Annotated in this window: 212 protein-coding genes, 1 tRNA gene, 1 other RNA gene and 1 pseudogene (2 of these 215 running past the window's edge); 104 read left to right on the top strand and 111 right to left on the bottom strand. The window is 32.4% G+C overall.

Annotated elements, in window-relative coordinates; translation table 11 throughout:
• Both AC2DZ0_RS03210 and AC2DZ0_RS03205 read left to right on the top strand, forming a co-directional pair.
• On the top strand, positions 1-294 hold the 3' end of the coding sequence (locus AC2DZ0_RS03210) for a nitroreductase family protein (protein ID WP_484643627.1). It extends 339 nt beyond the left edge of the window; the window shows 294 of its 633 coding nt (coding positions 340-633); its start codon lies off the left edge, out of view; the stop codon is at positions 292-294.
• Positions 295-471: 177 nt separating this feature from the next.
• Positions 472-1635, top strand: a complete 1164-nt coding sequence (locus AC2DZ0_RS03205; RefSeq protein ID WP_484643626.1) for a right-handed parallel beta-helix repeat-containing protein — start codon at positions 472-474, stop codon at positions 1633-1635.
• Between the two features lie 29 nt (positions 1636-1664).
• Here AC2DZ0_RS03205 and AC2DZ0_RS03200 read toward each other — a convergent pair whose 3' ends face one another.
• The 4 genes from AC2DZ0_RS03200 to AC2DZ0_RS03185 all read right to left on the bottom strand — a co-directional run bounded on the left by AC2DZ0_RS03200 (position 1665) and on the right by AC2DZ0_RS03185 (position 8705).
• Entirely contained in the window at positions 1665-2699 is a 1035-nt protein-coding gene (locus tag AC2DZ0_RS03200; RefSeq protein WP_484643625.1) for a bestrophin family protein, read from the bottom strand.
• Positions 2700-2751: 52 nt separating this feature from the next.
• Positions 2752-3960 carry an efflux RND transporter periplasmic adaptor subunit gene (locus AC2DZ0_RS03195; protein ID WP_484643623.1) on the bottom strand — a complete coding sequence of 403 codons (1209 nt, stop codon included), beginning with the start codon at positions 3958-3960 and terminating at the stop codon, positions 2752-2754.
• A gap of 1 nt (position 3961) precedes the next feature.
• Entirely contained in the window at positions 3962-8305 is a 4344-nt protein-coding gene (locus tag AC2DZ0_RS03190; protein WP_484643621.1) for a CusA/CzcA family heavy metal efflux RND transporter, read from the bottom strand.
• A 67-nt stretch (positions 8306-8372) separates the two neighbouring features.
• The gene (locus AC2DZ0_RS03185) at positions 8373-8705 is read right to left on the bottom strand and encodes a DUF6660 family protein (RefSeq protein ID WP_484643620.1); all 333 of its coding nucleotides are present in this window, start codon (positions 8703-8705) and stop codon (positions 8373-8375) included.
• A gap of 221 nt (positions 8706-8926) precedes the next feature.
• Between AC2DZ0_RS03185 and AC2DZ0_RS03180 the strand changes: the two genes are divergently transcribed.
• The 3 genes from AC2DZ0_RS03180 to AC2DZ0_RS03170 are packed head-to-tail and all read left to right on the top strand — an operon-like array spanning position 8927 to position 13431.
• Positions 8927-10576 (top strand): peptidase domain-containing ABC transporter, encoded by a 1650-nt coding sequence (locus AC2DZ0_RS03180; protein ID WP_484643619.1) that lies wholly within the window; start codon positions 8927-8929, stop codon positions 10574-10576.
• 9 nt (positions 10577-10585) lie between these two features.
• On the top strand, positions 10586-11941 hold the full coding sequence (locus AC2DZ0_RS03175; RefSeq protein ID WP_484643618.1) for an HlyD family secretion protein: 1356 nt from the start codon (positions 10586-10588) through the stop codon (positions 11939-11941).
• A gap of 2 nt (positions 11942-11943) precedes the next feature.
• Positions 11944-13431 (top strand): TolC family protein, encoded by a 1488-nt coding sequence (locus AC2DZ0_RS03170; protein ID WP_484643616.1) that lies wholly within the window; start codon positions 11944-11946, stop codon positions 13429-13431.
• A gap of 4 nt (positions 13432-13435) precedes the next feature.
• Here the strand turns inward: AC2DZ0_RS03170 and AC2DZ0_RS03165 are convergent, their stop codons facing one another.
• The 8 genes from AC2DZ0_RS03165 to AC2DZ0_RS03130 all read right to left on the bottom strand — a co-directional run bounded on the left by AC2DZ0_RS03165 (position 13436) and on the right by AC2DZ0_RS03130 (position 21945).
• Positions 13436-15169 (bottom strand): alkaline phosphatase D family protein, encoded by a 1734-nt coding sequence (locus AC2DZ0_RS03165; protein WP_484643615.1) that lies wholly within the window; start codon positions 15167-15169, stop codon positions 13436-13438.
• Positions 15170-15199: 30 nt separating this feature from the next.
• Complete coding sequence (locus AC2DZ0_RS03160) at positions 15200-15964, bottom strand: LytR/AlgR family response regulator transcription factor (protein ID WP_484643613.1); 765 nt, start codon at positions 15962-15964, stop codon at positions 15200-15202.
• 6 nt (positions 15965-15970) lie between these two features.
• The gene (locus AC2DZ0_RS03155) at positions 15971-16999 is read right to left on the bottom strand and encodes a sensor histidine kinase (RefSeq protein WP_484643612.1); all 1029 of its coding nucleotides are present in this window, start codon (positions 16997-16999) and stop codon (positions 15971-15973) included.
• A gap of 254 nt (positions 17000-17253) precedes the next feature.
• Positions 17254-18270 carry a S1C family serine protease gene (locus AC2DZ0_RS03150; RefSeq protein WP_484643610.1) on the bottom strand — a complete coding sequence of 339 codons (1017 nt, stop codon included), beginning with the start codon at positions 18268-18270 and terminating at the stop codon, positions 17254-17256.
• Between the two features lie 166 nt (positions 18271-18436).
• Complete coding sequence (locus AC2DZ0_RS03145; RefSeq protein ID WP_484491588.1) at positions 18437-19123, bottom strand: hypothetical protein; 687 nt, start codon at positions 19121-19123, stop codon at positions 18437-18439.
• Positions 19124-19265: 142 nt separating this feature from the next.
• On the bottom strand, positions 19266-19796 hold the full coding sequence (locus AC2DZ0_RS03140; protein WP_484643609.1) for an ion channel: 531 nt from the start codon (positions 19794-19796) through the stop codon (positions 19266-19268).
• A 157-nt stretch (positions 19797-19953) separates the two neighbouring features.
• The gene (locus tag AC2DZ0_RS03135) at positions 19954-21246 is read right to left on the bottom strand and encodes an MFS transporter (RefSeq protein WP_484643608.1); all 1293 of its coding nucleotides are present in this window, start codon (positions 21244-21246) and stop codon (positions 19954-19956) included.
• Between the two features lie 57 nt (positions 21247-21303).
• Positions 21304-21945 (bottom strand): protein-L-isoaspartate(D-aspartate) O-methyltransferase, encoded by a 642-nt coding sequence (locus tag AC2DZ0_RS03130; protein WP_484643606.1) that lies wholly within the window; start codon positions 21943-21945, stop codon positions 21304-21306.
• Positions 21946-22117: 172 nt separating this feature from the next.
• On the opposite strand from AC2DZ0_RS03130, the gene AC2DZ0_RS03125 reads away from it, so the two are divergent.
• The gene (locus AC2DZ0_RS03125; RefSeq protein ID WP_484643605.1) at positions 22118-23077 is read left to right on the top strand and encodes a Gfo/Idh/MocA family protein; all 960 of its coding nucleotides are present in this window, start codon (positions 22118-22120) and stop codon (positions 23075-23077) included.
• 9 nt (positions 23078-23086) lie between these two features.
• Positions 23087-23518, top strand: coding sequence for a thiol-disulfide oxidoreductase DCC family protein (locus AC2DZ0_RS03120; protein WP_484643604.1), 432 nt, complete (start codon positions 23087-23089; stop codon positions 23516-23518).
• On the opposite strand, the gene AC2DZ0_RS03115 is transcribed toward AC2DZ0_RS03120, so the two are convergent.
• The 24 genes from AC2DZ0_RS03115 to aroQ all read right to left on the bottom strand — a co-directional run bounded on the left by AC2DZ0_RS03115 (position 23510) and on the right by aroQ (position 50221).
• Positions 23510-24844, bottom strand: coding sequence for a dicarboxylate/amino acid:cation symporter (locus AC2DZ0_RS03115; protein ID WP_484643603.1), 1335 nt, complete (start codon positions 24842-24844; stop codon positions 23510-23512). The genes AC2DZ0_RS03120 and AC2DZ0_RS03115 overlap by 9 nt on opposite strands.
• A gap of 81 nt (positions 24845-24925) precedes the next feature.
• Positions 24926-25465, bottom strand: a complete 540-nt coding sequence (locus tag AC2DZ0_RS03110) for a 1-acyl-sn-glycerol-3-phosphate acyltransferase (RefSeq protein WP_484643601.1) — start codon at positions 25463-25465, stop codon at positions 24926-24928.
• Positions 25466-25551: 86 nt separating this feature from the next.
• Positions 25552-26949 (bottom strand): sugar transferase, encoded by a 1398-nt coding sequence (locus tag AC2DZ0_RS03105; protein WP_484643600.1) that lies wholly within the window; start codon positions 26947-26949, stop codon positions 25552-25554.
• A gap of 88 nt (positions 26950-27037) precedes the next feature.
• Positions 27038-27787 carry a glycosyltransferase family 2 protein gene (locus AC2DZ0_RS03100; RefSeq protein WP_484643599.1) on the bottom strand — a complete coding sequence of 250 codons (750 nt, stop codon included), beginning with the start codon at positions 27785-27787 and terminating at the stop codon, positions 27038-27040.
• A 1-nt stretch (position 27788) separates the two neighbouring features.
• On the bottom strand, positions 27789-29108 hold the full coding sequence (locus tag AC2DZ0_RS03095; protein WP_484643598.1) for a phenylacetate--CoA ligase family protein: 1320 nt from the start codon (positions 29106-29108) through the stop codon (positions 27789-27791).
• On the bottom strand, positions 29095-30132 hold the full coding sequence (locus AC2DZ0_RS03090; RefSeq protein ID WP_484643596.1) for a glycosyltransferase family 4 protein: 1038 nt from the start codon (positions 30130-30132) through the stop codon (positions 29095-29097). The genes AC2DZ0_RS03095 and AC2DZ0_RS03090 overlap by 14 nt, the downstream gene beginning before the upstream one ends.
• On the bottom strand, positions 30122-31366 hold the full coding sequence (locus AC2DZ0_RS03085; protein ID WP_484643595.1) for an O-antigen ligase family protein: 1245 nt from the start codon (positions 31364-31366) through the stop codon (positions 30122-30124). Before AC2DZ0_RS03085 ends, AC2DZ0_RS03090 begins: the two co-directional genes overlap by 11 nt.
• 76 nt (positions 31367-31442) lie before the next feature.
• Positions 31443-32606, bottom strand: coding sequence for a glycosyltransferase (locus AC2DZ0_RS03080; RefSeq protein ID WP_484643593.1), 1164 nt, complete (start codon positions 32604-32606; stop codon positions 31443-31445).
• A 10-nt stretch (positions 32607-32616) separates the two neighbouring features.
• Complete coding sequence (locus tag AC2DZ0_RS03075) at positions 32617-33711, bottom strand: glycosyltransferase family 4 protein (RefSeq protein ID WP_484643592.1); 1095 nt, start codon at positions 33709-33711, stop codon at positions 32617-32619.
• A gap of 33 nt (positions 33712-33744) precedes the next feature.
• Positions 33745-35076, bottom strand: coding sequence for a glycosyltransferase family 2 protein (locus AC2DZ0_RS03070; RefSeq protein WP_484643591.1), 1332 nt, complete (start codon positions 35074-35076; stop codon positions 33745-33747).
• An 18-nt stretch (positions 35077-35094) separates the two neighbouring features.
• Positions 35095-36258, bottom strand: coding sequence for a glycosyltransferase family 4 protein (locus AC2DZ0_RS03065; protein WP_484643589.1), 1164 nt, complete (start codon positions 36256-36258; stop codon positions 35095-35097).
• Positions 36255-37355, bottom strand: a complete 1101-nt coding sequence (locus tag AC2DZ0_RS03060) for a glycosyltransferase (RefSeq protein ID WP_484643588.1) — start codon at positions 37353-37355, stop codon at positions 36255-36257. The genes AC2DZ0_RS03065 and AC2DZ0_RS03060 overlap by 4 nt, the downstream gene beginning before the upstream one ends.
• The gene (locus AC2DZ0_RS03055) at positions 37345-38739 is read right to left on the bottom strand and encodes an asparagine synthetase B family protein (RefSeq protein WP_484643586.1); all 1395 of its coding nucleotides are present in this window, start codon (positions 38737-38739) and stop codon (positions 37345-37347) included. The genes AC2DZ0_RS03060 and AC2DZ0_RS03055 overlap by 11 nt, the downstream gene beginning before the upstream one ends.
• 54 nt (positions 38740-38793) lie before the next feature.
• Entirely contained in the window at positions 38794-39798 is a 1005-nt protein-coding gene (locus AC2DZ0_RS03050) for a glycosyltransferase family 2 protein (RefSeq protein WP_484643585.1), read from the bottom strand.
• Positions 39799-39802: 4 nt separating this feature from the next.
• On the bottom strand, positions 39803-41038 hold the full coding sequence (locus tag AC2DZ0_RS03045) for a glycosyltransferase family 4 protein (RefSeq protein ID WP_484643584.1): 1236 nt from the start codon (positions 41036-41038) through the stop codon (positions 39803-39805).
• Positions 41035-42195: a glycosyltransferase gene (locus AC2DZ0_RS03040; RefSeq protein WP_484643583.1), complete on the bottom strand. Its 1161-nt coding sequence runs from the start codon at positions 42193-42195 to the stop codon at positions 41035-41037. The genes AC2DZ0_RS03045 and AC2DZ0_RS03040 overlap by 4 nt, the downstream gene beginning before the upstream one ends.
• A 3-nt stretch (positions 42196-42198) precedes the next feature.
• Positions 42199-43197 carry an acyltransferase gene (locus AC2DZ0_RS03035; RefSeq protein WP_484643581.1) on the bottom strand — a complete coding sequence of 333 codons (999 nt, stop codon included), beginning with the start codon at positions 43195-43197 and terminating at the stop codon, positions 42199-42201.
• A 225-nt stretch (positions 43198-43422) separates the two neighbouring features.
• Entirely contained in the window at positions 43423-44424 is a 1002-nt protein-coding gene (locus AC2DZ0_RS03030) for a glycosyltransferase family 2 protein (protein ID WP_484643580.1), read from the bottom strand.
• Between the two features lie 7 nt (positions 44425-44431).
• Positions 44432-45385, bottom strand: a complete 954-nt coding sequence (locus AC2DZ0_RS03025; RefSeq protein WP_484643578.1) for a glycosyltransferase family 2 protein — start codon at positions 45383-45385, stop codon at positions 44432-44434.
• Between the two features lie 27 nt (positions 45386-45412).
• Complete coding sequence (locus AC2DZ0_RS03020) at positions 45413-46549, bottom strand: polysaccharide pyruvyl transferase family protein (RefSeq protein WP_484643577.1); 1137 nt, start codon at positions 46547-46549, stop codon at positions 45413-45415.
• Positions 46530-47453: a nitroreductase family protein gene (locus AC2DZ0_RS03015; RefSeq protein ID WP_484643576.1), complete on the bottom strand. Its 924-nt coding sequence runs from the start codon at positions 47451-47453 to the stop codon at positions 46530-46532. Before AC2DZ0_RS03015 ends, AC2DZ0_RS03020 begins: the two co-directional genes overlap by 20 nt.
• 152 nt (positions 47454-47605) lie before the next feature.
• Positions 47606-48859, bottom strand: a complete 1254-nt coding sequence (locus AC2DZ0_RS03010) for an ABC transporter ATP-binding protein (RefSeq protein ID WP_484643575.1) — start codon at positions 48857-48859, stop codon at positions 47606-47608.
• A gap of 1 nt (position 48860) precedes the next feature.
• Positions 48861-49715, bottom strand: a complete 855-nt coding sequence (locus AC2DZ0_RS03005) for an ABC transporter permease (RefSeq protein ID WP_484643573.1) — start codon at positions 49713-49715, stop codon at positions 48861-48863.
• Positions 49716-49807: 92 nt separating this feature from the next.
• Complete coding sequence (aroQ, locus tag AC2DZ0_RS03000; protein WP_484643572.1) at positions 49808-50221, bottom strand: type II 3-dehydroquinate dehydratase; 414 nt, start codon at positions 50219-50221, stop codon at positions 49808-49810.
• A gap of 124 nt (positions 50222-50345) precedes the next feature.
• Between aroQ and xerD the strand changes: the two genes are divergently transcribed.
• Positions 50346-51251: a site-specific tyrosine recombinase XerD gene (gene xerD / locus AC2DZ0_RS02995; RefSeq protein ID WP_484643570.1), complete on the top strand. Its 906-nt coding sequence runs from the start codon at positions 50346-50348 to the stop codon at positions 51249-51251.
• Here the strand turns inward: xerD and lpxK are convergent.
• Complete coding sequence (lpxK, locus tag AC2DZ0_RS02990) at positions 51243-52286, bottom strand: tetraacyldisaccharide 4'-kinase (RefSeq protein ID WP_484644820.1); 1044 nt, start codon at positions 52284-52286, stop codon at positions 51243-51245. The two genes, xerD and lpxK, sit on opposite strands and share 9 nt — an antisense overlap.
• A gap of 106 nt (positions 52287-52392) precedes the next feature.
• On the opposite strand from lpxK, the gene AC2DZ0_RS02985 reads away from it, so the two are divergent.
• The gene (locus AC2DZ0_RS02985) at positions 52393-53490 is read left to right on the top strand and encodes a Nif3-like dinuclear metal center hexameric protein (RefSeq protein ID WP_484643569.1); all 1098 of its coding nucleotides are present in this window, start codon (positions 52393-52395) and stop codon (positions 53488-53490) included.
• A 2-nt stretch (positions 53491-53492) separates the two neighbouring features.
• Positions 53493-54266, top strand: coding sequence for a zinc ribbon domain-containing protein (locus tag AC2DZ0_RS02980; protein WP_484491547.1), 774 nt, complete (start codon positions 53493-53495; stop codon positions 54264-54266).
• 62 nt (positions 54267-54328) lie between these two features.
• Here AC2DZ0_RS02980 and AC2DZ0_RS02975 read toward each other — a convergent pair whose 3' ends face one another.
• The 3 genes from AC2DZ0_RS02975 to AC2DZ0_RS02965 form a co-directional block, all read right to left on the bottom strand.
• On the bottom strand, positions 54329-55339 hold the full coding sequence (locus AC2DZ0_RS02975) for a metal-dependent hydrolase (protein ID WP_484643567.1): 1011 nt from the start codon (positions 55337-55339) through the stop codon (positions 54329-54331).
• Between the two features lies 1 nt (position 55340).
• Positions 55341-56519 (bottom strand): hypothetical protein, encoded by a 1179-nt coding sequence (locus AC2DZ0_RS02970; protein WP_484643566.1) that lies wholly within the window; start codon positions 56517-56519, stop codon positions 55341-55343.
• Between the two features lie 105 nt (positions 56520-56624).
• Positions 56625-57341 carry a metallophosphoesterase family protein gene (locus tag AC2DZ0_RS02965; protein WP_484643565.1) on the bottom strand — a complete coding sequence of 239 codons (717 nt, stop codon included), beginning with the start codon at positions 57339-57341 and terminating at the stop codon, positions 56625-56627.
• A gap of 382 nt (positions 57342-57723) precedes the next feature.
• On the opposite strand from AC2DZ0_RS02965, the gene AC2DZ0_RS02960 reads away from it, so the two are divergent.
• The 4 genes from AC2DZ0_RS02960 (at position 57724) to AC2DZ0_RS02945 (ending at position 61082) form a co-directional block, all read left to right on the top strand.
• Complete coding sequence (locus tag AC2DZ0_RS02960; RefSeq protein ID WP_484643564.1) at positions 57724-58923, top strand: hypothetical protein; 1200 nt, start codon at positions 57724-57726, stop codon at positions 58921-58923.
• 66 nt (positions 58924-58989) lie between these two features.
• A complete protein-coding gene (locus AC2DZ0_RS02955) occupies positions 58990-60162 on the top strand; it encodes a hypothetical protein (RefSeq protein ID WP_484643562.1) in 1173 nt (390 codons plus the stop codon).
• A gap of 181 nt (positions 60163-60343) precedes the next feature.
• A complete protein-coding gene (locus AC2DZ0_RS02950; RefSeq protein ID WP_484491541.1) occupies positions 60344-60505 on the top strand; it encodes a hypothetical protein in 162 nt (53 codons plus the stop codon).
• A complete protein-coding gene (locus AC2DZ0_RS02945) occupies positions 60498-61082 on the top strand; it encodes an NUDIX domain-containing protein (protein ID WP_484643560.1) in 585 nt (194 codons plus the stop codon). The genes AC2DZ0_RS02950 and AC2DZ0_RS02945 overlap by 8 nt, the downstream gene beginning before the upstream one ends.
• A 58-nt stretch (positions 61083-61140) precedes the next feature.
• Here AC2DZ0_RS02945 and AC2DZ0_RS02940 read toward each other — a convergent pair whose 3' ends face one another.
• The 4 genes from AC2DZ0_RS02940 to sucC (AC2DZ0_RS02925) all read right to left on the bottom strand — a co-directional run bounded on the left by AC2DZ0_RS02940 (position 61141) and on the right by sucC (AC2DZ0_RS02925) (position 65530).
• The gene (locus AC2DZ0_RS02940) at positions 61141-61767 is read right to left on the bottom strand and encodes a thioredoxin family protein (RefSeq protein WP_484643558.1); all 627 of its coding nucleotides are present in this window, start codon (positions 61765-61767) and stop codon (positions 61141-61143) included.
• Between the two features lie 64 nt (positions 61768-61831).
• Positions 61832-62794 carry a D-2-hydroxyacid dehydrogenase gene (locus AC2DZ0_RS02935; RefSeq protein WP_484643556.1) on the bottom strand — a complete coding sequence of 321 codons (963 nt, stop codon included), beginning with the start codon at positions 62792-62794 and terminating at the stop codon, positions 61832-61834.
• Between the two features lie 139 nt (positions 62795-62933).
• On the bottom strand, positions 62934-64127 hold the full coding sequence (gene sucC / locus AC2DZ0_RS02930) for an ADP-forming succinate--CoA ligase subunit beta (protein WP_484491537.1): 1194 nt from the start codon (positions 64125-64127) through the stop codon (positions 62934-62936).
• 209 nt (positions 64128-64336) lie between these two features.
• On the bottom strand, positions 64337-65530 hold the full coding sequence (gene sucC, locus AC2DZ0_RS02925; RefSeq protein WP_484491536.1) for an ADP-forming succinate--CoA ligase subunit beta: 1194 nt from the start codon (positions 65528-65530) through the stop codon (positions 64337-64339).
• Between the two features lie 186 nt (positions 65531-65716).
• Here sucC (AC2DZ0_RS02925) and AC2DZ0_RS02920 point away from each other — a divergent pair, with 186 nt between their 5' ends.
• Genes AC2DZ0_RS02920 through AC2DZ0_RS02910 form a run of 3 tightly spaced genes read left to right on the top strand, consistent with a single transcriptional unit; the run spans position 65717 to position 67821 of the window.
• Positions 65717-66421 (top strand): ABC transporter ATP-binding protein, encoded by a 705-nt coding sequence (locus AC2DZ0_RS02920; protein ID WP_484643555.1) that lies wholly within the window; start codon positions 65717-65719, stop codon positions 66419-66421.
• Positions 66421-67158, top strand: a complete 738-nt coding sequence (locus AC2DZ0_RS02915) for a 5'-methylthioadenosine/adenosylhomocysteine nucleosidase (RefSeq protein WP_484643553.1) — start codon at positions 66421-66423, stop codon at positions 67156-67158. Before AC2DZ0_RS02920 ends, AC2DZ0_RS02915 begins: the two co-directional genes overlap by 1 nt.
• Before the next feature lie 6 nt (positions 67159-67164).
• A complete protein-coding gene (locus AC2DZ0_RS02910) occupies positions 67165-67821 on the top strand; it encodes an HAD family hydrolase (RefSeq protein ID WP_484643551.1) in 657 nt (218 codons plus the stop codon).
• Positions 67822-67886: 65 nt separating this feature from the next.
• Here AC2DZ0_RS02910 and AC2DZ0_RS02905 read toward each other — a convergent pair whose 3' ends face one another.
• From AC2DZ0_RS02905 to ytxJ, 11 genes are all read right to left on the bottom strand, one after another.
• Positions 67887-69200: a DEAD/DEAH box helicase gene (locus AC2DZ0_RS02905; RefSeq protein WP_484643549.1), complete on the bottom strand. Its 1314-nt coding sequence runs from the start codon at positions 69198-69200 to the stop codon at positions 67887-67889.
• Positions 69200-70540 (bottom strand): DEAD/DEAH box helicase, encoded by a 1341-nt coding sequence (locus tag AC2DZ0_RS02900; RefSeq protein WP_484643547.1) that lies wholly within the window; start codon positions 70538-70540, stop codon positions 69200-69202. Before AC2DZ0_RS02900 ends, AC2DZ0_RS02905 begins: the two co-directional genes overlap by 1 nt.
• A 60-nt stretch (positions 70541-70600) precedes the next feature.
• Positions 70601-71170 (bottom strand): uracil-DNA glycosylase family protein, encoded by a 570-nt coding sequence (locus AC2DZ0_RS02895; RefSeq protein ID WP_484491530.1) that lies wholly within the window; start codon positions 71168-71170, stop codon positions 70601-70603.
• A gap of 3 nt (positions 71171-71173) precedes the next feature.
• Positions 71174-72634 carry an AAA family ATPase gene (locus AC2DZ0_RS02890; protein ID WP_484643546.1) on the bottom strand — a complete coding sequence of 487 codons (1461 nt, stop codon included), beginning with the start codon at positions 72632-72634 and terminating at the stop codon, positions 71174-71176.
• A 3-nt stretch (positions 72635-72637) separates the two neighbouring features.
• Complete coding sequence (locus tag AC2DZ0_RS02885) at positions 72638-73759, bottom strand: vWA domain-containing protein (protein ID WP_484643544.1); 1122 nt, start codon at positions 73757-73759, stop codon at positions 72638-72640.
• A gap of 395 nt (positions 73760-74154) precedes the next feature.
• A complete protein-coding gene (locus AC2DZ0_RS02880; RefSeq protein ID WP_484643543.1) occupies positions 74155-74496 on the bottom strand; it encodes an EF-hand domain-containing protein in 342 nt (113 codons plus the stop codon).
• A 4-nt stretch (positions 74497-74500) separates the two neighbouring features.
• Positions 74501-75919, bottom strand: coding sequence for a CotH kinase family protein (locus tag AC2DZ0_RS02875; RefSeq protein ID WP_484643541.1), 1419 nt, complete (start codon positions 75917-75919; stop codon positions 74501-74503).
• A 6-nt stretch (positions 75920-75925) separates the two neighbouring features.
• The gene (locus AC2DZ0_RS02870) at positions 75926-76624 is read right to left on the bottom strand and encodes a DUF2490 domain-containing protein (protein ID WP_484643539.1); all 699 of its coding nucleotides are present in this window, start codon (positions 76622-76624) and stop codon (positions 75926-75928) included.
• A gap of 4 nt (positions 76625-76628) precedes the next feature.
• The gene (locus AC2DZ0_RS02865) at positions 76629-77234 is read right to left on the bottom strand and encodes a DUF4956 domain-containing protein (RefSeq protein WP_484491524.1); all 606 of its coding nucleotides are present in this window, start codon (positions 77232-77234) and stop codon (positions 76629-76631) included.
• Positions 77235-77447: 213 nt separating this feature from the next.
• On the bottom strand, positions 77448-77885 hold the full coding sequence (locus tag AC2DZ0_RS02860; protein WP_484491523.1) for a cold-shock protein: 438 nt from the start codon (positions 77883-77885) through the stop codon (positions 77448-77450).
• A gap of 194 nt (positions 77886-78079) precedes the next feature.
• Positions 78080-78457, bottom strand: a complete 378-nt coding sequence (gene ytxJ, locus AC2DZ0_RS02855) for a bacillithiol system redox-active protein YtxJ (RefSeq protein ID WP_484643538.1) — start codon at positions 78455-78457, stop codon at positions 78080-78082.
• A gap of 214 nt (positions 78458-78671) precedes the next feature.
• On the opposite strand from ytxJ, the gene clpB reads away from it, so the two are divergent.
• Both clpB and AC2DZ0_RS02845 read left to right on the top strand, forming a co-directional pair.
• Positions 78672-81257 (top strand): ATP-dependent chaperone ClpB, encoded by a 2586-nt coding sequence (clpB, locus tag AC2DZ0_RS02850; RefSeq protein WP_484643536.1) that lies wholly within the window; start codon positions 78672-78674, stop codon positions 81255-81257.
• 137 nt (positions 81258-81394) lie between these two features.
• The gene (locus AC2DZ0_RS02845; RefSeq protein WP_484491520.1) at positions 81395-81892 is read left to right on the top strand and encodes a DUF1761 domain-containing protein; all 498 of its coding nucleotides are present in this window, start codon (positions 81395-81397) and stop codon (positions 81890-81892) included.
• A gap of 40 nt (positions 81893-81932) precedes the next feature.
• Here the strand turns inward: AC2DZ0_RS02845 and AC2DZ0_RS02840 are convergent, their stop codons facing one another.
• The 5 genes from AC2DZ0_RS02840 to AC2DZ0_RS02820 all read right to left on the bottom strand — a co-directional run bounded on the left by AC2DZ0_RS02840 (position 81933) and on the right by AC2DZ0_RS02820 (position 86270).
• Positions 81933-82736: a prolipoprotein diacylglyceryl transferase gene (locus AC2DZ0_RS02840; RefSeq protein WP_484643535.1), complete on the bottom strand. Its 804-nt coding sequence runs from the start codon at positions 82734-82736 to the stop codon at positions 81933-81935.
• Entirely contained in the window at positions 82733-82990 is a 258-nt protein-coding gene (gene yidD / locus AC2DZ0_RS02835; RefSeq protein ID WP_484643534.1) for a membrane protein insertion efficiency factor YidD, read from the bottom strand. The genes AC2DZ0_RS02840 and yidD overlap by 4 nt, the downstream gene beginning before the upstream one ends.
• Before the next feature lie 2 nt (positions 82991-82992).
• Entirely contained in the window at positions 82993-84471 is a 1479-nt protein-coding gene (gene cysS / locus AC2DZ0_RS02830; protein WP_484643532.1) for a cysteine--tRNA ligase, read from the bottom strand.
• 150 nt (positions 84472-84621) lie between these two features.
• On the bottom strand, positions 84622-85101 hold the full coding sequence (locus AC2DZ0_RS02825; protein WP_484491516.1) for an Lrp/AsnC family transcriptional regulator: 480 nt from the start codon (positions 85099-85101) through the stop codon (positions 84622-84624).
• Positions 85102-85190: 89 nt separating this feature from the next.
• A complete protein-coding gene (locus AC2DZ0_RS02820; RefSeq protein WP_484643531.1) occupies positions 85191-86270 on the bottom strand; it encodes a M14 family zinc carboxypeptidase in 1080 nt (359 codons plus the stop codon).
• 297 nt (positions 86271-86567) lie between these two features.
• Here AC2DZ0_RS02820 and AC2DZ0_RS02815 point away from each other — a divergent pair, with 297 nt between their 5' ends.
• Positions 86568-87020 (top strand): helix-turn-helix domain-containing protein, encoded by a 453-nt coding sequence (locus tag AC2DZ0_RS02815; protein WP_484643530.1) that lies wholly within the window; start codon positions 86568-86570, stop codon positions 87018-87020.
• Between the two features lie 74 nt (positions 87021-87094).
• Here AC2DZ0_RS02815 and AC2DZ0_RS02810 read toward each other — a convergent pair whose 3' ends face one another.
• Both AC2DZ0_RS02810 and AC2DZ0_RS02805 read right to left on the bottom strand, forming a co-directional pair.
• Positions 87095-89557, bottom strand: coding sequence for a M1 family aminopeptidase (locus AC2DZ0_RS02810; protein WP_484643529.1), 2463 nt, complete (start codon positions 89555-89557; stop codon positions 87095-87097).
• An 89-nt stretch (positions 89558-89646) separates the two neighbouring features.
• Positions 89647-90558: a patatin-like phospholipase family protein gene (locus AC2DZ0_RS02805; protein ID WP_484643527.1), complete on the bottom strand. Its 912-nt coding sequence runs from the start codon at positions 90556-90558 to the stop codon at positions 89647-89649.
• A gap of 81 nt (positions 90559-90639) precedes the next feature.
• Here AC2DZ0_RS02805 and AC2DZ0_RS02800 point away from each other — a divergent pair, with 81 nt between their 5' ends.
• Together AC2DZ0_RS02800 and AC2DZ0_RS02795 are read left to right on the top strand one after the other, a co-directional pair.
• Positions 90640-91209, top strand: a complete 570-nt coding sequence (locus AC2DZ0_RS02800) for a hypothetical protein (protein WP_484643526.1) — start codon at positions 90640-90642, stop codon at positions 91207-91209.
• Positions 91210-91211: 2 nt separating this feature from the next.
• Entirely contained in the window at positions 91212-92321 is a 1110-nt protein-coding gene (locus tag AC2DZ0_RS02795) for a MauE/DoxX family redox-associated membrane protein (protein ID WP_484643525.1), read from the top strand.
• Between the two features lie 3 nt (positions 92322-92324).
• On the opposite strand, the gene AC2DZ0_RS02790 is transcribed toward AC2DZ0_RS02795, so the two are convergent.
• Positions 92325-92486, bottom strand: a complete 162-nt coding sequence (locus AC2DZ0_RS02790) for a hypothetical protein (protein ID WP_484643524.1) — start codon at positions 92484-92486, stop codon at positions 92325-92327.
• A gap of 72 nt (positions 92487-92558) precedes the next feature.
• Here AC2DZ0_RS02790 and AC2DZ0_RS02785 point away from each other — a divergent pair, with 72 nt between their 5' ends.
• Together AC2DZ0_RS02785 and AC2DZ0_RS02780 are read left to right on the top strand one after the other, a co-directional pair.
• Complete coding sequence (locus AC2DZ0_RS02785; protein ID WP_484643522.1) at positions 92559-93842, top strand: M28 family metallopeptidase; 1284 nt, start codon at positions 92559-92561, stop codon at positions 93840-93842.
• A 69-nt stretch (positions 93843-93911) separates the two neighbouring features.
• Positions 93912-94358, top strand: a complete 447-nt coding sequence (locus AC2DZ0_RS02780) for a hypothetical protein (protein WP_484491507.1) — start codon at positions 93912-93914, stop codon at positions 94356-94358.
• A gap of 133 nt (positions 94359-94491) precedes the next feature.
• Here the strand turns inward: AC2DZ0_RS02780 and AC2DZ0_RS02775 are convergent, their stop codons facing one another.
• The gene (locus AC2DZ0_RS02775) at positions 94492-94785 is read right to left on the bottom strand and encodes an ArsR/SmtB family transcription factor (RefSeq protein ID WP_484643521.1); all 294 of its coding nucleotides are present in this window, start codon (positions 94783-94785) and stop codon (positions 94492-94494) included.
• A 297-nt stretch (positions 94786-95082) separates the two neighbouring features.
• On the opposite strand from AC2DZ0_RS02775, the gene AC2DZ0_RS02770 reads away from it, so the two are divergent.
• The 4 genes from AC2DZ0_RS02770 to AC2DZ0_RS02755 all read left to right on the top strand — a co-directional run bounded on the left by AC2DZ0_RS02770 (position 95083) and on the right by AC2DZ0_RS02755 (position 99137).
• The gene (locus AC2DZ0_RS02770; protein WP_484643520.1) at positions 95083-96141 is read left to right on the top strand and encodes an acyl-CoA reductase; all 1059 of its coding nucleotides are present in this window, start codon (positions 95083-95085) and stop codon (positions 96139-96141) included.
• A gap of 93 nt (positions 96142-96234) precedes the next feature.
• Complete coding sequence (serC, locus tag AC2DZ0_RS02765; protein WP_484491504.1) at positions 96235-97296, top strand: 3-phosphoserine/phosphohydroxythreonine transaminase; 1062 nt, start codon at positions 96235-96237, stop codon at positions 97294-97296.
• A 61-nt stretch (positions 97297-97357) separates the two neighbouring features.
• Positions 97358-98308 carry a D-2-hydroxyacid dehydrogenase gene (locus tag AC2DZ0_RS02760; RefSeq protein WP_484643519.1) on the top strand — a complete coding sequence of 317 codons (951 nt, stop codon included), beginning with the start codon at positions 97358-97360 and terminating at the stop codon, positions 98306-98308.
• A 148-nt stretch (positions 98309-98456) separates the two neighbouring features.
• Positions 98457-99137, top strand: a complete 681-nt coding sequence (locus AC2DZ0_RS02755; protein WP_484491502.1) for a hypothetical protein — start codon at positions 98457-98459, stop codon at positions 99135-99137.
• A 32-nt stretch (positions 99138-99169) separates the two neighbouring features.
• On the opposite strand, the gene AC2DZ0_RS02750 is transcribed toward AC2DZ0_RS02755, so the two are convergent.
• The 6 genes from AC2DZ0_RS02750 to AC2DZ0_RS02725 are packed head-to-tail and all read right to left on the bottom strand — an operon-like array spanning position 99170 to position 108597.
• On the bottom strand, positions 99170-100093 hold the full coding sequence (locus AC2DZ0_RS02750) for an SGNH/GDSL hydrolase family protein (RefSeq protein WP_484643518.1): 924 nt from the start codon (positions 100091-100093) through the stop codon (positions 99170-99172).
• Between the two features lie 2 nt (positions 100094-100095).
• Positions 100096-101256 (bottom strand): cytochrome-c peroxidase, encoded by a 1161-nt coding sequence (locus AC2DZ0_RS02745; protein ID WP_484643517.1) that lies wholly within the window; start codon positions 101254-101256, stop codon positions 100096-100098.
• A complete protein-coding gene (locus tag AC2DZ0_RS02740) occupies positions 101256-102635 on the bottom strand; it encodes a DUF2231 domain-containing protein (protein ID WP_484643516.1) in 1380 nt (459 codons plus the stop codon). The genes AC2DZ0_RS02745 and AC2DZ0_RS02740 overlap by 1 nt, the downstream gene beginning before the upstream one ends.
• A 37-nt stretch (positions 102636-102672) precedes the next feature.
• Positions 102673-103782, bottom strand: coding sequence for a twin-arginine translocation signal domain-containing protein (locus AC2DZ0_RS02735; protein ID WP_484643515.1), 1110 nt, complete (start codon positions 103780-103782; stop codon positions 102673-102675).
• 29 nt (positions 103783-103811) lie between these two features.
• Positions 103812-105329, bottom strand: coding sequence for a DUF1501 domain-containing protein (locus AC2DZ0_RS02730; protein ID WP_484643514.1), 1518 nt, complete (start codon positions 105327-105329; stop codon positions 103812-103814).
• A gap of 25 nt (positions 105330-105354) precedes the next feature.
• Complete coding sequence (locus AC2DZ0_RS02725; protein ID WP_484643512.1) at positions 105355-108597, bottom strand: DUF1553 domain-containing protein; 3243 nt, start codon at positions 108595-108597, stop codon at positions 105355-105357.
• 155 nt (positions 108598-108752) lie between these two features.
• Between AC2DZ0_RS02725 and AC2DZ0_RS02720 the strand changes: the two genes are divergently transcribed.
• The 14 genes from AC2DZ0_RS02720 to AC2DZ0_RS02655 all read left to right on the top strand — a co-directional run bounded on the left by AC2DZ0_RS02720 (position 108753) and on the right by AC2DZ0_RS02655 (position 121505).
• Positions 108753-109613, top strand: a complete 861-nt coding sequence (locus AC2DZ0_RS02720; RefSeq protein WP_484643511.1) for a helix-turn-helix domain-containing protein — start codon at positions 108753-108755, stop codon at positions 109611-109613.
• A gap of 100 nt (positions 109614-109713) precedes the next feature.
• Positions 109714-110352, top strand: coding sequence for a YggS family pyridoxal phosphate-dependent enzyme (locus AC2DZ0_RS02715; protein WP_484643510.1), 639 nt, complete (start codon positions 109714-109716; stop codon positions 110350-110352).
• A 23-nt stretch (positions 110353-110375) separates the two neighbouring features.
• The gene (locus AC2DZ0_RS02710; RefSeq protein WP_484643508.1) at positions 110376-111461 is read left to right on the top strand and encodes an exonuclease domain-containing protein; all 1086 of its coding nucleotides are present in this window, start codon (positions 110376-110378) and stop codon (positions 111459-111461) included.
• 10 nt (positions 111462-111471) lie between these two features.
• The gene (locus AC2DZ0_RS02705; RefSeq protein ID WP_484643507.1) at positions 111472-112290 is read left to right on the top strand and encodes an ion transporter; all 819 of its coding nucleotides are present in this window, start codon (positions 111472-111474) and stop codon (positions 112288-112290) included.
• 3 nt (positions 112291-112293) lie between these two features.
• Complete coding sequence (miaA, locus tag AC2DZ0_RS02700) at positions 112294-113214, top strand: tRNA (adenosine(37)-N6)-dimethylallyltransferase MiaA (protein WP_484643506.1); 921 nt, start codon at positions 112294-112296, stop codon at positions 113212-113214.
• 11 nt (positions 113215-113225) lie between these two features.
• Positions 113226-113717 carry an acyl-CoA thioesterase gene (locus AC2DZ0_RS02695; RefSeq protein ID WP_484643504.1) on the top strand — a complete coding sequence of 164 codons (492 nt, stop codon included), beginning with the start codon at positions 113226-113228 and terminating at the stop codon, positions 113715-113717.
• A gap of 89 nt (positions 113718-113806) precedes the next feature.
• Entirely contained in the window at positions 113807-114973 is a 1167-nt protein-coding gene (locus AC2DZ0_RS02690; protein WP_484643503.1) for a tetrahydrodipicolinate N-succinyltransferase N-terminal domain-containing protein, read from the top strand.
• Between the two features lie 241 nt (positions 114974-115214).
• Complete coding sequence (locus AC2DZ0_RS02685; protein WP_484643502.1) at positions 115215-116972, top strand: hypothetical protein; 1758 nt, start codon at positions 115215-115217, stop codon at positions 116970-116972.
• A gap of 84 nt (positions 116973-117056) precedes the next feature.
• The gene (locus AC2DZ0_RS02680; protein ID WP_484643501.1) at positions 117057-117689 is read left to right on the top strand and encodes a hypothetical protein; all 633 of its coding nucleotides are present in this window, start codon (positions 117057-117059) and stop codon (positions 117687-117689) included.
• 56 nt (positions 117690-117745) lie between these two features.
• Entirely contained in the window at positions 117746-118201 is a 456-nt protein-coding gene (smpB, locus tag AC2DZ0_RS02675) for an SsrA-binding protein SmpB (protein ID WP_484643500.1), read from the top strand.
• Positions 118202-119095 (top strand): UbiA family prenyltransferase, encoded by an 894-nt coding sequence (locus AC2DZ0_RS02670; protein WP_484643498.1) that lies wholly within the window; start codon positions 118202-118204, stop codon positions 119093-119095. It begins immediately after the preceding gene.
• Between the two features lie 2 nt (positions 119096-119097).
• Positions 119098-119685 (top strand): Maf family nucleotide pyrophosphatase, encoded by a 588-nt coding sequence (locus AC2DZ0_RS02665; RefSeq protein ID WP_484643497.1) that lies wholly within the window; start codon positions 119098-119100, stop codon positions 119683-119685.
• Between the two features lie 131 nt (positions 119686-119816).
• Entirely contained in the window at positions 119817-120788 is a 972-nt protein-coding gene (locus AC2DZ0_RS02660) for a transketolase family protein (RefSeq protein WP_484491483.1), read from the top strand.
• Between the two features lie 33 nt (positions 120789-120821).
• On the top strand, positions 120822-121505 hold the full coding sequence (locus AC2DZ0_RS02655; RefSeq protein WP_484643496.1) for an outer membrane beta-barrel protein: 684 nt from the start codon (positions 120822-120824) through the stop codon (positions 121503-121505).
• A gap of 70 nt (positions 121506-121575) precedes the next feature.
• Here AC2DZ0_RS02655 and AC2DZ0_RS02650 read toward each other — a convergent pair whose 3' ends face one another.
• From AC2DZ0_RS02650 to AC2DZ0_RS02585, 14 genes are all read right to left on the bottom strand, one after another.
• Entirely contained in the window at positions 121576-122454 is an 879-nt protein-coding gene (locus AC2DZ0_RS02650) for a hypothetical protein (protein WP_484643494.1), read from the bottom strand.
• A gap of 177 nt (positions 122455-122631) precedes the next feature.
• Positions 122632-123312, bottom strand: coding sequence for a Crp/Fnr family transcriptional regulator (locus tag AC2DZ0_RS02645; protein WP_484491480.1), 681 nt, complete (start codon positions 123310-123312; stop codon positions 122632-122634).
• Positions 123313-123423: 111 nt separating this feature from the next.
• Positions 123424-126198, bottom strand: coding sequence for a bifunctional aconitate hydratase 2/2-methylisocitrate dehydratase (locus tag AC2DZ0_RS02640; RefSeq protein WP_484643493.1), 2775 nt, complete (start codon positions 126196-126198; stop codon positions 123424-123426).
• Between the two features lie 314 nt (positions 126199-126512).
• Positions 126513-126821, bottom strand: an RNA gene (gene rnpB, locus AC2DZ0_RS02635) — RNase P RNA component class A.
• 139 nt (positions 126822-126960) lie between these two features.
• Positions 126961-128088 (bottom strand): molecular chaperone DnaJ, encoded by a 1128-nt coding sequence (dnaJ, locus tag AC2DZ0_RS02630; protein ID WP_484643492.1) that lies wholly within the window; start codon positions 128086-128088, stop codon positions 126961-126963.
• 67 nt (positions 128089-128155) lie between these two features.
• Entirely contained in the window at positions 128156-128716 is a 561-nt protein-coding gene (locus AC2DZ0_RS02625) for a nucleotide exchange factor GrpE (RefSeq protein ID WP_484643491.1), read from the bottom strand.
• Positions 128717-128865: 149 nt separating this feature from the next.
• The gene (gene murA / locus AC2DZ0_RS02620) at positions 128866-130176 is read right to left on the bottom strand and encodes a UDP-N-acetylglucosamine 1-carboxyvinyltransferase (protein WP_484643489.1); all 1311 of its coding nucleotides are present in this window, start codon (positions 130174-130176) and stop codon (positions 128866-128868) included.
• A gap of 47 nt (positions 130177-130223) precedes the next feature.
• On the bottom strand, positions 130224-130901 hold the full coding sequence (locus AC2DZ0_RS02615) for a DUF4290 domain-containing protein (protein ID WP_484491475.1): 678 nt from the start codon (positions 130899-130901) through the stop codon (positions 130224-130226).
• Between the two features lie 167 nt (positions 130902-131068).
• Positions 131069-131803 (bottom strand): polyphosphate--glucose phosphotransferase, encoded by a 735-nt coding sequence (gene ppgK / locus AC2DZ0_RS02610; RefSeq protein WP_484643488.1) that lies wholly within the window; start codon positions 131801-131803, stop codon positions 131069-131071.
• Between the two features lie 27 nt (positions 131804-131830).
• Positions 131831-133102, bottom strand: coding sequence for a YaiO family outer membrane beta-barrel protein (locus AC2DZ0_RS02605; RefSeq protein ID WP_484643486.1), 1272 nt, complete (start codon positions 133100-133102; stop codon positions 131831-131833).
• Positions 133099-135513 carry a sulfatase-like hydrolase/transferase gene (locus AC2DZ0_RS02600; protein WP_484643485.1) on the bottom strand — a complete coding sequence of 805 codons (2415 nt, stop codon included), beginning with the start codon at positions 135511-135513 and terminating at the stop codon, positions 133099-133101. The genes AC2DZ0_RS02605 and AC2DZ0_RS02600 overlap by 4 nt, the downstream gene beginning before the upstream one ends.
• A 2-nt stretch (positions 135514-135515) precedes the next feature.
• Positions 135516-136793 (bottom strand): glycosyltransferase family 2 protein, encoded by a 1278-nt coding sequence (locus AC2DZ0_RS02595; protein WP_484643484.1) that lies wholly within the window; start codon positions 136791-136793, stop codon positions 135516-135518.
• Positions 136794-136951: 158 nt separating this feature from the next.
• The gene (locus AC2DZ0_RS02590; RefSeq protein ID WP_484643483.1) at positions 136952-138052 is read right to left on the bottom strand and encodes a hypothetical protein; all 1101 of its coding nucleotides are present in this window, start codon (positions 138050-138052) and stop codon (positions 136952-136954) included.
• Between the two features lie 17 nt (positions 138053-138069).
• Positions 138070-138429 carry a response regulator transcription factor gene (locus AC2DZ0_RS02585; protein ID WP_484643482.1) on the bottom strand — a complete coding sequence of 120 codons (360 nt, stop codon included), beginning with the start codon at positions 138427-138429 and terminating at the stop codon, positions 138070-138072.
• Positions 138430-138599: 170 nt separating this feature from the next.
• Between AC2DZ0_RS02585 and AC2DZ0_RS02580 the strand changes: the two genes are divergently transcribed.
• From AC2DZ0_RS02580 to yidC, 3 genes are all read left to right on the top strand, one after another.
• The gene (locus AC2DZ0_RS02580) at positions 138600-138968 is read left to right on the top strand and encodes an Hpt domain-containing protein (protein WP_484643480.1); all 369 of its coding nucleotides are present in this window, start codon (positions 138600-138602) and stop codon (positions 138966-138968) included.
• A gap of 124 nt (positions 138969-139092) precedes the next feature.
• Positions 139093-140721 (top strand): CTP synthase, encoded by a 1629-nt coding sequence (gene pyrG, locus AC2DZ0_RS02575; RefSeq protein ID WP_484643479.1) that lies wholly within the window; start codon positions 139093-139095, stop codon positions 140719-140721.
• Positions 140722-140751: 30 nt separating this feature from the next.
• Positions 140752-142647, top strand: a complete 1896-nt coding sequence (yidC, locus tag AC2DZ0_RS02570) for a membrane protein insertase YidC (protein WP_484643478.1) — start codon at positions 140752-140754, stop codon at positions 142645-142647.
• Between the two features lie 171 nt (positions 142648-142818).
• Here the strand turns inward: yidC and AC2DZ0_RS02565 are convergent, their stop codons facing one another.
• From AC2DZ0_RS02565 to AC2DZ0_RS02500, 14 genes are all read right to left on the bottom strand, one after another.
• Positions 142819-144741, bottom strand: a complete 1923-nt coding sequence (locus AC2DZ0_RS02565; RefSeq protein WP_484643477.1) for a DUF349 domain-containing protein — start codon at positions 144739-144741, stop codon at positions 142819-142821.
• Between the two features lie 117 nt (positions 144742-144858).
• Complete coding sequence (locus AC2DZ0_RS02560; RefSeq protein WP_484643475.1) at positions 144859-145611, bottom strand: shikimate dehydrogenase family protein; 753 nt, start codon at positions 145609-145611, stop codon at positions 144859-144861.
• Positions 145612-145686: 75 nt separating this feature from the next.
• Positions 145687-146337, bottom strand: coding sequence for an SCO family protein (locus tag AC2DZ0_RS02555; protein WP_484643474.1), 651 nt, complete (start codon positions 146335-146337; stop codon positions 145687-145689).
• The gene (locus AC2DZ0_RS02550; protein ID WP_484643473.1) at positions 146318-146935 is read right to left on the bottom strand and encodes a toxin-antitoxin system YwqK family antitoxin; all 618 of its coding nucleotides are present in this window, start codon (positions 146933-146935) and stop codon (positions 146318-146320) included. The genes AC2DZ0_RS02555 and AC2DZ0_RS02550 overlap by 20 nt, the downstream gene beginning before the upstream one ends.
• Positions 146936-146943: 8 nt before the next feature.
• Positions 146944-147765: a YHYH protein gene (locus tag AC2DZ0_RS02545; RefSeq protein ID WP_484643471.1), complete on the bottom strand. Its 822-nt coding sequence runs from the start codon at positions 147763-147765 to the stop codon at positions 146944-146946.
• A 121-nt stretch (positions 147766-147886) separates the two neighbouring features.
• Positions 147887-148438, bottom strand: a complete 552-nt coding sequence (locus AC2DZ0_RS02540; RefSeq protein WP_484643470.1) for a porin family protein — start codon at positions 148436-148438, stop codon at positions 147887-147889.
• 247 nt (positions 148439-148685) lie between these two features.
• Positions 148686-149960: a serine hydroxymethyltransferase gene (glyA, locus tag AC2DZ0_RS02535; RefSeq protein WP_484643469.1), complete on the bottom strand. Its 1275-nt coding sequence runs from the start codon at positions 149958-149960 to the stop codon at positions 148686-148688.
• A 151-nt stretch (positions 149961-150111) separates the two neighbouring features.
• Positions 150112-150834, bottom strand: coding sequence for a hypothetical protein (locus AC2DZ0_RS02530; RefSeq protein ID WP_484643467.1), 723 nt, complete (start codon positions 150832-150834; stop codon positions 150112-150114).
• A 90-nt stretch (positions 150835-150924) separates the two neighbouring features.
• Positions 150925-151320, bottom strand: coding sequence for a YchJ family protein (locus tag AC2DZ0_RS02525; protein WP_484643466.1), 396 nt, complete (start codon positions 151318-151320; stop codon positions 150925-150927).
• A complete protein-coding gene (locus AC2DZ0_RS02520; protein ID WP_484643464.1) occupies positions 151317-151481 on the bottom strand; it encodes a hypothetical protein in 165 nt (54 codons plus the stop codon). The genes AC2DZ0_RS02525 and AC2DZ0_RS02520 overlap by 4 nt, the downstream gene beginning before the upstream one ends.
• A gap of 1 nt (position 151482) precedes the next feature.
• Positions 151483-152820 carry a TolC family protein gene (locus AC2DZ0_RS02515; protein ID WP_484643463.1) on the bottom strand — a complete coding sequence of 446 codons (1338 nt, stop codon included), beginning with the start codon at positions 152818-152820 and terminating at the stop codon, positions 151483-151485.
• 1 nt (position 152821) lies between these two features.
• Positions 152822-155980 (bottom strand): efflux RND transporter permease subunit, encoded by a 3159-nt coding sequence (locus tag AC2DZ0_RS02510; RefSeq protein ID WP_484643462.1) that lies wholly within the window; start codon positions 155978-155980, stop codon positions 152822-152824.
• A gap of 5 nt (positions 155981-155985) precedes the next feature.
• Positions 155986-157104 carry an efflux RND transporter periplasmic adaptor subunit gene (locus AC2DZ0_RS02505; RefSeq protein WP_484491454.1) on the bottom strand — a complete coding sequence of 373 codons (1119 nt, stop codon included), beginning with the start codon at positions 157102-157104 and terminating at the stop codon, positions 155986-155988.
• A 410-nt stretch (positions 157105-157514) separates the two neighbouring features.
• Positions 157515-157589 (bottom strand) — tRNA-Val (locus AC2DZ0_RS02500).
• Positions 157590-157847: 258 nt separating this feature from the next.
• On the opposite strand from AC2DZ0_RS02500, the gene AC2DZ0_RS02495 reads away from it, so the two are divergent.
• From AC2DZ0_RS02495 to AC2DZ0_RS02470, 6 genes are all read left to right on the top strand, one after another.
• A complete protein-coding gene (locus AC2DZ0_RS02495) occupies positions 157848-160760 on the top strand; it encodes an FAD-binding and (Fe-S)-binding domain-containing protein (RefSeq protein ID WP_484643460.1) in 2913 nt (970 codons plus the stop codon).
• 70 nt (positions 160761-160830) lie between these two features.
• On the top strand, positions 160831-161487 hold the full coding sequence (locus AC2DZ0_RS02490) for an NAD(P)H-binding protein (RefSeq protein ID WP_484643459.1): 657 nt from the start codon (positions 160831-160833) through the stop codon (positions 161485-161487).
• A 133-nt stretch (positions 161488-161620) separates the two neighbouring features.
• A complete protein-coding gene (locus AC2DZ0_RS02485; RefSeq protein WP_484643458.1) occupies positions 161621-162532 on the top strand; it encodes a DUF4421 family protein in 912 nt (303 codons plus the stop codon).
• Positions 162533-162580: 48 nt separating this feature from the next.
• The gene (locus AC2DZ0_RS02480) at positions 162581-164038 is read left to right on the top strand and encodes an MltF family protein (RefSeq protein ID WP_484643457.1); all 1458 of its coding nucleotides are present in this window, start codon (positions 162581-162583) and stop codon (positions 164036-164038) included.
• A 69-nt stretch (positions 164039-164107) separates the two neighbouring features.
• A complete protein-coding gene (locus tag AC2DZ0_RS02475) occupies positions 164108-164980 on the top strand; it encodes a tetratricopeptide repeat protein (RefSeq protein ID WP_484643455.1) in 873 nt (290 codons plus the stop codon).
• Positions 164981-164986: 6 nt separating this feature from the next.
• Entirely contained in the window at positions 164987-165298 is a 312-nt protein-coding gene (locus AC2DZ0_RS02470; RefSeq protein WP_484491448.1) for a Dabb family protein, read from the top strand.
• 37 nt (positions 165299-165335) lie between these two features.
• Here the strand turns inward: AC2DZ0_RS02470 and AC2DZ0_RS02465 are convergent, their stop codons facing one another.
• A complete protein-coding gene (locus AC2DZ0_RS02465; RefSeq protein WP_484643454.1) occupies positions 165336-167072 on the bottom strand; it encodes an ABC transporter ATP-binding protein in 1737 nt (578 codons plus the stop codon).
• A 167-nt stretch (positions 167073-167239) separates the two neighbouring features.
• Here AC2DZ0_RS02465 and AC2DZ0_RS02460 point away from each other — a divergent pair, with 167 nt between their 5' ends.
• Genes AC2DZ0_RS02460 through AC2DZ0_RS02445 form a run of 4 tightly spaced genes read left to right on the top strand, consistent with a single transcriptional unit; the run spans position 167240 to position 168925 of the window.
• Positions 167240-168100 (top strand): SPFH domain-containing protein, encoded by an 861-nt coding sequence (locus AC2DZ0_RS02460; protein ID WP_484643452.1) that lies wholly within the window; start codon positions 167240-167242, stop codon positions 168098-168100.
• A gap of 9 nt (positions 168101-168109) precedes the next feature.
• Positions 168110-168268, top strand: coding sequence for a DUF4177 domain-containing protein (locus AC2DZ0_RS02455; RefSeq protein WP_484643450.1), 159 nt, complete (start codon positions 168110-168112; stop codon positions 168266-168268).
• A 2-nt stretch (positions 168269-168270) separates the two neighbouring features.
• Positions 168271-168759 carry a hypothetical protein gene (locus AC2DZ0_RS02450; protein WP_484643448.1) on the top strand — a complete coding sequence of 163 codons (489 nt, stop codon included), beginning with the start codon at positions 168271-168273 and terminating at the stop codon, positions 168757-168759.
• 1 nt (position 168760) lies between these two features.
• Entirely contained in the window at positions 168761-168925 is a 165-nt protein-coding gene (locus AC2DZ0_RS02445) for a type II toxin-antitoxin system antitoxin (RefSeq protein ID WP_484491444.1), read from the top strand.
• A gap of 21 nt (positions 168926-168946) precedes the next feature.
• Here AC2DZ0_RS02445 and msrA read toward each other — a convergent pair whose 3' ends face one another.
• Positions 168947-169567 (bottom strand): peptide-methionine (S)-S-oxide reductase MsrA, encoded by a 621-nt coding sequence (gene msrA / locus AC2DZ0_RS02440; protein ID WP_484643446.1) that lies wholly within the window; start codon positions 169565-169567, stop codon positions 168947-168949.
• A gap of 188 nt (positions 169568-169755) precedes the next feature.
• On the opposite strand from msrA, the pseudogene dnaX reads away from it, so the two are divergent.
• From dnaX to AC2DZ0_RS02410, 6 genes and pseudogenes are all read left to right on the top strand, one after another.
• Positions 169756-171446 (top strand): annotated as a pseudogene (gene dnaX / locus AC2DZ0_RS02435) (DNA polymerase III subunit gamma/tau).
• A gap of 54 nt (positions 171447-171500) precedes the next feature.
• Positions 171501-172343, top strand: coding sequence for a universal stress protein (locus tag AC2DZ0_RS02430; protein ID WP_484643444.1), 843 nt, complete (start codon positions 171501-171503; stop codon positions 172341-172343).
• Between the two features lie 3 nt (positions 172344-172346).
• A complete protein-coding gene (locus tag AC2DZ0_RS02425; protein ID WP_484643443.1) occupies positions 172347-174548 on the top strand; it encodes a SulP family inorganic anion transporter in 2202 nt (733 codons plus the stop codon).
• 2 nt (positions 174549-174550) lie between these two features.
• Complete coding sequence (locus tag AC2DZ0_RS02420; protein ID WP_484643441.1) at positions 174551-175093, top strand: pyridoxamine 5'-phosphate oxidase family protein; 543 nt, start codon at positions 174551-174553, stop codon at positions 175091-175093.
• A gap of 3 nt (positions 175094-175096) precedes the next feature.
• The gene (locus AC2DZ0_RS02415; RefSeq protein WP_484491439.1) at positions 175097-175678 is read left to right on the top strand and encodes a MiaE family protein; all 582 of its coding nucleotides are present in this window, start codon (positions 175097-175099) and stop codon (positions 175676-175678) included.
• A 4-nt stretch (positions 175679-175682) separates the two neighbouring features.
• On the top strand, positions 175683-176447 hold the full coding sequence (locus AC2DZ0_RS02410) for a TIGR02757 family protein (protein ID WP_484643439.1): 765 nt from the start codon (positions 175683-175685) through the stop codon (positions 176445-176447).
• Here the strand turns inward: AC2DZ0_RS02410 and AC2DZ0_RS02405 are convergent.
• Positions 176444-177418 carry an oxidoreductase family protein gene (locus AC2DZ0_RS02405; protein ID WP_484643438.1) on the bottom strand — a complete coding sequence of 325 codons (975 nt, stop codon included), beginning with the start codon at positions 177416-177418 and terminating at the stop codon, positions 176444-176446. The two genes, AC2DZ0_RS02410 and AC2DZ0_RS02405, sit on opposite strands and share 4 nt — an antisense overlap.
• Positions 177419-177509: 91 nt before the next feature.
• Here AC2DZ0_RS02405 and clcA point away from each other — a divergent pair, with 91 nt between their 5' ends.
• The 10 genes from clcA (at position 177510) to AC2DZ0_RS02355 (ending at position 187548) form a co-directional block, all read left to right on the top strand.
• On the top strand, positions 177510-178832 hold the full coding sequence (clcA, locus tag AC2DZ0_RS02400; protein ID WP_484643437.1) for a H(+)/Cl(-) exchange transporter ClcA: 1323 nt from the start codon (positions 177510-177512) through the stop codon (positions 178830-178832).
• A gap of 24 nt (positions 178833-178856) precedes the next feature.
• Positions 178857-179750 (top strand): RluA family pseudouridine synthase, encoded by an 894-nt coding sequence (locus AC2DZ0_RS02395; protein WP_484643436.1) that lies wholly within the window; start codon positions 178857-178859, stop codon positions 179748-179750.
• 4 nt (positions 179751-179754) lie between these two features.
• Positions 179755-180270, top strand: coding sequence for a hypothetical protein (locus AC2DZ0_RS02390; protein ID WP_484643434.1), 516 nt, complete (start codon positions 179755-179757; stop codon positions 180268-180270).
• 57 nt (positions 180271-180327) lie between these two features.
• The gene (locus AC2DZ0_RS02385; protein ID WP_484643432.1) at positions 180328-181101 is read left to right on the top strand and encodes an outer membrane lipoprotein-sorting protein; all 774 of its coding nucleotides are present in this window, start codon (positions 180328-180330) and stop codon (positions 181099-181101) included.
• 1 nt (position 181102) lies between these two features.
• A complete protein-coding gene (locus AC2DZ0_RS02380; protein ID WP_484643431.1) occupies positions 181103-182326 on the top strand; it encodes an ABC transporter permease in 1224 nt (407 codons plus the stop codon).
• Positions 182327-182329: 3 nt separating this feature from the next.
• Positions 182330-183547, top strand: coding sequence for an ABC transporter permease (locus tag AC2DZ0_RS02375; protein ID WP_484643430.1), 1218 nt, complete (start codon positions 182330-182332; stop codon positions 183545-183547).
• 10 nt (positions 183548-183557) lie between these two features.
• Complete coding sequence (locus tag AC2DZ0_RS02370) at positions 183558-184244, top strand: ABC transporter ATP-binding protein (RefSeq protein WP_484491430.1); 687 nt, start codon at positions 183558-183560, stop codon at positions 184242-184244.
• A gap of 103 nt (positions 184245-184347) precedes the next feature.
• Positions 184348-185397: a hypothetical protein gene (locus tag AC2DZ0_RS02365; protein WP_484643429.1), complete on the top strand. Its 1050-nt coding sequence runs from the start codon at positions 184348-184350 to the stop codon at positions 185395-185397.
• A 1-nt stretch (position 185398) separates the two neighbouring features.
• The gene (locus AC2DZ0_RS02360; RefSeq protein ID WP_484643427.1) at positions 185399-186886 is read left to right on the top strand and encodes a YfcC family protein; all 1488 of its coding nucleotides are present in this window, start codon (positions 185399-185401) and stop codon (positions 186884-186886) included.
• A gap of 68 nt (positions 186887-186954) precedes the next feature.
• Positions 186955-187548 (top strand): PhnA domain-containing protein, encoded by a 594-nt coding sequence (locus AC2DZ0_RS02355; protein ID WP_484643426.1) that lies wholly within the window; start codon positions 186955-186957, stop codon positions 187546-187548.
• A gap of 77 nt (positions 187549-187625) precedes the next feature.
• On the opposite strand, the gene AC2DZ0_RS02350 is transcribed toward AC2DZ0_RS02355, so the two are convergent.
• Positions 187626-188345: a CDP-alcohol phosphatidyltransferase family protein gene (locus AC2DZ0_RS02350; protein WP_484644819.1), complete on the bottom strand. Its 720-nt coding sequence runs from the start codon at positions 188343-188345 to the stop codon at positions 187626-187628.
• Positions 188346-188493: 148 nt separating this feature from the next.
• On the opposite strand from AC2DZ0_RS02350, the gene AC2DZ0_RS02345 reads away from it, so the two are divergent.
• The 4 genes from AC2DZ0_RS02345 (at position 188494) to AC2DZ0_RS02330 (ending at position 194034) form a co-directional block, all read left to right on the top strand.
• On the top strand, positions 188494-189456 hold the full coding sequence (locus tag AC2DZ0_RS02345) for a YheT family hydrolase (RefSeq protein WP_484643424.1): 963 nt from the start codon (positions 188494-188496) through the stop codon (positions 189454-189456).
• Positions 189457-189537: 81 nt separating this feature from the next.
• Positions 189538-190638, top strand: a complete 1101-nt coding sequence (locus AC2DZ0_RS02340) for a putative type IX sorting system protein PorV2 (RefSeq protein WP_484643423.1) — start codon at positions 189538-189540, stop codon at positions 190636-190638.
• A gap of 1 nt (position 190639) precedes the next feature.
• Positions 190640-192223, top strand: coding sequence for an apolipoprotein N-acyltransferase (gene lnt, locus AC2DZ0_RS02335; protein WP_484643421.1), 1584 nt, complete (start codon positions 190640-190642; stop codon positions 192221-192223).
• Positions 192224-192399: 176 nt separating this feature from the next.
• A complete protein-coding gene (locus AC2DZ0_RS02330) occupies positions 192400-194034 on the top strand; it encodes a M1 family metallopeptidase (protein WP_484643420.1) in 1635 nt (544 codons plus the stop codon).
• On the opposite strand, the gene AC2DZ0_RS02325 is transcribed toward AC2DZ0_RS02330, so the two are convergent.
• Positions 194035-194829: a M48 family metallopeptidase gene (locus AC2DZ0_RS02325; protein WP_484643418.1), complete on the bottom strand. Its 795-nt coding sequence runs from the start codon at positions 194827-194829 to the stop codon at positions 194035-194037.
• 101 nt (positions 194830-194930) lie between these two features.
• Between AC2DZ0_RS02325 and msrB (AC2DZ0_RS02320) the strand changes: the two genes are divergently transcribed.
• The 4 genes from msrB (AC2DZ0_RS02320) to folD all read left to right on the top strand — a co-directional run bounded on the left by msrB (AC2DZ0_RS02320) (position 194931) and on the right by folD (position 198555).
• The gene (gene msrB, locus AC2DZ0_RS02320; protein WP_484643416.1) at positions 194931-195383 is read left to right on the top strand and encodes a peptide-methionine (R)-S-oxide reductase MsrB; all 453 of its coding nucleotides are present in this window, start codon (positions 194931-194933) and stop codon (positions 195381-195383) included.
• A 4-nt stretch (positions 195384-195387) separates the two neighbouring features.
• Positions 195388-195783, top strand: a complete 396-nt coding sequence (gene msrB, locus AC2DZ0_RS02315) for a peptide-methionine (R)-S-oxide reductase MsrB (protein WP_484643415.1) — start codon at positions 195388-195390, stop codon at positions 195781-195783.
• 539 nt (positions 195784-196322) lie between these two features.
• Complete coding sequence (gene ffh, locus AC2DZ0_RS02310; RefSeq protein ID WP_484491419.1) at positions 196323-197651, top strand: signal recognition particle protein; 1329 nt, start codon at positions 196323-196325, stop codon at positions 197649-197651.
• 31 nt (positions 197652-197682) lie between these two features.
• The gene (folD, locus tag AC2DZ0_RS02305) at positions 197683-198555 is read left to right on the top strand and encodes a bifunctional methylenetetrahydrofolate dehydrogenase/methenyltetrahydrofolate cyclohydrolase FolD (RefSeq protein ID WP_484643413.1); all 873 of its coding nucleotides are present in this window, start codon (positions 197683-197685) and stop codon (positions 198553-198555) included.
• A 35-nt stretch (positions 198556-198590) separates the two neighbouring features.
• On the opposite strand, the gene AC2DZ0_RS02300 is transcribed toward folD, so the two are convergent.
• The 4 genes from AC2DZ0_RS02300 to AC2DZ0_RS02285 all read right to left on the bottom strand — a co-directional run bounded on the left by AC2DZ0_RS02300 (position 198591) and on the right by AC2DZ0_RS02285 (position 203308).
• Positions 198591-199610, bottom strand: a complete 1020-nt coding sequence (locus AC2DZ0_RS02300; RefSeq protein ID WP_484643411.1) for a DUF368 domain-containing protein — start codon at positions 199608-199610, stop codon at positions 198591-198593.
• Between the two features lie 12 nt (positions 199611-199622).
• Complete coding sequence (locus AC2DZ0_RS02295; protein ID WP_484643409.1) at positions 199623-200549, bottom strand: polyprenyl-phosphate transporter; 927 nt, start codon at positions 200547-200549, stop codon at positions 199623-199625.
• 86 nt (positions 200550-200635) lie between these two features.
• The gene (locus AC2DZ0_RS02290; RefSeq protein ID WP_484643408.1) at positions 200636-201838 is read right to left on the bottom strand and encodes a Gfo/Idh/MocA family protein; all 1203 of its coding nucleotides are present in this window, start codon (positions 201836-201838) and stop codon (positions 200636-200638) included.
• 108 nt (positions 201839-201946) lie between these two features.
• The gene (locus AC2DZ0_RS02285; protein ID WP_484643407.1) at positions 201947-203308 is read right to left on the bottom strand and encodes a tetratricopeptide repeat protein; all 1362 of its coding nucleotides are present in this window, start codon (positions 203306-203308) and stop codon (positions 201947-201949) included.
• Between the two features lie 315 nt (positions 203309-203623).
• Between AC2DZ0_RS02285 and pyrR the strand changes: the two genes are divergently transcribed.
• From pyrR to AC2DZ0_RS02210, 15 genes are all read left to right on the top strand, one after another.
• The gene (gene pyrR / locus AC2DZ0_RS02280; protein ID WP_484644817.1) at positions 203624-204166 is read left to right on the top strand and encodes a bifunctional pyr operon transcriptional regulator/uracil phosphoribosyltransferase PyrR; all 543 of its coding nucleotides are present in this window, start codon (positions 203624-203626) and stop codon (positions 204164-204166) included.
• Positions 204167-204169: 3 nt separating this feature from the next.
• A complete protein-coding gene (locus tag AC2DZ0_RS02275; protein WP_300323737.1) occupies positions 204170-205099 on the top strand; it encodes an aspartate carbamoyltransferase catalytic subunit in 930 nt (309 codons plus the stop codon).
• Positions 205100-205122: 23 nt separating this feature from the next.
• Positions 205123-205452, top strand: coding sequence for a hypothetical protein (locus tag AC2DZ0_RS02270; protein ID WP_484643405.1), 330 nt, complete (start codon positions 205123-205125; stop codon positions 205450-205452).
• Between the two features lie 12 nt (positions 205453-205464).
• Complete coding sequence (locus AC2DZ0_RS02265; protein ID WP_484643404.1) at positions 205465-206385, top strand: ribonuclease Z; 921 nt, start codon at positions 205465-205467, stop codon at positions 206383-206385.
• A 111-nt stretch (positions 206386-206496) separates the two neighbouring features.
• Positions 206497-207927, top strand: coding sequence for a DNA recombination protein RmuC (locus tag AC2DZ0_RS02260; protein WP_484643402.1), 1431 nt, complete (start codon positions 206497-206499; stop codon positions 207925-207927).
• Between the two features lie 18 nt (positions 207928-207945).
• Positions 207946-208578 carry a hypothetical protein gene (locus AC2DZ0_RS02255; protein WP_484643401.1) on the top strand — a complete coding sequence of 211 codons (633 nt, stop codon included), beginning with the start codon at positions 207946-207948 and terminating at the stop codon, positions 208576-208578.
• 87 nt (positions 208579-208665) lie between these two features.
• Positions 208666-209316 (top strand): class I SAM-dependent methyltransferase, encoded by a 651-nt coding sequence (locus AC2DZ0_RS02250; RefSeq protein WP_484643399.1) that lies wholly within the window; start codon positions 208666-208668, stop codon positions 209314-209316.
• Between the two features lie 27 nt (positions 209317-209343).
• Complete coding sequence (locus AC2DZ0_RS02245; RefSeq protein ID WP_484643398.1) at positions 209344-210408, top strand: ArsO family NAD(P)H-dependent flavin-containing monooxygenase; 1065 nt, start codon at positions 209344-209346, stop codon at positions 210406-210408.
• A gap of 120 nt (positions 210409-210528) precedes the next feature.
• Entirely contained in the window at positions 210529-211020 is a 492-nt protein-coding gene (locus AC2DZ0_RS02240; RefSeq protein WP_484643397.1) for an SRPBCC family protein, read from the top strand.
• 588 nt (positions 211021-211608) lie between these two features.
• Positions 211609-212559, top strand: coding sequence for an SDR family oxidoreductase (locus AC2DZ0_RS02235; protein WP_484643396.1), 951 nt, complete (start codon positions 211609-211611; stop codon positions 212557-212559).
• Positions 212560-212727: 168 nt separating this feature from the next.
• Complete coding sequence (locus AC2DZ0_RS02230) at positions 212728-213480, top strand: helix-turn-helix domain-containing protein (RefSeq protein ID WP_484643394.1); 753 nt, start codon at positions 212728-212730, stop codon at positions 213478-213480.
• 2 nt (positions 213481-213482) lie between these two features.
• Positions 213483-213983, top strand: coding sequence for a hypothetical protein (locus AC2DZ0_RS02225; RefSeq protein WP_484491404.1), 501 nt, complete (start codon positions 213483-213485; stop codon positions 213981-213983).
• Positions 213984-214095: 112 nt separating this feature from the next.
• Entirely contained in the window at positions 214096-214851 is a 756-nt protein-coding gene (locus tag AC2DZ0_RS02220) for a hypothetical protein (protein ID WP_484643393.1), read from the top strand.
• A gap of 173 nt (positions 214852-215024) precedes the next feature.
• A complete protein-coding gene (locus tag AC2DZ0_RS02215; protein ID WP_484643392.1) occupies positions 215025-216404 on the top strand; it encodes a DUF1254 domain-containing protein in 1380 nt (459 codons plus the stop codon).
• Positions 216405-216505: 101 nt separating this feature from the next.
• Entirely contained in the window at positions 216506-216913 is a 408-nt protein-coding gene (locus AC2DZ0_RS02210; protein ID WP_484643391.1) for a putative signal transducing protein, read from the top strand.
• Between the two features lie 3 nt (positions 216914-216916).
• Here the strand turns inward: AC2DZ0_RS02210 and AC2DZ0_RS02205 are convergent, their stop codons facing one another.
• Complete coding sequence (locus AC2DZ0_RS02205; protein ID WP_484643389.1) at positions 216917-217441, bottom strand: VOC family protein; 525 nt, start codon at positions 217439-217441, stop codon at positions 216917-216919.
• 232 nt (positions 217442-217673) lie between these two features.
• Here AC2DZ0_RS02205 and AC2DZ0_RS02200 point away from each other — a divergent pair, with 232 nt between their 5' ends.
• From AC2DZ0_RS02200 to AC2DZ0_RS02170, 7 genes are all read left to right on the top strand, one after another.
• Positions 217674-218543: a 3-keto-disaccharide hydrolase gene (locus tag AC2DZ0_RS02200; protein ID WP_484643388.1), complete on the top strand. Its 870-nt coding sequence runs from the start codon at positions 217674-217676 to the stop codon at positions 218541-218543.
• A gap of 82 nt (positions 218544-218625) precedes the next feature.
• Positions 218626-219069, top strand: a complete 444-nt coding sequence (locus AC2DZ0_RS02195; RefSeq protein ID WP_484643387.1) for a 2-dehydro-3-deoxyphosphooctonate aldolase — start codon at positions 218626-218628, stop codon at positions 219067-219069.
• 72 nt (positions 219070-219141) lie between these two features.
• Positions 219142-219543 (top strand): group III truncated hemoglobin, encoded by a 402-nt coding sequence (locus AC2DZ0_RS02190; protein ID WP_484491397.1) that lies wholly within the window; start codon positions 219142-219144, stop codon positions 219541-219543.
• A 110-nt stretch (positions 219544-219653) separates the two neighbouring features.
• The gene (locus tag AC2DZ0_RS02185; RefSeq protein WP_484643386.1) at positions 219654-220151 is read left to right on the top strand and encodes a DUF1648 domain-containing protein; all 498 of its coding nucleotides are present in this window, start codon (positions 219654-219656) and stop codon (positions 220149-220151) included.
• 5 nt (positions 220152-220156) lie between these two features.
• Positions 220157-220909 (top strand): NYN domain-containing protein, encoded by a 753-nt coding sequence (locus AC2DZ0_RS02180; RefSeq protein WP_484491395.1) that lies wholly within the window; start codon positions 220157-220159, stop codon positions 220907-220909.
• A gap of 35 nt (positions 220910-220944) precedes the next feature.
• Positions 220945-221511 carry a PAS domain-containing protein gene (locus AC2DZ0_RS02175; protein WP_484491394.1) on the top strand — a complete coding sequence of 189 codons (567 nt, stop codon included), beginning with the start codon at positions 220945-220947 and terminating at the stop codon, positions 221509-221511.
• A 24-nt stretch (positions 221512-221535) separates the two neighbouring features.
• Positions 221536-222381: a metallophosphoesterase gene (locus AC2DZ0_RS02170; RefSeq protein WP_484643384.1), complete on the top strand. Its 846-nt coding sequence runs from the start codon at positions 221536-221538 to the stop codon at positions 222379-222381.
• A 6-nt stretch (positions 222382-222387) separates the two neighbouring features.
• Here AC2DZ0_RS02170 and dinB read toward each other — a convergent pair whose 3' ends face one another.
• The gene (dinB, locus tag AC2DZ0_RS02165) at positions 222388-223599 is read right to left on the bottom strand and encodes a DNA polymerase IV (RefSeq protein WP_484643383.1); all 1212 of its coding nucleotides are present in this window, start codon (positions 223597-223599) and stop codon (positions 222388-222390) included.
• Entirely contained in the window at positions 223599-226586 is a 2988-nt protein-coding gene (locus AC2DZ0_RS02160) for a DNA polymerase III subunit alpha (RefSeq protein WP_484643382.1), read from the bottom strand. Before AC2DZ0_RS02160 ends, dinB begins: the two co-directional genes overlap by 1 nt.
• Positions 226587-226638: 52 nt before the next feature.
• Here AC2DZ0_RS02160 and AC2DZ0_RS02155 point away from each other — a divergent pair, with 52 nt between their 5' ends.
• Positions 226639-227412: an XRE family transcriptional regulator gene (locus tag AC2DZ0_RS02155; protein WP_484491390.1), complete on the top strand. Its 774-nt coding sequence runs from the start codon at positions 226639-226641 to the stop codon at positions 227410-227412.
• Positions 227409-228767, top strand: coding sequence for an exonuclease domain-containing protein (locus tag AC2DZ0_RS02150; protein WP_484643380.1), 1359 nt, complete (start codon positions 227409-227411; stop codon positions 228765-228767). The genes AC2DZ0_RS02155 and AC2DZ0_RS02150 overlap by 4 nt, the downstream gene beginning before the upstream one ends.
• Positions 228768-228816: 49 nt before the next feature.
• On the opposite strand, the gene dnaB is transcribed toward AC2DZ0_RS02150, so the two are convergent.
• Complete coding sequence (gene dnaB, locus AC2DZ0_RS02145; RefSeq protein ID WP_484491388.1) at positions 228817-230334, bottom strand: replicative DNA helicase; 1518 nt, start codon at positions 230332-230334, stop codon at positions 228817-228819.
• 239 nt (positions 230335-230573) lie between these two features.
• On the opposite strand from dnaB, the gene AC2DZ0_RS02140 reads away from it, so the two are divergent.
• Positions 230574-230686 carry the beginning of a DUF3810 domain-containing protein gene (locus tag AC2DZ0_RS02140; protein ID WP_484643379.1) on the top strand. 955 nt of this gene lie beyond the right edge of the window, so 113 of the gene's 1068 nt are visible here — the first part of the coding sequence; it begins with the start codon at positions 230574-230576; its stop codon lies beyond the right edge, outside the window.

The raw sequence follows: 230686 nt of genomic DNA, 5'->3' as shown, positions 1-230686 counted from the left end.
CTACTAAACTCCTACCCTAAAAGAGATGCTGAAGAAAATTTTAATCATGCTGCGAAACAGGCTTACATTGCTTTTTCACAAGCAATTATTGCCGCAGCTTTTGAAGAAGTAGATGCCACCCCATTAGAAGGTTTTGACCCGACTGCTGTAGACAAAATACTTGACTTAGCATCTAAAGGGTTGCGTAGTGCAGTAATGCTGCCTATTGGATATCGAGAAGAAAAAAATGATTGGTTGGCTCCACTTGTAAAAGTCAGAAAAAGCACAGAAGACTTAGTCATCTTAATAGAATAGAAAATAAGATTACCCCTGATCTGAATTTGGCCCGCACTATTTATTTTTTTAAATATTGTGGGCTTTTTTTACACAATAAAAATAGCCAATTAACCATTAGAGTTAGACTTTCATTTTTTTGTTATAGTGACAAATATTTTAATTAATTAGTTTTGAAAAGAATTAATACGTACACCTATGACACAAAAATTAAAATTTATGATTGCACTCTTATTTCTATTAGGAGTAGCGAAAAATCTGAATGCTAAAACTATTAAAGTATCTAAACAAAAAGGGAATTCAGTAGAAAAATTAAATACGGCCTACAATAAAGCGAAAGCGGGAGATGTTGTTTTAATTGACATCAATATTACCTTTAACGATTCAGACAAACATCTAACCATAAAAAAATCGGGATTAACTTTTAAAGGAGCGAAGAATAAAAAAGGAGGAAAATATCAATTATCAAGATCTTCTAAAAAGGGAAACATTATTGTATTAGCCGTGGGGCATACAAAATTTGAAAAATTGAGTTTTTCAACTGCTGTAAATTTGCTTAGAGTTGAAGCAAAAAAACAAACGCTAACAAACATAAAAATTAATAATTGTGATTTTTTAAACTCCAGATATACGGGAGTCGACTTCAGAGGGAATTTTACAGATATAATGGTCGTAAATTGTTTATTTGATGATTGTAAATTTGGTATTCAAACCATGGACTCTGTGATTCTAAAGAATTTTACGGTAACAAAATCTATTTTTAAAAGAGGCGACCATCAAATTAGTATTGACAATGCATTTGCAGATACTAATAAAATAGACCATGAAAATATTTTAATTGATGATTGTGAGTTCTTTGTTGCAGCACGTTTTAATATTGCGCTAGCAAATACCCGAAATGCTGTGATCAGTAATAATAAAAGAATGGACGGCGGACTGCAAGGATATTCGCAAGCCATTCATATAGAACATGATACTAGAGATGTTTTGATAAAAAACAACACCATGAAAAATGACGTTGGAAACGCCATAATTATTTTCTCAACAGGTTACACAGGACATGGAAATGGTAGAAAAATACCAAATGAAGAAAAAATTGACTTTGGATCATCCAACATTACACTCGATGGAAATACAATTACCAATTCTAAAAAGGCTGCTATTATGATAGGTTACGGACGTGGTTTTTTAAAAATATTAGGAAATAATATTATTAATTCTGAAGACAAAATTATTCGTGGATATGAAACAAAAAACACAATGAAGTTTTATATTGACGACAACGTTTTAATGAACGGAAAGAAATACAATTCCCTCAAAGATTCAGCTAAACTTGAAAATTACTTTTTTCTAAAAAGTTAAACTGAAAATATTGATGTAATGAATTTTCATTACATCAATATTCCTTTTTTAGCCTGTATTGGAGAAGGCAAATCTTTTTCGCCTAACATTTCTCTTAAATCTATCTCTATAGTTCTGCACAAAGACAACATCGGAATATCATTTGCCATCCCCTGAAATGGATTTTCAGAATAATCTCCTATCACTTCCATCATTAAATATACCCAACCAATTAAAGCGGTTACAGGAATGGATGCCCACATAGCCATTTTTCCTATTTTCATTAATTCTGGAACCATGCTAAAAGGTAACAACCCAATAAATATCCACACAAAAACTCGACTCATATTAGCGTATTGCCTTGGTAAAGGAAACTTTTTTATTCTTTCATTTTTTCCTTGTAGCGTATAGAAACCTTTTAATAAATCGGTTAATCTCATATGCCTAAAATCATCAATTAAATTTGCTTTTCTAAGATCGCTTAGATCTCTTGATTGCTCATTGATAATCTGTGTTGCTGTATTTTTATTATTGATCAAACGTTCATACTCATCTTGAGGTAAAAAACACTTAAGTTGTGCTTTAGAAACTTCGTCATCTACCATACCCACTCCATATTTACTTACAGAACGTTTCGCAGCAAAACCTACCAGTCCCTTTTGGCTAATATGCTCCCAAGGCGTCGGTACCAATAATTGACTTCTATGGGCATACATCCAGCCTAGATGTCTATAGATCAATCTTTTTTTAATCTTCTCCACTTCCTTTGGCTCAACTTTATCATCTGTGAACTGATTGCTTACAAAACCGTCAATCATCATTCCCCAAGATCTACTGTCATTTACAATACCACCCCATATTTTCCTTGCTTCCCACATTCTATCATAAGCTTGATTATTCTTAAAACCAACATAAAAAGCTACCGCAGTACCAATTACAGATACGGGCAACCAAGGAATTTCAAATTCTATAATATTTGCATCATACAAAAGCGTTACTCCACCTGTAAACAAAAGAAGCCAGATTATATGGCCGCCAGACCATTTCAGCAGATTTACAAGACTTATATTTTTTGTGATTAACATAGGCTTTTTTTTAAATAATATTCTACGACTTCAAACTTAATAAAAGTCTTAGTTAATGATGATGTCCCGCTTCACTTTTTTTTAGCTCAGAAATCAAATAATAGGCTCCGGATTTGGCAATTTGAACATTTTCAACAGTTTTATCTTTAAAAATAAAAGATATATATCCATTTGCATTTTCTTTTTCTAAAACTTCCAGTGGCTCAAATTCTACCCTTTCCTCTGACAATTTGGATACAGAAAATATAAATAATTTTTCTTGATCCCTAAAAAATGCCTCAACCGGAAGCGCTTGCTCTTCTTTTTCTTCAATTATTATCCTTGCATTCACATACATTCCAAGAATTAAATTATCAAGATGATCATTAATTTCAGCATGTACGTGCATTGCTTTTGGTCCCTCTTCTATGGATTTACCCACAGAAAATATCTTACCTTCAAACTCTTTATTCCCAACTGATTTAATTAAAAACTTCACTTTTTGTCCATTTTTAACTTTTGAAATATCCCTCTCAAAAACCATAAGATCTACATGTATGTGATCTGTATTTATAATTTCAAACAAAGTAGTTTGCGGTGCTACATATTGTCCGGTTTTAACAGCAACCTTTTCTATAAAACCATCAATGGTACTTTTTAAAGGTGCTTTAGAATAAATATTTCCTCTTTTGATATACGCTGCGTTTAACCCCAATAACCCCAATTGACTTTCCAAACCTTTTACCAAACCTTGCGAACTATGATAATTAGCTTTGGCCTGTTGATAATCTCTTCCAGAACCGACCTTTGCTTTGAAGAGTTTTTCTTGTCTTAAAAATTCTTGTTTTAAAAAATTTAATTGGTTGTACACATTTAAATATTCTGTTTGAAGCTTTATCAAATCAGGGTGCGCCACATAAGCAAGTATATCACCTTTTTTAACCTCTTGCCCCTCTATTACCTGAATACTAACTATGTTGGCCCCGATACTCGTGGTAATCACAGCTTCGTTTTGTGGAGGAACACTGATTTTTCCATTAACTTTAATGAAACCATTCATATTTCGTTTTGGAATGACTCCTATTTCTATCCCCAAAATTTGTAGTTGTTCTCGAGTCAAATGCAAATCATTTTCATGAGGTTCTTCATCATGTTCCTCTTCAATCTTCTTTTGACCATCCATATTTTGGCCATCCTTAGACACTTCAACTGCCTTGTTTTTCGTTAACTCCTTGCACCCCATAAGTAACAGAGAAAACAGTATTATTTTTATAAATTTCATATTATTTCATTTTAGTTTCTAAAAAATAAGATACGTTTACCTTACTCTCATAATAATTTTTGAATACCTCCCAAGAACTAACCTCTAGTTCTACCGCATTTTTCATGGTTTGTATAAATTCAATATAACTCATTTTCCCCTCTGCATATGACAGTGTTGCACCATTTCTTTGTTGAATTGCCAACGGCAACGCATTATTTTTATGATACTCCCATTTTATTTTTAATTGCTTATACTTTGCCAATGCTTTGGTATAGCTATTCGATAATTTTAATTGTTTTATTTTATTAGTCTGTTCTAATATTGCAATATTTAGTTTGGAAGCCTTGGTTTCACCTTTCGTTTTGTTAAAAATTAGTGGTAATTGTACTCCTACTTGATAACTATTAAATCCACTTTCATTCGCAATTTTCTGAAATCCATATTGGGCCGATATTGTAGGTAAGTATTTTGAACTTGATACTTTTGACTCTGCCTTAGCTACAGCAAGTTCGTTTTCCCATAATATATTTAACGGATGCTCCATGATTGTATTATTGTTCAAATTCAGAGGCAATTCTAGCTCTTCGATCGGGATATCTGAAATTTCATAACTTTCTTCTGAGAACAGCCATTGATTCAACTCTTGCAACGCAATCTCATAAGCCATTTTATATTGGTCCTTTTGAAGTTTAATCAACGCACCCTGGTTCATTGTTGTATGAAACTCTAAATTTGAAATAGCCTGTGTCTCATACCGTATTTCCAAAGCATTTTTTAAACCTGAATACACAGTATCAATTTCAATATAGGAGTCGTATATTTTCTTCTTTGTATAGACTTTTATCCAAGCATACTGAACTCTTTGTTTTAGCTGGATAGAATTTAGAGCTTTATTCGTTTCTGCAAGTTTAATATTTTCCTTTGCTAATTTATTCTTAGAAGCAATTGAAAACAATGCAATATTTGATTGTCCCAAACCAAGCGTTGTATAAGTTCCGCTTCCATCGGCACCAATTTCGTCACCAGCAGTAAAAATTCTTGTATTCCCAAAATCCCATGCAGTAGATTTTATAGCTTTCTCCTTTTCAATCACCAAATCAGCAGCGATCAACTCTGGGTAATTCTGGCAAGCCAACTCAATTGCCTGTTCTAAATTAACCCTTGGCTTTTGTGCTGAAGCTATAGATGAAGAAAATAGCAATCCAACACATACAATAACCAAAATAGAATTAGATCCCACAAAGCTCCTATTTTTATTGAAAGATTCTACCCACTTATACAAAATAGGTATCACAAATAGTGTTAATAAGGTTGATGTTATCAGTCCTCCGATTACAACAGTTGCCAACGGACGTTGTACTTCAGCACCTGCTGAGGAAGATAAAGCCATTGGTAAAAAACCAAAAATATCTGTCAGGGCTGTCAACAATATTGGTCTTATTCGTCTTTTTGTTCCCATTCTTATCCTAATACCCAAATCGCTAACACCTTCTTCTTTCAACTCATTAAAACCACTCACTAAAACCAAACCATTCAAAACAGCAACACCAAAAAGCACAATAAACCCAACACCTGCAGAGATGCTGAAAGGCATATCTCTAAAATACAAGGACAAAACACCTCCTATGGTTGCCAAAGGAATCGCCATATAAATCATCATTGTTTGTTTGAACGATTTTAACGCAAAAAATATCAAAACAAAAATTAAAATCAGAGCTATAGGAACAACTGTTTGTAGTTTTTTTGTAGCTCTTTCTAAATTTTCAAAAGCACCACCATATCTAACATAATAACCTGCAGGCAAACTAATTTCTTGTTCTATTTTTAATTGAATTTCTTTAACTAAGGTTTTAATATCCCTACCTCGAACATTTATCCCTACATAAATACGTCTATTTGTATTGTCCCTGCTAATCTGCATAGGTCCAGGTTTAAAGCTAATTTTCGCTAGTTCTTTTAATGGAATCTGACTTCCATTTGGTAAACTCACAAATAAATTCTCAACATCCTGAACATTTTGACGCAACTCTTTTTTCAAACGAACTACAAGGTCAAAACGTTTTTCACCTTCAAAAACAACCCCCGCAACACCTCCTGCAAACGCAGTTTCAATTAATCTATTCATCTCGTTTATTTGTAGACCATATTGAGCAATCTTTTTTCTATCATACTTAATCGTAATTTGTGGCTGCCCAGCAGTAGCCTCTACCCTCATATCTGAAACTCCATCAATACCAGAGACCAAAGCCCCTATTTCCTTTCCTTTTGCAGACAACACGCCTAAATCTTCACCATAAAGTTTTATCGCGATATCCTCTCTAACCCCTGTTATCAATTCATTGAAACGCATTTCTATTGGCTGACTAAATTCATAATTGATTCCTGGCAGCTCTTGCAAAACCCTTTTTATTTTTGCTATAAGTTCCGGTTTAGAATATGCAGACGACCATTCCTCAATCGGTTTTAGTATTAAAAAAACATCCGCTAAATCCATCGGCATTGGATCTGTTGGAACATCAGCAACACCAATTTTACTAATTACATCCACTACTTCAGGAAACTGATTTTTCAATATCTTTTCTACTTTTGTTGTTGCGTTAATTGTTTCAGACAAAGAACTACCAGGTTTTAATATCACATGAAATGCTATATCTCCTTCGTCTAATTTTGGAATAAATTCACCGCCCAAGTTTGAAAAAACGTAAACACTAACCAATAGCATGGATAATGCTATTCCAATAACTATTTTTGAGTACCTCATTATTTGATTCAATACTTTTTCATAAAGCAACTCAATCCATAAAACAACTCGATCTCCCCAATTCCTATGTGAACTTTCCTTAGGAGTTTTGATGAACAAAGCGGTTGCCATGGGTACATAGGTTAAACATAGAATCATAGCCCCGATCATTGCAAAAATAAAGGTAAAGGCCATTGGCTTAAACATTTTTCCTTCTATTCCTTCAAGTGACAATATTGGCAAAAACACGATTAAAATAATAAACTGACCAAAAAAGGCAGTATTCATCATTTTAGAGGAGGATTTAAAGGTAATTGTATTTTTATCGTCTTGACTAATTTTTTTACGCGACGAAATATGCTTGTGCAGATAGAAAATGGTACTTTCAACAATAATTACGGATCCATCTACAATAATACCAAAATCAATTGCTCCCAAACTCATTAAATTCGCCCAAACATCAAAAGCATACATCAACATAAAAGCAAAAAGTAAAGCTAACGGAATTGTAGAAGCCACTATCATTCCGCCTCTCCAATTTCCTAGAAAAAGAACTAAAATAAAAAGCACGATCAACGCCCCTTCCAATAAATTTTTTTGAACTGTTTTTATTGTGTTTTCAATTAAATTAGACCTATCTAAAAACGGTTTGATACGAACTCCTTTTGGTAAAGATTTTTGTATCATATGAATCCTTTTGCTAACAGCCTGTATCACTGTATTGGTATTGGCCCCTTTGAGCATCATAATCATGCCGCCAACAGCTTCCCCATTTCCATTCTTTGTGACAGCACCATAGCGGATGGCATTTCCATAGTTTACCTCTCCAATATCTTTAACTAAAATTGGGAGATCGTTTTTATGGGCTACCACAATATTTTTGATATCTTCAATATTCCCCAACAAGCCCTCACCTCTTATAAAATTAGCTTGATGGTTTTTCTCTATATAAGCTCCTCCCGTATTTTGATTGTTTTTTTCTAGAGCGACATACACCTCTTTAATGGTCAATCCAATAGCATTTAGCTCTTCAGGATCAATCGCAACTTCATATTGTTTGACATACCCTCCAAAAGAGTTTATCTCTACGACTCCGGGTACCATCGCCATCTGTCGTTTGATAATCCAGTCTTGAATTTCTCTTAATTTTTGAGGAGTAAACGCTTCTTTATACGCATCATCTACCTCCAATGTATACTGATAAATCTCCCCTAATCCGGTAGAAATAGGTCCCATAAAAGGTTTCCCAAAACCTTCCGGAATTTGCGAGTTTATTTCCCCCAATTTTTCTGACACCAATTGTCTTGGTAAATAGGTATCTAACCGATCATTAAAAACAACGGTCACAACGGATAAACCAAATCTAGAAATGGACCTTATCTCTATAACATCCGGAAGATTTGCTAACGCTATCTCAATAGGATATGTAACAAACTGCTCAATCTCCTCAGTACCTAAATTTGGAGCCTGAGTTATAATTTGGACTTGATTATTGGTTATGTCAGGTACTGCATCTACAGGGATTTTGCTGGCGCTATATATTCCCCCCAATATCAAAGCTAGCGTTAACAATCCTATAACAAACTTGTTATGGATGGAAAATTGTATGATCTTATTAATCATTTTTAATAGTTTTAAGTTAAAAATCGTAATAGAGTGCCCCAAAAAGACACACTAATCCCACTAAATTTTAAACAGTAACTATTGGTGGATGGTATAATGAGCTCAATACTTCCTGTGTTGTATCGTTACAAAAAGTTGAAATTTTATTTTCAAAAAATACATCTATAGACAATTCAATACTGGTAATTTCTATCGGAGTTATAATCATTTGACAGCAATCACAAAAACAAAAAGGAGAGCAATTATCCGATTCTTTGGGAACCGAATGTGTATGAGAATCTGAATCTTCCCCTAATTGTAATTCTGTTTTTAACTTGTTACAAATAGATCCTTCATCATTACATGTAATAAAAGACAATGATAATAGGTAAAAAGAAAGTAAAAAAATTAGGCTTTTCATTAGATCAAAAATATAAAAAAAAGTATCTAACTATGGTATATTTGTAACTAAATATAGAGGTGTGTTTATATCTCTAATTTAAATATAAGCTTTTATATGCTTTTTTTATTGGATCTATAAATTTTGTTTATGGATGTATTAAATATTTTTAACAGTAATTAACTTTTTATCGATAGTATTACTATTATCTTTGCAATTAAATGTAAATTTTACAACTCATTATGAATAACTTAACTCCGTGGCAACGATTCATAGGTTTATTAAAGCTAGAAAAGAAAGAAATTTTTCAAATTTTCTATTATGCAATTTTTTCAGGAATCGTTTCTTTGTCACTTCCTCTAGGAATTCAAGCTATAATAAATCTAATTCAAGGTGCTCAAATATCCACTTCATGGGTAGTGTTGGTTGTATTAGTAACCATTGGAGTATTATTTAATGGAGGTCTACAATTAATGCAATTGCGTATTATTGAAACTATCCAGCAACGTGTTTTTACGAGAGCAGCTTTTGAATTAAGTTATCGTTTCCCTAAAATAAAAATGAATGAATTAAGGAACTATTATCCACCTGAACTTGCGAATCGCTTTTTTGACACCCTAACCATTCAAAAAGGACTTTCAAAAATTTTAATAGATGTCCCCACAGCATTATTGCAAATAATTTTTGCCTTAATGTTGCTTTCTTTTTATCATCCATTTTTTATTTTGTTTGGTTTACTGTTATTAATGCTTGTGTATATCGTTTTTAAATTCACAGCAAAAAGAGGATTGGAAACAAGTTTAGAAGAATCAAAAAATAAATATAAAGTAGCCCATTGGATTCAAGAGATTGCTAGAACTATTGTTAGTTTTAAATTATCCGGAGATTCTAGTATTGCTTTAAAGAAAAACGACGAGCTTGTAATAAAGTATTTAAAGTCTCGTGAGAAACACTTTAGAGTACTGGTAATACAATACTCCCAAATGATCAGTTTTAAAATGCTAATAACGGCAAGTTTATTGGTTATTGGAGGGGCCTTAGTATTAAACCAAGAAATGAATATTGGGCAATTCGTTGCAGCAGAAATTATTATTCTATTAGTCATCGGATCGGTAGAGAAATTAATACTTGGACTTGAGTCTTTTTATGATGTATTGACCTCTATTGAAAAACTGGGTCAAGTTGTAGACAAAGAATTAGAGCCACAAGTTGGAGAAAAACCTCTTTTTAAAGAAGATTTTAACATTGAATTGGAAAATGTTACTTACGAGGTTTCCAATAGGAAAAAAGCTATTTTAAAGGATATCAATTTAAAAATACCTTTCAAAAAAAGAATTCTAATTAAAGGAGAAAGTGGTTCTGGTAAATCTAGTCTACTTCGTGTTATTTCAGCTGTTATAGAACCAACAGAAGGTAATATGTACATCAACAATGTATCTGCTCAAAGTTTGCAATTGAATCACTATCGTGCTCAATTAGGACTATCATTATCAGAGGAGACTCCGTTTGAAGGTAGCTTAAAAGACAATATTACTTTTGGAATCAAAGAAGTATCAGACGAAACGGTTTTCAAAATAATTAAACATGTTGGTCTTACTCAGTATGTTAAGGAACTACCTAATGGCTTACAAACCATATTACAGCCCGATGGAAAACAAATTTCATACACTATTGCAAAAAAAATAATTTTAGCAAGGGCAATCGCTAAAAAACCTAAGGTACTTATCTTGGAAGATCCTTTAGATAGATTTAATAAACAAGAAACTAAATCAATTGTAGAATATTTATCAAAACCTTCTCAACCATGGACTTTAATTGTTGTAAGTAGCAACCCATTATGGGAGAACTACACTGATGAAATCATCACTTTAGAAGAAGGTAAATTAAAATAATTAAACAATATGCTCAATATATCAAATACAAAAGGACGAAGCAAAATAGATTTATTGTCCTATCAATCAGGTCAATTTGCATATTATAAAAAACACTACAAGCATTTCAATAGGTTTCTCATGATATTCGCTTTTATCGGTATCATCACTTTGTTTATGCCATGGACTCAAAATATAAAAAGCAATGGAATAGTAACTACTTTAAGACCGAATCAGCGTCCTCAAACAATACAATCGCAAATTCCTGGAAGAGTTGAAGAGTGGTTTGTACAAGAAGGTGATTATGTAGAAAAAGGAGATACCATCCTTAGAATATCTGAAATTAAAATAGATTATTTTGACGATCGTTTGATTGAAAGAACTAACGATCAGATAACTGCCAAAAGTTCTTCAGTAGACGCCTATAAATCTAAAATAGAAGCTTTAAACAGACAGATCGTTGCCTTAAAACAAGAGCAAAAGCTAAAAATGAAACAAGCTAAAAATAAATTGTTACAATCTTATTTAAAGGCTAAAAGTGATAGTATTGATTTTGAAGCAGCAAAAATAAACGCAGAAATATCAAAACGTCAGTATGATCGTACTGTAATTCTTGCGGAAGACGGCTTGAAGGCTATCAAAGATGTGGAAGAAAAAAATCTAAAACTACAAGAATCTAATGCCAAATTAATTGCGCAAGAAAATAAACTACTTACTAGTTTAAATAACATCATCAATGCTCAGGTGGATGTATCACAGATAGAAAACACTTACATTGATAAAATTTCTAAAGCTCAAAGTGATTTATACACCGCTAAATCTAGTCATTACGATACTCAAGTACAGGTATCAAAATTAGAGAACAGTTTTACCAATTATCAAAAAAGAAATGATCTTCTATATATCACTAGTCCACAAAATGGTTACATCAATAAAGCTATTATTGGAGGAATTGGGGAAACCTTTAAGGAAGGGCAAGAACTTTTAGGGATTATGCCTGCGTCGTACGAATTGGCAGTGGAAACTTTTGTAAAACCAAATGACCTACCGCTCCTTCATGTTGGGGAAAAAGTTAGGGTTCAGTTTGAAGGTTGGCCAGCTATTGTATTTAGTGGATGGCCAAATCAGTCTTATGGAACTTATGGTGGACAAATTGTGGCTATACAAAATTTTATAAGTCCAAACGGGAAATACCGTGTGTTGTTAGCACCAGATTCTACAGATCATGCTTGGCCAGATGCGATTAGAATTGGTTCAGGAGCACGTACTTTTGCATTATTGGAAGATGTACCGATTTGGTATGAACTATGGAGGCAAATCAATAGCTTCCCTCCTAACTATTACCAACCAAATGATATGCAATCCAAAGAAAAATCTAAAAAATAACTATGAAGAAATATATTCTTTTTTTTCTATTAGGACCAAGCTTTTTGATTGGACAAATCTCAAATGACTCTCTTTCATTAAAGGAGTCTGACATGGTAATAAAAGAAAATGACTCTATAGTTCCACTAAATAAATTAACACCCGTGGATTCTATTGGTGTATTTAATGATTTTATTAGTCTTTCTGAATTTTTAAGTTACGTAAAAACATTTCACCCTATTGTTAAACAAGCTAATTTGATTGTTACAGAGAGTGATATAAAAAGACTAAAATCAAGAGGAGCTTTTGACCCCAAATTAGAAGTTGATTATGCTAAAAAGCAATTCAAAAGCAAAGAATATTATGACAAGCTAAATGCGACCTTCAAAATACCTGTTTGGTATGGTGTAGGCGTAAAAGCAAATTATGAAAATAATGATGGTGAATATTTAAACCCTGAAAGTACAACTCCAACTGATGGTTTATACGGATTAGGAGTTACGGCTTCTATAGGTGGTAACATGTTGATGAACCAAAGAATGGCAGATGTTAAACAAGCCAAAAACTATCAAAAACAGGCTATTGAAGAGCAAAAAATATTAGTAAATAATATTTTATACGATGCTGCAAATAGCTATTTTGATTGGCTTCGGTTTTATAATGAAAGAAAAATACATGAGTCCTTCTTAACCAATGCTGAATCTAGATTTGTTGCCATAAAAAAAAGTTTTTATTCCGGTGAAATGGCTGCTGTTGACACTCTGGAAGCTAACATTGCCATAGGGAATAGGAAATTAAACCTTGAAAAGGCTAACATTAAGTACATAAAGGCTACTTTAGAAATGTCAAATTATCTGTGGCTAGAGAATAATGTACCTGTTGAACTAAATTCAAACATAATACCTGATACGTTAACCATAAATAATGTGGATACTGCTTTAAATCCCTCCAAGATTGAAACAGACGAATTTGAAATTAGTGAACACCCAAAACTAAAAGCCTTAGGTTTCAAAACTGAAAACCTTGAAATTGATAGAAAACTTAAGTTCAATAAACTACTCCCAACAATAGAAGGTGAGTATAATTTTTTATCAGGTTCTTTAGGGAATGACAATGCTTTTGGCTTAGATAATTACAAAGCTGGAATAAAGGTAAGTGTACCGATTTTTATCAGAAAAGAACGATCTGATTTAAAGTTATCTAAATTAAAAATAGAAGCGCTAAATTATGAAAGGTCTACGCAAGAGCTTTCTATAACTAACAAAGTAAATGGTTTATTACAAGAATTAAATTCTTTTGAAACTCAGATTCAATTTTCAAAAGTATTGGTTAGAGACTATGGAGCACTGTCCAAAGCAGAGCAAAGAAAATTCACTCTTGGAGAAAGCTCGATTTTCTATGTAAATATTAGAGAATCTAAACAAATAGAAGCAGAATTAAAGTTTGCACAACTGATCAATACCTACTTAAAAACAAAAGCCAAATTATACAATAGCTTAGTCATCTTTTAAGTTTTTATAGATTCACTTCGTGATCAATATTTGTGGTAAATTCTTTGGTCAATATAGAGTCAACCATTTTCCATTGAGTATCTACCTTATTTTGCTCTATTGATAACTCCATATATCCTCTGTCAGAGCTATTAAAATACGCTAATTGATCTAATAACAATGTTATTGCAGATTGGAAGTTCTGTCGTTGATCTGAATCGTCCACAATATTTTCAAATCCTGGTGATGTTACGGATGCAGTAGCAAACTCATTCACTACACCCCCTCCTCCATTTTTCATAATTTGATTGTGCCAAGCATTGTGTGAATCCCCAGCTAACACAACTGTTTTTTTTGCCTCCAATAAACCAAGAATTTCTTCCCTTTCCGCTGGATACCCATCCCAAGAGTCTAAATTATAGGGAAAAACATTTGTGACACGTAGTCTTCCCTCTTCAGTTAATGTAGGATCTAATGCTTGTATTCTTAACTTGATACGTACCAATTCAAACAAAAGCAACTCAAAGTTATTCATACTTTGATCTGAAACTACACCAGTAGAATTCCTTTCTATAACAATGGCGTTAAGGCTTTCTACCAATTCTAAAGGATAATACATTTTACCCATCAAAACTTGCTGTCCAACAACCAGCCACTCTTCCGTAGAATTCGATATTTCAGACTTCAACCAATTCTTTTGAGTAGTTCCTAAAATTGATCTTGAAGCATTTGCCCAATCTTGTTGAAATAATGATTGATTTAAACTACCATCCAAATTGTAATAATCATTCATCTCCAATTGCTTATCTCTACCTGCTATTCTTGTATCTAAAACTAATAATTTAGCTAATGCGCCAAATTTGAAACTCCTATAACCTATGGCATTATCAGAAGACATAAATGGTAGATACTCACTATAAGCTTGTAAAGCTACCCTTTTTCTTTGTTCAAAATCACCTTCAGTTTCTTGGTGTGCACCTGCACCATTTTTATAACTATCATTGGCTATTTCATGATCATCCCAAATACATATAAATGGCTTTTTTTGATGTAAGAGCTTTAAATCTTCATCTGATCTATATTGCTGATATCTTGCTCTGTAATCCTCTAAGTAAAGTAGCTCATTTTCAGGAAGATGATTTCTGCCGAGAGCGATCGTATTCGCAGTTTGACCAAAACTATTAGCTTTTTGCTCATAAATGTAATCTCCGAGATGCAACACTAAATCAACCTCTGAATGAGCGATTTCTTTATAAACATTAAAATACCCTATTTCATAATTAGAACAAGAAGCAACAGCAATTTTTAAACTATCTACACTTGTATTTGAAAACGTACGTGTCTCCCCTACTATAGAAACAGATCTACTAATAATATCTATAAACCTATAAAAATATGTTTGGTTTTCTTCTAAGTCCTGAACTTCTACAGCAATCGTATAATCAACTGAAGCGCTCGTTGATACCCTACCATATCTAATAATGTGATTAAAACTAGAATCTAAGGATATTTGCCATTCCAATCTAGCTTCTGACAGAAGGCTTTCTATAAAACACCAAATAATTACCTTCGTTCCTGTTGGGTCAAAACTGGCAACTCCTAAGGGAAAGGTCTGATTTCCCTCATTTAAAAAAGAATTTATCGCTTGCTCCTCTTGGAAATCATCTTCACAACTAACAATATTTGTAGCCATGAATAACCCTCCAGTTCCTAAAATGCTTTTTTTAATGAAATTTCGTCTATCATTCTTTATTCCCATAATCAAATAGTAAAAAGAAGATAGAATCTATCAGGAATTCAACCAAGCTTTTATTTCACTCGCTTTTAATTTACTAACGATGATTCTTTCTTCCGTTTTAGGATGTACATCTACAATCAACTTTCCATTGAAATGAAACTTTAACTTATAAATACAATCTTTATTTAGTATGTACTGCCTATTTACTCTAGAAAAATTTGTAGGATCCAATTCTTCCTCTATCGTTTCTAGTTTCTTATTTAAAGTATATTCCTCTTTTTCAAAAGTAACCGCTTTAACGATTCCTGTATCAATATAAAAATAAGCAATTTCTGAAACTTTAATTGGAATCAGTTCATCTCGCTTCTGAATTAAATAACTCAGCTTAAAATTGTTATTGGTTGATGCTTGCAAAAGTGACAAAACACCTTTTAATTGATCTTCAATGGCTTCACTATTTGCGCTGTTTTTATCAAACTTATCAAGCGCCGCTGCCATATCCTCTTCTGAAATGGGCTTTAATAAATAATCTAAACTATTTACCTTGAAGGCTTGAATTGCATATTGATCATAAGCTGTTGTGAAAATGATTGGCGTTTCTATTTTAACTTTGTCAAATATTTCAAAGGATATTCCATCTGCCAAATGAATATCCATAAACACCAAAACCGCCTCTGTAGGGTTTGAGAAATAATCAATAGCATCAGCTACAGAATCTATAACTGTTAAAATTTCAATTTCTGAGTTAATAGATTTTAAGATATGAGTTAGGTTATCACTTGCAGCGATTTCATCTTCAACTATTACAACTTTCATTTTTTTTTAATTTAAAGGCATTTTGACTCTAAAGATATTGTTTTCATTTGATATTTTTATGCTTTTTTCCTTCAATAGCATATATCTTTTATTAATATTTACCAAACCTTGGCCTGTACTATCAACAAAAGTACTTCTCGGCTGAATTTTATTCTCAATAATTAAAAACTCATCATCATTAAATATTTTCACATGCAATGGATTTCTATTAGAAATCTCATTGTGCTTCACGGCATTTTCTACCAATAATTGTAAAGCTAATACTGGAATCTGAGAACTCAAAACCGCATCTTTTACGTCTAATTCAATAGAGAATTTATCTCTATACCTGGTTTTGATGAGAAACACGTAACTATCTATAAACTTCAATTCTTCTTTTAAATCAACCAAGTCTCGATTACCACTCTGTAAAATATAGCGATACATATAGGAAAGTTGATTCACAAAATTTGTTGCTTCTTTATTATCTCTAATCAGGGAGTTCAAAGAGTTCAAGGAATTGAACAAAAAATGAGGATTGATTTGATTTTTTAAAGCAGCAAGTTCATTTTGTAAATTCTGCTTGGCAAGTCTTTCTTTTTCTTGTATATCCGCTTGCCTCCTGGCTTTGTAAATTAAATTTTTTGCCAAAGCGATTAGCCCCAACATTAATATTACAAGGATAAAAAGTAATAATTTTTCATCTCTAACATAGAGATCATGTCCCGTAACATCATCATAAAGGTCAAAGTAAAATTCAGAAAATATATATAAAATTATTCCGTTGACAACTATAGAAGAAGCAATAAAAATATATTTCCCATACTTTTTAAAATAAGTATCTAAGTTTGTGTTGTATTGCAATACAACATAGGAAAACACAAATAAAAATGACATTCTAAACAACACATCAATAGTTGTTGGTGGTGTTATGTATGAATCTTTTGTATACTTTAAAAAGCCAATTAATTCTAACAATCTCGGAGAGTTTTGTAATAAACTCACCAAAAATGATATCAACAGTATTTCTGATTGTTTTACAATTTTTGTTTCCAATTCCTATTTTGAATTACAATTAATTATACAAATTTGTTATGACAACACCCTTTCAAGTACAGCCAATATTACAAAAACAAAGTTTATAATAAAAACAGTTTTAATCAATTCCTTTTTAGTCACATCGTTGGCAATTCTCATGATAATTTCTTTTAGTTTAACAGGCTAAAAGTATTTCAAAAATCATCCAAAAAATGTAATTTCACTATCAAGTGGTTAAAACCTAATGCGAATGGTCAAATATGGGTACTGAGCTATTTGTCATATGTAGTTGATACCACTTGTCCTTGCCTCAAAATAACAATACTCACCTTATCACCTGCATTGGTATTCATTAATCTCTCTTGCACTAATTCAAGCGAAGATGGATCTAAAATTTTCACACCTGCAATTTCTAAAATAATATCTCCACCTAGTAAAATATCTTGTCCGGCAATGGTAACAGGTACAAAACCTCCTATTAAACCAAGTTTACCGGCTTTACCTTGTGTCGAAACTTTTGTTATCAAAATCCCTCCTTGTTGTGGTACATTTAACAAAGCTGCAATTTCAGGGGAAAGCACCATAGATTCAATACCAGACCAATTTTCTCTATTTGCTAATACCTTTTTAGCAACGTTTGAAGTCACAGCAAACCCAATTCCATCGAACCCGCCAGAAACGGTGTATATTCGACTTGCGATACCTACAATTTCACCTTTCATATTAAACATTGGACCACCAGAGTTTCCAGGATTAATGGAAGCATCGGTTTGAAAGAAATCAACTTTTTCAAATCTATTACTTAAATTTTCTGGAGAATACTTTCCACTAATAATCCCTTTAGATAAAGATTGTTTAAAACCATGTGGTGCCCCTATAATAAATACATTGTCACCTATTTTAACTTTATCAGAATCACCTATTTTTGCGATATCTTTTTCTTTTAACTGAAAAGAATCTTTTACTTTAATTAACGCAACATCCGCATTGGTATCAGAGGATATCACTTCTGCCTCATAAACATCACCATCAGTAAATTCGACAGTAATTTTTTCTGAAGCCTGAATTACATGAGCTGCGGTCCATATCAAACCTTCTTCACCTATTAAAACTCCAGAGCCTAAAGACTCCTCTTTTCTTACTTGTTGACTAAAAAGAACATCAGAATAATCAAAACTCTCTATATTGATATAAACCACAGAGCTACTTACCTTTTCATACAATTTGGATAAATCTTGTGCTGAAATTTTAAAAGAAATAAACGCAAGTAAAAAAACAATTTTTTTCATAGTAATATTATAATTTGAGGGTTAAGTTTAAATGATAGAATTATATTCTCCTCAACTGCTAAAGTAATTAAATTTTAAAAAATTATAACGTTATTCTAGTCACAAAAACGCATAAAAAAAGCCATTAAATCCTAAGATTAATGGCTTTCTATTCTTTTCAGAAATATTATTTCTTAAACAACTGCTTCACAACTGCCTTTGCAAAATCATCAGAAGTAGTTACTAAACTTTTAGGATTATCAACTAATGAAGTCACAACCGCTAATAATTGTTCTGATTCTGGTAATGATAAATCATACAATAACGTTTCTACCACAAATTCTTTCTCGGTAGAAGTAATTGCTGTTGAGCTTCCTCCTCCAACATATCCCATATTCATATTATGATAGTACCCTGTTCTATATCGACCTGAATAATATCCATAACCTCCATATCCTCCATAACCATAATACGGATAAGCTGTTGGATCTTCTGTAACATTAGTAACCACAGATTCTTTTACCGATTTAACAGTAGTAATGATCGCAATATTAACTCCCATACTACTTAATTTTTCACGTATTTGGTTTACCTCTTCAGGAGTGTGTTTTTCATCTGGATCAGCATCTGGGAAATTCACATAACTCGGTAACACTTCAAACTCCGGCCCTCTAGCCTTAAATTGTGCTGCCATATCTTTCTCAAAACGCTGTCTAGCAACATTATCCTTTGATTTGAACACGATTAACACCTTTCCTCCATCGATATTTTGAATCCTAGAATCTTTCCAAGCATCTGATACTTTTACAGTTGAACAACTTACCATAGAGACAAGAATCAAAAGAATACTTGAAATTTTCACTATTGTTTTCATAAATTTTATTTTTATACGGTTTATAAAATAAGTTAATACCTTATTTGTAGTGCACAATATATGCAATTTGATCGAGATAAAACAAGCTCATCTTAGGTTTTTTAGTATCATAAATCGAGCCAATAAATTATCAAATAACTAATTAATTTTTCTTTTTTGAGTGGTTTAATTGATTTATATATTTTCCAACCACAATTGCCGTGATTATAACATTATACATTTGCCCAATCAAACCAATGAGAATACTAACTTTTTGCGCAAGTGCCGAAGCAGGTGTTATATCCCCATACCCAATAGACAATAAAGTTATGTAACTGAAATACATAAACTCATCATTAAAAGTATCTCTAGAAAACGCACCTTCAAAAGAAGCGTTAAACGAACCAGGAGCGGCTAATTCTATCGTCATACATAAAAAATAACCTATCAAACCTATAGAAATATAGCCGCTGATTAAACCAAAAATAACATTAGAAGATATTTTTTTAGAATCCCAAACCTGCTGAACAATCTCATAAGTAACAAAAAGATAAAACACAAAATTTATTGCCATTCTAAGAAAAACAATCTCATCTTCATATTTATTTGTTAAAAGTCGATACACCAACAAAAACCCGCTGATTCCAATTAAGACAAGAAAAACAATAAATTTTAAATGCTTCTTTGACATCATAATTAAACCTGCAAAAATGTTTATAAAAAACATGGCAGGTAATAACCACAAATCATAAAACGAATTCGAAACAAAAATTGATCCGAACAAAATAAAAAACTGACTCAGAAAAAATATTTCAAACCTATAAGGATGCAGTTTTGATAAATACATATAATTAATTCTTTAAAGTATTCAACTTTGCTTTTTGTAAAATTACAAATCCTATCACAAAAAACAAGGTCATACAAAGCATACTAACCCGCATGCTCCCTGTCAATTGATCTATTAAACCATAGGAAAAAGTACCGATTACAATTCCTAACTTTTCTGTAATATCATAAAAACTAAAAAAAGACGCATGATTTCTAGTCTTTTCTGGGATTAATTTTGAATATGTTGACCTAGAAATTGACTGAATTCCTCCCATCACAAAGCCTAAAAACATAGCCATAGCATAAAAAGGAATTTTTGAGTTTAGGAAATAACCTGCAATACAAATCGCTCCCCAAATAATCAAGGCCGTGCTGATAGAAAAACCATTGCCTTTTTTACGAGATAACCATGCAAAAAAGTAACTACCTCCAATAGCAACAATTTGAATGATTAAAACCACAAGAATCATTTCATCCGATCCCATACCAATTTCCTTATTTGCAAATAACGGAGCTAACAACATTACGGTTTGAACTCCCATGCTAAATATAAAAAATGACAGTAAATAAAAGTTCATGTTAGGCATGACTTTTACTTTATGCAACACATCTAAAATCTGATCCTTTCCTTTACCAAGAATTTTTCTATTTATAGGATTTTTATTTTCCTTGTCCTTTAAATAATAAAAGGCTATCTGAGAAAATCCAAGCCACCAAACCCCCACCAAAACAAATCCAAATCGAGTTGCCAATAAACCAGATTCAAAACCAAAAGATTCATATGACTGGAACAAAACCAAGTTTACTACTAACAATATTACAGATCCAATGTATCCCATCGAAAAACCTTTTGCACTAACAGCATCCATTTTATCTACTGTGGCTACTTCTGGTAAAAAGCTATTGTAAAACACCAATGAACCAGCAAATCCAATACTTCCTAATATGGCACAAAGAATTCCATATTCTACATTTTCTCCTGTAAAAAAATACAATCCAATACAAGCAAACGAACCCAAATAAGTAAAAAACTTCATGAATCTTTTTTTTCTACCAGAATAGTCAGCAATACCTGAAAGAATAGGTGAAATAAATACAATTATTAAAAACGAAAATGAAATTGCATAAGAATATAATACTGAATTGGATATTTTCAAACCAAAAAACAGAATTTCATCTCCATTAAAAAAGTCCTCAGTTGTTCCTAAGAAGTAAACAGGAAAAATTGCAGTGGTAATAATTAAATTGTACACTGAATTCGCCCAATCAAAAGATGCCCAAGCATTTATTAATCTCTTATTGTTTTTTTCAAGCATCTTTTTTCTATTTTTTTTTAAATATAAACAAGACTAGCGACTTTGTTCGATTTCATTTTAATTCTTTTTTTCAAGCATAGGAACAAACTTACACTCTCCCAATTCTTCTTTTTCAAAAGATTTCACTCCTGTTCTTTTATATAAATGCATTATTTGAGTGGTATCTCCCACTGGAATTACTAATATTCCTCCTATTTTTAATTGTGCTAATAAAGCTTTCGGTACAAATGGTGCACCTGCTGTAACAATGATTTTATCAAACGGAGCATATTCGGGTAAACCTTTATACCCATCTCCAAATGACATGTATTTAGGTCGATATCCCAATTTGGGTAAAAACATTTTTGTCTTCTTAAAAAGCTCATTTTGACGTTCAATTGTATAAACTTCCGCCTTTAACTCAAGTAACATTGCTGTTTGATACCCAGAACCTGTACCTATCTCTAAAACCTTTTGCCCTGGTTCAATTTCTAACAATTGTGTTTGGAATGCCACTGTATAAGGCTGAGATATAGTTTGATCAGCTAAAATTGGAAATGCTTTATCTTGATACGCAAAACTTTCAAAACTAGAGTCTAAAAATAAATGTCTAGGTATTTTGGCCATGGCATCCAATACATTTTTTGCATATATCCCTTTTGATTGTACTACTTTAGCTAGTTGATTTCTAAGTCCTTGATGTTTGAGCGTATCCTTCACGAAATGTTTTTATTTAAGAGGATAAAATTAGTAATTAATCCCTAAAGATTTTTATTTTTGTTTAAAATTAGCCGTAGAAATCATCGGTTATTTGTAGAATTTTAAATAAGTCATTGTGAATTATCAATATACAAGTTAAAAACGTTCACATTTAATAAAAGACACGAAAAATATGTTAAAAGCAGGAGTATTAGGTGCTGGCCATCTTGGAAAAATTCATTTGAGATTATTACAACAATCTGACAAATATGAATTAGTTGGTTTTTATGATCCTATTAAAGAAAATGCTGAAGCGGTTGCACAAGAATTTGGATACAAAGCTTTTGATACCATTGAAGCTTTATTAAAAGAAGTTGATGTTGTTGATATTGTAACACCAACATTATCTCATTTTGAATGCGCCAAACAAGCCCTAAAAAGTGGCAAACATATATTTATTGAAAAACCAATAACAAAAACTTATGAAGAGGCAGAAGAATTAAGGTCTCTTGCAAAAGAGCATAATGTTCGTGGTCAGGTGGGACATGTAGAACGTTTTAATCCGGCATTTACTGCTGTAAAAGACTCTATTCAAAATCCTATGTTTATTGAAACACATCGTTTGGCTGAATTCAATCCGCGTGGTACAGACGTTCCTGTAGTTTTAGATTTAATGATTCATGACATTGATATCATACTAAGTGTTGTCAACTCTAAAGTCAAAAATATCAATGCAAGTGGAATTTCTGTAATCTCCCAAACACCAGATATTGCAAATGCAAGAATCGAATTTGAAAACGGATGTGTTGCTAACCTTACTGCTAGTAGAATTTCTTTAAAAAACATGAGAAAATCTAGGTTTTTTCAAAAAGACGCGTATATATCAGTTGATTTTTTAGATAAGAAAAGTGAGTTGGTTAAAATGAATGACGCTCCTGAAAACCCAGATGAATTTGCAATGATATTACAAAACGCAGAAGGGGTTAAAAAACAAATTTACTTTGAAAACCCGACTGTAGAACCAAACAATGCTATTTTGGATGAATTAGAATCATTCGCCAAGGCGATTGCAACAAACACTACTCCAGTAGTTTCATTAGGTCAAGGAGCCGAGGCATTACAAGTTGCTTTGCAAATAATTGATTGTTTCTAAAATAAATATTTGAAAACAATAGAATCCATAGAATCCATAAGAAATACAAAGTCCATCATTTTGTTTGATGGACTTTGCAATTTTTGTGATCATTCGGTTCAATTTGTAATAAAACGGGACCCTAGTAATGAGTTTCTGTATGCCTCTCTACAATCTGAATCTGGTCAAGAATTTATAAAAAAACAAGATCTTAAAATTCAGAACATCGATAGCATTCTATTAGTTACTAGTGACAAGGTATACACTAAATCTTCTGCTGCTCTAAAAATTGCTACAAAATTAAGTGGTCTTTGGTATTTGTCAAGTATCTTTTTTATTATCCCGAAAGTAATTAGAGATTCAGTATATGATTTTATTGCAAAACGCCGATACAAATGGTTTGGAAAATACGATACTTGTAAAATTCCTTCCGAAGAACAAAGAGCAAAATTTTTATCTTGATTTGTTAGCAGGATAGTTATCATCCCAATTTTTCACTTTTGGTTTGCCTAATTTTCCTTCCGACTTTGCGATCAACATAGCAACACAAGCATCCCCCGTTACATTAACTGTTGTTCTAAGCATATCTAGAGGTCTGTCTACCGCAAAAATAAGTGCCAATCCAATGGGAAGCATATCTTTAGGGAATCCAATAGCATCTAACACAATTACCAACATTACCATACCTGCACCAGGTACAGCAGCAGAACCAATGGAAGCTAACAATGCAGTTATTATTATTATCAATTGATTGGTAAAGCCCAAACCTTCTGGCCATAAGACTTGCATAATAAACACCGCAGCAACTGCTTGATATAAACTTGTTCCATCCATATTTATAGTGGCTCCAACTGGCAATACAAAACTTGAAACTTCTTTATCAACTCCAATATGCTCCTCTACCCTTTCCATAGTAACAGGTAATGTTGCCGCACTAGAGCTTGTAGAAAAAGCTAAAAGTTGTGCAGGAGAGATTTGTTTTAAAAACCAAATAGGTGATTTTTTTGTATATACTGAGATAAAAACAAGATATAGACAAATCATTAACACCAAACCAAATACCACAACTCCAGCGTATTTCATTAGAGCTATTAAAATATTTACATCATTGGTGCTAACAATCACTGTAGTTAACAAAGACAATACAGCAATAGGTGCCAACAACATAATTAAATCGACCATTTTAAGCACTACAGAGTTTAAAGAATCAAAAAACTTCTTTAACGGTTCTGCTTCCTTTTCTGGAATAAGCAACATACTTATCCCTATACAAATTGTAAAAAAAATGACTTGAAGCATCATTTTATTGTTACTCATCGCCTTAATTGCATTATCTGGAACCATATCTACTAAAAATTGAAGCGGTCCTTGGTTCTGTTGATTCTCAGCTTCCGAAATACGTTCTTGGATTTTTGAACTAGAAGCGTACGTATTTTTCAAATGAACAATGGTATTTTGAGAAATACCTTCACCCGGCTTGAAAATATTGACAGAAGACAAACCTATGCTAATAGCAAATACTGTAGTTACAATATACACTATGATGGTTTTTACCCCCATAGATTTAAATTTAGAAATATCTTTTAGATCAGATATTCCTTTAATCAAAGATGCTACGATTAGTGGTACGGCAATTAATTTCAACATTCGGACAAATACTCGCCCTACGGGATCTATCCAATCTTTAGCAAACTGTGGCCCTGCATCAAATTGTAATAGAAAAAAACCTAGAATAATTCCTAAAACCATTCCAATAACGATTTTCCAATGCAATGCTAATTTCTTCATAATCATAAACTCTTAAGAACTTGGGAAAGGTACTACTAAAATCAAACCAAACGAAGATAAATTTCGGGAAAATTAGAACTCTTAACTTAGGTTAGCAAAACGCCCTTTTACTCCATAAAAAAAACGTCTCATCGTTTCCATATCATGCTCAGCATCTTCTGTTAAATAGTAAGGCTCGTCAATTAAAACCTGTTTATTTTTAAAATCTAAAGCTACTTTTACCACAGGCACGTCAGCACCTTTTGCTACATAATAATAACCTGTTTTCCAATTCTCTACTTTTTTTCTTGTCCCTTCAGGAGAAATACCTAGTTTAAAAAATTCATTCGTTTTAAACAATTCCACTAACAAATCAACTGTATTGTTACTTTTTGACCTATCAATTGGAAAACCACCCAGCCATCTAAAAAAAAAGCCCTGTGGATTTTTAAAAAGTATTTTTTTACCTATGAAGTTAATTTTAGTTTTCTTGATTGATCGAATCAATATCCCAAGAGGTACGTCCATCCAACTAGTATGCGGAGCAGCGATAACAACATATTGTTTGACCTGTTTAGGAAAATCTCCAACAATTTTCCATCTCAAAACAGTGAATAAAATGAACTTCGATATTTTGTGCATTTTATAAAGGTACAAAACACAAATTCAATAGAGCAAAAGTTAACAAATTGTAAACAATTGTATACAGAACGTTTATTAATACCAACCTACTGTCCTTTCAGTTTAACAACTGTACTAATGGTTTTTATAAGAATTTTAAAATCCATAAATACCCCTCTCGATTTAATGTAATATAAATCATATCTTAATTTAATTTCCTGTTCTTTAGTTGTGTTTGCATATGGATACATTACTTGTGCCCAACCTGTTAAACCGGGCCGAATAACGTGTCTGATTGCATAGAAAGGTAGTTCCTCTTTCAAACTTTTCACAAACTCAGGTCTTTCTGGTCTTGGTCCTATTAGACTCATCTCTCCAATAAGAATATTCCAAAACTGAGGAATTTCATCGATTCTAGTTTTCCTGATAAATTTACCAAAAGAAGTAATTCTCTTATCATTTTTCTCTGCCCAAATTGCTTTGTTTGTTTCGGCATTAACAATCATAGATCGAAACTTGTAAATATTAAAATGTTCTCCATTCAAACCTACTCTAACTTGTTTATAAAACAAAGGTCCTCTGCTCCCGAATAAATTACCGATAAACACAAACGGGATATAAAACATCAAACTTGTCAATCCCACTAATGAAACCATAATATCAAAAACTCGCATAAACAAAAGGTAAAACGTGTTTTCATGATTTTTACTAAACGAGATGTATTTATAAAACTCCTTATTCAAGTTTTCTTTCGCTACACTTTCTGTGATTTCTTCATATAGATTCCCTACACTTTTAATATTTACACCATGTTCAAATAAATAAACTAATTCTTGATTTAATTTAGAATTTGGCTTAATGCCCAAAGATGATGTTGAAACAACAATTTCATCAACAGAGTTCAGCTCCATTATATCTAATAAATTTGCCTTTCCTAATTGATGATATTTATTAGTATCCAATAAGGCAACGGGAGCATCCGAAATATAATTAACCACATTTATTTGAAAATTCTTCTTTTTAACAATATTCAGAATGTTCTCAACTTTTTCAGAACTACCAATAATCAAAATATTCTTTAAAAACTTTGGACTGTATATAAAAGTACTATAGATGAGCCTCCAATAAGTTAACGGGATAACAATTCCTAAAAAAAGGTATAGAATTTCAATCCTGTTTTTTGGCAGAGATGGTGTTAAAATTGGTGTAAAAACATAAAATATGATAGTCGCAAAACAGGTAATCAAAATACTTTGAAAAACTAAATACCTACTTGCTGAAACTTTTAAATTATAAAGTTCAAAAATATTTCCGAAAAGAATGAAATATAAAATAAAAGTCAGTCCCCATTTTAAAGACATCTCATTATCAAACGTAATATAATTTACATTCAGAAAAGACGAAATAGCGTACATTCCGACAAGCACACTTAGCATATCAAAAAATCTCAACAAGACTTTTCTTTCTGAAATGTTTAGGTATTTAGAAGTTTTGCTATTATACACTATTAAAAAGTTTCTAAGGGTAGAGTAACTACAAAGTTAACTATTTCAATTGAAGATTCTTTATTGAAACAAGAATAATATTGATTTTTCACATATAGAATAACTTGTTTAAAACATTCATCAACAAACTGTAAACAGACTCAAAAAAACTACGTTTTTCAATTTCCCTGAATAGTTTCCAATTCCATTTCATCATCTCTATTTTACTTGAAGAAATTGAAGATTTCCTTACTCGATATGAACCTAAAACCTCCTTCATTCCATATGCATGTGGAATGATAGATAGTATTCTCAACCATAGTGCGTAATCTTGTCTTTTTCGAATAAGTGGCATATATATCTTCCCCAATTCTTTAGCATTGTAGATAACTGTCAAACATCCCATTTTATTTGAAGTAAGCATTTCTTTATATGACAATTTACTTCTTGATTTAACAATTGAATTCTTGATAAGACTACCTTTTTCATCTATTTTTCGATACGAACCAAATGTGAGCTTGTAATTATTAGAAATCATGAACTGAATTTGTATTTCTAATTTGTTCTTACTCCAAAGATCATCACTATCTAAAAAAGCAATATAATCACCCTTCGCTAGTTCAATTGCTTTATTTCTACAGACTGCTGCCCCACTATTTTTTTTCAATTGAATACACCTAATTCTTGAGTCAATTAGTTTGAATTCGTTAATTATAGAAACCGAATTGTCGGATGAATTATCATCAACAATAAGCATCTCCCAATATTCAAAAGACTGATCTAAAACACTTTGAATAGTACTACCTATAAACTGTTCAGAATTATAGCAAGGAGTTATTATAGAGACAACTGTTTTCATTTTATAAGAATGATTGAATAATTTGAGGTTTCCCAGATTTGGTAGGTTTAATTTCATTTACTTTAGAAAAAGTAATATTAAAACTTTTATTATTGATAAATACTTGAAGTTTTAATACAATCTCATCTAATATCTCTGGAGTAAATCCCTCGTCAATAATATATTCAATTTCAAATCCGTTAATATCTCGTTGAATTATTTTAAATTGTTTAATTTCCTTTACATGTTCAAAAACACCTGTAAAGGAATGAACAACAAGTTTTTTCCCATCAGGCAATTTTATTAATTCAGAATCTCTACCAACAACTTTTTCCAAAAGAGGGTAATTATATGCTCTCTTTTTGGGGTATTTATTTTTGGGCAATCTGATACATAAATCTCCCAATCTATACCTAATAAGTGGCATGGCTCTATTATCTAGCCTCGTAACTACAACATGACCAATTTCACCATCTTTTACAGGATTATTATCATCATCTAACACCTCCAAATATACTTGAGGCGAATTTATATATAGATATTCTAAGTCATATTGCGATGCTATTAAAAAACCTTCTGAAGACCCATACGTTTCAAAAACATTACATTGAAAAGCTCTTTCAATATTTAATTTATAATGATTGAATAATTTATCTCCCAAACTTATAACTGTATCTAAATTTATATCAAACCCATTTTTTATCGCATATTCCGCGATAACATTTATGGATGATGCATATCCTAAAACATATTTTTGTTTCCCCTTAGATAGATCGTTGCAAATTTTTTCTAACTGAGAATCTGTTAAAGCGAAAGCATTGATGTAAGTAACGTTAAAAATAACATCTTTTATTTTTTTGAATAAACTTCTTTTTGTGGTAATTCCCGTTTGCAATAAAGAACCACCTATTTGATATCCACCCCACTCCCACCAATGAGTATTTCCAGCTCTTAAAGAAGATATATCTGATTGATTCATGTAAACAACAGTGCGAAGACCTGAGGAACCGCTACTAATAATTTTAACAAGATTTTTTTTTGGTTCCGTTAATAAACTATCTAAATTATCCCTTAAATCATCCTTTGACATAATTGGAAAATCATTCAACCAAGCCCAAATGTTTTCTTGCTTAGAGATTTTTAAGTTCTTATAAAATGGAACATTCAAACTAGAAAATTCTAATAACTCTTTTAATTTATCCTCTTGAAAAGACTTGAGTTGTTCCGCAGAATACGTATCAATATTCCTCCATTGTTTAAGAGACATCATGTATTTTGACCCCACAATTAAATCTAAAAAGGGTAATATAATTTTTTCTAGAAATAGGTTATAGATCTTCATTACTAAAAATTTTATTCCAATGATGTTTTATGTAGAACCAATCAAAATTTTCAACCTTTTTACGTGCATTTTGAGTCAGTTTTTCAACTAATTCATGAGATTCTAAGAGTTTTACAATAGAATTAACCATTTCATTAACATCATTTTTAGCAACTAACAGAGCGTCATTTTCGTTCTCTAACAAAAACGGCAATCCACCTACATCCGTGGAAACAACCGGTAAACCCATTGCCATTGCTTCCATAACACTCACAGGAGTATTATCAAAATTTGTCGTATTAATAAAAACATCATAGTCTTCCGATTTTTTATGCCATTCCTTTTTTGTAAGAACTCCAGTAAACTCTACAGATGATTCCAAACTTAAAGTTTCAACCAATTCCTTCACTCCTGATAAACTTCCATCTCTATCAGGACCAATCATACATAAAGTAGCTTCTGGATAAGATTTTTTTAATTTAGCTAAAACTTTTATTGCCATCAATGGATTATAAATTTCAGCAAAAGCTCTAACATAAAGTAATTTGGCCTTCAAATCTTTCCTTTTTTTAGACTTGTAGTTTTTAATCTCTAATATATTTGGAATTACTTTTACGTTATATCCTCTTTTCGAGAATTCTGATGCAAGATATTTCGACGGAGCAACGTTTATAAATGATTTTTTAAATATAGATTTACTTAATTTATTGGATCTGTCTAACCTCTTCGGTAAATTGCCACCATGAAGAATTGGAATAAAGGGTATTTTTAAAAAAAATGAAATTTGTGACGTGATTAGGGCATAATAAAAATTAAACGTACTGTAGGTGTCAATCAAAACAAAATTAACATTTTGACCCTTTTTAAGTAATTGATATATCATCTCTAATAACCTCAATGTTTTATTGCTTTTATTAGAATACAACAAGACTTCATACCCCTCAGCTTTTAGATTATTGGATAAAACGACATTGGTTGTCTCATACTTAGATTTCTTGGAAAGATTATTTCCTAGATAAAGAATTTTTAGCGATTTATTCTTCATCTTTCAAAATTTTAATCAAACTTAACCCATAGATAAAACCTGGAAAGGCAATTCTCATTGCGGAATGACCTATCGTTAAAAACCATAAGGTATAGAAGGAAATTAAAAATGCTCTCTGGTAATTATTTGACGAAACAAAATTGATCAATGGCACAAATAATAAAATCATTAAAATAATTATCCCCATCAAACCATGTTCTTCAATCAACCTTGTAATTTCATTATGCGAAGCAGCAGTAATATGCTCATCACTTTCTATTCTTTTATACTTTCCATTTCCAACACCAATTCCAAACCAAGGCGATTCTGAAAAACTTTCAAACTGATTAACAATTATGTCTATCCTACCAGAAGTCACATCCTCTTTTTGAGTACCACTAGAACTTTTACCTGTATACCTATTATCCAGCATTCCACCAGTAATATTTGATGTGTATACCCATATTCCAATTATAAAAAACATACCAATTCCAAAATATTTAATTATGGAAGTTATCAATCTTTTATTATGTAAAAACATAAAAAACACAAAAATAAAAAAAACCAACACACCAACTAAAAGTCCTCCCCTAGAAAAAGTAAGAAGACTCCGGTATGTGAAATAGATTAAAAATATAATGTCCAAAATTAAATATCCTGATATTTTTTTATTCATAAAGATAAAAACAGCCAGAATAAAAACACCTAACCCCAAAATAGTTGCAACTTGGTTTGGACCGAACCCACCAGAAGTAATTGAATTAGCTGCTGAATTGAATACAATCTCACGAAGATCAGGAGTTCTCAGATATAGATACATTACTGTTGAGAATATTGGAAGAATCATAAAAACTAAACCTTCTAATAATTTCGACCTTGAAATTCTTCTTTTATAGAAATATACAGCACTGAATATAAGTACCACAGGACCTGAAAGATTAAAAACTATTGCTTTTCTAATAGACTCACCTTCTGGCACATCGGTAAAAACAATTCCAATTAGTATTAGAAACAAGCATAAAAAATAACTAATGGGTATCCCTTGATTTTTTTTTTGCGTCATCATTCCTATCGAAAGCAGAGTAATAACAGTATATTTAACAATCTCATATGAAATTGTAGACTTGGTCATTCTAAAGTAAATTTCTGATCCCGTAAAATAACATGCCCAAAGAAATGCCTCTTCTGATCTATTCTTATTATTATAAATATCAAAAATTGCAACCATAACAATAAGTAAGTACAGAGGTTTCATGATTGGACGAAATATACCCAAGTAACCAAGAAACAGGCTCAATAAAATATAAAGTAACGGATGGTATTTTATTTTCTCAAATGACATCTACTAAGATTTCTTTCTTAATTCTATTTATATAATAACCGAATGTAAACTTTTTTGTCATTTTTTCACTTCTATCAAGTATTTTTTTAAAATTTTCAGGTGACATAGATAAAACAGTAGAAAGTTCATCTAATAAGCAATTTGTGGATGTTTCTTCTAACACAAAACCATTAAGCTCATTCTTTATGTATTGCGTAATTGAAGAAACATTCGATACCACCGGCACACAACCATAGCAAACTGCCTCTGCAATAACTTTAGGGAATCCTTCTGAGGCAATAGACGGTAACAAAAACACATGAGAATTTTCATAAACCTCAAACACTTTTTCTCTAGGTAGCCCCCCATGAAAAACACAATTAAAATTATTTCTCATGGCCAATTTATTGTAGTAATTGAATTCTTCACCTTCACCAACAAAATGAATTGTTCCTATTCTTTGTAAAGGGTCTGAAATACGATTAAATGCATTTAAAATTAACTCAACCCCTTTCGCTTTTTCCAAACGTCCTACAAAACAGAAATTTAATTTCCCTGAATAATCTTTAGTTTCTATACATTGGTTCCCGAGTAGAACATCTTCTTCTGCTAAAGTTGGATTTTCAAAAGTCAAACATTGTTTGGGTTGTTTGGGCCATTTTCCATTTATTGTAACAATGCGATTCTGATTTGAAAGCATTAATCTTTGAATTGCGTACCCAAGAGGAGCATTTTTCTGGTTCCAATTACCTGCATATTTAAACCACCCCGTTTTTCTTGTGAAAAATATTAGGTAAGGTATTAAAAAAACTCCTATTCCCGTTGGCCCTCTAAATTGAAAAAAATCTACCTCTTTTAAAGTAGATTTAACTGTATGTATTACCTTTGGAATGTTTTGTATTATTTCTATTTTCGATCTAAAGGTCTTCCCGCCAAGAGCCGGTATACCTATAAATTTAATTCTATCAGAATTGTAAGGTAATGAACTTGCAGGCGGATGTTTTTTATGTAACATAGCAATGTGATATACATTTTCAAACACTTCTGCCAAATGATTCAACTCAAGAATTGTTGTTCCCCAACCTACAATATTTTTATTATCATCAATATAATGCTCAGTATGAGAAATCACGCATAGCGTCTTATTTATTCTTTTAGAATCTGTTCTTTCCAACATAAATAATTTAATGTTCTTCTATAATTTTGATATAATCTTCAACAACCCTGTCCCATGTAAAATTATGCGACCAATCTAAAGCTTTTTTCTTAAACCTAGATTTGTTTAAAATAATTTCATCAACAGACTCTGCTATTTGACTGATAGACTTTACGTCAATTAACTTTCCTGTATTCCCTTCATCTATTGCATCTTCAATGCCCGTATCTGACGCCCCTATCGCTGGCACACCCAAACTGTTAGCTTCTATTATTGCAATACCGAAACCTTCAATATCACCATTGGTATCCGCTTCACTAAGCATACAAAAGACATCGGACGAATGAACTATAGAATACAATAAACTATTTTCAACTTTTCCATAAATTTTAATATTTTTCTCAACTCCCAGTTTTTTGGCTAAATTTAATAAATACTCTTTCTCTAAATCTATCCCCACAATATGATAACATATATTTGGATACTTTTGTTTTAATACGGGTAATGCTTTTACAACATTATGCTGACCTTTTCTCATGGATATACGGCCTACAGTAACTAAATTTGGAAACGAGCTAAAATATTTTTTTTCAAAGAGATCTGTTTCTAAATAAAATCCATTAGGAATAATATGAATTGTTTTATTTTTTTTATTTTCAATAAAGCTAGCAGTATATTTAGAAACACAAATGATGTTTTTAATTTGTGACAAGGCATTTTCGGTTACTTTTCGCTGATAACTTTTTTTTAAATTCACCTCTGTACCATGCACCACAGCAATGTATTTTTTTCTTGGAAAAATCACTGATAACACTCCAACAGACCACAACGAGAATTTACCAGAAGCTATAACTATATCACTAGAGCTTATATACTTTAAGTGTAAAAATACTCTTTTTAGATACATAAAGAGTCTTATTTTATGCATTGAGACGCGAACTATCTCAAATTTATGAAGAAGATCAAACTTTTTTTCTTCTAGTTTTGTAGCACGTTGATCCGTGACAACTTTTACTTCATACCCGTTTATGTCTAAAAATCGTGCTAAATTAAAAGCATGATTTCCAATTCCTCCTGGTAATGGAGGAAACTCAGAACTTATCAAAGTAATCTTTTTACTCAATTGTTTTTGTGGTTTAATTTGATAATCAATAAATTATGTAAGTTTGTCTATCAATGGACCTTCGGATAATTTCTTAGAAGCTGATTTCCATGATTTACAAACTTGAACAAGAAGCAAAGGCCAAAGAATTAAAACACTACCATAAGCATATACTAAAGCTTTTTTATTTCCCTTTTTCTTGTATGGGACTAAGGACATCGGAATCAACCTAAGTAAATTAAATAAAGCTAATTTTTTTCCAAAATATTTCCTATGCAAATACAAAACACTTGGTATGGGTCTAGGATCAAACCATCTGTTAGGACGAAATGCATCCCATAGTCCCATTTGTCTTAACCCTCCTGTTGATACCTTTAAATGTAATCTTTTAGCCAAGGGATTAGATATATTTATAAAGTTTGCAAGATATGCTCTCAATCCAAACTCACCATCTCCCATTCTCTGTTTTTCAAACTGTCTATCAAACAAACCAATTTCATAAAAAACTTCTTTTTTGATTAAAACGTTCCCTGTATCAAGCTGATCTGAATATTTAAAAAATGAATAATTGTCAGGCACAACATCCCCTATTTTAGATATGGAAATACCAGAGGATATATCTGCCTGGAAATAATCTAAGGTTTTAATATGTTGATAAATCCAATCATCATTTACAAGAGAATCGTCATCATATAACAATATATAATCACCTTTAGAACTTTTAATCGCCTCATTCCTAGCTTTCCAAAGTGCCTTTTCTTTTTGGTACCAAAATTTTAAATCCAACTTCCAACCATCATAAAATTCTTTTTGAAATGGATCTGTTTGATCCACAACTATTACTTCAAAATTTTTATAAGACTGGTTTTCAAGATCCTTTAAAACATCCTTAAGATATTTATATCTGTTTAATGTTGGAATTATTACAGTTATCAATGGATTCTGACCAAGCAATGAACTATTGAAATTTTTGTAATTTTTATAATCGAATTTTTGAGTACTGTACTTTACCCGAGAGACACCTTTACATTTTTTAAATGCAATAATTTCTTTAAAAGGATTATTAAAACTAAACATTCTAAGTATTAGAACATAAAAAACCCAAAAACTGCTAAAATTTCGTTTTAAAAAGATATACTCATCCTCAATTGGAACCTGTTGAAATTTTTCATAATAAGCGTCTACATGAATATAACCTGACTGCAGTAATTGCCAAGATCTATCATAATCAACGGCAATTTTACTTTTAAATTTATTACCGCTATTAAGATTCGCAACAATTTCAGGCGAAATATTTTCTACACAAGGAAATAAATATTTCCCATTTGACCTTGGAAGTATAAAATAGTTTGTTGGTTGTAAGTATTTTAAAAATTTAAAAATCAATATTTTAATATTAAAAGATTATTTATCGTAATAAAACCTAAGGAACTCTTGCTGTTGTTTTTCTATGTTAAATTTATCTCTAACTCTTTCCTTTGCATTTATTCTAATTTTATTTTTCTCTTTCTCCGGCAAAGCTATTACATCCATCACTTTTTGCGCCAATAAATCTGAATTATACTTAGGGACTACAAAACCAGTTTCATTATTTATAATATTTTCTTTTAGTCCACCTGAATCTGCAACAATACAGAGCTTCCCCATAGCTTGTGCTTCTAGCACAGCATTACAAAATCCCTCGGTCAAGCTATATTGAATGTAGATATCAGCTTGACTTAATATATCCATAGTGTTAGAGTGACTTAACTCACCTATGAAAATAACTTGATCCAAGAGGTTGTATTCATATGCTTCATACTTTAATGCTTCTATCAAATCCCCCGAACCTATAATATTATATTCAAAATTATAACCTTTCTCTTTTAACAATTTAAGGGCTTTTAAAATCTCTGAATAATTTTTAATCCAATGTAATCTTCCTATTGTAACAATTTTCAAAATTGAATTTTTGTTACCCTTGCCACTATACATTTTTAAAAGATCTACAGCAGGGGTTATAATTGAATATTTATTTTTTTTACATAACCCTAATTCATACCCTTTATTGAGTAAATAAACAGAAATCGAATGTATTTTATCTACTTTATTAAATAATTTTTTATAACAGTTTTTATGTTTTAATGGATAAACGTCAATATCGAAGCCCCTTAAGCTTACTGCCATTTTTGAACCAATTGCATACGCCAAATTTTCTTTCCCTACGGCAAATGTAGCAAAACCAAAATGAAGCCAATCAATATTTTTTTCTTGTAATATGTGCTGACAAATAATTACCTTTTTCAAAATTTCATTGAATCTAGTACCTTCTTTTTTTTCTACTATCACAAACTTGCCCAAAGCCTTATACCTTGAAAACATTAAAATTGTCAACTTTATGAATATTGATAGTACATTACTAAGAGTAATTTTTTGTTGTGATTTCACATCACATAAATTAAATCCATCTTCATTATTATTGACAAACAAAACAACTTTATGTCCACTCTTTTGCAATCCATTTATCTTTGAAATAAAAAAAGTTTCTGAATACCCAGGTGGTTTGGCTAATACAATTCCTATTTTCATTTGTTCAAAATGTTTAAATATGAATTTTCATGATTTTGCAAACATTTATTTAAAGAGAAATTTTCAACAACTTCACTCCTCATTCTTACCTCTAAGTTAGATTTTTCAGTAACCGACATATTTTTCACAAATAAAATCTTTTTTATTAACTCGTCAACATCTTTTGCAGGAAACATTAGGTTTTGAAATGAAGATAATACTTCCTTTACTCCTTCTACCCTACTTCCTATAACTATTCGCTGAGAACTCATTGCTTCAAGGGGAGCAACTGGCAATCCTTCCCATGATGTTTTAGTTGGAATTACAAATACATCCGCAACAGCATGATAAGGCCTTACATCCATCTGTTTATCAATAAAATAAATATTAGAATCCCTATTTTTCGCAATTAAGTTTTGTCCATATTCATTTTGATTATTTCCAACAATTAACAACTTAATTGAAGAATCATTCATCGTGTTAACCGCTTTCATTAGATACTCGATCCCTTTGATCGGCACCAAATTAGCCACAGTCACAATTACAAAATCATCTTTTGAAAATGTATGCCCGAGCGGTGTAATGTATTTTTTTTCTTGAGGAGTATACTTACTTATATCTACTCCTAAATAAATTAATTCTACTTTATTTTTCAATTTTTCAAAATATCGTGGAAACATATCCATATTTAAAACTAAAATCCTTGTACTTAATAAGGACCTTAATTTCCATTTTTTAGGACTCCCCCAGCTCATTGCTTTTTTTGTATACATCCATGGTATACCAGAAACTTTTGCTGCTAAAGGTTCAGAAATATCTGAACTCCAATGCCACGAATGAATCAAATCAAAATTGTTCTTTTTAAAAAAATGTGCAATCCTTAAGACTCTGAAAATAAAAGTAGAATAAGGTTTCATTTCCGTAGTAGATTGAAAAATATGAATGGGAACATTTAATTTTTCTACCTCTTTATAAAAAGCTCCGTCGGAATGTGAGCAACATATCTCTGGGGCAAACTTTTCTTTATCTAATCCATTGACTAAATCATACACCACTTTCCCACTACCTGCGGTATTAAAATTAGGAATCGTATAAAGTATTTTAATTTTATTTCTCATGTTGATTCCTAACAAAAAATGACAATGTTAATAACGTACTAATTGCATGAGAATAATATACTTTATCCTCATTTTTAAACAAATTACAATACTTTTCAAGAATAGGTTTATTTACAAATTGCAAGAAATTTTTAGAATACAAATATTGCTTCAATTTTTTTTCATTTTCTTTTCCTAAAAATTGTAACTCCCAATTTCGTTGTACAAAAGATCTCCCTAAGTAGGTGTTAAATTCTCTTTTTAATTTATTCAACGCTCTGTATGGGATATTATAAGGTACTTTCGCCAAATGATGATTGTAAAGATTGAAAGGTTTCGCATCTTGCCATACAATACCCGCAACTTCTTTATTATTTTGTTTTATATACTCAATTTGTATCTGTCTGTTCCCTAACAATTTTTCTGGCACTTCACATATAAACTGGCACATACGATCATCATAATAAGGAAGTGAGATAGGTTTTTTGCTTTCAAAAATGGATAAATTCACTGAAGTCCATCTAGGGGCCCAATAAAGTGATTTGAACGCCCTTATCTTGGCATTTATATTCTCAATTTCAATATTATCTAATAATACCAAAAGGCGTTTATCCAAATATTCTTCAAACTCCCCATCAATCCCCCAGTTTTTCCAAAGTGATATTGCCAATTCTAGTCCTCCTTTTTTTAATACTTTCTTTTTTAAGTATTGTACCAATTCAATATCAGTAGTGTTTTCTGGCATCCCTTCAGAATCGAACAACACATCTCCCCAATGACCTAATGAAAAAGCCTCACCCAGATTTGCAATTTCACCTATAACAGCCATTTGTCTAGGATGTGTAAACTCTGAATAACATTTATTTATTTTTGATAATTCTATAATTTTATTCCATAAATATCCTTTCTCAATTGTAAATTCTTTGAAAGGAAAATTACAGGTTTTTGCGATTTTTTTTGAGATACCAGACTCCTTATATCCATATTGAAAGGAGTAGCTATAAGATTTTACGTTGGCTCCAATATTCTTTAAAGCAACTGCTTGTGATCTACTATCCAATCCCCCTGATAACGGAAGAATAATATTTTTATTATTTGATTGTTCAGAAATAATTTTTTCGAAAATATCCTGAAATGAATCAGTAGCTTCTTGAAGTGTTTGCGATTTTGGTTTGTAGTACCATTCAAACCAAGGTTTAGAATCAATTAAATACCCTTCATTATCTATAGTATTATTGGAAGCAGGAGCCAACACCTTTTCATCCAACCAATAAGTATCTGATTCCAAGAAAAAACCAAATGCACAAAACACACAAATAGCTTTGAAATCTAGGTCATGTGGTTGATCTTTGATTTTGACAAAGGTCTGATAACTTGGTATAATTGGCGTTTTAATTGTTTGCATGTTACGTTGTAATAGACTAATAATGACTGTAATTATATTTCCTTTAATATAAAATCACCAATTTCCATTTTTTTTGCTATAATGATTAAAAATTATCCTTTTATATTTAGCATTCAACAATAGAAAAGGAATAATTTTATTTTTAAACTTTCGGTTTATAAAATATGAGATGACAAAACGTTTTGTAGCACTGTTAGCTTTATTTTCAAATTGAGTAAGATTAAAAATTTTCAATTCACGATTGATCTCTTTTATTTCCTCAAACCAATAAAGCATTTTTGTTAACTCCGTTCCTGATATTGTATAGTCATGTACACAAAAATTTCTTATATAATTTTTCGAATTAATAGGCCTATCAAATGCTAATTTATTGAAATAAAACCAACCAATTTTAACATTTTGTTCTAATTGTTCTTTTCTTCTCGTTGATGTTTCACTATCCTCATGATTTCTATACTTAATTAATGGATTTTGAATATTGTAAAATTCTCCTTCCCAAATCAACCTAGACCAAAGATCATAATCTTCTGATGGAACATAGTTTACATTGTACATGACTTGTTCCAAAGGTTTCTTTAACATCATAACAGATGGGTGAATCATGCAGTTATGAAACAACAAACTTAATTTAATTTCATCATGAAACTCAGGGTTAGAACTCATTTTTTCACCAATATCGTTTGCAGAAACACTGCCACAAACAATAATGTCAGAATTTTTCTCAAAGACATTTAATTGTTTCTCAAATCTATAAGGTAAACTCACATCATCATCATCCATTCTAGCGATGTATTTTCCTTTAGACATTGAAATACCTTTATTCAAACTATCTGAAATTCCCGAATTTTGTTCTTTTTTTACATAAACAATTCTCTCATCTGCATAAGATGTAATTATCTCTTCCGTTTTATCCGTTGAGCCATCATCAACAATAATAAACTCAAAATCGGTAAAAGACTGACTTAGAATGCTATCAATGGCTTCCCTAATAAATTGCTCACCATTATAAGTAGGCATAACTACCGATACTAAAGGGTTCTTTTCATTATAACCTTCCATATAACTATATTAATTCTTTGTAATATTTAATATTCTCTTTCACTATTTGATCTAAATCAAAAGTATCTTTAATTGTTTGTATGGCATTGTTTTTTACATTCTTTAATATTGTGTCTTCATTAAAAATTTTAAAAATAAAATTTACATAATCTTCTGTGTTTTTTGCTATAAAACCATTTTGTTTATGAACTATTATTTCTTTAAATGCCGAGATATTAGAGGTAACTACTATTTTGCCTATAGACAACGCTTCTAATAGAGCAATTGAAAAATTCTCCCCAAACGATGGAAAAATTACAGCATGAGCTTTACATATATAAGACAAGACTTCACTATTATCTACCACCCCATAATAAGTAGTTCTCTCTAATGCTTTCGTTGATAGATATGGAATAACTTCATTGTCCCAACAATTATTCACATTGTTCCCTAAAAGATGTAATGTTACCTCTGCATCTCTTTCTACCAAAATATTAAAAACATCACATACCAAAAATATCCCTTTTCTTTCAGTTAATGAACCTACATGAAAAAGTGATTTATTTATGATTGTACTTTTTTTATATTTATCCAATTTTTTAGTAGAAACACCATTATAAATTACTCTTGGTTGCTTAGGCAAGTTAAACGATTGTTTTGATGCAAAAGCAGTGTATTCCGAAACAGCAATAATATTTTCTTTATAATTAGAAAACATTTTTTTCTCAAAAAATGATGTTGTGACATTTCCCCGATACCCCATAAATTTATTCAATAATGTTAATGACCCGTGACATCTTATAACTGCACTAGAACGACCCCAAAAAAAAGGAACATCACCATTGTAATCATTAAATTCTGCAATCTGAATTTTATGCTTTTGTGAAAACTTGGAAGCTAAAATCGAAATATATAATTTGTTTATATAGATAAAAAAGAATTTTAATTTATTATAACCAGGTAACTTAGTATTTTTCCAGTATTCTAACAATTTATTAAATGAGACATTTAAGTCTTTAACTACAAATATTTTTACACCATTATCAATAATTGTTTTTTTGGTAGGACCATAACTAAATACAAATGTATTAAAGCCTTGTTTAAAAAGCTCTTGAGCCATTGTTTTTACAAACACTCCTATCCCTCCTGTTTTTCCCATTTTAGGATGGGCGTATTCTTTTGTTATAAAACAAATATTTATATTCTTCTTTTTAGAAAAATCTCTTATTTCAGCTTTGGAATTTTGAAGGGTATTACTCATTTATTAAGTACTTCTTTGTATAAATTTTCCAATCCTTGAATCATATTGGATTTACTATGTTGCCTTTCTACTTTTAATCTTGCTTTTTCAACAATTGAAATAATCTCTTTACCTTCCATTTTTGAAAATTCCATTAACTGCAATGCCATTAACCTTTCATCCCTCACAGGCACAATAAATCCTGTTTCTTTATGAGTTATCAACTCTTCCATTCCTCCACAATTTGTTGAAATCACAGCCAATTTACAAAACATGGCTTCAATACACACATTTGCAATTCCTTCTTCGATGGAAGGTAACAATAAAACATCTGATGAACACATCAATTCGTACACATTTTGCTGAGGTAATTTATCCATAAAAACTACATTTTCTGTCAAATCTAAATCATTCACCAAAAAAAGCAACTCCTCATCGTTTTGGACACCTAAAATGGTATACACGAAATCAATACCTTTGTTTTTTATTAGACGAATTGCCTTAATTGCGGTTGTATAATCTTTTTTCCAATGATTACGTCCCACAGAAAGTATTTGTAACACTGCCTTCTGTGCATGATCTTTCTTTACAGGAAGATTTTGAAAATCAAAGCCAGAATATACTACTTTATCTATTTTAGAGGATGATTCGTATATCGAATCAGATTTTTTTTGAATTGCCTTAGATACAGAATGGAAACCATCTATCTTAGGGAAGATTTCTTTAAGAAACTGTCTATTTTCATTATCAACAAAAGGTCTCACATTTATATGAAAACCTCTTTGACTGAAAACAGTTTTTGTCTTATTGGATAAATTCAATTTGTTAAAATATGACAAAACACTAACCCATTGAAAGTGTATAACATCAGGTTCTATTTTATTTACAACCAACTGTAAATTTTCTTTTTTAATTATTTGTTTCTCTCCCTTTAAAAGTAAATAAAATAAATTCAATTGTTGTATTATACTTACCCCTCTTAACACTATCGATGTGTTTAAAAATCTACTATTGGAATCATTCGATCCTAATGATACATAAGAAACATTTTTTATTTTCTTACTAAGATTTTCATTAAAACCAATGATATATACATCATGACTTTCCGACAGACCTTTTGCAAGCCTATTGATAAAGGTTGTTGTCTCAAAAGTTCCGTCAAATATTATTATTTTCATTTTTCATTTATTTTTTTTACGGTCATTTATAAATACTCCATTTAATATTAAAAATAAACGATTATTATTTCTATTTATAATTATGCCTACTCCTAGAGAAAAAGAAAATACAATCAAAGGGAAATATGAATAACAAGTTTTATCTTCGAATATTAAAGTAAATAAAAAAAAGATAATAATCTTAAAAAGTATGTGGTACATATATATAAACAAAGAATATTGTTTACCGATCTGGGTGAAAGTATTTTCTTTAATGTCTAAAGAGATACAATATTTAAAAATTAATACCGACAAAACAATTGTAAAAACAATCATTTCATGTGTATTTGTTTTTCCTGTAAAATGATTGACAAAATATGCTTCTATAAACAAAACCACCATTGCTATCACTAATAAACCTAGTAATCCTTTTTCTCTTATTTGTTTATTATTTTCTTTTTGTTTCGAAAAAAAGATTCCAACATATAAAAAGGGAATAGACGATAAAAATCTTGGAAATTCATAATTTAACTTTACTCCAAAAAACCAATCGTAAGAATCAGCAACAATCATAATAAAAAAAATTCCAGTAGAAAGGTACGGTAGTAGTTTTTCCCATTTATAAAAATACATAAACCAAACTATAATATAACCAAATAAAAGCGATCCTAAAAACCATAAATGATAAGAAGTTCCTTCTAAAAACACTTTAGACGTATAAGAAAACTCACCTCTTTTATAAGCATCAAATGGAAAATAAATCAAATCCGAAACAATAATTGCTCCTAACAACTTGATAATGCTACTATCGATTAACCTTAAACTAAAATCATTACTTTTTAAAATCTTAAGACCTAAAAAATAACCGGATGTCATAAAAAAAAAAGGAACAGCCCATCTTGCAAATATCAATAGATAAGACATGAATTGGTGATTCTTAACAGCATGATCTGATGTATGTATTAACACAACCATAAATGCAGCTATACCCCTAAATAAATCAATCCCGTTTTCTCTTTTCATTCTAATGTTGTAACCCTCACCATTTATTTTTCTAAACAAGATAATACTCCTTCATCTTATAAAAAATTTCTCGAACCATTCTCTAAAGTCTGTTGTTTTTCACTTAACTATTCATTAAAAGCAATGAAATATAAACCCTTCTCTTCAGGCAACGCTCATACAAGCCGATTGATAAAGGTTATTGTTGTAAATATACCGTCAATAATAATAATAATAATCCTCATACTACAAACCTCTAAATTGATGTATTTTAGAAGGATAAATTTTTCTTCTTATTCTGTATATTAAACTTAAATTTTCAGGACTTAACAGTCCCCAATCTTCCATTAACAAATATAGTTTCACTTCAAACTTTCTTAACAAATTCATTGAAATTGAACCACTCTTTTTAATCGATCGTTTCCCTTCCAAATTAAACTTAATTTTATAAAATTTTAGTCCTTCATACAAATAACGTTCTGACAGAGCTTCGATCGCATCATAATCATAATACAAATTACTTTCAATTAATTTATTATGTATTCTAAAATTCAATTCAACAATATCACGAACTAATTTTTTGTGCTTAAGAGAATCGTTTATTACGTTGGATAGTCTGTTAGCACTATTATCGATAAAAATATCACTTACAATATCATTATGAAAAATCACCTGTTTATTGTTATTTAATATCCCAGCATTCACATCATGTAATACATCTTCTCCATTAGTTAAATCTTCCCAATATTCTTTCTTAGTATCATACTTCCATAAACAAGAAGATGTATGCCATTTTCTTTTTTGAATTGCACTAATAGTAACATTATCTTCATTCCCTTTAAAATTTTTTCTTCGATGAATTTTATTCTCATTTGAATTTAACATAGAAAGACCATAGACCATTATAGCTTTGGGATTTAGCTTTAATAGTTCAATTTGTTTTTCAAATTTATCAGGTAATAATTGATCATCTGAATCCAGGTACTGGATGAATGTACCTTTTGCATGATTTAATCCATTTTGCCTTGCAATTCCTGGACCTAAATTACTCTGTTTAAGATACTTAATATCTAACGAATAGGCACTACCTATTCCCATAATTAACTCTCTATAATCACCTTTACTTCCATCATCAACCACAATCAATTCAACACACCTATAACTTTGCTTTGAAACCGAAATAATAGCCTTTTCAAGCTGCTCAGGATTGTTATAAAATGGTATTATTACTGAGACAATTTCATTCATAATATTATTAACTTCTAGCCAATTTCATAATTCTAAAGCCAATTCCAAAATATCTAGCTATAAAAAGAGAAAGAAAAAAGATTACCGCCTTTCTCAATCCCTTTTCTCTTTTGTAAAAATTATATATTTTATTTTTTCCCTTTATCTCATAGCCTAATCTAGAAAGTTCAAATAGGGTGGTTCCAATTTCATTAAACAATCTAGATTTGGCTTCATCGTTTAAATCTTCCTTACAAGAAGAATAAGTCTTTTCCAATGCCATATGTTTTTCTCTAAGTTTCTTTTCTCCAAATAGTTTATTTTGTATAGAATCCTTATGCATTCTTCTTTTCAATAAAGATTTTTCAAGAAAAACACCTTTAATCCTTTGCTTTCCAATTAACCTAATAAAGAAATTGTATTCCTGGCTTGATGGTAAATCCTCATCAAATTTAATACTTCCTACGCTTTTCTTCCAGACCATAAAATTACCCGTAATCCAAAATACTTCGTATAATATAAAATTATTATGATTTAACGCCTTGGTTTTATTATTTCTTACGTCCAATTCTTTATAAGTTCCATCCTCAAAAAAATTAATTCCTTTAGAAACAACGAAATCAATAGATTTATCTTTCAACAATACTTCAGATTTTTCCATTAAAAAATCTTTTGCCATCAGGTCATCACTATCAAACCATACGATAATTTCACCATTTGAATTTTGAAATCCATAATTTCTACAGGCACATGCACCTTTAACCTTAGATAAAGGTCTTTTTAAAAATTTTATTCTAGGATCGTTTATCTGAAATCCTTTAACTACATGCTCCGTATTGTCATTAGATCCATCATCTACAACAATGCACTCCCAATTAGAATATGTTTGTGCAACAATAGATTCTATTGTGTAATTTATTAAATGAGCTCTATTATATGTTGGAACTATTATTGAAATTAGTGGATTAGAATATATACTCATATTTTAATTACAATTGTTTTTTGACTATTATTGTATTAAATTATCAACTTTCAACCACATCTCTTTAGTTTTTTGCTTTTCTAAATCGGCATGTTTCATTAATTTAGTACTGTATTCTAGGGCGCCTTTATCGGACAAAGCGTTGTTAATTTTTTCCTTAGCCAAATTTATATTATCTAATTCAAGTAAACAATTAGCAACATCATAATCTTCTAAAAGTTGTTCGTACTTATGGCTCCACGATGTACAGAAAGTAGTTACTACTTGTGACAAACCACTTACAACTCCATGAAACCTTGAAGAGATTAATAATTTTGATTTTCCAATAATAACCTTTACTTGATCTGCATTTAATTCAGTAAGAACATCAAGGTTTTTTATATTAATCGTGTTTATTAGTTTAAAATCTTCAATTCCTTCATGATTTAAGAAAAAAACTTCTTGATTTAATTCATCTATAAGATACTCAACAATTTGCTGGATAAAAGATATATAAACATTAGAATTTTCCTCAGAGGTATGTGATATCATCTTACTGTTAACAATAATGCAAACTTTATTTGCGTAATCATCAAAAATCGAAATTGCTTTAGGAGAATAAACATTTGTAAAATCAGGTGCTAAAAATAGTTTCGAATTATTGGTAACTATTTCTTCAATACAAGTGTATGATTTCCTATCGCGTGCAAAAAAAACATCCCCAATCTTATATAGTTCTTTCATATAAAACAAGGAAAGTTCTTTATTAAAGGGCCCGAAGGCTTGTGGTAAAAAAATAATTTTACATCCTTTTTTCTTTAAGTTTTTATAATATCTAATTTTTTTCTTAATTCTTGTTAATGTTGTTCTATCATTTACCCATTGATCACCTATATGGAATCCACCAGCATCAAGAATGATATCTATATTTCTTGAGAAAACCATACCTGATTTAATAAACTTGTTGTCATTAAACAACAAACTAAAATCAATTTTAAATCTCTGCAAGGATATTGAAGTAAACAAACCTAGAATAGCCTTATTTACCAAAAACCTATGGTCCTCTTCACCGTTATAAATTAGTCGAATATCATCGGAAAACTTATAATGATCTACTATTGCACGAAGCATTAATTCCGCCCCTTTATTGTTAAAATTAGTATTATCAATTTGTATATTTCTCATTGTATTTCAATATTTTAGATATATTCTTCTTTTCAGAAAAAGGAATAAGTCCATTGTTTCTGCCGTAACCAAGGGTAATAAAGCATATACCCCTTTTATGCATCGGAATATTAAACAATGAATGGAAATCTTTTTCTCTAGGTTCTATGTCAGGCCAATTTATAACACAAGAAGAAACACCCTGCGATTCTAACCCGAATAAAAAGGACATTGTAAACAATGCTCCATCAACATAAACAAGATGACGATCACGTTCATCAAAATAATAACTCAAATCTCCAATAATAATTGCTAATGTCTTTATTTCTTCTTTAAAAGTAGTTACTCCCATAGGCAATTCAACTGCCTTTTTAATTAAACTTGCATCATCAATAACTAAAACTTCAAAAGGCTGTCTATTACATGCACTAGGAGATTCTAAACCAACTTTTATAGCGTTTTCAATAACTTTTTTATCAACTCTTTTATCATTAAAAAAACGAACCGAATGCCTATGTCTTGCCAAAGATAATATGTCATCATAAGTTGCATTCAAATTCAATAAATTATTAAATTCAAACGGTATACTTTTTTGTAACCCCTGAATGGGTTCTATTGAATTTAAAAATGAGTTAAATATCTCCCTCGAAGAATCAATCTCTTTATTACCATGTCCTATTTCCAAAAAATACTTCTCCAAAACATCAATGACCCATTTTTTGTTCTTATCGTCAAAATTGTGATATGTATTAACTAAGATAGTAACAGTTGATTTTATATAACCCGTTGCAAAATATTCTTTTCTCTTATCAATAATTAACCCTTTTTCAATTCTATGAATTTCTCTACGAATTTTAGATATATTACTTTCCTCTTTTTTTATCCTCTCTTGATAAATTTTATTTCCTAAAAATACACTTTGCATTTCTCTATTAAAACTGTTATCAAAAAGGCAGTAATATATTTTTATCAACCAAATATTCTTTCCAGAAATTGATTTCCTTAAAAACAACTTGAAACTCTTGCGAAATTTCAAAAGCCTTATAATTTTACGGTACAACTTACCTATCTTTTTTTTTACGACTCCCATTTTGCTTCAATAAGAAAATTACCATTACCTTCAATTACATTTTTCCCTACATTATAATAATCACCTGGTTCTACTTCAAATGAAAGAGCATTTATCTCTCTGTGATGTGGTTTACCTAATAAGTGTAATGAAAGATTTACCGAATAACTACCTTGAACTAAAGGTAATTTAGGTATTTCAATTAATATATTTTTTGCATTAGTATCTATTTTATACCCTAAATAAGTATTTCCAAAATGGGATATTTTCTCACCATAACTATCATACAACCCTATAAATAAATCAATCTCGTGATCCGTTTCTTTTTCTATATCAACATCAATTTTTAGCGTGTCTCCACTGTAAAATTTTGTAGAAATTATATCTCCATTTTTAATTTTGGCTTTTTTCATTCTAACAATGTTTTTTTCACTGTTGAATTCTTTGACAGCCTTATTCTCCTTTTGATTAAGGATTAAATATTCATTTATTGCAGTTTCTGTATCGGAAATAAACTGTACAGTCCCATTTTTCAAAACCAAACAATTAGTGCATAAACTTTTTATTGCTCCCATATTATGACTCACAAACAAAACAGTCCTTCCCTCTCCCGAAGAAATATCCTGCATTTTTCCAATGGCTTTTTTCTGAAACTCGGCATCTCCAACTGCCAAAACTTCATCAACTACTAAAATATCAGGTTCTAAAAAAGCAGCTACAGCAAAAGCCAAACGAACTTTCATTCCAGATGAATACCGCTTAACCGGTGTATCAATATAACGTTCACAGCCAGAAAAAGCCACAATTTCAGCTAATTTAGATGCTATTTCTTTTTTTGTCATCCCCAGAATAGCACCATTTAGAAAAACATTTTCCTTTCCAGTCATTTCAGGATGAAAACCTGTACCTACTTCTAATAAAGACGCAATCCTTCCATTGTATTTGATGGATCCCGTTGTAGGTCCTGTTACTTTAGACAATATTTTTAATAGTGTAGATTTCCCCGCACCATTCTTTCCAATAATTCCTAGTACCTCTCCTTTCTTTACTTCAAAATTAATATCCTTTAAGGCCCAAACATATTCTGAATTTCCCTTAGTACTTCGATCATTTGACTCTCCTATTTTAAGATAAGGATCTTCTTTTCCTCTTATGTTGGCCCACCATCTATTAAGGTCGTGACTTATAGTCCCTGTTCCAATTGTCCCAAGTCGATATTGTTTAGAAAGGTCTTCTACTTTTAAAATTATTTCTTTCTCCATATTATATCGTATCTATAAAACTTTTCTCCGTTTTATTAAAGACTAACATTCCAAACATAAATATTGTAAATGAAACTCCTAACATATATAGTATATCCCCAATATAAACCTCATCAGTATTTAGCATCAAGTTCCTGAAGGTTACAATAACAGTAGTCATTGGGTTGTATTCAACAATCCAGGCATAATCTTTCATAGCCTCTCTCATCAGTTCAATTGGATATACAACGGCTGACAAATACATCAGTAACTGAACTCCGAATGACACTAAGAACGTAAGATCTCTATATTTAGTAACCATTGAGGAAATAGCCATACCAAATCCCAAACCTAACATTCCCATTGAAACAATTAAAATAGGTAAAAACAATATATTTAAAGATAAATCTAACGGCATTCCTTGAAAAACATAATATACATAAAACAGGATAAAAATAAATAGCTGTATTCCAAACTTCAATAAATTAGAGACAATGATTGACATTGGCATTATAACCCTTGGAAAATAAACCTTCCCGAAAATGGCTTCATTTTTTTTAAAAGTGTCAGAAGTAGCTATCAAACAATCTTTAAAATAATTCCAAGCTGTAATCCCAGCTAAATTGAATAAAAATGGTGGTACACCATTGGTTGGAATATTGGCAATTTTGTTAAAAACTATCGTGAAAATTATGGAAGTAAATAGAGGTTGGATTAAGTACCATAATGGGCCTAAAATTGTTTGCTTGTATAAAGTAATTACATCTCTTTTAACAAACAGAAACAATAAATCTCTATAAGCCCAAATCTCTTTGAAGTTTACATCCAGTAAATTATTTTTAGGAGTTATTTCGTAAAGCCAATTCTTTTTACTCATATATATCCCCTAGATTATAATTATATCTCTTTTCAAAACTCAAACAATCGGGGTTTATTGTTTCAATTCTAAAAAAGTGAATTTATTGTGTTTTACAAAAAACTCTCTATTGCCAAGTCATAACTCTTCAAACCAAAACCTAAAACTACACCTTTACAAACTGGTGATAAAAAGGATTTATGTCGAAACGTTTCTCTTTGGTGTACATTTGAAATATGCACTTCAATAACCGGAGTTGTTATACCACTAATCGCATCAGCTAGTCCAACCGAGGTGTGTGTATAAGCACCAGCATTAAAAACAACACCCTCATATGAAAATCCAACTTCATGCAATTTATCAATTAATGTTCCTTCATGGTTGGATTGAAAATATTCCAATTCAACTGTTGAAAACTTTTCTTTTAATCCAATCAAATAGTCATCAAAAGAATCCGAACCGTAAATTTCTGGCTCACGCTTCCCTAACAAATTTAAATTGGGTCCATTTAAAATTAAAATTTTCATATCTCAAGTTCTTATAAAAGACAAAAATAACAATGTTCATGAATTTTCAAAGAGTTTTTATCTTTAATTCTAAGCAATCACTTATTCTTTAATACCTACCTATGTTTTTAATATATTTACCAATATGAAATGGATGCAAGCTGCGAACGATTATAAAAACTTTCTTCAGATTGAAAGAGGAATGTCCGAAAACACCATAGAAAGTTATTTGCGAGACCTTAACAAATTAATTTTACATCTAGAAACTAACAAAATAGAACTTTCTCCTGAAAAAATCAACCAACAACACCTCCTAGAATTCATATACCAAAATGCCAAAACGAGCAATCCAAAATCACAAGCAAGATTAATATCCGGACTTAGAAGTTTTTTTGATTTTTTGATTTTTGAGAAATATAGAGAGGATAATCCAACTGAATTGATTGAAACTCCAAAAACAGGTAGAAAACTACCCGACCCACTCTCTATAAAAGAAATTGATAAAATCATTAACACCATTGATCTAAGTCATCCTCAAGGAGAAAGAAATAGGACTATACTAGAAACACTCTATAGCTGCGGACTTAGGGTTACAGAATTAATAAGTCTTAAAATCTCAGATTTATTTTTTGATGAAGGTTTTATTCGTGTGATCGGAAAAGGTGACAAACAAAGATTTATACCCATAAGTTTCGAGACCCAAACTTTCATAAACACGTATATCAAATATATCCGCTGTCACACCACTCCCCACTTAGGGTTTGAAGACACCCTGTTCTTAAACCGAAGAGGAAAACAATTAACCAGAAATATGATTTTTACAATCATCAAAACACTCACATTAGAAGCAGGTATTGAGAAAAAAATAAGTCCGCATACGTTCCGTCATTCCTTTGCAACACATTTGCTTGAAAGAGGTGCTGACCTAAGGGCTATTCAGCAAATGTTGGGTCATGAAAGTATTACAACTACTGAAATCTATATGCATTTAGATAAATCACATCTAAAACAAGTAGTCGAAAAATTTCACCCAAGAAGCGAATCAAATTAAACCTAATGTTTGTTTAAGAAACAGATCAAAAGATTTATTTTCTTGTATCTCAGTTCTAATCCCTAAAGAATATAAATTCTCAATGGAGTCGCTCAACCTAGTATAATCCTTTTCCGTTGTCAAAATAACCTTTCTCGAACTCTTTATTTCAGAGAAAAGGCTATGTATCCTGAGTATGTCTTCTTCAGTAAAACTATGATGGTCCGCAAACTCAATATGCTTAAACAAAATACCTTTCGATTTTAAATAATGCATCAAAGGCTTAGGATTCGCAATACCTGTCACCAAAACAACAACATACTCGTTTAAATCATTTACTGCTATTTCTTCACTAGAAGAGCTAACAATTGTATCATATTTTATAGAGCTGAAGAAAACCTTTTGATAGTTCTTAGGTTTTATCTCTTTAATAATTTTATTTTTTTCGTCATCAGTTATTGAATCAGGACATTTGGTTACAATAATGGCATTTGCTCTTTTCGCTCCAACACGTGCCTCCCTTAAGTCACCAGTTGGCAATACAAAATCTTTCGTATACCTATTTTCATAAGCAGTTAACAAAGTATAAAAATTAGCTCTCACCTTTCTATGCTGGAAAGCATCATCCAACAATATTAAATTTACAGCAGGCTCTAACTTCATTATATTCTCAATCCCGTTTCTTCTATCAGAATCTACTGCAACAATAATTTTCTTGAATTTTTTATAAAACTGAAATGGTTCATCACCGATATCAAAAACAGTGGTAGTCGCATCCGCTAAAACAAACCCCTTTGACGTACGTTTATAGCCCCTGCTTAAAACAGCAATAGTATAGTCCTTTTGTAATAACCGAATCAGATATTCTATCTGAGGTGTTTTACCTGTCCCACCAACACTTAAATTACCAACGGCGATCACTGGAATTTCATACTCCGATGAATCAAATATTCCTCTATCAAAAAACAAATTACGAATACTTAAAACCAACGCATATAAGAGCGATACGGGCCACAAAAGATATCTCAGTAATTTTATTATTGATTGCACAACCATATGTTTTCCTATCAAAATTTAGACACCAACAAAAGTAAGTAATTCGTAACATCGAAAAGAATAGAATTCAACTATATTTTTTACATTTGATTTCAAATAGAAATTTATGACTACGATAAAAGATATCACAAATAGCATTGAAGAACTGGCTCCTTTAAATTATGCCGAAGGTTTTGATAATGTTGGATTATTAGTGGGAGATTATAGCACTGAAGTTTCTGGAGTTCTTGTAACCTTAGATACTTTAGAGAATGTAATTGATGAGGCTATTGAAAAAAAATGTAATTTAATTGTTAGCTTTCACCCGATCATTTTTTCTGGTTTAAAAAAAATAAACGGCAATTCGTATGTAGAACGAGTAATTATCAAAGCCATAAAAAATGATATTGCCATATATTCTATGCATACAGCACTCGATAATTCTATCAATGGGGTAAATGCCAAAATTTGTGATGTGTTAGGTTTAAAAAACAAACATATCTTAATACCTCAGAAAAACACCATCAAAAAATTATTAACCTATGTTCCTATTGAAAATGCTGAGCGACTTAGAAAAGCAATGTTTGCAAAAGGGGCCGGTAAAATTGGCAAATATGATAATTGCAGTTTCAATGTAGAAGGCTTTGGAACCTATCGTGGCGGCGAAGATTCTAATCCTACCATTGGTACCAAAGGAGTTTTACACACTGAAAAAGAAATAATTATCGGTGTCATCTTTGAAAAACATCTTGAAGGAGCAATTCTAAAAGCAATGTTTGACAACCACCCATATGAAGAAGTTGCTTATGAAATTACAACTATAGAAAACAAACATCAACAAATTGGAATGGGTATGGTCGCTGAATTTGACCAAGAAATGGAAGAAACAGATTTTTTGAACTTTGTAAAAAACACTCTACACACGGATTGTATACGTCATTCTAAACTTACAGGAAAAAAAATTAAAAAAGTTGCTGTACTTGGAGGGTCCGGTAGTTTCGCTATAGAAAACGCTAAAAATGCAGGAGCAGATGCCTTTATTTCGGCGGACTTCAAATACCACGAATTCTATAAAGCTGAAAATCAGATACTAATAACAGATGTTGGACATTATGAATCTGAACAGTTCACAAAAAACTTATTAGTGGATTATCTTACAAAAAAATTCACTAATTTTGCAATCATTTTATCAGATAAAATTACGAATCCTATTTATTATATATAGACATGGCTAAGAGCAAAGAACTAACCGTTGAAGAAAAACTAAGATCACTTTACAGATTACAATTAATTGACTCAAGAATTGATACAATTAGAAGTGTACGTGGAGAACTACCTTTAGAAATTGAGGATTTAGAGGATGAGGTAGCAGGTCTTAAAACAAGACTTTCAAAATTAACGGAAGATGTTACTAATTTTGAGGCAGATATTGCTGCTAAAAAAATAGCAATTGAAGAGTCTAAGGCGGCTGCAAAAAAATACGAAAAACAACAAGAAAGTGTTCGTAACAACCGTGAATTTGATTCTTTAACAAAAGAAATTGAATTTCAAGGACTAGAAGTTGAATTAGCTGAAAAACGTATCAAAGAATACAAAGTTAAAATTGAACAGAAGAAAGAAGTAATCGCTAGTACTACTGAAAAACTAGAAAGACAAGAAGGTCACTTGAACCATAAGAAGACTGAATTAGATGCGATTACAAAAGAAACTGAAAAAGAAGAAGAATTAATGAATAATTTGAGCAGCGAGTTATCTGAAAAGATTGATGTTCATTTATTAAAAGCATACAAAAGAATTCGTTCTAACGTAAAGAATGGTTTAGCTGTTGTTTCTATAGAAAGAGGTGCTGCTGGAGGATCTTTCTTTACAATCCCACCGCAAGTTCAAATTGAAATTGCTTCTCGTAAGAAAATCACCATTGATGAATACAGTGGTAGAATTTTAGTTGACTCAACATTGGCTGATGAAGAAAGACAAGCATTGTCTGACGTATTAGCATAATAAAAAAAGCATACACAAAAAAAAGCTACCTATTGGGTAGCTTTTTTTTTGCATCATTTGTACTATTTATTTCCCAAAACTCTATGAAACAAATCCGCTAGCAACGGACCAGCATCAGCCGTATTTTTCTCTGTTTCCTCTGCAGTCAACACACCGTTTTTTACAGTTAACTGATATGAAAAGACAAACCTCTCTTCTTTTGGAGAAACCCCCATCAAACCAAAACGTAAATCATTAAAATAAAGCATGCCGTTGGGTTTCTTTTCAATAGTATACCAATCGTGAGATAATTTAGCCAATCGCTTGATTAACGGATCTGACATAAACTCTCCTAACAAATCATGATTTTTTTCAAAACGTCTCCAGATTATCTCTTTATCATCATCTAACAATGAATAATACCCAATTAAAAAACCATACTGGGTCTCTACATTTGCTGTCCACAAAATACTATTCAAAGGGGTTGGTTTAGTTTCCATAGCAACATATTCAATATTTTGCTCTTTCAAACTTTCTTTAAAAACAACATATGTGACTCCTTTAAATACTATTGTCAAAACCATATAACCAGAGCTTACAATCAACCCTAATCGGTTAAGTCGTTCTCTTTTAACCGTTCCTCTCTTTTGAATCATTGCAAAAATCAAAAAGAATAAAAATGGTAAAGTATACAATGGATCTACAACAAATATATTATTGTATGAAAACTTATATTCCAAGGGCCAAAGCAATTGAGTCCCCCAACTCGTATGCATATCTAATAAAGGATGCGTAAACAAGCCCCAAAACATTAATTTTGACCAACCTTGCCATGTCGCTTTTTTTCCTTTATAAAGCTTAAAAATAAGCCATCCAAAAATAGGTGCAAAAATAAGACTAAACACAATTGAATGTGAAAAACCACGATGCAACTCATTCGCTGTTACAGAGTCGTAAAATAATTTATTTACAACATCTAAATCGGGAATTGTACCTGCAATGGCTCCCCATAACATTGCTTTATTTCCTACTTTTTTTCCTAGTACTGCCTCACCGACAGCGGCTCCTAAAACAATTTGTGTTAACGAATCCATATCATACTTTAAAAGGTGTTCTCAATTCAAAATCTATTGGCTGAATTGAAGACATCAATGGTTTTAATAATTTTGATGGTAACAAATTTCTATGCTTTGCAAAAAGTTTCATATCTACTGGCAATGCACCTACCCCACTCTTGCTTGTTTCTGCAGTTCTACCTAGCCGTAATTCATTCTTCTTATGATGAATTCCCAACAAAACAAAATCATACAGCATTTTTTGGTATAACTTATACTTGTTATTTATACTATAATCTATCCCTACAAAATTTGCATCAAGAATATCTCTGTATAAAAAAGAACTTGAGAAGCCAACCAACAAATCACCTAGGAAATACCCTGTAAAAATAAAGGAATTACCTAACTGTTTTTTTAATTCTAAAAAAGTATTCACATCTAACACCCCCAAGTTATATGTTGCTTTTCCTAAAACTTGATGATATAAATATTTTATCCTTTCTAAGTGCTTTAATATATCATTCTCTTTGAACTCAACAACCGAAATTTCCTTAGATTTTTTCAACACAGCCTTGGCTCTTGTTCTATACTTAGTATTCATTGCACTTAAATAAGACTCGAAATCACTCCATTCTGAACGCAATTTTAAAACCATATTTACATCAATCTTAAAATCAATAAAACCAGCATCATTCAACTCATCATAACGCTCTTCTTTTGTTATCCAAAATTCTTTAAGTAATGAAAACGAAATTTTTTCACCTTCATACTTCGAGTTCTGTATTTGAGAAATAGCACCTGTCAACATCGTAAGAAAAACATGTTCCTCAACTCCCTGAAAAGCAAATCCGTTTTCTCCACAAGCATATAAATTTCCACATATCAACAGTGATAATTTTTTGTCATTTAAAAAATATGCTTGAACCTTATCCGCAATAGTACATGGTATTCTTTCTTGCAGTAATTCTTTTGCCCTGAAATCAACCAACTGAAATACTGCAATTCCTACAATTAAATTCTCACCATTATAAAAAACGATATAACGAAAATTCATAGTATCATTCATCCCCTGCTCCAATGCAAGCAAATAAGGTATCGACAAGTAGATATTATCTAAAGTATCTATTGTTTCCCATTCTTGATGATTCACCTTTAATATACTATCGTATACCTTAAAAGTGGCCTTTGTTTGAGAGCAGTTAAATAATCTATTAAGCATAGTTTGAAGTAGTGTGGTTGCCTCTTTTTTTCATTTAAAAATAATTAAATTCTTAGACACATCCCTAAAGGCTTAATTACAATGATACAATTTAAGATAATTTTATCACTTAGCTATTCTTAAGGCTTCTGCAAAAGAATTTGGCAACTCACTTTCTTCAACAGCTTTGGCCGCCCTTTCAACATCATAATTCACCCTATTAAATCGCACAGAAATACCTTGTTCTGAGATTAAACTACTGTTTTCATCTATTTCTAGAATCACATAACATCCCCTAGAGTCACCATCTTTTGGTTTTCCTAGAGAACCTATATTTACAATATGTTTAAAACCCGTTTCCGTTTTTATAGCTCTATGAAAAGGCTTGTGCGTATGGGCACAACATAAAACATCCACCCTTGAAGCATCCATCATTTCTAACAAATAGGAATCTTCAGTTTCTTCTAAAATATATTCATTGTTTCGATAAGTGCTCCCGTGCACGAATAAAACGTCGGCTTTCTTACCCTGTAGCTTAAACTCTAATCTAATATGCTCTGGTAAAGAAAGAAGATAATCCTTAACATCTTCATTTAGAATAGCATTGGTAAAAGCCCCAGAAACTTTATCCGTTGGAATCCCAACTACAGCATCATGATTACCAGACAAGGTTGAAATTCCTCGTTTTCTAATCTCATTCACTACTTCATTTGGCCATATATTATAACCTACCAAATCCCCCAAACAATAAATATGATCGGGTTTTTCTTCTTTTAAATTTTCAAAAAATGATTCTAAAGCCGGAAGATTGGCGTGGATATCAGAGAACAATGCAATTTTCATTTCAACATAATTTTATAAGTCGCAAATATAAAAAAGTAGTCCATAGTAAAGCTTATGAAAATTGTTATTTAATCAGCCACTCCCTACTATTAATAGCTAGCTTATTATAGCTAACTACTTATAACCTATTTCCCCGCTTTTATACTCTATTTTAACCTAGTTGTGCCTTTTTTCTTAATAAAAAGACTTATTACTTCAAATTTGCAGCATCTAAACAAAATGAACAGAAGGACATGTTTGTCATCAGTATCATTATGTTTTAAAAGTAAAATCTGATATAAGTTCGTTAAGTAGCTACACTAATTTATTGATTTACAAGTGGAATCCGAAAAGCTTCAAATAGAGTAGGAAAAATTAAACCCTTAAAATTTCATAAACTACTATGAAAAAAATTATTTCAAAATTAGCTATCATAGCGTTTGCCATTGGTTTCACAATGACTTCTTGTTCAGAACAAGAAACAACAGAAAACAATGATAGCACAGGAACGGTAGAATTCTCTATCCAAGAAAGTGTTATCAAAAATGCTTCGAGTAAACAATCTAAAGGAACGGCTGCTAAAACAAATTCACTGGAAGATGTTACCAAAGCCATTATAACAATACTAAATGCTGATGGTTCCTCTACAGATTATGACAATACAGAACTAAACGTAAATAGATTGAATGGAGAATTATTAGTTCAAAAAATTGCTTTGCCTTTAGGAGATTATCAACTGACTCAGTTTAGTTTTATGGATGTAAATAATGATATTATTTATACAACTCCATTAGCGGGTTCTGATTTAGCAGACCTTGTAACAAATCCGTTGGCTATCAATTTCGCAGTTGCCAATGGTTCAGCAACTCCTGTAGATGTTGAGGTTGTTTCTACGGAAACGTACACTCCACAAGATTTTGGTTTGGTAAGTTTCCCTATCACAGAGGTTGAAAAATTAGATTTTCTTTTAGCTGTTTCTGAATTAGGTTCGAATGAAATTCTAGCAGGAGAATATTCTGTAACCGCAACTGGTTTTTCGACTACGAAAGCATTTACTGCAATTGAAGAAAATGTTATTACCGTAAGAGACATAGAAAATGCAACGTACACACTTATTGTTAATGTTGACGGATACGAATCTCAAACTATTGAACTTACTAGGGATCAAATTGCAACTACCTATCATACAGCTCCTTTAGTAATTGAGTTAATAAAAATTGAGTCAATTCAAGGTTTTTCTGATGATTTTAGTGGGATAAACTGGTCTACCTCTGGAGTAATTGCGCGTTCTTTTTCTGACAGCGCTTTCACTTTCGACTGTGGAGGTGGCGGTGGTGGTGTTGTTGCACAAATCACAGTCCCAAGTAACGGAACCATTAGTTTTGATTGGGATATGGTAATTAGATCAGCTGGTCAATACGGAGATGTAATCAAATATATCATCAATGGTGTTCCTACAGATTTATCCACAAGTGGAAGTTCTTCTGGAAGCGTTGTGGAGATTCCTGTAAATGCCGGAGATGTATTTGAATTCTCTACATGGGGAACTACTCAATCTTCTAGCTACTACGGCAGCATCACAAATTTCGTTTTTACTTACTAATAAAAATATTAACAAAACATCAGATTTACTCTAGTGTTTTGTTTCACTAAATCAACTTATTATATTATGAAAAATTCAATACAAAAATTAGTACTTGCATCACTATCACTTATGTTGTTTGTTACTTCATGTGCAGAGCAAAATGATAATGTTTCTATTGAAGAACAAAACACAGGAACGATAGAATTCTCTATCCAGGAAAGTGTTATCAAAAATGCTTCAAGCAAACAATCTAAAGGAACAGCTGCTAAAACAAACTCACTAGAAGATGTTACCAAAGCCATTATAACAATTCTAGCTGCTGATGGTTCCTCTACAGATTATGACAATACAGAACTAAACGTAAATAGATTGAATGGAGAATTATTAGTTCAAAAAATTGCTTTGCCAATTGGAGATTATCAACTAACTCTATTTAGTTTTATGGATGTAAATAATGATATTATATATACAACTCCATTAGCTGGTTCAGATTTAGCAGACCTTGTAACAAATCCGTTGGCTATCAATTTCGCTGTTGCGAATGGTTCAGCAACTCCTGTAGATGTTGAAGTCGTATCTACGGAAACATACACTCCACAAGATTTTGGATTGGTAAGCTTCCCTATTGCAGAAGTTGAAAAATTAGATTTTCTTTTAGCTGTTTCACAGTTAGGAAGTAATGACATATTAGCTGGAGAATATTTTATTCATACCGAAGGTTTTTCTACCACTAAAACTTTTGCAGCTATTGAAGAAAATGTAGTAACAGTAAGAGATATTACAGATGCCGTTTATGAATTACATATTTCTGTTGAAGATTACGATGAGTTCAGCATCAATTTGAATAGGGATGATATTGTAAACCTTTATCATGATACTCCTTTGATTGTGGAGCTACTAAAATCTGAAACCTGTTATTTATTTTCTGATACTGCACTAGGAGCCAATCCGTTGTACATGGGTACTGGTGGACAAACAGTGTATTTAGATGAAACACTTCTCGTAAACTCAGGAACTGCTGCGATAAGAGCAAATACCAGCGCCCTTTCTAATGCCTATATTTACCTTTATGATGAAAATGATGTTCAAGTAGGATTCATTACAGGTATCCCTAATAATTACGGAACAGTAGACAATTTATCAATCGTATTAAATGATGGTTTTGATTATCCTCTAGAGGTTGCTTCTTATCAAGTTTATTCATGGTGGAATAGCGCTTCTATGGTGGAATTATCTCTTTGTGGTTATCTAAAATAAACCGCGCTAATAATTAGTTTAGTATATAAAGCATACAGGAATTAACCTGTATGCTTTTTTATTATTTAGCAATACTCAACAAACAACACCTTGCATTAAACAAAGTTTCTTCTATGAGAAAACACAGTTATTGCATATTTAATTTTTAGTAAATTTGTAATAGTTTAAAAAAAATATTACAATGAAGTACCTCACCCCAGATATTGAAAAGCTTGCAAAAAGCACTTCAAATAAATCGTTGGCAAAACCAGGAGTTTCTTGTGGTATTTTCCAAGATTGTCATGATACTAATTTGAGTTACACACAAAAAATGATTGAATTTAACAAAAAGAAAAATGGATAGTGAACGCGTAAAGGTTAAAAACGTTGAAGTTTTATCTGACAATTGGTACACCCTTAATAAAGTTACTTTTGATTATTTAAGAAATGATGGTACTTGGCAAACACAAATAAGAGAATCTTATGACAGAGGCAACGGGGCAGCTGTTTTTCTCTATAATAAAATAACAAAAAACGTAATTCTCATCAAGCAATTTCGTTATCCTAGTTATGAAAATGGCAATAAAACTGGACTTTTAATTGAAGCTTGCGCTGGATTACTGGATGAAGATGATCCCGAGACATGTATCAAAAAAGAAATCCTAGAAGAAACGGGCTACAAAATAAAATCAGTTAAGAAGGTTTTTGAAGCTTATATGACACCTGGAGCGGTAACCGAACAAATACATTATTTTACTGGGGAATATACCGATGATATGAAAGCCTCTAAAGGCGGTGGATTGCATACCGAACAAGAAGATATTGAAGTTCTAGAAATGTCTTTCTCAGAAGCAATTCTCCTTTTAAACGAAGGGAAAATTAAAGATGCAAAAACCATGTTATTACTGCAATACGCACAAATACATAAACTTGTTGAATAAGTAATTCTAAAAAACTTTATCAAATTAAAACCCCATTCATTTTGAATGGGGTTTTAATTTAACTTGCTTTTTTTAATGAATTTGTATCGACTTTTTTTATAAGTGCCAAAATATCATCTAGCGTATCTTTCCCTTTATCCTTATTATACCACCTTTGGAGATCTTCTTTAAACTGAGGATCCAAGCCCCCATGTAATTCTTTGTAATCATCAACCATTTTAGTGGCTACTTTAGGACGAGGTCCCCACTCCCCAACAACTTCCTCAGTTTTTTGATCAATTACAATTAGTTTTGGAATGGCTTTGTTACCATTGGTTAAAAATTGATTCATCAAGTACTCGTTTTCGTCACGAAGCACAACCTGTAAATCAATTCGATCAGACAATTCTGAAATTTTATCAATCATAGGTGCTGTTTGTGCCGCATCTCCACACCAACTTTCAGTTATTAATAACCATGTTTGATTCGTTTCTATATTTTCAATTACACTTTTAGAATCAGCATCAATTTTCAAGGTTTTATGCAATCTAGACATCCTTCTCTCGTTCAATTTGGAATAACTCAACAAAGCATCAGATTGATCAATCCCTGTAGATTTTCCTTCTTCTATCAAACGACTTACCATTTCTCTATATTCTGAAAAACCGATTCCTTTTTGTAAACTATCTTTTATAACTGTATCCATGATAAAATTGTTTTTTTACTTGGACGAAAATAAACGAAAGCCTAACATCAGTTTTTTCAATACATCAATTGACTTTGTTTATAGGGTTGCCTTTAATATATTCTTTTAGATTATTTACCGCAGTATTCATCAGACGTTGTCTTGCTGCTTTCGTTGCCCAAGCTATATGAGGAGTAATGATACAATTTTTAGCTTTCAATAAAGGGTTATTCGCTTCCATCGGTTCTACAGAAACCACATCTAAAGCTGCCGCGGCTATCCTTTCTGTGCTCAATGCCTCCATCAAATCTATTTCATTTATCAAACCACCTCTAGCTGTATTAATGATCATAACCTCTTTTTTCATTTGATTGATTAACTTTTTATCAATCAATTCTTTATTAGCTTCTGTCAATGCACAATGTAAACTAATCACATCTGATGATCTAACAAGCTCATCTAATGTCACAAACTGTAAGGAATCTGACTCAAACTCCTTCTTATAACTTCTGTTATACACCAAAACTTTCATACCAAAAGCTTCAGCCAAAACAGCTGTGGCTTGACCAATTTTACCAAACCCAATAAGCCCCATAGTTTTTCCTTCCAACTCTATCAATGGCGAATTCCAATAACAAAAATCAACAGATTTTACCCAGTCCCCGTTTTGAACAGAACTATTATGGTCTCCTACCCGATGACACATCTCTAATAACAATCCCATTACAAATTGAGCAACAGCTTTTGTTCCATAGGATGGAATATTTGTAACCACTATATTTTTTAAGCTTGCGGTTGCCACATCTACAACATTAAACCCTGTAGCTAAAACACCTATATACCGAAGATTCTTAACCTTGACTAATACTTCTTTCGAGAGAATCGTTTTATTTGTAAAAACAACTTCTGCATCAGCTATGGCTTTTACTATTTCATTGGTTTCATTAACCAATCTATCATATATAGTAACATCACCTAGTTTATTTAATTCATTCCAACTGAGATCCCCTGGATTCAGGGTATATCCATCTAATACAACTATTTTCATTCCAATATTTTTATAATATTCTAAACTAAGCTATTTTTTTTATGCATTTTCTGCGATAGCAAAAAACTAAGCAAAATTTATTGCACAAAAAAACCGTTTCCAAAAAATTGAAAACGGTTTTAAACTATATGACATAAGCCTAAGCCAATACTTCTTGTACTTTATCAGCAGCTTCTTGAAATTCTGTAGCAGAAATAATTTCCATTCCGCTATTATCAATCAACTCCTTAGCCTCTTTAGCATTTGTTCCTTGCAAACGGCAAATGATTGGCACATTGATTTTATCTCCCATACTTTTGTAAGCATCTACAACTCCTTGTGCTACACGATCACAACGTACGATACCTCCAAAAATGTTAACTAAAATAGCTTTAACATTAGGGTCTTTCAAGATAATTCCAAAAGCAGCTTCAACACGGGCAGCATCTGCTGTACCTCCTACGTCTAAGAAGTTAGCAGGATCTCCACCAGCTTGCTTGATTAAATCCATCGTTCCCATTGCCAATCCAGCTCCGTTTACCATACATCCAACATTCCCATCTAAATCTACATAATTCAATCCTACAGCTTTCGCTTCTACTTCGATAGGATTCTCCTCACGGATATCTCTCATTTCTAGATAATCCTTGTGACGATACAAAGCATTCTCATCTAAAGTTACTTTAGCATCAACTGCTAAAATTTTATTATCTGAAGTTTTTAAAACAGGATTGATTTCGAACATTGCAGAGTCAGAAGACACATAAGCATTGTATAAAGCCGTAACAAATTTTGTCATTTCTTTGAATGCATTACCACTCAAACCTAAATTGAAAGCAATTTTTCTAGCTTGAAAAGGCAATACTCCTGTTGCAGGATCAATCTCTTCTGTAAAAATTAAGTGTGGCGTCTCTTCTGCAACAGTTTCAATATCCATACCACCTTCCGTTGAATACATTACCATATTACGTCCAGTTGCTCTATTTAACAAAACAGACACATAAAACTCTTCCGTTTCTGCTTCACCAGGGTAGTAAACATCCTCAGCAATCAATACTTGATTTACTAATTTACCTTCAGCAGAAGTTTGAGGTGTTACTAGCATCATTCCTAAAATATCGTTAGAGATACTTTTTACCTCATCAAGGTTTTTGGCCAATTTAACTCCACCACCTTTACCACGACCACCTGCATGAACTTGTGCTTTTACCACATACCAGCTAGTCTCAGTTTGTTTTGTTAATTCTTTTGCAGCTTCTACAGCTTCTTCAGGAGTACTTGCAACGATACCACGTTGAATTCTTACTCCAAAACTATTCAATATTTCTTTTCCTTGATATTCGTGTAAGTTCATCTTAATTTATATTTTTTGTAAAAAAAATCCGTCGCGAAAATACTAATTAATATAAAACAAATACAAAAAAAACATCAATCAATTTTAAAAATATCAAATAGATACGAAAACGTATTAGTAATTATGATTTCATAAAAAACATGCCTATTTAAAGCAAAAAACCGCTTTCATAAAAATGAAAACGGTTCTTAAAAATTTAATTTTATAGTCTAAGCCAAAACTTCTTGTACTTTATCAGCAGCTTCTTGAAACTCCGTAGCAGATATAATTTCCATTCCGCTATTATCAATCAACTCCTTAGCTTCTTTAGCATTTGTACCTTGCAAACGGCAAATAATAGGAACGTTAATCTTATCTCCCATATTTTTATAAGCATCTACAACTCCCTGTGCTACACGATCACAACGTACGATACCACCAAAAATGTTAACCAAAATAGCTTTTACGTTAGGATCTTTTAAAATAATCCCGAAAGCGGCCTCAACACGTGCAGCATCTGCTGTACCTCCTACATCTAAGAAGTTAGCAGGATCTCCACCAGCTTGTTTGATTAAATCCATTGTTCCCATTGCCAATCCAGCTCCGTTTACCATACATCCAACATTACCATCTAAATCTACATAATTCAATCCTACAGCTTTCGCTTCTACTTCAATTGGGTTTTCTTCTTTTACATCTCTTAATTCAATATAATCTTTATGACGATACAAAGCATTCTCATCTAAAGTAACTTTTGAATCAACTGCCAAGATTTGATCATCCGCTGTTTTAAAAACAGGATTGATTTCAAATAATGAAGAATCAGAACCAACATAGGCATTATACAAAGCTGTAACAAATTTTGTCATATCCTTAAAAGCAGCTCCAGACAACCCTAAGTTAAAAGCAACTTTTCTAGCTTGAAATGGTAAAACACCTGTTGCTGGGTCAATTTCTTCCGTAAAAATTAAGTGTGGAGTTTCTTCAGCAACTGTTTCAATATCCATACCTCCCTCAGTAGAATACATAATCATATTTTTACCTGTACCTCTATTCAACAAAACAGACATATAAAATTCTTCTGGTTTAGAAGGCCCATCGTAATATACATTTTCAGAAATCAATACTTTATGAACTTCCTTTCCTTCTGCAGAAGTCTGAGGAGTTACCAACATCATCCCTAAAATCTGTTCAGCATATGTTTTTACTTCTTCGATAGATTTAGCAATTTTTACACCACCTCCTTTACCACGTCCTCCAGCGTGAATTTGTGCTTTTACTGCAAATACAGTACATCCTTTTTCTTTATTAATTTCTTTGGCTGCAGCTAAAGCCTCGTCTGGAGTATTGGCAACAATCTCCATAGGAACCTTTACTCCAAATCCTTTTAAAATTTCTTTCGCTTGATATTCGTGTAAATTCATCTATTTTAGTTTAAAAGTGTGTACACAAATGTAGGAATCCTTTGACCAAATCCCATGTTTTTCAGTGTTTTTAGGACGTTATTATCCATTCCAAAATTTTTGACAGTCTAAATTAACAAGAAAGCTAAAAAAGGAACCTCATTTTGCTGCATTTTTAATATTTTCGTGCTTTTAAGCAAGCCAAAAATGATAAAAGCAAGTAACTTACATAAATATTATGGAGATTTAGAAGTTCTTAAAGGAGTGGACATTCATATAAAAAAAGCAGAAGTGATTGCTATCATTGGTCCCTCTGGAACAGGAAAAACTACACTACTCCAAATTTTAGGGACTTTAGACAGACCTACTAAAAAGCTAGATTACAAACTTGAAATCAACGGAAAGTCTCTTCAAAGTATGACCGATAGTATGTTATCTAAATTTAGAAATGAAAACATTGGATTCATTTTTCAGTTTCACCAACTTTTACCTGAATTTACCGCATTAGAAAATGTTTGTATCCCTGCCTTTATAGCTAATAAAAGTAAAAAGGAGACTGAGACAAAAGCACTCAAGCTATTAGAATACCTTGGATTGTCAGACCGAAAAACACACAAACCCAATGAATTATCTGGTGGAGAACAACAACGTGTTGCCGTTGCCAGAGCTTTAATAAATGACCCTGCTGTCATTTTTGCTGACGAACCTAGTGGTAATTTAGATTCTAAATCTGCAGAAAACCTTCATCATTTATTTCTAAAATTACGTGAAGAAATGGGACAAACCTTTGTCATTGTCACCCACAATAAAAAACTTGCAGAAATGGCTGATAAAACGCTTGAAATGAAAGATGGGATTATTATTGAAGAAACCAATAATCTAAAAAAATTAACCGAAGACACCCTAAAATAATGAACATAGGAATCATAAGTGCCATGCCCGAAGAAGTTCAATCATTGATTGACATAATAGAAGACGTGCGTATTACAGATAAAGGAATGAGAACCTATTACAACGGTACCATCAATTCCACAAACGTTGTCATTGCATTCTCTAGATGGGGCAAAGTTGCATCAGCAATTACTGCCACCCAAATGATAAACGACTTCAAACTAGATGAAATTATTTTTACAGGAGTTTCCGGATCTTTAGACAATAAGCTTAAGGTTGGAGACATTGTATTGGGGACAAAATTATTTCAGCACGATATGGATACCACTCCCCTTTTTAAAAAGTTTGAAATTCCTCTTTTAGGAAAAACTTACTTTGAAACCAAGAAAAACAATAGACTTGAAATGTCTAGTGCAAATTTTGTTAAAAACATTGCTGATTATATTAGCGCTGATAAATTGTCCCTGTTTGATATTAATTCAGTAGACATCAGAAAAGGAGCTATTCTAAGCGGTGACCAATTTATAAGTTCTAAAGCCAAAGTATCTGAGCTAAAAAAAGAAATTCCAGATGCCTTATGTGTTGAAATGGAAGGAGCTTCTGTAGCACAAGTTTGTTATGAATATGGAATTCCATTTTCAATTATCAGAATCATCTCAGACAATGCGAATGACGATGCTCCTATAGATTTCCCAGAATTCACAAAGGCAGTTGCCAGCAAATACGCAAAAGGAATTTTAGAACACTATCTTAATTAACCAATAATGACAGGAATTAAAGCAGAAGGAATTATTTTTGATCTAGATGGAACACTCGTTAATTCGATACAAGATATTGCGGACTCCATGAACTGTGTGCTAAATCAAGCAAATTTCCCAACACACTCCTACGCTACTTATGCTAACTTTATTGGTGGAGGTATAAAAAGTCTTGTTTCCAAAGCAGTTCCAGCAGACAGTTCAAACAATATTGTTGACTCATGTTTTGATGCAATGTTGCAACATTACACAACTAACTGCACAAACAAAACAGCTGTATATGAAGGAATCAACACATTACTAACTCAATTATATGCTAAAAACATTCCTTTAGCTATCTTATCAAACAAAGCAGATCAATTAACTAAAAAGGTTGTTGCAGCGAAACTACCCGATATTTTTCTACAAGTACAAGGGATGACAACGGAAAAGTTAAAAAAACCAAATCCTGAAGTCGTTTTAAACATGTGTAAAACACTGAAAACAACTCCTAAAAACACTGTTTATGTTGGAGATACATCTGTAGACATCTCTACTGCAAAAAACGCAGGAATGATATCCGTAGCGGTGTCTTGGGGTTTTAGATCTAAAGAAAATTTACAAAAACTAAATCCCGATTATGTCATTGACTCTCCACAAGAATTATTTGAGTTGATAAAATAACTCTTGTGAATGATTCATTAAATTATTTGGCTCTCTCATTATATAACCTAACGAATAACACTGTTTTATAATACGGAGACCCTAACTTTTTTCTTTTTCAACCTTGTATTATTTAAACTTTGTGCCAATTTAAATGCTATAGATTTAGGAACAGCAACAAACGCACAATCAGATTTAAGCTCGATAACACCTAATTGATCTTTGTTTATTTTCCCTTGCTTAAAAAACAATCCTGCAATATCACCTTTGGATATTTTATCCTTTCTACCACCTGAAATAAATAATGTTTCCCAGAATGGTGCCTTTATTACACTTTTCCCTGATAGGTTTTGGACAGCTGATTTGCCAACAAAACTTGGCAACTCCTCCTTATTCCATTTTATCATATAAGCAGTACCTTTGGCATTTACCCTTGCTGTTCTCCCATTCCTATGCGTAAATTCCTCAGCACCTTCCGGAATTTCAAAATGAATAATATACTTCATCTCCGGGATATCAATACCTCTAGCCGCTAAGTCACTTGCTAACAATATCGTGGCAGAGCCATTTCTCAAACGAATCAAAGCCCTTTCTCTTTCTTTTTGATCTACTCCTGCATGAAAACAAGTGTGTATAATTTTTTTCTTAGCCAAAAACGAACTTAAATCTTCAAGCGTATTCTTTTGATTACAAAAAACAATTCCTGGTTCATCTTCTAACATTTCAAGCAATTCCACCAAAGTATTGTGCTTGTTTTTAGAAGTTGATATAACCGTTTTTAAGGTCAGTTTCGCATCTTTTTTTTCCGTCAAATAGTTTAAAGTCACCGCTTTCTCCATCTGTATATACCTAGGAATTTCCATATCCTGAGTTGCAGATGTAAGTACTTTTTTATCAACATTGGATAGAGATTTCACAATTCGCTGCATATCTCCGCCTGCACCTACTTCAAAAGAAATATCAAACTCATCAATAATCAAAGTCTTAACTTCTTTCGTTGTAAACCTCTCTTTTCCGAAATGATCTGACAACCTACCTGGTGTACCAATCAAAATTGATGGTGTTGTTTTTAAATCTATCTTATCTTTTGCAATAGCCCTTCCTCCATAAATTGCATTTACTTTATATCCTGAGCCCATAGAACGAATTACCTGCTCTATTTGAATTGCAAGTTCTCTAGACGGAACTACTATTACTGCCTGGACTTCCTGTATAGCAGGATTTAACCTTTCTAAAAGGGGCAATAAAAACGCTAAGGTTTTACCGGTTCCAGTTGGTGAAAGAATGACCGTATTTTCATTAGAGTCAATTACCTCTAACGCTTCTTCTTGCATAGGATTCAATTGATAAATGTTTAATTTATTCAAAATCTCCTGTTGATCTTTTATTTTATTGGCCATTACTTTCTTTTTTTCTTTTTTGAAGTTTCCTTTTCTAAAGCACTATTTTCTTGCTGCATCACATAATTCGCAAATAATTTTTCAACCAACTCTTCTTTTGTTAAATGATGAAAAATTGTATGAATTTTATTCTTATATTCCTTAGAAACATTATGATTGGGTTTCGTTTTAAATATCTTCTTTGCCCATAGCAAACCATTATTTTCTTCAATACTTTGCGCAGTTGCTTTTTCAAATTCTCCAAAACGAATTCCAAGTTCATTTTCAAAACCATCTAGATCCTCTACTTCTTCTTGTTGAATCACAGACAATGCCAAACCATCAGCACCTGCCCTAGCCGTTCTTCCAGATCGATGGACATAGGTATCATAAGTATCAGGCAAATGATAATTCACCACATAGGCAATATCTTTCACATCAATCCCCCTTGCAGCCAAATCTGTTGCTACTAAAATATTAATATGCCCCATTCTAAATTGTCCCATAATCCTATCTCGTATTCCTTGAGATAAACTTCCATGAATTGCTCCAGAAGAGAATTTATTTATCGCTAAATTTTTAGCTAACTTGTTTACTGCTGCTTTCGTTTTACAAAATATAATCCCTTGAACACCTTCATTAGAATTCAGAAAATGCATCAAAACATTTAACTTTTCTATGGGTTCGACAACAACATATTTATGATCAATTTTATTATTACCTGTAACCGCCATATCAACAGAAACTTGAGTAATATGTTTTGACATATAATTCTGAATCAACTGCTTTACAACACCGGGCATGGTAGCAGTAAACAAAAACGTTCTTCTTTTTTTAGGTAAAACCGCAACAATTTTATCCAATCCTTCTTTAAGAGAGGTGATCATTTCATCCGCCTCATCTAAAACAAAATTTTTAACTTTTGTAACATCTATCTCTCCTCGTTGAATCAAATCAATCAACCTTCCTGGAGTAGCCACCACAACATGTGTTTTATCTTTAAGTAACTCAATTTGTGGTTTAATCGGAACACCGCCACAAACAGAAGCTATTGAAATTTCATCTGAGTGAACACAATACGATTTTAAATTATTATAAATCTGCTGACCTAACTCCCTTGTAGGAGCCAAAATTAATGTTTGAATCTCATCCACAGAAAGATCAATCATTTGCAATAAAGCCAGGCCAAATGCAGCAGTTTTACCAGTACCTGTTTTTGCTAACCCTACAAAATCATCTGTTTGATTTAATATTACCGGAATAGATTTTTCCTGAATTTCAGTAGGATTTTCAATACCAACCCCTTGTAAAGATTTTAAGAACTCTTTTTGAATTCCAAGACTAGAAAATGTTTTAGACATACCTTTGAATTTTTGCAAAGATACTGTTAGCCTTTTAGATTATTGCAGATAATGCAATATTTAAAGTAATTCTTCTATTTTGTTTTTTAAAACAGGGAGTACTTTATCTTTAAACCATTCGTTTTTTTTCATCCAAATATTATTTCTTGGTGAAGGGTGTGGTAATACGAAAAATTTTGGCAAATAATCCGAATAAGCAACTACAGTCTCAGTAAGCGTACGCTTCATTGTATCCTTTAAATAGTACTTCTGAGCATATCCACCCACCAACAACACTAAAGCTACTTCCTCTAATTCCTTAATTAATTTTGAATGCCACAGCGGAGCACATTCTTTTCTTGGAGGTAAATCCCCCGACTTCCCTTTTCCTGGATAACAAAATCCCATTGGAATGATCGATATAAAATCTTCATTGTAAAACAAATCTCTTTCAACACCCATCCAGTTTCTTAGATTCTCTCCACTTTTGTCATCCCACGGAATCCCTGTACGATGCACTACACTTCCAGGTGCCTGTCCAATGATAATGATCTTCGATTTTTTTGATGCTGACAAAACAGGTCTGCACCCCTGTTTCAAAAAAGGGGCGCATTCCTTACAATTTCTAATTTCTTGTAAAAGCTCTTTCATTTCCTACATATCAGAAAACAAAGCGCCATACTGATCTCTAAAAGAATACCCTTCTTTAACCCTCTCTTTTGTTAACTTTTCAAACTCTACCAACGCCCATAAAATAAACTCTTTTAGAAAATAGGAATCTTCTTTTGCAGTTTCTTTTGCATATGTTTCTATCAAATCATCCAAAGGTGCAATATCATCTAAAGCAGATTTATATTCTACCTCAACACCATTATCAAACAATTCAAAATTTGTTTCCTCAAAAAACCAATCTAATATTGGATCATATGCATCTTTTTGATTTTCTTTTTTGAGCTTCGATATTTTAGGGAACTTTTCAAGAAATAAGGTCTTTACCGCTTCACCAATTAATTTTTCAGCTACAAAAGCAACACCTTCTTGCTCTCCCTCATAAACTAATTCAATTTTTCCGATAATTGAAGGAACCATCCCTAAAATATCGCTAAATCTTATGGAAGTACTTTTTTCATTAGCACCTAAGGCTCTGTATTCTGCAGAACTTAATAAGTTTTCATATGCGGTAATACTCATTCTGGCGCTTATTCCACTTTTAGCATCTACGTATTCACTCTTTCTTGCTTCAAACCCAATACGTTCTACTAAATCTTTTACCAACTCAGGAATATGAATATCACACAACCTCGTTTCTTGAAGCGCCGCCTCCTGTGCCGTAATTGTTTTTGCAACCTCTAAATTTTCTGGATAATGCGTAAGTATTTGAGAACCTATTCTATCCTTTAACGGAGTAACAATACTTCCACGATTGGTATAATCCTCCGGATTGGCAGTAAAAACAAATTGTAAATCTACAGGCATTCTTAACTGAAAGCCTCTAATCTGAAGATCTCCTTCTTCTAAAATATTGAACAACGCTACTTGAATTCTTGCCTGTAAATCAGGTAGTTCATTGATTACAAAAATACAACGATTCGCTCTTGGTATCATTCCATAATGCAAAACCCTTTCATCTGCATAACTCAATTTTAATGTTGCTGCTTTGATAGGATCAATATCACCAATCAAATCAGAAATTGTTACATCTGGTGTTGCTAATTTCTCAAAAAAACGATCTTCTTTATGAAGCCATGCAATAGGTGTCTTATCCCCCATTTTCTCAACAGTTTCACGTCCGAAGGAACTAATAGGAAGCAATGGATCATCATGTATTTCTGAGCCTTCAATAAACGGAATATATTCATCCAATAACTGAACCATCAATCTTGCCAACCTTGTTTTTGCTTGTCCTCTTAACCCTAATAAATTTATGTTATGTTGAGATAAAATTGCTCTTTCTAATTGAGGAATCACCGTGTTTTCATAACCATGAATTCCTTCAAAAGAATTTTTATTAGCCTTAATATTTACTATTAAGTTATCTCTTAATTCTGCTTTTATGCTTTTCGAAACATATCCAGATTTTTTTAATTCACCTAAAGTTTTTATCGTTATATCCATAATTTATCGCATGCGTTTTTTTCTATTGTTTTCATAATCGTGAAATATCATTTCACCTAAACCCTCTAATCCTGTATAAAAAGCCTTGCCTTTATTTGATTCTGTGAACTTATCTACAAAATTTTGCAAATAAGGATCTCTTGCAATCATAAATGTTGTGATTGGAATATGCAATTTCCTGGCATATGCCGCCATATTATAGCACTTTTCAGTAATATACGGATCTAAACCATTACTGTTTTTATAATACCTTCCATCAGGTAACCTCAAACAACTTGGCTTTCCATCGGTAATCATAAAAATATGCTTATTGGTATTTCTTTTCCTTCTTAATATATCCATTGCTAAATTCAACCCAGCAACGGTGTTTGTATGATAAGGACCTACTTGTAAATAAGGCAAATCTTTTACTTTAATTGTCCATGCATCATTTCCAAAAACAAGTATATCCAAGGTGTCTTTAGGATACCTCGATGTAATTAATTCTGATAAAGCCATGGCAACTTTTTTTGCCGGAGTAATTCTGTCCTCTCCATAAAGAATCATACTATGACTAATATCAATCATTAAAACCGTACTCATTTGTGATTTATGATGCGTATCCTCAATAACTAGATCTTTCTCAGTTAAACTAAAATCTGTCAATCCATTATTGATTTGCGCATTTTTAAGACTTTCTGTAACTGACAAACTATCGATAGAATCACCAAACTGAAACGCCCTAAAATCTCCTGTCTTTTCATCTCCTAAACCACTATGCTTTGTTTTATGATTTCCTAAACCATTTTTCTTTATTTTCCCAAAGATCTGGTTTAAAGCATTTTTTCGTATCGCCTTTTCTGTTTTTGATGTGATTTTTGTTTTACCCTTTCCGTTTGGATCAATTTCATCTTTCAAATAGCCACGCTCCTTTAACTCGTCTATAAAATCATCTAAAGAATAAGTCTCATCAGTTAACTTATATTCTTTGTCTAATGTTTTCATCCAATTAATAGCTTCATCAAAATCCCCTGAAGTATGTGTAATTATCTCTTTAAATATGCCAAATAACTGATCAAATTTAGATTTCTCTTCTTCTTTAAAAGCTGAAAATTTAAAACCATGTCTATTTTTATTCAATTTCATTCTTTCTCATTTATGGACTCAAGTAAAATTACGAAAAAGTTTTTATTTTTGTTTATGTTAAATTTAATTTTATTAAACAAAAAAAAGACATGGAAAACCATGTCTTTCTATTATCTTGTGGGTAGTTTTAAATTTTTGTTGCAATAAATATCAATCCTAATAATAAGGTATTAATTACAACTACCGTCTGAATCACTTTTTGTTTGGATATTTCCTTTGTTCGTACCATAGCGTAAGTTTTAACGTTTACTCAAAGTTCATAAAAACATACTGTAAAACATATATATTTAGATGAACTACTATTTTCTGTCGACCAAATTCAATAAACCTTACACAAACTGATTTTTATTAATACCTAAAAATTAAAATTGTAAATAACCGGCAAATGAATACACTTAAAACTCAGGCCTGTTTTGCTCCATCCTATTCCTATTATTCCTATTATTATTATTATTATTATTATTAGGCTTAGGCGCTTTTTCTATCTCTTCTTTTGACAAGAACCCATCTTCATCTAAATCAATTTTATCAAAATCATTTGCTAAAGGTCCTTTGATTTCTTTCTCTGAAAGCTTCCCATCTTTATTTGAATCCATTTTTTCAAACAACTGCTCAACAGTTGGCCTTTTATGTGCTCTTTGACCCTCCCGACTTTGAGTGGGTTTATTGGATTTACAACCTGCAAATACCATAAGTGCAATTACCAGCCCTACTAATACTATAATTTCTCTTTTCATATGATTAATCATTTAAATAATTATCTACAACTGTATTTCTTGCTGCACAATGCGCTTTTATAGTTGCTACACCTGATGTAAAGCCAGAAGCTCCTCCTGATAAATTCGTATATCCCGAAGATTCTGATGTGGCGCTAGTATAAATCAAACTAGATAAGCTCGTATAAATCGCATCCATAGCAGCAGGAACATAATAATTATTATTAAAATCCTCCAAATACGTCTTATAATCCTCTTCGTATTCAGGAATAGCTATTAAATAAGATATCAATGGCCAATCCGAACTCACCTCACTCATATCTATTGAAACTGCGCCTGCTGGTCCACCTCCACTATTGAATGCCTCATTATTATCCCAAACAATCCATTTGATCAGATCATCTGCTGGGTCATGATACAAATAATAATTATGGGTCATATTAGCATAAGTATCCCAATTCTGAATAGTATTATTAACTGCTAAATATTTTAAAAACCCTTGAACATCAAAAACAGCTTCTAATCCATCTTTCCAACTTTCAACATCTGTCGTTCTAGTTGTAGCATGCAGTGCATCATACATTACCTGAATATCAGACCAATCCGCTTCATCCTCATTGGTTTTCTTTTCAAAATCATCTAAGGTAAAACCGCTAGAAGAAAACTTTGCCCCATCACCATCTGGTTTGTAGCAATTTCCAGTTTCGCTACCAAATACAGAATTCAACATGGTATCAAAAACAACCTCATCCATAGTATAAAGTCCATAATAAATAGGCGAACCATTTCCTTCATCTACATAAATTTCATAATATGCTGTTTTTACAGCTGGCACTCCAAAGTCTCTAAATAAATCGCAAGCTGTTTTTTCTCGCATAAAGGAGTCATCTTTAAAGTTACTATTCATCGAAAGGTGTTGAAATCCATAAAAACGTTGGTTTTTTATTTCAGAATAATCATCTTCAAACTCATCAAATTTAAAACGCAACGGAAACTTACCATTTCCACTTCTATATGCTGAATACAAACTAGAGTTTCCTTTATAACGAACCCCCACTTCATACCACTGCGTATTATTAAAATAAAAATCACATGCTACATACATTGGTGTTTCATCTGAGAAATTCCCACCACCTCCACCAGGACCACCCCCTGTAGATCCAACAATAGAAGCCAAATTAGACTGCATACTTGCGTGCTCTGCTGCTGATAAAACTATATCTATCCTATTTACCTTGTCTTGTGGGAATACCATTTCATAATTTATCGCGCCATCCTTGGTATGCGTCTCTGTAGTCCAATCATCCAAGCCCTCTCCAGGTTCTTTATCATTCTCAACTTCAGTTTCCAATTCATCAGTTTCCACATAAATGGTTTCCTTGCATGCTACAAAGGTTACCAACACAACTGCAACAAGTACATATTTAAGTTTATTAATTTTCATATTATTTTATTTTAATGAGTAAGTATATTTAAATCCTATAATGTTTCGAGATTTCGGGTAAGTGGTGTTAAGTTCTTCTTCAAACCTATAAAACACACCTACTGCACCCGCTTTATGAACTTTAAAAGAAGTTCCAAATGTTATACGAAACCCTTCCAATTCATTATTCTGATTCCCTAAAACATGAAAAAGTTCTCCGGAAAGTTCAGGGTCCAGTTTCCATTTTCTTATATTATAATCCAAACCTGCTTTGAAACGAACGTATTGTCGTGACTCATCATCAACCCCTATTTCATTTTTATTCTGATACCTTAGTCTGTATTTGAATTTAAACCGATCTGCTTTGTGTTTAAAAATTCCATCGAGGTGATACCTAAAATGATTCTCATACCCCTGAACATTTCCAGTATTATCATTCTTTCTTACATAACGTAAAGCTCCTGCAAAAGAGAAATGTTTGAATGGAGCATATGTTAGATCATACTGTCCGAAATATTGACTTACTTCAGAACTATTATTTTCTAATCTTAACTGCCCTTGAAAAGACATTTTCCAAGTTTTATTAACCTTGTATTTTAAATTAATACTAGACCAGGTTTCCAAGTCTCTTACCTCGACATATTCCCCTTGTGCCTCTGATTTAAAAGCCAACATTCCAAGGACAACTGCGACGCATAACTTTATGGTTTTACAATATAATTTCATTTTTTTAAGAATTTCCATTTTCATAATAAACTGTTATTTTAACCCTCTTTTTAGGAAAGTTTATTTCTCCTATTGAAACTTTATCAATAGTTAATCCTGTTTTCATTTCCAGGTCATTTTTTAAAATTTGGTAGTTACAAGGCTTAACGTTTTCAAGAACATCATATATAATATCTTTGGATACTTGATGTTTCAAAGTCCAAAACCACTCTGTAAGTGACAATACTATAATAACTAATGTATTAGCCCCAAGAATTTCAGCATAACTCATCTTTCTATTTGCCAATGAATTTATTACAGATACCCCTATAATAATAAAGAGATAAGTCATCTCCTTTATTTGAATTGAATTGGTACGATATCTTATAATCCCAAAAATGGCAAAAAGTCCAAGCGCCATCCCCAAATCCAATTCGTATTTTTTTAAAGTGAAACATAAAAAAAATACGATTACACTAATCATATAATAAGTAAAGAAATATTCTTTGTTCTTTGAACCTCGGTAATACAAAAACCTGATGATAATTGTAAGGAAACTAATATTAATACAAAACCTGAAAAGCATTTTGTAAAAATCATCATCAAAAACAGGTATTTGGTAAATTTCCATCTTAATAGGGTTTTTGAGTTTTTATCAACTCATGTTCTTATTATTGAAACAAACTCAATCTTAAAAACCCTAATAAATATTTTACATTTTAGTAACCTTTTACAAACACCACCCTCTTTAACAACTAAAAAACAAAGACTTACATTCAGTTAAGAGCAAAAAAAAATCCGGATACAAATTGTATCCGGATTTTTATTTATAAATTCTAAAAGATTAAATTTTCTTAACCTTTACTGCGTTCATTCCCTTCATTCCTCTTTCAAGTTCAAACTGGACTTTGTCATTTTCTTTTATCTCTTGTAACAATCCATTAACGTGTACAAAATATTTTTCACCATTATCAGCATCATTGATAAATCCAAAACCTTTTGAGTCATTAAAGAAAGCAACTCTACCCTTATGAACAGGATCAATATCTTCTTCTACTTTTTTAGGGATTCCAATTTCAATGCTTTCCGCATCAATAATCACTTTTTCTGCTGGATCCGGTGGAGTTTCTGTAAGGTTCCCAAATTGATCAACATACATCATCATATCACCACCTGTAGCATTGGCCTTACGCTCCTCCTTTTTCTTCATTTTCAATTCACGTTTTTTCAAACGTTTCTTTTCTTTTTCTTTTTTGTTGAAGCTTTGTTCTGATTTAGCCATGTAATATAATTCCGTTTCTGTTAATTAATTTCAATACTCAAATTATAAAATTTCATTGAGAATTGAAAGATTTTGTTTAAAATTTTTCTTGTAGCAAAGATAGTCTTAAATATTTTTATACCACCCCTAACATTTCGATAAATTTATCGAGTTAACCGTTTTTTAAAACCAACTCCTAAATTACCTAAATAAACTTACTCTAAAAACCCCTTCAGATCAAGTTCCAAAATATCATAATGAGATCCATGGGCAACCAACTCCTCCCCCTTAACAACAACAGCTTGAGGCGATTGATGAATTACCTTAAACTTTTCTGCAATTGCGCTAGAAATATTTCTAAAATTTAATAAATCTAAATAATAGAAGTCTACCTGATCGTTAAGATCTACATGTTGTTTCTCAAAACGTTTGATCACAGAACTACTGATACCACAGCGTGTACTATGCTTAAACAAAACAGAAGTTTTACTCAAGCCCTCCAACTGCTCCTCTTTTGTTAATTGTATCCAGTTAATACCTGGTGTTTCTTTTTTTTCCGATTTTGAACCAAAAACTCCGCTTAATATTCCCATGTTTATATGTTTTGTCTAATTGACGACAAAAATAAGCTATCCTTTCAAAACTAACTATTTTTTAAAACCTGAAATATTGTCGTTAAAAATCAATCTAAAAAGACAATTTGTCTCTAATTACAAGACCTTACAAGACATTTTGACCTCTTTTACTCCCATCAATAAAAAGGAATACTATTTGACAATGTTAGAATGAATTTAAAAATTAGGAGTTATGAATTTTAATAATTACACCATAAAATCACAAGAAGTTGTACAAAAAGCACAAGAGATTACTCAAGGCTTAGGACAACAACAAATTGAAGTGGCTCACGTTTTTAAGGCTATTTTAAATGTTGACAAAAATGTTACCCCATTTATATTAAAAAAATTAGAAATTAATATTCCTGTTTTTACAGAGGTATTAGACAGGACCATTGATAGCTTCCCAAAAGTTTCTGGAGGCAACCTAAGTCTTTCTGCTACAGCAAATAGAATGTTCATTGACGCAAATAACATTGCAAAAAAAATGAATGATGAGTATGTCTCTATTGAACATCTATTAATTGCAATCTTTAAAAGCAAAGACACGGTTTCACAACAATTAAAAGATCAGGGAGTTACAGAAAAAGGATTAAAAGCCGCTATTGATGAAATTCGACAAGGAGAGAATGTTAAATCTCAAAGCGCGGAAGACACATATAACAGTTTAAGCAAGTATGCAAAAAACTTAAATCAGCTTGCCAATGACGGAAAATTAGACCCTGTAATTGGAAGAGATGAAGAAATCCGTAGAATCTTACAAATTTTATCTCGTAGAACAAAAAACAACCCAATGTTAGTTGGAGAACCAGGTGTTGGTAAAACTGCCATCGCAGAGGGATTAGCGCATAGAATTATCAAAGGAGATGTTCCTGAAAACCTAAAGGATAAACAAATTTTTTCTTTAGATATGGGAGCATTGATTGCCGGAGCTAAATTCAAAGGAGAATTTGAAGAGCGATTAAAATCTGTAGTTAAAGAAGTGATCAATTCCGATGGATCTATAGTACTCTTTATTGATGAAATACATACTCTTGTGGGTGCTGGAGGTGGTGACGGTGCTATGGATGCCGCCAACATTCTTAAACCAGCCTTAGCGAGAGGTGAATTGCGAGCTATTGGAGCCACTACTCTAGATGAATACCAAAAATACTTTGAAAAAGACAAAGCATTAGAAAGACGTTTCCAAAAAGTAATTGTGGATGAACCGGATACTGAAAGTGCTATATCAATTTTACGAGGTATTAAAGACAAATACGAAGTACACCACAAAGTTAGAATAAAAGACGAAGCGGTGATTGCCGCTGTTGAACTTTCACAGCGCTATATTACTAACCGTTTCTTGCCAGATAAAGCAATTGACTTAATGGATGAATCTGCTTCTAAAATGCGCATGGAAATCAACTCTAAACCAGAAGAGCTTGATGTTCTTGATCGTAAAATCATGCAGATAGAAATTGAGTTAGAGGCAATCAAAAGAGAAAACGATAAAACCAAACTTTCACAGCTTAAAAAAGAACTCGCCAACACAAAAGAACAAAGAGATTCCATATATAGTAAATGGAAAAGCGAGAAAGATTTAGTAGATAAAGTTCAAAAGATCAAAGAAGCGATTGAAAGTCACAAATTAGAAGCTGATAAAGCAGAACGAGATGGTGATTATGGTTTGGTAGCAGAATTGCGTTATGGCAAAATAAAAGACGCCCAAGAAGCACTTGATAAATTACAGGTTGAAGTCAACAATCAAGAGAACGCATTAATAAAAGAAGAGGTTACTTCTGATGATATTGCTGAAGTTGTTGCTAAATGGACTGGGATACCTGTTCAAAAAATGTTACAAAGCGAAAGAGAAAAACTATTAAACTTAGAAGATGAACTTCACAAAAGAGTTGTTGGTCAAGAAGAAGCTATTGAAGCGGTATCCGATGCTGTAAGGAGGTCTAGAGCTGGATTACAAGATGATAAAAAGCCATTAGGTTCCTTTTTGTTTCTAGGAACAACGGGTGTTGGAAAAACAGAACTAGCAAAAGCCTTAGCTTCCTATTTGTTTGATGATGAAAATGCCATGACCAGAATAGATATGAGTGAGTACCAAGAACGTCATTCTGTAAGCAGATTGGTTGGAGCTCCTCCTGGATATGTTGGTTATGATGAAGGAGGTCAACTCACGGAAGCCGTTAGAAGAAAACCGTATTCAGTAATTTTACTAGATGAAATTGAAAAAGCACACCCAGACACTTTCAATATCTTGCTTCAAGTACTTGATGAAGGCCGTTTAACAGATAATAAAGGTCGTATTGCGGACTTCAAAAATTCTATTATTATTATGACATCTAATATTGGAGCGGAAAGTATCCAGGAACATTTTGAAAAAGCTTCAGCAGACAACAGAGCTAGTATAGCCGAAAAAGCGAAAATTGATGTCATGGCGGTATTGAAAAAATCAGTAAGACCTGAATTTTTAAATAGAATTGATGAAGTAATCATGTTCACCCCTTTAAACAAGGAGGAAATAAAGAATATTGTGAACATTCATATTAGTAAATTAGCAAAAATGCTCGCAGAAAAACAAATTGTTTTAGACGCTACAAAAGAAGCTATAGAAGAACTTACAGACAAAGGGTTCGATCCTCAATTTGGGGCAAGACCTGTAAAACGTGTGATACAAAAAGAGGTGTTAAATTCACTTTCTAAAGAGATTTTAGCTGGTAAAGTTACAGCTGAACAAAAAATTTTATTAGACGCTTTTGACGGAAAATTTGTTTTTAGAAATTCATAATTACTAAAAAAATTGATTTTCAAAGTGCATTCATTCACCGAATGCACTTTTTTTATTCTCCATTTTCGCCTAAGCCTACCAACTATATTGTATTAAGATTATTCTTATATTTACTTACTAACCTAAAAAAAAAGAATATGAAATTTAACTTTGTCGTTATTGCTATTGCTGCAATTGTTCCTTTATTTATGGGATTTATTTGGTACAACCCAAAAGTTTTTGGAAGCTCCTGGATGAAAGAGTGCAATTTCACGTTAGAAACTCTAGAAAAACCAAACCCGATCGTTTTTCTATACTGCTATATTTTAAGCTACCTTATGGCTTTTATCTTAGGAACCTTCGTAATTCATCAATTTGGATTCTTTTCTGTACTTATGAGTGACGCAAGCCTAATGGTGGAGGGATCAGAGCTCAATCTTTATGCTGCCGACTTTATGGAGAAATATGGAAACAACTACAGAACCTTTAAACATGGTGCTTTACACGGAACCATGATCGGAATGCTATTAGTACTTCCTATTTTTGGAACCAATGCTATTTTCGAAAAAAGAAGTTTTAAATATGTAATGATCAATGCTGGATATTGGATTGTTTCATTAGCATTAATGGGAGGTATACTTTGCCAATTCACTTAAGAACAATAAAAAAGCCCTTAATTACTTAAGGGCTTTTTTATTATTTTTTCCTGAACATATAATACAATCCTATTATGATTAATGGAATACTTAGCCATTGACCCGTATTCAAATCCCAATCTCCTCTATTCTCTATTTGAGCTTCTTTTAAGAATTCTATAATAAAACGTACGGACCATAAGGTTGCAAAAAAGAAACCAAATAAATATCCATATTGTTCTTTTTTATCCGTTTTCCAATATAAATACCACAGACATCCAAAAATAGCCAAATAACTAAACGCCTCATACAACTGAGTAGGATGTCTTGGAAAATCTTCTCCTAATTTTTTGAATATAATCCCAAAATCAGAACCCGTCGGTTTACCAATAATCTCAGAATTCATTAAATTTCCAATCCTAATAAAAAAACCTGCGAGCGCCACAACAATACCCACCCTATCCAACACAAACAACAGCGGCTTTTTTAAAATATTTTTACTGTAAAAATAAAGCGCAGTTATAATCCCAACAGCAGCACCATGACTGGCCAACCCTGCAAACCCAGTGAAACGGAAAGGATTGAATTTTACAGGCAATAAAATCTCCCCTAAATGATTCTTAAAATATGCCCAATCATAAAAGAAAACATGCCCTAACCTTGCCCCTAGAATCGTTGCAATAATTGTATACATAAACAATTTATCAAGTTTTTCAAGCTCTATACCATCTTTGATATAGATTCTTTTCATCAGGGCTAAACCTACACCGAATGCAAGTACAAACATTAAACTATAATAGCGTATCGTAAAAAAGCCTAATTCTATGCCCAGTGAAGGATCCCAAGTAATTGCGTTAAAATTCATTTTTCTTTATTGTTGTTTCTAGATTCTTTATCCGGAACCGGATCATATCCGCTACCTCCCCAAGGGTGGCAACTCCCTATTCTTTTTAAAGCCAGTAAACCTCCTTTTAACACACCATGCTTTTCTATCGCCTCTATACTATACTGAGAACACGTTGGAGCATACCTACATGTTGCAGGTAAATACGGTGAAATCATAGCCTGATAAATCCTTACCAGTGCTATAAAAGGAAATCTTATTATTTTCTGGATCAAGCTCAATTTACAGTAAAGCTAGTTCCTTCTTTACCATCTTTTAATTGGATACCTAAAGCCAATAACTCATCTCTAATTTGATCTGACAATGCCCAGTTTTTATTATCCCTTGCTTCTTTTCTAAGTTTGATCAACAACTCAACAGTACCGCTTAGTTTCTCTGAGTTATCCTCAGAAGCCTCATCAACCAACCCTAGAACATCAAACACAAATGATTTCAATACAGATGATAATGTGTTTAAATCTTCTTGAGTTATCGTTTCCTTTCCATCATTAATTAAATGAATAAACTTTACAGCTTCAAACAAACCAGCAATCAGAATCGGACTATTAAAATCATCATTCATAGCATCATAACATGCCTGAACCCATTTTTCAATACCAACACTAGAGGCTTTACTTGTTTTCAAACTTTCCAAAAGTCCTAAACCTTGAAACAATTTATTATACCCTTTTTCCGATGCCTCAAGCGCCGCACTAGAAAAATCTAAATTACTTCTATAATGAGCTTGCAACATAAAAAACCTTGTAACACTAGGACTAAAAGGTTTGTCTAATACGTTGTTATCGCCTGAAAATATTTCTCCTGGTAAAATGTTATTCCCTGTAGATTTCGCCATTTTCTGACCGTTCAACGTCAGCATATTTGCATGCATCCAATAATTTACTGGATCTGTTCCATTAGAACAATTAGCTTGTGCTATTTCACACTCATGATGTGGAAATTTTAAATCCATTCCACCTCCATGAATATCAAATTTCTCTCCCAAATACTTTGTACTCATTGCTGTACATTCCAAGTGCCAACCAGGAAAACCATCACTCCATGGCGAAGGCCATCTCATAATATGCTCAGGGCTTGCTTTTTTCCATAAAGCAAAATCTTGCGGATTTTTCTTTTCAGATTGGCCGTCAAGTGCCCTTGTATTATGTATAGAATCTTCAATGTTTCTCCCTGATAAAACACCATACTCACCAGATTCATTGTATTTTAAAACATCAAAGTAAACTGATCCGTTTACTACATAAGCCATCCCCTTTTCAATGATGTCTTTTATGATTTCTACTTGCTCTACAATATGCCCTGTTGCAGTTGGTTCTATACTTGGTGGTAAATTATTGAATTTTTGCAATATTTCATGAAAGTCAACGGTATATCGCTGCACAACCTCCATTGGCTCTATTTGCTCAATCCTAGCTTTTTTTGCAATCCTATCCTCTCCTACATCAGCATCATTCTCTAAATGTCCAGCATCTGTAATATTCCTTACATACCTTACTTTATAGCCTAAATGCTTTAAATACCTAAAGACCAAATCAAAAGACATAAAAGTTCTAACATTACCAAGATGTACATTGCTATAAACGGTAGGTCCACAAACATACATTCCCACAGAACCTTCATTTATTGGTGTAAAAACTTCCTTTTCTTTGCTTAAAGAATTATATAATTTAAGCGCATTCTTTTTATATAAACTCATCTTATTTAATCGATATTGACAGTGTGTAAAGATATAAACTATTCATACATTAGAAAAAATATGTAGTATAGTTTCTAGTTTGATTTTTACAATAAAAAAAACGATAAACATAGATTGTTTATCGTTTTAAATTTTCAAGCAAACCTCTTTTTAGTAATCTCTAAAAATTGCATGCATCATTCTTTTCTTATCATTGATACTTTCCTCTAAAGAAATCATAGTTTCTGTTCTATTAACTCCAGGGATATCATCAATTTGGAAAATAATATTTTTAGCATCTTCAGTATCCTTAGCTCTTATTTTACAAAAAATATTAAACTTTCCAGCAGTTACATAAGCAACGGTCACGTTTGAAATTTTTCTTAAATCCTCAATCACATCTTTTGTCATCGATGTTCTTTCTAAGTAAATTCCAATGTGCGCAATAAACGCATATCCCATTTTTTCGTAATTCAATGTCAGCGTAGAACCTTTAATAATCCCCTCTTCTTCCATTTTTTTTACACGAACATGAATAGTTCCGGCTGAAACCAATAACTTTTTAGCAATATCAGTAAAAGGGGTTCTTGCATTTTCAATCAACATATCCAAGATCTGGTGATCTACTTCATCTAAATTATATTTTTTCATGAGTTTAATTTTGGTAATAAATCGCTATTCTGCAAAAATAATAAAATATTTCTATCAAAAAGACATTTCCTTTACGAAATCTCTAATTTTTAATCCAAATTCATTTCTTTTTTTTCTAAATCATATTCTTTATGACCTACAAAATCTTTTAAAACACCTCTCTGAGCTTCTTCTTTCACAAAAACCAACTTATCCGCTACAACTTTATAATCATACTGATAAGCAACATCCTCTATTTCTCCCTTCGAATTTTTTACATTCCTATAAATGATATCATAACATTTTTTATCGTTATTTGGAATATCAAAATAAGGCTCATAGTTTGAATAATCATTTTCTTTTGCTACAAAATGAATCCCTTGTAACATCGCAAAGAAATTAAACTTACGCACCTCTTCTCTGTCATAATCATCGTAATAATGTCCTGCTTCAATTAAAATAGTGTTATGCCCTAATTTTTGAAAATTATCACCTGTCGCAGTAGGATAAAACTCATCTGTATATCTACCTATATGATTAGGAATTATTTTAGATAACAAAGCATTCATCGACACAATTACGCTCATTGTTTCCTTTCTACCCTCAGTAAGCGTACGTTCTAAATCCTCTGAAGGAGCCAGAAAGGAAATTGTAGCAGGATTTTCTGTTCCTTCTACATTAAATATGGTTCTTTGATCATGAAGATTAAAACAAAACTGGGGATTAAAAGCATCCAAAACACCTCTTAGTAAATTACTTTCTTTTGCTACCCTATTTACCGCATCCCTATTTAAATCCACATCATTAGCATTTACCCTTGTGAATTTTTTAGATCCATCAGGATTCAGCATAGGAATAAAAACCAAAGTACAGTTATTTAAAATATCATCTCTAAATTCTTCTAACTCATTTGGAGCAATTAAAAACTTAAACAAATCAAATACGGCTTTTGTCCCAGTACTTTCATTTCCGTGCATTTGAGACCAAATAAGAATTCTTTTTTCTCCAGAACCTATTTTTAATTTATAAATAGAAGTCCCTTCCTCTGATGTTCCTAAAATCTCTTTATCGAATTGCGACGATTTCAAACCCTCTATTAACGGGTGAATATCTTCAAACAATATTCGCTTTCCTTTTAGCTCTTTTTCAAAATTGGAAGCGTACCAATTTTCAAGCTTATTCGTATCCATAATTTTCATGTTACAAATGTAAATAATCCCCTGTTTACATTTGTAACAATGTGTTTTTTTGTTTTTGTTTACTTTTGTATACACTACACACTTGAAAAAATCTTCCTTTCCATTACTTATTTCATTTCATCACCCCCAACACAACACGTTACTTTACAAAACCACTTAAAAACAATTAAATCAACAACTTACACAGCTCACCTAAAGCTATTGTTTACGTTTTAAAAAAGTAACAACCCTACAAGCAGACTATTTAAATCTATTTAATTACATTTGTAAACACCAAAAACGATTACAATGTTAAACATCTCAAACTTCTCTAACAGACTTAAAAAAGTAATGGAATACTACAACATTTCTGCCTCTAACTTCGCAGAAACTATAGAAGTCCCACGCTCAAGTATCTCTCATATCCTCTCTGGAAGAAACAAACCAAGCCTAGAGTTTGTACTAAAAACAATCGAAACATATCAAGAAGTCGACATGTATTGGTTACTAAAAGGGATTGGTCAATTCCCCAAATCAACAGCACCCTCCTCTCCTTTGAAGAACCAAATTCAAAAACCCACACCCAAACAACAAGAAATCTTCAACGAACCAAAAGAACTACCACAACACACACAAACAAGTCCTGAACCAAAACCTACACCTACTCCACAAACCCTCCTATCTCAAAACGAAGAAGTAGAAAAAATTATGATCTTCTACAAAGACGGAACTTTTAAAGAGTACACAAAAAGACAATCCTAAAAAAACCGGAAACAAAAAAAAAAAAAAGCAGTAAACTTACGTTTACTGCTTTTATTTCAAAATTTTTATACACACTAAATCCTTATCAACTCCTCTAGCGCTTCATTCACAATTCCAATAATCTCTTTTTTATTAGCATTATTCAACTTATCCTGCTCACTCACCATCTTGCGCAACAGCTTTACACCCTGTTTATCAAAATCATATTTTTTATATTGACGCCCTTTAGCAACAATATCTCCCGTTATATTCTTAAACGCTTTTATATTGTTAGATTTCGCAACCCAATCAAACCCTGACTTAAACAACTTCTTTGTCTCCTCGCTATTTCCGAGATACATGCCTTGTATAATATAATGAGAAACAAACTCCAACTCCTTATCATCTTTCTCCTCTATATAAATCTTTGCCAAAGGATAAGCAATCGTTTTTTTTACGCTATTTGGTAATGTTTTAGCGCGCGCAATTGCAGCTTCCTTATCTAAATAATACAAGGCTTCCAAAGCCGCTCCTTTAACCTTATTCGATGGCGCATTGAAACTTTTCTCAAAAAACTGCTGGTAATCAAAATACACCAAACGCCCCATTACCTTTATTGCCGCTGCCTTTACATGATTATTTTTCGCTGTTTTTGCAATATTTTCAATCTTCTTTATCACTTTTGTTTTAGCATACTTTCCACTAAGATCAATATTCTCTAAAGCCAACACTTGTACTTGATAATTCTCGTCATCAAAGGCATCTACCACCATTCCGAATATCTTTTTATCCATCTGATGCCTCACCAACTCCGACAAAGCTTTTTTTCTATCCTCAAAATGAGAAGCATGTGTTAAAATAAATTTATGCTCCGCTAAAGTTTTATTCTCTACAAACTCTGCCAACAACACATGATTCGCATCCACATGTATCCAATCTGGATATTTCTCATAAGAAAAAGTCACCGATTTCTCAACATTATCGACAAACAACTCAATTTGTCGCTTTTTACCATTTTCATATACATCAATCAATATCGGAAAATAAAACTCTTTCCCCAATTGCCTCAAAGTAACAGTAACCGTTTTTTCCAAAACATTATAATCATGTGACACCCTAATCTCAGGATGACCAGATCCATAAAACCATTGATCAAAAAACCAATTCAAATCCCTCCCCGAAACCTTTTCAAAAGCCATTCTCAACTGAGGAACCTCTGTTGAACCGTATTGATTTTCAATCAAATACAAATGAAGTCCTTTAAAAAAAGCTTCTTCCCCTATATAATTCTTGAGCATATGCAGCACAGCACCACCTTTATTATAGCTCACAAGATCAAAAACATCTTCTCTATTCTCATAATCAAACCTCACTAAATCTCTATGCTGCACACCTCCATTCTTGTAGGCATCTACAGCCTTAATCCTGTGCTCTTCAGCTCGGTCATAACCATATTCATGCTCTAACCACAAGTACTCACTATAATTAGCAAATGATTCATTCAAACTTATATTAGCCCAGTTTTCTGTTGTTACCAAATCACCAAACCAATGATGAAATAACTCATGTGCAATAATAGGCTCCCAAGAATTACCATCGATCAAATCTCCCTCTGTTTGATATGCCATGTCTGCATGTGAAACAGCAGTCGTATTCTCCATTGCTCCACTCACAAAATCTCTAACAACCACTTGACTATACTTATCCCAAACATAGTCAACACCAGTAATTTCAGAAAAGAAATCCATCATTTTAGGCGTCTTACCAAAAATACGCCTCGCCAAATACTCCTGTTCTTTTTCTACATAATAGCTAACCTCTTTTCCTTTCCACTCATCCTTAACAATCGAAAATTCACCTATCCCCATAAAAAACAAATAAGGAGCATGCTTTTGTTTCATCACCCAATAATCCGTTCGCTCCTTATTCTCATGTGTCACCTGCTTCTCTAACATTCCGTTAGACAAGGTTACATAAGAATCTGGAACCCTGATTGAAATCTCTTGAGTTGTTTTCTGATTTGGACTATCTATTGTAGGAAACCAACAACTACTTGCCTCCGTTTCACCTTGAGTCCAAATTTGAGTTGGCTTATCTTCATCCAAGCCTTTTGCATTCACAAAATACAATCCTTTAGCACTTGTTATTGCTCTACTACCTTCTTGCCTTACTTTTGAAGGATCCGCAACGTACTCAATATACAATTCTAAAGTATCTAACCTTGTATACAACCTACCAAGATCAATAAACAACTTAGAACCATTATTTGAATAACTCAACTCATTTCCTTCTGATACGATTTTTGCAATTTGCATGCCTTTTGCATCCAGCGTCAATTTATCTGCCTCATAAAAATAAGGCCTTAATGAAACCCACTCTTTTCCAAATAACAATTCTTTTGGGATATCAAAACCAACCTCTAATTTTGTATGAATCAGTTCAAATTCTTTTTCATACAAACTAGCATTTAAATAACTTGTTTTTTTTGAATTTCCTTGACCAAACACTAGTGCTGGTATAGCCACCAACAAAATTATTAAGACTTTCATTACTTTCATATAGACAAAGGTGTTTACTGCAAAAATAACCAACCTAGTCATTTTGACCTATAATTATCTGTTAAAAGCAAGCCTAGCCCAATACAGAACTATTTATCAAACTTAATGTGATTTGTTTGCTGATCATAAATAGACTCCGCATAAGCATAGCCTTCTTTCCACCATGAGGCCATTTTTTTCTTATCAAAAATCAACGAATTCACAGTCAATACAGTTGGTGTATAATATAAATTCAGCTTTACATCTTTGTGCCTTGCCGCCAATTTACCAATTGTAACATTGTGTTTTTCTACATTACCTAACAAAAACTCAAACAAAGATGAAATCAGAGAAAATGGATTTTTAACCGGAAGATTGTTATAATACTTAACTTCTGTATCTAGAATAATCACATCCACCTCTTTTGCTCCTCGATTAATTGCTTCACGAATAGGAACCAAACTACCAAAGCCCCCATCTGCATACTGACAATTGTTTTTCTCAAACAAACTCATAAACGGGACGTAATTACACGAAGCCCATATCCAATCGCAAAAATCATCATATGCGTAATCATAAATAGACTTATACTCAATTATACTCTCCGTTAGATTAGAAACAGTAACAACAACTTCCTTATTATATTCACGCAACTCATTATAATAAGCTTCGGTCAAGTTTTTTTTAATAAGACGTCGTAAATTATTACTCTCCCCAAAAGTTTTTTTCTTTCTAATAAAATTCCAAAGTACATGCATGTGATTAATACTTATCACTTTTTCTCCATGTACTTTTTTAATATAAAAAGGGTTGTTATCAAAAATACTACGATTTGTTACGTTTGTATACAATTCTTTCAACTCCGCAGTTCTACCCAAAGCTAAATGAGAAATCAGCAAACTTCCTGTAGAAGTCCCTATAAATAAATCATACGATTTTTGTTGCTTCTTGATAAGATACTCTGCAACACCCCCAGCAAAAGCTCCTTTACTTCCTCCGCCAGATATAACCAATGCTTTCATAGAATGTTCCTCTCTTTTTTAGTAATTTTGATAAATGTAGCGAAATTGCACTCAATTGAAAACAGAATACTGCATTTATTTATGAAAAAACACTTTCTTTTATACTTTCTCTTTGGAACCCTAGTACTCACCAATTGCACTAATAATAAACTTAGTACAAAACTAAATTTAAACTGTACTTCACAAGTTTCTTCTGAAGAGTTAAAAAACTGTAAAGAACCTAATGGTCATTTTGAAATAAACCTCCCTAAACACTTTAAACGAGAATTTTTCATCAGTGAAAATGAATCCAGACTCTATTTTGCAGACACCACAAAAGAACTCAGCGAAACTGTAATTACCGATATCGGAATATACTTTGAGAAAAAAAATATTGACAATGTTTTTTTTCAAAACAGAACAAAATCACTCAAAAAAAACAACCCAGAATCCACAGTTATAGCGGAAGAAATAAACTTTCAAGACAAGCAAGGTTATATATTTTATTTCAATTCAAAAGAAAAAAACTTCCCTAAAAATAGCGTTGAAATATTTTTACAAAACCAAAACAACACCTATTATCTTATTTCCATGGATGCATATGGAGAACAAAATAAAGAAGAACGTTTTTGCAAGGCGTTGCATATTATTGAAAAAAGTTATTTTTATTAATTATGTCACAATATTTAGATAAATTATCGGACAGTCAAAAAATATCCGGGATACAAAACCTTGCTATCTTAGGCTTTTTAGTCACCTCTATATATGCCCCAGAGCTATGGATCAACACTAAAGATTTCCCTACAATTCCATTATTTGAAAACATATACACGCCAACAACTCCCTTTGACACTATATTCGCCGGAATCTTTTTCGGCTTGATGATCTTTCAAATTTTTAAACCTAAAAAAGTAGTCGGACTCAGCATCACACTCTTTTATACTTACCTATGCTTTGTTGACCAGAACAGACTACAACCTTATTTCTATCAAAGCATATTAACCATTTTCTTTATCAACATATTCCCAAACAAAGGAAGAGAAAGAACCATCATTTTTGCAGTTTCTTTATTGTTTTTTGCTACCTATTTTTGGAGTGGTATCCACAAACTAAACGCTATTTTCTACGAACAATGGCTTGGAGCACTTTTAAAACATTTCTCTTTTGTTCCGAAGCAACTATTGCTAGCTTTCACATACGCTGTTCCTTATATTGAAGCTTTATTCGGTGTTTGTTTATTTATCAACAAAACCAGAAAGTTAGCAATCTTAGGAATTGTAGGGATGCACGCAACTATTGTTGTAATGCTATTCTATTTAGGTTATGGTTTCAATGTGGTCCCTTGGAATCTTCAAAACATTCTAAGTGTCATAATTTTATTCTGGAGCTACCAAACACAAAACACATTAGAAACTTTTTTTAAAAATTTCAATTACAAAAAAAGTATCGTCATTCTGTTTACAATACTTCTTCCACTAAGCAATCTTTTTGGCTACTATGACCATCTATTATCATTTAGCTTTTTCACCTCTAAGTTGAATTATTACTATATTGAACTCATTGATGAAGATTTAAAAGAAAATCTACCACCGCATATCAAAAAATATTGCCGTACAGATGAAGACAAAACAATTATTTACGCAAATGAATGGGCTGGAGAAATTAATAGAGTTTTATTTTACCCTGAAAAAAGATGTATCTTATATTTAGAAAAATATATTCAAAATTTTTCAGCTAAAGAAAACAAAGAAAAAACCACTAGACTTGTGGTTTACAACAAGTAAAAATCATTTACCCTCTCTTTCATTTGATTTATCTTTGATTTTAGTTAATTTATTTTGAGAAATGCGAACTCTACCAGAATTCACAAGAGCCTCCAAATTAACAGGCTTTGCATCAGAGTGATTCTTTTCTTTTTGTTTCTCTAAAATCTTTTTAAAAAGTGTCATCTTAAAAAATATATTTAACAAAGATAATGATATTGAAACTTATTCTTTAACACTTGAAAAAAATAACATAATATGAAAAAAGTAGCTTGTTTCTTTTTTGCGATCTTTATTTCTCAACTCAACTACAGTCAGCTATCGTATGCTAAAAAAAACGTAAAAAAATTAAGCTCCAAGAAAATGAATGGCAGAGGCTATGTTAAAAATGGCCACCTAAAAGCCGCTACTTACATTTCCAAAGAATTTAAAAAACAACATTTATTAAAGTTTGAAAATAGCTATTTCCAAACTTTTCACACCTCTGTCAACACACAACCCAACAAAATTTTACTCAAATTAAACAACAACAAACTAAAACCTGGCGTTGATTTTTTAATCAACCCTGCAAGTCCAAGCATTTCTGGAGATTATGAAACCACCTATATCTCCATAGAAAACCTACTAGATAAAAATACCCTCCTTGAAAAAATTGAAAACTCAAAAAATAAAATTTTATTAATCGACCTTCAAAAAATAAAAGAAGTTTCCAAAAACAATCAAAAAAAACTAAACGAAATTACAAACTTCCTAGTCTACTCTCCTGACATTCAATGTAGAGCTACAATTATTTTTAAACATGAAAAACTCACTTGGACTGGTAGCACACAGCAAATTTCGAAAGCCAGCTTTACGATAAATAAGACAATCGACACTAAAAAAATTAAAACCGTTTACTTAAACTGTGAAAGCGTATTTCTTGAAAAAGAAAAAACACAAAATGTAATAGGCTACGTCAAGGGTTCCTCCCAAACAGACTCAACTATAGTTATCTCTGCACACTATGACCACCTTGGTATGATGGGTAAAAAAACCATTTTCCCTGGTGCCAACGACAACGCGAGCGGAGTTGCCCTACTATTAGACCTCGCCAAACATTACTCTCTCAAAACAAACCAACCAAAATACGATATCATTTTTATCGCCTTTGGAGGAGAAGAAATCGGACTATTAGGGTCTAAATACTATACAGAAAACCCACTTTCACCACTCGATAAAATAAAATTCTTGTTTAATTTTGATCTTGCTGGAACCGGAGACGAAGGAATTAAAGTAGTGAATGCTACAGAATTCATGCATCAATTCAATCAATTAACCAATCTAAACAAAACAAACTCTTTATTACCTGCTATTAAACCAAGAGGTCCAGCATGCAACAGTGACCATTGTTTTTTCTACAACAAAGGAGTACCTAGCTTTTACATATATACATTGGGCGGAATTAAGGCATACCATGATATATACGACCAATACCACACACTTCCATTTACAGAGTTTGAAAACTATGCCAAATTACTAAAACTCTATATTGACACGTTTTAAATCTTTTATTTGATGTTTATTTTTAGTATCTTTAAGAGAACCACTAATACAAACTTCAAATCAAAACATATGGAAACTTCAAAAATCATCATCAACAATGCGTTAAAAATTTTCTTTGGAATTGTAGCTTATTTCTTTCTAATGAAAGTTCTAGGACTTGAAAATATTACAGAACTCCGATTATTTAATTTTCTGATTGTAGTATGGGGAGTAAATTCAGCGATCAAACAAAACCTCTACAGAAACCACAACAACACCTATTTAACAAACTTATCCATTGGCTTCTCAACTTCTTTTTTTGCTGTATTAGCTGTAGCTTTTTCATTAATTTTCTATATCACTTTTATAAATTACGAATTACTTCATGTAATGGAAAACTCAAGTGTTTGGGGAAAAAACCTATCCTTAGGGAAAGTAGTTTTTGCAATTCTCATCGAAGGATTGGCCTCCTCCGTTATCTGCACATTTATCATAATGCAATATTGGAAAAAATTCAAAACAAACATTCTAGCATAAGCAACTATCAAACTAAAAAAGGTGAATCTATAGATTCACCTTTTTTAGTTTACATTTAAATCTTAAAACACTTGGAAGAACTCGTTACGAACTGTATCATTTTTTAAAATCGCCAGTTTTTTCTTCTAAGATATCAGCGTGCAGGTAGAATGAAAACTAACGACTTATCAACCAAACTATAATAATTAAATTTTCCTTTTTTTACCGAACTTAAAACCCCGTTGTCTTTCATTTTTATCAAATGATGTGACAACATAGATTGTTCCACTTCTGAGGAAATAATCTCTTTTATCTTAGAAACTGTCAAACTCTCTTTATCTCCCAAAGCTTCCAAAATCTGCAAACGAACAGGATGCGCGATCACCTTTAGCACACTTGCCGTTTTTGTAAGTTTTCTTAAATAATTAGATTGGAGATTAGCAGACATAGAATAATTTTAAACAAATATATGAACATATGTTGTTTTATTCAAATATTAATATATCTTTGTACAAACAAACTGTAAATCAGTATGTTCATACCCCAAACTATGAAATTAGAATGGAGTTAATTTATATTTGAATGGTACTTACCCCATACCACAGAATGAATAACTCTTAATACCTAGTCCTTTGTCATACCCCGCAAAGGACTTTTCATTTATACAACTAAAGGTTTTTTACTTTTTAGAATCTTACTTTAAACAAACTAAGTACCTTTGCACTTTATTTAAATTACTAATACAATGGTTTTGACCCAACGAAAAGAGGCATTTATCAAACTAGGCTTGTTTCTAAGTCAATTTTCTACAAAAGGAATTACAAAAAAAGAAGACATCTTATTCAATGATTTGTTTTTTGACGCCTTTAAAATGCAGATTTCTAGAGCAAAGGAGTTTAATGGCTGGTTCAATCAAGAAAACGTTTTGTTTTCCTTGGAAAGCTGGAGCAAAGCTTTAACTAATGACAACATTGAAAAGTGGCTTTCTGCATACGAGTTAAACATCTCAACTTCTAAAAGAGTTGCTATTATAATGGCGGGAAACATTCCTCTTGTAGGATTCCATGATTTTTTATGTGTACTTATGTCAGGGCATTCTGTTTTAGCTAAACTATCTTCTAACGATAAAAACTTTATTCCTCTTATAGCTAAATACCTAGAATACGTAGAACCGGAATTCAAGGATAAAATTGAATTTACAGAAAAAAAACTAGACAGTTTTGATGCTGTAATCGCAACAGGTAGTGACAATACGGCTCGCTATTTTGAATATTATTTTGGTAAACATCCTCACATTATCAGAAAAAACAGAAATACTGCTGCTGTTTTATCAGGGGAAGAAAATGATGAGCAACTTGAAAAAATGGCGAATGATGTTTTTAGATACTTTGGTTTAGGTTGTAGGAGTGTCTCTAAATTATTCCTACCTAAAGACTTTGATTTAGATAGGATTTTCAAAGCGGCTTTCCCTCATAAAGATATTGTGAATTATGAAAGATATGCAAACAACTATGAATATAATAAAGCCGTTTATTTAATGAGTCTTTTTGACATTCGAGAAAATGGTTTTTTAATGCTTAAAGAAGATAAAAGCTATGCCTCCCCTATTTCATCGTTATTTTATGAATACTATGAGAATATTGAGGAATTAAAGGGTAAGCTTAAACAAGACTCAGATAAAATACAATGCATAACTAGTGATATTCAAGAGCTTAATTCTATTCCATTGGGTGAAACACAAAACCCTCAATTATGGGATTATGCAGATAACGTAGATACCCTTAAATTTTTATTAACATTATAGTTGATAATTTTACAAATTTTAAATTGTCAAATAAATAAAATTGTCGAAATTTGCGATTCGTTTTTACGACAATCATTATAGAAATCAAATACCATGAAGAAACATAATTTTAGCGCAGGACCATCTATCTTGCCTCAAGAAGTATTAAAAAAAGCAAGTGAAGCAGTTATTGATTTTAACGGATTAGGATTATCTCTAATTGAAATTTCACACAGAAGTAAAGATTTCATCGCTGTAATGGACAAAGCGCAAGCTTTGGTAAAAGAATTATTAGAACTACCAGAAGGGTATTCTGTATTATTCTTACAAGGAGGTGCAAGTACAGAGTTCTTAATGGCTCCTTACAACTTATTAAAAGAAGGTGGTAAAGCTGCCTATGTAGATACTGGAGCATGGAGTTCTAAAGCAATCAAAGAAGCTAAAAACTTTGGAGAAACAGTTGTTGTTGCTTCTTCAAAAGATAAAGGATACAATTATATTCCTAAAGGATATGATGTTCCTGCTGATGCAGACTATATTCACTTTACTTCAAACAATACTATTTTTGGAACTCAACTAAATGAGTTTCCAGGTGGTGATGTATTGAAAGTTGTAGACATGAGTTCTGACATTTTCTCTAGAAAAATTGACTTCTCTCAATTTGATGTTGTTTATGCTGGTGCTCAGAAAAACATGGGACCTTCTGGAACTACATTGGTCATTGTAAAGGATGCAGTTTTTGGAACATCAGGAAGAACAATTCCTTCAATGTTAGATTACGCTGTACACGCAAAAGCTGGAAGTATGTTTAATACTCCGCCTGTTTTCCCTGTATACGTTTCTATGTTGACCTTAGAATGGTTAAAAGCCAAAGGTGGTGTTGAGGCTATGGAGAAAATCAACAATGAGAAAGCTGCTTTATTATACAACGAAATAGATAACAATCCTGCATTTGTAGGGTTTGCTGCAAAAGAAGATCGTTCTAACATGAACGTTACCTTTACTCTAGCAGATGAGTCTCAAAAAGAAAAATTTGATGCGTTAGCTGCTGCTGCTGGAATTAGTGGAATCAACGGACATAGATCTGTTGGAGGATATAGAGCAAGTATCTATAACGCAATGCCAATTGAAAGTATTCAAGTATTGGTAAATGCAATGCAAGAATTAAACAAATAACATTTAATAAAGTGATGCTTTTCGGCATCACTTTTATTTTTTACTTATAAAATAACATAGAATGAAAGTATTAGCAAATGACGGATTAGCTCAAAGCGGTGTTACTGCTTTAGAAGCTGCTGGTTTCGAAGTAATTTTAACTACGGTTGCTCAAGAGCAACTAGAAACTTACATCAATGAAGAAGGAATTGATGTGATTTTAGTGCGTAGTGCAACTACTGTACGTCAAGAATTAATTGATGCATGTCCATCAATCAAAATTATTGGACGTGGTGGTGTTGGAATGGATAATATTGATGTACAATACGCTAGAGATAAAGGTGTTCATGTAATCAATACTCCTGCTGCATCTTCACATTCAGTTGCTGAATTGGTATTTGCTCATTTGTCAGGTTTAGCTCGTTTTGTACATGATGCCAACAGAAATATGCCTTTAGAAGGTGAAACAAACTTTAAAGGTTTAAAAAAGGCTTACGCTGGTGGAGTTGAATTAAAAGGAAGAACTCTTGGTGTTCTTGGATTCGGAAGAATTGGACAAGCTACTGCTGCAGTTGCTTTAAGACTAGGGATGAAAGTTGTTGCTTTTGATCCTTTTATGGAATCTGCTACTATTTCTCTTGACTTTATCGATGGTCAAAAAATAGATATCAAAGTTGAAACAATCTCTAAAGAAGAAGTATTAAAACAAGCTGACTTCTTAACATTGCACGTACCTGCTCAAGATGAGTACGTAATTGGAGCTAAAGAAATTGAAATCATGAAAGATGGTGCCTTTATTGCAAATGCTGCTCGTGGTGGTGTTGTTGATGAGGTTGCTTTAGTTGCTGCTTTAGAAAGCGGAAAGTTAAGTGGAGCTGCTTTAGATGTATTCGAAACAGAACCAAAACCTGCAGTACAGGTATTAATGAATTCTAAAATTTCATTAACTCCTCATATCGGTGCTGCAACAGGTGAAGCACAAGATAGAATTGGTGGTGAATTAGCAACTCAAATTATTGAATTGTTGAAATAATCACTCTTTCATAAAAATTAAAAGGCTGTCTTTTAAGACAGCCTTATTTTTTGCTCTTATTTTAATTTTAATATAAAATTATAATACTGCTCTATTTTACATTTTTATAAAATTGTAAATTTACCTTACTTAAAATAAGCCCACATATATGGTATTAGATATTATCAATTCCAAAATACAATCCTATAAAGAACATATCCAAGATAGCTCTGCTTATAAATCTTTGTTCAAATGGGATGCTATCAAACAATTTCAAGACAACTGGGACTTAAAAGCTGATGATTTCAAACAAATGTATGAAAACAGTTTTTCTAAAAATGTTTCAACACGTTTATGGGAAGGAGAAAATTTTTTCCCAAAAGAAGCTATGTTTGTCATGCTTGATTACGATCAAGAAAAAGTACGAGGAATGTTCACGAACCTTTTGAATGAAGAAAAGGATTTAGAAGCTAGAATAGAATTCTTTATTTATGATTGTGATACAATGAGAAATCAGATCATTAAAACAAATCCGGAGTTCACAAATCATTTTCATGGTGATTATGCCATGATTTCAATTTATTTGTCTTTTAAATATCCTCAAAAATATTCTATCTATAAATATGACGAATTCAAACAGTTTATGGAGGCTGTAAAAAGTAAATCCATTCCTACTGAAAAAGATATTACTCGATTTTTTAAGGTAATGAAAACGATTAATATCCTTATCTCTAAGGATGAAGAGTTACTTGCTATTCATAAAAAAATTAGAGAAATCAACAACTCATATACTGACGAAAGTCTTTTATTAGCACAAGATTTTTATCATTGTAGCATTAAATTATCCTAATAAAAAAGCTATCCAATTGGATAGCTTTTTTTTTATTCCTTTATTAAAACATCAATTTCGGCGTCAATTACCTTTATCTCAGATATTGCTTTGCTCATTGGCAAGCCTACTTTCATATTTGGTCTTTTATGTTTTGTTTCTGTAAGCCATGCATCTTTTTGTATAATTTGCTTACGTTCTACCAAACTTAATATTCTATCACCATTACTAAAAGTATCAAAACACTCCTTACTTGTATTTTGAAGTCTTTCTAATTCATCTAACGAGATTAATATTTGATTGGCCATCAACCAATGAGAATTTTGTGTTGGATGAATTCCATCATTAGCAAATTTATAGTACGGATTATGCAGTCTATTCATGCCAATTTTAACCATTAAAGGCGTATGAATATCAATCACATTCCAATCATTTGTATACATATTACTGACCACCCAATTAGAGTAAATATCAACCACATTTGTATAAGCCAAATCTCCCTCCTTCTCATAAATAGTTGGTGTTATATAAATTACAGGAATCTCTTCTTTTATCAAACGTTTGTTTAACCAATTCATGCCTTTTTTAAAAGCATCAAATCTAGTTTCATCAAAAGGTAAATATATCCCATCATTGATACCATAACAAGCAAATATAAAATCGGGTTTCGTTTTCTTTAAGATGCGTTTTAACCTTTCTTGTAACTTAGGTCTCTCAAATTTACCATCTGCATGACCTTCTTCTGATAACTGTGAGACAGTTTCACTCGGCAAACCCACGTTTATAAATTCTAAAACACGATCTGGATATTTTAATTTATAATATGCTTCTAAATAAGAAATATAATGCCCTTGATAAGTGATGCTATTTCCAAGAAATACAATTCTTTTGGCATCCTCAGGAATTTTAAATGTTATTTTTTGTGCAAAAGTTAAAAAACTAAAGAGTACTAGGGGTAGGAATACTATTTTTTTCATAATTAATGGATGTTACCTCCTACGGGCAGTTTACTTGGTACCGAAGAAGGAATTTCTTTATCAAAATTTATTGAATTTAAGCTATTAAAGAAAGAAATAATTAATGACATATCCTTAACTTTTATAGAAATTTTTTCTGTCAAGCTATCCATTTCTTTATCAGATACATTTGGATTTATCGAATGACCTGCTGCTATATCTTCATAAAACTCTAACACCGCTTGCAAGTCGTCAAACTGTCCATTATGCATATATGGAGCTGTAAATCGTAAATTTCTTAAACTTGGCGTCCTAAACGCAAATGTACTATCTGTACCAACATCAACGTAAGGAAGCTTTGGGTTTTCTGGAACTCCTAACACATGTAATTTATAGTCCGAAAACATAGGACCACTATGACAAGTCGCACATCCTACAGTTTTAAAAAGTTCAAATCCTTTTTTTTCTCCCTCAGACAAAGCATGCTTGTCCCCTGCCATATATTGATCAAATCTCGAATTTGGGGTCACTAAAGTTCGTTCAAAACTTGCAATGGCTTTGGCTACATTAGAAATATCTACAACGGGATTTTCAGGAAATGCAATGCTAAAATATTCTCGGTATTCTTTTATAGTATTCAATCTAGCTACGATGGTATCCAAAATTTCTTCTTCAGAGTAACGAAATCCCCTCATTTCTTCTAAAGATTGTATAGGTCCTATAGCTTGATCTTCCAAACTCTTTTTTCTAACATCCCAAAACATAGGTGCAATTGCAGGATCATAAAATCCATTTTCATTAATGCCATTAAATGCAGTATTTAAAATCGTGTGGGCATTTCGTTTCACAATAGGAATTTTAGTACCTTTTAGAAACTTTCTAGTGCGGCTCAATCCCACTCCATTTACACCAATAGACAGATCTAAGCCCTCCGCATATCCAAAATCAGGATGATGACAAGAAACACAAGCCACATCTTTATTCCCCGATATTATCGGGTCATAAAATAACAATTTCCCTAACCTAATTTTATCTTTATTAGATGGATTGTCTTTTGGGTGTAAAACAATTTTCGGAAGAGGGATATAAACTCCCTTATTTTTTATTTCTTTTTTTAGAGTATCATTTGAATCCTTGCAGGCCACAAAAGACAACACTACAATCAAAACGAAACAAAACCGCATTAAATACCTAGTATTAAATTTAAATGAGAATCCTTTTTATTGAACTCTTGAATCTGAGCATCAGTAATTTCAGTTTTCCATAGATATACATTTTTCAAGGTTTTAATCGAATTCAATACCTCAAAACAGTTTTGTGTAACCTTTGTTTCATAGATATTCAAACTCCTTAAATTTGGAATTGATGTCAATTTTTGAATCCCAACATCCGTAATTGGGTTTTTATTTAAATGTAATTTTTGCAAATTTTCAAAGGCAGTTAACTTAGCTAATAACGCATCATTCAAATGATTATTTTGAATTGAAAGCCATAAAATATTATTCCTGGCCTTTGTCAAAACATCTATTTTTCTAATCATTTCTTCTTCTGATTTACTTGAATTCTCTGGCAATACCACATCATATAAATTAGATCCAAATACTAATTCCCTCAAAACAAATCCTTCTTGAGTCAACTCATTTAAAACTCCTTGAGGAATTTCTGATACAGTTGCTAGCTTTGCTGCAGCACTTTTTTCATCTAGTCCTAACAACTTACTTGCTGTTTTTAGAATTTCGTCATTCGTTTCTATTTCATTCAATTTCTTAGAAAAATTTGCTTTTCCAGTATTGATCCAATACGCTAATATTTCCTTTTCATCATCTGTCAATCCAGGTTTTCCCTCCGGTGGCATAAATTTTTTATCATGCGGATCAAGCATTACACGTTTGTATATTTCTGATGCATTGGCATCGCCTACAACCAAAGAAAAACCATGTTTCCCTCCCTTAAACATAGATATAGAATCCTGTAATGATAGGGCACCCTTAAGCTTGGATTCATTATGACAACTCAAACATTTTTCTTTTAATATTGGTGCAACTAAATGTCCATATACAGTCGCTTCTTGCACTTCTGTTACCGGTTCTAAAACTAATTGTTCCGGTCTTCCAAACGGTGCATATTCCAATAAATATTCACTACCATGGGTTAAATTTCCACCTAAATGCCCCGTTATACTTATTAAAACGACAATAACAATACTTAGATAAAGGTGAATTTTAGAGTTTTGATCTAATTTTATTTTTAAATAATTCTCTTTTAAAGCCCAAGCGAGCAAGGATATTACAATGGTTATAATGGCAAACCAAAAATGCTGGTCTAACATATCTTGATTATACCCACCACTTTGTGACAACATATACCCCAAAACACTTGCTCCAATTGCTCCTACTCCTCCTAACAACAAAGCCGCAGATATAGCTTTATCAAACTCATTTATTTTCTTGATTCTTTGAAAGATTTCTAACAAAAAGGCAAACAACAAAAAGCCAATTGGTAAATGAACCAATAGCGGGTGAAACCTCCCTAAAAAAATCACAAAATCTGGTACTTCATTCATCTATATATACTTTAAAAATATGAATAGCGTGGCTATATTAAATTCTTTCTAATTTTAACGGAGGTGTTTTATTGGCATTCCATTGACATACATAAATATTTTTATCATTATCTACGCATACATCATGTCCATGAGATATAGGTCTTTCATGTAATTGATACGATTTTTGCAATTCGCCATCAACATATAATGGTGCAGTTGCTCCTGGATTAGACACTACCGTATCTCCTTCCAAAATTGTTACAAATCCCGTAGGTTCTTTCCATGTTGTTCTACCGACTTTTGGTTGCGACCAACACACACCTGCATACAGATTATCACCATCTAAAACAGGTCTACAAACCTGCATATTAGGAAGATGTAAGGTTTTAACATATTTACCATCGAGCGTAAACCATTTAAACGAGGCTTGATTTCTTGAGGTACAAATCACCATAGGATTGTTTTTATCTCGATAATCTATAGCAACACCATGCGCACTTTTCAATTGGTAATTTTTGTCAGGGTTATCACTTCCACCCCAATGTCTGATATATTGACCATTATAATCATACTGAATAATTCTACTCATACCATACCCATCCGCAACATAAATATCACCATTAGGTCCAATTGCTACCTCTGTCGGACAAAATGATTCTCCAGGTTTATAAACTCCAATAGTTTGAGGATGCCCTATATCAAATAGCACACGACCATCTGTTGTTGTTTTTGAAATACGACCGTTATGTTTGATCCATTTTCCACTCTTTCCTAGAAACCAACCAGAGTCCGCTAAAAACAAAAAGTCTTCTCCCCCTTCATTACTAATTGTCAAGCCATGTCCACCTGGATACGCAGTTCCCCAAGTATCCAAAACTTTACCTGATTTATCAAATATGATGATGTTATTGGAAGGATGATCTCCAATCATGATCAATCTTCCTTTACTATCCATTTGCATTTCATGACAGTTTAACAAAGGAGTATGAACAGAACTCATTTGAGCCCAGTCTTTTACTAATTTATATTGATAATCTCCATGCCCCAGAATTGTTTCCTTTTCTATTGGCTTTTTAATCATATGGAAACCAAAGGAAGGAATTGAAGCTAAAGCAACTCCTGCCAAACTGGATTTTTTAATAAAATTTCTTCTTGAACTTTCCATGTATATTGGTTTAGGTTTTTGTTTCTTTTTTAGGCTAATAAATCATTCACAACATTTCCATGAACATCTGTCAATCGATAACGTCGTCCTTGATGTTTGAAAGTAAGTTTTTCATGATCCACACCAAATAAATGCATCAAAGTAGCATGAAAATCATGAACATGTACCGGATCTTTTACCACATTATAACTAAAATCATCAGTTTCACCATAGCTAAAACCTGGTTTTACTCCTGCCCCAGCCATCCACATTGTAAATGCTTTAGGGTGATGATCACGTCCATAATTGGTAGTTGTCAACTGTCCTTGAGAGTAAACCGTTCTCCCGAATTCTCCTCCCCAAACAATCAACGTATCTTCAAACATTCCTCGTTGTTTCAAATCCTTAATCAAAGCAGCATTTGCTTGATCTGTTTTCTTTGAATTTGACTTTACACCACTCGGACAGTATCCATGTTGATCCCAACCTTGATGATATAATTGTACAAACTTTACTCCTTTTTCTAATAATTTACGAGCCATTAAACAATTGGCTGCATAGGTACCCGGATCACGACTGTCTTTACCATACAAATCAAACATATAATCTGGCTCATCAGATAAATCTGTTACCTCGGGCACTGAAGTTTGCATTTTAAAAGCCATTTCATATTGTGACATTCTTGCTTGAATTTCAGGATCGCCATAAGCATCACTTTGCAAGTCATTTAAGTTATTCAAATAATCTAACATATGCCTTCTGTCATGTCCATCATAATTTTCTGGATCACTTAAAAACAATACTGGATCTTTCCCTGATCTAAATTGAACCCCTTGGTGTTCTGTAGGTAAAAATCCATTCCCCCAAAGACTAGCTTTCAAAGGTTGCCCTTTTCCGTTTTTTGAAACTAATGTAATAAAGGTTGGTAAATTTTCATTATCTGATCCTAATCCATAACTCAACCAAGAACCAATCGCAGGCCTACCCGGTAACTGGTGTCCTGTTTGCATAAATGTAATGGCTGGAGTATGGTTTATCTGGTCTGTTTGCATTCCTCTTATAAAACAAATATCATCCACAACTTCAGATAGATATGGCATCGCCTCACTTACCCAAGCTCTTGACTCTCCATACTGTTTAAACTTTAATGAAGATGGAGCAATTGGCAAAGTACTTTGACTACCACTCATCCCCGTCAAACGTTGTCCAGCAATCACAGAATCAGGTAATTCTTTTCCAAACATATCCGTCAACTTCGGTTTGTAATCAAACAAATCTAATTGAGACGGACCTCCACTTTGAAATAAATAAATAATTCGTTTTGCTTTTGGCAAATGATGTGGTAATCCTAGATTATTTTTATTGAATGCTTTTAAAAGCTCTTCGTCTGATTTAGCTTTATTAATTGAAGACCATACTTTATCTGCTCCTAACAAACTACTAAAAGCTAAGGCACCCAACCCCAAAGATGTTTTCTTTAAAAAATGTCTCCTATCAACTTGTTTTTCTATTTCTTGTAAATCTCTATTATTTGATCTTAATTTACTATGTTCATGATTATTACACATATTTATATTTTTTAGAAATAAACAATTATCTTTTAGTAATACTTGCGTCAGAATTCATAATGGTACTTGCAACTACTGCATTTGCTGCAACCAAAGCTTTATCATCTGAACTTGAAATTTTAAATTCTCCGGTATTCAACCAACCTTTCGTTTTATCAAGGTTTTTCTTAAATTTTTCATATTCGGTTTCTTGTAATTTTGATAGCACTTGTAATTCTCTATCCGAAATACTCCTACCTGTTAATTTCCTAAATGCTGATTGAATCCCTGTTTTCACATCACCTGTATCAGCCATATGCTTTCCTAACACACGAGAGGCTTCTACATAAGTAGGATCATTAAGGATTACCAGAGCTTGCAACGGCGTATTTGTTTTTTGTCTTCTAGAAGAACATAAGTCTCTGGTTGGTGCATCGAATGTTGCAATAGTGGGGTTTGGTACAGTACGTTTCCATATGGTATACATACTTCTTCTATAAAGACCTTCTAATCCATCTCTCACATAAGTATCTCCGTTTACCTTCCAAAGCCCATTGGGTTGGTAAGGACGTACACTTTTACCTCCAATTTCAGCATCCAATAAACCTGAAGCGAACAAAGCATTATCTCTTAGCATTTCTCCAGAAAGACGTGTAGCAGGACCTCTCGCTAACCATTTGTTTTCACCATCAAACTCTAATAATTCTTTAGACACCACAGAACTTTGTTGATAGGTATTCGAAAGCATAATTGTTTTATGCAGCGCTTTTACATCCCAACCAGAAGCAACAAAATTAACAGCTAACCAATCTAATAATTCAAGATGACTCGGAATTTCTCCTTGATTTCCAAAATCTTCTGAAGTATTTACAATTCCCCTTCCAAATAAATTCTGCCAATATCTATTTACGGTAACTCTAGCCGTTAAAGGATTGTCTCCATCTGTAATCCATTTTGCCAATCCTAATCTATTCTTTGGTAAAGATTCAGCCATTGGGAATATATCCTCAGGAGCATTCGGAAATACTTCTTCTGTAGGTGAATCGTAATTTCCACGATCTAATATATGAGTTTGTCTTGGTGACACTCTTTCTTTCATGACCATTATTTGTTGCACCTTATTCACACTATCCACATAAACCAAACGTTCCTTTTCTAACTTTTTCAACGCTTTTGCAAAAGGCTTTGATTTGGCTGACAAATAATAGGCTTCTAATAACGCTTTCTCTGAAGGATTTAAATTACCGACTGACTTTTTCTTCAAATCGTTCAATGCTTTGGTATCCGCAATTTGCATCACTTCAATAGCACTCAATTCTTTGTCAAAAACCAACAAATCATCAACTGTTGCACCCCGTATACCTTTTCCTCTCCAAACGGCACCAATTCGTAAACCTGGCTCCAACTTCGGGCTCTTTTTTCCATACAAACGTAAACCGTGGAAAATGATATCTTTATATAAGTTATCAAAGGAAGTTGTTGTTTTTAATTGCTTTCCATTCATATAGATTGACAATCCATCTGCCTTACTAGAACCATCATAAGTCATGGTAACTTGCACCCACTCCTCTTTAGGAATTTCATCAACCGATTCAATTACAATCGCATTATCAGGATACACATGAGCCAACAACGCTTCTAGTTTGTTATCTTTTATCTTTAAGTGATATCCTCTGAAACTATGTAATTCTGGACTATTCATTTTATGAAAGATCACTCCCGTTTCCAACTCCTTAGGAACAAAAACCTGAATTCCGATACTAAATGGTTGGTTGCGCTGAAAGATTCCTATTTTATCTAAATCCAACCAAGTATCTCCGTTTAACGCTAATCCATTTCCTCTTTTTCCTTGCTTTAGAATTACGGGCTCTTTTTTAACAAATTGCTGTCGCATTTGAATATTATTCTTTCCATTACCTCCAATTTTATTTATCAATTTCTTAGAGTCAAAATTAAATTCCGCAATCAGATTTGAAGGTCTTTGATGTGTTGAAATTGTTTTATGCTGATTTGATGCCAACCAATCTTTTGACTTTTTACTCTCTTTCAGTTTTACTTCTTCTGTAGTTTCGATTGTTTCATCTACCAAGTTTTCTAAGTATGCAATTACTTCCTCTTGTTTTTTCGTAGGCAACATCATTGCTGGCACAGGAGTAGCATTATCCCACGGAATCAACCCTGTTTCATCCACATTATTAAAAAAGCTGTACATCTCATAGTAATCTTTTTGTGAAATAGGATCATATTTATGATCATGACACTTCGCACAAGCATAAGAAAGGCCTAATAATCCTTGACTTACGGTTGCTGTTCTATCTGCAACATACTCCGACCTAAATTCTTCGTCTATAATCCCCCCCTCTAAATTTTGAGGATGCAATCTGTTAAAAGTGGTTGCCAAGCGTTGTTCTCTTGTCGGGTTTTCTAACAAATCACCTGCCAACTGCCATGTAACAAATTGATCATACGGCATATTTTCATTAAAGGCTTTTATAACCCAATCACGCCAAGGAGAAGTATCTCTATATCTATCGTTACTATAACCATGAGTATCTGCATATCTAGCGACATCCATCCAATCTAATGTCATACGTTCTCCATAGTGCGGTGAAGCTAGCAACCTATCTATTTGCTTTTCAAATGCATCTTCAGAAGTATCCGCTAAAAACGATTCAATTTCTTTTTCTGTTGGTGGAAGCCCAATCAAATCAAATGAGGCTCTACGCAATAATATCTCCTTATCCGCCTTTGGTGATGGTTTTAGTTTTAATTCCTCTAATTTTTCATAAATAAAATTATCCACTTCATTAAAAGGCTTTCCTTTAACCGCAGGAACCTCTGCCAATTCGGGCTTTACAAATGCCCAATGGTCTTTATATTCCGCCCCTTGATCAATCCACTTGACAAGAATCGCCTTTTCTTTATCTGTTAAAGAAAGATGAGATTCTGGAGTTGGCATAATGGTTTTAGCATCATCTGACAAAATTCTAGATACCAATTCACTTTTGTGAGATGCTTTAGGTACTATTGCATATTTACCTGGAGTCTCAGGAAGTTCTGCATATGAAAATTCAGGACTATGCAATTGTAAACCCGCGGAAATTTTTCCTTTATCTGGTCCGTGACACAAAAAACACTTATCCGACAATATTGGCTTTACATCTATGTTATAATCTAATTTTCCACTTAACGATTTATATTCTTCCGAAACAGATTCTGGTAAATCCGTACCACAAGAAATCATAATAAATGTTATAATTACAAGGTTTGTTAATTTTATTTTCATCATTGGTTTCATAAGTATGTTACAAAAATACCTTCGTTTCATTGTAAATTCCGTAAATATATCTGACAAAAAAATATACAAATCCGACTTTTTACTATATTTGGACTAGACAAACAAGGATATTTATCAGGTTTTAAAGAATTAATCAGAATTTTCTAATGAAAAAAAAACTCCAAGCTCTTCAGCTCACTTTATTAAATACGGCAAAAGTTAAACTGGATACCAATTGGGATTATAAGAATGTCATCAGTCCTTTTTCTAGGATGTATTACATCACTGAAGGTCATGCTACCGTTTACCATAACAACAAAGTATTTCACTTAATACCTGACCATATATATTTGATTCCAAGTTTTACACCTAGTAACTATTACTGCGACCATTATCATGAACAGATTTATTTATCATTTTTTGAAGAGCTAGGGGAAGGAATGTCTATTTACGACCATAATGATTTTATCTATGTAAACAAAGCTACCGAGCATGATTTGTATTTATTTGAAAGACTCATAAAAATCAACCCCAACAGAGAACTGATCAATAGCAACCCTCAAATATTAAAACATAGTTTATCTCCTGCTGACTTTTTTAAAGAAAATAATCAAATCACCGATTCAGATTACATCGAAACAAAAGGGATTCTATCTATTTTAATCGCAAGATTTATTCAAGGAAAAAAAACAATATCTAAAAAAAACACAAACAAAAATTTCAATCAAATTTTAAGATATATCAATTCTCATCTACAAGAACAACTTACGGTAAATCATTTAGCAGATTATTGCCACCTTAATCCTGATTATTTTTCAAGAATATTTAATAAAAAATACGGCAAGAGACCTATTAACTATATCAATAACATAAGAATAGAACGTGCCCAGTTTTTACTTTTAACTTCAGAAAAATCTTTAAAAGAAATAGCTGATAAAACAGGCTTTGAAAACATTTCTTATTTCTCTAAAACCTTTAAAAAAATAACCGGCACTACTCCTGCTCATTTCAGAAGAAACAACTCCTAACCATCTATAAAACCTATAAATGCATTAAAAAGTTCAAGTCCTTTAAAAACCATAATAATCAACTATATTTGCAGCAAATTGAATTCCAAATAAAATTGTAATGTCTATTAAAGAAAATCTTGGGAAGGTTTCGACCAGTATTCCTAAAATCGTAACGTTAGTTGCTGTTTCTAAAACAAAACCAAATTCATTTATTGAAGAAGCATATGCCTTTGGTCAACGTGTTTTTGGAGAGAATAAGGTGCAAGAAATGGTTGAAAAAGCAGCTGCATTACCTAAAGACATTCAATGGCATTTGATTGGTCATTTACAGAAAAACAAAGTAAAATATATTGCACCCTTTGTAACTTTAATTCATGGAGTAGATAGTTTATCAACTTTAAAAGAAATTAACAAGCAAGGAAAAAAGAATCAAAGAACCATAGAATGCTTACTACAAGCAAAAATTGCTACAGAAACTACGAAGTTTGGTTTAAGCTTTCAAGAAATTGAATCCATTCTTAACTCAGAAGAATTTAAACAACTAGAAAACGTCAAAGTCATAGGCCTTATGGGAATGGCTAGTTTTACAGAAGATAAAAATCAAATAAAGCAAGAATTTAATTCGTTGAAAAGGTTTTTTGACAAGACAAAATTGAGTACATTGTCTATGGGTATGAGTGGAGATTATAAATTGGCTATTGAAGAAGGCAGTACTATGGTACGCGTTGGAAGTGCTATTTTTGGATCAAGATCATAATTTTATTATCGTAAAAAAGATACATGTACGCAATTATAGATATAGAAACAACTGGAGGTAAATTTAACGAAGAAGGTATTACCGAGGTTGCTATCTACAGGTTTGATGGACATGAAATTGTTGATCAATTTATTAGTTTGGTTAACCCAGAAAGACCCATACAACCGTTTGTAGTCAATTTGACAGGAATCACAGAAAAAATGGTTCGAACCGCTCCGAAATTCCACGAGGTAGCAAAAAGAATTATTGAAATCACTCAAGATTGTGTTTTTATTGCACATAATACCAGCTTTGATTATAGAATTATTCGAACAGAATTTGGACGTTTAGGCTATGATTATTTCAGAGAAACCCTTTGCACGGTGGAATTAAGCAAAGAGTTGATTCCAGACATGCCTTCCTATAGTTTGGGGAAATTATGTAAATCCTTAGGAATTCCTATGAATGATAGACATAGAGCTAGTGGTGATGCTTTGGCAACAGTTAAATTATTTAAACTTTTGTTAGACAAAGATCTTGAGAAAAATATCACCAAAAGTTCTATTAAGGTAATTGCGGATAAGGAAGTAGTGATTCCAACAAAAATTTTAGATCATATTGATAAAACACCAACAACAACAGGACTGTTTTTTATCCATGATGAAGCAGGAACCGTTTTATATGTTGGAAAAAATAAAAACATAAAAAAAGGGATCAATCAATTGTATTTAAGAACTTCTAAAAAAACAAAAAACTTATTAAAACTGACCTACTCTATCAGTACTGAAGAGACAGGTAACGAATTGATTTCAGATCTTAAATTTATTGAAGCCAACAAAAAACACAAACCTAAATACAATACCAAAAGAAGAAAAAACATTCCCACTGTGGTGTTTAACAATGATAATATGATGTTGATCAACAAAGGAAGGCATCCTAATGAAAAATCAGTATTACTCATTGAAGATAATCAAATAGTTGGCTCAGCATTTATTGATTTAGCCCATCAAATAGAAAATATTGACATCGTTAAAACAATGATAAGTCCTATTGTTGATAATTTAACGACACGTTATATCACCAAGAAATTTTTAGAAAAAGGTAGACCCGAAAAAATAGTTCGCTTTTAAAACCTAAAAAATGAGTGCACAACAACATACTTGGAAATCCAAACTTCATGAGGTGATTTATGAAGCAGATACTCCTGCAGGAAAACTGTTTGATGTATTGCTATTGGTAACAATATTTACAAGTATTGTTCTGGTTATGCTAGAAAGTGTGCCCTCTATCAATGAAAAATACAACGTTATTTTTGATATTTCTGAATGGGTTATTACCGCTCTGTTTACCATAGAATATATTTTAAGAATTATTTCCATAAAAAAACCAAAGCACTATATATTTAGTTATTATGGCATCATTGATTTCTTATCTACTATTCCAAAATACTTGTCGTTAATTTTTGGTGGCGCCCATGCATTAATCGTTTTAAGATCTTTACGATTGCTAAGAATTTTCAGGGTTCTAAAAATAACAAGATATCTAGGAGAATCAAATCGCTTATTAGCAGCACTAAGAGAAAGCAAAGCCAAAATAACTGTTTTTGTATTTGCTGTTATAGTTATTTGTCTTATCCTTGGTAGTATCATGTATATCGTGGAAGCTGGAGAAGATAGTGGTTTTATAAGTATTCCAAGGAGTGTTTATTGGACTATCGTAACACTTACCACCGTGGGCTATGGAGATATTGCCCCAGTTACTACACTTGGACAATTTATTGCCTCTATTGTAATGATTTTAGGATATGGAATTATAGCAGTGCCCACAGGAATTGTTTCTGCAGAATACACTGCCCAGTTTAAAAAAACACATACCAATACTAAAACTTGTGAAACTTGTGGAACCGAAAAACACAATGACAACGCTAAGTTCTGCCATAATTGTGGTGATAAATTTTAATTTATGAATACCAAAAATTTAATAACTATTGTAGGGCCAACAGCCATTGGTAAAACAGCATTAAGTATCAAGCTTGCTAAACAGTACAATGCACCGATTATCTCTTGCGATTCAAGACAGTTTTACAAAGAAACTAAAATAGGCACCGCGGTTCCTACTAAAGAAGAACAAGCACAAGCCCCCCATTACTTTATTCAAGACCGTTCTATTTTTGATGACTATAATGTAGGACAATTTGAACGTGATGCTTTAGATAAATTAGAAGTTTTATTTGAAAAACACGAAGTTGTAATAATGGTTGGTGGTAGTGGATTATATGTAGATGCTGTACTTAAAGGACTTGATCATTTTCCTGAAATAAATCCAGAAGTTCGCAAACAGCTAAACAAAGACCTTGAAAAGAACGGAATCATTTCATTACAAGAAAGATTGAGACAATTAGACCCCGAAACTTATGATGCCATTGCATTAGATAATCCACACAGAGTAATCAGAGCCTTGGAAGTTTGTATTGGGAGTGGAAACACTTATTCCTCCTTTAAAAATAAACCAAAAACACCGAGAAACTTTAATACTGTAAAAATCGGGATCAAAGCAGATCGTGAAATTATCTATGACAGAATCAATCAACGTGTGGATATTATGATAAAGGAAGGGCTTTTAGATGAGGCTAAAGCAGTTTATCCACACAAAGAACTTAATGCATTACAAACCGTAGGATACCGGGAGTTATTTTCGTATTTTGATGGCACATACGACTTAGATTTTGCCATCTCTGAAATCAAAAAAAACACAAGAAGGTTTGCCAAAAGACAAATAACTTGGTTTAAAAAAGACCCGGAAACCATTTGGTTTGACTATCTTTCGGATACGAATATAATTTTTGAGGTTGTTTCTAAAAAATTAGCACCTCAAAACTCCTAAACACTGTAGATATGTCTCAACTTCCTAAGATTATTGAAAGTTCAAAAAAGATTAGATTTCAAGATTGTGATCCTTTCAACCATCTAAATAATGGTAGGTATGTAGATTATTATATCAATGCTCGTGAAGATCAGGTTTTAGAAAATTACGGAATTGATTTATTTAAAATCATCAAAGAAGAAGGTTTAGGCTGGGTTGTGGCTAACAACCAAGTGAGTTATCTTAAACCCGTTTTCACGATGGAAACTGTGGTGATAGAATCGCAACTTATAGGACATTCGCCAAAGCATTTACAAGTTGAAATGCGAATGTTTAATGCGGATAAAAGTATTTTAAAATCTGTTGCTTGGTTTTCTTTTGTTCCTTTTAATTTAAGAAAAAACAAGGTAGAACTTCACGAAGAAAAGTACTCAAAAATCTTTACCGAAGTTCTTTTAGAAATTCCGCAAAAAACATTCGAAGCAAGAGAATTATTCTTTCGATCTCAACAAAAAAGAAAATAAACTTCACTTCCCCAAAATTACAGTTTTCAAGGAATAAATATGTCTAAGTTTTAAGTATATTTGCGCTTGATAAAACAAAAGATTTCAAAATGAATACTGTAGAAAATTTTAAAGAATACGTACAAGATATAACTTCAAAAGAAGGATATGCTAAACCTTTAGCTTTTGGATTAGGAATTAGAAAATCAAAAGGAGATAAAACTTTAGATGTAAACTTCCCTTCAATAAACTGGGATAACGCCTTTGGAACAGCAGCTTTATTACAAGATGTTACAGGATACACTTCTTCGGAAAATGGATTTATTTCAGTTTCTAAGGAACAATTGCAAAAAGCCTTTGATAATTTTGCAGCATTTCATTCTGAAATTGAAAAACACCCTAATATTGTTTTAATCAAACAATTATTGGATAATTATAATCAACCTGAAGGATACCAAACAATTGATGTTGTAGCGTATTTCTTATTTGATAAAGATACGGCTGTAGAAAACGCTGTTGAAGCTTACTTTAAATTACAATGTTTATCTCAATTACACGTAAAACCTCATGGATTGTCTTTAGAGGGTGTATTTGGAAAATTAAACAATGTTGCTTGGACGAATCAAGGACCTATTTTACCTGAGGACTTAAGTGCTGAAAGAATTAAGGCTACTTTTAAAGGAGAAAGTCTAAATGTAACTCATGTAGATAAATTTCCATATATGGTTGATTACCATGTACCGAACGGAGTAAGAATCGCCTCAGCATCTCAAGTAAGATTAGGAGCACATGCTGCAGAAGGAACAACAGTAATGCCAGCAGGATATATTAACTTTAACGCAGGTACTTTAGGAAACGCTATGATTGAAGGTAGAGTTTCTGGAGGAGTTGTTGTTGGACATAATTCTGATTTAGGTGGTGGAGTATCTATCATGGGAACTTTATCAGGAGGTAATAAAAATGTAATTTCTATAGGGGATAAATGTTTATTAGGGGCTAACTCTGGTACAGGAATTTCTCTTGGTTTTGGATGTACTATTGCTGCAGGTGTTTACGTTACAGCTGCTGCTAAAGTATGGTTGTACGATGAAAATAAAAAACCTATTGATATCAATGGAACTTCTGTAGAAGAAGGACAAAACATTGTAAAAGGAGCAGAATTAAATGGTAAGGATAAATTATTATTCTTAGTAGATAGCACTAACGGTCATTTAGTTTGTAGACCTAATCCTAAAACAATTGAATTGAACGAAAGCCTTCATACTTCAAACGATTAATTGAAATATTCAAACTCATAAAAAGCCACACTATTTTTTTAGTGTGGCTTTTCTTTTTCACAACAAAAAACCCATAGATCGATTTAGTAACATAAATATACAACTCTTTTCCCATCAAAAAAATGATAACAGTCATGTTTTTAGACTATTATTGAAATTTATTTAGATCATCATATGATATTTATCATAGATTTTTTTTCTTTATTCCAACAACTTTGTATAAAATTAAAGAACTTAAATAATGACTAAAAAAACATCTACACACTCATTTCACATACCTGTGATGGGTTTAGCGTTTACTGTTGATAGCCCTATAAAAATTGCTAAATATGGAATCTCATCGGTTGTTTCTATTGTTGACGACATTCTGATAGAAAACATGAATTCTTTTTATAGTGAAAAATACAGTTTACCATTCAAGAAATATTCAACAAAAGATCCAGAAGCAAGATCAAACAGAATTACTTCTTATCTGAATAATATGGATACTATTGTGAAACAAAAATTTCATGATTTCAAGTTGTCTTTAACAGAAAAAAAAGAAGCGCTAGATAATTACTTAGATTTACTGCCAGACATTTCTGAGGTTAAAAAAAGTCTTGTTCAAATGGTGGAAAATAACACGCCTAAAGAGGTCATTCAAAATTGGATTCAAGAAAACTTAGCACCAGGAAGTATTGATGTGAACATAATGACCAAATTGGACAACGGACGTATGCATAAAAACGAGCCACTTCCCTCCCACTACAATGATGCACACACCGCTTTAAAAGGTTTTGCTGAGAGTACTTTAAAGTCTTCCATCGTATTATCAGCAGGAATGAACCCTAGACTATATAGCTATTTTGAACAATTTGAAGACTTTTACCCAAATGAGTTGGATCAGTTAAACAAAAAAATAATCTTGAAAGTTAGCGACTACAGATCGGCAACTATTCAGGGAATGTTTTTCGCTAAAAAAGGATTGTGGGTTTCTGAATATAGAATTGAATCAGGTTTGAACTGTGGTGGACATGCCTTCGCGACAGAGGGACTATTATTGGGACCAATTTTAGACACTTTCACAGAAAACAAACAAAGTTTAATAGAAAACACGTTCGAAACCTATAAGGCAGCCTTAGAAGCCAAGGGGAAACATGTTCCAGCAAAGCCATTAGATATTGAGATTACTGTTCAAGGAGGAGTTGGTACCGCTAGTGAACATCAATTTTTACTTGACAACTATGATGTCAATTCTGTAGGATGGGGATCACCCTTTTTATTAGTGCCAGAGGCAACTACCGTAGACCCGGATACCTTGGAGGTACTATCTAAAGCCAAAGAAGAAGATTTATACTTAAGTAATATTTCACCTTTAGGTGTCCCTTTTAATAGTGTCAAAGGGGTATCCAATGACGCCTATAAACTTTCTAAGTTAAAAAATGACAATATAGGTAGCCCTTGTCCTAAAAAATTCTTGGCTCTGAATAGAGATGAAAATGGAAAATCAATTTGTACTGCCTCTCAAAAGTTTCAAAATGCTGAAATTGAAAAATTAAAATCTGAGAATTTAACACCAGAACAATACAAAGATAAATTTGTAAAAATCACAGAAAAATCATGCTTATGTATTGGGCTAGCAAATGCTGGTTTGATTGAACATGAAATAGAATCTAAAGATAAAAAAGCCGGAGTTTTGGTATGCCCAGGACCTAATATCGCTTACTTTAACAAAAAGGTATCTTTAAAAAATATGGTGCAACATATCTATGGGAAAGCGGCTAATTTAACACCTATATCAAGACCCAATATGTTTGTGAAAGAACTGGAGATGTATGTTCAATATTTCAATGAAAAATATGAACAATTTAAAATCAGTCCTGACAAGAAACAGGAAAAATACCTGAATAAATTCAATAAAAACCTGAATGAAGGTATTTTATATTACAAATCTATTTTTAAGGATGCTGATTTCATTAACGCTTTTACATCTTTAGAAGCAAAAGTACAGACATTCTAAAAAAAGAGAAATCATTTTTTATCAAGCCATCAGTTTTATAACTGATGGTTTTTTTTTATCTTTGAATTCCCCTAAGAATTATTTATGAAACCTAATAAACGTAGTAAAAATGGATTGCTCTCAGCTTTTAAAGCTATGTTTATAGATGATTTTGAAAAGAAGCAAACATTTTACAAAAACTTCACAAAAGAATTCGATTTAGAGTTTTTCAAAAAAAACTTTAAACAAAACGAATTGGTATTGCTTTCACCTAATGAACTAAAATTTAATAATTTTATTGATTTTAAAACAACAACCTCAGAATTTATAAATCTTTTAGGAAGACCAAAATTCAGTGAAGTTTCGGATAAAAATCCTAATATAAAAAACTTTGTTTTCAAGGCTAAAGTAGCTGGTATTGGTACCCGATGTAGTGTGATCTTTCATAAAAATAAATTAGTTCTTTTCAACTATGTATTTCCTAACCTAGATAAAAAGCAAAAGCAAATTCTTAAAGACTACAGCGTAGAAAAATTTGGAAACCAACTTAACAAAAACAAGTATCAAATTATTGACTCTAAAAAAAACAGTTTATTTATTTTAGAAAAAAATAATTCGATGATTTTTAATTTCTACGCTCCTTCTAAAAGCCTGAGAAAAACTTTTGATTGTAAGCCAAAAGAGAAAAAAGTAATTTCTTTAAAAGAGGTAAAAAAATTAAAATCCTCTAACGAATAAGCTTTTTAAAATAAGTACATTCATATTCCTTAGATATTAATTACATTTGCAAAACCATGCAAAAGAACATCAATATACAAAACAAAAAAGCCCGCTTTGAGTATGAAATACTGGAGACCTATACCGCAGGTATTCAGTTAACCGGTACAGAAATAAAATCTATTCGTCAAAGCAAAGCTAGAATAACAGAAAGTTTCTGTGAGTTTAATGATCAATTAGAACTCTTTGTTATCAATATGTATATTGAGGAATATACTTATGGTCATTCTTACAATCACAAGCCTAAAAATTCTCGTCGTTTATTATTGAACAAAAAAGAATTAAAAAAACTTGAGAAGCAGGTAAAAAATGTTGGACTTACTATCGTTCCTTTAAAATTATTTATCACAGACAAAGGGTGGGCAAAACTAAATATCGCTTTGTGTAGAGGTAAAAAACTACATGACAAACGAAATACTTTAAAAGACAGAGATAACAAAAGAGACCTCGCTAGAATTAAAAAGAATTTCTAAATGAAACAAGTTTTTCTGTGGTTACATATAATTCGATGGAAAAATTTACTACTACTTCTTTTTTGTCAACTCCTTATTAAATACAGGGTTTTTACTTTTTATAACACAAGCCAAAACCTAACTGACATCGAGTTCTTTTTATTGGTTTTTAGTGTTTTAACTATTGCAGCAGCAGGTTACATTATCAATGATTTTTTTGATATTGAATGTGATAAAATTAACAAACCTGACAAGGTATATATCCCTCATAAAATATCAATAAAGGAATCTAAAATTACCTATGGTATTCTTTCTGTTTTAGGTATCATTTCTGGAAGTATTTTATCCATTCATAACAATAAACCCCTTCATATATTTACCTTTTTAGGAATTGTTTTATTGCTATACTTATATTCTTATGGCTTAAAAAAAATAGCTTTGATTGGGAATATAGTTATTGCAAGCCTGATCTGTTTTACCTTAATTTTATTGATCTCATTTGAAACTTACTTGACCAGTACAAATGAAGGAGTTTTATTAATAATACATTTTGCTTATTTTTCTTTTTTTATAAATATTTTTAGAGAAATTATTAAAGATCTCGAAGATCAAAAAGGAGACTTTAATGCCAAAATGAAAACACTTCCCATAGTTTTAGGCAGAGATAGAACGGTAAAACTGCTACTTATTTTTTCTTTTATACCTATCTATTTTGTGATCAATTTTGGATTACGAAATCTAGAGAGTAACCTTACTACCCAAATCATATATTTTCTTATTATTGCCCTTCCCTATTTTATATACTTGTATAAATTATATATTGCAAAAAGTAAAAAAGACTTTACTTGGTTGAGCAATTTCCTAAAAGTTATTTTAGGTTTTGGATTACTTTTATTATTCATTATTACAACATAATTATGTTACAAAAATTAACGGAAAAATTTAATATAATTCTAGCTTCTGGTTCCCCTAGACGACAGCAGTTTTTTAAAGATTTAAAAATACCTTTTACGGTTCAATTATTTAATGTAGAGGAAATTTATGATCCTATATTGAAGAGAGAAGAAATTACAAATTTCTTAGCTGAATTAAAGGCAGAGCCTTTTGAAAATATTATAAATAAAAACGATTTGATTATTACCTCCGATACCATTGTTTGGTTTGAAGACAAGGCGCTCGAAAAACCAAAAAACAAACAGGAATCTTTTGACATGCTTAGATCCCTGTCTGGTAAAAGTCACGAAGTTATTAGCTCCATCAGTTTCAAAACGATAAACAAAATTCACACACTGCATGATGTTACAAAGGTTTACTTCAAAGAATTCACAGATGATGAAATTCAATTTTACATCGATACCTACCAGCCATTTGATAAAGCAGGAAGTTATGGAATTCAAGAGTGGTTAGGATACATTGGGGTTGAAAAAATAGAAGGAAATTATTCAAATGTTATGGGACTTCCCCTCCACAAATTGTACGATTTTCTAAAAAACAAAGTACTTTAACAACGCTATTTTATGCTTTTTTTAGCCTCAGAAATCAGTCTAAAAAACACAATGAAAAAGTTGGAAATAAAAATTCTTAAAACTATAAAAAATAACTACTTTTGTGCCATACTAATAGTAGATAATATATAATGAAAAAATACACTTTTACTGAGCAAAAAGATACTCGTTCTGGTTTTGGAGCTGGTTTAGCAGAATTAGGAAGAACAAACCCAAATGTAGTAGCATTATGTGCTGATTTGATTGGTTCTTTGAAAATGGATAAATTTATTGAAGAGAACCCTGAACGTTTTTTTCAAATCGGAATTGCTGAGGCAAACATGATTGGAATTGCTGCAGGTCTTACTATTGGTGGTAAAATTCCATTTACTGGTACTTTTGCTAACTTTTCAACAGGTAGAGTTTACGATCAAATTCGTCAATCTGTTGCTTATTCTGATAAAAATGTAAAAATTTGTGCATCTCACGCAGGTTTAACTTTAGGAGAAGATGGTGCTACACACCAAATTTTAGAAGATATCGGTTTGATGAAAATGTTGCCTGGTATGACTGTAATCAACACTTGTGATTACAATCAAACAGAAGCTGCAACAATTGCAATCGCAGAACACGATGGTCCTGTTTATTTACGTTTTGGTCGTCCGGTAGTACCAATCTACATGCCTAAACATACGGATACAGAACACGAAAATAAATTTGTAATAGGGAAAGCAATTAAATTAACTGAAGGTGCTGATGTAACCATAGTAGCAACAGGACATTTAGTATGGGAGGCATTGCAAGCATCTGAGCAATTAGAAGAACTTGGAATCTCTGCTGAAGTATTAAACATGCATACCATCAAACCTTTAGATGCTGCTGCAGTATTAGAATCCGTTGCTAAAACAGGATGTATTGTTACTGCTGAAGAGCACAACTACATTGGTGGATTAGGAGAAAGTATTTCTGGTGTTTTAGCTAAAAACAACCCTATTCCTCAAGAATTTGTTGCTGTTAATGATAGTTTTGGTGAATCAGGAACTCCTGCACAATTGATGGAAAAATACGGATTGAACGACAAAGCAATTGTTGCAGCTGTTCAAAAAGTGATCAAGAGAAAATAACTATATTTACATAGTAACCTAAAAAAACTTAATATGAAAAAAGTACTTTTGGCTGTTGCCTTCGTTTTCGGAGCACTGCAATTTTCGAACGCACAAGTTAGTTATGGTATAAAAGCCGGAATGAATTTTGACGTAAATAGTGAAGCATCTAGTTATATAAATTTACCCGATGGTTTCAATCTTACCACTGAAAGTGGAAATGGTGGATTTCATGCAGGTGCATGGTTACGTGTAAAAATTCCGGTTTTAGGTTTATACGTGCGTCCTGAAGTAATTTATACGGATTTAACTAGTACTTATAATTTGAATACATCGTTGTCTGGATTTGAATCAAATAAAATAGAGAACTCATTAACTAAAATTGATGTTCCTGTTTTATTAGGATTGAAATTTTTAAAATTCGGTAATGTATTTTTAGGACCAAACATTCAATATTTACAGAAAGCCAACTCTAAATTTATTAGCAGTGATGAGACTATAAACGAATTGTTATCAAATGATACAATCGATGAAGAGTTTTCTGTAGGTTTAGTAATCGGTGCAGGTGTAGAATTCTGGAAATTAGGATTAGATGTTCGTTTTGAAACAGGTTTTGTTTCACCTGAAACTACTGATATTTCTTCTATTACAAACCCTGAAGACCTTAAACCTTTGGTAGACGCCTTAACAGGTCAAAAACCTAACCAGGTAATTGTAGGTTTATCATATAAATTCTAAAAATAAGTAGAATTAAAAAAAGGGAATCCATTGGATTCCCTTTTTTTTTGATTTAAACTTTAATATTAGATTATCTCCATACACTTCCTGTTGGAAAGCTAGCTGTCACATTATCATTCATCGTATGTAACGTTGGCGCTGTTTCTTGACCTACTGTTACCACCAATGGCTTAAGCGTAAAAGGAGCTGCACTATTATCTGGATAAGGTTCTATAGAAATTACAGCTGTTTTACCTCTAACATCTAAAGGAAAAGTAACCCCATTCGGAGCATTTTCTAAAAAGTCTTCTCCAGGATATGCCGGTGTACCATCAGCACCACTATAAGGAGCCATCTCGTCTGCCATATCTACTGCAGTAAAAGTTCCTGTAGTAAGAGGAGTTCCATCGGCAACAACCCAACCTTCATACTTCCACCCTGACGCTAACGTTGGCAAAGTCAATCCGGCTGTTGCAGGGTCTCCAGGTTTCATAAACCAAATCCCACTTTCATTATTCATTGTGTTTGTGCTATTATCTGAAGGTGTTGCTAAAACAAATTGTCCTGCAATACCAGAAAAATCTGCAATGATTCCAGTTGATAAAGTAGCTGAACTTCCACTAAAATCACCTACTAAGTATTTTGTAGCAGCTGGGGCAGGATCGGTATCGTTTGCTGGTTCAATACTTAAAACAAATTTGGTTGCATTTGCCAATTGTGTTTTGTCTACATCAAATTTTGTTTGTGACAATGCACCTTCGGCATTCACACTAAAAACACCTGTTGTTACTGGAGTTCCGTTCACAATAATCCAACCTTCATACTTATAATCATCACCAAGATCATTTAAACCATCAATATCTAATGTAATTTGTGACGTTGAAATTTCTTCTCCCCCTTCATCATCGTTACACGACATGAATGCTGTACTACAAGCTAATAAAGCAATTGCTATTTTTTTCTGTATCATTTTGTTAAGTTTTAAAATTATACTTCAAATTTAAAACCTATCAAAATATTTAAATGTTAGCTAGCTAACATTAAGCGATTTTTTTTAAAATTATTTTTTTTGGCTGATATACGATAGCAACTTTTATTTCTTTTTAAATAGCCTCAAATCCATATAATAAGGATTAAAAAAAGAAGTTTAATTTACTTGTAGTGATAAATTTTGAAAAACAAATTGATTTCGTTCAAATAAAAAACCACCAGCATCTTTCAGCTGATTCATAATAATATTTAAAGTAGGTCTAGAGGTCCCAATGAGACTAGCAATATCCTTTTGCGTATAAGGATGCTTTACAATGGTATCTCCTGTTTTTGGACAACAATAACCGTATTCTTTTTTTAAATCTTCTAAAAAAGCTACTACCCTTTCCGTACTATCTTTATATAATAGCAGTTCCAAACGTCGTTCTAGTTTTTTAAATCTAAAATTTAAAAATTTATAAACACTCGTGGTTAAATTTTGATTATCCCGCATTAAATCATGCAATACAGGAATCCCGATCGGGCATATAGAAGTTTTATTATCAATAGATTGGGCAAATTCATTTCGTCTTTCTTGCCCTAAAATTGCTTTTTCTCCAAACAATTCTCCTTTTGTCAAAATCGCCTTTACCACTTCTTCCCCGTCTTCCGTATAGTATCCTATTTTAACTTTCCCTTTTTCTATCAGATATACTTTATTTGCTGCATCTTCAGAAAAATAAACATATTCACTTTTCTTGTAAAGATCAAATTCATGACAGCTTTTATACTCTTTAAATTTATGAGGACATAATTTCTGAAATAGATTGATATTTTCTAGGAACCAAATATTTGACATCGTACAGTTTTTTATTATTTCAAGACGAGAATAAATACAGAACCTTACAATAAAAATCAAAAAAGCCTGAGTACAAACTCAGGCTTTTAAAAATTATAAAATCAATTCTAATTAAAGAACTAACAACTTACTTGAAGGTTTGAACTTTGTTAAGTTTATTCCTTCAACAGCCGCTTGGTATTCTTCTAAATTTGGTGTTCTACCTAAAATTGTAGACAACACAACAACAGGTGTAGATGATAATAAAGATTCTCCTTTCTTCTCACCAGAATCTTTTACAACTCTTCCTTGGAACAAACGAGTAGATGTTGCCATAACCGTATCACCTGGTTCTGCTTTTTCTTGGTTACCCATACAAAGGTTACAACCTGGACGCTCTAGGTACAACATGTTTTCATATTTTGTACGTGCAGCTCCTTTTGGATCATTGTCATCAAATTCAAAACCAGAATATTTTGTCAATACTTCCCAGTCTCCTTCTTCTTTCAACTCATCTACAATATTGTATGTAGGAGGCGCTACCACTAATGGTGCTTTGAATTCAACTTTTCCTTGCTGAGCTTCAATGTTTTTTAACATTTGAGCCAAGATTTTCATATCTCCTTTATGCACCATACATGATCCAACAAACCCTAAATCAACAGTTTTTGTTCCTCCGTAGAATGATAATGGACGAATAGTATCGTGTGTATAACGTTTAGATACATCTTCATTATTTACATCTGGATCAGCAATCATTGGTTCTAAAACTTCATCCAAATCAACCACAACTTCTGCATGGTATTTTGCATTAGAATCAGGTCTCAATGCTGGCTTCGCACCAGATTTGATTTCTTCAATTCTCGCATCAGCCTTGTCAACTAATCCTTTAAGAACTTGTTTTTCATTATCCATACCTTTCTCAATCATGATCTGGATACGTCCTTTTGCAATCTCTAAAGATTCTATCAAAGTAGCATCTTCAGAAATACAGATAGAAGCTTTTGCTTTCATCTCAGCCGTCCAGTCAGTAAATGTAAACGCTTGATCTGCTGTTAAGGTACCAATGTGAACTTCAATGATTCTTCCTTGGAATACATTTTCTCCACCAAACTGCTTTAACATTTGCTGTTGTGTAGCATGAACAACATCACGGAAATCCATATAACCTTTCATTTCTCCTTTGAAGGTTACTTTTACAGATTGTGGTATTGGCATTGTAGCTTCTCCTGTCGCCAATGCTAAGGCAACAGTTCCTGAATCAGCACCAAAAGCAACACCTTTAGACATACGTGTATGCGAATCTCCTCCAATAATAATATCCCAATCACCAACGGTAATATCATTCAATACTTTATGAATTACATCAGTCATTGCATGGTAATTCCCTTTAGGGTCACGTGCAGTAATCAAACCAAAGTCATTCATAAATTTCATCAATCTAGGAATATTTGCTTTTGATTTATTATCCCAAACAGAAGCCGTATGACATCCTGATTGGTATGCTCCATCAACGATTGGAGAAATAACTGTTGCAGCCATAGATTCCAGCTCCTGAGAAGTCATCAAACCAGTAGTATCTTGAGATCCTACAATATTAACTTCTACTCGAACATCAGAACCTGCATGTAAGGTTTTACCCGGAGTATTTCCTACTGCATTTTTATTAAATATTTTTTCTACCGCCGTCAATCCTTGTCCTTCCACAGAGATTTCTTTAGAAGGAGCAAATACTGTAGGAACATCAATTCCTAGAGTTTTAGCAGCAAACGTTTGAATTTTTTTACCAAATACAACGGCATAAGATCCACCTGCTTTGATAAACTCAACTTTTTGAGGAGTTAAAGCTGCAGAAATATCTTTTACCGCTTTTCCGTCTTTATAAAGTTGTTTTTCTTTAGTATTAATAGTCAAAACAGTTCCTGTTTCAACAGAATAATTTTCTTTTAATACTGGTTCTCCTTCTTCGTCAACAATTACATTCCCGTCAGCATCATATTGTTTTACCCAGTTTTGTAAATCTATTCCAATACCTCCAGTTACCCCAACAGTAGTTAAGAAAATTGGAGAAATACCATTTGTTCCAGCAATTACCGGAGCAATATTAATAAAAGGTACATAAGGACTTGCTTGAATCCCTGTCCATAACGCAACGTTATTCACACCAGACATTCTAGAAGAACCAACTCCCATTGTTCCTTTTTCTGCTACTAACATCACACGCTTATTTGGGTGTTGTGCTTTCAACGCACTAAGTTCTTTTTGCATTTCTTTATTATGCTCAAAAAGACACTGACCATGTAACTCACGATCTGAACGTGAATGTGCATCAGCACCAGGAGATAATAAATCTGTTGAGATATCACCAACACCTGCGATGTAAGTTACAATCTCTATTTCTTCTTCTACCTCAGGTAAAGTTGTAAAGAATTCACCCTTTGCATAACTCTCTAATAAGTCTTTTGCAATTTCGTTTCCTTCTTTATAAGCAGCCTCTAAACGTTCCGTATCTGCTTCATATAAGAATACTTGTGTTTTTAAAACTTTAGCAGCTTCCACAGCGATTGCTTCATTGCTCAAAGCTAAATCCAACAATACTTCTACAGAAGGACCTCCTTTCATATGAGACAACAATTCTAAAGCAAAACTTGGAGTAATCTCTTTTACTTCAGAGGTTCCAAGAATAATTTCTTTTAAAAATTTTGCTTTTACACCAGCAGCACTTGTTGTACCCGGTACAACATTATAAATGAAAAAGTTAAGAGAATCTTCTCTGTTTTCATTATTTAAATCTTTAATTTGAGAAATAATTTCGCTCAATAATTCAGCTCCATCAATCGGTAAGGCATGTAACCCCTGACCTTTTCTTTCCTCGATCTGCTTAATGTAATCGTTGTATATGCTCATAATATATTAGGAATTTATAGTTTTAGCATCTCATCCAATGCATAAAATGCTATAGCTATCTATTTGTTAAATAATTTGTTGCGAAATTACAAAATATAGCTTGTATTTAAAAGAGGTCTTGCTATGATATCAATGAAATTATAAATATAAATGAGATTAGAATTTTAAGAATACTTAAATTATAAATATTCTCAATAAACCTGATTAATTTTACGAATACATTAAAGAATTCACTTTAAATAAACAGAACTTTAGTGGTATTTTCTAATTTTATCCATTTATTAAAGAATCAATAATCGATAAATTGGGCAAAAAAATAAAGTAGGCCGATAAGCCGGATCCTGTTTCTGTTTACACAGACTCTTATCATTTATCTAGTTCCAAAATTACTTATGGAATCAATCTGCCTACCCCTTGGAATCGAGCGAGTAGCCCTCAAGCTCCAATGTACATGGCATTGCATCGTATAGAGTTTACCTGGTTTCACTACAGCCGAACTGTACTTGCTTTCTGTTGCACTTGTCCTCAACTCACGTTGGACGGATGTTATCCGCTATACTACTCTATGATGTCCGGACTTTCCTTTCCTGAATTAAATTCAAGACGATAAGATGGCCTACTTCAATATTGTACTTCATAAAAAACCCACTCTGTGACCAGAGTGGGAAAATTGCTATGAAAAAGATGTTATTAACCAAGAAGTTAATAACTCTACAAAGATAGTTTAATTAAATTTAATAAACATAACTTTTTCTTTTCTTTTTAAGAGAACATATCCTTAACTTTCTCAAAGAAAGACTTATCAGATACTGTCGGATTTGGGATGAAATTTTCATCATCTAACATACTTTCAAAAAACTTTTTCTGTTTTTTATCTAAAGTTGTTGGCGTCCAAACATTAATATGAACCATCAAATCTCCTGTTCCATATCTTTCAATACTTGGCAAACCTTTTCCTTTCAAACGTAAAATTTTTCCAGATTGAGCTCCTGCTTCTATTTTTATTTTCACTTTTCCTGTAACCGTTTCAATTTCTTTAGACGCACCTAAAACAGCCTCAGAAAAACTTACATACAAGTCATAATGCAGGTTAACTCCTTCTCTCTTTAATTTTTCATGTGGAATTTCCTCTATTACCACTAATAAATCACCAGCAATTGAATTATTTCCAGCAGCTTCATTTCCTTTTCCTGCTACCTTTAATTGCACTCCTTCAGTAACTCCTTCAGGAATATTAATTGTTACAGTTTCCTCAGATACGACTAATCCTTGAGCATCAGCATTACTTGGTTTACTCTTGATAGACTGTCCGGCTCCGTTACAAGTAGGACAGGTTGCTGCAGTTTGCATTCTACCAAGCATTGTATTGGTAACACGCATGACTTGTCCTTGTCCATTACAAGTTCCACAAGTAGAATACTTTACACCTTTTGCTTGAATTTTTCTACGTACCTTAACTTTTTTATCTACTCCATTTGCTATTTCTTCTAGAGTCAACTTTACACGAATACGAAGATTACTTCCTTTGGCACGCACAGGACCACGAGATTGACGTCTTCCTCCTCCGAAGCCTCCACCGAAAATATCACCAAATTGGCTAAAGATATCATCCATATCCATACCGCCTCCACCGAAGCCTCCAAAACCGCCACCGCCTTGACCACCTTCAAAGGCAGCATGACCGTATTGATCGTAACGTGCTTTTTTATTCTCATCACTTAAAACCTCATAGGCTTCAGCAGCTTCTTTAAATTTTTCTTCAGCTTCTTTATCATCAGGATTTTTATCAGGATGATACTTTACCGCCATTTTACGATAACCTTTTTTGATCTCACCTGTAGATGCAGATTTTGATAACCCCAACACCTCGTAATAATCTCTTTTTGCCATATTCTTTCAATAAACTACTAACAATTAATAATTGATATCAATGCTAATAAATCAATATTATTATTTTTTATGCTTGTCCGATTACAACTTTAGGATAACGAATTACCTTGTCTCCTAATTTGTATCCCTTTTCAATTACATCAATAATTTTTCCTTTTAAATCATCTGAAGGAGCTGGAATTTGCGTAATTGCTTCATGCAAATCTCCATCAAAAACATCACCAGCTTTTGCTTCAACAACTTCCAATCCTTTTTGTTTCAAAACAGAAGAAAGTTTATCATTAATCAAAGTCATACCTTTCAATAATTCTTTGTCTTTCACTTTCTTTATTTCTGCCAAACCTCTGTCAAAATCATCCAAAATTGGCAGTAATGACACCATGATATCTTGTCCAGCTGTTCTATACAACTCGATTCGTTCTTTTGAAGTACGTTTCTTATAATTTTCGAACTCTGCAAAAAGACGTAAATATTTATCTTTTTCAGCCTGAATAAGTTCCTCTGGAGTTGGTTCTACTTTCGCCTCTACCGCCTTTTCTTCCTGACTTTCCTCGTTTTTATTTTCTTGAGAAACAGCTTGATCTTGCTCTTGTGTTTCTTCGTTCTTTGTTTGTTCTTCTGTACTCATTTGTAATGTTAATTAAAAATACACTCGTAAGTATGCAACAATATTGCCATTGTTCTTACTGTGTCAAAATGTCATTATTCTTATTCATATAAAAATCCCTTTTCTTTTGGAAAAGGGATTTTGCCTGTAGCAACTCCTATGTTGTGTTGCTATTCTTCTATTCGTTCTATTTTTGCTCCTAATGCTTTTAATCTTCCTTCAATATCTTCATAACCTCTATCAATCTGATCTATATTATGAATTACTGAAGTACCTTTTGCGGACAAAGCTGCAATTAATAATGAAATACCAGCTCTAATATCTGGAGAAGTCATCGTAGTTGCTTTTAACGATGATTGATGATCCATTCCAATTACTGTGGCTCTATGTGGGTCACACAAAATTACTTTTGCCCCCATGTCAATCAATTTATCTACAAAAAACAAACGACTCTCAAACATTTTTTGATGTATCAAAATAGATCCTTTGGCTTGCGTGGCAACCACCAAAACAATACTCAATAAATCAGGGGTAAAACCTGGCCAAGGAGCATCAGAAACTGTTAAAAATGACCCATCTATATAATTTTGAATTTCATATGATTCTTGTGCAGGAATATAAATATCATCATTCCTTTTTTCTAAATTGATTCCTAATTTTTGAAACACTCTTGGAATTTGTCCAAGATCTTTCCAACTCACATTTTTGATGGTCATTTCAGATTTAGTCATTACTGCCATCCCAATCCAACTTCCAATTTCAATCATATCTGGTAGTACACGATGAGTACAACCGTTCAATTCTTTTACACCTTCAATCTCCAATAAATTAGATCCTACACCGGTAATCTTGGCCCCCATGCTATTCAACATTTTCGACAATTGCTGGATATAAGGTTCACAAGCCGCGTTGTAGATTGTTGTTTTTCCTGTTGCCAAAACAGCGGCCATTAATATATTAGCAGTACCGGTTACAGAAGCTTCATCTAACAACATATCAGTCCCAAACAACTCCTCAGCATCTACTCCATAAAAATGCTCTTCTCTATTATATCTAAAAGTGGCTCCTAATTTTATGAAACCTTCAAAATGAGTATCTAATCTTCTACGACCAATTTTATCGCCACCCGGTCTAGGAATATATCCTTTTCCAAATCTTGCTAACAATGGTCCTACAATCATAATCGACCCTCTAAGAGAACTACCATCTCTCTTAAATTCCGCAGATTCTAAATACTCTAAATTGATCTCATCTGCCTGAAAAGTATATGTGTTTACGTCGTGTTTTTCAATTTTCACACCTAACTCACCTAAAATAAAGATCAGTTTATTTACATCAATAATATTGGGTATGTTCTCTATCCTAACTTTTTCTGGCGTTAATAACACCGCACAAATAATTTGCAAAGCTTCATTCTTTGCACCTTGAGGAGTTATCGAACCCGATAATTTATGTCCTCCTTCAATTTTAAATATTGCCATTTACGAAATGTATTTTGTAGTAATTATGCTATGAGAAGAAATAGAAACTAGTTTTTATGACGATTCTGATGTCCTTTATAGTTTCTATTATTTTTATTCTTATTGTTTTTATGATTTTTATGCTGATGATTTGACCCTCCTCTTGAATTCGCAGTCTTTTTTATCAAACTACTACTAGAAGACAATACTTCATCACTTTCTGTCAAATTTATTTTACCATTTGACAAGTCATTTAAATGTTTAAATATTACAGAATCATCCACCGTATCCTTATTCCAGTTCAAATAACACTTTTTCATGTGATTTGCTATATTAAAAATAAGTGCTGTTCTCAATTCTCCTTCATCCCAAGATAAAGCAACCTTTATCATGGTTTGAATATTATGTCCGTAAAAACGGTACTTTGATGCCATTTTAGGATAAGGTAATGGCTCTGGTTTTGCTTCTAATTCAATCTTATCAGGCTTTCCAAAAGGCGCCTCTACATTTAACTCAAAGCGTGACATAATAAACAGCTGATCCCATAATTTATGCTTAAAATCAGGTACATCTCTTAAATGAGGTTGTAAATTCCCCATTACATCAACAATAGCATGCGCCATTTTTTTTCTTTCCTCATCACTCTCCAATGCTACGCAGTGATCTACCAATTTTTGAATATGTCTACCATATTCAGGAATAATCATCAAAGGACGATCCGAATTATATTCTAAATTATATTCCATTAATACTTATAAATAATTACAGAAATCTGCAGTTTATATTTGTGTAGTTTACATATGTGGCTTAGGAAATATGCGAAGTGATGCATTTTTTTCTCTAACCACAAATACTTTCGCAAAGTAACTAAATATATTTGGTTACACAACACAGAAAACAAGCCAATTAAAAATTATTGAACTGCCGTCATAGCAGCACCAATTATGCCTGCGTTGTTTTCATATTTGGCAGATTTTACTGGAGTATCTATTTCTAATGCTTCTTTAAATTTTTCTGTCTTTTTACTAGCTCCACCTCCAAGAATAATTAAATCTGGAGAAAAGGTTGTTTCTGTAAAACGTAAAAATTTCTTAAATCGTTTTCCCCATTTTTTATAGGATAAATCTTCTCTTTTCCTGGCAGCATCAGAGGCATAAAATTCAAATCGTTCATAATCTTTATATGGCACGGTACCTAACTCTACGTTAGGAACTAATTTACCATCCACAAAAACCCCGGATCCTAAACCGGTTCCGATAGTAATCATAATCACAACACCCGGAACATCCTTTCCTTTTCCTAGTTTAATTTCAGCCAAACCAGCAGCATCTGCATCATTCGCTACAAAAAATTCCAATCCGGTTATTTCTGAAAATAAAGCATCTATTTGAACCCCTACCCAGCTTTTATCAATATTCCCAAAAGAACGAGCTTTACCATTTGAAACTATTGTTGGAAAACCACATCCTACTTTCCCTTTCCAATTAAAATGTGTTACCATTTTACCAACTTCCGTTGCAATATCTTTTGGCTTAGCTCCTAAAGGAGTAGGTATTCTATGTCTTTCTGAAACCAATTCTCCTGTCTCTACATTTACAATAGCTCCTTTAATACCTGTACCTCCAATATCTATTCCCAATATTTCCATATTCAATTTATTTTTATTTAAAATTAATCATTTAAACCTTACATCATAACTGATCCCTGCAAAAAACACTAAAAAATAATTCCCTCTGTCATTTATTTTCTCTTCATGTGAAATTCCTAATCCAGTACCAAAAAAATGTTTTTTATCCTTGGTTGAAAAGAAGTAATTGACATCTATTTTCTGTGATTTTAAATCAAAAGTAGGCGCGTTAGTTTCATCAATCGGGTACGGATCAAATTCAGGCGAAAAACCTATTCCGACTCCAACCCCGAAATAATTATCTGCGTCTGCTCTATATTTTCTGTAAGTAAGAGTACCTGATTTGCTAGTTCCTGCTCCGCCAGGTGTTAAATAGGTTCTGAATGACCAATATGCATTCCCGGTATACCAACCAAGAGAACCTGTGTAAATAATGGTTGTATCTGTATACTCTAGTCCACGAAATCCTAAAGAAACCTCAAAACTTTTTGGAAGATTTTTGTACAATTCAAATCCATATCTCCATTGCGGAAATAAGGAAGTATTAGAATACCCCCCACTTACATAAGCGTACAAGCCATTGGCGATTCTAGGATATAAATCTAATTCATATTGTACTCCAGTATCTCCAAATCTCCGATCTACATTTACTTTGGCAATCAACGATCCATACTTGGTGTCTCTACCATAATTAATGGTATAATACTCCATCATATCCCGTTCATTTTTTGCATATATATTTACAGCCGTTCTAATTCCTATGGTATTATAACTTAACAAAAAGGTTAATTTATCTCTATATTTAATGGCATTTTCATTTTTCGGATTTTCCTCCAAAACCTGTTCTACAATCCTTAAAGCCTCTTTCCTATGTTGTGTTTTTTCTTGTACTACTGCTTCAAAAAGTCTAAACTCTTCATCGTTTTCAAAATGAACTAGTGCTTTTTCTACCAACTCCCCAGCATGATATGGGTAATCTCCCCAAAACTCATTATTAATTGCAGCGACCCAATCCGATCTTCGTTTAGGATCTTCTTTTAAAATCATCTCATATTGTTTCCTCGCCTTTTTATAAGCTCCGTCCCAGGCATAAGTACTTGCCAAAAAAGATCGTACATCTAAATAGGTTGGATATTTATCTAAAATAGAAATTAATAATTCTTGAGCTTCCGCTCGTTTTTTATCAAAAGCCATTTCCCGTGCCTTTTCAAAACCGACATCTGGATCTCCTTCAAATTTCTGATTTTGAGCAAAAACGCCCAATCCCATGAGACAGAAAATAGCAACGAGAGCTATATGTTTTTTAGAGCCTATTTTCATTTCAAAATATTTTTATAATTCACATATTTCAAACTATCTGGATGTTGCCTAGCAATACTATCTGTTACTCGAAAAGCCATTTCTTTTTGCCCCATTCTTTCATGTGCTTTTGCTAACTTGAAATATATATCTGGATTTTTTATATTTCTATTAAAGGCCATATTTGCAAGTGCTACAGATTTGCTGTTTTGATCTGACCACCAATAAAGATCCATCATTGCTAAATAAGCATCATCATAAAAGGGAGATTTTTTAATCGCTTCTAACAAATTTTTCTCTGAATTCTCATAGCGTCCACTCCAAGCATAAATTCTTCCCTTTAAAATTTGAGCATCCACATAATTAGGATACTCTTCTAACACATAATTACATAACAATAATGCTTTGTCATATTTTTTAAAAAAAGCACTATCTCTTGCTCTAAAAAATATCGCGTCGTAATCCAATCCTTTGGTTTCAGTAATTAACTCTTTCCATACTTTTTTACTGATTTTACTTTTCCGTGTAGGATAAATAACTGCACTTTGTGGTATTAATTTATTTTCTTGTGAAACATAGGCGTTATTTACAATAAACTTATCTAACTCTGCTTGCACTATTTTTTTTATGGAATCATTATTAACTTTATAAATCCCAAAACTTTCTTTAACCTTATACAACTCGTTATCAGAGAGTAAAAAATCTTTATACAGAAAATCATTGATACTGCCTTTATATCTCATCATCGCAATTTTATTCTTATTACGATAGGTTTTTAGTGTATCCAAACCAGTTCCAACCCATGCTATATTAGAAGCTTTTTTTAAATTATAATTTTTATGCAACATAGAAATTATACTCGGAGCAACATCCCAATGCGAACCTACTGATTTCATTTTCTGTGTCTTTTGAAGCATTGGACTATAAATTATAAGAGGAACATGAAACCTACATAATTTATCTTTTTGATTTATTGGAATCAATCTGTGATCTCCTGTAATGACAAAAATAGTATTAGAAAAATCTTCTCGTTTTTTATAATTCTCAATAAAATATTTAATGGATGTATCTGTATAAAATAATGTTTTAAAAATATCATTATGCTTAATAAGATCTTCTTTATCTATTTTTAATTTATCCGTTCTAATCAAACTATCTAGCTTTGAAGCATATTCTGATCTTTCTGGAAAATTAAAGGGTTCATGATTAGATAGAGTCATGATAACATCTAATCTTGGCTGATCCTCAAGAGGCATTTCATCAAGAGTCCTTCTAAATATCTCTTTATCTGGATATCCCCATGAAAAACCTCCTTGATTAGAAGGTGTTAATTTGTAAGAGGCATTATATTTATCCTGATCAATCACAAGATCTACTTTATTATATTCTAGGAATTTAATCTTTTTATCAAAACTAGATTTATCACCCGAATAAAAAGAGGTATGGTATCCATTTTGTTTTAAAATATTAAACATTGATTTGTGATCTGGTAAAACATCATTCTCTAAAAAACCATTTTCACTCATTGGCAATGACCCCAACAAAGAAGGCAATACTCCAAAAGTTCTTCCAGTATTCGCAATAAAATTCTCCCAATACAACGATTTTTCAGTTAGGTTGGTTGTATAAGGCATACAGCCACCCAAACTTTTAGATGTTAAAAACTCTGTTCCCAAACCTTCTACAACCAAAACCACAATATTTGGCGGATTCTTTTTTTCTAAATTAAAAAATGGAGACAAAACATCTGGCACTTGATTCGCGTATCTATAAAAAGGATAATCTTGTCTATTGTGTAAATTTAAATCTGCTATTTTTTGTTGTTGCCATTTAAACTCTACAATATCTTGAATAAAATAGCTTGTTTTGTTCTGAAATTTTTCATCATTGATTTCATCAAAATAAAAGATACCAACTCCATGATACACAAAAAGACTTGCAAAAACAGCTATCAAAACCTTTAAATGTGCTCTTTTATCTAAAAAATAATAAAACTCAAAAAACAACATCCAAATAAATAGCAATGGAACAATTTCTAAAACACTTGTTTCTTTTGAGGCTTTCACAATAAAAAATAATTCTTTAATACTATACCCAAAAACATCTGACCCCAAATAAACCATTGAAGTGAGTGCATATTTCACTAAAATAAACTGTACAATTAAGAGGAATGAAAAAAGTGCTAAAAAGGCTTTTTTCTGAAATTCAAATCCAAATATACTCAGTATCAAATACAAAGGTAAAAGACCAATTGCAATGGTTACACAAGTCCAAAAATCATTAGTGACTTTGAAAAAATAAAATTCTAAAAAGGAAATTTCATAATTTCCGATACCCAAAAATATTTCTATGACGCTAAACAAAAAGAACACCAAAAACAATGGAAAAAACAAATATAGATAGTGACTTATGTTCCAAAAATTATTTTTCATAACTATTTCTTTAAATCATTTTTTAATCCTTTTCTAACCATTACTCCCCATTTTTTTTTCTTGTTAAAATAATAATCAAAATTTCCTTTTAGAGCGGCGTATAAAATTGCCGTATGCAGAATAAAAGGTTCTAAAAACAGGGTTAATAACATTCTAAATGCGACTCCTTTTTTCTTGTATTCATTATAAGTGAGTTCCTCAGTAAATATTGCTAATAGAGAAAATAATATGGAAAAGAAATATGCTGCTAAAAAAAATGAAAGTGCATAATCCCATCGGAGCCTACCTATATATAGTAAAAAGATAAAATAAAATATCCCAATCACCTCAATAATTGGAGCCATACGTTCATACAAAAACCAATACGGAACACTAATCAAACCTAATTTCCCATACCTCCAATTCAAAGCCATTTTTTTGTGTTTTTTTAAAGTTTCAATTGTACCTCTTGTCCATCTATTCCGTTGAGATATCAATACTTTAAAATTATCAGGTGCTTCCGTCCAACACAAGGGATCAGGAATAAAATTAACCTTATAAGGAAGTTTTGCTTCTTCCATATATCGTCGCATTCTAACAATAATTTCCATATCCTCTCCAACGGTATGTACATCATACCCTCCTACTTTTACTGCTATTTCTCTATCAAACAGACCAAACGCCCCAGAAATCACCAATAATCCATTAAGCCTACTCCATGCCATTCTTCCTAGAGAAAAACTTCTTAAATACTCTAAAATCTGAGAGCTTACCAACAAGTTTTTAGGAAAGTTAACTTCTATCAATTTTCCGTTTTTGATTACACATGAATTGGCTATTCTTATAACTCCGCCCGTGGCAATTACCTTTTTATCTGTAATCTCTAAAAAAGGTTTAACCATTTTTAGCAAAGCATCTTCAATCAACAAGCAATCAACATCTACACAAGCCACAAAACGACTTTTACTAATATTAATCCCTAAATTCAATGCATCGGATTTACCGCCATTTTCTTTATCCACCACTATTAATTTTTCGAAGGCAGGGTTTTTTGATTTAAAAACCCCTGCTCTTAGCGGTTTCGTTTCAATTTTTGAGTCTATTAGATAATTTATTTTCTCTAAATCATATGCTTCTATTAATTTTTCTAAACTATCGTCCGTGCTTCCATCATTCACAAGAATCACATTATAATTTACATAATGATTAGAAAGTAAAGACCTTGCATTATCAACAATATTTAAGCTTTCATTATAGGCAGGAGCAATTATAGAAATAGATGGAGAATAATTAGACGCCATAATATTTTTATAATTAATAAACCCGTTCTTTTTAAAATAGGTTATGGTTTCTATAGATGATAAGATTGACAACACCACATACGAGATGATTAGCGTAGCTGAATAAATAATAAACAGATACACAAAAATCATTTCAATAGTATGAAAATATTCTCCCGTCAACTCGCTAAATATTTAATTATTTCTTGTGAATCTTTGTCCACCAAAACTTTAACTACTTCTTTATAAACCTTCACATCTATAGTATTCAACAACTCTAAAGCTTCTAGTTTTATCTCAAAGCAATTATTATCAGCATGTTTTTGTATAAACTCAATATCTGAAGGTAATGCCACGTGATCCAACTCTTGAAAAAACACAATCTTTTCCTCTATTGAAATGGCATCAAATGTTGACATAACCCTTTCCTTTGCTTCCATACTTGTCAAAAACAACAATACCTTAATTGCATCCAAACGAATCTCTTTAAAATCATGTTCCAACAACTCCAAAGCATTAGATTCCATATCAAATAGATTGTATATTTTAACTAATTTTAAAGCAAATAAGACCACGTAGTTATTTTTTGAATCCAACCACTTTGAAACATCCCGAATCTCTTGATCTTGAATGTTTTTTAAAATATCCAAGATCTGAATTTGATTCCACTCTGTCAGAGGTTTATCCAAATCATCTAAAAAGTTTAGACCTTCAATTTTTTCTATTTTCACAACATACAACTGAGCTTCATTCCTCACAGCATCTTTCTGATGATTTAATAATCCTTTGATTGGTTTTAAGGCTTCTTTCACGTTAAAAAGACGTAATTGCCTGATTCCATTCACCAATCTAAAATCTTCAATAGATGTTAATTTTGAAAGGGCATATTTTTTTAAATCTATCTCTCGATACAAATCATCAATTGCCAACTCAAACTCCCCAGAAATTTCAGTTTTCAATTTGATCAACGTTCCCACAATTGCACTACGCATGTGCCTTTTATAAACATGATTTTTGATAACAGAAATGATTTCAATTTGACGATCGTTATAAGAAACCCCTTCCTCGTACATACTTAAAAACTCAATCAATAAAAGCTCATATTTGTCGGAGAAATTTTTGTCCTTATCAATTTTTCCAAATAAATAGTATCGTAATGCATTATGACCAACAACCAACAAGAAAAGAGAAATAAAAAAAAACATCCCAATAAACCATACAGCGCGTATTATAAAGGGGACCGAATTAAAATATTCATATAATGTGTTGGTTACACTCATATATTATTTAATTTCTTTCAAGCTAACAATCGTTTAATTCTAATTAATAGTTCATTTGGACTAAACGGTTTGGTCATAAAATCAGAAGCACCAAGGTTAAAAGCATTTAATACGTTTTCCTCTTGGCCTGCCACTGAAAAAACAATAATTGGTGTTTTTCTATTCAATTTATTACGCACATGACTGATCACCTCTAACCCACTGATATAAGGCATCATAACATCTGTTAAAATTAAATCTGGATAGTTTTTTTCAATACTTTCTATAGCCAATTTACCATCTCCAACAATGAAGACATTAAATCCAGCTTTTTCAAGTTTGAACTTCAAAAGCATTGATAATACGGTATTATCTTCGGCAAGTACAATTTTTTTCATAACAATCAGGTATTAGTAATACATGATAATATCAAATAAATGAAAATTCATTCGTTCAAAATGTAGTTAAAATGCAACTTTCTAACTATATTTAGTTAAAGTAAAAAAAAAAGCTAACACAAGAAAGAATTAACCTACTTATCTAGGTATCAAAATTTAAATTCATTGTTATGACAAAGAAACTTACAAGCACTATTGTAGATTTAAATCTATTAAACGATTGTTTTTTTGGAGAAACTGCCTTGCAAATTGATGTAATCAATATATTCTTAAAAGAAACACCTGTTAAAATTGAATCTATTAAATCAGGAATTCTAGAAAAAAATCACATTCAAATTAAAGAAAATGCACATTATTTAAAATCTACCTTCTCTACTCTAGGGGTCCCTATAAACAATGAGTACCTTCAACTCGAAGAATTAGCACGAGAAAATGACGACATTCTAAAAATCAAAGATATATTTGAAAAAACAATTCCTATCTATGATGAATGTTATCAAGAATACGAAAGGATTCTTAAAGAACTGATCAATGGCTAGTTAAACAAATCCAACTCCTTTATAAAAGGATGAAATAATTGTTCCTTAAATTTCACAATATTTTTAGACAAAATTGGTTTGTCAACTAAAATAGAGTTAGTATTTTTGCCGAAACATAAGGACAATGAAAAACACCAAATACGTTTTTGTTACAGGAGGCGTTACTTCATCACTAGGAAAAGGTATTATTGCTGCTTCACTAGCGAAATTACTACAAGAAAGAGGATATTCTGTTACTATTCAGAAATTAGATCCTTATATCAACATCGATCCCGGAACCTTAAACCCATACGAGCATGGAGAATGTTATGTTACGGATGACGGAGCGGAAACAGATTTAGATTTAGGTCACTACGAACGATTTTTAAACATTCCTACTTCTCAGGCTAACAATGTTACCACGGGAAGAATTTATCAGTCTGTGATTGATAAAGAAAGAAAAGGTGAATTTTTAGGAAAAACCGTTCAAGTAATTCCTCATATCACAAATGAAATCAAGGAAAGAATTCAGATTCTTGGTAAAACAGGTGATTATGACGTAGTAATTACAGAAATTGGTGGAACTGTTGGTGATATAGAATCTTTACCATATGTAGAATCTGTTCGTCAATTATTATGGGAATTAGGAGACAACAATGCAATTGTTGTTCACTTAACTTTAGTACCATTTTTAGCTGCAGCCGGAGAATTAAAAACAAAGCCAACACAACATTCTGTGAAAATGTTGATGCAAAGCGGAGTTAGCCCAGATGTATTAGTCTGTAGGTCTGAACATAAAATTTCAGATGATATCAAACGTAAATTAGCATTGTTCTGTAACGTTAAAAAAGAAGATGTGATTTCTTCTTTAGATGCTGAAACTATTTACGACGTTCCAAATCTTATGTTTTATGAAGGATTGGACAAAGTTGTCTTAAAAAAATTAGATTTATGTGACAATGATCAACCTAAGCTTGTTGATTGGAATAAGTTTTTAGGAAAACACAAAAGTCCTAAAAACAAAGTAAAAATTGGATTGATTGGTAAATATGTTGAATTACATGATGCCTATAAATCTATTTCTGAAGCTTTTATTCATGCTGGAGCTGCAAATGAAGTAAAAGTGAAGATTCAATGGATTCACTCTGAAGATTTGACCCTTGAAAACATTCCTCGAAAAATGAAAGATTTAGATGCTATTTTGGTAGCTCCTGGATTTGGAAATCGTGGTACAGAAGGAAAAATTGATGCCGTACGATACGCACGTGAAAACAAAATTCCTTTCTTGGGGATCTGTTTAGGAATGCAAATGGCGGTTATAGAATACGCACGAAATGTTGTAGGAATTCAAGATGCTGGTTCATTAGAAATGGATAGCAACTGTCCGAATCCTGTAATCAACTTGATGGAAGATCAAAAGGATGTAACAGAAAAAGGTGGAACAATGCGTTTAGGAGCATGGGATTGTAAAATATCTGAAGATTCTAAAGTATTCGCAGCCTATAGATCTGAATTAATTAGTGAGCGTCACAGACATCGTTATGAATTCAACAACGAATACTTAAAACAATTAACTGATGCTGGTTTAAAAGTAACAGGTGTAAACCCTAAAACTGGATTGGTAGAAATTGTAGAAGTAGAAGATCATCCTTGGTTTGTTGCTGTTCAGTATCACCCAGAATACAAAAGTACAGTATTGAACCCACATCCATTATTTGTGGAATTCGTAGATGCGGCTTTACAGTACACTTTAAAAAAGACGATTAATCATTAAAAACTGAATTCTCAGTTTAATAAAATCAAAATGGAAGAAAAAAAATTTGACACCAATTCTATAATTGGATTTTTACTTTTAGGAGCAATCATGCTTTGGTTTATGTACACAAACCAACCTGAAGTAGCACCTGAAACAACCACTAATACTGAAGAAACTTCAACAGAACAAGGTTTTTCTGCTCCAGTAGAAGGTAATTTGGAAACAACAGCCGTTGTCTCTGATTCAATTGCATCTATAGAAGCACAAAAAAGATTAGGAAGCTTTGCCTACTCTGCAGGTTTACAGGTAGCTCAAGATGGTACAACCATTATTGAAAATGACTTGTTGAAACTTACCATTGCAAACAAAGGAGGACAAATTGTAGAAGCTTTAGTAAAAAACTACAAATCATATGACTCTTTACCATTATACTTAGTAAAAGACGCAAACGCTTCTTTTAATATTAATTTTGGGACTACTTCTAACAGAAACTTCAACACGAAAGATTTGGTATTCCAACCAAACCTATCTCAAAATGGGGAGAACACCGTTCTTTCTATGAAATTAAAGGTTTCTGAAAGTAAATATTTAGAATACAGATATGAATTGAAGCCTAATAATTACATGGTTGGTTTTGCTATTCGTTCTGTTGGATTAGGTACTATTATTAATAGTTCTAATAAAATAAATCTAAACTATAAATTGAAAGCATTTCGTCATGAAAAAAGCATGAAATATGAAAATCAAATGACTGCTTTAATTTATGAAAAAGAGGGAGGTAAAAAAGATGACCTTTCAATCTCTGGTGATGATAACGAACAAGAGTCTGAAGTTTCATGGTTTGCTTTCAAACAACATTTTTTCTCAACCATCCTTATTCCAGACACTCCATTTAAAACTGCTGACTTGGTTTCTCAAACACTTTTTAAAGACGAGGCTACGGATAAAGTTTTTACAAAAAACTTTGAGGTATCAGCTCCTTTAGAATTAAACAATGGGGAATTAAACAATGGTTTTAGTTTATTTATTGGACCTAATGATTATAGCTTACTGTCTAGCTACGAAAAAAATATTGAAAATGTAGTAGATTTAGGTTGGGGTATTTTTGGATGGATCAATAAACATGCATTTATTCCTTTATTTAACCTTTTAGGAGGTCTTATAAATAACTACGGTTTGGTTATTATTTTGATGACTATTGTGGTTAGAATTTTCATGTCTCCTTTAGTATACAAATCATACTTGTCTAGTGCAAGAATGAAAGTATTGAAACCTGAAATGACAGCGATCAATGAAAAGTATCCTGGTAAAGAAAATGCCATGAAGCGTCAGCAAGAAACAATGGCTTTGCAACGTAAAGCTGGAGTTAGTATGATGGCTGGTTGTATTCCTGCATTGTTGCAGATGCCAGTTTTCTTTGCTTTGTTTAGATTCTTCCCTGCGGCAATTGACTTACGTCAACAAGGATTTTTATGGGCTGATGATTTATCTTCTTATGATTCTGTTTTTCAGTTACCATTTACAATTCCATTTTACGGAGATCATATTAGTTTGTTTCCAATTTTAGCTTCGGTAGCAATCTTTTTCTATATGAGAATGAGTCAAAGTCAACAAATGAATATGCAACAACCTGCGCAAGAAGGAATGCCTGATATGCAGAAAATGATGAAGATGATGATGTACTTCTCTCCTATCATGATGTTGATATTCTTTAACTCATATGGATCAGGTTTAAGTTTGTACTATTTTGTATCTAACTTATTGACGATTACGATTATGTTAGTGATTAAAAATTTCATCATTGATGAAGACAAAATTCACGCACAAATACAAGAAAACAAAAAACGTCCTGAAAAGAAGAAAAGTAAATTCAGACAAAGAATGGACGATGCCATGAAACAAGCTCAAGAGCAGCAACAAATCCAACAAAAGAAAAAGAAGTAATTTCTTTTACTCTATAACAAAAAGGCTATTCTCACGAATAGCCTTTTTTTATGCGAAATATTTTTTATGTACAGTTAAAAGGAGTCTACATCATCAAAACCCATCATTAAATTATTGCATAAAAAAAGCTACTCATAAAGAGTAGCTTTTTTTATATAAAATGGAAACTTGTTAATTCACACTTCTCAAATAAGCAAGTTTATCTTTCCAAATTTTCAATCCTTTTGTTTGCTCAGCGATAGAATTTCTTACATTCTTAACCAAAGGATTTTCCTCTGTTGCATTAGCAATAAAACTTATATTATTATCCAGCTGTTGAATTCCTTTTGTGATTTCATCAATCTTTTTCCTAACAAACTGAACTTCACTTTCAATTTTTCTAGAATTATTTGAAGTCAAATAAGTATCTATTTGCATTTTGTATTTCAACATCTGTAACTCAACCCCTTCAATAGATAATTGTGCAAATAACTTTTCCAAAGCTTCATTGAAATCAGCTTCAATTTGCTTATCCTTTCTTGGCACTCTCCCTATATTTTTCCAGGTTTGCATATATGCTTTAACTTCATCAAGCGTAATGTCTGAATTTCCAATAACACCCAATATCTGAGATAAAAAATCTTTTTTGGTAGCCAATGCTTCTAACTCCTCATTAGATCCATTATCTTGAATTTGATGAACACGATCAAAATAATAATTACAAGCATCTTTAAATTCCTTCCAAATTTTATCAGAGTGCTTTCTTGGAACATGACCAATAGTTTTCCAATCTGCTTGGATTTTCTTCATTTGCCCAGTTACACTTTTAAAATCATCGCTATCCTTTAAAGATTTAGCCAATTCTAAAAGAGCCATCTTTTTTTCTAAATTTGAATGCTGTACCGAATTTAAATCTTTATAGAACTGATTTTTGGCATGATTAAAACTTTTAGTTACCGCTTTTAACTGATCCCAAATTTTTTGACTTTTATTTCTTGGTACTTTACCAATCGTAAAAAACACCTCTCTTTGCGCCTCAAAATCCTTGATAGATCTCTGCCAATCAGAATGCGTTTTATTTTTTGAGATATCAAATTTATCTAGAGCAGCAATAACTTCCAATTTCTTTTGAATATTCTCTTGGTATTTTGATTTTTGCTCGTCAAAATATTTATCACGCTTGTCATGAATAATCTTTGTAGCTTCACTAAACTTTTGCCAAATTTCCTCTCTAAATTCTCTTGAAACAGGACCAACGTCTTCTTTCCACGCCTTGTGCAATTCTTGTAAGCCTTTAAATGCTTTTGAAACATCCTCCATTAAAGTAAGTTCAAAAGCCTTTTCAACAATTTTTATTTTCTCTTCTAGATTATGCTTAAAATCTAATTCACGTAAGTCATTATTCATATGTAACAAGTCGTAAAAACGCTCTACATGATGGTGATAATTTCTCCAAGTATTATTGTATTTTGTTCTAGGTACTGGACCTATTGTTTTCCAGGTTTCTTGAAGCTCTTTAAACTCCTTATGCATGGTCTTTGAGTCTGCCTTTTCAATAATTTGTTTCAAAGCTTCAATCGTAGCCAATCGCTTATCAAGATTTTCTTTCAGTTGCGATTCTACATCCGCATAGTGCTTATTTCTTTTCGTTCTGTATTCATTGATAATTTCATTAAACTCAACTTTTACAGGACTTGAAAAATGAAAATCAATAGACTCTCCTCCTTCTTCTAAAAATGCAGCTTTTTTAGATGCTAACAACTCGCTAAATTTAGTATCAAACGATTTTCTAAGCGATTCTACACTAGTTTTAATTGCTTGAATTTTCTCATTTTTAACTAGCTTCTGAATTTCCTTTACAATCTCTTCCATACTCAAGGAAGCATAGTCAATGGTAGGAACTACCTCTTTTTCTTCTACCTTTTCAGCATCAGCAGCCACTTTATCTTCTATCGAAGAAACAACTTTTTCCATAGCTTCTGCAGCCGAATCAGAAGTTTTGTCAGTAGAATCCACTACCTCATTGGCCTCGCTATTTGTTGAAGAATCTATATCCTTTTGTTCTTCGGTTGATTTTTCTATCTCTTCAGAATTATTATTTACTGCGTCTAACATCTTAACGTGTTTAAAGTTCCTAATTATAATTGTTTAAATATAGCTATAGCATCTTAAACAACAAAATTAAACGCTTTAAAAAAGACCTCATTATATGTAATGAAACATGTAAATTCCCTAATCTCTATTCCAGATTTCCCAAGATTTTTCCGCTTGAAGTTCCAACATTTTCATTCCGTTGGCAATGCTAGCACCTTGCTCCTTTCCTTTTCTTAAAAAAGCAGTTTCTGAAGGGTTATAAATCAAATCAAATAACAAATGAGTTTCATTTAAATATTCAAATGGAATGTTTGGATGTTTTTCAACATCAGGATGCGTTCCGAGTGGAGAACAGTTTACAATAATTCCTGTTTCTGAAATAACCTTTTCAGTCAAATCTTCATAACTAATTTGATTTTCATCTTTAGGAATTCTAGATACAAATTTATACGAAATACCGCGTTTCTTAAAGGCATATGCAACAGCCTTAGACGCCCCTCCAGTACCTAAAATCAATGCTGTTTTATGAATTTGCTTGATAAATGGATCAATAGATTGATCAAATCCATAAACATCAGTATTGAACCCTTTACGCTTCCCATCTTTGTAAATTTTAATGGTATTGATAGCACCTATTTCTTCAGCCTCCTCATCAATTTCATCTAAAAATGCTCCCACATCCTCTTTATAAGGAATGGTAACATTCATCCCTAATAAACTTTCTTTATGTGTTTCAAAAACAGCAGGAAATTCTTCAATGCTTTGTAAATCAAAATTCACGTATGAATTTTCCTTCAAATTTAATTTTTCAAATTTTTCAGAGAAATAACCTCTTGAAAAAGAGTACTCAATATTTTTACCTACTAATCCAAAAAGCTTTTTTGCACACATAATATCTATTTTGTGCGCAAAAATATTGAAATCCTAGTTGGTGACCATAAAATTCTACTCTTTTCTAATCAATATTTATTCTTTCAGCAAAGTCTGAATATCAATTTTAAGTTGATTCATCGAAGCTCTATTCAAACCATTATAAATCCCCCTGATATGTCTATTCTCATCAATCAATAAAAAATTCTCGGTATGTAAAAAATCATCATTATTTTTTACATTACCCAAATCATTTTCTACAAAATATTGGTTCCGGCCCAAATCATAAATAGCATCTCTATCCCCTGTTACAAAATGCCATTTATCAGAAATAGCTCCTTTATTTATTGCGTAGCTTTTTAACACTGAAACAGAATCTTTTTCTGGAGTAACCGAATGTGATAGTAACAATAATCTTTCCTCCGTTAAAAAAGAATCTTGAATTTCTTTCATATTTGCAGTCATTTTAGGACAAATACCAGGACAAGAGGTAAAGAAAAAGTCCGCAACGTAAATTTTCCCAATAAAAGTATCTTCATTAACTATTTTCGCATCTTGGTTCCTCAATGAGAATTCTGAAATTTTATGAAATTTCTTTTCTTCATCACTACCAGGTTCCAACCAATAAGGGGTAAAACTTTCATCTTTATAAAATGGCAAATTAGCAACACGACTCTTTGTTTTAGCATCTTTACATGCCAAACAAACTAAAAATAAAAAAAGTAAGTTAATTTTTATAATTCTCATAGCTAACAACGGTTTCCTTTTTTAAATTATAACAAGAATTTGCTCGACGCATCCCAAATATTCTTCCTTCTCTCGCTTCATAATTTACATATAATTTGCCATTCTGCAACCATGCTTTTTGCAAACCATTTTCTTTACCGTTATCTAAATTCCTAATTTTAGAGACTTTTCCATCGGCCCACCAACTAGTTTCTTTTCCCTGTCTTTTTCCTTTGTGATTGTAGACAACTTGATAGGCTTTATTACCATTTGACCAAAAAGTTATATAATCCATCACAAGTACATTCCGTTTGTAATGACAAATTTTACGAACTTTACCATTAGCAAACCATTGTTTAGCTACTCCTTCCTTTTGTCCTTTAAAAAAACCAATAAATTCAGCTTTTCTACCGTTACCATAATACCTTACCGCGAAGCCATCATAAGGTTTACCTTGAAAACTCCAAACACCACGATTTCCATCAAGTTTCAAATCTGATTTTAATACCACCTCATTTTTAATTTCTTCAAAAGAGATTCTATCATCAGACTTTACATCACTTGAACATCCATAGGCTAGAATGAAATAAAACAACCATATGTAGCTATAAGACCTCATACCTAATGTTATAAGTTTCCATTATAAGGACCTGCAAATAATATATAACCTACCTCTCCGCCTGAGGTAGTTGAATACATCTCATTGATAATATGATAATGATACTCTGATGTTGTTGTATGCTGAGTTGTAGAAGTGTGTCCTCCTGAACTATCTAAATCCGTCGGATAATCTCCTGTTGCGTTACATTTTCTACCATAAATAAAGAATCCATCTTTCAAAATTCCAACAAGCTTATCATCGTCATTTGTTATTGCATGTGGTTCCAAATGGTAATGATACACATCCGGCCCAATATGTCCTCCGGTCCAATCTAAGGTTGCCGCTGCTTCATCTAAAGAACCTGATCCTTCTTGATCATTATAAATTGCAGCCCCAGAAACTGAAATTCCTATCAAGCCTAAGGTAGTTGCAGTTGTATTATTTGCTAAAGTAGGGTTTGTAGAAACCGTAAAAGAATCATCATAAGTTCTCGCTACACCCCTCATATCTGTATAAGTACCATCTGGATTTATGGTAGAAGGAGTTCCTTCAAAACCACTACCTTCTTCTCTATACAACTCGTGATTACTTCCCCAATAAAAGGATTCATGATTGGGAAGTCCTGTTGTCTCAATTGTGACATCAGACCCTCCATTTGTTAAAAATATATCCGTTTCTCCCTCATCAAACTCCGCAAAAGCTGCATGTAGTTCACCCGACACAACCTCCGTTTCCGTTTCATTTGTTTCTTCTTCTATATTTCCTGTAGTATCATCTGACGCACAACTCAAGAACAATATGCTTGAAAAACAAAGTGCCGATAAAAGTTGAATGGAATAATTTTTCATAATAATAGGTTTTAGATTGTTTACTACTAAAACAATCAATTTTCACTATACCCTACCCTTCAAAACAAAAAAAATCCCTTTCTAAATAAATAGAAAGGGATTTTTTATGAGTATTATTATTCTAGAATTTATATCCTAAACCTAGATTGAATGTATCAAATCTCGAGTCTATATCAACAGGAGCAAACATTTCATCATCCTCTAACCTTTCTGAAACACCAAATGAATATCTAAGATTTAGAAATAATTTCTCTGTTAAATCTACTTCTGCACCTAATGCTAGACCAAGACCAAATTTATTAAGACCATCCGCATCGTCATCTAACAAATAATCAAATTGTGGTCCTGCCATCAAACTAAAACTTCTGGCTACCTCATACTTAAACATAACTGGTATCAATAATTCTGAACTATTTTCTCCATCAAAACTGTAAACAGCAAATTGAAATTCTGGACGAATAGTAAACTTTTCATCAATATTAAATTCCTTAAACAAACCTAAGTAGAATCCACCTGCTGAATCTGAATCTGAATCTGTTTGTCCTTGATAAGATCCCTTCACTTTGACAATCAAAGAACTATATCCAGCACTAATTCCAAAAGAATTTTCTTGTCCGATAACATTTGACAAGCACAATACTACCAAAATGGCAGTGAATAACATTTTTTTCATAACATTTATTTTTTATGCGGCAATTCTACAACAATCTCCTTGCTCTCGAAAAAAAAACATCAATCTTTTGACTGTGTGTTTTCACAGTAAACAATTCACATCAATCTAAGCTAAAACTGATTAAATTTTATTTATAGCACGATCTTAATATACACTATCACTAAAACCATGATAGTTAACTTTTTTTCACAAAAAAATCCCTTTCTAAATAAATAGAAAGGGATTTCAAATAAATTTTATAAAATTATTAAGCGTTGAATAATTTTCTTCCGCTCATTAATTTGTTTACTTTTTCTCCAACAGCTTCTAAAACGGCTTCGTCTTCAAAATTCATGATTACCTCATCAATTAAATCAACAACAGTTGCCATTTCATCAGCTTTTAAACCACGTGTAGTAACAGCAGCAGCACCAATACGAATACCTGAAGTTACAAATGGTGATTTATCATCAAAAGGAACCATATTTTTGTTTACTGTAATATCTGCCTTTACTAGAGCTTCCTCAGCATCTTTTCCTGACAAATTTTTATTGCGTAAATCAATCAACATACAGTGATTATCTGTTCCTCCAGAAATCAATTTGTATCCTTTTGCAACAAATGCAGCAGCTAAGGCAGCAGCATTTTCTTTCACCTGTACTTGGTAATGCAAAAAGTTATCTGTCAATGCCTCTCCAAATGCAATTGCTTTTGCAGCAATCACATGCTCTAATGGCCCACCTTGCATTCCTGGGAATACAGCAGAATTTAATATTGCAGACATTTTACGCAACTTTCCACTTTTTAATGTAAGTCCCATTTTATTGTCAAAATCTTCACCCATCATAATCATACCTCCTCTTGGACCTCTTAAAGTCTTGTGAGTAGTTGTAGTTACAAAATGACAATGAGGCATTGGATCATTCAATAATCCTTTTGCAATCATACCTGCTGGATGAGAAATATCAGCCATTAAATAAGCATCAATACTATCAGCAATTTCTCTAAAACGAGCAAAATCAATATCTCTTGAATAAGAAGAAGCCCCAGCAATAATTAATTTTGGCTTTTCTTCTAATGCAATTTTTTGAATATTATCATAATCTAAACGACCTGTTTCCTCTTCAACTCCATAGAAAGAAGTTTTGTAAGTTTTTCCTGAAAAATTTACTGGTGAACCATGTGTTAAATGTCCTCCATGAGAAAGATCAAATCCTAAAATTTTATCTCCTGGGTTTAATACCGCCAAATACACAGCAGCATTTGCTTGAGAACCAGAATGAGGTTGTACATTTACATATGCAGCTCCAAATAATTCTTTAGCTCTGTCAATAGCAATTTGCTCAACAACATCTACTACTTCACAACCACCATAATAACGCTTACCAGGATATCCTTCAGCATATTTATTAGTCAACACAGAACCTTGTGCTTCCATTACTTGCTCACTAACAAAATTTTCAGAAGCGATTAATTCTAATCCCTCTAATTGTCTTTCTTTTTCGTCTTGTACTAAGTCGAAGATGATTTGATCACGTTGCATCCTTTTAAGATTTACAGTTTATAAAAATAAAGTGCAAATTTACAATTTTAGTTTCAAATAAATGTCAAAAAAATAATTATATAATTTCAATAAAAAAATCTTTTTGAGATCTTAAAAATCTAAATAGAAAGCTAAAAAAATGAAGTAGAAATTATTTCAAACTTTCAAATTTAAAATAATCAAACAAAACATAATTTTCTTGCGTTGTAGCTTTATCACCGATAAAGTGAATATTTTCTAAACTGCAATAAGCTTCAAACTTATGAGTTCTCCCATAGGCTAACTGTACTTCTTGAATCAATGAATTATTCAACAACCACTGAACATAATATTTATTTTTCTCTCCTCTATCCAATACAAGTTCTAACTCGTACCACTGCGAACTTGTAATTTTTATCACATTGGATACATGTGGATTATTTTGAGAACTACAAAATAGCAAAAGTTCATCGTCTAGAGCTTGATGTTTTTCTCTATCCTCTCTGTTACCAGAACCTATTTCAAAATCTAATTCATGTTGATTATCTGAATACAAAAATGCTCCAATACTACAATTTTCATATATTTTCATTTTCGGAACATAAACACGCCATTTGAAGGTGCCAAATGATAAATTTGTCTTGTTAAACATAATTTTAACACGTTCGTCGGATCCTCTCTTGGTTTTCAACCGAACATAACTTGAGTCTAAAAAATAATTGATATATGTAATATTCTGAGATCCGTTACTCCAATATTTTTTAAATTTTGCTTCATTGTCAAAGTTCTCTTCATATTCCTCTAAATTTTTAAAGAACATTTTCTCCTTAAATAATTCCGTATTAAAACAAGATGAAAGAAAAAACAATGAAAAAACTTTTAAAAGAAACCTCATATCTAAATTTAGTATGGCTAGTCTTTTAAAGTTACTAAAAATAAACACATTATTTCCCTAGTAGCACTTGCTACTGAAAACAATAACTAATTACAATTGAGATTTGTATTTCCAAATACTAGATTCCTTTTCAAAAAATGAATTCTCATGGATAATTGAAATCCTCCCATTCTCATAAAAATAGGCTTTAAACTCAACAGTACCCACGGAATCTTTGGCTGCTCCCTTGGTTGTATTTAAAACATCTAACTTAACCCAATCCACCGACTTTGCCCAGTTTTCAATTTCAATGGATTCTTTTTTGGTTGGTCTTGTTTTTGTATGATGACTTTCCTGTAGATACTTCCCGTTAGCCAACACAAATGCAGCATAACGTGAACGCATTAAGTCCTCAGCCGATTCCGCCTTTTTAACACCTCTATGAATTAATTCACAACAATCTTGGTAACGAATCTCTCTACCACAATGACACTTTACAGCATTCATAATTCACTTTCCTTTTTGAGTTCATTATGTTTCTGCACCAACTCTTTTAATCGTTTTTGTCGCGTTAGTTTTTCTTCGCGCTGTTTATTTAACTTACGATTCATCAACTTGGTATGCTTTGATTTATTTTTTGTGTTTTTTTCTTTTCCCTTTTTAGGCATCCTAGAATTGTTTATTCGCTATAATATCTCCTGCCAATTGCAATAACACAAGTTCTGCGGTTTTTGCAGAATATTTTGCCGCACTGTAAGTTAGTTCCGCATTCACTAAGTTCACCTGCGCCAATCTAAAGTCAATCGAACTAATTTGCCCAAGTTTATAATACTCGGTTGAACGTTCAAAATTTAATTTGTTCGTTGCCACATTTACTTTTTGAACTTTTAAGGTAAACAGAGCATTTTGATAGATTTCCCAAGCATTATTTACATCTCGTTTCAAAAATTCTTCTTGCTGTTCCTTTTGCGTTTCCAAACGATCTACAGCAATTTTAGCATTTCTTACACGAGTAGTTGTACTTCCTCCATCAAATAAATTCCAAGTCAACCCTACTCCCGCATTCAAACCATTTTGATAACGCTCAACCGTACTAAATGGATTATCTGGATTAAAAGGATCACTATAGTTTTTTGACCAAGCATAAGAACTTGTTAAACTCACATTCGGCATCCAACCAGAATTGTTAATTTTCACATCATACTCACCCAATTCTAATGCTTTTTCCGCTTGCAAATAATCCACATTATTGTCTAGTGATTTGTCTAAAACGTTTTCTAAATACAAATCATCTAAATAAACAATTGTAGTATCTACTGAAACTTCATTGTTTACATCAGTCCCCAATACAATATTCAAATCTCGTTTTGCATTTGCCAACTCCCGTTGAACTCCCAGATAAGTAATACTATCATTATTTAAATCTACCTCAGCATTCAAAACATCTAACTTTGTATTCTGACCATAATCAGATCCATAAACAGCTCTTTTCAATCTTTCTTTTGAGATTTCAAGCGTCTGCTTTTGATTGTTTAAGTTTTCTGTTAACCTAGCCACCTCATAATAAGCAGAAAACAAGGTTATCAGTGTGTTTTCCAGTACCGATCTTGCTTGCAGCTCTGTCAAATTATAAGTCTCTTTCAGTTTACCATAAGTATAATACCTGCCTAAACCATTGAACAAGGTATAATTAAAACCAACAGAGGCATTCAGGTTCTTTGATTCTAAACTACTGGTAGACACAATATCTCCAGAAATTTGAGTTGCTTCAGAATCATTTAAGTCATACGTGGCATTCGCATTGGTAAACAAAGTTGGTAAATAACCACTATTATACAAACTCGCATTATTTTTAGCAGTTTCAAGACTGTTCTCGGTCAGAATAATATCATAATTATTCTCCAATGTTTGCAAGATTGCCTCTTCTTTAGTTAGCAACTCTTGTGCTGAAAACTCCGAGAATACAGCTAGAAATAAGACAATTACTATTATATATTTTTTTCTCATATTATAGTTCTAATTCTTTTTGTTCGTACTCCATTTCTTTGATAGCCCTTTCTACAGATTCTCTAGTAGGTTTTGTTCCACTGAAAAACCATTTCACATAAACCTTTACCCAATTCGCAAAAGACAATAAAATTGGCAAAGTCAACAACGTTAAAAAAGTAGCAATGATGATCCCATAAGCAATTGATATGGCCATTGGAATCAAGAACTGTGCTTGTCTACTCGTTTCAAAAATTAAGGGAACTAAACCGGCAACAGTAGTAATGGTCGTTAAAAAAATAGCTCTAAACCTAGATTTACCTGCCTTAAGTAAAGCTTCATCAAATTCTAAGCCCTCTTTTAGATAAGAATTAAATTTACTTATCAAAACCAACCCATCATTTACCATTATTCCAATCAACGCAATAATCCCCAACATAGAGAGCATATTCACTGGGAAATTATGAATATAATGCCCCCAACCAACTCCTACAAAACTGATAGGAACCATAAGCAAAAGCATAAATGGTTGACCATAGGATCTAAAAGTAAATACAATGACTATATAAATTAATAAAAGAATAATTCCTCCTACCGTTGGAATATTACTCATCACTTTTGCTGCTTCTCTATTTTGACCTTCATATAAAACGGAAACTTGCGGATATCGAGCCAACATATCAGCAATGACGGTTGATTTCATCTCTTGCAAGACTTCTGTAGCAGAAGCTTTATCATCTTTTAAATCGGCCTCAATTCTAATTTCCCTTAATCCGTTGAGGTGATTGATTTTAATTTCACCACGTTCAATTTCATAAGTAGCGACTTCTGAAAAAGCAACTTTTGCCCCTGTAGGTGTTGCAATTCTCATATCGTCTAAGTTTTTAATTGAAGATCGCTCTTCTCGGTTGTAACGAACCCAAATCTTTATTTCGTCTTGACCACGCTGAAAACGCTGGATTTGATATCCAAAAAAACCACTCCTTACTTGAGTCATGATATCTTGATACGTCAAACCAAGCAAATAGGCACTTTCTTTAAGTTTGATCTTAATTTCTTTAATTCCCTGAGGGTCATTATCTGAAATATCTTTTAATATTGGATTATCAGAAAAATCTTGTTTTAACTCTTCCTTGGCTTGTTTTAGTTGCTCAATATCATTTGATAATAATGAAACTGAAATTGGGCTTCCTCCAAACCTACCTCCTGAACCAAAAACTAAAGACTCAACTCCGTATACAGGTCCTACAGCTGTTCGAAACCTATTTGCTACTTCAATAGCGTTAAAATCCCTTGTTTGTCCAGGTAATAAGTTCACATTTAAAGACGCTGTTGATGTACCCGCTCCTAATCTTTTAATCACATTATCTACAACAGATAAATTACCTGTTTGTTCGGCTGTCAACTCCTCATTTACCTCCCAAACCTTATCCTCTATCATACTTATAATCGAGTCTGTTATTTTTTCATTGGTTCCTTGCGGCATTTGTAAGGATATAGCAACCCTGTCACTAGCAATATTCGGAAAAAAAGTAGCTCTTATCAATCCTCCTTTAAAAGCTCCTAATGTAATTATGAAAAGTGCAATCGGAATCACAATACCAAAAAACTTATTTTTCAATACAAATTTCAATGAGGGACCATACAAACGATCTCTCATATAATCCATTACCCTTTCAGCGTGTTTGTTGATTATATTTACTTTCTCATTTCTGTCTAAAGCCTTAGAATGTGCTACGTGAGCCGGTAAAATAATCAAAGCTTCAACTAACGAAACTACCAAAGTTAAAGCTACTACAGTCGCTACTTCACTAAAATATTCTCCTAATCTTCCATCTAGAAAAAAGAAAACTGAAAAAGCCAAGATTGTAGTAAAAATCGCAGAAAATATCGGAGGAACAACCTCCATGGTTCCATCAATTGCTGCCCTTACCGGATTCTTACCTTGTTCGTAATGATGGTAAATATTTTCTGATATTACAATTCCATCATCAACCAAAATTCCAATTACTATAATCATCCCAAAAAGAGATAACACATTTATAGTAACATTAAAGTACCCTGCTAACATGAACATACCAAAAAAGGCAACTGGTAACCCCGCAGCAACCCATAAAGCCAAACGAGGTCTTAAAAAAAGTGACAAAAACAATAATACCAACAACATTCCTTGCCAAGCATTGGTAAACAATAATTTTGTTCTTTCTACCAAAGTGATTGAAGAGTCTCTAGCAACCACTAACTGAACATTATCATGTCTTATATTGAACTCTTCAATATATTCGTTTACCTTATCTGCAGTACCTATTAAATCTTCACTATTGGTATTATCCACGCGCACTCTAACAGATAAATCTCCATTATAATACAAACGATTTGGCGATTCATTCCATCTATCCGAAACCTCAGCAATATCTTTCAATCGAATGACTCTACCATTTGGGTCAGCTCTAACCACGATAGCATTCATATCAATTCCATAATAAGATCTATTCTTGGCACGAATTAAAAATTCCTCCGAGCTAGTCTTTACAGATCCTCCTGAAGTAAGAATATTGTTTTTTGAAACAGCTTGCGCAACATCGGCAAAAGTTAAATCAAAAGCCCTTAAAGAACTCTCACTAACTGCTATTTCTATTTCTTCTTCTGGAAACCCCATTATAGAAATCTGAGATACTCCTTCCATTCTTCTTAAATCATTTTCTATTTCTCTCGAAAATGTTTTAAGCGATTTTAAAGGAATATCTTTTCCTGTAATCACAAAACTTATTGTTTCTCTAATACGTTCTACTTTTGCCACAACAGGCGGCTCCATACCGGTTGGAAAATTAGGTACTTTGTCAACTGCATTTTTAACATCCGCCAAAACCACATTGATATCATACCCTTTGATAATTTCTATGGCAATAGAGGAAGAATTTTCTTTGGATGTGGAAGTAATTCTATCTATCCCAACAATTCCCTTTAGATTGTCTTCAATTTTCAACACAACCCCTTCTTCCATTTCTAATGGAGAAGCTCCTGGATACGCTACATTGACCGAAATCTGATCCGAATCTGACAAAGGAAAAAATGAAGAGTTTAAATTAGAATATCCTAAAATCCCTAACAGAACGAAAGCGATGATAATAATATTAACAGAGACAGGATATTTAATAAAATAAGAAATTATTTTTTTCATATTACTTACTCTTTGGAAGTATTAAATTTCTTAGCTGGCATTCCATCAAAAGCTCCTAATACAGGTCTAGAAATCAACTCTGCCCCATTTGGAATTCCTTTTACAATGACCGTATTTCTTTTGTAATAAATTGGAGTAACAGGAATTTTATTTAATACAGAATCTTTAAAAACAAACACATGTTCCTTTTTAATCAATAAATTTCTTGCTATTTCATAGGAATCAGGAACCCCCCTTGCGGTAACTTCAGCCTCTAAATAAATTCCTTCTCTTAGATTCTTCCCGCTCACCTCAATAAACACATCTAAGGTTTGACTACTTAAATCGATTTTACCACCAATTCTAACAACTTTTCCAGTAACTTTAATCGTTTCAGTTAAATCAGTTAATTCTACCTTTTTTCCAATTCTAATATCATTCGCTAAACTAGCATTGACTGAAAGCGTTAACTCATACTTATCAGTATTGATAAACTCTCCCATTATCTGCCCCTGACGAACCAGTGCACCTTCATTTACATTTACCTCTGTAATAACACCATCAAAAGGTGCTTTTAAATTATACTTTTCTAAGCGCACTTCTAAATTTTTGATATTGTAGTAAGTAGTGTAAATATCTTTGGCTGTAATAAAGTATTTTTCTTTATCCGAAGAAGGCTCAGGAATTTCTTTAATTCTTTTATTCACATCAAAACTGTCTAAGTATTTTACCCACTTCTCAAAAGAATCTGGATAATCCATTCTTAAATCAGGCATGATGGATACAATTAAATTTTGAAAAATACTTTTCTGAGCTTTTAAAGTAGCAATATGTTCATCGCTATTAATCGCTAAAAGTGTTTCTCCTTTCTTAAAAGCAACTCCTACTCTAAATTCTTTTTTTGAATTCTCTAGTACCCCTTGCACTTCAGAGTACAAAACAACTCGATCCTTAGAGCGAAGACTTCCTTTTTCTTTTATAACAATAGGGATTTCTGAATTCTGTACGACTTCTGTAAAAACAGTTTTTTCAACTTTTGTTAAAACTCTTTTTTTTTCTTTTTTATTATTTATGAAACCTTGGTAAGCCCATACAGAAAGAGCTAATATGACAATCCCAAGAATAACGAATCTAGCTTTTCCCATGAAATAATTTGTGCTGTTTAAGTAAGATGAATTCTATTTTTCTCTAAAACAAAATACAATAATTTTATAATACTCTGTTTAAGCCCTCAAATATACAAACATCGTGCCTAAATGAACCTTTCAACACCTGTTAAACAATACTTAATTCCTCAATGGATTTGAACTGAAAGAAAACTGCAACTTATATAAAAAGTAGGAACCAATAAAAAGCTATATAACCTGTAAAGCTTATACTTTTGTTAGCCATGAGAAATTACACAACCTTAAATCTATCTCGTTTGATAATAATAGCTGAAATCTATTCAACCAAGTCCCATTATTTTACATTTCAAAAAAATAATTTTTATTTTTTTGAAATTTTGTAAAACAAAAAAAAGACTACATTTTCATGTAGTCTTTTAATTTTCTTGTGGGCAATGAGGGATTCGAACCCCCGACCCCCTCGGTGTAAACGAGGTGCTCTGAACCAACTGAGCTAATTGCCCTTAGCGGTTGCAAATATAGCACCGATATTTAGATAAACAAGCGTTTTTATTGGTTTTTTTTCAATTAAAACAGCTTAAAAACGCTTAATCTTTGAGATTGAATCGATTAGAAGAATAAAAAAAAATAATTTTTATTCAAAAAAGAAAGAAAACCAAAAACTTCAATCCTCAGATGGAAACTTTTCTGTAATTCTATCTTAAATTCAATTATATAATTAATTTTACTTTCTATAATTATCTAGGTCTTATTTACCATTTATGCCAACAGAAGAACATTTCAATAAGTTACGTGCCAAATTAAAGGGAGAACTATTTACTGATGAACTACACAAAAGTATTTATGCTACAGATGCGTCAGTTTACAGAAAAAAACCATCAGCCATAAGCATTGTAAAAGACGAGTCGGATATTATTGAACTCTTATCTTTCGCCAACAAACACCTGATAGGATTAACTCCTAGAACCGCAGGAACTTCGTTAGCAGGACAATGTGTGACTAACGGAATTGTAGTAGATACTTCTAAATACTTAAACCAAATAATCTCTTTTAACAAAAAAGAACGCACCGTTACCGTTCAACCTGGAGTGATAAGAGATGATTTGAATAGATATCTAAAACCACATGGTTTATTCTTTGGCCCAAATACTTCTACTTCCAATAGATGTATGATTGGCGGAATGGTAGGTAATAATTCCTCTGGAACAACTTCCATTAGATATGGAGTTACTAGAGATAAAGTAATCGCCTTAAAAACTATTTTATGCGATGGAAGTATTGCCTATTTCCATGAAATGACTTCAGAACAATTCAAAGAAAAGACCCAAGAAAATTCTTTAGAGGGACAACTTTACAAAAACATTTATGAGGAGCTTTCTAAAAAAAATCAACAAGATGAGATTCATAAAGAATTTCCTAAAAAAGAAATTCACAGAAGAAATACTGGTTATGCAATAGATTTATTATTAGAATCAAAATTATTTGGAGGGACTAAAGAAAATATAAATTTAGCACAACTCCTCTGCGGAAGTGAAGGTACTTTGGCTTTTAGTACAGAGATCACTATCAAACTAGATCACCTACCTCCTTCTCATAATATTATGATTGGTGCTCATTTTAAAAGTATCCAAGAGAGTCTTGAGGCAGTTGTTACGGCAATGAAACACACTTTGTACAATTGTGAATTAATGGATAAAATAATTCTTGATTGTACCAAAAACAATGCAGATCAAAAGAAAAATAGATTTTTTTTAAATGGAGATCCTGAAGCTATATTGATGCTAGAAGTTGCTTCTAACTCCCCTGAAGAAACAGAGATATTAGCGGATGCCCTTATTGCAGATTTAAAGAATAGTAATTTCGGATATCATTTTCCTAAAATACATGGTGCTGATATTCAAAAAGTGCATGAATTAAGAAAGGCAGGACTTGGTTTACTCGGAAATATAATTGGTGATCCGAAAGCAGTAGCATGTATTGAAGATACAGCGGTTGTATTAGAAGATTTACCTGTTTATATATCAGAATTCACTAAAATGATGGATAACTATGGACAAGAAGCTGTTTATTACGCTCATGCAGGTGCCGGTGAGATACATCTCCGTCCTATTCTAAATCTAAAGAAAAAAGCAGATGTAAAGTTATTTAGAGAAATAACTACCGCCACTGCTAAATTAGTAAAAAAATACAAGGGTTCATTTAGTGGTGAACATGGAGACGGAATTGTTCGTTCTGAATTTATACCTTTAATGATTGGAGAACAAAATTATGCTCTTCTCAAACGAATTAAAGCCGCTTTCGATCCAAATCATATATTAAACCCAGGGAAAATCATTGATTCGTTTTCCATGGACGAAGACCTAAGATATACACCAGACAGAAAAGAACCAGAAGTTACAACTTTCTTAGATTTTTCTGACAATCAAGGTATTTTGAGGTTGACAGAAAAATGTAACGGATCAGGTGACTGCAGAAAATCAGCAGAAGCAGGCGGCACCATGTGTCCTAGTTACCGTGCTACAAGAGACGAAAAAAACACTACTCGAGCTAGAGCTAATGCGCTGAGAGAATTCTTAACCAACAGTGATAAAATTAATAAGTTCAACCATCAAGAACTATACGATGCTTTTGACTTGTGTTTAAATTGCAAAGGTTGCACTAGTGAATGTCCTAGTAATGTAGATGTATCTGTTCTAAAAGCTGAATTTTTACATCAATACTACAAAAACAACGCTCCTAGTCTAAGAACAAAGCTCTTTGCTTACAACGAAAAATATAATAAGCTAGGAAGCATCACTCCAGGAATAACCAACTTTTTTCTAAATAAAAACTTTGTCAAAAATATATTAGGTATTAGCAACAAAAGAAAACTACCTAAACTTAATACCAAAACACTACTTCAACATTATAAAAAAAACAAGCAAAAGCTTTACACTCCAGTGAATCCAATTGGAATAGTATATGTTTTTTGCGATGAGTTCACTAATTATTTTGATGTATCAGCAGGAATTGCGACGTTAAAAACACTAACTAAATTGGGGTACGATCCTAAAATTATCAATCATGCTGAATCTGGAAGAAGCGCTATTTCTAAAGGACTTCTTTCCTTTGCAAAAGAAAAAGCAGAAGAAAACATTGCTATTTTCCATCCGCTTATCTCCAAAGAAACACCCCTTATTGGAATTGAACCCTCTGCTATTTTAACTTTCAGAGATGAGTACCATCGAATGGTGTCCGACAAAGAAAAAGCGATTCAAATTTCAGAAAACACTTTTACCATAGAAGAATTTCTAGCAAACTGTGTTTATAAAAACATACTGACTGCCAAACAGTTTACAAAAGATAAAAAGACCATAAAAATACACGGACATTGTCATCAGAAATCACTGAGCTCTACCTCTCCAGTTTTCAGTATTTTAAATTTACCAGAAAACTACACAGTCACCATTTTAAACACTGGATGTTGTGGAATGGCTGGATCCTTCGGGTATGAAAAGGAACATTATGACATCAGTATGCAAATAGGAGAAGATACTTTATTTCCAAAACTCAGAAAACTTGACAATTCTGTAACTATCGCCGCCTCAGGAACAAGCTGCAGACACCAAATAAAAGATGGAGTGAATAAAACCGCAACACATCCCGTAGAAATCTTATATGATGCCATGCTTTAAAAAAGCATCGTAAATATTTCATCATTAATTATTACCTTTCGTTTTTAGACCGCATCTAAAACTAGAAAAAATGGGAAAAACAGCTATTATCATCGGAGCCACAGGGGCAACAGGAAATCATATATTAAGATTATTACTGCTAGATAAGAGATATAGCACGGTTAAACTTTTCTCTAGATCGGCTTGCAATATAAGCAACCCGAAAATAAAAGAATATTTAGGCAACCTTTTTGAACTAGAAAAACAAATTGAAGAGTTCACTGCTGACGAAGTATATTGCTGTATCGGTACTACAAAAAAACAAACCCCCGATGAAAACATTTACAGAAAAATTGACTTTGGAATTCCTGTAACTGCGGCAAAAATGGCTAAGCAAAATAAGATTCCCAAATTTTTAGTAATGTCGTCAATGGGAGCTAATAGTCAAAGTAATACTTTCTACACAAAAACAAAGGGTGAAATGGAGGTTAGGATTTCTAACTTTAACATTGAGCAAACGTTTATTTTCAGACCTTCTCTTTTACTCAGAAACTCCAAAGAGACTCGTATCCTAGAATCCATAGCTGCTATTTTTATGAAAAGTGTCAACTTTTTATTTTTAGGTCCTTTAAAAAAATACAGAGCCATTAAAACCATAACCGTTGCCAGTGCTATGATTAAAGTTGCCAATTCTAAAATGAATAGCTCTCTATTTTTGTCTGACGAAATACAAAAACTCGGAGAATAGAATTATTACAACTATGAGACAACTTCATAAAAAGGACTTATTTTCCTTATTATCATTTTTAATGTTGACCCTATGGAGTTTTGGCCAAATTGACTCTACCAGAGTTATTGTGGAAAACGGGTTTATAGAAAAAATGCGGAACAAATTAGCAATTGAAAATTCTATCAATAATGAGTATGAAATTTTTAAAGTAAAAACGAATAACACTACCTACGAACTATCACCAAATATCCGAACTAATTATCGAATTCAATTAAATTATAAATTTATATTAGCTGGCTTTCAATTTGCTCCAAAATTTTTCCCTAACAACAACGATAATGATTCCAAAGGAAAAACAAGTTCTTTCAACTTAAAAATAAAATTGGTTTTAAAACACTGGTTCACAACTCTACAATATTCAGAAATTCAAGGTTACTACTTAAAAAACAGCTCAGATTTTACCAACATCCCAGAAAATAGTTTCATACAATTCCCTGATTTACATTATACCGCCTATGAAATAGAAACAGGATTTATCCAAAATTCAAAATTCTCTTATAGAAGTATTACCTCACATATGGAAAGACAATTAAAAAGTGCAGGTACCTTCCTTCCTGTTCTAAAACTAAGACACTACACAATAGATGATCAATCATCCAATATAAACACTCAAAAATCAGACAACCTTGAACTCACCATTGGCCCCGGTTACGCCTATAATTTTGTACTCAAAGAAAATTTTTATACCACCATTGGTGCACTCGTAAGCATAGGAAACATACACACCAAATTGACAACAAGAAGTACTGCAACCAGCAATCTAAGCTATCAAAACAATTTACTCACGCAATGGCAAGGAAAAATAGGTACGGGTTACAATGGAAAAAAATTCTACAGCGGTATCTTTGCTACCGTTTCAGATACGCACTACAAGCAACAACATACAACCGCTAGAAACAATGAAACAAGAGTCTTTTATAATTTATTTTTTGGATTAAGAATAGACTCTCCAAAATTCTTAAAGAAAAACGTTTCTAAAATAGAAGGCAAACTTCCATTGTAATCGCAAAAAAATAATTGTATTTTCCCCCTACCAAACCACCTTTGTTTTATGAAAAAACTTATAATTATTTTGTTGTTATTAAGTACACTATCTTGTGCTTCTGATAAAAAAGAGTATAAAAAAAATGGAATAGTTGAGAATACCACAAAGACACAAGAAACACCAATATCTTACGAAAAAAGAAGCTTGGATGACATCAAAAAATCTGGAGTCCTAAAGGTTTCAACTACCTATAGTGCCACTAGTTATTTTCTCTACAAAGGAAAAACAATGGGGTTTGAATATGAGTTATTAGAACGCTTTGCAAAACACTTAGGAGTTCGATTAGAAATTGTTGTAGCACAAGATATTGATAACCTAATCCCTAACCTTCAAAGCGGCAAAGTAGACTTAATGGCTCATGGTTTGACTGTGACAAATGAGCGAAAAGAATTGATTAGTTTTTCTGATTACATTTACCTAACCAAACAAGTTTTAGTACAGAAAAAACCGAATAACTGGAGATCCTTAAAATGGAGCACACTTGAGCGTTCTGTTATACATGACCCCATGGAGCTTTTGAATGACACCGTCTCTGTAAGAGCAGAAACATCCTATAGAGAAAGACTAGAGAACTTGTCCGCAGAACTGGGAGGTACCATCCACATTGACACCCTAAACGGAGAACTAACCACCGATGAGATCATTAAAATGGTTGCAGAAGGTAAAATTAAATACACCGTTGCAGACGATAATATTGCAAAAATCATGGCGTCCTATTATCCTATTTTAGATATTGATGTTCCCATCAGTTTTTCACAAAGAACAGCTTGGGCTACTAGAAAAGAATCTACCGAGTTACTTGCAGAACTTAACAAATGGCTCAAAAAAGCGAAGAAAAATGTAGACTATTATGTTATCTACAATAAATATTTCAAGAATAAAAAAGATTTTAAAAAACGTATCAAAAGTAGCTTTTACAGTATCAACACAAACAAAATCAGTATTTATGATAATTTGATCAAAACAGAAGCTAAAAAAATCGGCTGGGACTGGAGACTGGTTGCTTCCTTGATCTATCAAGAATCTCGATTTGATCCCAAAGCAAAATCATGGGCAGGTGCAGGTGGTTTGATGCAAATAATGCCCTCTACTGCCAAAGAATTGGGAGTCCCTAACAGATCTGACCCAAAGCATAGCGTGCAAGGAGGTACTAAATATTTAGCATCTCTTTATAACAAATTTGAAGAAGCAGAAGACAAAACCCAACGACAAAAACTAACAATGGCCTCCTACAATTGCGGCTACTATCATGTACTAGATGCTCAAAAACTGGCAACAAAAAGGGGATTGAATAAAAATATTTGGGATGATAATGTTGAACAAATGATCTTAGATTTAAGTCATAAAAAACATTTTTCCGATCCTGTGGTTAGTTATGGATATGTAAGAGGAATTGAACCATATAACTATGTGTCGCAAATTTACCAACGTTACAACCATTATAAAGAATTTATAAAAGAATAAGGATAAATGTATAAAAGCCTTTTATTTTTGTATGTTTAATAGCTCAAAATCAAAGACAAAGAATCACATATGAAATCTATAGTAATCATCGCAATATTTTTTATTGGAAGCACTTTATTTGCACAGCAATACGAAGAAAAAATTGCTGAATTAAGTTGTACATATATCCAAGATATTGATATTAAAGAGGACATAGACAAAGGCATGAAAAAATGTATTTTGCAAGCCAAATTTGAAATTGAACAAGAATTTCCGGAATTAAAACCTAAAGTTTCTATAGAAGAACTTAGAGAAAAATACAAAAATGTTTTTGAGTTACTTACCAAAAATTGTAGCACACTTACTACCAAAAGATCAGAACGTAAAAAATATTTAGCCTACACTCCCTCTTCTAATAAGGAAGCAACATTTAACTACCTAAAAGGAGATAAACTCATCACAGAAAAAAAATACACTGCTGCCATAAGCGCATATAAAAAAGCTATTAGGCTTGATGAAAGTTTTGTGATGGCCATGGACAAACTTGGTATTGCTTATATTTACAATAACGAGCAAAAAAAAGCCATCAAATCATTTAAATCTTCCTTAAAAAAATTTCCAGAAGGAGATGTAGCCTTATTGAATCTGGGAGAACTTTATTACCAACTTGAAGACAATAAAGACGCTTCTGTCTATTTTAGTACACTTACAACTCACTTCCCACAAATGTCTAATGGTTATTTAGGATTGGCTAAAACAGAATACAGAGATGAACTAAACGAAGCTGCCTTATTACACTCGATAAAAGCATTACAATACACACCAAAAACTGCATTAACTGAGATAGAAAAAGCAAACACATTAATTGATTCTATCCATGCAACGATGCATAAAAAAAACCAAATGGAAGCCTTTAATGCAATTGCTAAAGAACATAACTTCACATATAACTCAAAAAAATAATTTGATATGAAATCTATCCAATTCTTGCACACTGTTTTATTCTGGCTAAAAGAACCTGAAAAAGAGGCTCATACTTTCGAAAAATGCCTGAAAACTTTTATTGAAGACTCAAAATATGTAGATCTATCCTTTTATGGAACTTCACCGAAAGCAGAACGAGATGTTGTAGATGACTCCTTCAGTTTTAAACTCACCGTAGGATTCACCTCTAAAGAAAGACATGATGCCTACCAAGTAGAAAAAGCGCATATTGATTTTATAAATGAAGCTAGCCCACTTTGGAGCAAGGTGCTTATATATGATGGAATCAAGAGTTAAACAAAAAGAGGTTTTACAAAATGTAAAACCTCTTTCTTTATATCCTACTTTGGTAGGTGAATAATTCGTAATATCTACCTTCTTTCTCTATAAGCTCAGTATGCTTTCCTGATTCTACTATATTTCCTTTTTCTATCACTAAAATCTGATCTGCTTTTTGAATCGTGCTCAATCGATGTGCAATTACAAAAGTGGTTCTATTTTTCATAAGCTCCTGCAAACTCTTTTGAATAAAACTTTCACTTTGTGTATCTAGATTCGAAGTTGCCTCATCTAGAATAATAATTTTAGGGTCTGCTAAAATAGCTCTAGCAATAGAAATACGTTGTCTTTGGCCTCCTGAAAGCTTCACTCCTCTTTCTCCAATTACAGTTTCTAAACCTTCTTCAAAACGATCAGTAAACTCATTTACATATGCGCCTTTCACGGCTGCCAACAACTCCTCCTCACTAGCCTCTGGTTTTGGAAACAAAATGTTTTCACGAATGGTACCTTCATATAAAAAATCATCTTGTAAAACCACGGCCAAATTTCTTCGAAAGCTACTTAAATTAACAGTAGACATATCAATTCCATCCAAAAGAACGCTACCTGAACTAGGGTTTAAAAATGTTGCTGCTAACCCAGCAATAGTGGATTTTCCTGATCCTGAAGAACCTACTAATGCTGTAACAGAACCTGCTTTCGCTGAAAAACTAATATCATGTAAAACTTCCTTATGCTCTTCATAACTAAATGAAACATTTTCAAAATCAATTTTACCTTCGATATTTTTTAACACCACTTTTCTTTGCTCTGGATCATCTTCCTCATCCATCTCCATCAATTCTTGAGTTCTATCTAGGCCTGCCATAGCTTCTGTCAATTGACTACCAATATTACTCATTTGAACAATCGGTGCAATCATAAACCCTAAAAACAAGGTAAAAGAAATAAATTCACCATAAGTCATCGTATTATCCATCATAAAATAGCCACCAATTCCCATGATTCCGGCAGAGGCCAATCCTAATAAAAATGTAGAAGAACTTGTTATTATCGCCGTCGCCGTCAAACTCTTCTTTACATTCAGAAAAATACGTTCTACCCCTTTCTCAAACGATTTACTTTCTTGTTCCTCCGCATTAAACCCTTTGATCACACGAATTCCATTTAAAGTTTCTGTCAGCCTTCCTTTTACCTCGGCATTAATCTTTCCTCTATCTTTAAAAATCGGTCGGATATACCCAAAAGCTTTTAATGCTACAAATGCAAAAATCAAAACAGGTACTAAAACACATACAGTCATCAAGGCATTAATTCTTATCAGAACTACAAGAGAAATAATCGCCGTAAAAGAACCTCCTACCAACTGAACCAACCCTGTTCCAACTAAATTTCGCACACCTTCCACATCAGACATTACTCTAGAAACCAAAGCCCCAGATTTGTTATTATCAAAAAAACGTATGGGTAATTTTAATAATTTTTTTTGCACCTGTGCCCTTAAAACTGAAATTAAATGCTGTGCTTCTACGCTCAATACCCTAGTTAACGAAAATGAAGATAGCGCTTGCACTAAAATAGCAAAACACACAACTCCAAGCAACAACAATAGATTTTGAATATTTTGTGATGGAATGACATCGTCAATTAACGTTTTACTTGAATATGGTAAAACCATTCCTGCTAAACTTCTTACTATAATCAGTAAAAGTCCAACAAACATAGTTTTTCTTCTTGGCCAAATATACTCTGTAAAGGCCCATTTAAAGGATACTTGTTTTTTGCTCATGCTTGAAAAGATACGAATATCAAGCCAAAAAATAAATTAGGACAAATCGTCATGGAAAGCTTATTGTTAAACTCTAAAAAAAACATTTTTCCTTAAACACTTGCAAATCAAAGTATTTTGTTCTTATATTTGTGATATCATTTTGATATCACTTTAAATCTATTACTATGAACCAAGAAAAAACTATTAAACTTCTCAACGGGTATTTCATGTTAGTACTCATATTTTTATTATTATTCGGTGGAATATTTCTATCAATAAGTAACGAAACTGGTATTTATATCCCTCTCTCATTTATCGGGCTATTCTTATCCTTTGGACTTGTTTTGGTGAATCCAAACAGCTCTAAAGTATTATTACTATTTGGTAAATACATCGGAACTGTAAAAACCAATGGACTTTATTGGGCAAATCCTTTTTATAAGAAAAAGAAAATCTCATTAAGAGCAAGTAATTTTGACAGTGAACGCTTAAAAGTAAACGACAAACTCGGTAACCCTGTCATGATCAGTACTATTTTAGTTTGGCGTGTTACCAATACATACAAAGCGGCGTTTGATGTTGACAATTACGAGAACTTTGTACGTGTTCAAACAGACGCGGCCGTTAGAAAACTTGCGAGTATGTACCCTTATGATAATTTTGCAGACGAAGGACTTGCTGAAGATATTACTTTACGCTCTAGTGTAAACGAAGTAAGTGAAGCCTTAGAGAAAGAAATAGAAGAACGACTATCTATTGCTGGAATAGAAGTTCTAGAAGCTAGAATTGGTTACTTAGCTTATGCTCAAGAAATCGCAAATGCAATGCTCAAAAGACAACAAGCAACCGCTATTGTTGCAGCCAGACACAAAATTGTAGAAGGAGCGGTAAGCATGGTAGAAATGGCTTTAGATGAACTAAATAAAAAGGAAATTGTAGTGCTAGATGAAGAAAGAAAAGCCGCTATGGTAAGTAACCTAATGGTTATTTTATGCGGAGACAAGGAAGCTTCACCTGTTTTAAATACAGGAACACTAAACCATTAATCAAGAAACATGAAAGAATATAAAGTTATCAATTGGAAAATGGGTTTTTCAAATAACAATGAAAAACTGGAAGATGTGCTGAATGAATATGGAAGGGCTGGATGGGAAGCGAGACATATTTCTGAGAGCTCTACAAGAATTATTTTTGAAAGAGAAAAAAACCGCTAATTATGAGAGTATTTGTGGAAGAACAACAATTCAAACAAAAATGGCTTATTACCCTACTCGCTGTCAGTAGCTTGGGGCCATTGCTTTTAGTTACTCATTTATTTCTAAATAAAAATGGAATGAATATCTATGAGTATCTTGTAACTTTGTCCATTATTGTTGCTTCTGCAAGCTTGATTTTTCTTTTTAAATTAAAAACTAGAATTGATGAAAAAGGAATTCATTATCAATTTTTCCCATTTCATTTTAGCAATAAAATTATTTTATGGGATGAAATAAAAACAGCTGAAGTTAGAACCTACAATGCTTTTACCGAATTTGGTGGCTATGGCTTAAAAGGTGGAAGATTTTGGAAAAAATTAAATGGAACTGCCATAAATGTTTCAGGAAACAAAGGAATTCAGTTGCATTTAAACAATGGTAAGAAAATTTTAATTGGCACTCAATTAGAAGCAAAAGCAAAAGAAATATTGCTGCGATATAAAAAATAATATGGCTAAAAAGAAAGCATTTGCATTACGCATCAACGAAGATATGATTAAGGCTATTGAAAAATGGGCTTCTGATGAATTTCGATCTACCAACGGACAGATTGAATGGATGCTGATGCAAAGTCTTAAAGAACATAAAAGAGCCCCTAAAAAACAAGAGGAGTAATCTAATAATTACTCCTCTTTTTTATTTTAACAATTCAGGATAAGCCTTTTTAAATCGATTCAATCTCGGTATCGATACATTTTTTACATAGCCATTGTTCGGATGTAATTTCTCAAAATCTTGGTGGTAGTCTTCTGCTTCATAAAATTTTTCATAAGCCTTAATCTCAGTTACCATTTTATTTCTATAAACCTCTTTATTTAAAGCCTCAAACATGGTTGTAGCAATTAATTTCTCTGTTGCATTTTGATAAAAAATAATACTTCTGTAAGGAGAACCAAAATCTGGATTTTGCCCAAAAGTAGTCGGATCTTGGCTTCCAAAATATACCTCAACCAAACTTTCATAACTCACAATATTAGGGTCATAATATACTGCAACTGTTTCAGCATGTCCGGTTTTTCCAGTACCCGTTGATTTATAAGTTGGATTTTTAGTATGTCCACCTGAATAACCAGATATCGCTTCTTCTACCCCATTCACACTCTCATAAATTGCCTCAACACACCAAAAACAACCACTAGCAAAATAAGCCACTTTTAAAGTTCCATTTTTTACTTTTTTCTCATAATTCTGAGCCTCTAATGAAGACATAGTAAAAAACAATCCCACTATTAGCACTACAATTTTATTATTCCACATATTTAAATTTCATTTTAAACCTACACCATTTAGTACGCAGGTATCTTAAATAATTACAAGCAATATTAATTTTTTTTTGAATAACTAGCTCATATTCATTACAAAAAAATCTTTTTATTCTAGCAGTATTTTTTTGTTGCTTATCGCTGTTCGAATCCCTACATTTGTCTTTCAATTTTTATCACTCTATGGAACAATTTATAGTATCTGCTCGTAAGTATCGTCCTCAAATTTTTGAAGACGTGGTTGGCCAACAAGCCATTACCAATACTTTGGAGAATGCTATAAAAAACAACCATTTAGCACAAGCTTTATTGTTTACAGGACCTAGAGGAGTTGGAAAAACTAGTTGTGCCAGGATTCTTGCTAAAAAAATTAATGATGAAGATGGAACTCATGCGGATGAAGATTTTGCTTTCAATATATTTGAATTGGATGCTGCCTCTAACAACTCCGTAGATGATATTCGATCCTTAACCGATCAAGTTCGTATTCCTCCCCAAACAGGAAAATACAAAGTATATATCATTGATGAGGTTCATATGTTATCTCAAGCAGCATTTAATGCTTTTCTTAAAACATTAGAAGAACCACCTGCTCATGCTATTTTTATTTTAGCAACAACTGAAAAACACAAAATAATCCCTACCATTCTCTCTCGTTGTCAAATTTTTGATTTCAAAAGAATTGGTGTGCTAGATGCAAAATTACATTTAAAGAAAATTGCAGAACAAGAAGGAATAACGGCTGATGATGATGCATTGCATATCATTGCTCAAAAAGCTGATGGTGCTATGCGTGATGCCTTATCGATTTTTGATAGGGTTATTAGTTTTTCCGGAAAAAACCTTACTAGAGAGGCTGTTACTGAAAACTTGAATGTATTGGATTATGATGTTTATTTTAAAACAACTGATTTAGTTTTAAAAAACAACATTCCTCAAGTACTGATTGAATTCAATTCTGTTTTAAGTAAAGGGTTTGAAGGACATCATTACATCAACGGACTGGCATCACACTTTAGAGATTTATTAGTCGCAAAAGATGCTGAAACAATCCCTCTTTTAGAAGTTGGAGATATTGCTAAAAAAAGATATTTAGAACAAGCTAGTGCGGCTTCGTTGCCTTTTTTACTTCAAGCCATTGAAAAAGCGAACGATTGTGATTTAAAATACAAGACTAGTAAAAATCAACGTTTATTAGTTGAATTGACTTTGATGCAAATTGCTTCTATAACCTTCGAGGCAGAAAAAAAAAAAGCAGTAACTTCATAATACCTGCCTCATTTTTTAAATCTCAATTGGTTGAAGAAAAAATTCAAACGGTAAAAAAAGAGATCCCAAAAGAAAAATCACTCCCAGAAAGTCCTTCACAAAATGTGGCTCCACCAAAACCGGCTCCACGAATGAGAACTGGCAAAAGGAGAACTTCTGCTCTTTCTTTAAAAAGTTTGACTGAAAAAGTTGAAGCCGTGGAAATCACGCCTGAAACTGAAATTGATAGAGATACCTTACCGAAAACTCCTTTCTCTGAAGGAAAATTGGTGAACTTATGGTCGCAGTACGCACAGCAACTTATCAAAAGAGGAGATAAAAGTTTGGCTTCTATTTTAATGGCATCCAAACCTACATTATCAGAATTCCACATTCATTATACACTTCCTAATCAGCTGATGGCTGAACAATTGGAAAGACTGAGACCTAGATTGTTGAAATTCCTAAGAGATTCGCTTAACAATTATAGTATTGATTTGACTATAAAAATTGAAGTTACCGAGGTTAAAAAGTTTGTGTATACACCGCAAGAAAAATTTGAAAAATTGCAAGAATTAAACCCAACAATAGATTTACTTAGAAATTTATTTGGTCTCGATATTTAATATCAGTTAGTTACATTTTTTTAATATCTTGCCGCCCCAACAAACATACACTAAATGCATTCATTTGATAAAATTTTAATAGGTATTGCATTTTCCCCAAATATAGTTGCCAACATACATGAAGCCGTTCGACTGGCAAATATGTTTAACTCGGAATTAGTCTGTGTTCATGTAGGTGAAAAAACCGAGGAAAAAGAATCTAAACTGGAAAAGATTTTCCAAAACGCTCCTAAACTTCATTCTAAAAAAAACTTAGTATTTCAAACAGGTAATCCTGTTGATGTTATTTTAGACACCTGCAAAACACATCAAATAGATTTACTTATTCTAGGAGCCCTTCAAAAGGAGAATATATACAAGTACTATGTAGGATCTATTGCAAGAATTCTTACCAGAAAAGCTCCATGTTCGGTACTTTTATTGATAAAACATTCAGTAGAAAGAGTTCCGTGTAAACATATTGTTGTAAATGGATTGCAAGATCCTAGAACTGAAGAAACAATTCAAACCTCCTTTTATGTCTCTCAAGGGCTATCATGTCCAAAGATTACAATTGTGGAAGAGGTTACCCAACAAGAAATTCATGCAAAAGCAAATGATGATATTTCATTGCGAAAAATGAAGATCGAAAAAGAAAGGATTGCCAATAGAGAAGAAATGAGGGTTAAAGATATTCTAACTCATATTTCTGAAGAAAATAAAAATGGCATTGCTATAAAAACTCAAAGTATTTTTGGTAAAAGAGGTTATTCTATCGGTCACTATGCCCGTGTTGTGAGAGCTGACTTATTGATTATGAACGCTCCTAACAAAACAACTATATTAGATAGATTGTTTCCGCACGATATGGAGTATATATTATCTGAACTCCCAACGGATGTTCTCATTGTTAAATAACATATGGTACAAAAAGAATCTGCGCTCAAAAGTTTTATCTCCACAATTCCTAAAAATATATTTGCTGGTTTTGTAGTATCATTAATAGCATTACCACTAGGCTTAGGCTTGGCAATAGCCTCTGAAGCGCCTCCGGTAGCAGGAGTTATATCTTCTGTAATTGGTGGTATATTGGTTGCCTTTTTAGGAGGATCTAACGTCACCATAACAGGACCGGGTAATGGGTTGGTAGTTGTACTTCTTGGAGCCATTACTACCTTAGCAGGCGGGGACTTACATCAAGGATACTTATTCACGCTTGCTGCCATTGTTTTTGCAGGTATTCTGATGCTAATACTTGGCTTTTTAAGGATGGGAAGTCTTAGTGATTTCTTTCCTTCTTCTGCAATTCAAGGAATGTTAGCAGCTATTGGTATCGGTATTCTTGCCAAACAGTTTCATGTAATGTTCGGATATATTACCATCAAAGGAACTACGATAGAATTATTATATGAAATTCCATTTACCGTGTATCACTTTTTTGTAGATACACACAACAATTATATTGCAGGTATGGAAGGTATTATGAGTTTGTTTATCATGGTTTTCTATTCTAAGATTAGAAATCGTTATTTCCAGTTGATTCCTGCTCCTATGTGGATTGTAATGTTAGCAGTTGGTTTGGCATACCATTATGAATATTTCTTACAACAAGAATATCCTGTAGATAAAAGTTTATTGATCAATATACCCGACAATATCGTTCAAAGTCTTGCTTTTCCCGACTTTTCGAATATTTTTAGTGTCAAATTTATAAATGTGGTACTTGCCATCACATTAATCTCAAGTATAGAATCGCTTTTAAGTATCAAAGCAGTAGATAAACTGGATCCTTTAAGAAGAAGATCAAATATCAACAAAGATTTAAAAGCCTTAGGGATTGCAACTACAGTGAGTGGTTTTTTGGGTGGCCTAAATGTGGTTACTGTAATTGCTAGAAGTTCAGTTGCAGCAAACAATGGAGCTTCCAATCGATCTGCCAATTTTTTCCATGCATTTTTTCTTGTTTTATTTATCCTTTTATTTCAAGATCAATTATGTAAAATTCCTTTACCTGCCTTATCTGCAATTTTAGTATATACAGGTTACAAACTAGCAAACCCTACAAACATTGCTAAAGTTTTTAAAATTGGAGGTGAGCAGCTAATTATTTTTATGACTACTTTGCTCGCCACCATATTCTTCAATTTAATTATTGGAATTTTTAGTGGTATCCTGATTACATTTATCATTCATATCATTTTAAACAAAAATTTTACTTTATTCACTCGAAACTTATTAAAGCCTAATGTGTTAATGTATAAAGAAGATGATGAGAAAAACAACTACTATGTAAGTGTTGTTAATTTCTGTACATTTTTAAATTACTCTAAACTAAAATCCAAATTGGATCAAATTCCAGAAAACGAAGATGTTATTTTAGATTTTTCTAGATGTAGCTTTGTAGACCATACCGTAATGGAAAATGTAAACGACTACATTAATACCTTTACCTCTAAAGGAGGACATTTTGAAGTTACCGGATTAGACTTACATGGTTCACATACTGAACACCCATTTGCTTTGCGAAGAATAAGTGCCACAAAAAGACTTGCCTCAAAAAATCTTACAAGAAGACAAAAAACCATCAAAAATATTTCAGAGGCATTTCATTACAACTACCGTGCCCTTCAAAAAAAGCCATTTTTGTTTCTGGAAAATTATGGTTTTTTTAAATCAAAAAACATCAGTAAAATTAAAAATGTTCTCTCTAATAAAGACACTACTCTATTTGATGTGATTTATACAGAAGGGGAATTCATTGCAAAGCAGGTGGTGAGAAGTACCATGATGCACATAAAAGTGAATAAAGATATCCCTAGTTTTATATTAGACAGAGATGGTTTATTTGAATACATTTATCACCTTGCAGGTTATGAAGATATTAGAATTAAAAATCATCAAGATTTCACAAAAAGATTTTATCTTTCGGGTAACGAAACAGAAGCTATTGAAAAATTATTTAATGATGAATTAGTTTTGTTTTTTGAAAGCAATACATACTATCATATAGAAGCTTCTAAAAATGGATTATTAATTGTGTATAAAGAGAGACTTGCATCAGTAAAAGAAATCAAAGCTATGACTGATTTTGGTGTCCGTTTACAAAAAATAATAAATCAATAATTATGGGAAAGAAACAAAAAGAATTAAACGACGGAATTATTTCCTTTATAAAAGCGCAAAAATTGTTTTTTGTTGCTACCGCTGCCCCTACTGGAACTATTAATATTTCACCAAAAGGAATGGACTCTTTTAGAGTTTTAAATAATAATAAAATTATATGGCTGAATGTGACTGGAAGTGGAAATGAAACCGCTGCTCATTTATTACAAGATAACAGAATGACCATCATGTTTACTGCTTTTGAAGGAAAACCAAATATTCTAAGACTATATGGAAAAGCAAAAATTTTCCATGAAAGAGATACTGAATTCACTGATTATATCTCGTATTTCCCTCCTTTAGCAGGGGCGCGTCAAATTATAGAATTAGATATTGAAGCTGTTCAAGAATCTTGCGGAATGGGAGTACCTTTTTATGATTTCAAAGAAGAAAGAACTCACCTAAATGACTGGGCTACAAAGCAGGGTGAAGAAAAAATAAAAGAATACCAATTAGAAAAGAACTCCACTAGTTTTGATGGTTTCGAAACACAAATAACAGAGTAAAATATGTTAGGATTAAAATTACCTACAGACCCTAGATGGGTAAACATTGCAGAAAAAAACATTGATGAAATATTAATTGATCATGCACATTGTGAGCAAAAAGCAGCCTCAACAGCGATTTCATTAATTGTTAGTTTCCCGGAATACACAGATCTTGTACAAGAAATGATTGCTTTGGTAAAGGAAGAAATGAGTCATTTTAAGTTAGTACTTGATAAATTAGTTGCCAAAGGCGTAACCTTGGGTAGAGATAGAAAAGATTTATACGTTGTTGAATTATTAAAATTCTTTCCTAAAGGAGGTTCTAGAACAGATCAATTGGTACACAGACTTTTGTATGCTGCTTTGATTGAAGCTAGAAGTTGTGAACGTTTTAGATTATTATCCGAAAATCTTGAAGACAAAGAATTAGCAAAATTCTATAGAGACTTAATGGTCTCTGAAGCAAATCATTACACTCTTTTTTTACAATTCGCCAGAAATTATGGTGATGTAAATCAAGTAAATGAAAAATGGAATGCTTTGTTGGAATACGAAGCAAATATTATGAAGGATTTAGGAACTACACAATCTATACACGGTTAGAAAAATGAATTCTAAGGAACTAAAAGAATTTTTAGATGCTAAGGTTATAGAGTACAACACCTTAGAATTTATAGATTCTGACCCAGTACAAATTCCACATCTATATACTCAAAAAGAAGATATAGAAATTGCTGGTTTCTTAGCTGCAACAATTGCTTGGGGTAAAAGGGAAATGATTATAAAAAACAGTCATAAAATGATGGATTTCCTTGGAAACTCTCCTTACGACTTTATTTTAAATCATACGGAAGAGGATTTGTCTAAAATCGAACACTTTGTGCATAGAACCTATAACCTAGAAGATTTTAAATTCTTTATTCGTTCCCTAAAAAACATTTACCTCAATCATAATGGATTAGAAGGTGTTTTTACAAAAAATCAAACTCAAGATTCCTTACAATCAGCTATTCATGAGTTTAAAAAAGTGTTTTTTGAAATTCCTCATCTTCCTAGAAGTACCAAACATGTCTCCGATCCTAAAAAAGGCTCCGCTGCTAAACGAATTAACATGTACCTTAGATGGATGGTTAGACAGGATACAAAAGGCGTTGATTTTGGATTATGGAAAGAAATCAGTCCAGCCCTACTTTCTTGCCCATTAGATGTACATTCAGGAAATGTTGCTCGAAAACTGGGAATCCTTACAAGAAAACAAAATGACGGTAAAGCACTGTTAGAACTTGATACCGCCCTTCGTAAACTAGATCCATCCGACCCTGTAAAATATGACTTTGCACTTTTTGGGCTAGGTGTATTTGAGAAATTTTAATTATTTATTTTTTTTAATACTTCGTTACATATCTTTTCACTATAACTATTTATTTTCCAATGACCAGGACTCCATCCTTTTAAAAATCGATGAAAATCTGCCCATGCTACTGGATAAAGAGCACGCCAATCTTCTTCTAATTTATCAAATATTACAGACGAGTTATTCTTTCTAAGAGCTATTTTCAATTCTGAAAAATAACGATCTAAAATTTCTTGCTCTTTACGTTCACATTCATCCTCATAAAAACAACTCCCAACAAAATAGGCTAAATCTTTCATCCCCACTCCTCCTCCAACATATTGAAAATCGACAGCTGCAACTTCACCTGTTGAGGAAAAACAAAAATTAGCAAGCTTTGCATCCCCATGAACAAAGGTTTGGTAAGTACTATTCGCCAAAATGGCATCAATATTTTTGGCATTTTGTTTCAATTTAATATCACTCAAAACATCAAGTTCTTCAGGTCGTGTTTCTAAATGCCAATAAGTTCCCACTGTCCATAAATCTTTTGGTTTTTGATGGAGATAAGTGGCATGAAAATTTGCCAACCATTTGATACAGTTCTGCAATTGCTTTTCTGAAACTTGTTGTAATCGTATTGGATATCCGACAGCATCCATATCTTCTAAAAGAATGCATATTTCTTCCTCTTTTTTTATTACACCAAAACATTTAGGAATTCTTGAAGCCTCCAAACATTTTGAACTCCAGCTTTGATACCAAGAAGACTCTACCTGATAGGACTTTAACTTTCTCTGGTGAGAAATATTGGAATTCCATCCCCTCGGATGATTACCTTGTTTAGGAGGTTTAATGTGTTTGATGATTACAGTCTCTACCATTCCACCAAGCACACGATAGCGGACAATACTACCATAACCACTCCAAAGTGCTTGTATTTCCTCTAAAGGCTCTATTGTATTAGCTTTTAGCTGTTCTAAAATATCTCTTTCAAATTCTTTTAGCATAAGTTTCTAACGCTTTCCACAAATATAAAAATCAATGCACGCCTAACTTCAATATTTTTATTATTTTTAGTCATATTCCTATTGCTATTTCATGAATTTCAGATCTAAATTTCGCCTCCATAAAAACAATGGCAGCAATAATAAATTATTGTTCTATGCATTCGTAATTGGTGTTCTTGTTGGTATAGTTAGTTCCTTTTTCAGGATTTGTTTGAATTTTATAGAGCAGTATAGAGATAAATTATTTTCTATCTCAACCGCTGAGGCTAGTATTTCATGGATATATCCAATTATTTTTATCGCAATCACTGTTTCGTTGTCTCTATTTTTAGTCAGAAAATACGCACCAGAAACCACAGGTAGTGGAATTCAAGAAATTGAAGGTGCTTTGGATGGAATCCGTCCGATGCGATGGAAAAGAGTACTACCGGTAAAATTCTTTGCATCTCTACTATCCTTAGGTAGTGGCTTGCTACTCGGTAGAGAAGGTCCAACCATTCAATTAGGTGCCAATATTGGTAAAATGGTAAAGGATATCCTTGCTCCTTCCTCCATAAAAGAAAATGCTTTAATATCCGCGGGTGCAGCAGCTGGTTTAGCTAGTGCTTTTAATGCACCTTTTGCCGGAATTATTTTTGTTATTGAAGAAATGCACGAACATTTTAAATGGAATTTTTTCTCAGTTGCTGCCATTATGGTAGGCGCAGGTACTGCTGATTTAATTGTTCGTATGTTACTGGAACCTGCACCTAGTATTAAAATGACAATTTTTGTAAGTCCTAATCCTAGTTCCTTATGGATGTTTGCCATACTTGGTCTGATATTTGGAATTATCGGATATTTATTTAATTACTTATTAATTGGTTCACTTACTCTATTTTCTTTTCTCAAGGAAAAACCTGTTATCATAATTGGAATTTTTATGGCCATTATTATAGGATCTACAGGCTTGTTTTTCCCTGAGATGATTGGTGGCGGTTATCATACTATTACCCAAGTCCTCAATCACAACTTTTCATTGAGTTTTTTATTGATTTTACTTGGCATCAGAATGTTGCTTACCATTTTTAGCTATTCTTCAGGAGTATCCGGGGGGATTTTTGTTCCGATGTTGACATTAGGAATCTTATTTGGTATGTATTATGGGATCGCAATGCAAACCTACTTCCCTAACTTTATTCAGTATCCGGGAGTATTCGCTGTAGCAGGAATGGCTGCAATTTTTGCATCAACCGTGAGAGCTCCATTAACCGGTTTGGTACTAGCCGTTGAAATGACTTCAAACTACGAATTAATTTTACCACTAATTATAACAACAGTAACCGCCTCTGTATTGACTACTCTCATGGGAAACAAACCGATTTACGCAACGCTACTTTCACAAACAATAACAAATACAAAAGTCAATTCTTGATTCCATTTTCATTAACTTTGACTTATGAATACACCTGAAAAAACTTTGAAAATCATTGAAACTTTCAAAGTTCCATTGTTAGAAAAAAAAACAAGACTACAAGATTTAGCTCCTGGTATGTTTGAACATATTCCAACAAAAAGCGGTGTAAAAAAAGCGCTTAAAAACAAACTTGTTAAAATCAATGGTAATTGTGTTAATTCTGGAACTTTCTTGCTCGGTGGAGAAATTATAGAACTATATGAATCTAGTTCAAAAAAAAACAAGCCAAAAATTGACATCCAGCTAGAAGTTATTTTTGAAGATGACTATCTAGCACTTGTAAATAAACCTGCTGGAATAACTGTCAGTGGTAATAAAAAATGGACCTTAGAAAATGCATTGTCCTCACATTTAAAAAAAAGTAGTCACCAAGACGCCTTAGTATCTCCAGAACCTATTCATCGATTGGACCATCCAACAAGTGGAATTTTACTAATTGGAAAAACGAGTAGTTCAGTAATCAAACTGAATAAATTATTTGAAGAAAAAAAAATAAACAAAACATATTTTGCCGTCTCTACAGGAAAAATGAATGCTGAAGGGCATATTAACACTCCGATAGATGCTAAACCATCAAGCACAAAATTTAAAATTTTAGTTTCTGAAATTTCTGAAAAATATGAGTTTCTGAATTTGGTTAAACTATACCCAACAACTGGTAGAAAACATCAAATAAGAAAACACCTTTCTTCCATTGGAAACCCTATTCTAGGCGACTCCATTTATTGTAATCCAGAAAAACTGGCAAAAGGAAATGGTTTGTATTTACATGCCTACTCTTTAGAGTTTACGCACCCCATAACGCGAGAGATTTTATTTTTTAAAGCTAGTGTCACTAAAAAATTTCAACGCCTTTTCCCATCGTTCATATTTTAATATTATGTATACAGAAGAAAATCTAAAAGAGTTATTTGAGACAAGAAAAAATAAAGAAGGATTGATGCGTTTTATCAAATCCAATCCAAATGCCTTTTTACCATTACTTGAACTTTCATTAAAAAATACTCCTGACGCTTGGAAAGCATCTTGGCTCATCGGTCATGCGATGTCTCACAATGATTCAAGAATTTTTGGTTTTATAGATCGCTTGATAGAACAACTCCCAACCTTAAAAGAAGGACATCAAAGACAAACCATAATTATTTTATTAAAAATGGAACTTGAAGAAGAACAAGAAGGAAAACTTTTTGATATCTGTTTAAACATCTGGGAGAACATAAAACTGATTCCCTCTACTAGAATTACAGCAATGAAATTTATTTTGAGTACTGTAGATAAATTCCCAGAGCTAAAAAGTGAAATTAAACTTTGGACACAAGACCAATATACTGAAAGTCTTTCTCCGGGTATAAAACACAGTTTAAGCAAACAGGTACATAAAATTTTAGACAATTAATAAATTGTTAGTCCCTTATTAAATTATTACTTTTAAACTTATTAATTCTTTTTTCTCATGATGAAAAATCCTTTTTCTACTTCCATTCTAACATTTTGTTTGATTGCTTTTTCTTTCTTCTCAATCACTGCTCAAACTACTACAGAGATAGAAAAAATTATATACAAAGCTGAGAATAAATTAAGAGGTAAAAGCTCTATTTCAGAAATGAAAATAACCACTATCCGAGCAAGATACACACGTGAAATGAGAATGAAATCATGGACACAGGGTGAGGATCTTAGTTTAATGTATATTATGGAACCTGTACGTGACAAAGGAACAACCTACTTAAAACGAAACAGAGAAATTTGGTATTATCTTCCTTCTATTGAACGTAATATAAAAATGCCTCCTTCAATGATGAATCAGAGTTGGATGGGAACGGACTTGAGTAATGATGATTTGGTAAAGAAAACCTCACTTTCAAAAGATTTTGATCACACGCTGCTAGGTACAGAAACTATTTCAGAAAAAGACTGTTACCGCATTAAGCTAATTCCGCATGAAAATGCCGATGTAATCTGGGGGAAAATTGAACTTTGGATTGAAAAGGAAAATTATAATGTAATGAAGCAGGAATCTTTTGATGAAGACATGGAGCTAGTAAACACAATGCTAGCCTCTGACATCAAAAATATGGGAGGAGAAATAATTCCTAGTAAAATGGAATTTTTCCCTGCAGACAAACCTAACCAAAAGACATTGATGGAATATGAATCGATTGAATTTGATGTAAAAATTCCTTCTCATTATTTTACTACTCAATATATGACCAAAATAAAAGCATAATATGAGGTTTACATTTATCATGCTCGCTTGGCGAAATATTTGGCGAAATAGAAAAAGAGCTTTTCTGACGATCTCTTCTATTGCCGCTTCGCTATTTTTTGTTCTTTTCTTACGTCAAATGCAATTCTGGACCTATGATTTTAACATCAAAAACACTGTTTCCGGAAGTGTTGGATACCTTCAAATAACTGACAGTAGCTATGTTGATGAAAAAATAATTGACAACACACTTACCTCTGACCAAATTGATTTAAAAAAAATAAGAGAAATTGATGGTGTTAGTGGTGTTTATACGAAGTTTCAATCGGGAGCTTTGGTCTCAACTGGACTAAAATCTAGATTTGCCGCTTTAAACGGAATCAATCCATTAACCGATAATAAATTACTAAAGTTAGACAGAAAACTAAAAAAAGGTGCCCTACTCTCACCTGATGATAAAGCGATATTAATCACAGAAAGAATGGCAGATTATTATAAAGTTACTGTTGGTGACACTTTAGTTTTGATGGGCCAAGGTTATCAAGGGTATACGGCTGCCGGATTATATCCAATCAAAGGTTTTTTAAGTTTTTCTGTGGGGGATTTTTCTAATATGGTTTTTATGCCCATAAAAGAGGCTCAGTATATGCATGTGGCAGAAAATAGATTTACCCATGTACTGATAGATTTAGAGAACAGTAATAACCTTCCTATCGTTGCTGAAAAAATTCAAAATGAACTAACCGATCCCTTGTTAAAACTTAGAACATGGATGGAAGTATTACCTGGATTAAAACAAGGATTAGAATTAGATGCTAATTCTGGATTAATCATTTCTGGTATACTTTATATGATTGTTGGTTTTGGAATTTTTGGAACCATTGTGATGTTATATAACGAAAGAAAATTTGAATTCGGTGTGCTTTCAGCTATCGGAACAGGAAGGAGTAGTTTGATATTTATCACCATGACAGAGTTATTTTTACTAGCCAGTATTGGTGTGCTCTTTGGTAACTTGATAGCCATGCCTTTCTTATATTATTTAAATAACAACCCAATAGAATTAGGCGGTGAAGCTGCCAAAGCTATTATTGATCAAGGTTTTGAACCTTATGTGGGAACAGGAATGTTTTTAGAGGTATTTTTAGCAAATTCCTTTGCTGTATTGGCCATTGCAGGAGTTGCTTCTACCTATATTATTTTTAAGTTGATAAAAATCAACGCAATTGAATCCATGAAACAGTAAATTATGAAAACCATTATAAAAATTGCTTGGAGAAATTGTTGGAGAAACCCTTTGCGTACTTCAATTGTCATTCTTTCTATAGCTTTAGGAATATGGAGTTCCATTTTCTTGATGGGCTTTTCTACAGGCTTAGTAAACCAGCGGGTTGATAAAATGATTCATTTAGAAATCGGTGATATCCAAATACACTCTACCACCTATGATGTAGATGGAGATATTACAAACACTATTGAAAATATTGAAAACCTAATTCAAACCTTGGATAGCAATCCTGACATTCATTCCTATTCCTCCAGATTTAAAACAGAAGCCTATGCATTAAGTCCACACGGCCAGATGGGAGTGAAACTACTTGGGGTTGATGCCAAAGCCGAACAACAGGTTTTAAATTTAGAAACAAGATTGTTAGAAGGTACTTTTTTAGAATCTAACAATACCTACCCTATATTGGTTGGTAAAAAACTAGCAGAAGAATTACACCTAAGGATGAACTCAAAAATTCAATTGAATTTTACAGATCCTAATACCATACAAGTTTCAAAAAACTTTAAAGTTTGTGGCATATTTAATGCAGGAAATGAAGCCTTTGATGCAACTACAGTATTCGTTCCCAAAAACACGATTCAAAAAATTATTGGATCCGTGCCAACCCATGAAATTATTATCAAAACAAAATACGAAACACAGGCGGCTCAAATTACACAGAACCTTCAACAAAAACATTCTGAAAGTTTAATTGAAAGTTGGAAAACTCGTTTTCCTGAGATTGCCTATGGTGTAGAAATGATGGATTCTACCATGTACATCTTGATGTCCATAATTATTGCAGCCTTGCTGTTTGGAATTATCAATACACTCACCATGTCTATTTTAGAGAGAAAAAAAGAACTGGGAATTCTAATGGCCGTGGGTATGAAAAAATGGAACATTCGCTTGATGATTGTTTTTGAATCACTAGTATACGGTATTGTGGGAGGCCCTATTGGAATTTTATTAGGCTTTCTAACCATGCAATATTTTGGAAATAAAGGCTTTGATTTATCCGGTTTTGGACAAGGTTTGGAGTCGTTTGGCTATGATCCTATGGTCTATTTTGAAATTGCACCACAGTACTACATAATCTATACACTATACATTCTTTTTGCAACGTTTATTGGTGGATTTTATCCGAGTAGAATTGCAACGAAACTAAATCCTATAGAAGCCATCAGGTCTATTTAATACAAGAATTATGAAAAAAGTAATTGAAACAATCAAGGTTCATAAAATATTCGGTGAAGGTGATATCGCTGTACATGCCTTAAACGATGTATCTATTCAAATCAATGAAGGTGAATTTACAGCATTGGTTGGTCCCTCTGGTTCAGGAAAAACAACTTTACTCAATATGATTGGCGGTTTGGATAGTCCAAATTCTGGAAATATTATTCTAAACAATCAAGATATCGCTGAACTGAACAAATCAGAAATGACAAACTTCCGTCAAAAAAATATAGGTTTTGTTTTTCAAGCTTATAATTTAATTCCTGTTTTATCTGCCTATGAAAATGCCGAGTTTATTATGCTTTTACAAGACATCCCTAAAGAAGAGAGAAAAGAAAGAGTTTATAAATTATTAAAAGAAGTTGGCTTAGAAGGAAAAGAAGACAGCAAACCAGGTGAACTTTCTGGCGGACAACAGCAAAGAGTGGCTGTTGTGAGAGCTTTGGCTGCAAAACCGGCCTATATTTTAGCAGATGAACCTACAGCTAACTTAGACAGTACCTCTACTAAAGATCTTTTGGATTTAATGGCCAGGTTAAATGAAGAAGAAAATATGACTTTTGTGTTCTCTACACATGATCAAAGAGTTATTGATAGAGCCAAAAGAGTTATTTATTTAGATGATGGAAAAATTGTAAATGATGAACAACGTTAAACGCTTTTGCTTACTCATTTTAATATGCAGCTCATACACCTGTCTCGCTCAAGAAAAAAGTGCATTCAAAGAGAATTTATCTTTTAGGGGATATCTAAAGTATATGCAGACTCTTGGATTTGTAGCAGAATCTGATTTGGCAGTTGACAATCTTATTCACAACCGTTTGAATTTTGCATATGATCTTGGCCAAGGACATAGAATTGTAACGGAATTAAGAAATCGTATTTTTTACGGAGCCTCTGTATCATCCATACCTAATTACGGAAAACTAATCAACGAATACAACGGCGTTCTTCCTTTTGAATTTTTAATTATTGGAAATAGTAATATTGTTATGAGTACCATTATTGACAGAGCCTATTATCAATATTCTAGTGAAAAAACACAATTAAGACTTGGTAGACAACGCATCAACTGGGGCATAAATACTACTTGGAATCCGAATGATGTTTTCAACAGTTATAACATCTATGATTTTGATTATGAAGAGCGTGAAGGTGCAGACGCTGTGAGATTTTCTTATTTCCCTACTTATATGTCTAGCATAGATTTTGCCTATAAATTTACGGGAGACTGGAAGACAGATATCTTCTCAGCAATGTATAAATTCAATACCATGAATTATGACTTTCAATTTTTAGCAGGTAAATTTCAAGAAAAAATTTCTGTAGGAACTGGGTGGGCAGGAAGCATCAAAAGTATTGGATTTAAAGGGGAATTAACCGTGTTTAAACCTTATGAAAATAATGAAGAGGCAACCAATACCTCCTTTTCTACCAGCCTAGATTATTCCTTAAAAAATGGAACTTATTTAATGACCAGTTATTTATTTAACTCTTCAGGTACCAACTTAGTTTCTGACGCTGTGAACGATGTGTTTGAAGTTCCCAATGCAGAATATTTAATGCCTGCAAAACACAACATCATGGGAACCGCATCCTATATGTTTAGTCCTATTTTTACAGGCTCTTTGATGACAGTATATAGTTTTGGTGTAAATAGTTTATCAATTGCACCTACCACTACTTTTAGCATCATGAATAATCTAGACTTGGATGTAATTGGTCAGTTTTTCTGGCAAGAATTTTCCACCAGTTCATTTCAAAATGTTGGTAACGGAATTTATTGGAGATTCAAATGGAGTTTTTAAAATGAAAAAAATTAGCATTCCCTCCGCTCCTACTTTTTTGCTGCTCATTTGTGCCTTTGTTGTTGGGCTTACTTGGTTCATTCCTGCAGGATCCTATGATACCTTAGCTTTCGATTCTGAAGACACTACCTTTATCATTCATGCTCAAGAAACGGATAAAAAAATAAAAGCAAATGAACAATCTTTAGATTCTTTGCAAATTGTAATTCCCTTAGAAAAATTCACATCAGGTGCCATTTGGAAACCCATTACCATTCCAAATACTTACCGACAACTGGAATCAAAACCTCAAAATGTAACTGCTCTATTAAAAGCCCCTATCAAAGGAATCATAGCTGCATCTGATATAATATTTTTAGTTCTCATTTTAGGAGGATTGATTGGAATTATGAATTATACTGGTGCTTTTGATGCCGGAATATCTTGGCTTGGAGATACTTTAGAAGGAAAAGAATACTTGTTAATTATCTTCACGACTACTACAATTGCCATTGGGGGAACTACTTTTGGCTTGGCCGAAGAAACCATCGCTTTTTATCCTATTTTGATTCCCATATTTTTAGCTGCTCAATATGACACGATGGTTGCCTTAGCTTGTATTTATATTGGGTCTAGTATAGGAACCATGTTTTCTACCACAAATCCATTTAGTACCATCATTGCCTCAGATACAGCTGGTATCAGTTGGACGACTGGAATTGAGTTACGCCTACTATTTCTAGTTTTAGCAACCGCAATATGTGTCATCTATATTATTCGATATGGCAAAAAAGTTCAAAAATCACCAGAATCCTCACTGATTTACGATCAAAAACAAGAAATCGAAAATCAATTTATGAGAATTCATAAAAAAGAATTGAATTTTCGTTTAAGATCCATACTATTAGTTTTTATTAGTTGTTTTATCATAATGATCTATGGAGTTTCTCAATTAGAATGGTGGTTTTTAGAAATGACCACTGTCTTTTTTTCTGGAGCGATACTGATCGGTTTCCTAGGAAAGATAAATGAAAAAATATTCGTTTCAACTTTTGTAAAAGGTGCAAGTGAACTTTTAGGAGTCGCATTCATTATTGGTATTGCAAGAGGAATTTCTATTGTTATGGAGGATGCTATGATCAGTAATACCATACTTTATTATGCCAGTGAGCTTACTTCAAATATGCCTCAAAGTCTATTCGCTAATCTATTAGTTTTTATCTATGGAGCCTTGTCCTTTTTTATACCATCCTCATCCGGAATGGCGGTTTTAACAATGCCAATTATGGCACCTTTAGCTGATAGTGTAGGTTTTGGAAGAGAAATAATTGTCAATTGTTATTTATATGGCATGGGCTTATTTGCCTTTATCAATCCAACAGGTTTAATTTTAGCTTCTCTAGCTATCGTTAATGTTGGTTACGATAAATGGCTAAGATTCATTATGCCATTAGTTTTTGTTTTACTAATTTTTGTACTAGTTATAACCACGCTATCGGTAGAATTTTAATTTATAAATCATACCTCAATCTGAAAGATTAGTGTAAGTTTGTGTCTCTAAAAAACATCAATAAACTCATGAGTATACTATCCGAATTAGAATCAAGAAGTGGAAAAACCTGTGAACTTTGTGGTTCCACAAAAAACTTGGCTGCTTATCAAATAAAACCAATGAACACAGGAGGTATTGATGAAAATATTTTAGCCTGTACAACTTGTATAGAACAAATTGAAAACCCTGATAGCACAGACCCTAATCATTGGCGTTGTTTAAATGATAGTATGTGGAGTGAATTTGATAGCGTTAAAGTGATCGCTTGGCGCATGTTAAATCGTTTAAAAAACGAAGGATGGCCGCAAGATTTATTAGATATGATGTATCTAGAAGAAGATATTTTAAAATATGCTGCCGCAACAGGAGAAGGCTTAAGCGAAGATGAAAAAATAATTCATAAAGATTGCAACGGAGCTTTGCTTAGCAATGGGGATACTATTACCCTTACGCAGGATTTAGATGTAAAAGGTGGTGGAAATTTTACGGCAAAGCGAGGTACTGCGGTACGTAATATATCATTAACGCACGATAATGCAGAACATATTGAAGGTAGAATCAACGGAGTACATATCGTTATCCTAACAAAATTTGTAAAAAAATCTTTCCCTAAAGAATAATTACTTTTCATAAACATCATAAAAAAGGCGATTTCAATACAATGGAATCGCCTTTTTTATGATCTAATGTTTTGAATTTATTTTCTATTATTCCAAACAGAAATAATTACGTACAGTAAAATAATCAACGGAATCGCAATAAATTTTAATCCAATTAACATCAACATTGAAACTCCTAAAAACACAAATTTATAGTTATTGTCCTTCCATGAAAAATTTTGAAATTTCAGAGCAAACAATGGAATTTCTGCATTTAGCAAATACGAACATAAAATTGATATCGCTACCAATACATATGCATTTTCTAATAATTCCGTAAAAATTTCAATATTGCTGTAAGCTAAAATCCAAGGCAAGGAAACAATCAGTAAAGTATTTGCAGGGGTCGGTAGCCCAATAAAAGATGAACTTTGTCGTGTATCAATGTTAAACTTTGCTAACCTATATGCAGATGCCAGAGGAACTAACAAACCTATAAATGGTAAAAACTCAAAACCTTCACTTTGAAGCAAGGTTTCAATAGGGGCATTTGTTGTGGCTCTTAAAATTAATTGAAATAAAACGATTCCAGGTACCAAACCAGAGGTTACCATGTCCGCTAATGAATCTAATTGCTTTCCTAACTCCCCTTGTACATTAAGAACCCTAGCGGCAAACCCATCAAAAAAATCAAATACGATCCCTATGATTACGAATACTCCTGCTAATTCTAGAGCTCCAAATATTGCATAAAAAACAGCAATAATCCCTGATAACAGATTTAAAAGCGTAATTGTATTGGGAATATGTTTTTTTATATTCATTTATTTATTTTTTTGTAAAAATAGACAATCCCTCATAAAATCATAATCTTAAAATTTTAAAGTTTCTCAACCTATAAAATTACATGTCTCTTTCATCTAATCTCTCAATATTCTCTAGTATCTTTGTATTAACATTCAGTCTATGCCGCTAATTAATACTTCCTTTAAAGCCTCATTTCCGTTTACCAATAGTCATTTCAGTACCATGTACCGAACGTTGTGTACAAACCCTTCGGCTAGCTTTAATAGAAAAAGAATAGAAACACCTGATGGTGATTTTTTAGATCTAGACTTCGCTACCTGTAACTCAAAGCAGGCTGTACTTGTAATTCATGGTTTAGAAGGAAGCTCTGAGTCAAAATATGTCTTGACCACAACTTCTTTTTTGAATAATCATAATTATGATGTAATCGTTATTAATTTAAGAGGATGTAGTGGTCAATTAAACAATAAATTCAAAGCCTATCACACTGGTGAAACAGGAGATTTGCATTATGTTTTAAACCATTTAGCTACCCACTATGACTATCAAAATATTTCATTACTCGGTTTTAGTTTAGGAGGCAATGTTGTTTTAAAATACGCAGGAGAACAAAAAAATAATTTGAACGCTCTTGTTAATAAAGTGATCTCTATTTCTGCTCCTTGTGATTTAAAAGGTGCTTCTATAGTATTGGCAAAAAAAAGTAATTTTATTTATATGAAACGCTTTTTAAAAACGTTAGTATCAAAAGCATTGCAAAAGGCGGCATTATACCCTGATAAAAAATTGGACATTGACACATTAAAAAAGGCGCAAAATTTTGCAGATTTTGATTCCTTATTTACCGCTCCCTCATTTGGATTTAAAAATGCGGAAGATTACTGGGAGAAATCGAGCTGCAAGCCTTTTTTAAAAGACATTAAAGTCTCTAGTTATTTATTAACAGCAAAGAATGATCCTTTTTTATCGGCATCATGTTTTCCAATAGAAATAGCAAAAGCCAGTGATTATTTGCATTTAGAACTAACTGACAAAGGTGGGCATATTGGATTTGTGAAATCTTTTAGAAAAAGAAACGACCAATGGTTTGAGAGAAAAATATTGAATTATTTAAAGGATTAGCTACATTGATTTAAATACTGAACATAAATACAATATATTTGCAATAACATGGGGTAACCATGATAAAAAGATTACAATCATTTGAAAAAATTAACTTTCATTTTATTCATTTTTGCCTTTACAAACTCAATAGTTGGGCAAACAGCTCGTAAATATTCTAATGAATTTTTAAACATTGGTGTGGATGCAGCTGCTTTAGGGATGAGTAAATCTGTAACCGCTACCAGCTCTGATGTAAATTCCATTTACTGGAACCCAGCAGGTCTTTCAAAAATAAAAGTAAGTCAAGGTGCTTTAATGCATACCTCTCATTTTGCTGGAATTGCAAATTATGATTACGCTGCTGTGGCCTTAGCTCCAAAAGAAAATGATGGCCTTGTTCTAGCTTTTTCCGTAATTCGTTTTGGTGTGGATGATATACTGAATACTACACAATTAATTGATAACAACGGAAATATCGATTTCAATAGAGTAAGTCTTTTTTCTGCCGCTGATTATGCCTTTACATTTGGAATTGCCAAGGAGATTAAATCTGTGAAAGGATTAAGTATTGGATTAAACGCAAAAATTATTCGTAGAACGATTGGTGAATTCGCATCATCATGGGGTTTTGGAATTGATGCAGGTGCGCAATACCGTTTAGAAAAATGGCAGTTTGGTTTAATGGTGCGTGATATTACAACAACGGTGAATACATGGACCATAGATTCAGAGGGCTTTGAGGATATTAAAAATGCTATTCCCGGACAAAATGATGAATTACCTACAACTACGGAATTAACAATTCCTAAAGTACATTTAGGAATTGCTAGAAATTTTGATTTAAAAAACAAAGACTTTAAATTATTGACAGAAGTAAATTTCCATACAAGATTTGCTCAAACTAATGATATTATTTCTAATGAATCCCTTAGTATAGATCCGTCCTTAGGTTTTCAATTGGATTATCAGAAATTAGTATTTTTAAGACTAGGTGTTGGAAATTTCCAAAATGTCAATGAATTTGACGACAGTACTTCTCTTAGTTTCCAACCCAATATAGGACTTGGTTTCAGTTATCATGGGATCCAAGTGGACTATGCACTATCAAACATTGCAAATACAGGAAACGCATTGTACTCCAATACATTTTCTATTAAAGTAGATTTCGACTTTATGAAACCTAGAAAACAAAATAAATAGCATGAAAAAATTAGTACTGGCGATATTGTCAGGTTTACTTTTTGCCATCTCCTGGCCAACGTATGGTTTCCCTTTATTTTTATTCATTGCATTTGTTCCACTGCTTATTGCTGAAAAAAGCTTAAGAGATAATGGAACTAAAAAATCTAATTTAAAAATTCTTGGATTATCCTATGTTAGCTTTTTAATTTTCAATGCAATTACTACGTGGTGGCTGTATTACGCAACTCCATTTGGAATGTATTTTGCTGTTTTTGCAAATGCCTTTTTGATGAGTATTATTTTTCTTTTGTATCACATCATTGCAAAAAAAATCTCACAAAAACTTAGTCTATGGATGTTAGTGTGTTTATGGATTGGTTTTGAGAAATTCCATTTAAATTGGGAACTATCATGGCCTTGGCTCAATTTAGGAAATGGATTTTCAGAATACTATAAATGGATTCAATGGTATGAATATACAGGAACCTTTGGAGGTACGCTTTGGATTTGGATTGTCAATATTTTATTTTTCTATGCGGCAATCGATTTTCAAAAACACAAAAACTACAGACTGTTAATTAAGACTAGCTTACTACCTATCTCGGTTATAATTATCGGTATTTTTTCATCACTTTACCTCTACGATACTTTTAAGGAATCTGAGGAAAGTGTAAATGTTATAGTACTACAACCTAATATTGATCCTTATACAGAGAAATACAAAACTACCAATTATGGTATGGCTCAAGATTTAATTGACTTAACCCAAACAAAACTTGATTCTAATAATTACTTTGTAATAGCGCCAGAAACAACCCTATCAAAACCTGTACAACTCAATAAATTCAAAAGAACGAAAGAATATTATAAATTAAATAGTTTTGTACTTTCAAATCGTAATGTAGCTTTTTTATCAGGAATTACCTTTTATGATAGTTTTGATTCAAACCAAAAGCCTAATGCCACGGCCAATTATTTTAGGAATAGTAAAAACTGGTATAACAGTTACAACTCCTCTATTTTTCTTAGAGCGAAAAAAGAATTTGAGTTTTACCATAAATCAAAATTAGTAGTTGGTGTAGAACACATACCTTATCGAAATATTATTTCACCGCTATTAGGTGGGTATATGATTGATTTAGGTGGTTCTGTTTCTACTTTAACGACACAAAAAGTAAGACAGGTTTTCACTTTTAATAAAAACACCTTAGCTCCGGTGATTTGTTATGAATCCGTATACGGAGAATATGTTACAGACTATGTTAAATTGGGTGCCAACTTTTTAGCAATCATTACCAACGATGGTTGGTGGAGTACTAGTCAAGGACACAAGCAACACTTAAGCTTAGCTAGACTAAGGGCTATTGAAAACAGAAGAAGCATTGCTAGATCAGCAAATACAGGAGTATCCGCCCTCATCAATCAAAAGGGAGATATTATGCAAAGTATAGCGTATGGATCTAAGGGAGCGATAAAAGGCTCTATTAAGACTAATTCAAAAACCACTTACTATACGGAACAAGGCGATTATATATTTAGAATTGCCATGTTGGTTATGGGAATCGTTCTCCTTACTTCTTTTACCAAAAGAAAACAAAACTAAAAATAAAAAAGTCCTGATCTTAAATCAGGACTTTTTTTTGTTATCGATTTCTTCCATAAACCTCTACTATTACTATCAATGGTTCATTTATAGTTTTAAAAAAATAATAGCTCCAAAAAGAAAATCATATCTAAATCGCTTTTTATTATATTTACGTATTAACCAAATCAAATTGCATGAAATATATTGTAGTAATTCCCCTGCTATTCCTAACATTTATCTCATTTGGACAAAAAGAATTTCACACAAAACAAGACAGTCTGCGTGGTAGTTTAAACGAAAATAGAAGTTGGTGGGATCTGCAAAAATATAATTTAGAAATAGATGTTGATCTCTCTCATAAATCTATCGCTGGTCAAAATACCATCACATACAAAGTAATCAAAGAGGCGAAAATCATGCAAATTGATCTTCAAGACCCCATGTTGATCACAGAAATATTACAAGATGGTCAATCGCTAAAATTTAAAAAAGAAGGAGCCGTTTATTGGATCGAATTCACAAAAAAACAAAACCTTGATTCCGTAGAGACTGTTAAGATTAAATTCCATGGAACTCCTAAAGAAACGACAAAAGCACCTTGGGAAGGAGGTTTTACTTGGGCAAAGGACAGCAATGGTTTTGATTTTATTGCCACAGCCTGCCAAGGTGATGGTGCTAGTTTATGGTGGCCTTGTAAAGATCATCTTTCCGATGAACCGGATTTAGGAATGGAACTTTCTTATACTGTTCCTCAACATTTAGTTGCAGTTGGAAATGGTAGGCTTGTAGAAACCAATTTCGATAGTATCAAAAAAACAAAAAGTTACCATTGGAAAGTTATCAACCCAATAAACAATTATGGAGTTCAAATGTCGATAGGAAATTATGTCTCCTTTTCTAACACACATCAAGGTGAAGCAGGTGACTTATATTGCGACTACTATGTGTTAAAACAAAATTTCTATAAAGCGAAAAAACAATTCCAACAAGTAGATAAAATGCTACAAGCCTTTGAATTCTGGTTTGGTCCTTATCCTTTTTATGAAGACGGATACAAAATTGTGGAAGTTCCTTATTTAGGGATGGAACATCAAAGCGCGGTGAGTTACGGAAACAATTATGAAAATGGATACCGAGGTACTGATTTAAGTGGTTCTGGTTGGGGACAAAAATTTGATTTTATTATCATTCATGAATCGGGTCATGAATGGTTTGGAAATAACATCACCAACAAAGATATTGCTGATATGTGGATCCACGAATCTTTTACTAATTATTCTGAAGTGATGTATCTAGATTATTTTTATGGACTTAAGGCAGGAAATGAATATGTTCAAGGCATTCGAAAAAACATAAAAAATGACAAACCTATTATCGGTCCTTATGGAGTAAACCAAAGAGGTTCTGAAGACATGTATTATAAGGGAGCAAATATGTTACATACTATACGATATGTGATAGGAAACGAAGGTACTTGGCGACTTCTTTTAAGAGGATTGAATCATCAATTTTATCATAAAACTGTAACAACAGAGCAAATCGAAGCTTATATCACTGATTTTACAAAAACAGACTTTTCTTCCATCTTCAACCAATATTTAAGAACTACACAAATACCAACCTTAGAATACAAACTCGGAAAAAAATATGTAAAATACCGTTGGACAAATTGTGTACCGGATTTAAAATTACCAATCCGTATTTATATAAATAATGTACAACATGTTATCAAACCAGCATTGGAATGGAAAAAAACCAAGTTCAACTACAAAATAAACACATTCGCAATAGATCAGAACTATTATATCAACACCAAAAAGATGAATTGATTATTTGTATTTGGCAGCCAAACTTTTAGCTTCTGGAATAAACGCTTGTAATTCTTTAATTCGTGTGTCATTCGATGGGTGTGTACTCATAAATTCAGGAGTACTACTAGATCCAACTTCTTTCATGCGCTTCCAAACATTCACTGCCTCCTTTGGATTATATCCTGCCATGATCATAAAAACCATTCCTAATTTGTCTGCTTCTGTTTCATGCTGACGGCTAAATTTAAGCATTCCAAGTTGCGAACCTAAACCATAGGCCATATTCCACATCATTTGATCCTGAGTCTCTTGTCCTGAACTTCCAGCAGCCACTGCTACAGCACCCATTTGCTGAATCTGTTGCGAAGACATTCTTTCTTGACCATGCTTAGCAAAGGCATGTGCTACTTCATGTCCCATAATCGCTGCAATACCATCCGTATTTTTAGCTATTGGTAAAATCCCTGTATAAAAAACAACTTTTCCCCCTGGCATACACCAAGCATTCATTGTTTCATCTTGTACTAAGTTAAACTCCCATTCATAGCTATCTGCCTCCTTACTCATGTGATTTTCTCTCATGAATTTTGTAACGGCAATTGATATTCTTTGCCCTACTTCTGAAATCTCCTCAGATTGTTCTTTATTCTTTGATAAAGTATTTTCTTCTAAGAACGTTTTGTACTGAGCAAAACTCATTGGTAAAACTTCTTCGTCAGAAACAAAATTAAGTCTTTTCCTTCCTGTAATTGGAACAGTTGAACAACTTACCACGATTAAAACAAAAGACAAAAGAGAACAGTAAAACTTCATAATATTTTTTTAACTTTGATATGCAAATATAGAATATAGATAATTAAACACGACTGTAAGTCTCCTAAAATTATCTCGTCTATATTGAAAATGTTCATCATATGAAATACCTAATATCTATAGTACTCCTAACCCTACTTACAACTCTAAATGTAGTTTCTCAACAAAAAATAATAAAAACGGATAAAGAATGGAAACAGCAATTGTCTGAAATGGAATATTATGTTTTACGAGAAAAAGGTACTGAAGCTCCTTCTTCTGGAAAGTATAATAAATTTTATGAACCCGGTATTTACTATTGTAAAGGTTGTAAAACTGCTTTGTTTGACTCCAAAAACAAATATAATTCCTACAGTGGTTGGCCCTCTTTTGATAGATTTATAAATAAAAATGTCTCAGAAATTTCTGACAACAGTCATGGCATGAAAAGAACTGAAGTGGTTTGTGCCGTTTGTGATGGACATCTTGGACATGTTTTTAACGACGGACCCAAAACTACTGGTTTAAGATATTGTATAAATTCCGTTTCTTTAACTTTTGAACCTAAAAAATAATTTGATGAAAAAAATTACGAAATCTGAAAAAGAATGGAAAGAGCAATTGAATGAAAATGAGTATTACATTCTTCGTGAAAAAGGTACAGAACGCCCTCATACTGGAAAATTTAATCTACACTTTGAAAAAGGGAGATATACCTGTAAAGGCTGTGGTACTCCTTTATTTGAATCTAATTCTAAATTTGATGCCCATTGCGGTTGGCCTTCTTTTGACAAGGCTTTGCCTAATAAAATAAATTATTTAAAAGACACCTCATTAAGCAGAACTAGAACAGAAATTGTTTGTAGTACCTGTGATGGACACTTAGGACATGTTTTTGAAGATGGCCCGACGAACACCGGTTTAAGATATTGTGTCAACTCGTTATCAATAGATTTTGAAAATGAAAAAAATTAAACTAATTTTACATTTCAATATAGTATAACCACATACCCCTCTTGAAAACCTAAAACAATCATGAGTAAATCATGTCCAAACTGTAATTCTTCAAGTAACCGAATTAGAATTAATAGAAACCTATGGATGAAATTAATCCCGGGTTCCTACAGATATAAGTGTGCAAATTGCTACGCTACCTTTATTTATATTGTTGCTCTTAACAAATCTTTTTTGAATAAAAGACCTAGTTTTAAGATCACAATGAATACCAAAGCCTAATGTATTAAAAAATGGGAAAAGATTGTCCTTCTTGCGGATCAAACACAAGGTACAAAACAAAAAGGCCTTTGAAATTGAAAATGCTTCCTTACACATCTCTTTATAAATGTATGAGCTGCAATACTTATTATGTATATTCTCGTATAAATGATAGATCTTATGTTTATAAGAGAACGGTTTTAGCTACTAGAAATTAGCATAAATTATTTTTACTGTACTCTTTGATAGACTTCGAGTTTCTAGTATCTTTGTCGCTTTAAAAATCTATATTTAATAGTATGTTTCAAAATTTAAGCGAAAAATTAGACAAGGCTCTACATGTTTTAAAGGGTCATGGTAAAATTACTGAAGTAAATGTTGCAGAAACCCTGAAAGAAGTTCGTAAGGCTTTGATCACTGCAGATGTTAACTACAAAATTGCTAAAGATTTTACTTCTAGAGTAAAAGAAAAAGCTATTGGACAAGATGTATTGACTACCTTAAACCCTAGCCAGCTTTTAGTAAAACTTGTGAAAGACGAGTTAACAGAGTTGATGGGAGGTGAAACTGTTGGTGTAAATTTAGCTGGAAATCCTACTGTAATTTTAATGTCTGGATTGCAAGGGTCAGGTAAAACTACCTTTTCAGGTAAATTAGCAAACTATTTAAAATCAAAAAAATCGAAACAAGTATTACTTGTAGGATGTGATGTTTATCGTCCGGCCGCAATAAACCAATTGCAGGTTGTTGGTGAACAAATTGGCGTTGAAGTATATGCAGAAGTTGGGAATAACAATCCTGTAGAGATATCTCTTAACGCTATCAAGCATGCCAAAGCTACAGGTAAAAACACTGTAATAATTGATACCGCTGGTCGTTTAGCCGTTGACCAAGAGATGATGACCGAAATCTCTAACATCCATAAGGCGGTTAGTCCACAAGAAACCTTATTTGTGGTTGATTCAATGACGGGTCAAGATGCTGTTAACACAGCGAAAGCCTTTAATGATTTATTAAATTTTGATGGAGTAATTCTAACAAAATTAGACGGTGATACACGCGGTGGAGCTGCTTTATCTATTAAATCTGTTGTAAACAAACCAATTAAATTTATTGGTACTGGTGAAAAAATGGAAGCTATTGATGTTTTCCATCCAGATCGTATGGCCGATAGAATTCTTGGAATGGGAGATGTTGTTTCTTTGGTTGAAAGAGCCCAAGAGCAATATGATGAAGAAGAAGCTCGAAAAATCCAGAAAAAAATTGCCAAAGATCAATTTGGATTTGACGATTTCTTAGCACAGATCCAACAGATTAAAAAAATGGGTAACGTTAAAGATTTAATGGGAATGATTCCTGGAGCAGGAAAAGCAATGAAAGATGTTGATATTGATGACGATGCTTTTAAAGGTATCGAGGCAATTATTCATTCTATGACCCCAGGAGAAAGAACAGACCCTAAATCAATCAATGCTAGTCGTAAAAAAAGAATCGCAAAAGGTTCTGGAACAAGCATTCAAGAGGTAAATCAGTTGATGAAGCAATTCAATCAAATGAGTAAAATGATGAAAATGATGCAAGGTGGTGGTGGCCGCAAAATGATGCAGATGATGCAAGGAATGCGCTAAACCATTTTATAAAGAAACAAAAATTTGTACCATGACAATTTTAGACGGAAAACAAACTTCTGCAGATATTAAAGCGGAAATTGCTGAAGCAGTAGTTGAGATAAAAAACAACGGTAAAAAAACACCACATTTAGCAGCTGTTTTAGTTGGTACTGATGGTGCTAGTATGACCTATGTAGGTGCCAAAGTAAAGGCATGTAATTTAGTTGGATTTGAATCTACTTTGATCGAATTACCTGAAGAAACTACTGAAGAAAAAGTATTAAGTGTTATCGCTGATTTAAACAACAATCCTGAAATAGACGGATTTATAGTTCAATTACCACTTCCAAAGCATATAGACGAACATAAAGTTCTAATGGCTATTGATCCTGATAAAGATGTTGATGGATTTCACCCAACCAATGTTGGAAAAATGGCACTAGAACTACCTACTTTCTTACCAGCTACTCCTTATGGAATCATGGAATTATTAGAAAGATACAAAGTTGAAACTTCTGGAAAAAACGTTGTGGTTATTGGAAGAAGTCATATTGTAGGACGACCTATGAGTATACTTTTAAGTCAAAAAAGAACTGCTGGGGATGCTACAGTTACTCTAACTCATAGTAGAACAAAAAACCTAAAAGAAATTACTCAAGAAGCTGATATTATTGTTGCAGCTCTTGGTATAGCTGAATTCTTAACAGGAGACATGGTAAAAGAAGGAGTTACTATTATTGATGTTGGAATTACTAGAGTTGACGATGCCTCAAAGAAAAGTGGTTTTAGACTTGCCGGAGATGTACACTTTGAAAGTGTTAGCAAAAAAGCTAATTTTATTACTCCTGTGCCAGGTGGTGTAGGTCCTATGACTATCGCGATGTTATTGAAGAATACCTTATTAGCTTGCAGTAGAAAATAAAAAAAAACACAAATATTAAAAAAAGCCGTTACAATTTAGTTTGTAACGGCTTTTCTTTTTCTTTCATAAAAATCTATTGCTAAAACAACTCCTACCCCAAATAAAATAAAAAGTACAGAATACCAGTTTTCAACTATCCCCATATCGGGAACAAACCTCTTATAATTCTCAACAACTCCTACTCCATCATTATCCAATAAAACTACACCATTTTCTGTTGCTAAAATCTTCTCTTTCCATGGCCATACCATTCCTAAGGAACCAACAATAAAGCCAATAATCAAGGCCGTTACTATATGATTCCATCGCTTCAAAACATATCCTAAAATATGAGATAAGGTAATCAAACCGAAAAAAGACCCAAAGAAAAATGTTATTGCAATCTTTATATATTTTATGTTTTTTTCAACGTCCAATACTTCAAAATGTCCCAAAATAACTGAACTTGCTACCTCAAAAACTACATTTACACTATCTACCAAAAGCAACACATAATTTCCCATTAGCATCAAAATAAAAGAGCCAGACAAACCAGGGATTGTCATACCACTAACTCCAATAACGCCACAAAAGAAAACAAACCATAAGTTACTGTTTTCCGTTGCTGGAGGAAGATAACTTAATGCTGCACCAATCAAAATACCCAATAAAACAAAGCTTAAATTTTTTGTACTCCAATATTTATAGTTTTTACCTATATAATAAATAGAACCCAAAATCATTCCAAAAAAAGTACTCCACACATAGGTTTCATAACGTGTTAAAAGAAAATCTAACACTATAGATACAGAAAAATAACTAAATAGACTGCCTCCCATTACCAACAAAAGAAAAGAAATATTTAAATACTGAAACAAAGAACTGAATCTTCCTGCAATCAATAATTTAAAGGCTTTTATGTTTACCTTTCTAAAGGTGTAAATCATTTCTTCATAAAAACCAAGGACAAAAGCTACGGCACCACCTGAAACACCGGGTACTTTATTTGCAGAACCCATTGCCAATCCTTTAAGGAAAAGAAATACTTTCTCTTTTGAACTTCGTTTTTCTGACATCAGCACATCATTTTAATCTAATTTTTTCTCTGCTTGTACTTTTTCTAAAAATAAGATAACTGCATATCCAACAATGGCCAGAACAACTGCTAATAACAGTTGGTTATCTTCGTAATCAAAAGGACTTATACTTTTTTGAAGCAATGGAACCTCCTCTCCATGAGAATTCGTTCTCCATGTTAGGGTTTCTTTCCAAGGCCAAATTTTATTTAATGAACCAATAATAAACCCAGTTAATCCAGCTAAAGTCAAATTTTTAAAGTTTGAAAACAACCATTTTAAAATTTTAGAAAAACTCAATAACCCGACTACAACTCCGGCTCCAACTGTAGCTATTAATTGTATATCTCTGGAATGAATCGCTTCTAAAATCATCTTATAAGAACCTAGCAGAACCAAAATAAAAGACCCAGATATTCCAGGTAGAATCATAGCACAAATAGCCAAAGCTCCTGATATAAAATAAAACAACAAAGAGGCTTCATCTGACACCAACGGCTCTAATATGGTTATATAATAAGCAATCCCTGCACCGATTACCATAAGTAACACCGTTTTAAAATCCCATTTTGTAATTTGTTTTCCTATAAAAATTACACTAGCCAAAACCAAACCAAAGAAAAACGACCAAAGCAATATAGGCTCTGTTTCTAAAAGGTAAGAGATTCCTTTAGCTAAGGATATAACACTTGCTGCTATTCCGAAGAGTAACACACTTAAAAAGTTACCATTTATTGAATTCCATGCAGCTTTTATTCCATCCTTTTTTAAAATAGAAATTGTTTTGAAATTGATGCTACTAATACTACCTAAAAGTTCTTCATAGATACCTGAGATAAATGCAATAGTACCTCCTGAAACTCCTGGTACTACATCAGCAGCCCCCATAGCCATTCCTTTTAAAAATAAGACTATATATCCTTTAATTGATCTTTCCATATGTAAATTTTATTTTAACAAATGTAACATTTATAAAAGAGATAATTCCTACCTCTATCCTTTCAAATATAATTTTTCAGGTATTTTTATTTTAGATCATACGACTCTTTCCAATACTGAGTAACACCGGTATACATAGCGTCTAGTGACATCTGGACAGCTATAGCAGTATGTCCACCTGTATAAATATTAGAAATCGGCTGTGTTTTGTTTGCAATAGCTTCTTTAAAATCAAACAAAGCTTGTTTAGTTGGTTCCATATGAGATATGTTTATTTTCTTTCCTTTATCAGAACCATAACTATTCGTTTTAGTGGCACCAGAAACTCCATCTACCAAACCTATTGAAGGTTTTTGGTCTTTAGAATAATATTTAATCCAAGCTGCATTCGGCCCAATTGTAATTACTCCTTTTCTTCCAATAACCTTAATTTCATAGCCACCTGGTATATTACCCGTTAAACATTTAAAACTTGCTTTCACTCCACTTGGATATTCAAACAACAAATGAGTGTTGTCATAAGTCTCTCTTCCGTCTTGATAAAAATCGATCCCCCCAGTACCCATAATTTTTTTCGGGTTTTCTCCTAATACCCAGTTTACAAAATCTATTTGATGAGAACTTAACTCCGCTGTTAATCCACCTGAGTACTCTCTATACATCCTCCAATTGATGGATCTTTCCAATGAAGGTTTCGGCACAGGTTGTCTCCAATCGCCTTTTCTGTACCATTGACATTCAAAAGAGCTAATTTCACCGATTTCCTTAGAATTTATTATTTCTACAACTTTCTGATACAATTTAGAACTATGATATTGATGCCCAGTTTGAAATATTAACTTTGAGTTTTCTACTTTTTCGACCAAAGACTTGATTCCATTAATTCCTTTAACAGTAGTCTTTTCACAATACACATGTTTACCAGCCTCTATAACATCCATCGCTATTTTTTCATGTGTATAAAAAGGTGTAGCGATTAAAACAGCGTCGATTTTTTTATTTTTTAAAATTTCTCGATAATCCTTATATCCTTTTACAGTACCATCGGTTTTAGCCAATCCATTCACCAAACGGAACTCTAACACATCACAAAGTGCAACAACATCAATTCCCTGAACAGATTTAACAACAGGCAATAACCCTATTCCACGACTTCCGGAACCAATAATCGCGAGCCTGATATTTCTTTTAAATAAATCACTTGACAAACCTGTAGCCATCGCAGATCCCCCTAAAAATAAACCTGCAGATAACGCACTTCCCTTTTTAACAAACTCTCTTCTTTCCATATTTCTTTTTCAATAAGCTTTTCTCTAATTATTTTAATACTAAAATGTATTTTATTACAAATAATGCATAAAAAAAGTTCCAAATCTGGAACAATTTTTATATCTCTTTTATTTTTTAAAATTTTCTATGATCGACTTCACTTCTTCTATTTTAAAAAAACCAGGATACAATTCTTTCATCACTTCATGAAATTCAAAGTCAATAGCTAACCCGTTTTTTAAGTGTAAAAAGGAAGCATCCTTATCTCCTAACTGTAGAAATAATCCAAACAACCTGAACTCTATTTCAGCCGCTTCGTTAAAATATTTTTTTGCTTTTACCAAGGTGTTTAAAGATTCTGAATAATCTCCTAAATAATATTGAACATCAGAAAGAGCCAACCAAATCTCTAAAGACTTATCATCCAAACTCAGACAGCGTTTAAACGCAACTATTGCCTCTTCAAAAAAGCTTAATTTAATATTTATCTCCCCATATTTCCTCCAATAAACAGCGTTAAACTCATCAATAGAAAGTACTTTTTTTATGTAATATAAAGATTTTGAATAATCCTCTAATAAATAATATACATCCGTCAAAGACATCCATGCTTTATCCAATAATGGATCTTCATTAACTGCTTTTTTATAAAATTCTGCAGACTTCTTCAATTGATTTAAATTTCTAAAACAATCTCCCATACGCAAAAACACAAAAGCAGTTGGATCATCTAACTCCAAAGAAATGGAATAATTTTCAACAGCTTCCTCGTAACGCCCTAGTATCTCCAAAGTTTTCGCTTTCTCTAAATAGCCACCAATAAAAGATTCATCAATTAAAACAGCGTAGTCAAATGCTTTCAGAGCCTCTTCGTGGTTCTCTAACACCATATATTGCCTCCCTAATTGATGCCAAGCTACTTCACAGTAGGGGTTCATATCTAAATATTGCTTCAAATAAACAACGGCCTCCTGATGCTTTTCATCCATATCAAAACAATAGATGATATTATATAATGAAGAATAATCTTCAAAATCAACCTCTAAACATTTTGCAAAATTCAATCTAGCTTGATCAAAGTCATCTAAATAAAGATACTCCATGGCCAACAATGAAGACACATCTGCCACATCATTTGTAAATTCTAAGGCTATTTTTAGAGAATCAATCGCTTCTTTGTGTTTGTCTATTTTAGAAAAAATAGCGGCCCTTTGAATATGCACCTCCTCATTGGTAGGTTCTATTGCTTCTAATTCATTCAAAAGCTTTTCGGCCGTATCAAATTGCTCTTCAAAGATAAATAGCTCTACTTCTAACAATTTCAACAAAATAGAACTAGGATGTTGTTCAAGCCCTAATTTAACTGCTTTTTTTGCCAAAGAATGCCGCCCATTATCTAAATAGTAATGAATAATTTCTTCGAATTCAGACGAATCAAAAAAATACACTTTGTTGGTTTTCAACATCGATTCAAATTTTGATAAAGACATATTCTTGCTTTTAGGTGAAACAATAACTCTACTTGTTTAAAATTAGTATTTCTCTTTTCTTAATATACGGAAAAAAGAAATTGTTTTTAACAATTTAATCAACAAAACAGGCTCTTTAGCTCTCTGCTTATCAGTATAATGATCAAAAAACGCACCAAAATATTTTTATTCAACTTGTAATTAATTAATTATCACATGAAAAGAAATGAAGATTTTACATAAAAAATTGCCTTTAAAATATTTCTCATTAACTTAATAAAACATATTTGTTTGAGTATATTTGTTGTAACAAAAACAAGCTTTCTATTCAGTTATATGGGCAACAAAATATTACTAAACTCTAGAGAAATTGAAATCATTTTACATAGATTAGCCTGTCAGTTAATCGAAAATCATGATGATTTTTCAAACACCGTTTTACTTGGACTTCAACCTAGGGGTACTTTTTTAGCAGACAGACTTGCGAAACTTTTAAAAGAAGAATATCAAATTAAAGAAATTCCTTTAGGGAAATTAGATATTACTTTTTTTAGAGATGATTTTAGAAGAAGAGAAGCACCTCTTGAGGCAAATTCTACTCAGATTGATTTTCTAGTGGAAGGTAAAAAAGTAGTGATTATTGATGATGTTTTATATTCAGGTAGAAGTATCAATGCCTCATTAGCTGCCTTACAATCGTACGGGAGACCCGAACAAATTGAACTTTTAGTATTGATTGACAGAAGGTTTAGTAGACATTTACCTATACAACCTGACTATAGAGGGAGACAAGTAGATGTAATCAATAACGAAAAAGTATCTGTTCATTGGAATGAGAATGACACGGAAGATGCAGTATATTTAACAACGAACAATTAAAGAATGAAATCATTAAGTGTTAATAATTTATTAGGTATTAAACATTTGAATCCACAAGATTTGGATTTGATTTTTGAAACTGCCGATCACTTTAAAGAGGTGATCAACAGACCTATAAAAAAGGTTCCATCATTAAGAGACATTACCATTGCAAATCTCTTTTTTGAAAACAGTACTAGAACCAAACTTTCTTTTGAATTAGCTGAAAAAAGACTTTCTGCAGATGTCATCAATTTTTCTGCCGCTCAATCATCTGTTAAAAAAGGAGAAACTTTAATTGATACGGTAAACAATATTCTTTCTATGAAAGTAGATATTGTTGTAATGCGTCACCCTAATGTAGGAGCCGGAGTATTTTTATCAGAACATGTAGATGCGAAAATAATCAATGCCGGTGACGGTACACACGAACATCCAACCCAAGCCTTATTGGACTCTTATTCCATTCGAGAAAAATTAGGAGACGTGGCTGGTAAAAAAGTTGTTATCATTGGAGATATTTTACATTCAAGAGTAGCTTTATCAAATATTTTTGCCTTGAAATTGCAAGGTGCAGAGGTTAAAGTATGTGGTCCAACAACTTTGATTCCGAAGCATATTGAAAGTTTAGGAGTAAAAGTAGAAACAAACCTTAGAAAAGCTTTAGAATGGTGTGATGTAGCAAACGTGCTTAGAGTACAACACGAAAGAATGGATATCAAATATTTCCCTTCTACAAGAGAATACACGCAGTTATTTGGAATTAATAAAGAAATCCTTAATTCACTTGACAAAGAAATTGTTATCATGCACCCTGGACCTATCAATAGAGGGGTTGAAATTACAAGTGATGTAGCCGATTCAGATCAATCTATTATTTTAGATCAGGTTGAGAATGGTGTTGCGGTTAGAATGGCCTGTATTTATTTATTGGCTGAGCAAATTAAAAGATAGTTTTACTTTTAAATTTTTTGAAAATGAATATTGAAAAAAAAGATAATTACACCCTCATTCAAGTTACAGAATCTTCATTCGAAGCCTTTTCTGAAGCGTTTCAAATTGATGATTTTTCTAAAGAAAATATATTCCTGAATTTTATAAATGCTTTTGAAATTACAACAGCACAAATAGATAGTTTTTCAGAAATATCCATGAATAAAAAAGAAAATGGAACTTCTTTTATCATCATTGCTCCCGGAATTGAAATTGATGATTTAGAAGACGAAACACTTAGTGTTGTACCTACGTTAATAGAAGCTGAGGATACTTTGGAAATGGATGCTATTGAACGCGATTTAGGACTTTAATTATTTTCAAAAATGAGCATTAAATTAACCATTTTAGGATGTCACTCTGCTTCTCCAAGACAGAACGCCTTTCCTACTGCTCAATTTTTAGAAATTAAAGATCGTAATTTTTTAATCGATTGCGGAGAAGGAACCCAAACGTTATTAAGAAAACACAAAGTTGCCTTTTCTAAAATAAAACATATATTTATTTCTCACCTCCATGGAGATCATTTCTATGGTTTGATTGGTTTGATATCTACTTTTGGATTACACAATCGAGAAAATGATTTGCATATTTACGGACCAAAAGGAATTAAGGAGGTAATTACACTTCAAATTAAATTAGCCAAATCATGGACCAAATACAAACTATTTTTTCATGAATTGGAGAGTCTTGAAAGTGAACTTATTTTTGAAGATAGAAAAGTAAAAGTTTTTACCATTCCTCTAAAACATAGGGTATATACCAATGGCTTTTTATTTCAAGAAAAAACAGGGGAACGCAAACTTAACATGGACGCCATCCAAGCAAATCCAGAGATAGAAATTTGCGATTACCATAATTTAAAAAAAGGCAAAGACTTTACATCTGAAGATGGAAAAAGTACAATTGCCAATACTAAATTAACTTTCCCGCCTAACAAAGCACTGTCTTACGCTTTTTGCAGCGATACTAAGTACCACCCTCCCATTATTCCAATTATCAAAAACGTAGACTTACTCTATCATGAAGCTACATTTTTAGAAGACAAAAAGGAATTAACTGACAGAACCAAACATTCTACAGCTAAAGAAGCAGCCTCAATAGCACAGCAAGCAAATGTTGGTCAATTAATCTTAGGGCACTACTCTTCTCGTTATGATGATTTGAATCTTTTTAAAGAGGAAGCAAAAAGCATATTCCCTAAGGTATCTTTAGCCGAAAGTGGAAAGGTATTTGAAATTAAATAGCAATAATCTTATTGTTTATAACATTTATTTTTTTCACAGTTTTATCTCTTCTTTCATTTTAATTATTGTGTAAATTTGTTGAAGATTCCATCTTTATAAAATATTTATTCAATGCAAAACCCTTTAATTCTACTTGTAATTATTCTTGTTGCAAGTTTTGTTGGCTACCTAATCGGACAAAAAATTTCTAAGCTAAAATCTGACAAAGAAACCATTGTCTCTGATGAAAAAATTAATTTATTAAACCAACAATTAGAACAACAGAAAATTTCTTCTGAAACAGAAAAGAATAATTTGATTGAAACCATCTCTAAATCAGAAAAAACAACGGAAACAATTAAATTTGAAGCTGCCAAAAACATAGAACAACTTAGGACTGCAAAGGATAACGAGCTAGAGGAATTACGACAAAAAAACAATACCCTGTCTATTGAACATACCAAACTAGAAGCGGAACTAAAAAACACACAAGAAAAGCTAAAAGAAAACAAGCAAGAAGTTGAACAACTTCAAGAAAAATTCACAAAAGAATTTGAAAACCTAGCAAACAAAATCTTAGACGAAAAATCTATAAAATTCAAAGAACAAAACAAGGAAAGTATTGGAGAAATACTGAACCCGTTAAAAGAAAAAATTCAAACTTTTGAAAAAAAGGTAGAAGACACCAATAAAGAAAGCATCGTTAGAAATTCTGCTTTAAAACAACAAATAGAAGGCCTAGAGAAACTTAACTTAAAAATGAGTCAAGAGGCTATTAATCTAACAAAAGCCTTAAAAGGTGATAGCAAAACTCAAGGGAATTGGGGTGAATTAATTCTTGAAAGAGTCTTAGAAAAATCTGGACTTGAAAAAGGAAGAGAATATGATTTGGAAAAAAGTTTTGCTACAGAGGAAGAAGGAAAAACAAGATTAAGGCCTGATGTAATTATCAACCTACCCGACAACAGAAAAATGGTAGTGGATTCAAAAGTATCCTTAACTGCATACGAACAGTATGTGAATGCTGAAACCGAAAACGAAAGGATTACTTTTATCAAAGAACATGTAAATTCTTTAAAAAGACATGTGGACCAGTTAAGTGCAAAAAAATACGAAGATTTACACCAAATTGAATCTCCAGACTTTGTGTTATTATTTATCCCAATAGAACCTGCGTTTGCCGTTGCACTTGAAGCAGATCATGAACTATACAACAAAGCCTTTGTAAAAAATATTGTGATTGTTACCCCTTCAACATTATTAGCTACCCTTAGAACTATCGATAGTATGTGGCAAAATGAAAAGCAACAAAAAAACGCTATTGAAATAGCAAGACAAGCTGGTGCCTTATATGATAAATTTGAAGGATTGCTACAAGATTTAATAAAAGTAGGAAACAAACTTAAAGACACAAAAACCGAATACGAAGGTGCCATGAATAAACTTGTTAACGGTCGTGGAAACCTTATCACTAGCGTTGAAAAAATTAAAAAATTAGGTGCTAAAGCTAAAAAAGCGCTACCGAATACGCTTTTAGAACGTGCTCAAGAATCGGACTCCTAAATAAAAAACAAAATCGCTATGAAAAAAAAGTACCTTTTAATCATACTACTCATTTCTGTTAGTTTTGGCGGAATCTGTCAAGACTACGTAAAAAAAATTGCGGATAAAACTTGTCTGTGTGCCAGTAAAATCCCTGATTCTTTAAGCAATGATAATTACAATATGCAACTTGGTATTTGTATGATAGCTTCAGCAAAACCCTATAAAAAGAAACTCAAAAAAGATTTCAATATTGATTTCAATCATATTGACGGACAAGCGGAACAGTTGGGAGAACTTATCGGAATGCAAATGATTGGATCTTGTCCAAATACCATGATGGAAATTGCTAAAAGAAATGAAGATCCTATACTAGAAGAAGTATCCCTAAAAATACAAGGAAAGATTGTAGACATTGAAGAAAATCAATTTGTAACCTTCCTCCTTAAGGATGGGACTGGTAAAACTAAAAAATTTATTTGGCTTTACTATGTTGAAAGTAAAATTGACTTATTTACAGATTATAAGACAATGAAAAGTAAAGCCGTATCGATTACTTACAAGCAACAAGAATTATACGACCCCAGAATTGGAGAGTATAGGAATTACAATATTATCATTGGTATAGAAAAGATAAGAAGTTCGTCAAGAAGCACCATTGGAATGCTATAGCTTTTACGAGTATACCTAAAATTCAATTTTGTATAAAACGTTTTTAGCGAATTTAGAAATTCCTTTGACGCAATAAACAATCACCATATGAATCATGAATTCAGAAAAAAACTAGGTATTCAAGAAGACAAACCCAACGATTGGTTTGAAAATTTATATGCTGATTCCAATGATTCTGGTCAGGGTGTGCCTTGGGCCAATATGCAAGCACATCCTCTATTCCAAAACTGGATACAGAACAAGATTCCAATACAGAATAACAAGACAGCTTTAGTTATTGGCTGCGGATTAGGTGATGATGCTATTGAACTTGAGAGAAATGGCTATAAGGTAACTGCTTTCGATGTTTCTGAAAGTGCCATAGAGATATGTAAAAAACGATTTCCTGCCACCAAGGTGAAATTTCTAAAAAGTGACCTACTTGCAGGGGTACCAGAATGGAAAGAAAAGTATGATTTTGTTTTGGAGATTTTCACTATTCAAGCACTTCCTCCTAAATATGAGGCTGTTTTAATTAATAACATATCTGATTTTGTAAAGCCAAAGGGTAGATTAATGGTCATTACAGAAGTTCAGACTTCCAAAAGAAATTACGAAAATGGTCCACCTTGGCTTTTAAATCATAACTACATAGATTCTTTTGAAAAAAATGGGTTCCTACTAATTGAAAATTTCAAAAGTCTAGAAACCCATATTGGTGAGGAAATTCATTTATCCCTATTCGAAAAAAAATCATAACTTCTTGATTTTATAATTCAAGAACTTATGGTTGATACTTCGGAATTAGAAATTTATGACACAATTATTATTGGTGGTGGACAAGCGGGACTATCGGTAGCATATTATCTGCGAAAAACCAATTTAAATTTTTTAATCTTAGACAACCAATCAAAAGCTGGAGGTGCTTGGTTACATACTTGGGATAGTTTGAAATTATTTTCTCCATCGCAGTACAGCTCTTTATCCGGCTGGCAAATGCCTGAATCCGAAAATGAGTATCCTACAAAAACGGAATTCCTAAACTATTTAGAGGCCTATGAAAAGCGCTATAATTTCCCTATAAAACGTAATTGCAACGTAATTAAGGTTTCTAAAAACAGTGCTATTTTCCAATTAGAAACGAACCAAGGGAACTTTTTATGCAAAACTTTGGTGAGTGCTACCGGAACCTACCTATCCCCTTTTATCCCCCAATACCCCAATGCTCACTTATTTCAAGGAAAACAAATTCATTCTATAAATTACAAAAACACCAATGATATTAATGATAAAAAAATTCTTCTGATTGGAGCCGGAAACTCAGGATCACAAATTCTAGCAGAAGTTTCAAAAACCAATCAAACTACCTGGGTTACAATTGACACCCCTGTGTTTTTACCAGAAGATATTGATGGTCGCTATCTATTTATACAAGTAAATAACAGTTATCTAAAAAAAGAAACAGCCAATACCAAAGAAAAAATTTCTTTAAACAACATAGTTCAAGTAGAAAGTGTAAAAGAAGGATTAGATAAAGGTATCTACAAAGATCATAGACCTTTCAAATCTTTTTATGATCAAGGTGTCATTTGGAGTAACGGCACAAAAGAAAAGTTTGACATGCTTATTTGGTGTACAGGTTTTAGCCCTAATCTAAAGCATTTAGAAAACTTAAACATTATAGAAAACAACAAGATTAAAACCAATACTTGTCGTGCTATTGATGAACCTACACTTTGGTTAGTTGGCTATGGAAATTGGAATGGATTCGCGTCTGCAACCATATATGGTGTTGGTAAAACAGCCAAACAAACAGTTTTAGAAATCATTTCGTTTTTTAAAAACAACTAACGATTGTCTAATAAGCTGGTAGCATAATTTAAAACTTACCCAACTTGGTCAAAAAAACACAATACCCCTGACACACCCTTATCATACTCGACCATTACTTTTGTTTAAAACTAAAACAAAATGAGCACATCAAAATTTCAAGAAACAGTAAATGTATCAGCAGATAGAGTTTGGGAGGTACTATTTGAGCAATACGGCAACATTCATACCCATAATCCAAACATGACAAGTTCTAAATATTTAGAACATTTTTCTAAGGGGGATTTAAATTGCCCCAGACATGTAACTTTTAACGAGAAGCTATACTTGGAGGAAACCATTACAGAAGTTGATCGAAAAAAAAGATTCAAAGTTGTTGCCGATAAACACAACCTTCCTTTCTTAAAAGATATGTCGGCAGTTTATGAATTAACAACCATTGAAGAAAATAAAACCCTGATCACCATGACTTCATCAGTCACCTCTTCTCCTAGTTTCATGATTTCCTTAATGAAAGGGCAATTAGGAAAAGGTTTGAAACAACATCTTTTTGGTTTAAAATATTACCTAGAAACTGGAAAAACAGTAAACAAAGACAACTACAACACTGTTTTTAAGGAATATAACCCATAGAATACATTTTTGAATTTACGCGTTTATCTGAATTAGCATGTTGCATTAATTAAAGTTACATTAACTCAATAAAAACGTCAATTACCAATTCTTTTTTTTTCCTAAATAATTCAGACTGGTTATTTGCATTAAGTTTAATAAATTTTAATTCATAAATGTTAGAGATGGCTAGTTTATTTTCAAAAGAGACGTTATAGCACAAGGCGTTACAAAACAACGCATAATTGAAAACCTAACTAAAGCAGATAAACGCGTAATTTTTGATCCACTAGCAAAAACTTTGTTCTTAGTGCAAGTATTATTAAAATCATGGGACATAAACTGACTGTTTGGATTACTAAAAAAGTCACTCCTGGATTTCATGAACATTTGATCTCACGAACCAGATTTACTGATGAACTTGTAGAAAAAAAAGCGGCTGAAGGTTAGGAATAATACATGATACATAGAGCATTTTGTAGTGACTAAAAAACTAAAAACTAGTTAAATATTCCAAAAAGTATACGACATATGAAAATATGTATAACTCAGTAAAAGGTAATCGCTATTATCTTTGTATCATTATTAATCGTTTAAAAATGTGCTATTATGAATACAAATAAATACGGTAAAAAAGGTTGGACGCCCGACAGAATAAGTAATTTAAATGGAAAAACATATATAATTACGGGCACAACAAGTGGAACTGGATTTGAAGCGGCAAAAATCTTGCTTTCAAAAGGTGCCAAAGTGGTTATGCTTAATCGAAACACACAGAAAGCAGAGCACTCTATAAAAATCATCGAACAGGAACTTGGTGACCAAATTGATGTTGTATCTCTTAAAATGGATTTATCAGTACAAACTTCAGTAAAGGAGGCTGCTGCCGAAATCATCAAAACCATTCCAAAAATTGACGCTTTAATTTGTAATGCAGCAATAGCGCAAGTACCAACTAAAAAGTTAACAGTTGATGGTTGGGAAAGTCAAATGGGAACAAACTTCTTTGGCAACTTTTCACTACAAGCATTACTTTTTCCACTGATAGAAAAATCAAAAGGAAGGATTGTTACTGTTGGAAGTCTAGGATATAACATGGGCCTTAAGACCATTAAATTTGATGATCTAAATTGGGACAAAGATTATACTCCAAATAATGCTTACAGCCAAAGTAAACTTGCTCAGATTATGACAATCTATGAACTTCAAAACAAACTAAAAGAAGTCCATAACACAAATGTAAAAGCCTATGCTTGTCATCCTGGTTCCTCAAGAACAAACTTGATAAATTCAAGTGGTAGTTTTATGATGAAGTTTATTTTCAATTTAATGAAACTTTCTCCTTTAACACAATCCGCTGAAAAAGGCGCATACCCACAATTAATGTGTGCTACCGAGCCTAATTTAGATCAAAACGAATTTTATGGCCCAACCGGTAGAAATTATTGGACAGGTCCCGTAGGTGCTCATACATTAGAACCTCATGCTAAAGATAGTTTTGTTGCAAAAAAATTATGGGAACTTTCAGAAAAAGAAACTGGTATTCAATGGAATTTTTAAATTTGTATGATGCAACACTTTAAAACATTAGTTTCCTATATTGATTATTTAGGCCTTCCTAGACCGGAACATCCTATGCTAAGTGTTTTTTCTGAAAAAGGAGAAGGCTTTTTACCTTGCCCTATAAAAAGCTCTCCCCCTATTACAAACGACTGTTATTCGATTAGTTTGAAAAAAATAATTCAAGGAGATCTTAATTATGGCAGAACACGGTATGATTTTTCCAATGGTGCATTGATTTTTATTGCACCAAGGCAAATATTACAATGGGATGAAAGTGTTGTTTACGATCAGAAAGGCTTTTCTATTAATTTTCATGAAGATTTTTTAAAAGGTACCGAACTGGATCAAGAAATAAAAAAATACGGCTTTTTTTCATACACTGTTAATGAGTCTTTACACTTATCACCTAAGGAAGAAATACAACTAGAATCTATTGTAGAAAATATAAAAATTGAATACCAAAACAATCAAGATGCGTTTAGCAAAGAGATTATTATTTCTCAATTATCTACACTTTTAAAATATGCAAATCGTTTCTATGAAAGGCAATTTCTAAACAGAAAAGAACTATCAAATTCACTTTTAGAAAGTTTTAATCAACATATGAATAATTATTTTGAATCCGGACAGTTACAAAAAAATGGAATTCCTAGTATAGAAAAAATTGCCACTCAAATTGGGGTCTCTCAAAGATATTTAAGTGATACACTAAAAAAAGAAACAGGTAAAAGTAGTACCGAACATTTGCAATTGCAATTAATCAATGAAGCAAAAAATATTTTATTAACCCCCAACAAGAGTATTGCTGAAGTTGCTTATGAATTAGGCTTTGAATATCCTCCTTATTTTTCAAGGTTATTCAGAAAAAAAGAAGGCATCAGCCCTACAGAATTTAGACAAAAATATAAAATGAATTAACTATGGAACTTTTAAAATTAGCAATCGAATGGGCTAAATCAGAGGTCTTTTCAACACGATTTTTTATCATTTTCGCCATATTATTTTTACTTGCTAGTATTGGTTTTTGGCAACTTGGAAAAACAGATATCGCTAAAGCATATATTATTCCAACCTTAGTGGCAGGTGTTTTACTTATGACTATTGGACTCGGGTTATTTTTTACCAACAAGTCAAGAGTACACCAATTTGAAAAAGCCTATCACATGGATGCAATTGCGTTTTATGAATCGGAAATGAGTCGTACAGAAGCAACATTAAAGGAATATCAAAATGTCGTTTTTAAAGGAATTCCAATAATTATAATTTTAGCATCCTTAGGTATTCTATTTTTACCGAGTCCTACTTGGAGAGCTATTTGCATTACAACAATTGCCATGTTAGTTGTTATTTTATTAGTTGATGGTACCGCACACGGAAGAATAAAAAACTACCAAGAAAAATTAATTCAACTTGAAAAATAAAAGTCCCCTATATTCTCGCTAAAAACGCATAAATAGATTTTAACCTCTGTATTAATATTTGTAGGTAAATGATATAAAAATATTTATGAGTATTTTTATCAAAAAAGTACTTATGAAAATTTATTACAGTATTGTTTTAATCTTCTTTCTAAATTTATTTAGCTCTTGTGAAATAGTACAAGAAACCGAATTCAACCGCAATGGTAGTGGTACCTACAGCTTAGGGTTTGATATGTCTGAAATGGTAAAAATGGGAATGAATTCTCAAAAAAACACCATGAAAAAACAAATAGATACTGTGATTGATTTTTCACAGATGCTAAAAGAAAAAAAAGATAGCATCTCTAAACTTAGCAAAGAAGAAAGAAAAAAACTGCAAAATTTAGAAAATTTCAGTTTCGCTATTAAAATGGATACGATTTCTGATCGCTATGAGTTCAAAATAGACTATTCTTTCAAAAACATCAAAGATTTACAGCAATTTGGGCAAAAGTTAAAAGACCAAGACCTCAAAGATTTAGATTTTCTTGGTGGTAAATCTGGTAAGTCAAAACAATCTGAAAAAATACTAGATTTCAACCAAGATTATATTACTGTTTTCAATAAAAATCATTTTTCGACAAAAATTAGTCAAGAAGCTATCTTGGAAAATGAGAAAAACCGTGATACAACTTTAACAAAAGACAGTCCAATGGCAAATATGCTGCGTTTTAAGACTGTCTATAAATTTCCATATAAAATAAAATCTGTTGACAATAAAAACGCTAGGATATCTTCTGATTTCAAAGGTGTAGAAATTTATGGAAATGCTTTTGACATGAATAACAATCCACATTATAACGATTTAGAAATAGATTTTGAACGATAATAAGTAGCTACTCATGATTAAAAACGCAGTGATTATCGTCAAAAATTCACATAAAAAAATTATTGAATTGTAATTTCAGCAACCATAAACGACAAAATAAGTTATAAAATTCTGATATAACCCTAGAACAAATTTATTTAAATATTCTACCTTTCTATTAATAAAAACCAACTATGAAACGTAACTTTATTTACCTAATCATAATGACAAGTCTATTTGCTGTTAGTTGTAAGAAAAACTCAAATAAGAAAACATCAGAACCCCAGCTTACCGCAGAGCAATTAAAAAAAATAACCAAAGAAGCTTACATTTTTTCTTATCCCTTGGTAATGAATTATCGTACCATGCATGCTCAGGCAATTGCAAGTGGATCTTTTGGGCAGTGGTTACATTTTGGCACTTCGTCTCCTGCCGATACAGATATTGTTACCCCAAACAATGACACACCTTATTCATATGCATGGTTAGATTTAAGGGCTGAACCATGGGTTTTGACTTTGCCTAAAATAGAGAAAAATAGGTTTTACACAAGTCAATGGGACGACCTGTGGGGTTATGTACTTGACAATGCAGGGTCCGTAAATGACGGAAACAATGGAACTACATTTTTATTAACTGCTCCTGATTGGAATGGTAGCATTCCGGAAGGAATTAATCGTGTTATCAAAGGAGAAAGTGAATTCTTAGGAAGTCTTACACGTACGCAACTAATTGGTGGTACAAAAGATTTGCAAAATGTAAAAAATATTCAAAAAGAATATCACCTTCAACCGCTAAGTAGTTTTTTAAACCATCCTGCACCAGCTAAAGCGCCATCCATTGCATGGCCAACATGGACAGAAGGTGATGAAACAACTCTAAAATATTTCGACTATGTTCAATTCATTTTACAGTTTGTATCTACAAACAATAAAGACAAAGAAGCGTACAAACTTTTAGAGTCTATTGGCATTATAAAAGGAGGCAATTGGAGTTCTAGTAATTTAGATTCTCAAACAGCAAAAGCAATAAAATCAGGTATTGCAGAGGCTAGAGCTGAACTTAAAAAATTATCAGAAGAATTATTTATCCCTGCTAAATTCTATAATAATAGAAAAGAAATTGGTACAGATTACACCAATAGAGCCCTTGGCGTTTTTGTTGGGATTTTTGGTAATGTTACAAATCAATCTGTATATTTAACTGAAGTAAATGACATCCACGGAAATCAAACCGATGGGAGCAAACATGACTACAAGGTAACCTTTAAGGCAGGACAATTGCCTCCGGTAAAATACTTTTGGTCTTACACTATGTATACGCTTCCTCAAAGATGGCTTGTTGCAAACCCTATAAAAAGATATTCTATTGGCTCAAGTACTGAAGGATTAAAGAAAAACAAAGATGGTTCCATTACAATATATCTCTCAAAAAAATCACCCGGAAAATCAAAAGAAAGTAACTGGCTTCCGGCTCCTGATGGTCCTTTTTGGGCTGTATTAAGAACCTATGGCCCTAATGCTGCCATTCGGAATGGAATATGGAAACAACCTCCATTTGAACCTATTAATTAAATCTTATTTTCTAGTGGTTTTGTTTAAAGCATCACTACAAAACCACTAGAAATTAAATAAAAACACCACTAGATAAAACAGTTGTAGATAAATTATTACCTATGGGATTAGTTACCTTAAAAACTTTTGACACTTCATTTGAAGCCCATCTCCTAAAAACTAAATTAGAGAATCAAGGTATTCAAGTTTTTATTTTTGATGAAAATTTAATTTCATTAAATCCTTTATACAATGTAACCATCGGTGGTATCAAATTAAAAATTGATGAAAGTCAATGGCATACAGCTAAAGAGATTTCAGACGAAATGGATGGTCTGAAATTAACAGATGAACAAAATCAAATAATTAGTTGTTCTGTTTGTAAATCTCAAGACATCAATTATAACTTCAAATCTATCAAGAATACCAAAGGAATATTTGCAATCATTTTGTCATTTCTTTTTATGGTCTTTCCTATTTATTTAAAAACCATAAATAAATGCAACAGTTGCGGAGCAGAGTTTTCTTGAAAACTACCAAGACGAAAGACCAATAATCTCACCATTCGGCCCTACAAAAAAGGTATATTTATCTTTCACATAATTCTCATTCTCCAAGGCATACCCTGCTTTTTTTAATTTATCACCTATTACCTTAATATCATTTACCTTTAACATAATATGGTTGTGGTTTGTATTTCCTATTGGACCAATAGTGTGTTTAAACTCCGGAGCAGTTACAGACAAACCAATTTCCAATTCGTTTGCTTTTAACTTTAATACTAACATCCCTTCAATTCCTTCTCCATGTAAGATTTCTGCGTCAGAAAGTTTAAAACCTAAAATTTCTCTATACAAAAAAAGTGTTTTCTCTAATTCTAAAACATGAATACTGACATATCTTAATCCGGTAACTCTGGCCACTTCTTTAGTATTAGATGATTCATTCAATTGATTTTTTTGAGCTTTCAACACCTGACCACCAAGCAGAAACAATAACATTAGACAAGTTAATTTTAAAGAATATTTCTGAAATTGATTTTGCAAAGCTTTATACATTTTATTATTATTTATAAATCCTTTTAAAATTAGGGTTTTAAGGACAATTATATTCTCATAAAAACTAAAAATTAACTAGACAAAATAACAACCAAACTTCCGAAAACAGCAATCTATAAAAATTATCCTTCTCAAAACTAGACATTCCTTTTTCGGTTATCTACAAAAACAAAATATTGAAAATTTATTCTCTAACTTTCCTCCTACTAACCCATTTATTAATTCCATTCTAATGAAATTTCTAATTTATTTTGTCACCACATTTATATTACTCTCTTGCACTACAAAAAAACAAGAATGGCACAACTTAATAGATGAAAATCTATCACAATGGAATAATTATTTAAGCTATCAACACAAAGAAAACTACTCCGGAGAGCAACCTAAAAACAAAAACGGAATTCTTATTGAACCCATTGGTATCAATAATGACAGTCTTGAGGTATTTAAAGTAACCAAAATAAATGGAGAACAAATACTAAAAGTAAGTGGTGAGATATATGGTTGTATTTCCACCAAAAAGGAGTTTGAAAATTATCATCTAAGATTAGATGTAAAATGGGGAACACAAAAGTATTCTCCTAGAAAAAACAAATTAAAAGATTCAGGTATTCTCTATCACTCCATCGGCCCAAATGGTGCTGAGTTTTGGAGATCCTGGATGCTATCTCAGGAATTTCAAATTATGGAAGGTCATTTTGGTGACTTCTGGGCACAAGCTAATTCTGCCATTGATATCAGAGCATACCCACCAGAATCAGCAATGAGTGCAAGTGCTGATGTTTCCCAACCCTTTATACCTTTTGGTGAAGGAGAAGATTTATTTGGTTATTGTATGCGTAGTTCTAATCATGAAAATCCTATGGGGGAATGGACAAGCGTTGAACTTATATGTTTTGAAAATAAAAGTCTCCATATTGTAAATGGTAAAGTTGTTATGGTTTTAAAAAACTCCAGATATGTTAAAGAAGGTACAAAGTACCCAATGAATAAAGGGAAAATTCAAATTCAATCAGAAGCAGCTGAAGTATATTTTAAAAATATTCAAATTAGAATTATTGAAGCACTTCCAAAAGAGTATCAAGCATATTATCTAGATTGAATTTCGTTTAACTTTTTAACCTTTCTTGTAAATATTTTTTTTATGGAATAGTTTTTGAAACCAATAAACAAAAAACTATCCTATGAAAAAGACTTTATGCACCATCTCTGTATTTGCATTATTCTCATGCACTACATCAAAAAAAGCAGCTTCTCATAACGATCAATTAATGGAAAGCTTTTCTATTACCGAAATTTCTAAAAATAAATCGTATGGATTAACACCTAAAAATCCAGTTGAAGTTGGTGGAGGTTTTGAATCTGGTGCATATAACGAGAGAAGGTACCTCAACCTTTTAACGGGACCTAACGGTGAAATGATTTCTTATTACAGAGCTGGAAGTTGTTGTCCCATCAAAAGTAAAAATGGGTTTAACGGAATGGCTATTTTAGATAATTATCGGGTGACTTGGGAAAACTCAAAAGACACAATTTCCATATTCATTAATTTATACGACAAGGGAGATCTTAAAGCACCCTTCGGATTTGGATTTAAGCATCCTCAAGTACAATTTTTGGAGCAATAAATTATTTTAACAAGCAGTTACCATTGAATTTGACTACCTTTATACAGTATTTTAAAACAGTCTTATTTTTACATGAATTTAATTGAATCAAGAAAAGACATTTCAATACTGGTGCATACTTTTTATGACAAAATAAGAAATGACACAACTTTAGGTCCTATTTTCAATAATCATATTGAAGCAAATGAATGGCCAATACATTTAGAAAAATTGACAGATTTTTGGGAAACAAATCTTTTCGGAATTCCTAAATTTAAAGGTAGTCCTTCTCAAAAACATGCCAATGTAGATGCCCACATGAATCACACCATCACTCCTAGTCATTTTGATAGATGGCTTGAATTATGGTTTGAAACTATTGATCATTTATTTGAAGGCGAATTGGCAAATAAAGCAAAACAGTCAGCCACCAAAATGGCCACTGGACAATTTTTAACCATTTGGAACAACCGACCAGATCACTTAAAAACCTAATTATGTAAAAAAACGTTTAGTTCCTTTTTAACAATATTTCACCTGTACACAAGTTAAAAAAGTAGTATCTTGATTAAGGTTTTCAAAATTATTTTTTATACCGATTACAAATGAACAACAGACCTTTTATCAAATTAAAACTAGATGGTTTTGACCTCTTTTTAGAAAGCCTCGGTTGGGTATCTATAGTTGCAATATGGGCCATGATTTTCATCAATTATTCTGAACTACCTGAAACAATCCCTACACATTTTGATGCTAAAGGACAAGCCGACAGTTTTGGGTCTAAGAGCAACATTATCAATATTCAAGGTGTGCTTACCTTACTATATATTGGGATGACGATTTTAACCAAATTCCCACACAAACTTAACTTTATTGTACAAATCACTAAAGAAAACGCAGAAATTCAGTACAGATACGCGATTAGACTAATTAGAATTCTAAAGTTAATCGCATTAATTGTATTTGGCTTATTATTTTATAGAACCATTGAAAATATTTACGGAACGACTGATAGCCTTGGAACCTGGTTTTTTCCTTTAACAATTTCACTATTTCTAATCCCAACTCTACTGTACCTTTATAAATCTTACAAAAAGAAATAACCTCTATGAAAGCGAATATAAATTTAGCTGTATTGATTGATGGTGACAATATTCCCTCGGCCTATGTAAAAGAAATGATGGAAGAAATTGCCAATTACGGGAATCCAACGATCAAAAGAATTTATGGTGACTGGACCAAGCCCAACCTTAGTAAATGGAAAAATTTATTATTAGAAAACGCCATTACGCCTATTCAACAATATGGATATACCACGGGTAAAAACGCCACTGACTCTGCAATGATTATTGATGCTATGGATATCCTCTATAGTGGTAAAGTAAATGGTTTTTGTCTGGTGTCAAGTGATAGCGACTTTACAAGGTTAGCAACCAGACTTAGAGAAGCCGGTATGCAAGTTATTGGAATTGGAGAAAAGAAAACTCCAAACCCATTTATTGTTGCATGCGATCGTTTTATATATATTGAAATTTTAAAGAAACAACCAGAGAAGAAAAGCAATAATGCTATCGAATCTGATAAACCTGTAGTAGATACCATCACTAGAAAAGAAATAAAACTAATTTCTAATACCATCGCCACTTTATCTGATGATGATGGGTGGGCGTTTTTAGGTGATGTAGGTAGTTTGCTTCAGAAAAAACAACCAAATTTTGATTCTAGAAATTACGGGTTTGATAAACTTACACCATTAATAAAATCTATTGGTAACTTTGAATTAGAACAGCGCGAAAACGCTAAAAGTAAGCACAAATTAATTTTTGTGAAAAATAAAGAAAAACAAAAAATGAAAAGATAACTTTGTAATTGCTAAAAAATTATAAAAATGCGACTATGGAAAATAAATTAACTCAAATGAAATGCTTGGATCTTTTTGTTTCTGAATTAGACACAAAAAAATTTGATAAAGTAAAAGATAAAATTTCATTTACAGATACTTCACGAACTCCTTTAGCAAGTTGGGATATTTTTTATGATTCTTTTTCTGAAAAAAGGAAAAAACTAAAATCAGATTTTGACATAAAAATTGTAAAAGAATTGGCTGAAAAACATGGTTGGAAAAATGATATTAATAAAATTTTTGACTCCAATGATTTTGAAGCTCTAGTGATTACTAATAGTGAACAAGAAATTTTATGGGTCAATCAGGGATTCACTCAAATGACTGGTTTTCCTAAAAATTTTGCTTTAAATAAAAAGCCTTCTTTTTTACAAGGCCCTGAAACCTTGCTTGATTCAAAAATTACTTTTAGAGATAAAATAAAGACAAACAAACCATTTACACACACAATCATCAATCATAAAAAAGATAAAACAGCCTATGAGTGTGAAGTGAAGATTTTCCCTCTTTATACAAACAGAACAACTCATTATATTGCTTTAGAAAAAAAAGTTATCTAAATTTATTATTGAATATCTAATGATTTGAAACGCAGAAAATTCATAAAAAAAAGTATTATTGCTTCCTTAGGAGCAATTGTTTCAACCGCACTCTATAGCATCAAAATAGAACCTTTTTGGTTAGAGTTTGTGGAAGAAAAAATGCCTGTTAAAAATTTACCCAAGCATTTAATAGGTAAAAAACTAATGCAAATTAGTGATATTCATGTAGGCAATCGTTTTGATCCAAACTACCTAATTGAATCATTTGAAAAAGCGAAAAAGTACGATCCAGATTTTGTTGTCTATACAGGAGATTTTGTCCATTATGAAGACACAGAGCAACTAAACTTATTCAAAAAAGTAATGGATCATGCAGTGCATGGAAAAATGGGTTCAGTAGGTGTATTAGGAAACCATGATTACGGAAAAGACTGGATAGAAGTTGATGTTGCTGATAATATTGTTGATACTCTTGACAAAGAAAACATTAAAGTTTTACGAAACGAAAAAATAGAATTAAATGGTTTGACCATCGCAGGAATAGATGACTACTGGGGAACAAATTTTCATCCTGAAAAAGTACTACCTACCTTAGATTCTTCAAAAGCCAATTTGGTACTATGTCACAACCCTGATGTTTGTGACGAAGATATTTGGGAAAACTATCAAGGTTGGATTTTAGCTGGGCACACTCATGGAGGTCAAGTAAAACCTCCCTTCTTACCCGCACCAATGCTCCCCGTAAAAAACAAAAAATACTCCGCTGGTAAAATCAATTTAGAAAATGGGAAAACACTGTATATCAATAGAGCACTAGGTCATTTATGGCAAATTCGATTTAATGTAAAACCTGAAATAACTATTTTCACCTTAGAACGAGAAGTCTAAAACTTCCTATCTCCTCCTATTTGCTAATAACGGAGGGGCCTCTCCATTAAATGGATTAAAGCGTGAAATTGTTTTTGCATCCATTCCTCTAGCTCGTATTACCGCTCTATCTCCATAACGCTCTCTCATTTTATCCATTGCATGGTACAGATTTAATATTTTCTCATCATCATCAAATAAATCTATTTGAAAACCTCCTTCTACCAAATGACTAAACTTAATACCAATCAAACGCACCAACATTCTACGTTCATATAATTTTTTATATAACTCTTTTACTACAGGAATAATTTTATGATCCGCAGAACTATAAGGAATCCTTTTTTGTGTCGTGTATGTTTGAAAATCTGAATACCGTATTTTAAAGGTTATGCAAGAGGTTAATTTATTACCTCTTCTCAATTGATATACTAAATTTTCTGCCATCGCTACTAAAATACTCTCTAGTTTTCCTATATCCGTAGTATCTTTATCAAAAGTACGTTCTGTAGAAATCGATTTCCTTTCTCTATACTGCACTACAGGACTGTTATCAATTCCGTTTGCTTTTTTCCATATAGATACTCCTGATTTCCCAAAAACCCTGGCTAACATATCCATTGGCATTTCTTGTACTGTTTGAATTTTTTTAATTCCTAAATCGCATAAAGACTTATAAGTCACCTCACCTACCATGGGTATTTTTTTTACAGATAGAGGAGATAAAAAAGGTTTTTCTGTTCCTTTATGCACCTTAATCTCGTTATTGGGCTTTGCTTCTCCTGTGGCTATTTTTGAAACTGTTTTATTTACAGACAACCCAAAAGAAATAGGCAACCCTGTTTCTCTCATAATACGCTGCCTCAATTCAGAAGCCAATTGATGACACCCAAAAAACTGATCCATCCCCGTAAGATCAATATAAAATTCATCTACAGAGGTCTTTTCATACAAGGGAACTGCCTCTTTAACAACTTCTGTTACCAACTGTGAATACTTGGTATATATACCCGAATTTCCTCGTAACACAATTGCTTCTGGACATAACTGTTTCGCCATACGCATAGGCATTGCGGAATGCACCCCATAAGACCTTGCTTCATAACTACAAGATGCCACAACTCCCCTATCAGAAGTACCACCTATCAAAATAGGTTTTCCATTTAGTCTACTATCCAATAAACGCTCACAAGACACAAAAAAAGTATCTAAATCCATATGTACTATTGATCTCTCCATCAGCCTACTCTTTTATTTTTGGGTCTTTGTGCTTTTCTACTATCTGCATAACGAGGATCTTCTACAATTGCCAAACGCTCCATACTGGTTATTTCTATAGATACACAATCCAACTCTACCACAACCTTACCCATCAACCTATAAATCCCCTTCCCTCGAAAAGGAAATTTTTCTGCTACTGGAGGAAAATGAACTGTATCTAAAAAATCACCATCTAAATCTAAAAACGTACCGAAATACATTGTTTTACCATTATTAGTTCTCGTTTTTTTTACCGTTACTAGATACCCTTCAATACACACCATTCTACCATTAAGTCCATCTAATCCCTTAACTCTAAACGAATTGACAAACTCCTCTACTAATAAATCAAAAGGACTACACAATGGATAGCCCAATAACTCTATTTGATCAAAAGCATCTTCTAAATAAGAGGAAGGTAGTCTTGGAGTTGTATAATTTACCGGCTCTGATTTAAACAAAGTTTGAGCTGGTGTTTCAAACACAACCTTTTTAATTTTCATATGTGCTTCCCACAACAATTCTCTTTTCAAAACTCCGGTAAACCGAAATGCATTAATTTTAATCAAAATCCGTATTTGCTCCATAGAGATTGGAACTCTATCAATAAAATCATTCAAGCTTTTAAAAACACCACTGCTTCTAGCCATAAGAATACGCTCTCTTGTTTTAGCTTCTAAAGCTTGTAAAAAAGCAAAGCCTATATAAATATCTTGCCCTTCAATAATGGTTTTATCATCACTTTTATTTATACAAGGAGCATGAATCACTCCACCATGCATACGCGCCTCGTGTATATATAATTCTGCACTATAAAAGCCCCCAGAATTATTAAGTGTTGCAACCATATACTCTAACGGATAATACGCTTTTAAAAACAAACTTTGATAGCTTTCAACAGCATAAGACGCTGAGTGTCCTTTTGCAAAAGCATACCCCGCAAAACTTTCTATTTGCATCCAAATCTCTTGAACTAATTTTGCTGGCTTTCCAGAGCGCAAACAATTTTTAAAAAAACGTTCTTTTACTCTTGTAAATTCATCTTTAGACCTAGACTTTCCCGACATCCCTCTACGCAATACATCTGACTCTCCTAAACTCAATCCCCCAAAATAATGTGCTACTTTTATCACATCTTCTTGATACACCATCACTCCATAAGTTTCTGGCATAATATCCAACATAATAGGGTGTGCATTTTCTCTTTTTTCTGGAAAACGATAACGCATAATATATTCACGCATCATACCTGACTTTGCAACTCCTGGGCGAATAACCGAACTTGCAGCTACCAAACCTAAATAATTATCAACCTGCAACTTCTTCAACAACATACGCATGGCCGGTGACTCTACATAAAAACAACCTATAGCCTTAGCATTCCTCAATAAATATTTGATTTTTTCATCTTCTTTAAAACGCTGTACATCATGAATATCTAACAAAGGCTGATTGGGATAATTTTGATGTACTATTGTAACAGCATCTTTTATCTTGCCTAAACCACGTTGACTTAAAATATCAAACTTATACAACTGACTATTTTCTGCCACTACCATGTCAAACTGAGCAGTTGCATAGCCCTTAGGCGGAAAAAACGTAGCTACATAATGATGAATTGGCTTCTCCGAAATCAAGATACCTCCAGCATGAATCCCTAAATAATTAGGAAAGCCCTGAATATACTGACTGTAAATAAGTACTAGCTGAGATAGTCTGTCTAATTTTTCAAAAGAATAATTCTGCACACACAAGGCATCTATTTCAGACTTAGGCAAGCCAAATACTTTTCCTAATTCTCTTACAGAAGCTTTGTATTTAAAAGTATTGTAAACTGCAATCAACGCAGTATTTTTAAAACGCTCAAAAATAAAACGAGTAATATCATCCCTATCTGTCCATGAAAAATCAATATCAAAATCCGGTGGATTTTTACGGTACAAGTTGATAAATCGCTCAAAATACAAATCTAACTCTACGGGATCCACATCCGTAATTCGTAATAAATATGCCACAATACTATTGGCTCCACTACCTCTACCAACATAAAAATAGCCTTTAGACCGTGCATATTTTAAAATTTTCCAATTGATTAAAAAATAAGATACAAAACCTTTTTCTTGGATTATATACAGCTCTTTTTCTATTCTATCCAAAACTTTTTGATTTGCCTCTCCAAAGCGGTAATCAATTCCTTGATATGTCAATTTTTTCAACAATCTAAAATCCAAGGCTTCATTAGCGGTGTACGATCGTTGGTTGTTAGTTATATCCTCAGAAAAATCAAATTCTATATTGCATTGAGCCAGTAAATGCTCTGTGTTTTCAATTATCTGTGGATATTCAGAAAATATATTTTTTAATGTTTCTACAGGAACAAACATATCTAATTCACTCCCTTGCTCTGAACAAGGCAACTTACTCAACAAAGTATTATTGTCTATGGCACGTAGCAAACGATGGGTATTAAACCCTTTTTTATCCTCAAAAGAAACCGTTTGCAAAACCACCATTTTAGAAAGTAGATGAGTTGATTTTAAAAATTTCAACGTATGTAAATCTTCCTTTCTTATTCCTATAAACTCATGCGCCTTTAGTTCAAAGTCAATGTTTTTATGAAACGGATAAACCACAAAAGTATCTGGTAAATTTTTCGCCTGTTCTGGAATCTTAAAATTAGACTGATGTAAAAACTCTGATAAAAAAATATTGATCTCTTCAAATCCAATATTATTTTTTGCCAACATTATATATTCTTGCTGTGCACCATTTCTAAAATCCACACCTAAAACAGGACGTATTCCGTACTTTTTCGCCAAACGTATAAGTTCTAAACTTATTGAAGTGCTATTTATATCGGTAAAAGCTATTTCTTTTACATTATGCTCCAACGCCAAGTGTAACAAGCGTTCTGGCGCTATTGTCCCATAGCGTAAACTATAATATGTATGTGCATTCAAAAACATTTTACAAAACTAACTACAAATTATAGTTTTTAATGCCTATATTTGTAGTATTATGAATAATATTGCTAAAAACATCCGTCATCTAAGAAAAATAAAAGCGCTAACCCAAGAGCAACTCTCTGAGGAACTAGAAATTACACGTTCTAAAGTTGGTTCTTATGAAGAAGGTCGTTCTGACCCTCCTATTGATATGTTAGTTAAATTTTCTAATTACTTCAAACTACCTATTGATGTATTGATAAAAAATGACCTTACCTATGCTGCAGACACTTCGTTTATTGAAATAGGTAATCAACGCGTACTATTTCCAATTACCGTAGATGCTGACAACGAAGACCTGATAGAAGTAGTTCCTGTAAAAGCTTCTGCTGGGTATCTGTTAGGCTATAATGACCCTGAATACATAGAACAACTAGACAAAATAAAACTTCCATTTTTACCGACAGGAAAACATAGAGCTTTTCCTATCAAGGGAGATTCAATGCTGCCTATGAAAGACGGCTCATATGTAGTAGCACAATATCTAGAAGACATTAGAGATGTAAAAAATGGAACCTCTTATATCATTGTTACTTTAAATGATGGAATGACCTATAAAAGAGTTTATAACAAAATTGAAGAAAGCGGAACACTACTACTCGCTCCTGACAATAAAAATTATAATTCTTACGAGGTCCCTTTAAACGAAGTTCTAGAAGTTTGGGAATATACATGTAGTATCAATACACAAGAATACGACGAACGTGACCTAAAAATAAGCAGTATTGCTATGATGTTGAATCAACTTGGAGTGGAATTAAAAGAACTAAAAAAAATGGTTTCATGAAATATTCCGTGATCGACATAGAAACCAACGGAGGAGTCAAAATTACAGAAATAAGTATCTTTATTTTTGATGGAGAACAAGTGGTAGATGAATACACTACCTTGATCAATCCTGAATGTAATATCCCTGCTTTTATAACCAACTTAACGGGCATTACCAATAATATGGTTAAGGACGCTCCTAAGTTTTTTGAAGTTGCAAAAAAAATAGTTGAAATCACAGAAGACTGTATTTTTGTAGCTCATAATGTTAATTTTGACTACAATATCATCGCAAAAGAATTCAAAGAGCTCGGACTTACTTTCAAGCGTAAAAAACTTTGTACTGTACGACTTTCAAGAAAATTACTTCCCGGCAGAAAATCTTACAGTCTTGGTAAACTATGTATCTCAGAAAACATTCCCTTGGTAGACAGGCACCGAGCAAGAGGAGATGCTGAAGCTACCACCATACTATTTCAACGTCTTTACAACCTAGACAATGGTTCTGTATTTGCCTCTTTCTTAAACCCTAAATCAAGAGAAGCAACCCTACCTCCTTTGTTACCCAAAAATGTTTTTGACAAACTACCCGAAACTGAAGGGGTGTATTATTTTAAAAACGAAGACAAGGAAATTATTTACGTTGGAAAAGCAAACAATATAAAACAGCGTGTCTTAAGTCATTTTTATGATAAAAAAAAGAAAGAAATCACCATGTGCATGGCAACGGCAGATATTGCCTATACTGAAACAGGCAGTGAACTGCTAGCACTATTATTAGAATCTGCAGAGATAAAACATCATTTTCCTAAATACAACAGAGCACAACGAAAAACAAAAGAAGGGTTTGCATTATTCTCATACGAAGACAGAAAAGGAATCCTCCATTTGGCATGGAATCAATTAAAAAACGTTCCCAATCCATTGCTAAAGTTCTATAGCTTATCTGAGGCCAGACAATTTATGGAAAAACTTTGCGAAACTCATGAGCTTTGTCCTAAATACTGCAACTTACAAACCAACGTAAGCAGTTGTTTTCATTACCAACTAAAACAATGCAAAGGAATCTGTAGAGAAGAAGAAAGCATAAAAGACTACAATAAACGCGTACTAAAAGCAATTGACTCTGTTCGTTTTAAAACAGAAAACTTTGTTATCAAAGAAAAGGGACGTAGCAAGGAAGAATCAGCATATGCTCTTGTGCTTAATGGTGTATATCGCGGTTATGGTTACCTCAACAGTAATGAAACCCCTTCCTCTACAGAGGATTTTTTATCTGCTATTGAGCCACAAAAAGACAACAAAGATATCAATAGGATCCTAAAGGGATATCTTAAAAAAAACGACCAGAACTTGATTATTTTAAAGGCATAAAAAAAAGGAACCTAAATCGGTTCCTTTTTTTATATAAGATCTTTATTTATTAAAACGGCATCCCATCATCATCAGGTGCTCCAAAGGCATCCTCTGCGCTAGGGAAATTGTTTGATGATATCTCTTGATTGAAATCATTCATTTTTGACTGGAACTCATTTCCAAAACCTTCTTCTAAATCAGAGAATTTTGCCAAATGCCCAGTAAACTTCAATCGAATATTCTCTAAACCACCATTTCTGTGTTTTGCTACAATAAACTCCCCCTGTCCTTCACACGGTGAATGATCGTCATCATCCCATTCTGTGATACCATAGTATTCCGGACGAAAAATAAACGATACAATATCGGCATCTTGCTCAATCGCACCAGATTCACGTAAATCAGAAAGTAATGGTCTTTTTGATCCTCCACGAGTTTCAACAGCTCGAGATAACTGAGACAGGGCAATCACAGGAATATTCAATTCCTTTGCCAAAGCCTTTAGGTTTCGAGAAATCATGGAAATTTCCTGCTCACGGTTTCCATTAGCCGCTCCACCGGCCGTCATCAATTGCAAGTAATCAATAACTATAATTTTAATTCCGTGTTGAGAAGCCAAACGACGTGCTTTGGCACGTAAATCAAAAATAGATAATGAAGGGGTATCATCAATAAATATTGGTGAATCCGTTAAGTTTTTCACTTTCACATTCAACTGCTCCCATTCATGTGGTTCCAGATTACCTTTACGTAATTTTTCAGAAGTCAATCCCGTCTCACTAGAAATCATACGTGTAATCAACTGTACTGATGACATCTCTAAAGAAAACAAAGCTACAGGATGTCCAAAGTCTATCGCCATATTCTTAGCCATAGAAATTACAAAAGCCGTTTTCCCCATACCCGGACGTGCGGCAATAATAATTAAATCGGAAGGCTGCCAACCAGAAGTCAAAGCATCTAACTTTGTAAAACCAGTTTCCAAACCACTCATTCCTTCTTGGTTTCCAATTTCTTGAATTTTAGTTACCGCTTGCTTTACTAAGTCCTTTGCACTTTCAGAACTTTTCTTAAGATTACCTTGAGTTACTTCAAAAAGTTTAGATTCAGCATCATCTAACAAATCAAAAACATCTGCAGTTTCATCATATGACTGCTCAATAATCTCACTTGAGATACTGATCAACCTTCTTTGAATATATTTTTGAATGATAATACGGGCATGGAATTCAATATGCGCAGAAGAAGCAACTTTCTGAGTCAATCCTATCAAATAAAAATCACCTCCAACAAAATCTAATTTTCCATTTTTACGCAATTGATTTGATACCGTAAGTAAATCTGTTGGCTCAGAATTCTGAAACAAAGTATAAATAGCATCATAAACTTCTTGATGTGCTTCTTTATAAAAGGCCTCTGCATGCAATATATCAATCACATCATCAATACCCTTTTTATCAATCATCATAGCCCCTAATACAGCCTCTTCTAAATCAATAGCCTGTGGTGGAATTTTACCTTTTTCAAGGTTTATAATCCTGCTTTTATCAACTTTTTGCCCTTTGACGGTTCTTGCTTGCTCCATATGACAAAATTAATTTTTTAATTCTATTATTAAATTTTTTAGAGCACTTTATTTGTACACATCCTTGTTTATAAAAGGTTCAAATTGTTAACAACATTTTTTCACCCCATTTCTGCCTGTATTATATACAGAAAATTAACTGGTGATTATTTAATTCTTCAAATAAAATAAAAATCTACTCCTGTCTCACGGGCTGATAGAACTATATTCATTAATTTTGAATCTAGCCTTGTTCTCATATGAAAGACGATTTACTTGCAAAATATTTATCAAATTTTTTATTCGTACAAATTCTATTTGTTCAAATAACATCTAGATACCCCAACTTTATAGAAAAATATTATTCCAATGG

It is taken from the genome of Flavicella sp. IMCC45668 (assembly GCF_057219105.1).
The sequence above is the reverse complement of the archived record's forward strand: the minus strand, read 5'-3'. Positions and strand labels throughout refer to the sequence as shown.

What these genes read in the sequence shown, in the direction of transcription:
- AC2DZ0_RS02810 (WP_484643529.1), bottom strand. Translation starts at nt 89,557, where the DNA reads ATGAAAGTAATGAAAGTCTTAATAATTTTGTTGGTGGCTATACCAGCA.
- AC2DZ0_RS02720 (WP_484643511.1), top strand. Translation starts at nt 108,753, where the DNA reads ATGAAAAAAAAACTCCAAGCTCTTCAGCTCACTTTATTAAATACGGCA.
- AC2DZ0_RS02935 (WP_484643556.1), bottom strand. Translation starts at nt 62,794, where the DNA reads ATGAAAATAGTTGTATTAGATGGATATACCCTGAATCCAGGGGATCTC.
- AC2DZ0_RS02485 (WP_484643458.1), top strand. Translation starts at nt 161,621, where the DNA reads ATGCGGAACAAATTAGCAATTGAAAATTCTATCAATAATGAGTATGAA.
- AC2DZ0_RS03030 (WP_484643580.1), bottom strand. Translation starts at nt 44,424, where the DNA reads ATGAATGAAATTGTCTCAGTAATAATACCATTTTATAACAATCCTGAG.
- AC2DZ0_RS02220 (WP_484643393.1), top strand. Translation starts at nt 214,096, where the DNA reads ATGAAAATTTATTACAGTATTGTTTTAATCTTCTTTCTAAATTTATTT.
- AC2DZ0_RS02540 (WP_484643470.1), bottom strand. Translation starts at nt 148,438, where the DNA reads ATGAAAAAAATGTTATTCACTGCCATTTTGGTAGTATTGTGCTTGTCA.
- AC2DZ0_RS02180 (WP_484491395.1), top strand. Translation starts at nt 220,157, where the DNA reads ATGAAAGCGAATATAAATTTAGCTGTATTGATTGATGGTGACAATATT.
- AC2DZ0_RS02605 (WP_484643486.1), bottom strand. Translation starts at nt 133,102, where the DNA reads ATGAAAATAGGCTCTAAAAAACATATAGCTCTCGTTGCTATTTTCTGT.
- AC2DZ0_RS03050 (WP_484643585.1), bottom strand. Translation starts at nt 39,798, where the DNA reads ATGGAAGGTTATAATGAAAAGAACCCTTTAGTATCGGTAGTTATGCCT.
- AC2DZ0_RS02710 (WP_484643508.1), top strand. Translation starts at nt 110,376, where the DNA reads ATGTACGCAATTATAGATATAGAAACAACTGGAGGTAAATTTAACGAA.
- AC2DZ0_RS02495 (WP_484643460.1), top strand. Translation starts at nt 157,848, where the DNA reads ATGCCAACAGAAGAACATTTCAATAAGTTACGTGCCAAATTAAAGGGA.
- AC2DZ0_RS02860 (WP_484491523.1), bottom strand. Translation starts at nt 77,885, where the DNA reads ATGGCTAAATCAGAACAAAGCTTCAACAAAAAAGAAAAAGAAAAGAAA.
- AC2DZ0_RS03060 (WP_484643588.1), bottom strand. Translation starts at nt 37,355, where the DNA reads ATGAGAAATAAAATTAAAATACTTTATACGATTCCTAATTTTAATACC.
- AC2DZ0_RS02580 (WP_484643480.1), top strand. Translation starts at nt 138,600, where the DNA reads ATGACAAAGAAACTTACAAGCACTATTGTAGATTTAAATCTATTAAAC.
- AC2DZ0_RS02840 (WP_484643535.1), bottom strand. Translation starts at nt 82,736, where the DNA reads ATGAATTTTAACGCAATTACTTGGGATCCTTCACTGGGCATAGAATTA.
- AC2DZ0_RS02505 (WP_484491454.1), bottom strand. Translation starts at nt 157,104, where the DNA reads ATGGGAAAAGCTAGATTCGTTATTCTTGGGATTGTCATATTAGCTCTT.
- AC2DZ0_RS02680 (WP_484643501.1), top strand. Translation starts at nt 117,057, where the DNA reads ATGAAACCTAATAAACGTAGTAAAAATGGATTGCTCTCAGCTTTTAAA.
- yidC (WP_484643478.1), top strand. Translation starts at nt 140,752, where the DNA reads ATGGAAGAAAAAAAATTTGACACCAATTCTATAATTGGATTTTTACTT.
- AC2DZ0_RS02910 (WP_484643551.1), top strand. Translation starts at nt 67,165, where the DNA reads ATGACAGGAATTAAAGCAGAAGGAATTATTTTTGATCTAGATGGAACA.
- AC2DZ0_RS02695 (WP_484643504.1), top strand. Translation starts at nt 113,226, where the DNA reads ATGTCTCAACTTCCTAAGATTATTGAAAGTTCAAAAAAGATTAGATTT.
- AC2DZ0_RS03140 (WP_484643609.1), bottom strand. Translation starts at nt 19,796, where the DNA reads ATGATGTCAAAGAAGCATTTAAAATTTATTGTTTTTCTTGTCTTAATT.
- AC2DZ0_RS03045 (WP_484643584.1), bottom strand. Translation starts at nt 41,038, where the DNA reads ATGAGTAATACCCTTCAAAATTCCAAAGCTGAAATAAGAGATTTTTCT.
- AC2DZ0_RS02390 (WP_484643434.1), top strand. Translation starts at nt 179,755, where the DNA reads ATGTATACAGAAGAAAATCTAAAAGAGTTATTTGAGACAAGAAAAAAT.
- AC2DZ0_RS02420 (WP_484643441.1), top strand. Translation starts at nt 174,551, where the DNA reads ATGGGAAAGAAACAAAAAGAATTAAACGACGGAATTATTTCCTTTATA.
- AC2DZ0_RS03180 (WP_484643619.1), top strand. Translation starts at nt 8,927, where the DNA reads ATGAATAACTTAACTCCGTGGCAACGATTCATAGGTTTATTAAAGCTA.
- sucC (WP_484491536.1), bottom strand. Translation starts at nt 65,530, where the DNA reads ATGAATTTACACGAATATCAAGCGAAAGAAATTTTAAAAGGATTTGGA.
- AC2DZ0_RS02445 (WP_484491444.1), top strand. Translation starts at nt 168,761, where the DNA reads ATGGCTAAAAAGAAAGCATTTGCATTACGCATCAACGAAGATATGATT.
- AC2DZ0_RS03110 (WP_484643601.1), bottom strand. Translation starts at nt 25,465, where the DNA reads ATGCACAAAATATCGAAGTTCATTTTATTCACTGTTTTGAGATGGAAA.
- AC2DZ0_RS02875 (WP_484643541.1), bottom strand. Translation starts at nt 75,919, where the DNA reads ATGAAAATTAATAAACTTAAATATGTACTTGTTGCAGTTGTGTTGGTA.
- AC2DZ0_RS02370 (WP_484491430.1), top strand. Translation starts at nt 183,558, where the DNA reads ATGAAAAAAGTAATTGAAACAATCAAGGTTCATAAAATATTCGGTGAA.
- AC2DZ0_RS02460 (WP_484643452.1), top strand. Translation starts at nt 167,240, where the DNA reads ATGAACCAAGAAAAAACTATTAAACTTCTCAACGGGTATTTCATGTTA.
- AC2DZ0_RS03145 (WP_484491588.1), bottom strand. Translation starts at nt 19,123, where the DNA reads ATGAAAACAATAGTGAAAATTTCAAGTATTCTTTTGATTCTTGTCTCT.
- AC2DZ0_RS02985 (WP_484643569.1), top strand. Translation starts at nt 52,393, where the DNA reads ATGACTACGATAAAAGATATCACAAATAGCATTGAAGAACTGGCTCCT.
- AC2DZ0_RS02965 (WP_484643565.1), bottom strand. Translation starts at nt 57,341, where the DNA reads ATGAAAATTGCATTGTTCTCTGATATCCACGCCAATCTTCCGGCTTTA.
- AC2DZ0_RS02210 (WP_484643391.1), top strand. Translation starts at nt 216,506, where the DNA reads ATGGGATTAGTTACCTTAAAAACTTTTGACACTTCATTTGAAGCCCAT.
- AC2DZ0_RS02545 (WP_484643471.1), bottom strand. Translation starts at nt 147,765, where the DNA reads ATGAAAAATTATTCCATTCAACTTTTATCGGCACTTTGTTTTTCAAGC.
- AC2DZ0_RS02155 (WP_484491390.1), top strand. Translation starts at nt 226,639, where the DNA reads ATGAATAATATTGCTAAAAACATCCGTCATCTAAGAAAAATAAAAGCG.
- AC2DZ0_RS02650 (WP_484643494.1), bottom strand. Translation starts at nt 122,454, where the DNA reads ATGATACAGAAAAAAATAGCAATTGCTTTATTAGCTTGTAGTACAGCA.
- AC2DZ0_RS02725 (WP_484643512.1), bottom strand. Translation starts at nt 108,597, where the DNA reads ATGATGAAAATAAAATTAACAAACCTTGTAATTATAACATTTATTATG.
- folD (WP_484643413.1), top strand. Translation starts at nt 197,683, where the DNA reads ATGACAATTTTAGACGGAAAACAAACTTCTGCAGATATTAAAGCGGAA.
- AC2DZ0_RS02190 (WP_484491397.1), top strand. Translation starts at nt 219,142, where the DNA reads ATGAATTTAATTGAATCAAGAAAAGACATTTCAATACTGGTGCATACT.
- AC2DZ0_RS02385 (WP_484643432.1), top strand. Translation starts at nt 180,328, where the DNA reads ATGATGAAAAATCCTTTTTCTACTTCCATTCTAACATTTTGTTTGATT.
- ppgK (WP_484643488.1), bottom strand. Translation starts at nt 131,803, where the DNA reads ATGGAAATATTGGGAATAGATATTGGAGGTACAGGTATTAAAGGAGCT.
- AC2DZ0_RS03125 (WP_484643605.1), top strand. Translation starts at nt 22,118, where the DNA reads ATGTTAAAAGCAGGAGTATTAGGTGCTGGCCATCTTGGAAAAATTCAT.
- AC2DZ0_RS02595 (WP_484643484.1), bottom strand. Translation starts at nt 136,793, where the DNA reads ATGGCGTCTAATTATTCTCCATCTATTTCTATAATTGCTCCTGCCTAT.
- AC2DZ0_RS02645 (WP_484491480.1), bottom strand. Translation starts at nt 123,312, where the DNA reads ATGTCAAATATTTGGTTCCTAGAAAATATCAATCTATTTCAGAAATTA.
- AC2DZ0_RS02250 (WP_484643399.1), top strand. Translation starts at nt 208,666, where the DNA reads ATGAATCATGAATTCAGAAAAAAACTAGGTATTCAAGAAGACAAACCC.
- ffh (WP_484491419.1), top strand. Translation starts at nt 196,323, where the DNA reads ATGTTTCAAAATTTAAGCGAAAAATTAGACAAGGCTCTACATGTTTTA.
- AC2DZ0_RS03020 (WP_484643577.1), bottom strand. Translation starts at nt 46,549, where the DNA reads ATGAGAAATATACAAATTGATAATACTAATTTTAACAATAAAGGGGCG.
- AC2DZ0_RS02820 (WP_484643531.1), bottom strand. Translation starts at nt 86,270, where the DNA reads ATGGATACGAATAAGCTTGAAAATTGGTACGCTTCCAATTTTGAAAAA.
- AC2DZ0_RS02870 (WP_484643539.1), bottom strand. Translation starts at nt 76,624, where the DNA reads ATGAAATTATATTGTAAAACCATAAAGTTATGCGTCGCAGTTGTCCTT.
- AC2DZ0_RS02975 (WP_484643567.1), bottom strand. Translation starts at nt 55,339, where the DNA reads ATGGATTCGTTAACACAAATTGTTTTAGGAGCCGCTGTCGGTGAGGCA.
- pyrR (WP_484644817.1), top strand. Translation starts at nt 203,624, where the DNA reads ATGGGCAACAAAATATTACTAAACTCTAGAGAAATTGAAATCATTTTA.
- AC2DZ0_RS02475 (WP_484643455.1), top strand. Translation starts at nt 164,108, where the DNA reads ATGAAATCTATAGTAATCATCGCAATATTTTTTATTGGAAGCACTTTA.
- AC2DZ0_RS03195 (WP_484643623.1), bottom strand. Translation starts at nt 3,960, where the DNA reads ATGAAATTTATAAAAATAATACTGTTTTCTCTGTTACTTATGGGGTGC.
- dnaB (WP_484491388.1), bottom strand. Translation starts at nt 230,334, where the DNA reads ATGGAGCAAGCAAGAACCGTCAAAGGGCAAAAAGTTGATAAAAGCAGG.
- AC2DZ0_RS02150 (WP_484643380.1), top strand. Translation starts at nt 227,409, where the DNA reads ATGAAATATTCCGTGATCGACATAGAAACCAACGGAGGAGTCAAAATT.
- smpB (WP_484643500.1), top strand. Translation starts at nt 117,746, where the DNA reads ATGCAAAAGAACATCAATATACAAAACAAAAAAGCCCGCTTTGAGTAT.
- AC2DZ0_RS02265 (WP_484643404.1), top strand. Translation starts at nt 205,465, where the DNA reads ATGAGCATTAAATTAACCATTTTAGGATGTCACTCTGCTTCTCCAAGA.
- lpxK (WP_484644820.1), bottom strand. Translation starts at nt 52,286, where the DNA reads ATGGTTGTGCAATCAATAATAAAATTACTGAGATATCTTTTGTGGCCC.
- AC2DZ0_RS02800 (WP_484643526.1), top strand. Translation starts at nt 90,640, where the DNA reads ATGAAAAAACACTTTCTTTTATACTTTCTCTTTGGAACCCTAGTACTC.
- AC2DZ0_RS02665 (WP_484643497.1), top strand. Translation starts at nt 119,098, where the DNA reads ATGTTACAAAAATTAACGGAAAAATTTAATATAATTCTAGCTTCTGGT.
- AC2DZ0_RS02755 (WP_484491502.1), top strand. Translation starts at nt 98,457, where the DNA reads ATGGTATTAGATATTATCAATTCCAAAATACAATCCTATAAAGAACAT.
- AC2DZ0_RS02200 (WP_484643388.1), top strand. Translation starts at nt 217,674, where the DNA reads ATGAAATTTCTAATTTATTTTGTCACCACATTTATATTACTCTCTTGC.
- AC2DZ0_RS03095 (WP_484643598.1), bottom strand. Translation starts at nt 29,108, where the DNA reads ATGAAGATCTATAACCTATTTCTAGAAAAAATTATATTACCCTTTTTA.
- AC2DZ0_RS03035 (WP_484643581.1), bottom strand. Translation starts at nt 43,197, where the DNA reads ATGAAAAGAGAAAACGGGATTGATTTATTTAGGGGTATAGCTGCATTT.
- AC2DZ0_RS02555 (WP_484643474.1), bottom strand. Translation starts at nt 146,337, where the DNA reads ATGAGAATTATAAAAATTAACTTACTTTTTTTATTTTTAGTTTGTTTG.
- AC2DZ0_RS02775 (WP_484643521.1), bottom strand. Translation starts at nt 94,785, where the DNA reads ATGTCTGCTAATCTCCAATCTAATTATTTAAGAAAACTTACAAAAACG.
- AC2DZ0_RS02895 (WP_484491530.1), bottom strand. Translation starts at nt 71,170, where the DNA reads ATGAAAGAGCTTTTACAAGAAATTAGAAATTGTAAGGAATGCGCCCCT.
- AC2DZ0_RS02245 (WP_484643398.1), top strand. Translation starts at nt 209,344, where the DNA reads ATGGTTGATACTTCGGAATTAGAAATTTATGACACAATTATTATTGGT.
- AC2DZ0_RS02410 (WP_484643439.1), top strand. Translation starts at nt 175,683, where the DNA reads ATGAATTCTAAGGAACTAAAAGAATTTTTAGATGCTAAGGTTATAGAG.
- AC2DZ0_RS02260 (WP_484643402.1), top strand. Translation starts at nt 206,497, where the DNA reads ATGCAAAACCCTTTAATTCTACTTGTAATTATTCTTGTTGCAAGTTTT.
- AC2DZ0_RS02360 (WP_484643427.1), top strand. Translation starts at nt 185,399, where the DNA reads ATGAAAAAAATTAGCATTCCCTCCGCTCCTACTTTTTTGCTGCTCATT.
- AC2DZ0_RS02745 (WP_484643517.1), bottom strand. Translation starts at nt 101,256, where the DNA reads ATGCGGTTTTGTTTCGTTTTGATTGTAGTGTTGTCTTTTGTGGCCTGC.
- AC2DZ0_RS03175 (WP_484643618.1), top strand. Translation starts at nt 10,586, where the DNA reads ATGCTCAATATATCAAATACAAAAGGACGAAGCAAAATAGATTTATTG.
- AC2DZ0_RS02880 (WP_484643543.1), bottom strand. Translation starts at nt 74,496, where the DNA reads ATGAAAAGAGAAATTATAGTATTAGTAGGGCTGGTAATTGCACTTATG.
- msrB (WP_484643416.1), top strand. Translation starts at nt 194,931, where the DNA reads ATGAAATACCTAATATCTATAGTACTCCTAACCCTACTTACAACTCTA.
- AC2DZ0_RS02915 (WP_484643553.1), top strand. Translation starts at nt 66,421, where the DNA reads ATGAACATAGGAATCATAAGTGCCATGCCCGAAGAAGTTCAATCATTG.
- AC2DZ0_RS02760 (WP_484643519.1), top strand. Translation starts at nt 97,358, where the DNA reads ATGAAAGTATTAGCAAATGACGGATTAGCTCAAAGCGGTGTTACTGCT.
- AC2DZ0_RS02465 (WP_484643454.1), bottom strand. Translation starts at nt 167,072, where the DNA reads ATGAGCAAAAAACAAGTATCCTTTAAATGGGCCTTTACAGAGTATATT.
- AC2DZ0_RS02215 (WP_484643392.1), top strand. Translation starts at nt 215,025, where the DNA reads ATGAAACGTAACTTTATTTACCTAATCATAATGACAAGTCTATTTGCT.
- AC2DZ0_RS03135 (WP_484643608.1), bottom strand. Translation starts at nt 21,246, where the DNA reads ATGCTTGAAAAAAACAATAAGAGATTAATAAATGCTTGGGCATCTTTT.
- AC2DZ0_RS02395 (WP_484643436.1), top strand. Translation starts at nt 178,857, where the DNA reads ATGAATACACCTGAAAAAACTTTGAAAATCATTGAAACTTTCAAAGTT.
- AC2DZ0_RS02195 (WP_484643387.1), top strand. Translation starts at nt 218,626, where the DNA reads ATGAAAAAGACTTTATGCACCATCTCTGTATTTGCATTATTCTCATGC.
- AC2DZ0_RS02375 (WP_484643430.1), top strand. Translation starts at nt 182,330, where the DNA reads ATGAAAACCATTATAAAAATTGCTTGGAGAAATTGTTGGAGAAACCCT.
- AC2DZ0_RS03100 (WP_484643599.1), bottom strand. Translation starts at nt 27,787, where the DNA reads ATGAAAACAGTTGTCTCTATAATAACTCCTTGCTATAATTCTGAACAG.
- AC2DZ0_RS02425 (WP_484643443.1), top strand. Translation starts at nt 172,347, where the DNA reads ATGGTACAAAAAGAATCTGCGCTCAAAAGTTTTATCTCCACAATTCCT.
- AC2DZ0_RS02920 (WP_484643555.1), top strand. Translation starts at nt 65,717, where the DNA reads ATGATAAAAGCAAGTAACTTACATAAATATTATGGAGATTTAGAAGTT.
- AC2DZ0_RS03165 (WP_484643615.1), bottom strand. Translation starts at nt 15,169, where the DNA reads ATGGGAATAAAGAATGATAGACGAAATTTCATTAAAAAAAGCATTTTA.
- AC2DZ0_RS02790 (WP_484643524.1), bottom strand. Translation starts at nt 92,486, where the DNA reads ATGACACTTTTTAAAAAGATTTTAGAGAAACAAAAAGAAAAGAATCAC.
- AC2DZ0_RS02625 (WP_484643491.1), bottom strand. Translation starts at nt 128,716, where the DNA reads ATGAGTACAGAAGAACAAACAAAGAACGAAGAAACACAAGAGCAAGAT.
- aroQ (WP_484643572.1), bottom strand. Translation starts at nt 50,221, where the DNA reads ATGAAAATTTTAATTTTAAATGGACCCAATTTAAATTTGTTAGGGAAG.
- glyA (WP_484643469.1), bottom strand. Translation starts at nt 149,960, where the DNA reads ATGCAACGTGATCAAATCATCTTCGACTTAGTACAAGACGAAAAAGAA.
- AC2DZ0_RS02295 (WP_484643409.1), bottom strand. Translation starts at nt 200,549, where the DNA reads ATGGAAAGATCAATTAAAGGATATATAGTCTTATTTTTAAAAGGAATG.
- AC2DZ0_RS02735 (WP_484643515.1), bottom strand. Translation starts at nt 103,782, where the DNA reads ATGGAAAGTTCAAGAAGAAATTTTATTAAAAAATCCAGTTTGGCAGGA.
- AC2DZ0_RS03200 (WP_484643625.1), bottom strand. Translation starts at nt 2,699, where the DNA reads ATGTTAATCACAAAAAATATAAGTCTTGTAAATCTGCTGAAATGGTCT.
- AC2DZ0_RS02225 (WP_484491404.1), top strand. Translation starts at nt 213,483, where the DNA reads ATGGAACTTTTAAAATTAGCAATCGAATGGGCTAAATCAGAGGTCTTT.
- AC2DZ0_RS02785 (WP_484643522.1), top strand. Translation starts at nt 92,559, where the DNA reads ATGAAAAAAGTAGCTTGTTTCTTTTTTGCGATCTTTATTTCTCAACTC.
- AC2DZ0_RS02240 (WP_484643397.1), top strand. Translation starts at nt 210,529, where the DNA reads ATGAGCACATCAAAATTTCAAGAAACAGTAAATGTATCAGCAGATAGA.
- AC2DZ0_RS02520 (WP_484643464.1), bottom strand. Translation starts at nt 151,481, where the DNA reads ATGCCTAAAAAGGGAAAAGAAAAAAACACAAAAAATAAATCAAAGCAT.
- AC2DZ0_RS02640 (WP_484643493.1), bottom strand. Translation starts at nt 126,198, where the DNA reads ATGAGCATATACAACGATTACATTAAGCAGATCGAGGAAAGAAAAGGT.
- AC2DZ0_RS03205 (WP_484643626.1), top strand. Translation starts at nt 472, where the DNA reads ATGACACAAAAATTAAAATTTATGATTGCACTCTTATTTCTATTAGGA.
- AC2DZ0_RS02970 (WP_484643566.1), bottom strand. Translation starts at nt 56,519, where the DNA reads ATGCTTAATAGATTATTTAACTGCTCTCAAACAAAGGCCACTTTTAAG.
- AC2DZ0_RS02750 (WP_484643518.1), bottom strand. Translation starts at nt 100,093, where the DNA reads ATGAAAAAAATAGTATTCCTACCCCTAGTACTCTTTAGTTTTTTAACT.
- AC2DZ0_RS02325 (WP_484643418.1), bottom strand. Translation starts at nt 194,829, where the DNA reads ATGAAGTTTTACTGTTCTCTTTTGTCTTTTGTTTTAATCGTGGTAAGT.
- AC2DZ0_RS02795 (WP_484643525.1), top strand. Translation starts at nt 91,212, where the DNA reads ATGTCACAATATTTAGATAAATTATCGGACAGTCAAAAAATATCCGGG.
- AC2DZ0_RS03040 (WP_484643583.1), bottom strand. Translation starts at nt 42,195, where the DNA reads ATGAAAATAATAATATTTGACGGAACTTTTGAGACAACAACCTTTATC.
- AC2DZ0_RS02255 (WP_484643401.1), top strand. Translation starts at nt 207,946, where the DNA reads ATGAAAAAAAAGTACCTTTTAATCATACTACTCATTTCTGTTAGTTTT.
- AC2DZ0_RS02510 (WP_484643462.1), bottom strand. Translation starts at nt 155,980, where the DNA reads ATGAAAAAAATAATTTCTTATTTTATTAAATATCCTGTCTCTGTTAAT.
- AC2DZ0_RS02685 (WP_484643502.1), top strand. Translation starts at nt 115,215, where the DNA reads ATGACTAAAAAAACATCTACACACTCATTTCACATACCTGTGATGGGT.
- msrA (WP_484643446.1), bottom strand. Translation starts at nt 169,567, where the DNA reads ATGTGGAATAATAAAATTGTAGTGCTAATAGTGGGATTGTTTTTTACT.
- serC (WP_484491504.1), top strand. Translation starts at nt 96,235, where the DNA reads ATGAAGAAACATAATTTTAGCGCAGGACCATCTATCTTGCCTCAAGAA.
- AC2DZ0_RS02980 (WP_484491547.1), top strand. Translation starts at nt 53,493, where the DNA reads ATGGCTAAGAGCAAAGAACTAACCGTTGAAGAAAAACTAAGATCACTT.
- xerD (WP_484643570.1), top strand. Translation starts at nt 50,346, where the DNA reads ATGAAATGGATGCAAGCTGCGAACGATTATAAAAACTTTCTTCAGATT.
- AC2DZ0_RS02885 (WP_484643544.1), bottom strand. Translation starts at nt 73,759, where the DNA reads ATGAAATTGAATAAAAATAGACATGGTTTTAAATTTTCAGCTTTTAAA.
- AC2DZ0_RS02615 (WP_484491475.1), bottom strand. Translation starts at nt 130,901, where the DNA reads ATGGAATATAATTTAGAATATAATTCGGATCGTCCTTTGATGATTATT.
- murA (WP_484643489.1), bottom strand. Translation starts at nt 130,176, where the DNA reads ATGGCAATATTTAAAATTGAAGGAGGACATAAATTATCGGGTTCGATA.
- AC2DZ0_RS03015 (WP_484643576.1), bottom strand. Translation starts at nt 47,453, where the DNA reads ATGCAAAGTGTATTTTTAGGAAATAAAATTTATCAAGAGAGGATAAAA.
- AC2DZ0_RS02655 (WP_484643496.1), top strand. Translation starts at nt 120,822, where the DNA reads ATGAAAAAAGTACTTTTGGCTGTTGCCTTCGTTTTCGGAGCACTGCAA.
- AC2DZ0_RS02285 (WP_484643407.1), bottom strand. Translation starts at nt 203,308, where the DNA reads ATGTCTTTATCAAAATTTGAATCGATGTTGAAAACCAACAAAGTGTAT.
- AC2DZ0_RS02740 (WP_484643516.1), bottom strand. Translation starts at nt 102,635, where the DNA reads ATGAATGAAGTACCAGATTTTGTGATTTTTTTAGGGAGGTTTCACCCG.
- AC2DZ0_RS02235 (WP_484643396.1), top strand. Translation starts at nt 211,609, where the DNA reads ATGAATACAAATAAATACGGTAAAAAAGGTTGGACGCCCGACAGAATA.
- AC2DZ0_RS02590 (WP_484643483.1), bottom strand. Translation starts at nt 138,052, where the DNA reads ATGAGTGTAACCAACACATTATATGAATATTTTAATTCGGTCCCCTTT.
- AC2DZ0_RS02600 (WP_484643485.1), bottom strand. Translation starts at nt 135,513, where the DNA reads ATGAAAAATAATTTTTGGAACATAAGTCACTATCTATATTTGTTTTTT.
- AC2DZ0_RS02780 (WP_484491507.1), top strand. Translation starts at nt 93,912, where the DNA reads ATGGAAACTTCAAAAATCATCATCAACAATGCGTTAAAAATTTTCTTT.
- AC2DZ0_RS02950 (WP_484491541.1), top strand. Translation starts at nt 60,344, where the DNA reads ATGAAGTACCTCACCCCAGATATTGAAAAGCTTGCAAAAAGCACTTCA.
- AC2DZ0_RS02805 (WP_484643527.1), bottom strand. Translation starts at nt 90,558, where the DNA reads ATGAAAGCATTGGTTATATCTGGCGGAGGAAGTAAAGGAGCTTTTGCT.
- AC2DZ0_RS02945 (WP_484643560.1), top strand. Translation starts at nt 60,498, where the DNA reads ATGGATAGTGAACGCGTAAAGGTTAAAAACGTTGAAGTTTTATCTGAC.
- AC2DZ0_RS03025 (WP_484643578.1), bottom strand. Translation starts at nt 45,385, where the DNA reads ATGAGTATATATTCTAATCCACTAATTTCAATAATAGTTCCAACATAT.
- AC2DZ0_RS03160 (WP_484643613.1), bottom strand. Translation starts at nt 15,964, where the DNA reads ATGAAAGTTGTAATAGTTGAAGATGAAATCGCTGCAAGTGATAACCTA.
- dinB (WP_484643383.1), bottom strand. Translation starts at nt 223,599, where the DNA reads ATGGAGAGATCAATAGTACATATGGATTTAGATACTTTTTTTGTGTCT.
- cysS (WP_484643532.1), bottom strand. Translation starts at nt 84,471, where the DNA reads ATGAGTTTATATAAAAAGAATGCGCTTAAATTATATAATTCTTTAAGC.
- lnt (WP_484643421.1), top strand. Translation starts at nt 190,640, where the DNA reads ATGAAAAAATTAGTACTGGCGATATTGTCAGGTTTACTTTTTGCCATC.
- AC2DZ0_RS03170 (WP_484643616.1), top strand. Translation starts at nt 11,944, where the DNA reads ATGAAGAAATATATTCTTTTTTTTCTATTAGGACCAAGCTTTTTGATT.
- AC2DZ0_RS02450 (WP_484643448.1), top strand. Translation starts at nt 168,271, where the DNA reads ATGAGAGTATTTGTGGAAGAACAACAATTCAAACAAAAATGGCTTATT.
- AC2DZ0_RS02560 (WP_484643475.1), bottom strand. Translation starts at nt 145,611, where the DNA reads ATGTGTGCAAAAAAGCTTTTTGGATTAGTAGGTAAAAATATTGAGTAC.
- AC2DZ0_RS02330 (WP_484643420.1), top strand. Translation starts at nt 192,400, where the DNA reads ATGAAATATATTGTAGTAATTCCCCTGCTATTCCTAACATTTATCTCA.
- AC2DZ0_RS02905 (WP_484643549.1), bottom strand. Translation starts at nt 69,200, where the DNA reads ATGGCCAATAAAATAAAAGATCAACAGGAGATTTTGAATAAATTAAAC.
- AC2DZ0_RS03010 (WP_484643575.1), bottom strand. Translation starts at nt 48,859, where the DNA reads ATGGAGAAAGAAATAATTTTAAAAGTAGAAGACCTTTCTAAACAATAT.
- AC2DZ0_RS02525 (WP_484643466.1), bottom strand. Translation starts at nt 151,320, where the DNA reads ATGAATGCTGTAAAGTGTCATTGTGGTAGAGAGATTCGTTACCAAGAT.
- AC2DZ0_RS03065 (WP_484643589.1), bottom strand. Translation starts at nt 36,258, where the DNA reads ATGAAAATAGGAATTGTATTAGCCAAACCACCTGGGTATTCAGAAACT.
- AC2DZ0_RS02455 (WP_484643450.1), top strand. Translation starts at nt 168,110, where the DNA reads ATGAAAGAATATAAAGTTATCAATTGGAAAATGGGTTTTTCAAATAAC.
- AC2DZ0_RS02845 (WP_484491520.1), top strand. Translation starts at nt 81,395, where the DNA reads ATGAAATTTAACTTTGTCGTTATTGCTATTGCTGCAATTGTTCCTTTA.
- AC2DZ0_RS02355 (WP_484643426.1), top strand. Translation starts at nt 186,955, where the DNA reads ATGAGTATACTATCCGAATTAGAATCAAGAAGTGGAAAAACCTGTGAA.
- AC2DZ0_RS02430 (WP_484643444.1), top strand. Translation starts at nt 171,501, where the DNA reads ATGCATTCATTTGATAAAATTTTAATAGGTATTGCATTTTCCCCAAAT.
- AC2DZ0_RS02690 (WP_484643503.1), top strand. Translation starts at nt 113,807, where the DNA reads ATGAATACTGTAGAAAATTTTAAAGAATACGTACAAGATATAACTTCA.
- AC2DZ0_RS02730 (WP_484643514.1), bottom strand. Translation starts at nt 105,329, where the DNA reads ATGTGTAATAATCATGAACATAGTAAATTAAGATCAAATAATAGAGAT.
- AC2DZ0_RS02290 (WP_484643408.1), bottom strand. Translation starts at nt 201,838, where the DNA reads ATGGAAAGAAGAGAGTTTGTTAAAAAGGGAAGTGCGTTATCTGCAGGT.
- sucC (WP_484491537.1), bottom strand. Translation starts at nt 64,127, where the DNA reads ATGAACTTACACGAATATCAAGGAAAAGAAATATTGAATAGTTTTGGA.
- AC2DZ0_RS02705 (WP_484643507.1), top strand. Translation starts at nt 111,472, where the DNA reads ATGAGTGCACAACAACATACTTGGAAATCCAAACTTCATGAGGTGATT.
- AC2DZ0_RS02415 (WP_484491439.1), top strand. Translation starts at nt 175,097, where the DNA reads ATGTTAGGATTAAAATTACCTACAGACCCTAGATGGGTAAACATTGCA.
- AC2DZ0_RS02160 (WP_484643382.1), bottom strand. Translation starts at nt 226,586, where the DNA reads ATGTTTTTGAATGCACATACATATTATAGTTTACGCTATGGGACAATA.
- AC2DZ0_RS03185 (WP_484643620.1), bottom strand. Translation starts at nt 8,705, where the DNA reads ATGAAAAGCCTAATTTTTTTACTTTCTTTTTACCTATTATCATTGTCT.
- AC2DZ0_RS03085 (WP_484643595.1), bottom strand. Translation starts at nt 31,366, where the DNA reads ATGAAACCTCTGTACTTACTTATTGTTATGGTTGCAATTTTTGATATT.
- AC2DZ0_RS02270 (WP_484643405.1), top strand. Translation starts at nt 205,123, where the DNA reads ATGAATATTGAAAAAAAAGATAATTACACCCTCATTCAAGTTACAGAA.
- AC2DZ0_RS02365 (WP_484643429.1), top strand. Translation starts at nt 184,348, where the DNA reads ATGCAGACTCTTGGATTTGTAGCAGAATCTGATTTGGCAGTTGACAAT.
- AC2DZ0_RS02660 (WP_484491483.1), top strand. Translation starts at nt 119,817, where the DNA reads ATGAAAAAATACACTTTTACTGAGCAAAAAGATACTCGTTCTGGTTTT.
- AC2DZ0_RS02480 (WP_484643457.1), top strand. Translation starts at nt 162,581, where the DNA reads ATGAAAAAACTTATAATTATTTTGTTGTTATTAAGTACACTATCTTGT.
- dnaJ (WP_484643492.1), bottom strand. Translation starts at nt 128,088, where the DNA reads ATGGCAAAAAGAGATTATTACGAGGTGTTGGGGTTATCAAAATCTGCA.
- AC2DZ0_RS02405 (WP_484643438.1), bottom strand. Translation starts at nt 177,418, where the DNA reads ATGCTAAAAGAATTTGAAAGAGATATTTTAGAACAGCTAAAAGCTAAT.
- AC2DZ0_RS03115 (WP_484643603.1), bottom strand. Translation starts at nt 24,844, where the DNA reads ATGAAGAAATTAGCATTGCATTGGAAAATCGTTATTGGAATGGTTTTA.
- AC2DZ0_RS02490 (WP_484643459.1), top strand. Translation starts at nt 160,831, where the DNA reads ATGGGAAAAACAGCTATTATCATCGGAGCCACAGGGGCAACAGGAAAT.
- AC2DZ0_RS02530 (WP_484643467.1), bottom strand. Translation starts at nt 150,834, where the DNA reads ATGAGGTTTCTTTTAAAAGTTTTTTCATTGTTTTTTCTTTCATCTTGT.
- AC2DZ0_RS02955 (WP_484643562.1), top strand. Translation starts at nt 58,990, where the DNA reads ATGAAAAATTCAATACAAAAATTAGTACTTGCATCACTATCACTTATG.
- AC2DZ0_RS02815 (WP_484643530.1), top strand. Translation starts at nt 86,568, where the DNA reads ATGTTAAACATCTCAAACTTCTCTAACAGACTTAAAAAAGTAATGGAA.
- AC2DZ0_RS02185 (WP_484643386.1), top strand. Translation starts at nt 219,654, where the DNA reads ATGAACAACAGACCTTTTATCAAATTAAAACTAGATGGTTTTGACCTC.
- AC2DZ0_RS02300 (WP_484643411.1), bottom strand. Translation starts at nt 199,610, where the DNA reads ATGTCAGAAAAACGAAGTTCAAAAGAGAAAGTATTTCTTTTCCTTAAA.
- msrB (WP_484643415.1), top strand. Translation starts at nt 195,388, where the DNA reads ATGAAAAAAATTACGAAATCTGAAAAAGAATGGAAAGAGCAATTGAAT.
- AC2DZ0_RS02380 (WP_484643431.1), top strand. Translation starts at nt 181,103, where the DNA reads ATGAGGTTTACATTTATCATGCTCGCTTGGCGAAATATTTGGCGAAAT.
- AC2DZ0_RS02175 (WP_484491394.1), top strand. Translation starts at nt 220,945, where the DNA reads ATGGAAAATAAATTAACTCAAATGAAATGCTTGGATCTTTTTGTTTCT.
- AC2DZ0_RS02565 (WP_484643477.1), bottom strand. Translation starts at nt 144,741, where the DNA reads ATGTTAGACGCAGTAAATAATAATTCTGAAGAGATAGAAAAATCAACC.
- AC2DZ0_RS02890 (WP_484643546.1), bottom strand. Translation starts at nt 72,634, where the DNA reads ATGGATATAACGATAAAAACTTTAGGTGAATTAAAAAAATCTGGATAT.
- AC2DZ0_RS03055 (WP_484643586.1), bottom strand. Translation starts at nt 38,739, where the DNA reads ATGCAAACAATTAAAACGCCAATTATACCAAGTTATCAGACCTTTGTC.
- AC2DZ0_RS03190 (WP_484643621.1), bottom strand. Translation starts at nt 8,305, where the DNA reads ATGATTAATAAGATCATACAATTTTCCATCCATAACAAGTTTGTTATA.
- AC2DZ0_RS03005 (WP_484643573.1), bottom strand. Translation starts at nt 49,715, where the DNA reads ATGAGTAAAAAGAATTGGCTTTACGAAATAACTCCTAAAAATAATTTA.
- AC2DZ0_RS02670 (WP_484643498.1), top strand. Translation starts at nt 118,202, where the DNA reads ATGAAACAAGTTTTTCTGTGGTTACATATAATTCGATGGAAAAATTTA.
- AC2DZ0_RS02515 (WP_484643463.1), bottom strand. Translation starts at nt 152,820, where the DNA reads ATGAGAAAAAAATATATAATAGTAATTGTCTTATTTCTAGCTGTATTC.
- clpB (WP_484643536.1), top strand. Translation starts at nt 78,672, where the DNA reads ATGAATTTTAATAATTACACCATAAAATCACAAGAAGTTGTACAAAAA.
- AC2DZ0_RS02585 (WP_484643482.1), bottom strand. Translation starts at nt 138,429, where the DNA reads ATGAAAAAAATTGTACTTGCCGAAGATAATACCGTATTATCAATGCTT.
- AC2DZ0_RS03150 (WP_484643610.1), bottom strand. Translation starts at nt 18,270, where the DNA reads ATGAAAAAAATTGTTTTTTTACTTGCGTTTATTTCTTTTAAAATTTCA.
- AC2DZ0_RS02825 (WP_484491516.1), bottom strand. Translation starts at nt 85,101, where the DNA reads ATGAAAAAATATAATTTAGATGAAGTAGATCACCAGATCTTGGATATG.
- AC2DZ0_RS02205 (WP_484643389.1), bottom strand. Translation starts at nt 217,441, where the DNA reads ATGTATAAAGCTTTGCAAAATCAATTTCAGAAATATTCTTTAAAATTA.
- pyrG (WP_484643479.1), top strand. Translation starts at nt 139,093, where the DNA reads ATGAAAAACACCAAATACGTTTTTGTTACAGGAGGCGTTACTTCATCA.
- AC2DZ0_RS02470 (WP_484491448.1), top strand. Translation starts at nt 164,987, where the DNA reads ATGAAATCTATCCAATTCTTGCACACTGTTTTATTCTGGCTAAAAGAA.
- miaA (WP_484643506.1), top strand. Translation starts at nt 112,294, where the DNA reads ATGAATACCAAAAATTTAATAACTATTGTAGGGCCAACAGCCATTGGT.
- AC2DZ0_RS02940 (WP_484643558.1), bottom strand. Translation starts at nt 61,767, where the DNA reads ATGGATACAGTTATAAAAGATAGTTTACAAAAAGGAATCGGTTTTTCA.
- AC2DZ0_RS02550 (WP_484643473.1), bottom strand. Translation starts at nt 146,935, where the DNA reads ATGAGGTCTTATAGCTACATATGGTTGTTTTATTTCATTCTAGCCTAT.
- AC2DZ0_RS02865 (WP_484491524.1), bottom strand. Translation starts at nt 77,234, where the DNA reads ATGGAAATTTACCAAATACCTGTTTTTGATGATGATTTTTACAAAATG.
- ytxJ (WP_484643538.1), bottom strand. Translation starts at nt 78,457, where the DNA reads ATGGGAATATTAAGCGGAGTTTTTGGTTCAAAATCGGAAAAAAAAGAA.
- AC2DZ0_RS02770 (WP_484643520.1), top strand. Translation starts at nt 95,083, where the DNA reads ATGGTTTTGACCCAACGAAAAGAGGCATTTATCAAACTAGGCTTGTTT.
- clcA (WP_484643437.1), top strand. Translation starts at nt 177,510, where the DNA reads ATGAATTTCAGATCTAAATTTCGCCTCCATAAAAACAATGGCAGCAAT.
- AC2DZ0_RS02960 (WP_484643564.1), top strand. Translation starts at nt 57,724, where the DNA reads ATGAAAAAAATTATTTCAAAATTAGCTATCATAGCGTTTGCCATTGGT.
- AC2DZ0_RS02345 (WP_484643424.1), top strand. Translation starts at nt 188,494, where the DNA reads ATGCCGCTAATTAATACTTCCTTTAAAGCCTCATTTCCGTTTACCAAT.
- AC2DZ0_RS02275 (WP_300323737.1), top strand. Translation starts at nt 204,170, where the DNA reads ATGAAATCATTAAGTGTTAATAATTTATTAGGTATTAAACATTTGAAT.
- AC2DZ0_RS02900 (WP_484643547.1), bottom strand. Translation starts at nt 70,540, where the DNA reads ATGTCTAAAACATTTTCTAGTCTTGGAATTCAAAAAGAGTTCTTAAAA.
- AC2DZ0_RS03090 (WP_484643596.1), bottom strand. Translation starts at nt 30,132, where the DNA reads ATGAAGAATAAATCGCTAAAAATTCTTTATCTAGGAAATAATCTTTCC.
- AC2DZ0_RS02715 (WP_484643510.1), top strand. Translation starts at nt 109,714, where the DNA reads ATGTCTATTAAAGAAAATCTTGGGAAGGTTTCGACCAGTATTCCTAAA.